This window comes from Rhodococcus sp. LW-XY12 (assembly GCF_019317345.1).
In the GTDB taxonomy this organism is placed as follows: Bacteria; Actinomycetota; Actinomycetes; order Mycobacteriales; family Mycobacteriaceae; genus Rhodococcus; species Rhodococcus pyridinivorans.
Genome location: NZ_CP079225.1, coordinates 1662100 through 1892785 on the forward strand (window position 1 = coordinate 1662100; position 230686 = coordinate 1892785).

General features: G+C 68.0%; 214 protein-coding genes, 8 tRNA genes, 3 rRNA genes and 6 pseudogenes (2 of these 231 running past the window's edge). 123 read left to right on the plus strand and 108 right to left on the minus strand.

What is annotated here, in order from left to right; genetic code table 11:
- The 3 genes in view from KXC42_RS07775 to KXC42_RS07785 are tightly spaced (at most 12 nt apart) and all read right to left on the minus strand, a layout consistent with a single transcriptional unit that may run on beyond the window.
- Nucleotides 1–732, minus strand: partial view of a sulfotransferase gene (locus tag KXC42_RS07775; protein ID WP_019288956.1) — the 5' portion only. 417 nt of this gene lie to the left of the window's left edge; the window shows 732 of its 1149 coding nt (coding positions 1–732); the start codon lies at nt 730–732; the stop codon falls past the left edge of the window.
- A gap of 12 nt (nt 733–744) precedes the next feature.
- The gene (locus KXC42_RS07780) at nt 745–1536 is read right to left on the minus strand and encodes an SDR family oxidoreductase (protein WP_219130133.1); all 792 of its coding nucleotides are present in this window, start codon (nt 1534–1536) and stop codon (nt 745–747) included.
- The gene (locus KXC42_RS07785) at nt 1533–2699 is read right to left on the minus strand and encodes a hypothetical protein (protein WP_219130134.1); all 1167 of its coding nucleotides are present in this window, start codon (nt 2697–2699) and stop codon (nt 1533–1535) included. The genes KXC42_RS07780 and KXC42_RS07785 overlap by 4 nt, the downstream gene beginning before the upstream one ends.
- 82 nt (nt 2700–2781) lie before the next feature.
- On the opposite strand from KXC42_RS07785, the gene KXC42_RS07790 reads away from it, so the two are divergent.
- The 6 genes from KXC42_RS07790 (at nt 2782) to KXC42_RS07815 (ending at nt 9140) form a co-directional block, all read left to right on the plus strand.
- Nucleotides 2782–3723 (plus strand): IclR family transcriptional regulator, encoded by a 942-nt coding sequence (locus tag KXC42_RS07790; protein ID WP_219130135.1) that lies wholly within the window; start codon nt 2782–2784, stop codon nt 3721–3723.
- Nucleotides 3724–3838: 115 nt separating this feature from the next.
- Nucleotides 3839–4771 carry a sulfate adenylyltransferase subunit CysD gene (gene cysD, locus KXC42_RS07795; RefSeq protein WP_219130136.1) on the plus strand — a complete coding sequence of 311 codons (933 nt, stop codon included), beginning with the start codon at nt 3839–3841 and terminating at the stop codon, nt 4769–4771.
- Nucleotides 4771–6606 (plus strand): adenylyl-sulfate kinase, encoded by a 1836-nt coding sequence (gene cysC / locus KXC42_RS07800; RefSeq protein ID WP_039587743.1) that lies wholly within the window; start codon nt 4771–4773, stop codon nt 6604–6606. The genes cysD and cysC overlap by 1 nt, the downstream gene beginning before the upstream one ends.
- Entirely contained in the window at nt 6603–7730 is a 1128-nt protein-coding gene (locus tag KXC42_RS07805; RefSeq protein ID WP_219130137.1) for a 3'(2'),5'-bisphosphate nucleotidase CysQ, read from the plus strand. The genes cysC and KXC42_RS07805 overlap by 4 nt, the downstream gene beginning before the upstream one ends.
- A gap of 52 nt (nt 7731–7782) precedes the next feature.
- The gene (locus KXC42_RS07810; protein ID WP_024103693.1) at nt 7783–8781 is read left to right on the plus strand and encodes an MBL fold metallo-hydrolase; all 999 of its coding nucleotides are present in this window, start codon (nt 7783–7785) and stop codon (nt 8779–8781) included.
- The gene (locus KXC42_RS07815; protein WP_006552574.1) at nt 8778–9140 is read left to right on the plus strand and encodes a nuclear transport factor 2 family protein; all 363 of its coding nucleotides are present in this window, start codon (nt 8778–8780) and stop codon (nt 9138–9140) included. Before KXC42_RS07810 ends, KXC42_RS07815 begins: the two co-directional genes overlap by 4 nt.
- 68 nt (nt 9141–9208) lie before the next feature.
- Here KXC42_RS07815 and KXC42_RS07820 read toward each other — a convergent pair.
- The 3 genes from KXC42_RS07820 to KXC42_RS07830 form a co-directional block, all read right to left on the minus strand.
- Nucleotides 9209–9284: transfer RNA gene (locus KXC42_RS07820), tRNA-Arg, on the minus strand.
- Between the two features lie 120 nt (nt 9285–9404).
- Nucleotides 9405–10118: a DUF305 domain-containing protein gene (locus KXC42_RS07825; RefSeq protein ID WP_006552575.1), complete on the minus strand. Its 714-nt coding sequence runs from the start codon at nt 10116–10118 to the stop codon at nt 9405–9407.
- A gap of 2 nt (nt 10119–10120) precedes the next feature.
- On the minus strand, nt 10121–10942 hold the full coding sequence (locus KXC42_RS07830; RefSeq protein WP_219130138.1) for a DUF3105 domain-containing protein: 822 nt from the start codon (nt 10940–10942) through the stop codon (nt 10121–10123).
- Between the two features lie 155 nt (nt 10943–11097).
- On the opposite strand from KXC42_RS07830, the gene argS reads away from it, so the two are divergent.
- The 8 genes from argS to prfA all read left to right on the plus strand — a co-directional run bounded on the left by argS (nt 11098) and on the right by prfA (nt 21528).
- On the plus strand, nt 11098–12750 hold the full coding sequence (argS, locus tag KXC42_RS07835; protein ID WP_006552577.1) for an arginine--tRNA ligase: 1653 nt from the start codon (nt 11098–11100) through the stop codon (nt 12748–12750).
- Nucleotides 12747–14168 carry a diaminopimelate decarboxylase gene (lysA, locus tag KXC42_RS07840; RefSeq protein ID WP_024103697.1) on the plus strand — a complete coding sequence of 474 codons (1422 nt, stop codon included), beginning with the start codon at nt 12747–12749 and terminating at the stop codon, nt 14166–14168. Before argS ends, lysA begins: the two co-directional genes overlap by 4 nt.
- Nucleotides 14169–14206: 38 nt before the next feature.
- Entirely contained in the window at nt 14207–15493 is a 1287-nt protein-coding gene (locus KXC42_RS07845) for a homoserine dehydrogenase (protein WP_006552579.1), read from the plus strand.
- A complete protein-coding gene (gene thrC / locus KXC42_RS07850; RefSeq protein ID WP_006552580.1) occupies nt 15490–16581 on the plus strand; it encodes a threonine synthase in 1092 nt (363 codons plus the stop codon). The genes KXC42_RS07845 and thrC overlap by 4 nt, the downstream gene beginning before the upstream one ends.
- Nucleotides 16582–16618: 37 nt before the next feature.
- Nucleotides 16619–17548 (plus strand): homoserine kinase, encoded by a 930-nt coding sequence (gene thrB, locus KXC42_RS07855; RefSeq protein WP_219130139.1) that lies wholly within the window; start codon nt 16619–16621, stop codon nt 17546–17548.
- Between the two features lie 392 nt (nt 17549–17940).
- Nucleotides 17941–20004, plus strand: coding sequence for a transcription termination factor Rho (gene rho, locus KXC42_RS07860; protein WP_071936353.1), 2064 nt, complete (start codon nt 17941–17943; stop codon nt 20002–20004).
- 122 nt (nt 20005–20126) lie between these two features.
- Complete coding sequence (gene rpmE / locus KXC42_RS07865; protein ID WP_006552583.1) at nt 20127–20360, plus strand: 50S ribosomal protein L31; 234 nt, start codon at nt 20127–20129, stop codon at nt 20358–20360.
- Between the two features lie 88 nt (nt 20361–20448).
- On the plus strand, nt 20449–21528 hold the full coding sequence (prfA, locus tag KXC42_RS07870; RefSeq protein WP_060654829.1) for a peptide chain release factor 1: 1080 nt from the start codon (nt 20449–20451) through the stop codon (nt 21526–21528).
- A gap of 33 nt (nt 21529–21561) precedes the next feature.
- Here the strand turns inward: prfA and KXC42_RS07875 are convergent, their stop codons facing one another.
- Complete coding sequence (locus tag KXC42_RS07875; protein ID WP_033097978.1) at nt 21562–22008, minus strand: hypothetical protein; 447 nt, start codon at nt 22006–22008, stop codon at nt 21562–21564.
- Between the two features lie 114 nt (nt 22009–22122).
- Here KXC42_RS07875 and prmC point away from each other — a divergent pair, with 114 nt between their 5' ends.
- From prmC to KXC42_RS07940, 13 genes are all read left to right on the plus strand, one after another.
- Complete coding sequence (gene prmC, locus KXC42_RS07880; protein WP_006552586.1) at nt 22123–23046, plus strand: peptide chain release factor N(5)-glutamine methyltransferase; 924 nt, start codon at nt 22123–22125, stop codon at nt 23044–23046.
- A gap of 51 nt (nt 23047–23097) precedes the next feature.
- Complete coding sequence (locus tag KXC42_RS07885; protein ID WP_071934696.1) at nt 23098–23760, plus strand: L-threonylcarbamoyladenylate synthase; 663 nt, start codon at nt 23098–23100, stop codon at nt 23758–23760.
- A gap of 19 nt (nt 23761–23779) precedes the next feature.
- Nucleotides 23780–24985, plus strand: coding sequence for an MraY family glycosyltransferase (locus KXC42_RS07890; protein WP_006552588.1), 1206 nt, complete (start codon nt 23780–23782; stop codon nt 24983–24985).
- A gap of 11 nt (nt 24986–24996) precedes the next feature.
- Nucleotides 24997–25476, plus strand: a complete 480-nt coding sequence (locus KXC42_RS07895) for a hypothetical protein (RefSeq protein WP_006552589.1) — start codon at nt 24997–24999, stop codon at nt 25474–25476.
- A gap of 409 nt (nt 25477–25885) precedes the next feature.
- Nucleotides 25886–26584 carry a F0F1 ATP synthase subunit A gene (atpB, locus tag KXC42_RS07900; RefSeq protein WP_006552590.1) on the plus strand — a complete coding sequence of 233 codons (699 nt, stop codon included), beginning with the start codon at nt 25886–25888 and terminating at the stop codon, nt 26582–26584.
- Nucleotides 26585–26674: 90 nt separating this feature from the next.
- Nucleotides 26675–26923 carry an ATP synthase F0 subunit C gene (locus KXC42_RS07905; RefSeq protein WP_006552591.1) on the plus strand — a complete coding sequence of 83 codons (249 nt, stop codon included), beginning with the start codon at nt 26675–26677 and terminating at the stop codon, nt 26921–26923.
- A gap of 13 nt (nt 26924–26936) precedes the next feature.
- A complete protein-coding gene (locus KXC42_RS07910) occupies nt 26937–27500 on the plus strand; it encodes a F0F1 ATP synthase subunit B (protein WP_006552592.1) in 564 nt (187 codons plus the stop codon).
- Nucleotides 27501–27505: 5 nt separating this feature from the next.
- The gene (locus KXC42_RS07915) at nt 27506–28321 is read left to right on the plus strand and encodes a F0F1 ATP synthase subunit delta (protein WP_024103705.1); all 816 of its coding nucleotides are present in this window, start codon (nt 27506–27508) and stop codon (nt 28319–28321) included.
- 60 nt (nt 28322–28381) lie between these two features.
- A complete protein-coding gene (atpA, locus tag KXC42_RS07920; protein ID WP_006552594.1) occupies nt 28382–30025 on the plus strand; it encodes a F0F1 ATP synthase subunit alpha in 1644 nt (547 codons plus the stop codon).
- Nucleotides 30026–30073: 48 nt separating this feature from the next.
- Complete coding sequence (locus tag KXC42_RS07925) at nt 30074–31057, plus strand: F0F1 ATP synthase subunit gamma (RefSeq protein WP_006552595.1); 984 nt, start codon at nt 30074–30076, stop codon at nt 31055–31057.
- Between the two features lie 6 nt (nt 31058–31063).
- Nucleotides 31064–32512: a F0F1 ATP synthase subunit beta gene (gene atpD, locus KXC42_RS07930; protein ID WP_016692470.1), complete on the plus strand. Its 1449-nt coding sequence runs from the start codon at nt 31064–31066 to the stop codon at nt 32510–32512.
- Between the two features lie 6 nt (nt 32513–32518).
- Entirely contained in the window at nt 32519–32887 is a 369-nt protein-coding gene (locus KXC42_RS07935; RefSeq protein ID WP_006552597.1) for a F0F1 ATP synthase subunit epsilon, read from the plus strand.
- A 75-nt stretch (nt 32888–32962) separates the two neighbouring features.
- Nucleotides 32963–33361 carry a DUF2550 domain-containing protein gene (locus KXC42_RS07940; RefSeq protein ID WP_371683106.1) on the plus strand — a complete coding sequence of 133 codons (399 nt, stop codon included), beginning with the start codon at nt 32963–32965 and terminating at the stop codon, nt 33359–33361.
- 10 nt (nt 33362–33371) lie between these two features.
- Here the strand turns inward: KXC42_RS07940 and KXC42_RS07945 are convergent, their stop codons facing one another.
- Complete coding sequence (locus KXC42_RS07945; RefSeq protein ID WP_019288973.1) at nt 33372–33944, minus strand: cob(I)yrinic acid a,c-diamide adenosyltransferase; 573 nt, start codon at nt 33942–33944, stop codon at nt 33372–33374.
- A 58-nt stretch (nt 33945–34002) separates the two neighbouring features.
- Here KXC42_RS07945 and murA point away from each other — a divergent pair, with 58 nt between their 5' ends.
- The 8 genes from murA to ehuA all read left to right on the plus strand — a co-directional run bounded on the left by murA (nt 34003) and on the right by ehuA (nt 44440).
- On the plus strand, nt 34003–35283 hold the full coding sequence (murA, locus tag KXC42_RS07950; RefSeq protein ID WP_019288974.1) for a UDP-N-acetylglucosamine 1-carboxyvinyltransferase: 1281 nt from the start codon (nt 34003–34005) through the stop codon (nt 35281–35283).
- Nucleotides 35284–35841: 558 nt separating this feature from the next.
- A 16S ribosomal RNA gene (locus KXC42_RS07955) occupies nt 35842–37363 on the plus strand.
- 297 nt (nt 37364–37660) lie between these two features.
- Nucleotides 37661–40796: ribosomal RNA gene (locus KXC42_RS07960) — 23S ribosomal RNA — on the plus strand.
- Nucleotides 40797–40905: 109 nt separating this feature from the next.
- Nucleotides 40906–41022, plus strand: a 5S ribosomal RNA gene (gene rrf, locus KXC42_RS07965).
- Together the 16S, 23S and 5S rRNA genes form the textbook arrangement of a ribosomal RNA operon.
- A gap of 306 nt (nt 41023–41328) precedes the next feature.
- Entirely contained in the window at nt 41329–42222 is an 894-nt protein-coding gene (gene ehuB / locus KXC42_RS07970) for an ectoine/hydroxyectoine ABC transporter substrate-binding protein EhuB (RefSeq protein WP_006554718.1), read from the plus strand.
- A gap of 16 nt (nt 42223–42238) precedes the next feature.
- A complete protein-coding gene (gene ehuC / locus KXC42_RS07975; protein WP_006554719.1) occupies nt 42239–42973 on the plus strand; it encodes an ectoine/hydroxyectoine ABC transporter permease subunit EhuC in 735 nt (244 codons plus the stop codon).
- Nucleotides 42970–43614 carry an ectoine/hydroxyectoine ABC transporter permease subunit EhuD gene (gene ehuD, locus KXC42_RS07980; protein WP_219130140.1) on the plus strand — a complete coding sequence of 215 codons (645 nt, stop codon included), beginning with the start codon at nt 42970–42972 and terminating at the stop codon, nt 43612–43614. The genes ehuC and ehuD overlap by 4 nt, the downstream gene beginning before the upstream one ends.
- A 61-nt stretch (nt 43615–43675) precedes the next feature.
- Complete coding sequence (gene ehuA / locus KXC42_RS07985; protein ID WP_024100498.1) at nt 43676–44440, plus strand: ectoine/hydroxyectoine ABC transporter ATP-binding protein EhuA; 765 nt, start codon at nt 43676–43678, stop codon at nt 44438–44440.
- A gap of 9 nt (nt 44441–44449) precedes the next feature.
- Here the strand turns inward: ehuA and KXC42_RS07990 are convergent, their stop codons facing one another.
- Entirely contained in the window at nt 44450–45997 is a 1548-nt protein-coding gene (locus KXC42_RS07990; RefSeq protein WP_039586830.1) for an adenylate/guanylate cyclase domain-containing protein, read from the minus strand.
- 42 nt (nt 45998–46039) lie between these two features.
- Between KXC42_RS07990 and nucS the strand changes: the two genes are divergently transcribed.
- Nucleotides 46040–46714, plus strand: a complete 675-nt coding sequence (gene nucS / locus KXC42_RS07995; protein WP_006554723.1) for an endonuclease NucS — start codon at nt 46040–46042, stop codon at nt 46712–46714.
- Nucleotides 46715–46716: 2 nt separating this feature from the next.
- Nucleotides 46717–47040, plus strand: a complete 324-nt coding sequence (locus KXC42_RS27125) for a hypothetical protein (protein WP_033096417.1) — start codon at nt 46717–46719, stop codon at nt 47038–47040.
- 402 nt (nt 47041–47442) lie between these two features.
- Here KXC42_RS27125 and KXC42_RS08005 read toward each other — a convergent pair.
- From KXC42_RS08005 to mce, 3 genes and pseudogenes are all read right to left on the minus strand, one after another.
- Nucleotides 47443–47937, minus strand: a pseudogene (locus tag KXC42_RS08005) (MerR family transcriptional regulator); the annotation flags it as partial.
- A 71-nt stretch (nt 47938–48008) separates the two neighbouring features.
- Nucleotides 48009–49253, minus strand: a complete 1245-nt coding sequence (locus KXC42_RS08010; RefSeq protein WP_219130141.1) for a hypothetical protein — start codon at nt 49251–49253, stop codon at nt 48009–48011.
- A gap of 83 nt (nt 49254–49336) precedes the next feature.
- Entirely contained in the window at nt 49337–49822 is a 486-nt protein-coding gene (mce, locus tag KXC42_RS08015) for a methylmalonyl-CoA epimerase (protein WP_033096419.1), read from the minus strand.
- A 104-nt stretch (nt 49823–49926) separates the two neighbouring features.
- On the opposite strand from mce, the gene KXC42_RS08020 reads away from it, so the two are divergent.
- From KXC42_RS08020 to KXC42_RS08030, 3 genes are all read left to right on the plus strand, one after another.
- Nucleotides 49927–51117 (plus strand): acetyl-CoA C-acetyltransferase, encoded by a 1191-nt coding sequence (locus KXC42_RS08020; RefSeq protein WP_219130142.1) that lies wholly within the window; start codon nt 49927–49929, stop codon nt 51115–51117.
- A gap of 105 nt (nt 51118–51222) precedes the next feature.
- Nucleotides 51223–51582, plus strand: a complete 360-nt coding sequence (locus KXC42_RS08025) for a DUF3817 domain-containing protein (RefSeq protein WP_006554730.1) — start codon at nt 51223–51225, stop codon at nt 51580–51582.
- Between the two features lie 115 nt (nt 51583–51697).
- Nucleotides 51698–52588: a tetratricopeptide repeat protein gene (locus KXC42_RS08030; RefSeq protein ID WP_019288978.1), complete on the plus strand. Its 891-nt coding sequence runs from the start codon at nt 51698–51700 to the stop codon at nt 52586–52588.
- A 58-nt stretch (nt 52589–52646) separates the two neighbouring features.
- Here the strand turns inward: KXC42_RS08030 and KXC42_RS08035 are convergent, their stop codons facing one another.
- From KXC42_RS08035 to KXC42_RS08045, 3 genes are read right to left on the minus strand one after another with little or no spacing between them, the layout of a single operon-like run.
- Nucleotides 52647–54095 (minus strand): neutral zinc metallopeptidase, encoded by a 1449-nt coding sequence (locus tag KXC42_RS08035; RefSeq protein ID WP_019288979.1) that lies wholly within the window; start codon nt 54093–54095, stop codon nt 52647–52649.
- A gap of 28 nt (nt 54096–54123) precedes the next feature.
- Complete coding sequence (gene glgB / locus KXC42_RS08040) at nt 54124–56334, minus strand: 1,4-alpha-glucan branching protein GlgB (protein WP_373922184.1); 2211 nt, start codon at nt 56332–56334, stop codon at nt 54124–54126.
- Nucleotides 56331–58349, minus strand: a complete 2019-nt coding sequence (locus KXC42_RS08045) for a maltotransferase domain-containing protein (RefSeq protein WP_024100506.1) — start codon at nt 58347–58349, stop codon at nt 56331–56333. Before KXC42_RS08045 ends, glgB begins: the two co-directional genes overlap by 4 nt.
- A 486-nt stretch (nt 58350–58835) precedes the next feature.
- Here KXC42_RS08045 and glgP point away from each other — a divergent pair, with 486 nt between their 5' ends.
- Nucleotides 58836–61412: an alpha-glucan family phosphorylase gene (glgP, locus tag KXC42_RS08050; protein WP_024100507.1), complete on the plus strand. Its 2577-nt coding sequence runs from the start codon at nt 58836–58838 to the stop codon at nt 61410–61412.
- Nucleotides 61413–61434: 22 nt separating this feature from the next.
- Here glgP and KXC42_RS08055 read toward each other — a convergent pair whose 3' ends face one another.
- The 3 genes from KXC42_RS08055 to KXC42_RS08065 are packed head-to-tail and all read right to left on the minus strand — an operon-like array spanning nt 61435 to nt 65442.
- Nucleotides 61435–63462: an ATP-dependent DNA helicase gene (locus KXC42_RS08055; protein ID WP_024100508.1), complete on the minus strand. Its 2028-nt coding sequence runs from the start codon at nt 63460–63462 to the stop codon at nt 61435–61437.
- A gap of 25 nt (nt 63463–63487) precedes the next feature.
- Nucleotides 63488–64105 carry a nicotinamidase gene (locus tag KXC42_RS08060; RefSeq protein WP_219130143.1) on the minus strand — a complete coding sequence of 206 codons (618 nt, stop codon included), beginning with the start codon at nt 64103–64105 and terminating at the stop codon, nt 63488–63490.
- Between the two features lie 5 nt (nt 64106–64110).
- Complete coding sequence (locus KXC42_RS08065) at nt 64111–65442, minus strand: nicotinate phosphoribosyltransferase (RefSeq protein ID WP_033096424.1); 1332 nt, start codon at nt 65440–65442, stop codon at nt 64111–64113.
- 69 nt (nt 65443–65511) lie between these two features.
- Between KXC42_RS08065 and clpS the strand changes: the two genes are divergently transcribed.
- The 7 genes from clpS to rdgB all read left to right on the plus strand — a co-directional run bounded on the left by clpS (nt 65512) and on the right by rdgB (nt 70562).
- Nucleotides 65512–65868: an ATP-dependent Clp protease adapter ClpS gene (gene clpS, locus KXC42_RS08070; protein WP_024100510.1), complete on the plus strand. Its 357-nt coding sequence runs from the start codon at nt 65512–65514 to the stop codon at nt 65866–65868.
- 24 nt (nt 65869–65892) lie between these two features.
- Nucleotides 65893–66471, plus strand: a complete 579-nt coding sequence (locus KXC42_RS08075) for a DUF2017 domain-containing protein (RefSeq protein WP_019288984.1) — start codon at nt 65893–65895, stop codon at nt 66469–66471.
- The gene (locus KXC42_RS08080) at nt 66432–67562 is read left to right on the plus strand and encodes a P1 family peptidase (RefSeq protein WP_219130144.1); all 1131 of its coding nucleotides are present in this window, start codon (nt 66432–66434) and stop codon (nt 67560–67562) included. Before KXC42_RS08075 ends, KXC42_RS08080 begins: the two co-directional genes overlap by 40 nt.
- A gap of 26 nt (nt 67563–67588) precedes the next feature.
- Nucleotides 67589–68215, plus strand: a complete 627-nt coding sequence (locus KXC42_RS08085) for a rhomboid family intramembrane serine protease (protein ID WP_006554742.1) — start codon at nt 67589–67591, stop codon at nt 68213–68215.
- A 143-nt stretch (nt 68216–68358) separates the two neighbouring features.
- Nucleotides 68359–69120 (plus strand): cyclic nucleotide-degrading phosphodiesterase, encoded by a 762-nt coding sequence (locus tag KXC42_RS08090; protein ID WP_033096427.1) that lies wholly within the window; start codon nt 68359–68361, stop codon nt 69118–69120.
- Between the two features lie 34 nt (nt 69121–69154).
- Entirely contained in the window at nt 69155–69943 is a 789-nt protein-coding gene (rph, locus tag KXC42_RS08095; RefSeq protein ID WP_006554744.1) for a ribonuclease PH, read from the plus strand.
- Nucleotides 69944–69950: 7 nt separating this feature from the next.
- Nucleotides 69951–70562 (plus strand): RdgB/HAM1 family non-canonical purine NTP pyrophosphatase, encoded by a 612-nt coding sequence (gene rdgB, locus KXC42_RS08100; protein WP_219130452.1) that lies wholly within the window; start codon nt 69951–69953, stop codon nt 70560–70562.
- A gap of 192 nt (nt 70563–70754) precedes the next feature.
- On the opposite strand, the pseudogene KXC42_RS27585 reads toward rdgB, so the two are convergent.
- Nucleotides 70755–71045: pseudogene (locus KXC42_RS27585) on the minus strand (DUF3349 domain-containing protein); the annotation flags it as partial.
- A 119-nt stretch (nt 71046–71164) separates the two neighbouring features.
- Nucleotides 71165–71356, minus strand: coding sequence for a hypothetical protein (locus KXC42_RS08110; protein ID WP_019288989.1), 192 nt, complete (start codon nt 71354–71356; stop codon nt 71165–71167).
- Here KXC42_RS08110 and KXC42_RS27130 point away from each other — a divergent pair.
- Entirely contained in the window at nt 71355–71480 is a 126-nt protein-coding gene (locus tag KXC42_RS27130) for a hypothetical protein (protein WP_255027026.1), read from the plus strand. The genes KXC42_RS08110 and KXC42_RS27130 overlap by 2 nt on opposite strands.
- Nucleotides 71481–71561: 81 nt before the next feature.
- Here KXC42_RS27130 and KXC42_RS08115 read toward each other — a convergent pair whose 3' ends face one another.
- Together KXC42_RS08115 and KXC42_RS08120 are read right to left on the minus strand one after the other, a co-directional pair.
- Nucleotides 71562–72071 (minus strand): ATP-binding protein, encoded by a 510-nt coding sequence (locus KXC42_RS08115; protein WP_247848821.1) that lies wholly within the window; start codon nt 72069–72071, stop codon nt 71562–71564.
- A 28-nt stretch (nt 72072–72099) separates the two neighbouring features.
- Nucleotides 72100–72456, minus strand: coding sequence for an STAS domain-containing protein (locus KXC42_RS08120; RefSeq protein ID WP_019288992.1), 357 nt, complete (start codon nt 72454–72456; stop codon nt 72100–72102).
- 176 nt (nt 72457–72632) lie between these two features.
- On the opposite strand from KXC42_RS08120, the gene KXC42_RS08125 reads away from it, so the two are divergent.
- The 3 genes from KXC42_RS08125 to KXC42_RS08135 all read left to right on the plus strand — a co-directional run bounded on the left by KXC42_RS08125 (nt 72633) and on the right by KXC42_RS08135 (nt 75890).
- Nucleotides 72633–73817 carry a PP2C family protein-serine/threonine phosphatase gene (locus tag KXC42_RS08125; protein ID WP_235367292.1) on the plus strand — a complete coding sequence of 395 codons (1185 nt, stop codon included), beginning with the start codon at nt 72633–72635 and terminating at the stop codon, nt 73815–73817.
- Between the two features lie 70 nt (nt 73818–73887).
- Nucleotides 73888–75453 (plus strand): CHASE3 domain-containing protein, encoded by a 1566-nt coding sequence (locus tag KXC42_RS08130; protein WP_039586842.1) that lies wholly within the window; start codon nt 73888–73890, stop codon nt 75451–75453.
- Entirely contained in the window at nt 75450–75890 is a 441-nt protein-coding gene (locus KXC42_RS08135) for a response regulator (protein ID WP_006554751.1), read from the plus strand. The genes KXC42_RS08130 and KXC42_RS08135 overlap by 4 nt, the downstream gene beginning before the upstream one ends.
- Nucleotides 75891–75966: 76 nt before the next feature.
- Here the strand turns inward: KXC42_RS08135 and KXC42_RS08140 are convergent, their stop codons facing one another.
- From KXC42_RS08140 to KXC42_RS08155, 4 genes are all read right to left on the minus strand, one after another.
- Complete coding sequence (locus KXC42_RS08140; RefSeq protein ID WP_006554752.1) at nt 75967–76344, minus strand: DUF3817 domain-containing protein; 378 nt, start codon at nt 76342–76344, stop codon at nt 75967–75969.
- Nucleotides 76341–76757, minus strand: a complete 417-nt coding sequence (locus tag KXC42_RS08145) for a hypothetical protein (RefSeq protein WP_024100522.1) — start codon at nt 76755–76757, stop codon at nt 76341–76343. The genes KXC42_RS08140 and KXC42_RS08145 overlap by 4 nt, the downstream gene beginning before the upstream one ends.
- Nucleotides 76758–76826: 69 nt before the next feature.
- Nucleotides 76827–76912: transfer RNA gene (locus KXC42_RS08150), tRNA-Leu, on the minus strand.
- 18 nt (nt 76913–76930) lie between these two features.
- Nucleotides 76931–77431 carry an HNH endonuclease gene (locus tag KXC42_RS08155; protein ID WP_306838306.1) on the minus strand — a complete coding sequence of 167 codons (501 nt, stop codon included), beginning with the start codon at nt 77429–77431 and terminating at the stop codon, nt 76931–76933.
- A gap of 389 nt (nt 77432–77820) precedes the next feature.
- On the opposite strand from KXC42_RS08155, the gene KXC42_RS08160 reads away from it, so the two are divergent.
- Nucleotides 77821–87132, plus strand: coding sequence for a type I polyketide synthase (locus KXC42_RS08160; RefSeq protein WP_219130146.1), 9312 nt, complete (start codon nt 77821–77823; stop codon nt 87130–87132).
- Between the two features lie 14 nt (nt 87133–87146).
- Nucleotides 87147–87554: a holo-ACP synthase gene (locus KXC42_RS08165; protein ID WP_006554757.1), complete on the plus strand. Its 408-nt coding sequence runs from the start codon at nt 87147–87149 to the stop codon at nt 87552–87554.
- 10 nt (nt 87555–87564) lie between these two features.
- On the opposite strand, the gene KXC42_RS08170 is transcribed toward KXC42_RS08165, so the two are convergent.
- The 3 genes from KXC42_RS08170 to KXC42_RS08180 all read right to left on the minus strand — a co-directional run bounded on the left by KXC42_RS08170 (nt 87565) and on the right by KXC42_RS08180 (nt 90174).
- Complete coding sequence (locus tag KXC42_RS08170; RefSeq protein WP_006554758.1) at nt 87565–88365, minus strand: TetR family transcriptional regulator; 801 nt, start codon at nt 88363–88365, stop codon at nt 87565–87567.
- A 79-nt stretch (nt 88366–88444) separates the two neighbouring features.
- A complete protein-coding gene (locus KXC42_RS08175; protein WP_019288998.1) occupies nt 88445–89230 on the minus strand; it encodes an ABC transporter permease in 786 nt (261 codons plus the stop codon).
- The gene (locus KXC42_RS08180) at nt 89227–90174 is read right to left on the minus strand and encodes an ATP-binding cassette domain-containing protein (RefSeq protein WP_219130147.1); all 948 of its coding nucleotides are present in this window, start codon (nt 90172–90174) and stop codon (nt 89227–89229) included. Before KXC42_RS08180 ends, KXC42_RS08175 begins: the two co-directional genes overlap by 4 nt.
- 88 nt (nt 90175–90262) lie before the next feature.
- Between KXC42_RS08180 and KXC42_RS08185 the strand changes: the two genes are divergently transcribed.
- Both KXC42_RS08185 and KXC42_RS08190 read left to right on the plus strand, forming a co-directional pair.
- Nucleotides 90263–91024: a TetR/AcrR family transcriptional regulator gene (locus tag KXC42_RS08185; RefSeq protein ID WP_019289000.1), complete on the plus strand. Its 762-nt coding sequence runs from the start codon at nt 90263–90265 to the stop codon at nt 91022–91024.
- Nucleotides 91021–92391 carry a dipeptidase gene (locus KXC42_RS08190; protein ID WP_219130148.1) on the plus strand — a complete coding sequence of 457 codons (1371 nt, stop codon included), beginning with the start codon at nt 91021–91023 and terminating at the stop codon, nt 92389–92391. Before KXC42_RS08185 ends, KXC42_RS08190 begins: the two co-directional genes overlap by 4 nt.
- Nucleotides 92392–92415: 24 nt before the next feature.
- Here the strand turns inward: KXC42_RS08190 and bcp are convergent, their stop codons facing one another.
- A complete protein-coding gene (gene bcp, locus KXC42_RS08195; RefSeq protein ID WP_219130149.1) occupies nt 92416–92889 on the minus strand; it encodes a thioredoxin-dependent thiol peroxidase in 474 nt (157 codons plus the stop codon).
- 89 nt (nt 92890–92978) lie between these two features.
- Between bcp and KXC42_RS08200 the strand changes: the two genes are divergently transcribed.
- The 3 genes from KXC42_RS08200 to KXC42_RS08210 all read left to right on the plus strand — a co-directional run bounded on the left by KXC42_RS08200 (nt 92979) and on the right by KXC42_RS08210 (nt 94529).
- Nucleotides 92979–93203: a DUF3618 domain-containing protein gene (locus tag KXC42_RS08200; protein WP_006554762.1), complete on the plus strand. Its 225-nt coding sequence runs from the start codon at nt 92979–92981 to the stop codon at nt 93201–93203.
- Between the two features lie 242 nt (nt 93204–93445).
- The gene (locus tag KXC42_RS08205; protein ID WP_219130150.1) at nt 93446–94255 is read left to right on the plus strand and encodes a tyrosine-type recombinase/integrase; all 810 of its coding nucleotides are present in this window, start codon (nt 93446–93448) and stop codon (nt 94253–94255) included.
- A 10-nt stretch (nt 94256–94265) separates the two neighbouring features.
- Complete coding sequence (locus tag KXC42_RS08210; protein WP_219130151.1) at nt 94266–94529, plus strand: hypothetical protein; 264 nt, start codon at nt 94266–94268, stop codon at nt 94527–94529.
- Between the two features lie 29 nt (nt 94530–94558).
- On the opposite strand, the gene KXC42_RS08215 is transcribed toward KXC42_RS08210, so the two are convergent.
- From KXC42_RS08215 to KXC42_RS08330, 24 genes are all read right to left on the minus strand, one after another.
- A complete protein-coding gene (locus KXC42_RS08215; protein WP_219130152.1) occupies nt 94559–95842 on the minus strand; it encodes an SGNH/GDSL hydrolase family protein in 1284 nt (427 codons plus the stop codon).
- A gap of 1 nt (nt 95843) precedes the next feature.
- The gene (locus KXC42_RS08220; protein ID WP_219130153.1) at nt 95844–96137 is read right to left on the minus strand and encodes a hypothetical protein; all 294 of its coding nucleotides are present in this window, start codon (nt 96135–96137) and stop codon (nt 95844–95846) included.
- Nucleotides 96138–96147: 10 nt separating this feature from the next.
- Nucleotides 96148–99063 carry a hypothetical protein gene (locus tag KXC42_RS08225; protein ID WP_219130154.1) on the minus strand — a complete coding sequence of 972 codons (2916 nt, stop codon included), beginning with the start codon at nt 99061–99063 and terminating at the stop codon, nt 96148–96150.
- The gene (locus KXC42_RS08230) at nt 99056–102412 is read right to left on the minus strand and encodes a hypothetical protein (protein ID WP_219130155.1); all 3357 of its coding nucleotides are present in this window, start codon (nt 102410–102412) and stop codon (nt 99056–99058) included. Before KXC42_RS08230 ends, KXC42_RS08225 begins: the two co-directional genes overlap by 8 nt.
- A 13-nt stretch (nt 102413–102425) precedes the next feature.
- Nucleotides 102426–102668, minus strand: a complete 243-nt coding sequence (locus KXC42_RS08235) for a hypothetical protein (RefSeq protein ID WP_219130156.1) — start codon at nt 102666–102668, stop codon at nt 102426–102428.
- Complete coding sequence (locus tag KXC42_RS08240) at nt 102665–102946, minus strand: hypothetical protein (RefSeq protein ID WP_219130157.1); 282 nt, start codon at nt 102944–102946, stop codon at nt 102665–102667. The genes KXC42_RS08235 and KXC42_RS08240 overlap by 4 nt, the downstream gene beginning before the upstream one ends.
- On the minus strand, nt 102943–103647 hold the full coding sequence (locus KXC42_RS08245; protein ID WP_219130158.1) for an N-acetylmuramoyl-L-alanine amidase: 705 nt from the start codon (nt 103645–103647) through the stop codon (nt 102943–102945). Before KXC42_RS08245 ends, KXC42_RS08240 begins: the two co-directional genes overlap by 4 nt.
- A 139-nt stretch (nt 103648–103786) precedes the next feature.
- The gene (locus KXC42_RS08250) at nt 103787–104032 is read right to left on the minus strand and encodes a hypothetical protein (RefSeq protein ID WP_219130159.1); all 246 of its coding nucleotides are present in this window, start codon (nt 104030–104032) and stop codon (nt 103787–103789) included.
- Entirely contained in the window at nt 104032–104424 is a 393-nt protein-coding gene (locus KXC42_RS08255; protein WP_219130160.1) for a hypothetical protein, read from the minus strand. Before KXC42_RS08255 ends, KXC42_RS08250 begins: the two co-directional genes overlap by 1 nt.
- Entirely contained in the window at nt 104424–104846 is a 423-nt protein-coding gene (locus KXC42_RS08260) for a hypothetical protein (protein WP_219130161.1), read from the minus strand. Before KXC42_RS08260 ends, KXC42_RS08255 begins: the two co-directional genes overlap by 1 nt.
- A 3-nt stretch (nt 104847–104849) precedes the next feature.
- A complete protein-coding gene (locus KXC42_RS08265) occupies nt 104850–105251 on the minus strand; it encodes a hypothetical protein (RefSeq protein WP_219130162.1) in 402 nt (133 codons plus the stop codon).
- Nucleotides 105252–105256: 5 nt separating this feature from the next.
- The gene (locus tag KXC42_RS08270; protein ID WP_219130163.1) at nt 105257–105643 is read right to left on the minus strand and encodes a hypothetical protein; all 387 of its coding nucleotides are present in this window, start codon (nt 105641–105643) and stop codon (nt 105257–105259) included.
- Nucleotides 105640–107229 carry a phage major capsid protein gene (locus tag KXC42_RS08275; protein WP_219130164.1) on the minus strand — a complete coding sequence of 530 codons (1590 nt, stop codon included), beginning with the start codon at nt 107227–107229 and terminating at the stop codon, nt 105640–105642. Before KXC42_RS08275 ends, KXC42_RS08270 begins: the two co-directional genes overlap by 4 nt.
- Nucleotides 107226–107633 (minus strand): hypothetical protein, encoded by a 408-nt coding sequence (locus KXC42_RS08280; RefSeq protein WP_219130165.1) that lies wholly within the window; start codon nt 107631–107633, stop codon nt 107226–107228. The genes KXC42_RS08275 and KXC42_RS08280 overlap by 4 nt, the downstream gene beginning before the upstream one ends.
- The gene (locus KXC42_RS08285) at nt 107630–108790 is read right to left on the minus strand and encodes a phage portal protein (protein ID WP_219130166.1); all 1161 of its coding nucleotides are present in this window, start codon (nt 108788–108790) and stop codon (nt 107630–107632) included. Before KXC42_RS08285 ends, KXC42_RS08280 begins: the two co-directional genes overlap by 4 nt.
- 59 nt (nt 108791–108849) lie before the next feature.
- Complete coding sequence (locus KXC42_RS08290; RefSeq protein ID WP_219130167.1) at nt 108850–110337, minus strand: terminase large subunit domain-containing protein; 1488 nt, start codon at nt 110335–110337, stop codon at nt 108850–108852.
- A complete protein-coding gene (locus KXC42_RS08295; protein ID WP_219130168.1) occupies nt 110334–110711 on the minus strand; it encodes a hypothetical protein in 378 nt (125 codons plus the stop codon). Before KXC42_RS08295 ends, KXC42_RS08290 begins: the two co-directional genes overlap by 4 nt.
- A 284-nt stretch (nt 110712–110995) precedes the next feature.
- Nucleotides 110996–111256 carry an HNH endonuclease gene (locus KXC42_RS08300; RefSeq protein ID WP_219130169.1) on the minus strand — a complete coding sequence of 87 codons (261 nt, stop codon included), beginning with the start codon at nt 111254–111256 and terminating at the stop codon, nt 110996–110998.
- Complete coding sequence (locus KXC42_RS08305; protein ID WP_219130170.1) at nt 111249–111560, minus strand: hypothetical protein; 312 nt, start codon at nt 111558–111560, stop codon at nt 111249–111251. The genes KXC42_RS08300 and KXC42_RS08305 overlap by 8 nt, the downstream gene beginning before the upstream one ends.
- Complete coding sequence (locus KXC42_RS08310; RefSeq protein WP_219130171.1) at nt 111557–111853, minus strand: hypothetical protein; 297 nt, start codon at nt 111851–111853, stop codon at nt 111557–111559. Before KXC42_RS08310 ends, KXC42_RS08305 begins: the two co-directional genes overlap by 4 nt.
- Nucleotides 111846–112136 (minus strand): hypothetical protein, encoded by a 291-nt coding sequence (locus tag KXC42_RS08315; RefSeq protein WP_219130172.1) that lies wholly within the window; start codon nt 112134–112136, stop codon nt 111846–111848. The genes KXC42_RS08310 and KXC42_RS08315 overlap by 8 nt, the downstream gene beginning before the upstream one ends.
- Nucleotides 112137–112624: 488 nt before the next feature.
- Nucleotides 112625–112783: a hypothetical protein gene (locus KXC42_RS08320; protein ID WP_219130173.1), complete on the minus strand. Its 159-nt coding sequence runs from the start codon at nt 112781–112783 to the stop codon at nt 112625–112627.
- Between the two features lie 85 nt (nt 112784–112868).
- Complete coding sequence (locus KXC42_RS08325; RefSeq protein ID WP_219130174.1) at nt 112869–113144, minus strand: hypothetical protein; 276 nt, start codon at nt 113142–113144, stop codon at nt 112869–112871.
- Entirely contained in the window at nt 113132–113332 is a 201-nt protein-coding gene (locus KXC42_RS08330; RefSeq protein WP_219130175.1) for a helix-turn-helix domain-containing protein, read from the minus strand. Before KXC42_RS08330 ends, KXC42_RS08325 begins: the two co-directional genes overlap by 13 nt.
- Before the next feature lie 94 nt (nt 113333–113426).
- On the opposite strand from KXC42_RS08330, the gene KXC42_RS08335 reads away from it, so the two are divergent.
- A complete protein-coding gene (locus KXC42_RS08335) occupies nt 113427–113729 on the plus strand; it encodes a helix-turn-helix transcriptional regulator (RefSeq protein WP_219130453.1) in 303 nt (100 codons plus the stop codon).
- Here the strand turns inward: KXC42_RS08335 and KXC42_RS08340 are convergent.
- A tRNA-Lys gene (locus KXC42_RS08340) sits at nt 113692–113767 on the minus strand. The genes KXC42_RS08335 and KXC42_RS08340 overlap by 38 nt on opposite strands.
- 257 nt (nt 113768–114024) lie before the next feature.
- On the opposite strand from KXC42_RS08340, the gene KXC42_RS08345 reads away from it, so the two are divergent.
- Both KXC42_RS08345 and KXC42_RS08350 read left to right on the plus strand, forming a co-directional pair.
- Nucleotides 114025–115245 (plus strand): Ig-like domain-containing protein, encoded by a 1221-nt coding sequence (locus KXC42_RS08345; protein ID WP_183079146.1) that lies wholly within the window; start codon nt 114025–114027, stop codon nt 115243–115245.
- A 17-nt stretch (nt 115246–115262) separates the two neighbouring features.
- Entirely contained in the window at nt 115263–116408 is a 1146-nt protein-coding gene (locus tag KXC42_RS08350) for a lipase family protein (protein ID WP_219130176.1), read from the plus strand.
- 480 nt (nt 116409–116888) lie between these two features.
- Here the strand turns inward: KXC42_RS08350 and KXC42_RS08355 are convergent, their stop codons facing one another.
- The 10 genes from KXC42_RS08355 to KXC42_RS27590 form a co-directional block, all read right to left on the minus strand.
- Nucleotides 116889–118373 carry a terminase large subunit domain-containing protein gene (locus KXC42_RS08355; protein WP_219130177.1) on the minus strand — a complete coding sequence of 495 codons (1485 nt, stop codon included), beginning with the start codon at nt 118371–118373 and terminating at the stop codon, nt 116889–116891.
- Nucleotides 118357–118791 (minus strand): P27 family phage terminase small subunit, encoded by a 435-nt coding sequence (locus KXC42_RS08360; RefSeq protein WP_219130178.1) that lies wholly within the window; start codon nt 118789–118791, stop codon nt 118357–118359. The genes KXC42_RS08355 and KXC42_RS08360 overlap by 17 nt, the downstream gene beginning before the upstream one ends.
- 56 nt (nt 118792–118847) lie before the next feature.
- A complete protein-coding gene (locus tag KXC42_RS08365; RefSeq protein WP_219130179.1) occupies nt 118848–119744 on the minus strand; it encodes a phage major capsid protein in 897 nt (298 codons plus the stop codon).
- 320 nt (nt 119745–120064) lie between these two features.
- A complete protein-coding gene (locus KXC42_RS08370) occupies nt 120065–120529 on the minus strand; it encodes a hypothetical protein (protein WP_219130180.1) in 465 nt (154 codons plus the stop codon).
- A 3-nt stretch (nt 120530–120532) separates the two neighbouring features.
- Complete coding sequence (locus tag KXC42_RS08375) at nt 120533–120901, minus strand: hypothetical protein (RefSeq protein ID WP_219130181.1); 369 nt, start codon at nt 120899–120901, stop codon at nt 120533–120535.
- A 93-nt stretch (nt 120902–120994) separates the two neighbouring features.
- The gene (locus KXC42_RS08380; RefSeq protein WP_219130182.1) at nt 120995–122113 is read right to left on the minus strand and encodes a DUF3631 domain-containing protein; all 1119 of its coding nucleotides are present in this window, start codon (nt 122111–122113) and stop codon (nt 120995–120997) included.
- Nucleotides 122114–122131: 18 nt separating this feature from the next.
- On the minus strand, nt 122132–122449 hold the full coding sequence (locus KXC42_RS08385; RefSeq protein WP_219130183.1) for a hypothetical protein: 318 nt from the start codon (nt 122447–122449) through the stop codon (nt 122132–122134).
- Nucleotides 122442–122681 (minus strand): hypothetical protein, encoded by a 240-nt coding sequence (locus KXC42_RS08390; protein ID WP_219130184.1) that lies wholly within the window; start codon nt 122679–122681, stop codon nt 122442–122444. Before KXC42_RS08390 ends, KXC42_RS08385 begins: the two co-directional genes overlap by 8 nt.
- Nucleotides 122678–122929 carry a hypothetical protein gene (locus tag KXC42_RS08395; RefSeq protein ID WP_219130185.1) on the minus strand — a complete coding sequence of 84 codons (252 nt, stop codon included), beginning with the start codon at nt 122927–122929 and terminating at the stop codon, nt 122678–122680. The genes KXC42_RS08390 and KXC42_RS08395 overlap by 4 nt, the downstream gene beginning before the upstream one ends.
- Before the next feature lie 55 nt (nt 122930–122984).
- On the minus strand, nt 122985–123293 hold the full coding sequence (locus tag KXC42_RS27590; protein WP_306838361.1) for a helix-turn-helix domain-containing protein: 309 nt from the start codon (nt 123291–123293) through the stop codon (nt 122985–122987).
- An 18-nt stretch (nt 123294–123311) separates the two neighbouring features.
- Here KXC42_RS27590 and KXC42_RS08405 point away from each other — a divergent pair, with 18 nt between their 5' ends.
- Nucleotides 123312–123800: a helix-turn-helix domain-containing protein gene (locus KXC42_RS08405; RefSeq protein WP_219130186.1), complete on the plus strand. Its 489-nt coding sequence runs from the start codon at nt 123312–123314 to the stop codon at nt 123798–123800.
- Nucleotides 123787–124770: a tyrosine recombinase XerC gene (gene xerC, locus KXC42_RS08410; RefSeq protein WP_219130187.1), complete on the plus strand. Its 984-nt coding sequence runs from the start codon at nt 123787–123789 to the stop codon at nt 124768–124770. Before KXC42_RS08405 ends, xerC begins: the two co-directional genes overlap by 14 nt.
- 62 nt (nt 124771–124832) lie before the next feature.
- Here xerC and KXC42_RS08415 read toward each other — a convergent pair whose 3' ends face one another.
- Both KXC42_RS08415 and istA read right to left on the minus strand, forming a co-directional pair.
- Entirely contained in the window at nt 124833–125591 is a 759-nt protein-coding gene (locus KXC42_RS08415; RefSeq protein WP_007633699.1) for an ATP-binding protein, read from the minus strand.
- Nucleotides 125588–127246, minus strand: a complete 1659-nt coding sequence (gene istA, locus KXC42_RS08420; RefSeq protein WP_257605819.1) for an IS21 family transposase — start codon at nt 127244–127246, stop codon at nt 125588–125590. Before istA ends, KXC42_RS08415 begins: the two co-directional genes overlap by 4 nt.
- Nucleotides 127247–127331: 85 nt before the next feature.
- Here istA and KXC42_RS08425 point away from each other — a divergent pair, with 85 nt between their 5' ends.
- Nucleotides 127332–127640, plus strand: a complete 309-nt coding sequence (locus tag KXC42_RS08425; RefSeq protein WP_219130188.1) for a tyrosine-type recombinase/integrase — start codon at nt 127332–127334, stop codon at nt 127638–127640.
- Between the two features lie 86 nt (nt 127641–127726).
- On the opposite strand, the gene KXC42_RS08430 is transcribed toward KXC42_RS08425, so the two are convergent.
- The 3 genes from KXC42_RS08430 to KXC42_RS08440 form a co-directional block, all read right to left on the minus strand.
- A tRNA-His gene (locus tag KXC42_RS08430) sits at nt 127727–127799 on the minus strand.
- Nucleotides 127800–127885: 86 nt separating this feature from the next.
- The gene (orn, locus tag KXC42_RS08435) at nt 127886–128485 is read right to left on the minus strand and encodes an oligoribonuclease (RefSeq protein WP_024100533.1); all 600 of its coding nucleotides are present in this window, start codon (nt 128483–128485) and stop codon (nt 127886–127888) included.
- A gap of 72 nt (nt 128486–128557) precedes the next feature.
- On the minus strand, nt 128558–130015 hold the full coding sequence (locus tag KXC42_RS08440; protein WP_219130189.1) for an NAD(P)/FAD-dependent oxidoreductase: 1458 nt from the start codon (nt 130013–130015) through the stop codon (nt 128558–128560).
- A gap of 273 nt (nt 130016–130288) precedes the next feature.
- Between KXC42_RS08440 and KXC42_RS08445 the strand changes: the two genes are divergently transcribed.
- Complete coding sequence (locus KXC42_RS08445) at nt 130289–131830, plus strand: helicase HerA-like domain-containing protein (protein WP_219130190.1); 1542 nt, start codon at nt 130289–130291, stop codon at nt 131828–131830.
- 27 nt (nt 131831–131857) lie between these two features.
- Here the strand turns inward: KXC42_RS08445 and cmrA are convergent, their stop codons facing one another.
- Nucleotides 131858–132664 carry a mycolate reductase gene (gene cmrA, locus KXC42_RS08450; protein WP_006554373.1) on the minus strand — a complete coding sequence of 269 codons (807 nt, stop codon included), beginning with the start codon at nt 132662–132664 and terminating at the stop codon, nt 131858–131860.
- 130 nt (nt 132665–132794) lie between these two features.
- On the opposite strand from cmrA, the gene KXC42_RS08455 reads away from it, so the two are divergent.
- A complete protein-coding gene (locus KXC42_RS08455; protein WP_019289006.1) occupies nt 132795–134126 on the plus strand; it encodes an MFS transporter in 1332 nt (443 codons plus the stop codon).
- Nucleotides 134127–134132: 6 nt separating this feature from the next.
- Here the strand turns inward: KXC42_RS08455 and KXC42_RS08460 are convergent, their stop codons facing one another.
- Nucleotides 134133–135023, minus strand: coding sequence for an SGNH/GDSL hydrolase family protein (locus tag KXC42_RS08460; RefSeq protein ID WP_006554375.1), 891 nt, complete (start codon nt 135021–135023; stop codon nt 134133–134135).
- A 112-nt stretch (nt 135024–135135) separates the two neighbouring features.
- Nucleotides 135136–135957, minus strand: coding sequence for an acyl-CoA thioesterase II (locus KXC42_RS08465; protein ID WP_019289008.1), 822 nt, complete (start codon nt 135955–135957; stop codon nt 135136–135138).
- A 159-nt stretch (nt 135958–136116) separates the two neighbouring features.
- Between KXC42_RS08465 and KXC42_RS27705 the strand changes: the two are divergent.
- Nucleotides 136117–136173 (plus strand): annotated as a pseudogene (locus KXC42_RS27705) (TetR/AcrR family transcriptional regulator); the annotation flags it as partial.
- 134 nt (nt 136174–136307) lie between these two features.
- The gene (locus KXC42_RS27710) at nt 136308–136433 is read left to right on the plus strand and encodes a hypothetical protein (RefSeq protein WP_019289009.1); all 126 of its coding nucleotides are present in this window, start codon (nt 136308–136310) and stop codon (nt 136431–136433) included.
- 39 nt (nt 136434–136472) lie between these two features.
- Here the strand turns inward: KXC42_RS27710 and KXC42_RS08475 are convergent, their stop codons facing one another.
- Both KXC42_RS08475 and KXC42_RS08480 read right to left on the minus strand, forming a co-directional pair.
- Nucleotides 136473–137306 carry an alpha/beta fold hydrolase gene (locus tag KXC42_RS08475; RefSeq protein ID WP_024100537.1) on the minus strand — a complete coding sequence of 278 codons (834 nt, stop codon included), beginning with the start codon at nt 137304–137306 and terminating at the stop codon, nt 136473–136475.
- 78 nt (nt 137307–137384) lie between these two features.
- The gene (locus tag KXC42_RS08480; protein ID WP_006554379.1) at nt 137385–138038 is read right to left on the minus strand and encodes a TetR family transcriptional regulator; all 654 of its coding nucleotides are present in this window, start codon (nt 138036–138038) and stop codon (nt 137385–137387) included.
- A 154-nt stretch (nt 138039–138192) separates the two neighbouring features.
- Between KXC42_RS08480 and KXC42_RS08485 the strand changes: the two genes are divergently transcribed.
- From KXC42_RS08485 to KXC42_RS08500, 4 genes are read left to right on the plus strand one after another with little or no spacing between them, the layout of a single operon-like run.
- The gene (locus KXC42_RS08485) at nt 138193–139311 is read left to right on the plus strand and encodes a ferredoxin reductase (RefSeq protein WP_219130191.1); all 1119 of its coding nucleotides are present in this window, start codon (nt 138193–138195) and stop codon (nt 139309–139311) included.
- A 42-nt stretch (nt 139312–139353) separates the two neighbouring features.
- Nucleotides 139354–140610: an acyl-CoA desaturase gene (locus tag KXC42_RS08490; RefSeq protein WP_006554381.1), complete on the plus strand. Its 1257-nt coding sequence runs from the start codon at nt 139354–139356 to the stop codon at nt 140608–140610.
- The gene (locus KXC42_RS08495) at nt 140588–140830 is read left to right on the plus strand and encodes a hypothetical protein (protein ID WP_006554382.1); all 243 of its coding nucleotides are present in this window, start codon (nt 140588–140590) and stop codon (nt 140828–140830) included. Before KXC42_RS08490 ends, KXC42_RS08495 begins: the two co-directional genes overlap by 23 nt.
- A 50-nt stretch (nt 140831–140880) precedes the next feature.
- Entirely contained in the window at nt 140881–141309 is a 429-nt protein-coding gene (locus tag KXC42_RS08500; RefSeq protein ID WP_197483281.1) for a hypothetical protein, read from the plus strand.
- Between the two features lie 22 nt (nt 141310–141331).
- Here KXC42_RS08500 and KXC42_RS08505 read toward each other — a convergent pair whose 3' ends face one another.
- From KXC42_RS08505 to selD, 5 genes are all read right to left on the minus strand, one after another.
- Nucleotides 141332–142636: an OFA family MFS transporter gene (locus tag KXC42_RS08505; RefSeq protein WP_019289015.1), complete on the minus strand. Its 1305-nt coding sequence runs from the start codon at nt 142634–142636 to the stop codon at nt 141332–141334.
- Nucleotides 142637–142669: 33 nt separating this feature from the next.
- Nucleotides 142670–143689, minus strand: coding sequence for an NrfD/PsrC family molybdoenzyme membrane anchor subunit (gene nrfD / locus KXC42_RS08510; protein ID WP_033096442.1), 1020 nt, complete (start codon nt 143687–143689; stop codon nt 142670–142672).
- Nucleotides 143686–144600, minus strand: coding sequence for a 4Fe-4S dicluster domain-containing protein (locus KXC42_RS08515; RefSeq protein ID WP_019289017.1), 915 nt, complete (start codon nt 144598–144600; stop codon nt 143686–143688). Before KXC42_RS08515 ends, nrfD begins: the two co-directional genes overlap by 4 nt.
- Nucleotides 144597–147914 (minus strand): formate dehydrogenase, encoded by a 3318-nt coding sequence (gene fdh, locus KXC42_RS08520; RefSeq protein WP_257606071.1) that lies wholly within the window; start codon nt 147912–147914, stop codon nt 144597–144599. Before fdh ends, KXC42_RS08515 begins: the two co-directional genes overlap by 4 nt.
- 103 nt (nt 147915–148017) lie before the next feature.
- Nucleotides 148018–149040, minus strand: coding sequence for a selenide, water dikinase SelD (gene selD / locus KXC42_RS08530; RefSeq protein WP_219130192.1), 1023 nt, complete (start codon nt 149038–149040; stop codon nt 148018–148020).
- Between the two features lie 58 nt (nt 149041–149098).
- Here selD and KXC42_RS08535 point away from each other — a divergent pair.
- From KXC42_RS08535 to selB, 3 genes are all read left to right on the plus strand, one after another.
- Nucleotides 149099–149193 (plus strand) — tRNA-Sec (locus KXC42_RS08535).
- 32 nt (nt 149194–149225) lie between these two features.
- Entirely contained in the window at nt 149226–150530 is a 1305-nt protein-coding gene (gene selA / locus KXC42_RS08540) for an L-seryl-tRNA(Sec) selenium transferase (protein ID WP_219130193.1), read from the plus strand.
- Entirely contained in the window at nt 150530–152272 is a 1743-nt protein-coding gene (selB, locus tag KXC42_RS08545) for a selenocysteine-specific translation elongation factor (RefSeq protein WP_217579919.1), read from the plus strand. The genes selA and selB overlap by 1 nt, the downstream gene beginning before the upstream one ends.
- Before the next feature lie 131 nt (nt 152273–152403).
- Here the strand turns inward: selB and gdhA are convergent, their stop codons facing one another.
- From gdhA to KXC42_RS08560, 3 genes are all read right to left on the minus strand, one after another.
- The gene (gene gdhA, locus KXC42_RS08550) at nt 152404–153747 is read right to left on the minus strand and encodes an NADP-specific glutamate dehydrogenase (protein WP_019289021.1); all 1344 of its coding nucleotides are present in this window, start codon (nt 153745–153747) and stop codon (nt 152404–152406) included.
- Between the two features lie 201 nt (nt 153748–153948).
- A tRNA-Arg gene (locus tag KXC42_RS08555) sits at nt 153949–154022 on the minus strand.
- Nucleotides 154023–154084: 62 nt separating this feature from the next.
- Nucleotides 154085–154741 carry a DedA family protein gene (locus tag KXC42_RS08560; RefSeq protein ID WP_024100551.1) on the minus strand — a complete coding sequence of 219 codons (657 nt, stop codon included), beginning with the start codon at nt 154739–154741 and terminating at the stop codon, nt 154085–154087.
- Nucleotides 154742–154990: 249 nt separating this feature from the next.
- Here KXC42_RS08560 and KXC42_RS08565 point away from each other — a divergent pair, with 249 nt between their 5' ends.
- The 13 genes from KXC42_RS08565 to KXC42_RS08625 all read left to right on the plus strand — a co-directional run bounded on the left by KXC42_RS08565 (nt 154991) and on the right by KXC42_RS08625 (nt 173388).
- Complete coding sequence (locus tag KXC42_RS08565) at nt 154991–155875, plus strand: xanthine dehydrogenase family protein subunit M (RefSeq protein ID WP_037216481.1); 885 nt, start codon at nt 154991–154993, stop codon at nt 155873–155875.
- 4 nt (nt 155876–155879) lie between these two features.
- Nucleotides 155880–156365, plus strand: a complete 486-nt coding sequence (locus KXC42_RS08570) for a (2Fe-2S)-binding protein (protein ID WP_019289024.1) — start codon at nt 155880–155882, stop codon at nt 156363–156365.
- Entirely contained in the window at nt 156365–158758 is a 2394-nt protein-coding gene (locus KXC42_RS08575; RefSeq protein ID WP_006551114.1) for an aerobic carbon-monoxide dehydrogenase large subunit, read from the plus strand. Before KXC42_RS08570 ends, KXC42_RS08575 begins: the two co-directional genes overlap by 1 nt.
- Before the next feature lie 46 nt (nt 158759–158804).
- Nucleotides 158805–159716 (plus strand): XdhC family protein, encoded by a 912-nt coding sequence (locus tag KXC42_RS08580; protein ID WP_033096691.1) that lies wholly within the window; start codon nt 158805–158807, stop codon nt 159714–159716.
- A gap of 44 nt (nt 159717–159760) precedes the next feature.
- Entirely contained in the window at nt 159761–160609 is an 849-nt protein-coding gene (locus tag KXC42_RS08585; RefSeq protein WP_138845521.1) for a MoxR family ATPase, read from the plus strand.
- Nucleotides 160609–161859, plus strand: a complete 1251-nt coding sequence (locus KXC42_RS08590) for a VWA domain-containing protein (protein WP_019289028.1) — start codon at nt 160609–160611, stop codon at nt 161857–161859. The genes KXC42_RS08585 and KXC42_RS08590 overlap by 1 nt, the downstream gene beginning before the upstream one ends.
- 2 nt (nt 161860–161861) lie before the next feature.
- On the plus strand, nt 161862–163895 hold the full coding sequence (locus KXC42_RS08595) for a cytochrome c oxidase assembly protein (protein ID WP_219130194.1): 2034 nt from the start codon (nt 161862–161864) through the stop codon (nt 163893–163895).
- 90 nt (nt 163896–163985) lie between these two features.
- The gene (locus KXC42_RS08600; RefSeq protein ID WP_373922185.1) at nt 163986–165116 is read left to right on the plus strand and encodes a lipase family protein; all 1131 of its coding nucleotides are present in this window, start codon (nt 163986–163988) and stop codon (nt 165114–165116) included.
- A 72-nt stretch (nt 165117–165188) separates the two neighbouring features.
- Nucleotides 165189–166862, plus strand: a complete 1674-nt coding sequence (ettA, locus tag KXC42_RS08605; protein WP_006551119.1) for an energy-dependent translational throttle protein EttA — start codon at nt 165189–165191, stop codon at nt 166860–166862.
- Nucleotides 166855–167277: a thioesterase family protein gene (locus KXC42_RS08610; RefSeq protein ID WP_019289031.1), complete on the plus strand. Its 423-nt coding sequence runs from the start codon at nt 166855–166857 to the stop codon at nt 167275–167277. The genes ettA and KXC42_RS08610 overlap by 8 nt, the downstream gene beginning before the upstream one ends.
- Before the next feature lie 140 nt (nt 167278–167417).
- Entirely contained in the window at nt 167418–172226 is a 4809-nt protein-coding gene (locus KXC42_RS08615) for an NAD-glutamate dehydrogenase (RefSeq protein WP_219130196.1), read from the plus strand.
- A 3-nt stretch (nt 172227–172229) separates the two neighbouring features.
- The gene (locus tag KXC42_RS08620) at nt 172230–172664 is read left to right on the plus strand and encodes a thioesterase family protein (protein ID WP_016691845.1); all 435 of its coding nucleotides are present in this window, start codon (nt 172230–172232) and stop codon (nt 172662–172664) included.
- Between the two features lie 28 nt (nt 172665–172692).
- The gene (locus KXC42_RS08625) at nt 172693–173388 is read left to right on the plus strand and encodes a hypothetical protein (protein ID WP_082921035.1); all 696 of its coding nucleotides are present in this window, start codon (nt 172693–172695) and stop codon (nt 173386–173388) included.
- 7 nt (nt 173389–173395) lie between these two features.
- On the opposite strand, the gene KXC42_RS08630 is transcribed toward KXC42_RS08625, so the two are convergent.
- The gene (locus KXC42_RS08630) at nt 173396–175033 is read right to left on the minus strand and encodes a glycoside hydrolase family 13 protein (RefSeq protein ID WP_219130197.1); all 1638 of its coding nucleotides are present in this window, start codon (nt 175031–175033) and stop codon (nt 173396–173398) included.
- A gap of 84 nt (nt 175034–175117) precedes the next feature.
- On the opposite strand from KXC42_RS08630, the gene KXC42_RS08635 reads away from it, so the two are divergent.
- Nucleotides 175118–175537, plus strand: coding sequence for a cupin domain-containing protein (locus KXC42_RS08635; RefSeq protein WP_006551124.1), 420 nt, complete (start codon nt 175118–175120; stop codon nt 175535–175537).
- A gap of 16 nt (nt 175538–175553) precedes the next feature.
- On the opposite strand, the gene KXC42_RS08640 is transcribed toward KXC42_RS08635, so the two are convergent.
- Entirely contained in the window at nt 175554–175946 is a 393-nt protein-coding gene (locus KXC42_RS08640; protein WP_006551125.1) for a globin, read from the minus strand.
- 186 nt (nt 175947–176132) lie between these two features.
- Between KXC42_RS08640 and KXC42_RS08645 the strand changes: the two genes are divergently transcribed.
- The 3 genes from KXC42_RS08645 to KXC42_RS08655 are packed head-to-tail and all read left to right on the plus strand — an operon-like array spanning nt 176133 to nt 177554.
- Entirely contained in the window at nt 176133–176762 is a 630-nt protein-coding gene (locus tag KXC42_RS08645; RefSeq protein WP_024100561.1) for an HNH endonuclease, read from the plus strand.
- Nucleotides 176763–176821: 59 nt separating this feature from the next.
- Complete coding sequence (locus tag KXC42_RS08650) at nt 176822–177094, plus strand: membrane protein (RefSeq protein WP_006551127.1); 273 nt, start codon at nt 176822–176824, stop codon at nt 177092–177094.
- Nucleotides 177081–177554, plus strand: coding sequence for a DUF5130 domain-containing protein (locus KXC42_RS08655; protein ID WP_006551128.1), 474 nt, complete (start codon nt 177081–177083; stop codon nt 177552–177554). Before KXC42_RS08650 ends, KXC42_RS08655 begins: the two co-directional genes overlap by 14 nt.
- A gap of 123 nt (nt 177555–177677) precedes the next feature.
- Here KXC42_RS08655 and pepN read toward each other — a convergent pair whose 3' ends face one another.
- Together pepN and KXC42_RS08665 are read right to left on the minus strand one after the other, a co-directional pair.
- On the minus strand, nt 177678–180260 hold the full coding sequence (gene pepN, locus KXC42_RS08660; protein WP_019289038.1) for an aminopeptidase N: 2583 nt from the start codon (nt 180258–180260) through the stop codon (nt 177678–177680).
- A 63-nt stretch (nt 180261–180323) separates the two neighbouring features.
- Nucleotides 180324–181565, minus strand: a complete 1242-nt coding sequence (locus tag KXC42_RS08665; protein ID WP_219130198.1) for an NAD(P)/FAD-dependent oxidoreductase — start codon at nt 181563–181565, stop codon at nt 180324–180326.
- 159 nt (nt 181566–181724) lie between these two features.
- Here KXC42_RS08665 and KXC42_RS08670 point away from each other — a divergent pair, with 159 nt between their 5' ends.
- From KXC42_RS08670 to KXC42_RS08685, 4 genes are all read left to right on the plus strand, one after another.
- Nucleotides 181725–182357: a DsbA family protein gene (locus KXC42_RS08670; protein WP_006551131.1), complete on the plus strand. Its 633-nt coding sequence runs from the start codon at nt 181725–181727 to the stop codon at nt 182355–182357.
- Between the two features lie 37 nt (nt 182358–182394).
- The gene (locus KXC42_RS08675; protein ID WP_039957962.1) at nt 182395–182982 is read left to right on the plus strand and encodes a GNAT family N-acetyltransferase; all 588 of its coding nucleotides are present in this window, start codon (nt 182395–182397) and stop codon (nt 182980–182982) included.
- Nucleotides 182983–183279: 297 nt separating this feature from the next.
- Nucleotides 183280–183759 carry a ribose-5-phosphate isomerase gene (locus tag KXC42_RS08680; RefSeq protein ID WP_006551133.1) on the plus strand — a complete coding sequence of 160 codons (480 nt, stop codon included), beginning with the start codon at nt 183280–183282 and terminating at the stop codon, nt 183757–183759.
- Between the two features lie 3 nt (nt 183760–183762).
- Nucleotides 183763–184560 carry an Fpg/Nei family DNA glycosylase gene (locus KXC42_RS08685; protein WP_219130199.1) on the plus strand — a complete coding sequence of 266 codons (798 nt, stop codon included), beginning with the start codon at nt 183763–183765 and terminating at the stop codon, nt 184558–184560.
- Nucleotides 184561–184594: 34 nt separating this feature from the next.
- Here the strand turns inward: KXC42_RS08685 and KXC42_RS08690 are convergent, their stop codons facing one another.
- From KXC42_RS08690 to KXC42_RS08715, 6 genes are all read right to left on the minus strand, one after another.
- Nucleotides 184595–185374 carry a hypothetical protein gene (locus KXC42_RS08690; protein WP_033096453.1) on the minus strand — a complete coding sequence of 260 codons (780 nt, stop codon included), beginning with the start codon at nt 185372–185374 and terminating at the stop codon, nt 184595–184597.
- A 56-nt stretch (nt 185375–185430) separates the two neighbouring features.
- A complete protein-coding gene (locus tag KXC42_RS08695) occupies nt 185431–186537 on the minus strand; it encodes a wax ester/triacylglycerol synthase domain-containing protein (RefSeq protein WP_219130200.1) in 1107 nt (368 codons plus the stop codon).
- A 119-nt stretch (nt 186538–186656) separates the two neighbouring features.
- On the minus strand, nt 186657–187232 hold the full coding sequence (locus KXC42_RS08700; protein ID WP_219130201.1) for a hypothetical protein: 576 nt from the start codon (nt 187230–187232) through the stop codon (nt 186657–186659).
- A gap of 12 nt (nt 187233–187244) precedes the next feature.
- Nucleotides 187245–188393, minus strand: coding sequence for a zinc-dependent alcohol dehydrogenase (locus KXC42_RS08705; RefSeq protein WP_217579914.1), 1149 nt, complete (start codon nt 188391–188393; stop codon nt 187245–187247).
- A gap of 73 nt (nt 188394–188466) precedes the next feature.
- On the minus strand, nt 188467–189624 hold the full coding sequence (locus tag KXC42_RS08710; protein WP_219130202.1) for a glutamate--cysteine ligase: 1158 nt from the start codon (nt 189622–189624) through the stop codon (nt 188467–188469).
- A gap of 396 nt (nt 189625–190020) precedes the next feature.
- A tRNA-Gly gene (locus KXC42_RS08715) sits at nt 190021–190094 on the minus strand.
- 139 nt (nt 190095–190233) lie between these two features.
- Between KXC42_RS08715 and KXC42_RS08720 the strand changes: the two genes are divergently transcribed.
- The 5 genes from KXC42_RS08720 (at nt 190234) to clpX (ending at nt 194756) form a co-directional block, all read left to right on the plus strand.
- A tRNA-Pro gene (locus KXC42_RS08720) sits at nt 190234–190310 on the plus strand.
- Nucleotides 190311–190383: 73 nt separating this feature from the next.
- A complete protein-coding gene (tig, locus tag KXC42_RS08725) occupies nt 190384–191769 on the plus strand; it encodes a trigger factor (RefSeq protein ID WP_373922195.1) in 1386 nt (461 codons plus the stop codon).
- Between the two features lie 143 nt (nt 191770–191912).
- Complete coding sequence (locus KXC42_RS08730; RefSeq protein ID WP_016691866.1) at nt 191913–192539, plus strand: ATP-dependent Clp protease proteolytic subunit; 627 nt, start codon at nt 191913–191915, stop codon at nt 192537–192539.
- Between the two features lie 46 nt (nt 192540–192585).
- Complete coding sequence (locus KXC42_RS08735) at nt 192586–193248, plus strand: ATP-dependent Clp protease proteolytic subunit (protein ID WP_016691867.1); 663 nt, start codon at nt 192586–192588, stop codon at nt 193246–193248.
- A 230-nt stretch (nt 193249–193478) separates the two neighbouring features.
- The gene (gene clpX / locus KXC42_RS08740) at nt 193479–194756 is read left to right on the plus strand and encodes an ATP-dependent Clp protease ATP-binding subunit ClpX (protein WP_006551142.1); all 1278 of its coding nucleotides are present in this window, start codon (nt 193479–193481) and stop codon (nt 194754–194756) included.
- Between the two features lie 93 nt (nt 194757–194849).
- Here clpX and KXC42_RS08745 read toward each other — a convergent pair whose 3' ends face one another.
- Together KXC42_RS08745 and KXC42_RS08750 are read right to left on the minus strand one after the other, a co-directional pair.
- On the minus strand, nt 194850–195593 hold the full coding sequence (locus KXC42_RS08745; RefSeq protein ID WP_219130204.1) for an SDR family NAD(P)-dependent oxidoreductase: 744 nt from the start codon (nt 195591–195593) through the stop codon (nt 194850–194852).
- A gap of 34 nt (nt 195594–195627) precedes the next feature.
- Nucleotides 195628–196551 carry a 3-oxoacyl-ACP reductase gene (locus KXC42_RS08750; RefSeq protein WP_219130205.1) on the minus strand — a complete coding sequence of 308 codons (924 nt, stop codon included), beginning with the start codon at nt 196549–196551 and terminating at the stop codon, nt 195628–195630.
- A 203-nt stretch (nt 196552–196754) separates the two neighbouring features.
- Here KXC42_RS08750 and KXC42_RS08755 point away from each other — a divergent pair, with 203 nt between their 5' ends.
- From KXC42_RS08755 to KXC42_RS08785, 7 genes and pseudogenes are all read left to right on the plus strand, one after another.
- A complete protein-coding gene (locus tag KXC42_RS08755; protein ID WP_219130206.1) occupies nt 196755–197372 on the plus strand; it encodes a TetR family transcriptional regulator in 618 nt (205 codons plus the stop codon).
- 118 nt (nt 197373–197490) lie between these two features.
- Nucleotides 197491–198654 (plus strand): steroid 3-ketoacyl-CoA thiolase, encoded by a 1164-nt coding sequence (locus tag KXC42_RS08760; protein ID WP_219130207.1) that lies wholly within the window; start codon nt 197491–197493, stop codon nt 198652–198654.
- A gap of 33 nt (nt 198655–198687) precedes the next feature.
- On the plus strand, nt 198688–200877 hold the full coding sequence (locus tag KXC42_RS08765) for an acyl-CoA dehydrogenase (RefSeq protein ID WP_219130208.1): 2190 nt from the start codon (nt 198688–198690) through the stop codon (nt 200875–200877).
- 6 nt (nt 200878–200883) lie between these two features.
- Nucleotides 200884–201753, plus strand: a complete 870-nt coding sequence (locus tag KXC42_RS08770) for a MaoC/PaaZ C-terminal domain-containing protein (RefSeq protein ID WP_219130209.1) — start codon at nt 200884–200886, stop codon at nt 201751–201753.
- Nucleotides 201750–202406: a PaaI family thioesterase gene (locus tag KXC42_RS08775; protein WP_016691875.1), complete on the plus strand. Its 657-nt coding sequence runs from the start codon at nt 201750–201752 to the stop codon at nt 202404–202406. Before KXC42_RS08770 ends, KXC42_RS08775 begins: the two co-directional genes overlap by 4 nt.
- 41 nt (nt 202407–202447) lie before the next feature.
- Nucleotides 202448–202865 (plus strand): annotated as a pseudogene (locus tag KXC42_RS27595) (SDR family oxidoreductase).
- A gap of 63 nt (nt 202866–202928) precedes the next feature.
- Nucleotides 202929–204083: an alpha/beta hydrolase family protein gene (locus tag KXC42_RS08785; RefSeq protein ID WP_372477510.1), complete on the plus strand. Its 1155-nt coding sequence runs from the start codon at nt 202929–202931 to the stop codon at nt 204081–204083.
- A gap of 9 nt (nt 204084–204092) precedes the next feature.
- Here the strand turns inward: KXC42_RS08785 and fdhD are convergent, their stop codons facing one another.
- A complete protein-coding gene (gene fdhD / locus KXC42_RS08790) occupies nt 204093–204923 on the minus strand; it encodes a formate dehydrogenase accessory sulfurtransferase FdhD (protein WP_019289053.1) in 831 nt (276 codons plus the stop codon).
- 300 nt (nt 204924–205223) lie between these two features.
- Between fdhD and KXC42_RS08795 the strand changes: the two genes are divergently transcribed.
- Nucleotides 205224–206561, plus strand: coding sequence for an ammonium transporter (locus KXC42_RS08795; RefSeq protein WP_006551153.1), 1338 nt, complete (start codon nt 205224–205226; stop codon nt 206559–206561).
- An 84-nt stretch (nt 206562–206645) separates the two neighbouring features.
- Here the strand turns inward: KXC42_RS08795 and KXC42_RS08800 are convergent, their stop codons facing one another.
- The 10 genes and pseudogenes from KXC42_RS08800 to KXC42_RS08845 all read right to left on the minus strand — a co-directional run.
- The gene (locus tag KXC42_RS08800; RefSeq protein ID WP_024100581.1) at nt 206646–207293 is read right to left on the minus strand and encodes an XRE family transcriptional regulator; all 648 of its coding nucleotides are present in this window, start codon (nt 207291–207293) and stop codon (nt 206646–206648) included.
- 128 nt (nt 207294–207421) lie between these two features.
- A complete protein-coding gene (locus KXC42_RS08805) occupies nt 207422–208612 on the minus strand; it encodes an FAD-binding oxidoreductase (protein WP_006551155.1) in 1191 nt (396 codons plus the stop codon).
- 57 nt (nt 208613–208669) lie between these two features.
- Nucleotides 208670–209230 carry a HutD family protein gene (locus KXC42_RS08810; RefSeq protein WP_064061843.1) on the minus strand — a complete coding sequence of 187 codons (561 nt, stop codon included), beginning with the start codon at nt 209228–209230 and terminating at the stop codon, nt 208670–208672.
- On the minus strand, nt 209231–210460 hold the full coding sequence (locus KXC42_RS08815; RefSeq protein ID WP_219130210.1) for an allantoate amidohydrolase: 1230 nt from the start codon (nt 210458–210460) through the stop codon (nt 209231–209233).
- A 46-nt stretch (nt 210461–210506) separates the two neighbouring features.
- Entirely contained in the window at nt 210507–211835 is a 1329-nt protein-coding gene (locus KXC42_RS08820) for an FMN-binding glutamate synthase family protein (RefSeq protein ID WP_006551158.1), read from the minus strand.
- 46 nt (nt 211836–211881) lie between these two features.
- On the minus strand, nt 211882–212580 hold the full coding sequence (locus KXC42_RS08825; protein WP_050993466.1) for a protein glxC: 699 nt from the start codon (nt 212578–212580) through the stop codon (nt 211882–211884).
- A 53-nt stretch (nt 212581–212633) separates the two neighbouring features.
- The gene (locus KXC42_RS08830) at nt 212634–213521 is read right to left on the minus strand and encodes a glutamine amidotransferase (RefSeq protein WP_064060924.1); all 888 of its coding nucleotides are present in this window, start codon (nt 213519–213521) and stop codon (nt 212634–212636) included.
- A gap of 42 nt (nt 213522–213563) precedes the next feature.
- A complete protein-coding gene (gene glnT / locus KXC42_RS08835; protein WP_219130211.1) occupies nt 213564–214940 on the minus strand; it encodes a type III glutamate--ammonia ligase in 1377 nt (458 codons plus the stop codon).
- Between the two features lie 202 nt (nt 214941–215142).
- Nucleotides 215143–215544: pseudogene (locus tag KXC42_RS27140) on the minus strand (acyl-CoA dehydrogenase family protein); the annotation flags it as partial.
- Nucleotides 215456–216010: pseudogene (locus tag KXC42_RS08845) on the minus strand (hypothetical protein); the annotation flags it as partial. The pseudogenes KXC42_RS27140 and KXC42_RS08845, both read right to left, overlap by 89 nt.
- On the opposite strand from KXC42_RS08845, the gene KXC42_RS08850 reads away from it, so the two are divergent.
- The 9 genes from KXC42_RS08850 (at nt 215931) to KXC42_RS08890 (ending at nt 222700) form a co-directional block, all read left to right on the plus strand.
- On the plus strand, nt 215931–216224 hold the full coding sequence (locus KXC42_RS08850) for a hypothetical protein (RefSeq protein ID WP_257606080.1): 294 nt from the start codon (nt 215931–215933) through the stop codon (nt 216222–216224). The pseudogene KXC42_RS08845 and the gene KXC42_RS08850 overlap by 80 nt on opposite strands.
- A 196-nt stretch (nt 216225–216420) precedes the next feature.
- Nucleotides 216421–216798, plus strand: coding sequence for an ethanolamine utilization protein (locus KXC42_RS08855; RefSeq protein WP_006551167.1), 378 nt, complete (start codon nt 216421–216423; stop codon nt 216796–216798).
- A 20-nt stretch (nt 216799–216818) separates the two neighbouring features.
- Nucleotides 216819–217319: a dimethylamine monooxygenase subunit DmmA family protein gene (locus KXC42_RS08860; RefSeq protein WP_006551168.1), complete on the plus strand. Its 501-nt coding sequence runs from the start codon at nt 216819–216821 to the stop codon at nt 217317–217319.
- Entirely contained in the window at nt 217319–218314 is a 996-nt protein-coding gene (locus KXC42_RS08865; protein WP_219130213.1) for a PDR/VanB family oxidoreductase, read from the plus strand. The genes KXC42_RS08860 and KXC42_RS08865 overlap by 1 nt, the downstream gene beginning before the upstream one ends.
- Nucleotides 218311–219336 (plus strand): DUF3445 domain-containing protein, encoded by a 1026-nt coding sequence (locus KXC42_RS08870; RefSeq protein WP_084295019.1) that lies wholly within the window; start codon nt 218311–218313, stop codon nt 219334–219336. The genes KXC42_RS08865 and KXC42_RS08870 overlap by 4 nt, the downstream gene beginning before the upstream one ends.
- The gene (locus KXC42_RS08875) at nt 219333–219809 is read left to right on the plus strand and encodes a dimethylamine monooxygenase subunit DmmA family protein (protein ID WP_006551171.1); all 477 of its coding nucleotides are present in this window, start codon (nt 219333–219335) and stop codon (nt 219807–219809) included. Before KXC42_RS08870 ends, KXC42_RS08875 begins: the two co-directional genes overlap by 4 nt.
- 24 nt (nt 219810–219833) lie before the next feature.
- Nucleotides 219834–220814 carry a DUF3445 domain-containing protein gene (locus tag KXC42_RS08880; protein WP_219130214.1) on the plus strand — a complete coding sequence of 327 codons (981 nt, stop codon included), beginning with the start codon at nt 219834–219836 and terminating at the stop codon, nt 220812–220814.
- Between the two features lie 59 nt (nt 220815–220873).
- The gene (locus KXC42_RS08885; protein WP_219130215.1) at nt 220874–222085 is read left to right on the plus strand and encodes a winged helix DNA-binding domain-containing protein; all 1212 of its coding nucleotides are present in this window, start codon (nt 220874–220876) and stop codon (nt 222083–222085) included.
- Between the two features lie 9 nt (nt 222086–222094).
- On the plus strand, nt 222095–222700 hold the full coding sequence (locus tag KXC42_RS08890) for a GNAT family N-acetyltransferase (RefSeq protein WP_006551174.1): 606 nt from the start codon (nt 222095–222097) through the stop codon (nt 222698–222700).
- A 22-nt stretch (nt 222701–222722) separates the two neighbouring features.
- Here the strand turns inward: KXC42_RS08890 and thiD are convergent, their stop codons facing one another.
- On the minus strand, nt 222723–223514 hold the full coding sequence (gene thiD / locus KXC42_RS08895) for a bifunctional hydroxymethylpyrimidine kinase/phosphomethylpyrimidine kinase (RefSeq protein WP_006551175.1): 792 nt from the start codon (nt 223512–223514) through the stop codon (nt 222723–222725).
- A 125-nt stretch (nt 223515–223639) separates the two neighbouring features.
- Between thiD and KXC42_RS08900 the strand changes: the two genes are divergently transcribed.
- A complete protein-coding gene (locus KXC42_RS08900; RefSeq protein ID WP_219130216.1) occupies nt 223640–225634 on the plus strand; it encodes an alpha/beta fold hydrolase in 1995 nt (664 codons plus the stop codon).
- Nucleotides 225635–225666: 32 nt separating this feature from the next.
- Here the strand turns inward: KXC42_RS08900 and KXC42_RS08905 are convergent, their stop codons facing one another.
- Nucleotides 225667–226032: a hypothetical protein gene (locus tag KXC42_RS08905; protein ID WP_033096699.1), complete on the minus strand. Its 366-nt coding sequence runs from the start codon at nt 226030–226032 to the stop codon at nt 225667–225669.
- Nucleotides 226033–226214: 182 nt separating this feature from the next.
- Here KXC42_RS08905 and KXC42_RS08910 point away from each other — a divergent pair, with 182 nt between their 5' ends.
- The 3 genes in view from KXC42_RS08910 to KXC42_RS08920 are tightly spaced (each overlapping or abutting the next) and all read left to right on the plus strand, a layout consistent with a single transcriptional unit that may run on beyond the window.
- A complete protein-coding gene (locus tag KXC42_RS08910; RefSeq protein ID WP_219130217.1) occupies nt 226215–228875 on the plus strand; it encodes a valine--tRNA ligase in 2661 nt (886 codons plus the stop codon).
- Nucleotides 228872–230293, plus strand: coding sequence for a folylpolyglutamate synthase/dihydrofolate synthase family protein (locus tag KXC42_RS08915; protein ID WP_219130218.1), 1422 nt, complete (start codon nt 228872–228874; stop codon nt 230291–230293). The genes KXC42_RS08910 and KXC42_RS08915 overlap by 4 nt, the downstream gene beginning before the upstream one ends.
- Nucleotides 230290–230686 carry the 5' portion of a DUF4233 domain-containing protein gene (locus tag KXC42_RS08920; protein WP_006551180.1) on the plus strand. 14 nt of this gene lie beyond the right edge of the window, so the window shows 397 of its 411 coding nt (coding positions 1–397); the start codon lies at nt 230290–230292; the stop codon falls past the right edge of the window. The genes KXC42_RS08915 and KXC42_RS08920 overlap by 4 nt, the downstream gene beginning before the upstream one ends.

Genomic DNA, 230686 nt, shown 5'->3' on the forward strand with positions numbered 1-230686 from the left:
CGCGTCCGGATACACCGTGAGCAGTTCGTCCAGTGCGAACAGATGACTGGGATTCTTGAGCACCCACCGCTTGTCGGCGTCCGGCAGTCCGATGAGCTGCAGATTCCTCCGGTGCCGGGCATAGGCCGCGGTCCAGTCCTGCTCCGCGAGCCACTGCGAATAGGTGGGCAGGTGGGCCAGGCACTCGTAGGAGATCGAGCGGAACGACTGGCGCAGCAACTGCCAGCATTCCTCGACCTCGGCGGCCGACATGTAGTGCACACCCATGAATTCGGGATGCTCGACGTGGTGCTGTGCGAATCCGGCCTCGATCCCGGCGAAGACGGGATTCTCCGCCCAGGTCTCGCGAGGAGGTCGCGGTTGCGGCATCTCGGTCAGCCACATCTCGAGCCCCTGATGGGCGGGATCCGCGGCGAGTAGGCGGTGCAGTGCCGTCGTGCCGGTACGGGGCAGGCCGGTGACGAAGATCGGCCGGGTGACCGGGACGTCCGCGTGCTCGGGATGGGCAGCCCAGGCAGATTCCGACAGCAACCGCGCCACGAGGGCGCCGCGCAGGAAGACCCGTGACATCTTGCTGCCGAGCGGGGTGAGCTTCTCGTCCCGCGCATACGACTCGAGCAGGACCTCGAGCCCGTCACGGTAGTCGTCGTCGCCGAGATCGGTCAGGCCCGTCAGGCGGGTCGCGGAAGCGTGCAGATCCTCGACGCTGCCGACGGTGGTGCGTTCGCTCATGTGCTTTCCCGTTCAGTGGTGGTATTCGCCGCAGTTGACGTCGAGGCACTGGCCGGTGATCGCCGAAGCCATCGGCGAGGCCAGGAAGATCACCGCATCCGCGATTTCCTCGGTGGTCGGGAGACGCTTCAGATCGGAGGCGGCGGCGGTGTGCTCGTAGATCTGTTCGACGGTGGTGCCGTACTTTCCCGCCTGGTGTTCGAAGTACCCCTGCAGGAGCGGCCCCCAGATGTACCCCGGTGCAACGGAGTTCACCCGGATTCCCTGCGGTCCGAGTTCCGTCGCCAGGGACTGCGACATCGCCAGCAACGCCGACTTCGCGAGTTTGTAACTGCCGTAACGTTCCTGGGAGTGCCGCAGCACCATCGAATTGATGTTGACCACCGCGCCGGCCGACTCGGCGAGGGCGGGGGTGAACAACTGCGTGAGCCGCAGCGCGCCGAGGACGGTGAGCTCCACGCTGTCCCGGATCTGCTGGAAGTCGGTGCGCGCCAACAGTTTCATCGACGGAACGGAGAACGCGTTGTTGACGAGCACGTCGACACCACCGATCTCCGAGACCGCAGACTCGACAAGGGCGGCGGCGGACTCGTCGTCGGTGATGTCGGTGGGCACGACCAGGGCCCGGCGGCCCGTGCTCTCGACTTCCGCTGCAACCTTCTCGAGCCGCTCCCGGGTCCGGGCGGCGAGCACCACGTCGGCGCCGTGTTCGGCGCACCGCAGCGCGAGGGTGCGCCCCAGTCCCGGGCCGACACCGGAGATCACGACGACGCGGTCGCGGAGCAGTCCCGCTGCCGCGCTCATGCGAGCATCCGATCGGCGACGCCCCGCTGACGGTCCGCGATGCGCTGCGCCCAGGCCTCGGGAGTGATGCGGTTCGAATCGTGGAAGGGCAGGACCTCGGAGAGCCGGTCGAACGGCACCACCTCGGCGGTCGGGCCGTCGGCTGCGGTGAGTTCGCGATCGAGGCGCTGCCAGCGGAACTGCAGGATCCCGCGGCTGCGGCCGAGGGTCTCGACCCAATTGGTCAGCCCCGGATCGCGGGCCGAGACCACGATCCGGACCATCCCGTCGGGATCGACCTGCGCCTGACTGTTGTTCAGGGAGGTCTGGTGGTGGATGTAGTCCAGGGAGATGTACCAGAGGCTGCCGATCTGGAAGCCCAGATAGGGCGCGTCGCTCGCCGGGAGGGGCAGGACCATCGCCTCGTCGTCGCCGAGTTCGTAGTGCCCGACGGACGAGTACTGGGTGTCGAGACCACCTGGGGTGCGGCGCGGCTCGGTGACCGTGTTCACCGGCAGCTTCAGGTAGAACCACTCGGGGAACTGCAGCCAGGTCTTCACCCGCGAGACCAGTGCGCGACCGGCGCGTTCGTAACGGGTGACCGCGTCCTGGTGGGTGGGTTCGGGTGCCGGGGTGCCGAGACTGTCGAGCCGGTGGATGCTCAGCATGCCGCGGCGCTGCGTCCAGTCGCTGTAGACCTCGCGGACCACGAGCTGCGACGAGCCGGGCGCGAGCGGGAAGTAGTTACGTTCCGGGTCTCGTGGGCCGGGTCCGAACCGCACCTGGAAGGTGCCGTCGTCGGCGATGGTCAACGCGCGGTCGTCGAAGGCCGTGACGTTGCCGGGCACCTCGGCGTCGGTGTAGTTGCCGGCCAGCACCTGGAAACTGAGATCGCAGGTCGTGCCGCGGCGCCCGGCGACGACGTACTCGGCGTCGTCGCGTATCGATGCGCCCCAGTACAGGGTGTCGGGATTGTCGAGGCCCATCTTCGCGTAGGGGCCGGTGCCGGTGACGAAGACCGGATGGGATCGGCTGTACGCGAAGGTGGCGTGGACGCACGCCGAGATCCCGCCCGCCAGATATCCGTATCCCTCGACGAGGTCCTGTTCGGTGCGGATGTGCGGGGCTGTGGCGACGAGCTTCTCGGCCTCGGCTATCGCCGCGGTGAGCGGATCGGTGAGCACTACGATCTCCTGTGGTCCAAATATGTACCGCTGCGGTAGTCTTCCGTTGCGCCGAGAGTAGAACGTGTTCCAGGGAGGGTCAATGGCTCGTCGCGAGACCGAGACACTCGGGAAGCCGACCGCCGGGGCGGGAGCCGCCCGCGGGTCGCCGCCCACGGAACGCGTCGTGCAGGTCCTCGACCACCTCGTCGCGCGACCCGGCGTCCGGTTCGGACTGTCGGAACTGGCGCGCGAACTCGATCTGAGCAAGCCCACCTGCTTGGGCATCCTCACCGTGCTCGCCGACGCGGGTTATCTGATCCGCGACCCCGTCGACAAGACCTACGGTCTCGGGCCGGCGCTGATCGTCGCGGGACGCGCAGCCCAGCGCGGCTTCGCGTCCGGGCCGGTCGCCCACCGGCATCTCGCCGCCCTCTCCGAGGAGTTCGCCGTGATGTGCTCTGCGTCGGCGGTCGTCGGCGACCGGATCGCGGTGCTCGACGTCATCGGTGGCCACGGCACGGCCGCGGCGGCACGCGTGGGGGAGGTGTACCCCTTCGCGCCCCCGGTGGGGCTGATGTACGTGCTGTGGGACACCGACGAGCGCATCGAACAGTGGCTGCGGCGAGAGCCGACCCTGCCCGTGACCGTCGACCGCGACGAGCTGTGGCGGATCGTCACCGAATGTCGCCGGACAGGTTATCTGACGGAGTCCCTCACTCCCGGCGGCCGTCGCCTGTACGCGCTCATGGCGGGAGTGGTCTCGCACGACCTCGCGCCCGAGATGAGGGAGATGCTGGCGGAACTCGTGGCCAGCCCCGGTGAGCGCGTGCTGCTGCCCGACGCCTTCGCCGCGGGGGAGAAGCGGGCGGTCAACCTCGTGGCCGCCCCGGCCTACGATCCCGACGGCCACCAGTCGCTCGTGCTCACGCTGCACCTCGAGCGGGAAGTGGACGCCGCCGGGATCGAACGGTACGGCGCGGCACTCGTGGCGGTCGCGGATGCGATCACCGCAGATCTCGGCGGACACCGGCCACCGCGCTGACGGAGGGCTGCGGAGACCACCCGTTGACCTGGAATTGAAACTCGTTCTACTGTTGCGCAGTAATCTTCGACCGCATCGGTACACATGTGTACCGAGCCGGGTGAGAGGGGCGCGAGTGACCACGGTGCCACCGCAACGACCACCGACCTACGAACTTTCGCTGCTCGGTGCGCTCGAAGCCGAGTCCGTGCACATCTTCCGCGAGGTCGCCGCGACCTTCTCCCGTCCCGTCCTGCTGTTCTCGGGTGGTAAGGACTCCGCGGTGATGCTCCACCTCGCGGCCAAGGCGTTCTGGCCGGCGCCGCTGCCGTTCCCCGTCCTGCACATCGACACCGGGCACAACTTCGACGAGGTGATCGACTTCCGCGACCGCACCGTCGAGCGCCTGGGGATCCGGTCGATCGTCGCCTCGGTGCAGGACGACATCGATGCCGGGCGTGCCGTCGAGGACGACAAACCGCACGCGACCCGCAACCGGCTGCAGACCGGAACCCTCCTGCGCGCGTTGCGGGAAGGGGGATTCGACGCCGTCTTCGGGGGTGCTCGTCGCGACGAGGAGAAGGCCCGCGCGAAGGAACGCGTCTTCAGCCTGCGCGACGAGTTCGGGCAGTGGGACCCGAAGGCGCAGCGACCCGAACTGTGGCAGCTGTACAACGGCCGGCACCGCCGCGGCGAACACATGCGGGTCTTCCCGCTGTCCAACTGGACCGAACTCGACATCTGGCGCTACATCCGCGACGAGGGCGTCGACCTGCCGTCCCTGTACTACGCCCACCGGCGACCGGTGATCGAGCGCGACGGAATGCTGCTCGCGCACAACCGTTTTCTTACCCTCCTCCCCGGGGAGACTCCGCGCGAGAGCCTCGTCCGGTTCCGCACCGTCGGTGACGCGACGTGCACCGGCTGCGTCGAATCCGCCGCCACCACCGCGGACGAGGTGGTCACCGAGGTCTCCGCCAGCAGGGTCACCGAACGCGGCGCCACGCGGGCGGACGACCGGATCTCCGACGCCGGAATGGAAGACCGCAAGAGGGAAGGCTATTTCTGATGTCCCCCCTGCTGCGCATCGCCACCGCCGGCAGCGTCGACGACGGCAAGTCCACGCTCATCGGCCGATTGCTGTTCGACTCGAAGGCCGTCTTCGAGGACCAACTCGAGGCGGTGACCCGCACGAGCCTCGACCGCGGCGCCGACCGCGCCGATCTCGCGCTGCTCACCGACGGCCTGCGCGCCGAACGCGAACAGGGCATCACGATCGACGTCGCCTATCGCTATTTCGCCACGGCGCACAGAACATTCGTCATCGCCGACACTCCCGGTCACGAGCAGTACACGCGCAACATGGTCACCGGGGCGTCCACCGCAGACCTGGCACTCGTCCTCGTCGACGCCCGCAACGGCATCGTCGAGCAGACCCGCCGGCACGCCTTTCTCGCGTCGCTGCTCGGGGTGCGGCACGTGGTGCTGTGCATCAACAAGATGGACCTGGTGGACTGGTCGCAGAGCCGGTTCGACGAGATCTGCGACGAGTTCCGGAATCTCGCGGCGAAGCTCGACATGCCCGACCTCGCCTTCGTTCCCGTCTCCGCCCTGCACGGCGACAACGTCGTCTCCCGCACCGCGAACATGCCGTGGTACGAGGGGACTTCGCTGCTGCACCATCTCGAACAGGTCCACATCGCGTCGGACACCAACCTCATCGATGCCCGACTGCCCGTGCAGTACGTCATCCGGCCGGGCGAGGGTGAGCACCGCGACTTCCGCGGCTACGCCGGGACGGTCGCCGCCGGCGGATTCGCGCCCGGCGATGAGGTGGTCGTTCTCCCTTCCGGTTTCGGAACGCGGGTGCGAACGTTGTGGGGGCCGGGCGGGACGGAACTCGAGCACGCCTTCGCCGGTGCGGCGGTGTGCGTCGAACTCGAGGACGACCTCGACGTCGGACGCGGCGACATGCTGTGCCGCCCCAACAATCGTCCGCTCGTCGGCCACGAGATCGACGCCATGGTGTGCTGGTTCGACGAACGCTCCGCCCTCGATCCGGACGCCCGCTACGCCCTGCTGCACACCACGCGCTCGACCACCGCGCGGGTCGCGCGGCTGGACTACCGCCTCGACGTCAACAGCCTGCACCGCGACGAGGCCGCGACGACGCTCGGTCTCAACGAGATCGGCCGCGTGCAATTGTGGACGCAACAGCCGCTGCTGTTCGACCCCTACCGGCGCAACCGCACCACCGGAAGCTTCGTGCTCGTCGACGAACGTACCGGCAACACCGTCGCGGCCGGAACGATCACCGGCCCGACACTCGCTGACACGGCGGTGGTCTGGCACTCGGCGGCGGTCTCACGGCCCGAACGGGGGACGGCCGGGGCGACGGTATGGCTCACCGGGCTGTCCGCCTCCGGCAAGTCCACCCTCGCCGTCGAACTCGAACGACGACTGCTCGCCGAGGGCATCCCCGCCTACCGCCTCGACGGCGACAACCTCCGGCACGGCCTCAACGCCGACCTCGGCTTCGGTCCGGAGGACCGCGCGGAGAACGTCCGCCGCGTCGGTGCGGTCGCACAGCTGATGGCCGACGCCGGACTCGTCGCGATCTGCGCGCTCATCAGTCCCTACCGTCAGGACCGCGACCGCATCCGCCGGCAGCACGAGGAGTCCGGGATCCGGTTCGTCGAGGTCTTCGTCGATACGCCGCTCGCCGACTGCGAGGCCCGCGACCCGAAGGGCATGTACGCGCGGGCACGTGCCGGTGAGATCACCGGTTTCACCGGCGTCGATGATCCCTACGAACCACCGTCCGATCCCGAGCTGGTCGTGCGCCCCCACGACGGCACGCCTGCCGTGCAGGCGGGCCTCGTCGTGGAATTGTTGAGGCCATGACGCACGACAACAGCGACGACGCTCGGCTCGCGGCCGAGACGGCTTCCGGCGCAGGTGAACTGCTGCTCACGGTCCGCGCCATCGAATCGGATGCCCTTACCGGGCGCGAGCTGGGCCGGCGCGGCGACCACGCCGCCAACACGTACATCCTCGAACGGCTGGCGACCGCGCGGCCCGGCGACGCGGTGCTCTCGGAGGAATCCGCGGACGATCCGGCCCGGGTCGGCGCCGACCGCGTCTGGATCATCGACCCGCTCGACGGGTCGAAGGAGTACGGGATGCCCGACCATGTCGACTGGGCGGTTCACATCGCGCTCTGGGAGGCAGGACGAGGGCTCACCGCCGCCGCGGTCGCGCAACCGGCGATCGGCGTCGTCCACAGCACCGCAGATCCGGTCCCGGCGCCGCGGCCGGCCCGCCGTCGCCCCCGCATCGTCATCAGCGGGAGCAGGCCGCCCGCCTTCGTCTTCGATCTGGCCCGCGATCTCGGTGCCGATCTGATCCGGATGGGGTCGGCCGGTGCCAAGGCCATGGCGGTGGTCCGCGGGGAGGCCGACGCCTACATCCACGCCGGAGGTCAGTGGGAGTGGGATTCGGCGGCGCCGGTCGCGGTCGCGCGCGCTGCGGGTCTGCACTGCGCGCGGATCGACGGCAGCGAACTCGAATACAACCGGCCGCACCCGTATCTGCCCGACCTCGTGATCTGCCGCGCAGACTGGGCACCGGAGGTGATGTCCGCGCTGGCCGCGCACGCCACCGGGCCGACCGACAGCCCCCGCGCCGCGATGGCACGCGCATACATCCGATCCCTGGTCAGCCACGACGCGTCCCACGTCCGGCTCGCCGAAAACGCCTGGCGGGTCGAGAACGGGGAACGCACCGGCGACAGCGGCATCGAGATCCGCGACCGCCTCGAGAACGGCCCGGAATACCGGCCCATCCGCCGCGTCCGCGACCTGCAGTTCCGCGAATGGCACCACAGTGTCGTCGCGCGGTTCGTCCTGGACATCGCAGCAGGTCCGGGCGCCGAGACGTCGGTCGCGGTGACCGAGCACTTCGACATCCCGGCGGGGGAGATCCGGTCGATCGTGGCGATCATCGAGCCCGCGCAGGGTAATAGTTGAATTCATTATTGTAGCTTTCGAACGAAAGTCACCATGATCGAGAGGCATCACCATGGCCGAAGCGCGTGATATCGGGGACGGCATCCACGTCGTTCCCGTCCCGGTGGCGGACCTGCCCGTCGGCGACACCCAGGTCTACGTGATGGAATCCCCGCGCGGCGTCGTCCTCGTCGACGTCGGCTGGAACGACGACCGGTCGTGGGCGGCGCTGCAGGACGGCCTGGCCACGGCGGGCCTGTCGGTCACCGACGTCGAGGGCGTGGTGGTCACCCACTTCCACCCCGACCACGTCGGGCTCACCGGACGCATCCGGGAGGCCTCCGGGTGCTGGGTCGCGATGAACGAGGCCGACTTCGCCCACCTCGAGGTCATGCTCTCCGACGACGACCGCCGTCCCCAGGAAGCCGAACTGCTGCGCCGCGCAGGGGCACCCGAGGACGCGATCGAGGAGTCGCTCGCCACCCTCGTACCGGCGGTCGGCCGTCCCGACGCGCTGCCCGACCGCAAACTCGGTGCCGACGAGACGATCCCGCTGACGGGACGATCCCTGCGCACCGTGCTGACCCCCGGCCACACCGCCGGCCACGCGTGTTTCCTGCTCGAGGAACACGGCGTGCTGTTCAGCGGCGACCACGTCCTCGCGACCACGACCCCGCACGTCGGCGAGTTCGATTTCCCTCTGCCGCAACGCGACGCGCTGGGGGAGTACCTCGACTCGCTGCGCGCGGTCGCCGGCCTGCCCGTGCGACGCGCACTGCCCGCGCACCGGCAGCAGATCGACGACCTGCCGCACCGCGTCGGCGAATTGATCGCCCATCACGACCAGCGCCTCGACGATCTCTACGACGCGTTCGGCGACGAGGAACTCACGCTGTGGGAGGCCACCGCCCGCATGCGCTGGTACCGGCCGTGGGACGAGACTCCCTTGCACGGCAAGCGGATGGCGCTCGCAGAGGGCTCGGCGCACGTCCGGCAGCTCATCGAGCGGGGACGGGTCCGTCGCGTGCCCGGTACGGAACCCGCCCGCTTCGCGCGCGTGCAGACCCGATGAGTCCCGACGAGCTGGTCACCGAGTTCTGCCGTCGCTGGGCCGATCCCGATCCTGCCGAGCTCGCGGCCTTCTTCGCCGAGGATGCGGTCTTCCACAACATCCCGATGGAACCGATCCGCGGCCGCGCGGCGATCGAGAAGTACATCGTGGGCTTCGTGACGTCCTTCGGGGCCATCGACTACCGCATCCACCACCAGGCGGTCTCCGGCAACGTCGTGCTCAACGAACGCACCGATGTGTTCACGATGAACGGCCGGACGATCGAGCTGCCCGTCACAGGCGTCTTCGAGATCGTCGACGGTAAGATCGCGGCCTGCCGCGACTACTTCGATCCCACACCCTTCACCACCGGAAACTGACCGGCCTCTGGGACACCGAAGGCCCTGGAACACCTGAAGGCCCCGCTTCATGAGAAGCGGAGCCTTCGTGGTGCCCTCGGCAGGATTCGAACCTGCGACTTCTTGCTCCGGAGGCAAGCGCTCTATCCCCTGAGCTACGAGGGCATCCGGACCACCGGATGACCGGAGGTGCGGGAGTTAGCCTAGCGCATCGAACGCTCAACTCCACATCGCCAGGTCAGAGCCGGTTTTCGGCCCGAAGTTGCGGTTCGCCCGCGCGAAGACTCAGTTGAGGGGCAGCGGTTCGGCGCCGCGCTCGGCGAGTAGCGACCTCATCAGGTCCGACTCACCCTGCTGCGTCGCGACCATCGTGCCCGCCAGATTGCGCACTGCCGAGGTGCTCGCGTACTGCTCGCCGTACTCCATCATCGGCAGACCACCCTCGTGGTGGCGCAGCATCAGCTGAAGGAAGAGCACGTCCAGTTCGGGACCGCGAGCGGCCCGGAGATTCGCGAGATCCTCGGAGGTCGCCATCCCCGGCATCAGGTGCGAGCCGTCCGAGTCCTCGGACTCGGCGGTCGCACCGTGATCACCGTGTCCGTGACCCGTCTCCGTCTCGGTCATCCACTCCATGTACTCGCCCGTCGGCAGCGCCGGCTGTCCCCACAGTGACAACCAGCCCTGCATCTGACCGATCTGGTTCTGCTGGGTGGTGAGGATGTCGTACGCGATGTTGCGGATCCGATCGTCCTCCGAGTTGGAGACCACCACGGCGGCCATCTCGACGCCCTGGTCGTGGTGCACGATCATGTCCTGCGCGAATCCGACGTCCACCGAGCCGGCCTCCGGCGCCGCCTGCGCGGAGTCCTCGAAGGGGATCCGGGACAGGAACCCCGCGAGGAAACCGACGGTGACCGCAGCGACGGTGAGCAGCACCAGCAGCAGCCGGTTGTGCCCACCACGCTCGGGGGTGGAGATGTCCGAGGAGGTCTCGCTCATCGTCAGCTCCCGGCCGGTGCTTGCTGCATGTCGCCCGCGGTCTCCGCGTTCATCGGCACCGCGTCGGGGCTGGGCTCGGAGGCGTCGAAGGCCGGCGGGTTCGCCGGATCGAACGAACCGGGGATCGTCGAGCAGCTCGCACCCACCTCGGGGTAGGTGTACTGGTTCAGGCGCAGCGCGCTGATGAACTGGTCGATGCGCTCGTCGTCGACGCTGTCGACCTCGAGCCGGTGACCCCACGACTGCAGTGAGACGGGAGCCTCGAGTCCCGGATACGGTGACATCATCATGTAGGTGCGGCCGTCGACCTTCGCGCGGAGCGTGTCGACCGCGGCGTCGTCGAGCAGATCGGGGTTGTATGCCACCCACACGGCGCCGTGCTCGAGCGAATGCACCATGTTCTCGTTCCGCACAGGCTGCTCGTAGACCGTTCCGGTGCAGGTCGCCCAGACGGAGTCGTGAGGGCCACCGAACGGCGGCGACTGGTCGTACGCGACGCGCTGGCCCGGCGCGACGTGCACACCGGCCGGGTACTCCATCTTCAGCACGCCCTCGATGTCGTCCGACGGGTCCTGGTTGGACTCCGACGGCGTCCATGCCGACATCTCCTGCTGGTTCTGATACTTCGGGATGAGGCTCACAGCGATCACGGCGACCAGCACGACGACCAGGGCCACGCCGCCGATCGTCAACCACGGGATCTGGCGCTGCGCGGAGACCCCGGGAGCGCCGCCGCTCTTCTTCTTGGCGGCCTGAATGGCCTTCGACGACTTGGCTCCGGTCTTCTTGTTACCGGAGCCGCCACTAACCGAACCGCTGGGCATCGCTGTGTGCTCTTTCGACGGGTGGACAGGCGGACGCGCGCCCATCGGGCGCACAAACACCCACAACTCTACGGGCGTGCTCTCGCGCGGTGCCCCGACCTGCCGGTAGGGGGAGCGTCGGCGCCGCGATCGACCAGCCAATAGGATGGACACCTGTGACTCCCTCCGACCTTGCTCAGCTGCTCCGCGGAACCGCCGCCGGTGTCCTCACCGACCGTGGTCTCGACGCGTCCGTTCTTCCCGAGACCCTCACCGTCGAGCGCCCGCGCAATCCGGAGCACGGCGACTACGCGACCAACGTCGCGATGCAGGTTGCGAAGAAGGTCGGCGTCAATCCCCGCGAACTCGCCACCTGGCTCGCCGAAGCCTTGACCGCCGCCGACGGCATCGACTCCGCCGAGGTCGCGGGCCCCGGCTTCCTCAACATCCGGCTCGCCGCCGACGCCCAGGGAGCGATCGTGGCGAAGGTGCTCGCCGAGGGCGCCGCCTACGGCACCGGCAGCGACCTCGCGAACACGAGGATCAATCTCGAGTTCGTCTCCGCCAACCCCACCGGCCCGATCCACCTCGGTGGCACCCGCTGGGCCGCGGTCGGCGACGCGCTCGGACGCATCCTCACCGCCCAGGGTGGCGAGGTCACCCGCGAGTACTACTTCAACGACCACGGCGCGCAGATCGACCGCTTCACCCGGTCGCTCATCGCCTCCGCACTCGGACAGCCCGCCCCCGAGGACGGCTACGCCGGCGCGTACATCGTCGACATCGCCTCCTCCGTGCTCGAGCAGCGCCCCGACGCCCTCGAGCTCCCCGAGGACGAGCGGCACGAGACGTTCCGCTCGATCGGCGTGGACCTGATGTTCGCGCACATCAAGCGCACCCTCCACGAGTTCGGCGTCGACTTCGACGTGTACTTCCACGAGAACTCCCTCTTCGAGAGCGGAGCCGTCGAGAAGGCCGTCGAGACCCTGAAGGCGTCGGGCAATCTGTACTTCGACGACGGCGCGTGGTGGCTCAAGAGCACCGATTACGGCGACGACAAGGACCGTGTCGTCATCAAGTCCGACGGCAACGCCGCCTACATCGCCGGCGACATCGCCTACTTCCAGGACAAGCGCTCGCGCGGCTTCGACCTGTGCATCTACATGCTCGGTGCCGACCACCACGGCTACATCGCGCGTCTGAAGGCCGCCGCGGCGGCGTTCGGCGACGACCCCGACACCGTCGAGGTGATGATCGGCCAGATGGTCAACCTCGTCCGTGGCGGCGAGGCCGTGAGGATGAGCAAGCGGGCCGGCACCGTGATCACCCTCGACGACCTCGTCGAGGCGATCGGCGTCGACGCCGCCCGCTACTCGCTCGTGCGTTCCTCGGTGGACCAGAGCATCGACATCGACCTCGAGCTGTGGGCGAGCACCACGAACGAGAACCCGGTCTACTACGTCCAGTACGCCCACGCACGACTGTCGTCGATCGCGCGCAACGCCGCCGATCTCGGCCTGACCGCCGAGGGCGCCGACTTCTCGCTACTCACCCACGAGCGCGAGGGCGACCTCATCCGCACCCTCGGCGAGTACCCCCGGGTGCTGGCAAAGGCGGCCGAACTGCGCGAACCGCACCGCGTCGCCCGCTATCTCGAGGAACTCGCGGGCACCTACCACCGCTTCTACGACGCCTGCCGGATCCTGCCGCAGGGCGACGAGGAGGCCGGACCGCTGCACACCGCGCGACTCGCGTTGTGCGCGGCCGCACGCCAGGTCCTCGCCAACGGCCTCGGCCTGCTCGGCGTCACCGCCCCGGAGCGGATGTGAACGCGCACCCCGCGGGACCGCGTCACGCCCAGATCCCGCACGCCCCCAACCTGCCCGAGCGCCCGGCCGACACCGCGGCGCTCAACGCGCTGGCCCCGCACGTGTGGCCCCGCAATGCCGCGCGCGGCGAGGACGGCGTCATGCGCATCGCCGGTATCCCGGTGACCGAGCTCGCCGAGAAGTACGGCACCCCGCTGTTCGTCGTCGACGAAGACGACTTCCGCTCCCGCTGCCGGGAGATCGCCGAGGCCTTCGGCCCGTCGGCGAAGGTGCACTACGCGTCGAAGGCGTTCCTGTGCAGCGAGATCGCACGGTGGGTTCATCAGGAAGGGCTCTCGCTCGACGTCGCGTCCGGCGGTGAGCTCGCCGTGGCCCTGCACGCCGGATTCCCCGCCGGGAAGATCGCGATGCACGGCAACAACAAGTCCGTCCGCGAACTGCAGGCCGCCGTGACCGCCGGGGTCGGGCACATCGTGCTCGACTCGCTCGCCGAAATCGACCGGCTCGACGCGGTCGCCGGTGAGGCCGGTGTCGTCCAGGACGTGCTCATCCGCGTGACCGTGGGCGTCGAGGCCCACACCCACGAGTTCATCTCCACCGCGCACGAGGACCAGAAGTTCGGGCTCTCGCTCGCCGGTGGCAACGCCATGCAGGCCGTGCGCCGCGTCTTCGCGGCCGACAATCTCCGCCTCGTCGGCCTGCACAGCCACATCGGCTCGCAGATCTTCGATGTCGACGGTTTCGAACTGGCCGCCCACCGCGTCATCGGCCTGCTGCGCGACATCGTCGCCGAGTTCGGTGTCGACAAGACCTCGCAGATGAACATCGTCGATCTCGGCGGTGGTCTGGGCATCTCGTACGTGCCGAGCGACGACCCGCCGCCGGTCGCCGACCTCGCGGCGAAGCTGGGCGACATCGTCCGCACCGAGTCCGCGCTCGCCGGGCTGCCGGCCCCGACCCTCGCGGTCGAACCGGGCCGCGCCATCGCCGGACCGGGCACAGTGACGCTCTACGAGGTGGGAACCCTCAAGGACGTCGAGGTCGGTTCCGGGCACGTCCGCCGCTACATCAGCGTCGACGGCGGCATGAGCGACAACATCCGCACATCGCTGTACCAGGCGGAGTACGAGTCGCGCCTCGTCTCCCGCGTGAGCGACGCCGAGCCGGTGGTCTCGCGCGTCGTCGGCAAGCACTGCGAGAGCGGCGACATCGTCATCCGCGACGCTTGGATGCCCGCAGACGTCGCAGCCGGTGATTTACTGGCGGTCGCGGCGACGGGTGCATACTGCTACTCGATGTCGAGCAGGTACAACCTGCTTCCTCGCCCCGCCGTCGTGGCGGTCAAGGACGGCGTCTCGCGCGTTCTGCTGCGCCGCGAGACCCTCGAAGATCTGCTCAACTTGGAGGTTTCGGAGTGACCAGTGTAACGGCGACCGATGCTTCGGGCCGGCGTCCGGTGGGTGTGGCGGTTCTCGGACATGGCACCGTCGGTGCCGAGGTCGCGCGGATCATCCGCGAGGACGCCGCGGATCTCGAGGCGCGCATCGGTGCCCCCCTCGAGCTGAGGGGCGTCGCCGTGCGCGACGCCGCCCGCGACCGGGGTCTTCCCGCGGAACTGGTCACGACGAACGCCGAGGCGCTGATCCGCCGCGACGACGTCGACATCGTCGTCGAGCTCATCGGTGGCATCGAACTGCCCCGCAAGCTCGTGCGCACGGCGCTCGACGCCGGCAAGTCCGTCGTCACCGCCAACAAGGCACTGCTCGCCGCCTACACCGGCGAACTGGCCGAGGTGGCCGAGGCCCGCAACGTCGACCTGTACTTCGAGGCGTCCGTGGCCGGCGCGATCCCGGTGATCCGCCCGCTTACCCAGTCGCTCGCGGGCGACAAGGTCAACCGGGTCGTCGGCATCGTCAACGGCACCACGAACTACATCCTCTCGGCCATGGACGAGACGGGCGCCGACTACGGCGAGACGCTCGCCGAGGCGGGCCGCCTCGGATACGCCGAGGCCGATCCCACCGCCGACGTCGAAGGCTTCGACGCCGCCTCGAAGGCGGCGATCCTCGCGTCGATCGCCTTCCACACCCGCGTGACGGCCGCCGACGTCTACCGCGAGGGCATCTCCTCGATCACCGCCGCCGACCTCACCTCGGCGCGCGCGCTCAACTGCACGATCAAGCTGCTCGCGCTGTGCGAGCGCGTCCCGTCCGTCGACGGCAAGGACCGCGTGTCCGCCCGGGTCTACCCGGCCCTCGTGCCCCGCGAGCACCCGCTGGCCTCGGTCAACGGTGCGTTCAACGCCGTCGTCGTCGAAGCGGAGTCCTCGGGTCGGCTCATGTTCTACGGCCAGGGTGCCGGTGGCGCCCCCACCGCCTCCGCCGTGATGGGCGATCTCGTGATGGCCGCCCGCAATCGGGTGCAGGGCGGTCGTGGTCCGCGTGAATCGAAGTACGCGCAGCTGGAAATCGCGCCCATGAGTGACATCCTCACCCGCTACTACGTCAATCTGAAGGTCGCCGACCGCGCCGGCGTGCTCTCCGCGGTCGCCGCCGAGTTCGCCACGCGGGGCGTGAGCATCGCAGCGGTCCGCCAGGAAGGCGCGGGCGACGCTGCCCGTCTGGTGGTACTCACCCATCAAGCCACCGACCGTGCGCTGGCGGATACCGTCGCAGCGCTCGACAAACTCGAATCCGTGATCGCTGTGACCAGCGTCCTGAGACTGGAGGGATCCGCCGAATGAGCGCGGCCGAGAAGAACACCACCCCCGTACACACGCCGTGGCCGGGCCTAATCGAGGCGTACCGTTCGCGCCTGCCGATCGGTGACGACTGGAAGACGGTCACGCTGCGCGAGGGTGGCACGCCGCTGCTCCCGGCTCCGCGCCTGTCGGAGATCACCGGCTGCGAGGTGCATGTCAAGGTCGAGGGTCTCAACCCCACCGGCTCGTTCAAGGACCGCGGTATGACCATGGCGGTCACCGAGGCCCTCGCGACCGGCAAGCAGGCGGTGCTGTGCGCGTCCACCGGCAACACCTCGGCCTCGGCCGCCGCCTACGCCGCGCGCGCCGGCATCGGCTGCGCGGTTCTCGTCCCGCAGGGCAAGATCGCGATGGGCAAGCTCGCCCAGGCCGTCATGCACGGCGCGAAGATCGTGCAGGTCGAGGGCAACTTCGACGACTGTCTGGAACTGGCACGCAAGACCACCGCGGAGTTCTCCACCATCGGTCTGGTCAACTCCGTGAACCCGGTGCGTATCGAGGGCCAGAAGACTGCCGCCTTCGAGATCGTCGACGCGCTCGGCGACGCCCCCGACGTGCATGTGCTGCCCGTCGGCAATGCCGGCAACATCACCGCCTACTGGAAGGGCTACAGCGAGTACGCCGCCGACGGCCTCAGCACGCGCCGCCCGCGCATGCTCGGCGTCCAGGCCGCTGGTGCCGCGCCGCTCGTCCTCGGCCATCCGGTGAAGGATCCCGAGACCATCGCGACCGCCATCCGCATCGGCGCTCCCGCATCGTGGAACGGCGCGGTGGCCGCCAAGGAGGAGTCGAACGGCGCATTCCGTGCGGCGACCGACGAGGAGATCCTCGAGGCGTACCGGCTGCTCGCGAAGTCCGAGTCGATCTTCGTCGAGCCGGCCTCGGCCGCCTCCATCGCAGGTCTGCTCGCCGCGAGCAAGGAAGGCTGGCTCGAGCGGGGCCTGAAGGTCGTGTGCACCGTGACCGGCAACGGTCTCAAGGACCCCGATACGGCCCTGCGCGACGTGCCCGTGGTCGAGCCCATCCCGGTCGACCCGGTCGCGGTCGCCTCCGCGCTCGAGTTGGCCTGAGTTGACCGCCACGCCTTCCTCCGTTGGGAATCAGGACATGACGCAGACGTTGCCCGTGGGGCTTTCGGTGACGGCACGGGTTCCCGCTTCGAGCGCGAATCTCGGTCCCGGCTTCGATTGTCTGGGTCTCGCCCTCGGTCTGTACGACGAGATCACCGTCACGACAACGGCTTCCGGGCTCGACGTGAAGGTGGAGGGGGAAGGCGCCCAGGAGGTTCCGTGGGGACCCTCCCATCTCGTGGTCCGTGCCGTCGAGCGGGGACTCGAGGCCGCCGGTGTGTGGGCGGACGGACTGGACGTCGTGTGCCACAACGTCATCCCGCACTCGCGTGGCCTGGGATCCTCCGCCTCGGCGGCGGTGGGAGGGCTGGCAGCGGCCAACGGGCTCGTCCGCAAGATCGCTCCCGAGCGCGTCCTCGACGACGAGCAGCTCGTGCAGCTCGCCTCCGAGTTCGAGGGCCATCCCGATAACGCCTCCGCGAGCGTCCTCGGTGGGGCAGTGGTGTCGTGGACCGAGGTCGAAGTCGACTCCGAACAGCGGACCTACCGCGCGGTGAACCTGCGTGTGCACCCGGACATCAAGGCATACGCCTTCGTCCCGTCGGTCCGTTCGTCCACGGCCCACACCCGGGGCCTGCTGCCCGAACTCGTCCCGCACCGGGACGCGGCGTTCAACGTCAGTCGGGCGGCTCTCGCGGTGGTCGCGCTCACCGAGCGACCCGAGCTGCTGATGCCGGCGACGCAGGATCTGCTCCACCAGGCCCAGCGGGCACCCGCACTGCCGCTCACCACCAAATGGGTGGCCGCACTGCGCGAGGCGGGCATCCCCGCCGTCGTCTCGGGTGCCGGGCCGACGGTGCTCGCGCTCACGACCTCCGCGTTGCCCGACGAGCTGCGGGCCGCCGCCGAGGCCGACGAACTGACGGTGCTCGACCTCGAGATCGCCGAGGGCGTCCAGGTCGACTGAGTCGACGCGCGGTGCTGGGGAACCGACGGATGGTGCCGGATGGGGGTCGACGGGTGGTGCAACACACACGTCCCATCCGGCACGGCGATTCTTGCTCTACGTACAGATCGTCGCTATTCTGTGGGGTGTCCGCACGTCGTGCGTATCAGTCGCCGGATTCTCCAGGGCAATCACTCCAGCTCCATCGGGGCGTCGAGCCTGGATCGATCCTCACCTGCTCCCGGATCCGGGAGGGGGACAGACCGCACCTACCGGATTTCGGTGTGGTGGCGGACGTGCCGACCGTTCGTTTTCCCTGAACTCGTACGGCAAATCCCAGCTCAGTGGACGAACTGATCTGCGGGACGAACCCTCTGCTGCGCATGGAGCGAGCGAGGGAAGGAAGGATCTCCGTGACAGATACGGACCTGATCACTACACCTGCTCTCGACATTCCCGAGGCCGGTAGCCGGACGACCACGCGCGGTCGCCGCGGAGCAGGCCTTTCGGGCATGGTGCTTGCCGAGTTGCGGACTCTTGCCGCCGAGCTCGGAATCAAGGGCACCTCCGGGATGCGCAAGGGTGATCTCATCGCTGCGATCAAGGAGAAGCAGGGAGGCGGCGGCGCCGCACCTGCCGAGCAGCCTGCAGCCGAGAAGACCGCTGCCCCCGAGAAGACCGAAGCAGCAGCGAAGACCGAGACGGCCGACAAGCCCGAGGGAGCGCCCTCGCGTGGCACCCGCGGTCGCCGTGGCCGTGCCGCCGCCGACGAGACCGCCGCACCCGAGCAGAAGGCCGACGCCGAGCCGGCCGAACAGAAGGCCGACGTGAAGTCCGGCGACGAGGGCTCGCAGGAGAAGCCGCAGGGCGGCCAGACCCCCAGCGGCGACAACGAATCCGACGGTAACCGTCGCGGCCGTGGCCGTCGCGGACGCCGCGGTGGCGACAACGCCGACCAGAACCAGCAGGCCGAGGGCGCCGACGCGTCCGAGGACGGCCGTCAGGATCGCGACTCGCAGCGCGAGAAGAGCCAGGATCGCGACTCGCAGCGCGAGCGTGGCCAGGACCGTAACTCCGGCGACGGCTCCTCGCGCCGCGACCGCAACCAGGGTGATCGCAACCAGGGCGACCGCAACCAGGGTGATCGCAACCAGGACGCCAGCGATCGCGACGGCGGTAACCAGGGTCCGCGCCAGGGCCAGGACAACCGTGGGGGAGACGACGAGGAAGGCGGCCGCGGTCGCCGGGGTCGTCGCTTCCGTGAGCGTCGTCGTGGACGCGACCGTGGCGAGAGCGGTTCGGACTCGCGCGAGCCCGAGATCCGCGAGGACGACGTCCTGCAGCCGGTCGCCGGCATCCTCGACGTCCTCGACAACTACGCGTTCGTCCGCACCTCCGGCTACCTCGCCGGCCCGAACGACGTGTATGTGTCGATGAACATGGTGCGCAAGAACGGCCTGCGCCGCGGCGACGCCATCACCGGCGCCGTGCGGGTTCCCCGCGAGGGTGAGCAGGGCAACCAGCGTCAGAAGTTCAACCCGCTGGTCCGCCTCGACACCGTCAACGGCCGCGAGGTCGACTCGGCCAAGCGCCGCCCCGAGTTCAACAAGCTCACGCCGCTGTACCCCAACCAGCGACTGCGCCTCGAGACCCAGCCGAACATCCTCACCACGCGCGTGATCGACCTGGTCATGCCGATCGGTAAGGGTCAGCGCGCACTCATCGTGTCGCCGCCGAAGGCCGGTAAGACCACCGTCCTCCAGGACATCGCCAACGCGATCGCCGTCAACAACCCCGAGTGCTACCTGATGGTCGTGCTCGTCGACGAGCGTCCCGAAGAGGTCACCGACATGCAGCGTTCGGTGAAGGGCGAGGTCATCGCCTCGACCTTCGACCGGCCGCCGTCGGATCACACCTCGGTCGCCGAGCTCGCCATCGAGCGTGCGAAGCGTCTCGTGGAGATGGGCCAGGACGTCGTGGTGCTTCTCGACTCCATCACCCGTCTCGGCCGCGCGTACAACAACTCGTCGCCGGCATCCGGACGCATCCTCTCCGGTGGTGTCGACTCGACCGCGCTGTACCCGCCGAAGCGTTTCCTCGGTGCTGCCCGCAACATCGAGAACGGCGGATCGCTCACGATCATCGCCACCGCGATGGTCGAGACCGGTTCCACCGGCGACACCGTGATCTTCGAGGAGTTCAAGGGCACGGGTAACGCCGAGCTCAAGCTCGACCGGAAGATCGCCGAGCGGCGCGTGTTCCCGGCGGTCGACGTCAACCCCTCCGGTACGCGCAAGGACGAACTGCTCATGAGCCCCGACGAGTTCGCCGTGGTGCACAAGCTCCGCCGCGTGCTTTCGGGCCTCGATTCGCACCAGGCGATCGATCTGCTCATCGACCGGCTCAAGAAGTCCAAGACGAACATCGAGTTCCTCATGAATGTGGCGAAGACCGCACCGGGGGCACTCGACGACTGACGTCGGCGCCCCGGGGAATTTCTTCCCGGGGCCCTACGTTTGGCATAATCGACAGGCTCAGTCCGGCTCCGGTTCACGTCTTCGACCCGCGAAGGCGACCCGGCGGCCATGAAAGGGACACCATGAAGGCAGGAATCCACCCCAACTACGTGACGACGACCGTCGTCTGCGGTTGCGGTAACACGTTCGAGACGCGCAGCACCAAGGAGTCGGGACGTATCAACGTCGAAGTCTGCTCCAACTGCCACCCGTTCTACACCGGCAAGCAGAAGATCCTCGACACCGGTGGACGCGTCGCGCGCTTCGAGGCTCGCTACGGCAAGCGTGCGCCGAAGAAGGCCGCTTCCGACAGCTAGCTGTCACGCCGACGCCCGGTACTGCCCTCGTGCAGGCCGGGCGTCGGCTTTTTCATTGCAAGGATCGAAATCAGAGCGGAGCACACTCATGGCGGGGCAGACCAAGCCGTCGGCCATCGACGACATCCTGGCCGAACACGCGGGTCTGGAGCAGCAGCTGTCCGACCCGTCGCTGCACGACGATCCTGCGGCAGCGCGTCGGGTGGGTAAGCGGTTCGCCGAACTCGCCCCCGTGATGTCGACCTACAACGCTCTGAAGCAGGCCCGCGAGGATCTCGAGGCGGCGCGCGAACTCGCCGCCGACGATTCGTCGTTCGCGTCCGAGGTCGACGACCTCGAGGCGCAGGTCGCCGAGCTCGACCGCTCGCTCACCGACCTGCTCGCCCCGCGCGACCCGCACGACGGCGACGACGTGGTCCTCGAGGTCAAGTCCGGTGAGGGCGGCGAGGAGTCCGCCCTGTTCGCCGGCGATCTCACCCGGATGTACACGCGCTACGCCGAACGTGCCGGTTGGCGCGTCGAGGTCCTCGGTGCCACCTACTCCGATCTCGGTGGCTACAAGGACGTCACGCTGTCGATCAAGTCGCGGACCGACGTGCGCGACGGCGTGTGGTCCCGTCTGAAGTTCGAGGGCGGCGTGCATCGCGTCCAGCGTGTGCCCGTCACCGAGTCGCAGGGACGCGTGCACACCTCCGCGGCCGGCGTCTTCGTCTACCCCGAGCCCGACGAGGTCGAGCAGGTGCAGATCGACGAGAGCGACCTGCGCATCGACGTCTACCGGTCGTCCGGCAAGGGCGGTCAGGGTGTCAACACCACCGACTCTGCCGTGCGCATCACGCACCTTCCCACCGGCATCGTGGTGACCTGCCAGAACGAACGCTCGCAGCTGCAGAACAAGGCCCGCGCGATGCAGGTCCTCGCGGCGCGCCTGCAGGCGGCGGCCGAAGAGGCGGCCGAGGCCGAGGCGTCGGCGGGTCGCGCCAGCCAGGTCCGGACCGTCGACCGCTCGGAGCGCATCCGCACCTACAACTTCCCCGAGAACCGGATCACCGATCACCGCATCGGTTTCAAGTCCCACAACCTCGACGCGGTGCTCGACGGCGAACTCGACGCGCTGCTCGACGCCCTGGGCGCTGCGGACAGAGAAGCCCGGCTCGCGGCGGAGTAACGCCACGAACCGGGCTACGTCCGGGGAATCAGCTCAGTCGTCGGTTTCGCCGGGCACCTGGGCGATGTCGATACCCGGGAGCAGGAAGCACTGCTCTCCCGCTTCGTTCTCGTGCATGCCCCAGATCGCAGACAGCACAGTTCCAGCTTCGGGTTCGGTCAGAGCGGTGGGCACGCCGAACACTGCCGGGTTCGATTCCAGCGTCGCATTTCCGGTCGCCCCGGTGTTGACGTTGATCCACGAGACCGTGGCACCGCCGACACTTTTCTGGTTGATCGCGTAGAAGAGTTCGTCCCCTTCGACTGCCTTGTTCTCGGTATATGTCAACGACTGTGTTTCCGCGATTCCGGCCGGGCACAGCAATGGAGTCGGCTGAATATCGATCGGCGCGGCAGTGGCGGTTCCGGCCCCGGCGAAGGCGGCCGCTCCACCCATCGCGACCACAGCAGCTGCGCGCAGGGCACGTGATGTCTTCGTCATAAGCACTCCTTTCGTTGGTCCCCGAACCCTTCGGACGCTATGGGCATGTGGCAGTTGTTGGGACGTTCTTGACCTATTCGTATCGGCTTCGTGACCACGTGGCACCCTGGACGCGTGAGTCGTCAACCTCTGCGCCTGGCCATCATCGAAGCGGCATCGGTCCTCGAGGAAGCCGGAGTCCCGAGTCCCCGGGTCGACGCCGAACTTCTCGCAGCGCACCTGCTCGGCATCGAGCGCGGGCGACTCGGTCTGGTCCCGCTCGTCGAGGCGACGACCATCGACGCCTACCGCTCGATGGTCGAACAACGGGCGAAGCGGATTCCTCTGCAGTACATCACCGGCACCTCGCCGATGGGGGAGATCGACCTGGCAGTGGGGCCGGGGGTGTTCGTCCCGCGACCCGAGACGGAACTGCTGCTCGGGTGGGCGCTGGCCTTCCTCGAACGCCACGGCAGCCGCAACCCGGTCGTCCTCGACCTGTGCACCGGATCCGGCGCGCTGGCGCTGGCGATCGCGCATGCGCGTCCCGACGCCGAGGTCCACGCCGTCGAACTCGAAGCGAAGGCCCTCGCCTGGGCGCGTCGGAACGCCGAGACCCGCGCGGAGGAAGGGGACACCCCGATCCGGCTGTACCAGGGCGATGTCACCGACCGCATGCTGCTCACCAACCTCGAAGGCAGTGTCGACCTGGTGGTCGCCAACCCGCCCTACATCCCGGAAGGAGCCGACCTCGAACCCGAGGTGGTCGAACACGATCCGCACTCGGCGCTCTTCGGGGGAGCGGACGGACTGTCCGTCATCCGGCCCATGGTTTCCAACATTGCGCGGTGGCTGCGGATCGGGGGAGCGGCAGCGGTCGAGCACGACGACACGCACAGCCTGCTGGTCGCCGAACTGTTCGAGCAGCGTCGGGTGTTCGGCGACGTCGTGCGGCACCCCGACCTCGCCGGGAAGGCCCGCTTCGTGACCGCGCACCGTGTTCCTACGGCGGTGGAGGCCGACCGCATGAAGTCGGTACGGTCTGCGGCGGACGGCTGACGGGCAGGACCCGTCCGGTGCCGATTGGGGCCGAAGTGGAAGGATGAGCGCGTGAGCACCGTGTACGACTGCAACAACGAAGCTTCGCGCGCCGCCGGACTCAACGCGGCGCGCGGCGCACTCAAGGCCGGACGACTCGTCGTCGTACCCACCGACACGGTGTACGGCATCGCTGCCGACGCCTTCGACTCCGACGCCGTAACGGCGCTCCTGCGCGCGAAGGGGCGCGGCCGCGACATGCCGGTGCCGGTCCTCGTCGGCTCCTGGACGACCATCGACGGTCTCGTCGCCTCGGTGCGTCCCGAGGCGCGGGAGTTGATCCGCGCGTTCTGGCCGGGCGGACTCAGCCTCGTGGTGCACCAGGCACCGTCCCTGGCCTGGGATCTCGGCGACACCCGCGGCACCGTCATGCTCCGCATGCCGCTGCACCCCGTCATCCTGGAACTGCTGCGCGAGGTCGGTCCGCTCGCGGTCTCCAGCGCCAACGTCTCCGGTCGGCCCCCCGCCACGAACGTCACCGAGGCGCGCGAGCAACTCGGAGCATCGGCGAGTGTCTATCTCGACGGTGGCCCGGCAGACCACGGGGTCGCATCGACGATCGTCGACCTCACGGGCGACCGCCCACGCATCCTGCGCGAGGGTGCGGTGACGGCCGAAGCACTCGCGGAGGTGCTCGGTGACGATCCCGAGCGCCTTCGGTCCGGCGGGGAGTAGCGGCGGAGGAACGGAGCACGTGACTGCAGCCGACACCACCGCCGTACTGCTCGCCCAGGCCGGGCGCGGCGCCGGCGTTCCCATCCGGGAGCTTCTCCTCGTCCTGCTCACCGCCGCGGTGGTGACCTTCCTCGCGACCGGTGTGGTGCGGATCCTCGCGCTGAAGTTCGGAGCGGTCGCCGTTCCTCGCGACCGCGACGTGCACGTGACCCCGACCCCGCGGATGGGTGGGGTCGGCATGTACATCGGCCTCGTCGCGGGAATCGTCTTCGCTCAGCAATTGCCTGCTCTGACAAGGGGTTTCGAATTCACCCCGGATATGGGGGCGGCGCTCGCCGCGGCCTCGATCATCGTCGTCGTCGGCATCGTCGACGACCGGTGGGGACTCGACGCGCTCACCAAGTTCGTCGGCCAGGTCACCGCGGCCGGCGTGCTCGTGATCATGGGCGTGAGCTGGATCGTCATCTACGACCCGTTCAGTGCCTCGACACTCGTACTCGACCAGCTCCAGGGCGGTCTCATCACCGTCGCCGTCGCCGCGGTGACGATCAACGCGATGAACTTCGTCGACGGGCTCGACGGACTCGCGGCCGGACTGGGGCTCATCGCCGCACTCGCGATCTGCGCGTTCTCCGTGGGTCTGCTGCTCGATCAGGGCGGCGACGTCTCCGCCTACCCGCCGGCCCTCATGGCCGCGGCCCTCGCCGGCGCCTGCCTCGGCTTCCTGCCGCACAACTTCCAGCCCGCCAAGATCTTCATGGGCGACTCCGGGTCCATGCTCATCGGTCTCATGCTCGCCGCAATCTCCACAAGCGCCTCGGGCCTCATCCCGCTCAGCGCCTACGGTTCGCGCGACCTGCTCGGTCTGCTCTCGCCGCTGATCCTGGTCGGTGCCGTGATGTTCATCCCGATCCTCGACCTGCTCCTCGCGATCGTGCGGCGCACCCGGGCCGGCGTCAGCCCCTTCAGCCCCGACAAGATGCACCTCCACCACCGCCTGCTGCAGATCGGGCACTCGCACCGTCGCGTGGTGCTGCTGCTCTACCTGTGGGTCGGAATCCTGGCCTTCGGGGCTGTCGGTTCCTCGCTGCTCGACCGGCGGGCCGTGGTGTTGATCCTCGCGGGCGGTCTCGTGTTCGCCCTCGTCGTGACCGCTGTGCCGTCGCTGCGGCGGCACGACGAGTCGGGGGAGACGCCGCCGGAGCACTCCCGAGAGGTCGGTTAGGCTCGGATATCGTGACGAACCCGGATCATCCCGAACCCGACCACGGCCTGCCCTCGCTGCCCGACCCGATCGCGCCGATGCGCGCGGCCGTGCGGTACGGCGCCCTCGGTCTTCTCGCGCTCGCCGTCGTGGCGTCGGTGATCTCGGTGCTCGTCGCCGGGATGCCCGGTCTGTGGGGTGCACTCATCGGAGCGGCCGTCGGCGGAGGGTTCATCCTCTTCACCGCACTCGGCGTTCTCCTGACGTCGAAGATGCCGGCGATGACCGCCGGAGCCGTACTTCTCGGCACCTGGCTGCTGAAGCTGATCCTCGCCATCGTCGTGATGGGCTCGCTCGACTCGCTCGACTTCTACAACCGCAACGCGCTCGTCCTCACCATCGTGTTCGCCCTGGTCATCGTTCTGGGAGCCGAGACCTACGGGGTGCTCTCGCAACGTGCCCTGTACGTCGATCCCCAGGCGTCGTCCGGATCCGACAACGACGATCGGTAGTAGCACCGCTTGTCCATAACCCCCCACGTAGGAACCCACCTACGCACTGTCGTAGAGCAGTTGGTAGGGTGAGTTCTACGAGAGTGACGCTGCCCGCATCGGGTTCGAAGAGGGTGCGCAGTTGTGACTTCGTAGGCGGTCGTGTTCAAATGGCCGCCGAGTCGACGAGAGTCGCCGACACCGGCAGGAAGCGGGACCGTTCACGCGGTTCGGACCACTGGCGAATACGCGAGCCGACCTGGTCGACTTCTGGATCGTCAATGTCCGATCGAACCGCAGACGGCATGCCTGCGGCCGACTACGGGAGAGAGCGCTGAGCGTCACCACCTTGGCAGCCGGAGAATTCCACGCGCCGTCACTAGCTGATTTTTTCCCACCGGCAGTCCTGTTCGAAGGAACCCCCTTCGAGATGGACCGGTTGATGCTCATCCGCGTCGCCGTCGCCCTGATCGTCGCGCTGTTCTTCTTCTTCGCGTTGCGGAGTCCGAAGATCGTGCCGCGGGGCGTGCAGAACGTCGCCGAGATCATGCTCGACTTCGTCCGGATCCACATCGCCGAGGACATCCTCGGTAAGGAACAGGGACGCCGGTTCCTCCCGGTGATCGTCACCATCTTCTTCCTGGTGGTCGGTCTGAACCTGACATCGGTCATCCCGTTCCTCAACATCTCGTCCAACGCACGAATCGGTATGCCGATCGTGCTCGCGGCACTCGCCTACATCGTCTTCAACTATGTGGGCATCAAGAAGTACGGATTCTTCCGCTACGTCAAGAGCAGCATCGTCATCCCGAACCTGCCGCCCGCTCTCCACGTGCTGGTGATCCCGATCGAGTTCGTCTCGACGTTCATTCTGCGGCCGTTCACGCTGACCATTCGTCTCATGGCCAACATGCTGGCCGGTCACATCATGCTCGTGCTGTTCTTCAGTGCCACGCAGTTCTTCTTCTTCGATTCCGACGGCTTCATGAAGGTGTTCGGCATCGGTTCTCTCATCGGCGGAATCGCGTTCACCTTCTTCGAGCTCCTGGTGATCGTCCTGCAGGCCTACATCTTCGCGCTGCTCACCGCGGTGTACATCGACTTGGCCCTGCACGCCGAAGAGCACTAGCTCGACGAACGGCACGACCCACATCTACACAAAGACTGACTCGGTTGCCGACTCCCGGGGCCGAGCCACAAGAAAGGGAATGGAACACCAATGAGCGTTGCGCTTCAGGCAGCAGACGTCCTCGCCCAGGAGACCACGATCTCGGGTGCAGGCGCCATCGGCTACGGCCTCGCCGCCATCGGCCCCGGCATCGGCATCGGCATCGTCGTCGGCAAGGCGATCGAGGGCATGGCTCGTCAGCCCGAGATGGCAGGCCAGCTGCGCACCACGATGTTCCTCGGTATCGCCTTCACCGAGGCCCTCGCGCTGATCGGCATCGTCGCCGGCTTCATCTTCTGATCCGACGATCACAATGGCTGACAGCATCCTGATCCTCGCGGCAGAGGAAGGGGAGACTCCCAATCCCCTTCTCCCCGCGACATACGACATCGTCTGGTCGCTGGTCGCCCTGATCCTCGTCGGATTCGTCTTCTGGAAGTTCGTGCTTCCGATGTTCCAGAAGGTGCTCGACGAGCGTTCGGAGCTGATCGAAGGCGGCATCAAGAAGGCAGAGGAAGCTCAGGCGGAGGCTGCGGCCGCGCTCGAGCAGTACCGTAGCCAGCTCGCCGAGGCTCGCACCGAGGCGGCGCAGATCCGTGAAGAGGCCCGTGCACAGGGCCAGCAGATCATCGCCGACATGAAGGCGCAGGCCCAAGAGGAGAGCGACCGTATCGTCGCCGCCGGTCACAACCAGCTGCAGGCCCAGCGCCAGCAGATCGTGGCCGAGCTGCGTAGCGATCTCGGACGCAGCTCCGTGGATCTCGCCGAGAAGATCCTCGGCGAAGCGCTCGCGGACGACGTGAAGCGTGCCGGCTCGATCGATCGGTTCCTCGACGAACTCGACTCCCTCAGCGCTGACTCTGCATCCGGAAAGTGAGCACCATGTACGCAGCAAGCCGTGAGGCACTCGCTCATACGCGTTCCGCGTTGCAGTCCGCCCTGGGCTCGGGTGCCGCGACTGCCGCTGCGGCTCAGGCCGGTTCCGAACTCTTCTCGGTGGTCGAGGCGCTCGACAGCCAGCGCGCCCTCCGGACCGCGCTGGCCGACGCCTCGGCCCCGGCTGCCGTTCGCGAGCGGCTGGCCGAGCAGGTCTTCGGCGGCAAGGTTTCGGCCCAGACCCTCGCGACCGTCAAGGCCGCAGCGGGGCAGGACTGGTCGGCACAGTCCGACCTGACCGACTCGCTCGTCCAGCTCGGCCGTGAGGCACTGCTGAAGGCCGCAGCGGACCAGGACCAGCTCGACACCGTCGAGGACGAACTGTTCCGACTCGGTCGCATCGTGGCAGGCGACCCGGAGCTCGAGCAGACGCTCTCGGATCGCAGCACCCCGGCTTCGGCCAAGCGTGATCTGCTGACGCGCCTGCTGTACGGCAAGGTCACCGCAGTCACCGAGGCGCTGGCGGTCCACGCGGTCGGTCGGCTGAGCAAGTCGCCGGCCGAGACGTTCGACGAGTTGTCGGCGCTCGCCGCGGCCCAGCGGGACCGTGCCGTCGCGCACGTCCGCAGCGCGGCACCGCTCGATGCGAAGCAGGAGGAGCGGCTCACCGCGACCCTGACCCGCATCTACGGGAAGCCTGTGACGGTTCACGTCGAGGTCGATCCCGAGCTTCTCAGTGGATTGGTCGTCCGGGTGGGCGACGAGGTCATCGACGGTAGTGCCGCGGGTCGACTCGCTGCAGTGCGCAAGAGCCTCACGTAGTCCACTACCGAACACACACATAGATCTTTTCGAAGACCAGATACCGAGAGCAGGAAGAACATGGCGGAGCTGACGATCTCCTCCGACGAGATCCGTAGCGCGATTGACAATTACACCGCGAGCTACTCCCCGGAGGCCTCCCGCGAGGAGGTCGGCGTGGTCGTCGACACCAGTGACGGCATCGCGCACATCAGCGGTCTGCCGTCGGCGATGGCCAACGAGCTGCTGGAGTTCCCCGGTGGCGTCCTCGGCGTGGCCCTCAACCTCGAGGCCACCGAGATCGGTGCCGTTATCCTGGGCGACTTCCAGACCATCGAGGAAGGCCAGGAAGTCAAGCGGACCGGCGACGTTCTGTCGGTGCCGGTGAGCGACAACTTCCTCGGTCGCGTCGTGAACCCGCTCGGTCAGCCGATCGACGGCCTCGGCGACATCGAAGCCGATGAGACCCGCGCCCTCGAGCTGCAGGCCGCGACCGTGCTGGAGCGCCAGCCGGTCGAGGAGCCGCTGCAGACCGGCATCAAGGCCATCGACGCGATGACCCCGATCGGCCGTGGCCAGCGTCAGCTCGTGATCGGCGACCGCAAGACGGGCAAGACCGCCGTCTGCATCGACGCGATCCTGAATCAGAAGGCGAACTGGGAGACCGGCGACCCGAAACAGCAGGTCCGCTGCATCTACGTCGCGATCGGCCAGAAGGGCTCGACCATCGCGGGTGTCAAGCAGGCACTCGAGGAGAACGGCGCGATGGAGTACACCACCATCGTCGCGGCTCCGGCCTCCGACTCCGCCGGCTTCAAGTGGCTCGCCCCCTACACCGGTTCGGCCCTCGGCCAGCACTGGATGTACCAGGGCAAGCACGTCCTCATCGTGTTCGACGACCTGACCAAGCAGGCCGAGGCCTACCGCGCCATCTCGCTGCTGCTGCGTCGTCCGCCGGGCCGCGAGGCATACCCCGGCGACGTCTTCTACCTGCACTCGCGTCTGCTGGAGCGCTCCGCCAAGCTCTCCGACGAGCTCGGTGGCGGCTCGCTGACGGCCCTGCCGATCATCGAGACCAAGGCGAACGACGTGTCGGCCTACATCCCGACCAACGTCATCTCCATCACCGACGGCCAGGTCTTCCTCGAGTCCGACCTGTTCAACAAGGGTGTCCGCCCCGCCATCAACGTCGGTATCTCGGTTTCCCGAGTCGGTGGCGCCGCCCAGACCAAGGGCATGAAGAAGGTCTCCGGTTCGCTGCGTCTCGAGCTCGCGCAGTTCCGTGAGCTCGAAGGCTTCGCCGCCTTCGCCTCCGACCTCGACGCCGCGTCGAAGGCTCAGCTCGAGCGCGGTCAGCGTCTCGTCGAGCTCCTCAAGCAGGACCAGTACGCGCCCATCGCAGTCGAGGACCAGATCGTGTCGATCTACCTCGCCGGCGAAGGTGTCTTCGACTCGGTTCCGGTCGAGGACGTGCGTCGCTTCGAGACCGAGCTCCTCGAGGATCTGCACCGCAACGCCGCAGGCGTCTACGAGCAGATCGCCGGTGGCAAGGCCCTGTCCGACGAGTCGATCGAGGCCCTCCGCGCCGCGACCGCCAAGTTCAAGGAGGGCTTCATCGCCTCCGACGGCAGCCGTGTCGTGAACGAGGCAGAGGCCGAGGCCCTCGGTGCCGACGAGATCCAGCAGGAGCAGGTCTCCGTCAAGCGCACCACCGTTCGCAAGTGAGCGGGGAGTCCATGACCCAGCGTCCAGTGAAGGGAGTGTGATCGACGAATGGCGAACTTGCGCGAACTGCGCTCGCGGATCAAGTCGGTCAACTCGACCAAGAAGATCACCAAGGCGCAGGAACTGATCGCGACGTCGCGTATCACGAAGGCCCAGGCCCGAGTGGCAGCGTCCAAGCCGTACGCCGAGGAGATCACCAAGGTGCTCTCCGAGCTGGCGAGTGCGTCGGCCTCGTTGGATCACCCCCTGCTCAACGAGCGCGAGAACCCCAAGCGTGCCGCAGTGCTGGTAGTGACCAGCGACCGCGGTATGGCCGGCGGTTACAACTCCAACGTCCTCAAGGAAGCCGAGGAGCTGCGTCAGCTGCTCCTCAGCGAGGGCAAGGAGCCTGTGCTGTACGTGATGGGCGGTAAGGGCCTCGGCTACTACACGTTCCGTGAGCGTGAAGTGGCCGCTGCCTGGACGGGCTTCTCGCAGGACCCCCGTTACACGGACGCCGCGAAGGCGAGCCGTCACCTGGTCGAGCTGTTCATGGCGGGTTCGGGCACCGAGGTGCCCGCACCGAACGGCGAGGGCACCATCGAGGGCGTCGACGAACTGCACATCGTCTACACCCGCTTCGTGTCGATGCTGACCCAGACCCCCCAGGTTCGCAGAATGGCTCCGCTCGAAGTGAGCATCACCGAGGACGAGATCGACCTCGGCGAGGACATGCTCACCGACGGACGCCGCGCCACGGACAACGAGGGACCGCAGGCCGTGTACAACTTCGAGCCGGAAGCCGGAGTTCTGCTCGAGGCTCTCCTGCCGAAGTACATCAGCACGCGCATCTACGCGTCGCTGCTGGACGCGGCGGCCTCCGAGTCGGCAGCCCGTCGTACCGCCATGAAGGCCGCGACGGACAATGCCACGGAATTGGTGAACACCCTCAGCCGTCAGGCGAACCAGGCCCGGCAGGCCCAGATCACCCAGGAAATCAGCGAGATCGTCGGCGGTGCCGGTGCGCTCGCCTCGAGTGCAGGAAGTGACTGAACCACAATGACCGCAGCAGTAACCGACAACAACGCCGGTGCGGCGTCGGCCCTTGCCGGGCGCGTCGTCCGCGTCATCGGCGCCGTCGTCGACGTGGAATTCCCGCGTGGCGCCGTGCCCGAGCTGTTCAACGCCCTGCACGCAGAGGTCACTCTGCCGTCCGTGGCGAAGACCCTGACCCTCGAAGTCGCGCAGCACCTGGGTGACAACCTGGTCCGCACGATCTCGATGCAGCCCACCGACGGCCTGGTGCGTGGCGCCCCCGTCAGCGACACCGGCAAGCCGATCTCGGTTCCCGTCGGCGACGTCGTCAAGGGCCACGTGTTCAACGCGCTGGGCGACTGCCTCGACGCGCCGGGCACCGGACGCGACGGCGAGCAGTGGGGCATCCACCGCAAGCCCCCGGCCTTCGACCAACTCGAGGGCAAGACCGAGATCCTCGAGACCGGCATCAAGGTCATCGACCTGCTGACCCCGTACGTGAAGGGCGGCAAGATCGGTCTGTTCGGTGGTGCCGGTGTCGGCAAGACCGTTCTGATCCAGGAGATGATCACCCGTATCGCGCGTGAGTTCTCCGGTACGTCGGTGTTCGCCGGCGTCGGTGAGCGCACCCGTGAGGGCACCGACCTCCACCTCGAGATGGAAGAGATGGGCGTCCTCCAGGACACCGCCCTCGTCTTCGGCCAGATGGACGAGCCGCCGGGCACGCGTATGCGCGTCGCCCTGTCGGCCCTGACGATGGCGGAGTACTTCCGCGACGTCCAGGGACAGGACGTGCTCCTGTTCATCGACAACATCTTCCGCTTCACGCAGGCCGGCTCGGAGGTTTCGACCCTCCTCGGCCGTATGCCGTCGGCCGTGGGTTACCAGCCCACGCTCGCGGACGAGATGGGTGAGCTCCAGGAGCGCATCACCTCGACGCGTGGCCGCTCGATCACCTCGCTGCAGGCGATCTACGTGCCCGCCGACGACTACACCGACCCCGCGCCGGCCACGACGTTCGCTCACCTCGATGCGACCACCGAGCTCTCGCGTCCGATCTCGCAGATGGGTATCTACCCCGCTGTGGACCCGCTGACGTCGACCTCGCGAATCCTCGAGCCGGGCATCGTCGGTGCCGACCACTTCCGGGTGGCCAACGAGGTCAAGCGCATCCTGCAGAAGTACAAGGAACTGCAGGACATCATCGCCATCCTCGGTATGGACGAGCTCTCCGAAGAAGACAAGGTCACGGTCGCCCGTGCCCGTCGTCTCCAGAAGTTCCTCGGCCAGAACTTCATCGTCGCCGAGAAGTTCACGGGTCAGCCGGGTTCGGTCGTGCCGCTCGCCGACACCATCGAGGCCTTCGACCGCGTGTGCAAGGGCGAGTTCGACCACCTGCCCGAGCAGGCGTTCAACAGCTGCGGTGGACTCGACGACGTCGAGGCTGCAGCCAAGAAGATCGCCGGAAAGTAGGCCACCGTGGCTGAGATGAGCGTGGACATCGTTGCCGTCGAGGAGCGTGTGTGGTCCGGATCGGCGACTCTCGTCACCGCCCAGACCACCGAGGGCGAGATCGGCATCATGCCCGGTCACGAGCCCGTGCTCGGCCAGCTCGTCGAGGGTGGCGTCGTGTCCGTCAGGACCGCGGACGGTGAGCGGATCGTCATGGCCGTCCATGGCGGATTCCTCTCGGTGACCGCGACGACGGTGACGGTGCTCGCCGAAGCCGCCGACCGCGTGGAGGACATCGACGTCGAGGCAGCCAAGTCGACTCTGAACGATGCAGATCGTGACGAGTCGGAGATCGCAGCGGCCCGCGGCCGCCTGCGGGCTGTCGAACGAGCCTGATCGTCGAACAACGAGAAGCCGCGACGGAGCCGACGAGCAGTGTCACCTGGATTTCTGATTCTCAGTATCCTTGTGGTGCTGCTCGCGGTCTCCGTCGCGGCTTTGTTGTACCGCCTCTTTGCCCTGCGCGGCGGGGGTACCGCCGCCATTCTGCGAGTGATGCCTCAGAACGAGGGTTCCGGCTGGAGGCACGGAATCGTTCGGTACGGCGACGAGACACTCGCGTTCTACAAGCTTTCGAGCCTTCGGCCCGGACCCGACGTACGACTGACCCGTCAGGGCATCGATGTGCGTTCGCGACGGAAGCCGGAAGGCAGTGAATTCGACATCATGACCGAGGACATCGTGATCCTCGATGTGATCGACCGCGACGACTCGTACGAGATCGCGCTCGACAGCGGCGCTTTGATGGCCTTCATGTCCTGGGTCGAATCCAGGCCCGACGGCCGGTCGCAGCGCCGCCGCCCCCTCTAGAGGGACTTCTTCACGCGCCCGCTCCCGGCTTCCACAGCACGTCGCCGTCCGGGTTCGCGATCCGGCCCAGGATGAACAGCAGATCCGAGAGCCGGTTCAGGTACTTCGCGGGCAGGACGTTCGTGTCGTCCGGAGCCGCGTCCACCGCCGCCCACGCCGACCGTTCCGCACGTCGTGCCACCGTCCTGGCGGTGTGCAACAGAGCCGCCCCCGGCGTGCCGCCGGGAAGAATGAACGAGTTGAGCGGTTCCAGCTCCTCGTTGAATTCGTCGCACCAGCCCTCGAGCCGGTCGATGTACTGCTGGGTGATCCGCAGCGGCGGGTACTTCGGGTTCTCGACCACGGGCGTCGACAGATCCGCGCCGGCATCGAAGAGATCGTTCTGAATCTGTCGGAGTACCGGGACGAGCCGTTCCGGGAGCGCTCCCAGTGCGAGGGCCACACCGATCGCCGCGTTGGTCTCGTCGCAATCGGCGTAGGCGACCAGACGAGGATCGTTCTTCGAGACGCGCGAGAAGTCGCTGAGCCCCGTTGTTCCGTCGTCTCCGGTGCGCGTATAGATCCGTGTCAGGTGGACTGCCATGCGCGTCACGGTACCGGCTCTGCTCTTCCCGCGGACACGCCCGTTACGCTGTGTCGTTGTGAGTGAACGCTTTCTTGTCACAGGTGGGAACCGCCTTTCCGGCGACGTCGTCGTCGGGGGTGCCAAGAACAGCGTCCTCAAGTTGATGGCTGCGGCGCTGCTCGCCGAGGGCACCACCACGATCACCAACTGCCCCGACATCCTCGACGTGCCCCTGATGGCCGACGTCCTGCGTGGACTCGGCTGCGAGGTCGAACTCGAAGGCGACGCCGTACGCATCACGACGCCTGCCGAACCCGAGTACCGCGCCGACTTCGCGGCAGTGCGGCAGTTCCGGGCGTCGGTCTGCGTACTCGGCCCGCTGGTTGCACGCTGCCGCAAGGCGATCGTGGCGCTGCCCGGCGGCGACGCCATCGGCTCCCGTCCGCTCGACATGCACCAGGCGGGTCTGCGACTGCTCGGCGCCCATTCGTCGATCGAGCACGGATGCGTCGTCGCGGAAGCGGACGATCTGCACGGTGCCACCATCCGTCTGGCGTTCCCTTCGGTGGGAGCGACGGAGAACATCCTCATGGCCGCGGTCCTCGCCAAGGGGGACACGACCATCGACAACGCGGCCCGCGAACCCGAGATCGTCGACCTGTGCAACATGCTCGTCCGCATGGGGGCACGGATCACCGGTGCGGGCAGTACGACGCTGCGGGTCTCGGGAGTCTCGTCCCTCCGTCCCACCGAGCACCGGTGCATCGGCGACCGGATCGTTGCGGCGACGTGGGGGATCGCAGCTGTGATGACGCGGGGCGATATCGCCGTCCGTGGCGTCAATCCGAAGCATCTCGCGTTGGTGCTGGACAAGTTGCGCAGTGCCGGCGCCGAAGTCATGCCGTTGGCAGACGGATTCCACGTCGTGCAGAAGGAGCGGCCCCGTGCCGTCAACTTCGCGACGCTGCCGTATCCGGGATTCCCCACCGACCTGCAGCCCATGGCCATCGGTCTCGCGGCCATCGCCGACGGGACGTCGATGATCACCGAGAACGTCTTCGAAGCACGGTTCCGGTTCGTCGAGGAGATGGTGCGTCTCGGAGCGGACGCCCGCACCGACGGCCACCACGCGGTCGTGCGGGGAGTGGAGCAGTTGTCGAGTGCTCCCGTGTGGGCATCGGACATTCGTGCGGGCGCAGGTCTGGTGCTCGCCGGCCTGTGTGCGGACGGGGTCACGGAAGTGCACGACGTCTACCACATCGACCGTGGTTATCCGCGGTTCGTCGAGATCCTCCAGGAGCTCGGCGGAACCATCGAGCGGGTGGGTGTCGAGGAAGGCCGACTCCTGTCTCACTAGGGAGGAAACCCTGTTCGGGCCCTGTGTCCGGCGTCACCGGAAGCGATTTCGGTCCGGTCGGCGCCTCTCGGAGACATTCACCTGGGCTTTTCTCGAGGACTACCACCTCTGACCAGGCGATTTGGCAGGGAGTTGATCCTCGCGTAACTTATTCCAGGTCAGAGCGACGCGGACACCGACCCGGGCCGAGAGGAACGGGAAAACGAGGTTGGACGAAGGCGCCTGAACTTGGTTACGAGTCCCCGATTCTTCTGGTAAGGTCGGTGGCCCCGGAGGTCGAAGAGACCTCCTGATGGACAATCACCCCGGAGTGAACGAACCGGAAGGTTCGGGAGCGATGGTGTGTGCGTGTTCTTTGAGAACTCAACAGTGTGCCGATGAATGTCAGTGCCAAATATTTTTGGTACTCCGCTCCATCGTTTCGATGGGGTGGGTATTTGCTGATCGTCTCATTCTTCCGTCTGGGATGATCAGTGTTTGAGCTAGTTTGAGTTTTTTTGCTAGTGATTTGACTCTTTTGTCTTTGACTGATTGCCCCTTCGGGGTGATTGTGAGTCTTCAACGGAGAGTTTGATCCTGGCTCAGGACGAACGCTGGCGGCGTGCTTAACACATGCAAGTCGAACGATGAAGCCCAGCTTGCTGGGTGGATTAGTGGCGAACGGGTGAGTAACACGTGGGTGATCTGCCCTGCACTCTGGGATAAGCCTGGGAAACTGGGTCTAATACCGGATATGACCTCGGGATGCATGTTCTGGGGTGGAAAGTTTTTCGGTGCAGGATGAGCCCGCGGCCTATCAGCTTGTTGGTGGGGTAATGGCCTACCAAGGCGACGACGGGTAGCCGGCCTGAGAGGGCGACCGGCCACACTGGGACTGAGACACGGCCCAGACTCCTACGGGAGGCAGCAGTGGGGAATATTGCACAATGGGCGCAAGCCTGATGCAGCGACGCCGCGTGAGGGATGACGGCCTTCGGGTTGTAAACCTCTTTCACCCATGACGAAGCGCAAGTGACGGTAGTGGGAGAAGAAGCACCGGCCAACTACGTGCCAGCAGCCGCGGTAATACGTAGGGTGCGAGCGTTGTCCGGAATTACTGGGCGTAAAGAGCTCGTAGGCGGTTTGTCGCGTCGTCTGTGAAATCCCGCAGCTCAACTGCGGGCTTGCAGGCGATACGGGCAGACTCGAGTACTGCAGGGGAGACTGGAATTCCTGGTGTAGCGGTGAAATGCGCAGATATCAGGAGGAACACCGGTGGCGAAGGCGGGTCTCTGGGCAGTAACTGACGCTGAGGAGCGAAAGCGTGGGTAGCGAACAGGATTAGATACCCTGGTAGTCCACGCCGTAAACGGTGGGCGCTAGGTGTGGGTTTCCTTCCACGGGATCCGTGCCGTAGCCAACGCATTAAGCGCCCCGCCTGGGGAGTACGGCCGCAAGGCTAAAACTCAAAGGAATTGACGGGGGCCCGCACAAGCGGCGGAGCATGTGGATTAATTCGATGCAACGCGAAGAACCTTACCTGGGTTTGACATGTACCGGACGACTGCAGAGATGTGGTTTCCCTTGTGGCCGGTAGACAGGTGGTGCATGGCTGTCGTCAGCTCGTGTCGTGAGATGTTGGGTTAAGTCCCGCAACGAGCGCAACCCTTGTCCTGTGTTGCCAGCACGTGATGGTGGGGACTCGCAGGAGACTGCCGGGGTCAACTCGGAGGAAGGTGGGGACGACGTCAAGTCATCATGCCCCTTATGTCCAGGGCTTCACACATGCTACAATGGTCGGTACAGAGGGCTGCGATACCGTGAGGTGGAGCGAATCCCTTAAAGCCGGTCTCAGTTCGGATCGGGGTCTGCAACTCGACCCCGTGAAGTCGGAGTCGCTAGTAATCGCAGATCAGCAACGCTGCGGTGAATACGTTCCCGGGCCTTGTACACACCGCCCGTCACGTCATGAAAGTCGGTAACACCCGAAGCCGGTGGCCTAACCCCTTGTGGGAGGGAGCCGTCGAAGGTGGGATCGGCGATTGGGACGAAGTCGTAACAAGGTAGCCGTACCGGAAGGTGCGGCTGGATCACCTCCTTTCTAAGGAGCATCTGCCCACACACCCCGAACAGTCGGGTGTGGTGTGCGGCCAGAGACCGATTGTCCCCGATCGTGGGACACGGTTGCTCATGGGTGGAACGCTGACAACCATCACCGCGTATGGCGGGGATACAGATCCTCGTCGCGGTGGTTATATCGGTGCACTGTTGGGTCCTGAGAGAACACGCAATGTGTTTGATCAGCGACGATGATCCGCGAAACAAGGAAATCAGTTTTCTTGCGGTAGGGGTTGTTGTGTGTTGTTTGAGAACTGCACAGTGGACGCGAGCATCTTTGTTGTAAGTGTTTATGAGCGTACGGTGGATGCCTTGGCACCAGGAGCCGATGAAGGACGTGGGAGGCTGCGATATGCCTCGGGGAGCTGTCAACCGAGCTGTGATCCGAGGATTTCCGAATGGGGAAACCCAGCACGAGTGATGTCGTGTTACCCGCATCTGAATATATAGGGTGTGTGGAGGGAACGTGGGGAAGTGAAACATCTCAGTACCCACAGGAAGAGAAAACAACATGTGATTCCGTGAGTAGTGGCGAGCGAAAGCGGATGAGGCTAAACCATGGGTGTGTGATAGCTGGCAGGCGTTGCATCCGTGGGGTTGTGGGGCTTTTCTTCCCGTCACTGTCATGACGGGCGAGAGTAAAAAACCGGTTGGTTAGTCGAAGTGGTCTGGAACGGCCTGTCGTAGAGGGTGAGAATCCCGTAGACGAAAACTTGCCGGCTCTCGTGAAAAGTACCCGAGTAGCACCGGGCCCGTGAAATCCGGTGTGAATCTGTCGGGACCACCCGATAAGCCTGAATACTCCCTGGTGACCGATAGCGGACTAGTACCGTGAGGGAAAGGTGAAAAGTACCCCGGGAGGGGAGTGAAATAGTACCTGAAACCGTGCGCTTACAATCCGTCAGAGCCGATGCACGATTCAGTTCGTGGTGGGTGATGGCGTGCCTTTTGAAGAATGAGCCTGCGAGTTAGTGGCATGTCGCGAGGTTAACCCGTGTGGGGTAGTCGTAGCGAAAGCGAGTCCGAATAGGGCGCATGTAGTGGCATGTTCTAGACCCGAAGCGGAGTGATCTACCCATGGCCAGGGTGAAGCGATGGTAAGACGTCGTGGAGGCCCGAACCCACTTAGGTTGAAAACTGAGGGGATGAGTTGTGGGTAGGGGTGAAAGGCCAATCAAACTCCGTGATAGCTGGTTCTCCCCGAAATGCATTTAGGTGCAGCGTCGCGTGTTTCTCACCGGAGGTAGAGCTACTGGATGGTCTAGGGGGCCCACAAGCTTACCGAAATCAGCCAAACTCCGAATGCCGGTGAGTGAGAGCGCGGCAGTGAGACTGCGGGGGATAAGCTTCGTAGTCGAGAGGGAAACAGCCCAGATCGCCGGCTAAGGCCCCTAAGCGTGTACTAAGTGGAAAAGGATGTGGGATCGCTGAGACAACCAGGAGGTTGGCTTAGAAGCAGCCACCCTTGAAAGAGTGCGTAATAGCTCACTGGTCAAGTGGTTCTGCGCCGACAATGTAGCGGGGCTCAAGTACACCGCCGAAGCCGCGGCACTCACACAACACCCATTCGTTCCTGCGGGAACGTGTGCAGTGGTGTGGGTGGGTAGGGGAGCGTCGTGCAGCCGTGGAAGCGCCGGAGTGATCCAGGTGTGGAGGCTGCGCGAGTGAGAATGCAGGCATGAGTAGCGAAAGACGAGTGAGAAACTCGTCCGCCGGATGACCAAGGGTTCCTGGGCCAGGTTAATCCGCCCAGGGTGAGTCGGGACCTAAGGCGAGGCCGACAGGCGTAGTCGATGGACAACGGGTTGATATTCCCGTACCCGTGTATCCGCGCCCAATGGCGAATCAGTTGTGCTAACCGTCCAAAAGTTTCCGCTGTTCCTTCGGGAACTGTGGGGATGGCTGCACGGGACCCTGATTGTAGTAGTCAAGCGATGGGGTGACGCAGGAAGGTAGCTGGGCCAGGTGATGGAGTACCTGGTGTAAGCCGGTAGGGCGAATGGTAGGCAAATCCGCCGTTCATGCAGCCTGAGAGGTGATGCGTACCCGTTGAGGGGAATTCAGTGATCCTATGCTGCCGAGAAAAGCCTCTAGTGAGTTGGTACACGGCCCGTACCCCAAACCGACACAGGTGGTCAGGTAGAGAATACCGAGGCGATCGAGAGAACTGTGGTTAAGGAACTCGGCAAAATGCCCCCGTAACTTCGGGAGAAGGGGGACCACGCTCGGTGACGGCCCTTGCGGTCCGAGCTGGGGGTGGTCGCAGAGACCAGAGAGAAGCGACTGTTTACTAAAAACACAGGTCCGTGCGAAGTCGTAAGACGATGTATACGGACTGACGCCTGCCCGGTGCTGGAAGGTTAAGAGGACCGGTTAGCGGAGCAATCCGCGAAGCTGAGAATTTAAGCCCCAGTAAACGGCGGTGGTAACTATAACCATCCTAAGGTAGCGAAATTCCTTGTCGGGTAAGTTCCGACCTGCACGAATGGCGTAACGACTTCTCTGCTGTCTCGACCACAGACTCGGCGAAATTGCATTACGAGTAAAGATGCTCGTTACGCGCGGCAGGACGAAAAGACCCCGGGACCTTCACTATAGCTTGGTATTGGTGTTCGGTTCGGTTTGTGTAGGATAGGTGGGAGACTGTGAAGCTCATACGCCAGTATGGGTGGAGTCGTTGTTGAAATACCACTCTGATCGTATTGGACCTCTAACCTCGGACCATGATCTGGTTCAGGGACAGTGCCTGGTGGGTAGTTTAACTGGGGCGGTTGCCTCCCAAAATGTAACGGAGGCGCCCAAAGGTTCCCTCAGCCTGGTTGGCAATCAGGTGTCGAGTGCAAGTGCACAAGGGAGCTTGACTGTGAGACTGACAGGTCGAGCAGGGACGAAAGTCGGGACTAGTGATCCGGCACCGGCATGTGGAAGCGGTGTCGCTCAACGGATAAAAGGTACCCCGGGGATAACAGGCTGATCTTCCCCAAGAGTCCATATCGACGGGATGGTTTGGCACCTCGATGTCGGCTCGTCGCATCCTGGGGCTGGAGTAGGTCCCAAGGGTTGGGCTGTTCGCCCATTAAAGCGGCACGCGAGCTGGGTTTAGAACGTCGTGAGACAGTTCGGTCTCTATCCGCCGCGCGCGTTAGAAACTTGAGGAAGGCTGTCCCTAGTACGAGAGGACCGGGACGGACGAACCTCTGGTGTGCCAGTTGTCCCGCCAGGGGCATGGCTGGTTGGCTACGTTCGGAAGGGATAACCGCTGAAAGCATCTAAGCGGGAAGCCTGTTCCAAGATGAGGTTTCTCACCCCCTCGAGGGGGGTAAGGCCCCCGGCAGACCACCGGGTTGATAGGCCGGAACTGGAAGCCCAGCAATGGGTGGAGGTGACCGGTACTAATAGGCCGAGGACTTACCACGAAGATGTTACGCGTCCACTGTGCGGTATCTGAAACAACACACACAGATCCGAAAATCCTGCAGCAGCAGGTGATTCGAGGAATCTGCGTGGACTATTGTTTCATAGAGTTACGGCGGTCATAGCGACAGGGAAACGCCCGGTCCCATTCCGAACCCGGAAGCTAAGCCTGTCTGCGCCGATGGTACTGCACTCGACAGGGTGTGGGAGAGTAGGACACCGCCGAACACCCGTTCCGAAAGGGGACCCACACTGTGGGTCCCCTTTCGTGTTCTCCGGGCTCTCTCCGGGCCGTCGGATGATCCCATCTCACGGGGAAAGTACTCACGCTCCGAACGGTTCTCGGGTACGGTGCGCCCCTTTTCCATCGCCGGCGCCCGGCCGATCACGACCTCGTAACAAACACGCCCTGTTCCAGGCTATGCCTACTTATGTCGGTAACGTCCGCTCATGCACGATCGCACGGTTCGTGTGGGTTCGGCGTGTGAGCGCCTGTCGGGGGCGTTCTCGTCGACGACGAGGAGGGGCGAGACGATGACGAATCGATCGACTACGGGTACCGCCGGCAAGTTCACGGCGGTGATCGCGGGACTGGGACTCATCGGCGCGGCCATCACAGGATGTACGAGCGTCGACACCGACACCGAGGGCTCGACCCTCGAACGGCTCCAGCAGGAAGGCACCGTCACCGTCGGGTTCGCCGGCGAGGCACCCTACAGCTTCATGCAGGACGGCGAACTCACCGGCGCCACCGTCGCTCTGCACCGCGAGATCTTCAAGAACCTCGGCATCGACAACGTCGAAGGTGTGGCCACCGACTTCGGTGCGCTCATTCCCGGCCTGCAGGCCGGACGATTCGACGTGGTCAGCGCCGGCATGTCGATCCTCCCGCAGCGTTGCGAACAGGCACTGTTCAGCGAGCCGGAGTTCAACTACACCACCGCACTCATGGTCCCGCAGGGCAACCCGGAACAACTCGCCGACATGCAGTCGATCGCCGAGAGCGGCGTCCGGATGGCCGTCATGACCGGCGCGATCGAAGCCGACTACGCGTCCGCCCTCGGCATCGACGCGATGCAGGTGGCGTCTCCCCAGGACGGGATGGATGCCGTCGTCAACGGACGCGCCGACGTCTTCGCCCTGACGGGTATCTCCTTGAACTGGATGAAGCAGAACAACGAGGGTGCGCCCGTCGACGTCACCGAGTCGTTCGTCGCGGAGATCGACGGGGTACCTCAGGTGGGCGCCGGCGGGACGGTCTTCCGCAAGGAGGACACCGAACTGCGCGACGCCTACAACGAGGAACTGGCGAAGATCACGTCCGACCCGCAGAAGTACCTTTCGATCGTCGGCGACTTCGGGTTCACGGAGGCCGAGATGCCCGATCCGGGGCTGACGACCGAGATGCTCTGCGAGGGCGTTTCCTGATCTCGGCTGCGTCGTAATGGATTTCGGTTCGAAGATCGAACTGCTGTGGAACTCCTTCCCCCAACTGTTCGACGGTCTGCTCGTCACCGTCGAATTGACCCTGGGGAGTGCGGTCTTCGCGTTCCTGCTCGCCGTGGCCCTCGGGCTGGCGGCAGGCGCGAAGAACCTCGTCCTGCGTGGCAGCGCGAGAGTGTTCATCGAGTTCTTCCGCGGCACTTCGCTTCTCGTGCAACTGTTCTGGTTCTTCTATGTTCTGCCGTTGTTCGGGTTCCGGCTCGAATCGATCGTGTGCGGGATCCTCGCGCTGTCGCTCAACTACGGCGCCTACGGAGCGGAGGTGGTGCGCGGTGCGATCGCCTCGGTGCCGAAGCCGCAAATCGAGGCGGCGACAGCGCTGAATTTCGGCTACTGGCAACGCATGCGACGGGTGGTCTTCCCGCAGGCCTGGGCCGAGATGATCCCGCCGTTGACCAATCTGCTCATCCAGCTGCTCAAGGGAACAGCACTGGCGAGTTACATCCTCCTGCAGGATCTCACGTTCCAGATCGAGCAGCTCCGTAGAGGCAGTGGCGATACCATCTTCGCGTTCGGTGTGGGGTTGGTGCTGTACTTCGTGCTCGGCTATCTGCTGACGCTGCTGATGAATGCGCTCGAGGTGCGTGCGAAGAGCCGACTCGGGACCGGTCCGACGCTCCGTGAGATCTTCGGGCTCGCCCCGGTCTTCGATCAGCCGGTGGGGGCACGCTCATGACCGTCGACTGGAGTTGGCAACGCGCGGCCGACGCGCTTCCGGTACTGCTCGAAGGATTCCGGATCACCCTGCTGGCCACGGTCCTCGGATTCGTGGTCGCCGCGGTGCTCGGGCTGGTCGTGGCCGTCGCCCGTCGCTCGTTGCCGAAGGTGCTCGCGACGGCGCTGTCCGCCGTCGTCGAGTTCATCCGGCTCACCCCGCTCGTGGTGCAGCTGCTCTTCGTCTACTACCTCCTCCCGCAGTTCAGTGCGCTGCAGATCGGCATCGCCGTACTGGGGATCCATTACTCGACCTACATGGCCGAGGTGTACCGGGCGGGCATCGACGCGGTGCCGAAGGGACAATGGGAGGCGTGCCGCGCCCTGTCGTTGTCGCCCATGCGCACGTGGCGTGCGGTGATCCTGCCGCAGGCCGTGCGCCGTGTCGTGCCTGCGCTGGGCAACTACGCGGTGTCGCTGTTCAAGGACACCCCGTTCCTCTTCACGATCTCCGTCGTGGAGATGGTGACCGCGGCCCAGCAGTTCGGTGCGCGCAACTTTCAGTACCTCGAGCCGCTCACGCTGGCCGGCCTGATCTTCCTCATCGCCAGCTACCCGACGTCGTTGCTCGTCCGCCGATTGGAGCGTCGCCTTGCCTATTGAGATGCACAAGGAAGCCGGTGCCGACGGCGACTCGCTTCCCGCCGCCAGCTCCGATGGATCCATGATCCGTTTCGACTCCGTGGTCAAGAGATTCGGCGACCACGTAGTACTCGACCACTTGGACTTCACCGTCGCCCCGGGGGAACGGGTCACGTTGATCGGTCCGAGCGGTTCGGGCAAGACGACCATCCTGCGCCTGCTCATGACCCTCGAGAAGATCGACGACGGTGTGGTGTGGGTCAAGGGCGAACCACTCAGCCACGAACGCAAGGGGACGCGTCTCGTCCCGGCCTCCGAGCGCTACCTGAGGACGATGCGCCGCAGCATCGGCATGGTCTTCCAGCAGTTCAACCTCTTCCCCAACATGAACGTGATGGAGAACCTCACCGAGGCTCCGGTCCACGTCCTCGGTCGCAGTAAGGCCGAGGCACGCGACCGTGCGCGGGAGCTGCTCGCGATGGTCGGTCTGTCCGACAAGGAGACCGCCCACCCCACGCAACTGTCGGGTGGTCAGCAGCAGCGGGTCGCGATCGCCCGTGCCCTCGCGATGGATCCGGAGATCCTGCTGCTCGACGAGGTGACCTCGGCCCTCGACCCCGAACTCGTCGCCGATGTGCTGGACGTGCTGCGGACGATCGCCGAGACGACCGACATCACGATGCTGATCGTGACGCACGAGATGCACTTCGCCCGCGACGTCTCCGATCGAGTGCTGATGTTCGATCGGGGTCGCATCGTGGAGGAGGGGCCGCCCGAGCGCATCTTCACCAGCCCCCGGGAGGAACGCACCCGCAAGTTCCTCGACGCGGTGCTGGCGGGGGAGTGAGGCCTGCCGTCAGTCCGCGCGCGGAATCGCCAGGCGCGTCGGCTCGGAACGACCGCGCAGGGTGATCTCCTCACCCAGTTCCCACCGTGCGCGTTCGTCCTCGGGGGCGAGCTGCACGGTGCGGGCCGACGCCGCGACGTAACCCGGAACGGTCTTCGCGAGATCCGACAGCCTCGCTGCTTCGTTGACCGGATCGCCGATCACGGTGTACTCGAAGCGTTCCTGCGCGCCGATGTTCCCGGCGACCGCACGACCTGCCGTGACCCCGATGCCCGCGCGACACTCCGGCACTTCGTCGGCGAGACGTCGCGCCATCCTCCTCGCGGCGCCGAGCGCGGAGCCGGCGGGGTTGTCGAGGGCGACCGGCGCGCCGAAGATCGCGAGCGCCGCGTCGCCCTCGAACTTGTTGACGAATCCTTCGGCCGCGTGGACCTCTTCGACGACGACCGCGAAGAAGCGGTTGAGCAGCGCCACCACCTCGGTCGGCGGGCGACTCGCGGCCAACGCGGTGGACCCGACGATGTCGACGAACAACACCGCGACATCCCGCTCCTCACCGCCGAGGACACCGGGATTGGCCAGCGCCGCAGCCGCGACCTCCCGTCCGACATGGCGGCCGAACACGTCGCGCAGTTTCTCGCGTTCGCGCAGGCCTTCGGCCATCCGGTTGAACCCCGTCTGCAGCTGCCCCAATTCGGTTCCGTCGTAGACGACGACCGCGGTATCGAAATCGCCCGACGCGATGCGCTGCATCCCGGCGCGCACCGATTCGATCGGCGCGATCGTCGACCGGATCGTGAGGAACATCAGCAGCGAGCCGGTGAGCAGACCGAGTCCGCCGATGGCGAGGATCGTGATCGCCAGGCGCGTCGATGTGACGGGACGGATGAAGCTGAACACCGCGATGAACAGCAGACCGACAACGGGCACCGCGCTGCCCAGGGCCCACGCGAGCATCACGCGTCCGGTGGTGCCGGCCAGGCGCGGGCGACGAGGCGTCCCGACCTCGAGCGCGCGCGCCGCGATGGGGCGCAGCGCGAAATCGGTGAACATGTACGCGAATCCGCACACCGTGACACCGGCCAGGGTGATGGTCAGCGCGACCTTCGGGATCGTCTGCGGGTCGATGACCCCGAACCCGACGGTGAACAGGATCAACCCGATGAACCACAGTGCTCCCTGCTGGAGGGTGGTACGCCAGGGCATCCGCAACGCGATCCGCTGTTCCTGCGGGGTGGGCGGCCGGTTCTCCAGCGCCCACCGCAGCCTGCGGAGGGTCGCCCGGGTACCGAGCACCGATCCGACCACGACGGCCGAGACCACGTAGACAGGAGCGAGGATCGCGGTGATGACGAGGAAGTCGGCGGTCAGTACGGACGGGCCCGGGATCACGACGTTGATGAGAGCGGCCACGATCAGGGCACCGACGAGATGCGTACCGATCAGGGAGAACGTCAACAGGGTCTGGATCCTGATGCGTTGCCGTCGGATCGGTTCGGCAGGCTCTCCCAGGATGGCCGATCCGAGCGGGGCCGTGCGGTGACTGCGTGCGGGCATGGTCGTTCGAGACTAGTCGAGTGGATCCTCTAGGGTGGCTGTGTGCGTCTTGTGATTGCCCGTTGCCGTGTGGACTACATCGGACGCCTGACGGCTCATCTGCCGACGGCCCGACGTCTCCTCCTCGTCAAATCCGACGGTTCGGTAAGTGTCCACGCCGACGACCGTGCCTACAAGCCCCTGAACTGGATGAGCCCACCCTGCTGGCTCGAGGAGGAGTCCGTCGAGGACGCCGAGGCCCTGTGGGTGGTCACCAACAAGGCAGGCGAGCAGCTGCGCATCACTCTCGAAGAGATCGACCACGATTCGAGCCACGAACTCGGTGTCGACCCCGGTCTGATCAAGGACGGTGTCGAGGCGCACCTGCAGGAACTTCTCGCCGAGCACGTCGAGACCCTCGGGACGGGCTTCACCCTGATCCGGCGCGAATACCCCACGGCGATCGGACCCGTGGACCTGTTGTGCCGTGATGCCGACGGAGCGACCGTCGCCGTGGAGGTGAAGCGCCGCGGCGAGATCGACGGCGTGGAGCAGCTCACCCGTTATCTCGAACTGCTCAACCGGGACCCGCTGCTCGCACCCGTCAGTGGCGTGTTCGCGGCCCAGCAGATCAAGCCGCAGGCGCGGACGCTGGCCACGGACCGCGGCATCCGCTGCCTCGTGCTCGACTACGAGGCGCTGCGGGGTACCGAGAGCACCGAGTTCAGATTGTTCTGATCGTGCCGCGCCGCAACAGATCCCGCACCGGCCGCAAGCGCGGCGGGGCGGCCGACGAATCCCCGACCTACTTCGGGGCGACGGTGCGCACCGAGAACGGTCCCGCGGGGGCCGACGGGGAACGCTTCACCGTGCGCACCGTGCCGGGTTCGCGTGCCACCAAGCCGTACCGGTGTCCGGGATGCGATCACGAGATCGCGCCGGGAACACCCCATGTCGTCGCGTGGCCGACCGATGCGCTCGGCGGTGCGGAGGACCGGCGGCACTGGCACAGCGGATGCTGGGCAGGACGCGGGACCCGTCGGCCCACGCGACGCTGGTCCTAGCCACCACGCACCGGTCGCTGCACGCCGGTCGGAGCGCACCCCCCAGCGGGCGGTGCCCGGCGCAGATGCTCGCTGTGCGGTGTCGCGGTCGGTGATCGCCCGACGCATCTCGTGGACGGCCGTACGGATGGTGTCGCCGTAGGGATCGTCGGGGAGCGCGGACAGGTGGTCCTGCGCGCGGTCGAGATGTTCCGTGGCTGCCCGGAACGACCCGAGACGACGGAAGTCGTCGGCCAGGTTCAGGTGCAGGCTCGGATAGAAGCCCGCGACGCGGAGAGATTCGTGGTGTTCCCGGGCGCGCTCGTCGGTGAGGGCATCGGCAGCGTCGAGGGCGCGGACATCCCAGACCAGGGACTCGGCGGGATCGTCGTACAGGTCGGCGAGGTAGTGCGCGAGCGTCCGGGTGGCGAGCCGGTACCGGTCTGTGGCGGTCAGCCTCACGCAGCCGGATCCGGTTTCCATGTGCACGCCGTTCAGTACCGGGATGTCGGGGTCGTGACCGGTGGAGGCCGAGACCTGATCGACGGCGCCGGCGAGGACGGGTCCCGGCACCGTGCAGACCACGCGACGTGATTCGGCCCGCAGGGACGCCGCGAGGGTCTCGGCGGCCCGTCGGAGCTTCTCGGCCTCCATGGTCATCCCGACGACGTGGTCGTCGAGCAACCGCGCGGCCTCGTCCGCGTCGGCGGCGAAGAACTCGCTGATGGCGGGCAGCGGCATCCCGATCTCCCGCAACTGCCGCAGCCGGCACGCACGCGGGACCTGGGATCGGCTGTAGAACCGGTATCCCGTCGACGGATCGACCTGCGCGGGGCGCAGCATGCCGGCGTCGTCGTAGAACCGCAATGCGCTCGCGGTCAGTCCGACGAGTTCGGCGAACACGCCGATCGACATCATCTCCGGGTCGGTCACCGGCCCATCATGGAGCTTCGACCGACTCGAAGGTCAAGCCCGACGGCCGGCGACCGTCAGTTGCGGACCTTGCTGGCCACGGCGGGGGAGCGGCCCTGCACACCGGAACCGACCGAGGGCGAGCGATGCGGTGCCGAGGCGTTCGGCGTACGCGGAGTGGACTGCGATCCCTGCCCGCCGGTGTTCGGCTCCCCGGCCGAGTTCGGGCCGGAAGCCGAGCCGGGGGCATCGCTCTTCGGGATCCGCACCGTCCGGTCGGCCTGCGGCATGGGCGTGGTCTTGTCGGTCTGCGGCAGCGGCGTGGTCTTGTCCGCCTTCGCGTCGGCCTCGGTGGATGCCGGCTCCGTCGGGCTCTCGTCGTCCGAACTCTGCTTGTCGCCCCCCTGCTTGTTGTCGCGCGCCGTACCGAGGACGGTCGTGCGGGGCTCGTCGAGGGAGATCTCCCGGTCGAGCAGTTCGCCCTCGCGGTTGATGCCCGCGAGCAGCGTGGGGACGTCGTCGAGCTGCTCGCGAACGGCGTCGAGCTGGCCGAGGATGCGTCCGCGCAGCACGCGGAGCTCCTCGGTGAGGTCGCGCGCGTTGGCAACCTTCCGCTCGGACTGTTCGGTGGCGCGGGCGAGCCGTCGTTCGGCTTCCTGCGTGGCTTCCTCGATGCGGCGCTCGGCTTCGGCCTTACTCGTCCGTTCGAGTTCGTCGAGGGCTCCGAGCAGCTTCGTGCGACGCTCGGACATCGTGATCTCGAAGTCCTGCTGCACCTGCTCGCGCTTGGCCTCGGCCTCGGCGTCGAGTCGCTCGGCCTCGGCGCGGGCAGCAGCCACGATCCGCTCGGCCTCGGCGCGGGCCGCAGTCATCGTCCGCTCGTGCTCGGCCGCGAAGGCGACGCGGGTGTCCTCGAGTTCGGCGAGCTTCTTCTCGTAGTCTCCCCGGAGGCGGATGCCCTCCTGCTCCGCCAGCGAGATCATCTCGGCGGCGTCGGCCTCGGCGCGGGCCCGCAGCTCGGAGGCCTCGTCGGAGGCGAGACGCAGCATCCGGGAGATGCGGTCGCTCATGCCCTCGGCGGTGGTGGGCGGCACCGACAGACGGTCGACGTCCTTGCGGAGTTCGTCGATCTCGTTGCGGGCGTTCTCGAGCTGACGGGCCAGATCGCGGGCCTGCGCGGCGGCGGCGTCGCGGTCGGTGGCAGTCACGCGCAGCTCGGCCTCGAACCGGGCGAAGTAGTTGGTCACCTCGTCGCGGTCGAATCCCTTCCGCACGATGGAGAACGGCAGGTGGCTGGGTGCGCGATCACGATCGAAGACCATGGAGACAATCTACCCGGTCCCTGCGGGTACGACCCGGATGCGCTCCCGCCCCATCCGTCTTCGGGAGCGCACCGGAACGGCCGTCAGTGAGCGGGATGTGCAGCCGGCTCGACGAGCTCGACGAGGACGCCGCCCGCGTCCTTCGGATGCAAAAAGTTGATGCGCGAATCGGCGGTGCCGCGACGGGGTGCGTCGTACAGCAAGCGGACGCCGCGCTCACGAAGCGCAGTGGAGACGGCATCGATGTCGGAGACGCGGTAGGCAAGCTGCTGCAGACCCGGGCCATTGCGGTCGATGAACTTCGCGATCGTGGATTTCTCGTTCAGCGGGGCGAGCAGCTGGATCATGGTGGACCCTTCGAAGGTCCCCGGAACGGCCAGCATCGCCTCGCGCACGCCCTGCTCCTCGTTGACTTCCTCGTGGGTGGACACGAGACCGAGGTTCTCGGCGTACCAGGTGAGAGCGGCATCGAGGTCGGGCACTGCGATGCCGACGTGATCGATGGCGGTGACGAGTCCGGAAGCGAGAACGGACGCCGCCGGAGCGGATGTGGGAGAGGTCTCGGTCATGCTCTAGACGGTAGCGGTACCGTTGAGTGCACTCCTATCGGGATTCAGGTGGATATCCGAGTGGAGTTTTCCGATCACATGCCGATCTTTCGGAGGAATGTCCCGTGAGCAGTTCTGTCATCGTCGCCGGAGCCCGTACGCCCATGGGGCGTCTTCAGGGCTCGCTCAAGGATTTCTCCGGATCGGATCTCGGTGGCGTGGCGATCTCCGGTGCGCTCGAGCGCGCCGGTGTGGCTCCTGAGCAGGTCGAATACGTCATCATGGGCCAGGTGCTCACCGCCGGCGCCGGCCAGATCCCGGCCCGTCAGGCGGCCGTCGCCGCCGGCATCCCGATGGACGTCCCGGCGCTGACCATCAACAAGGTGTGTCTGTCGGGCATCAACGCGATCGCGATGGCCGACCAGCTGATCCGCGCGGGCGAGTTCGACGTCGTCGTCGCCGGCGGCCAGGAGTCGATGAGCCAGGCCCCGCACATGCTCGAGAAGTCCCGCGCCGGCTTCAAGTACGGCGACGTGACCCTGCGCGACCACATGGCCTACGACGGCCTGCACGACATCTTCACCGACCAGGCGATGGGCAACCTCACCGAGTCGGCCAACTCCGGCGACCGCTTCGTCTCCCGCGAGGAGCAGGACGCCTTCGCCGCCGCCTCGCACCAGAACGCTGCCCGTGCCTGGAAGGACGGCCTGTTCGAGGACGAGGTCGTGCCGGTGTCGATCAAGCAGCGCAAGGGCGACCCGATCGTCTTCGCCGCCGACGAGGGCATCCGCCCGGAGACCACCACCGAGTCGCTCGGCTCGCTGCGTCCGGCCTTCTCGAAGGACGGCACCGTCACCGCCGGGTCGGCCTCGCAGATCTCCGACGGTGCCGCCGCGGTCGTCGTGATGAGCAAGGCCAAGGCCACCGAGCTCGGGCTGAGCTGGATCGCCGAGATCGGCCGTCACGGCGTCGTCGCCGGACCGGACTCGACCCTGCAGTCGCAGCCGGCCCGGGCGATCGCCAAGGCCTGCGAGCGCGAGGGCGTCGACCCGAAGGACCTCGACCTCGTCGAGATCAACGAGGCGTTCGCCGCCGTCGGCATCGTCTCGGCCCGTGAGCTGGGCATCGATCCGGCGAAGGTGAACGTCAACGGCGGTGCGATCGCGCTCGGCCACCCGCTCGGCATGTCGGGTGCGCGCATCGTGCTGCACCTGGCGCTCGAGCTGAAGCGCCGCGGCGGTGGCGTCGGCGCTGCCGCCCTGTGCGGTGGTGGCGGCCAGGGCGACGCGCTCATCGTGCGGGTGCCCAAGAACTGACCCTCTTCCCGAGAGCATGATCACGGCCCCGGCGCAAGCATGCCGGGGCCGTGATGTCTCTCACTGAACTACGGCTTGTCGTAGGCCTTTCGGCACAATGGCCGCATGACCAACATCCTCGACGTGTCCACGCCCGCGAAACGATTCCGGCTGATCGCGATCTGGGAAGCGGTGACCTGGCTCGCCCTCCTGATCGCCATGTTCTTCAAGTGGGTGCTCGGCTACGAAGAGGCCATCGCGATCCCGGGCATGGTGCACGGCGTGGCCGGCTTCATCCCGTTCGTGCTCATCGCGCTCCTCACGGCGTGGTCGCTGAAGTGGGATCTCAAGACGACCTTCCTCGCCCTCGTCTCGAGCGTGCCCCCGTTCGGCACGATCGTCTTCGAGCGCTGGGCCGTGCGCACCGGTCGCCTCGGAGAGCTGTCCGCTCCCGCCACCCGCGAGGACGCCACCGCGACCGTCTGACCTCACGGCGACGTCCCCCGGTCCGCGCAGCACGATTCGGACCACTCGTGACAAAATGGTGGACGTGACTCGACCCGGTTCCCGTCCAGCACGTTCTGCCGCCGTCGCCGCGGCGATGTCCGGCGCGGTGGATCTCTCACCGCTCAAGGAGAGGGCCTCCGCGCCGCCGCCTCCGCCTCCGTCCGGTGGCGACGGCGCCGCACCCGGTGCCATCGCCCCGATCGTGGACGTCACCGAAGCGACGTTCGAGACCGAGGTGCTGCAGCGGTCGATGCAGGTGCCCGTGATCGTCGACCTGTGGGCGACCTGGTGCGAACCGTGCAAGCAGCTCTCACCCGTTCTCGAGAAGCTCGCGAACGAGGCAAACGGTGCGTGGGTCCTTGCGAAGGTCGACGTCGACGCGAACCCGCGGATCGCCCAGGCCTTCGGCGTCCAGTCGGTGCCCACGGTCGTCGCGATCGCGGCCGGCCAGCCGCTCGCCGACTTCCAGGGCGTGCAGCCCGAGCCCGCGCTGCGTCAGTGGCTCGACGCCATCCGGAACGCCGTCGCAGGCAAGCTGTCGGGCCCGCCCGGCGCCGAGCCGGAGGAACAGCCCGCCGACCCGCGTTTCGAGGCTGCCGAGCAGGCACTCGAGAACGGCGACTTCGAGGGCGCCGAGGCGGCCTACCAGCTCGTCCTGAACTCCGAGCCGAACAACACCGAGGCGCAGGCCGCGCTGCGCCAGGTGCGTTTCCTGGCCCGCGCGAGCAAGATTCCCGAGGATGCGATCGAGCGCGCCGATGCCGCTCCGAACGACCTCGAAGCCCAGTTCACCGCGGCCGACGCCGAACTGTTCGCGCAGCAGCCGGAGGCGGCCTTCGGTCGTCTCATCGAGTTCGTGCGTCGCAGCGCCGGGGACGAACGCACCGCGGCACGCACCCGGCTCCTCGAACTGTTCGAACTGTTCGATGCCGCGGATCCGGTCGTGGTGTCGTCGCGCCGCAAGCTCGCGATGGCCCTCTACTGATCCCTACGCATCCGCCGGACCGGCCGCTCACCACTCGTGGTGGGCGGCCGGTGTCGTCTCAGCGGTAACGGCCGGTGCAGCCCGCCTCGCCGCCGAGGACGCCGGTGCGGAAGGCATCCACCCGCGCGAACCCGCTCGGCACCGTGTTGCCGTTGACGTCGCTCGCGGCCAGACCGTCGGTGAGCAGGCCCGAGACCGCCTCGTCGAGGTCGCCGGGGGACAGCCACACCAGCACCTGGCTCGGGTCGACGTTCGAGGCGAGGGTGCTGTCCGGGCTCAGCGCGGCACTGATGACCCCCGACAGGCACGCCGCCCGCAGCGCCGTGCGCGGCTCGGTGAGCGACTGACCGGCCTCCTTCTGCACCGCGAGAGCGTAGCGGGAGGCGACGAGCACGTAGGCGTTGTAGTCGCCGCGGACACCGGGATCGAAGCCGCTTCCCGGCGGGGCGGCCGTACCGCGCTCGCTCAGTGCCTCCATGTCGACGCCCACGGTGTTCGTCGCGGGGCAGTACGACACCGGTGAGGTGGCCCGGGCGTCCGAGCACCCGAGGTCGGCGCCCGACAGATCGAGTTGCGGCAGGGCGTCCAGGTCGAAGACCTGGTGGAACGACTCGAAGATCGCCTCGACCGACTCGTCGGTGACCGGCAGTTCGCCGTCGTCTGCGGAGTTGTAGTACTGCGGCAGGTCGGCGCGGCGCGACTCGATCTCGGCGGCGTCGATGCGTGCACATGAGCCGGCCCCGTCGGTGAATCCGATCTGCACGGCCGTCACGCGTTCGAAGGCCGAGCCGTGGATCGAGTCGGGGTCGTTCGGATCGGCGTCGCGGAAGAGCACCATCGACGCGAGCACGTTGTTCAGCCCGTCGGAGGTGTCGAGCTGGAAGTGCGTCGACCGGCCCTCCGCGACGTGCCGCATGAACGCACCGGCGAAACAGTCGGCCTGCTGCTCGAACACGATGCCGGGATCGTCCTCGGCGACCAGCCCCGCCGTGTGCTGGACGGCGTGCCCGTACTCGTGGGCGAGGACCGTCACCGCGGCCATCGGCCCGAAGCTGTCGATGAGCTGCGGCATCAGGTAGGTGCGGTCCCATCCGATCTCGTCACCCCCGCTGCAGTAGGCCGCGTTGATGAAGTCGTAGGTGGGTTTGCCGCAGAAACGCGGACCCCGGCGCTCGGACGGATCCCACGACACGATCGTCTCGACCGGGCGGAAGGTGCCCCGGGCGACCGACGCGAACTCCTGACGCCAATACTCCTCGATGTCGGCGATCGCGTTGCCGGCCAGGACGTCGACGGGACCGCCGTCGGTGTTCTCGATCTCGATGTCCGCATCGGGCACCCCGCTGCGTGGACCCGACGCCCCGGAGGTGACGGGCAGCCCCGCCACGGTGAAGGGGTTGTCGTAGATCGACACCGCCGTTCCTTCGATCCGCTGGGCGCATCCCGCCAGCAGGACGACGGTCAGTGCGGGCACCACCAGTCGCGCGAACCGGTGCGTCCGTCGCATGTCGTTGTGCTCCTGTCGTCGGGCAGCGTCACCTCCGCAACGACAACCAGATGGCGCCGTGCGCAGGCAAGGTCACCCGAGCCGAGGCGGGACGCCCGTGCCACGAATGTTCGTCCGCCTCCACGGCGCCGAAGTTGCCCGCTCCGTTGCCCTGGTAGGCGGTCGCGTCCGTGTTGAGGACTTCCTCCCACGTGCCCGGTTCGGGCAATCCGACACGATAGTCGGCGTAGGTGGTGCCCGAAAAGTTGTGCAGGCACGCGACCACCGAGCCGTCGCTGCCGTAGCGCAGGAACGACAGGACGTTGTTGTGCGCATCGTTGGCGTCGATCCACGAGTATCCGCCGGGCGTGGTGTCGAGCGTGTAGAGCGCCGGGTGCGAGCGGTAGATGCCGTTGAGATCGCACACCAGCCGGTGGATACCGGCGTGGAGCGGTTCGTCGAGCTGCCACCAGTCGAGGCCGCGTTCTTCGGACCACTCGGCGACCTGCCCGAACTCCTGGCCCATGAACAGCAACTGCTTGCCGGGATGGGCCCACATGTAGGCGAGCATCGAGCGCAGGCCGGCGGCGCGTGTGGCGTCGTCGCCCGGCAGTCGCGTCCACAGCGTGCCCTTGCCGTGGACGACCTCGTCGTGGCTGATGGGGAGTACGAAGTTCTCGCTCCACGCGTACACGAGCGAGAACGTGATCTCGTGGTGGTGGTAGGTGCGGTGCACGGGATCGCGGCCGAGATAGCCGAGGGTGTCGTGCATCCAGCCCATGTTCCACTTCATGCTGAAGCCGAGCCCACCGACGTTCGTCGAGCGGGTCACGCCCGGCCAGGAGGTCGACTCCTCCGCGACCGTCACGATCCCCGGATAGTGCTTGTGGACGGTGGCGTTGAGTTCCTGCAGGAACTCAACGGCCTCGAGGTTCTCGCGCCCGCCGTAGATATTCGGCGTCCAGCCGCCCTCGGGGCGCGAGTAGTCGAGGTACAACATCGAGGCCACGGCGTCGACGCGCAGACCGTCGATGTGGAACTCCTCGATCCAGTACAGGGCGTTGGCAACGAGGAAGTTCCGCACCTCGGGCCGGCCGTAGTCGAAGACGTAGGTGCCCCAGTCCAGCTGTTCGCCGCGGCGCGGATCGGGATGTTCGTACTGGGGGCTGCCGTCGAAGCGCGCGAGCGCCCACTCGTCCTTCGGGAAGTGGGCGGGCACCCAGTCCATGATCACGCCGATCCCGGCGGCGTGGAGACGGTCGACGAACGCGCGGAACTCGTCGGGAGTGCCGAACCGGGAGGTGGGAGCGTAGTAGGAGGTGACCTGGTAACCCCACGACCCGCCGAAGGGATGCTCGGCGACCGGCAGCAGCTCGACGTGCGTGAAACCGGTCTCGAGGATGTACTCGGCGAGCTGATCGGCGAGTTCGACGTAGTTCAGGCCCGGGCGCCACGAACCGAGGTGCACCTCGTAGACCGCCATCGGTTCCTGCCAGGGCTGCGCTTTCTCGCGGGTCGCGACCCAGTCGTCGTCGTTCCAGGTGTAGCGACTCTCCGTGACCCTCGACGCGGTCGCGGGGGGCACCTCGGTGGCGAACGCCATCGGGTCGGCCTTGTCGCGGACGGATCCGTCGCGGCCGTGCACCCGGTACTTGTACAGCGCGCCCGGTTCGACACCGGGAACGAAGACCTCCCAGACACCGCTCGAGCCGAGCACCCGCATCGGGGCGGTGCGTCCACCCCAGCCGTCGAAGTCGCCGACGACGGTGACCCCGCGTGCGCCCGGTGCCCACACAGCGAAGGACGTGCCCGTCACCGGGCCGTCCGGGGTCTCATAGGTCCGCGGATGGGCGCCGAGCACCTCCCACAGCCGTTCGTGCCGGCCCTCGCTCAGCAGGTGACGGTCGAGCTCGCCCAGCGTCGGCATGAAACGGTAACCGTCCGCGACGACCTCGACGTGATCGAACGGGTAGGTCACCACGAGCCGGTAGTCGGCGAGATCGAAGACCGGGATCAGGGCGCTGAAGACGTCCTCGCCCACGGGTTCGAGCGGATGGTCGCGACCACCGATCCGGGCGGCGACCTTCTCGGCCCCGGGGCGCAGTGCCCGGATGACCGTCCCCTCCGGATGCGAATGAGCCCCGAGCACCGCGTGCGGATCGTGGTGCTCACCGGCGGCGAGCAGGTCGAGGTCCTCCGGTCGCGGGCTGTGGCGCCGGCGCGGAACATCGGCGCCCGGCGTCTGGGGCGGCACGGTCACGACTGCCTCCTGTAGGCGAGCGTTGTGCGGGTGGGGATGCCGATCGGGGGCAGGACCAGGATGTGCGCCACCGCCCGCCACGGCTCGAGGCGCACGTAGTTGGCCTGTCCCCACGAGTACTGTTCCCCACTCACCTCGTCGTAAACAGGGAAGTGGTCGTGCCAATCGTGTCCGATCGCCGGCATGTCGAGCCAGACCGTGCCCTGTTCGGCCCCATAGGGGTTGAGGTTGATCACCGTGAGGACGCAGTCCCCGGTGGACGGATCGAACTTCGAGTAGGCGATGAGCGCGTCGTTGTCGACGTGGTGGAAGGCGATGTTGCGCAGTTGCTGCAACGCCGGATGCGCGCGCCGGATGCGGTTGAGGGTGGTCAGCCACGGTTCGAGCGACTCGCCGCGCCGGCGTGCCTCGTCGTATCGGCGCGGCCGCAACTGGTACTTCTCCGAGTCGAGGTACTCCTCGCTGCCCGGCCGCACCGCGAGGTGCTCGAACAGTTCGTACCCCGAGTACACGCCCCACGAGGGAGCCAGGGTGGCGGCGAGCGCCGCGCGCAGCGCGAACATGCCCGGTCCGCCGTGCTGCAGGGTCTCGTGCAGGATGTCGGGGGTGTTGACGAACAGGTTCGGCCTGGCCTCGTCGGCCTTCGCGGCGATCTCGGTACCGAACTCGGTGAGCTCCCATTTCGCGACCCGCCACGTGAAATACGTGTAGGACTGCGTGAATCCGCGTCGCGCGAGCCCATACATGCGGGCGGGCCGGGTGAACGCCTCCGACAGGAACAGCACGTCGGGATCGGTGCGCTTGATCTCGGCGATGAGCTGCTCCCAGAAGTTCGGGGGCTTGGTGTGCGGATTGTCGACGCGGAAGATGTCGACGCCCAACCGGATCCAGTGCCGGACCACGCGCAGGACCTCGGCGTAGATGCCCTCGGGGTCGTCGTCGAAGTTGATCGGATAGATGTCCTGGTACTTCTTGGGCGGGTTCTCCGCATACGCGATCGTGCCGTCGGGCAGCACGGTGAACCATTCCGGATGCTCACGCGCCCACGGGTGGTCGGGGGCGCACTGCAGGGCGAGATCGAGGGCGACCTCGAGCTCGAGTTCCTTCGCGCGGGCGACGAAATCGCGGAAGTCCTGCTCGGTGCCGAGTTCGGGGTGGATGGCGTCGTGGCCGCCCTCGTCGGAACCGATCGCCCAGGGCGACCCGACGTCGTCCGGGCCGGCGACGAGGGTGTTGTTCGGTCCCTTGCGGTTGACCTTGCCGATCGGATGGATCGGGGGGAGGTAGACGACGTCGAAGCCCATCGCCGCGATGCGCGGCAGATCTGCGGCGGCCGTGGCGAAGGTGCCGTGCCGCGGGGTTCCGTCCTCGTACCAGCCTCCGGTGGACCGGGGAAAGAACTCGTACCAGGAGCCGAACAGCGCGCGGCGACGATCGGCGAACGCCGTGAACGCCTTTCCACGCGTGATCAGCTCGCGGAGCGGATGGGCGCGGAGGATCTCGGTGACGTCGGGGGCGAAGGCCGGGGCGATGCGCTCGGCCAGCGGACGGTCGGAGCGCAGGGACGCAGCGACCGCGAGGAGAGCGGGACGGTTGCCGCGCGGTGCGCCTTTCGCGGCCTTCTCGAAGATCCGTGCGCCGACCTCGAGGTCGTTCGCGAGTTCGGCGGCGTCCTGCCCGGCGTCGGTCTTCGCGGTGACCGCGTGCCGCCAGGTCGCCACCGGGTCGCTCCACGCCTCGACCCGGTAGGTCCACGCACCGACGCTCGTGGGGGAGAAGGTGGCGTGGAAGGTGTCGGGTTCGGTGCCCGGAACCATCGGGATCCGCACCAGCCTGCCGGCGGATTCGGGATCGTCGGCCGGTCCTCGAACGGCGAGTGTCGCGGCGATCGCGTCGTGGCCCTCGCGCCACACCACGGCGGAGACCGGCACCACCTCCCCGACGACCGCCTTCGTCGGATAACGCCCTCCGTCGATGGAGGGTTGTACGTCGTCGATGGCGAGCCGACCTGTCACGCTAGCTCCGTTCCGTGCGGGTCCGGGTGGACGAGCAGGGCCGATGGGGGCAACGACCGTGTCTCGAACCACCGTAATGGAGGTCGCGCCGCGCGGCTGTGCATGCGGCGGGACCCGCGAAGGATCCCCTCTGCAGCGGCGAAATTATCTGTAACTCACCATTCACTTCAATTGACCGGACGGCAACACCCCGCTCCCTACTGTTTGTTCTGCAAGACGACAACAGCCTCCTCGGAGGCACGACGAAGGGAAGAACACATGGGTCTGGTTGCCGGGCTGATCGGAGTCGTCGGAGACCTGCTGCACCTGCTCCTCGGCGGACTCTGAGTCCACCGGCCGACGGGAGGTCGGCCGCAGGAGAGAAGGCCCCGCGGTGTGGCCCTCTCCGGGTGCCGGGCGATCCTGTCCGCGACCGGCATGGATCCGGGCACATGAGATCCGCCGCCCGGCCGTCACGAAGCTCGGTCGGTCGGTAGTGTGCACCCCGTGAAAGCACTGCGCCGGTTCACCGTACGAGCCCATCTTCCCGAGCGGCTGGCTGCGCTGGGAGCCCTGACGGCCAACCTCAGATGGTCGTGGCACCCGCAGACCCAGGACCTGTTCGAATCGGTCGACCCGGACCTGTGGCGCCGGTGCAGCAATGACCCTGTCCGACTGCTCGGCGAGGTGCCGCCGGCCCGACTCGATGCGCTCGCCGAGGACGGCGACTTCCTCGCCCGGCTCGACGCCGCTGCCGCCGACCTCGAGCACTATCTCACCCGCCCCCGCTGGTTCCAGGAACAGCAGGAGCGCGGCACGACACTGCCCGCCGGCATCGCCTACTTCTCCATGGAGTTCGGTGTCACCGAGGTGCTGCCGAACTACTCCGGCGGCCTCGGAATCCTTGCCGGCGACCACCTCAAGGCCGCCTCCGATCTCGGCCTGCCGCTCATCGGCGTCGGCCTGCTATACCGGTCCGGCTACTTCCGGCAGTCGCTCAGCGCCGACGGATGGCAGATGGAGCACTACCCCTCCTACGACCCGCAGGGCCTGCCGCTGCGACTGCTCACCGAGGCCGACGGCACCGCCGCGCTCGTGCAGGTCGCCGTGCCGGGCGGGCGCACACTCGACGCGCGAATCTGGATCGCCCAGGTCGGGCGCGTCCCGCTGCTGCTGCTCGACTCCGACATCCCGTCCAACGACGAGGAGCTGTGCGGGGTCACCGACCGCCTCTACGGCGGCGACCAGGACCACCGCATCAAGCAGGAGATCCTCGCCGGCGTCGGCGGTGTCCGCGCGGTGCGCGCCTACACGCGCATCCACGGCCTGCCCGACCCCGATGTCTTCCACATGAACGAGGGACACGCGGGCTTCCTCGGCGCCGAACGCATCCGCGAACTCGTCACCGGCGCCGGACTCGACTTCGACGAAGCGCTCGCCGCCGTGCGGGCCGGCACGGTCTTCACCACCCACACCCCCGTGCCCGCGGGTATCGACCGCTTCCCGATCGATCTCGTGCGCCACTACTTCTCGGGCACCAACGGCGAGAACGAGTCGGCACTGTTGCCCGGCCTCACCGTCGACCGCATCCTCGCGCTCGGACGCGAGAGCAACCCGAACGTGTTCAACATGGCACATCTCGGTCTGCGCCTCGGCCAGCGCTGCAACGGTGTGTCGAAGCTGCACGGCGAGGTCAGCCGCGGCATGTTCGAAGGACTATGGCCCGGATTCGACGCCGCCGAAGTGCCCATCGGCTCGGTCACCAACGGTGTGCACGCCCCCACCTGGGCCGCGCGCGAATGGATCGCGCTCGCCAACCGCCTCGCCGGACCCGACCGCGTCGAGGAGGCCCGCGGCTGGGAACTGCTCCAGACCATCGACCGCAAGGAACTGTGGTCCACCCGGAACGCGCTGCGCGCCCAGCTCGTCGCCGAGGTGCGTCGCCGGCTGCGCGAGTCGTGGCTCGAACGCGGCGCCACCGAGGCCGAACTGGGCTGGATCGAGTCGGTCTTCGATCCGAACGTCCTCACCGTCGGGTTCGCGCGGCGCGTGCCCACCTACAAGCGCCTCACCCTGATGCTGCGCGACCCCGAACGGCTGCGCGCCCTGCTGCTCGACGACGAACGGCCCGTGCAGCTCGTCGTCGCCGGCAAGAGCCACCCCGCCGACGACGCCGGCAAGGCGCTCATCCAGCAGGTCGTGCGGTTCGCCGACGAGTACGACGTGCGGCACCGAATCGTCTTCCTGCCCAACTACGACATGTCGATGGCCCGCTATCTGTACTGGGGTTGTGATGTGTGGCTGAACAACCCGCTGCGCCCGCTCGAGGCGTGCGGTACGTCGGGCATGAAGTCGGCTCTCAACGGCGGTCTCAACCTGTCCATCCGCGACGGATGGTGGGACGAGATGTTCGACGGCGAGAACGGCTGGGCCATCCCCACCGCCGACGGGGTCGACGACACCCGCCGCGACGATCTCGAGGCCGCCGCGCTGTACGAGTTGCTCGAACGCTCGGTGCTGCCGCGCTTCTACGACCGCGACTCCGACGGTGTGCCGGCCCGCTGGATCGAGATGGTGCGCCACACGCTCGAGGATCTCGGCCCGAAGGTGCTCGCCTCGCGCATGGTGCGCGATTACGCCGTCGACTACTACATCCCCGCGGCCGCGGCAGCCTCGAAGGTGACCGCCGACGACTACGCGGGTGCGCGGGCGCTGGCCGACTACCGGCACCGCATCGAGGCGGCGTGGCCGGGAGTGCGTGTCGCGCAGGTCGATTCGACGCCGATCCCGGACGTGCCGCAGATCGGCCTGCCGCTGGGGCTGACCGCGCACGTCCAACTCGGCGACCTGACACCGGAAGATGTCGAGGTGCAGGCCGTGGTCGGGCGCGTGGGCTCCGACGACACGATCGGCGACCCCGTCACCGTGCCGATGCAGCACATCGGTACCGACCCGCTGGGAGAGGAGTTCACCGCGACCGTGCCGCTGCCGCTCGCCGGCGCCGTCGGCTACACGGTGCGGGTGCTGCCCAGGCACGGGCTGCTCGCCTCACCCGCCGAACTCGGCATGGTCGCGCTCCCGTAGGAGATCAGGACCCGCCGGGTGCTCAGCCGCGCAAACGCGTGAGTGCCCGGCGGACCACCGCCGGATCGGCCGTCTCCCAGAACGGCGGCAGCGACGCACGCAGATAACCGCCGTACCGTGCGGTCGCCAGGCGCGAGTCGAGCACCGCCACCACACCCCGGTCGTCGGTGCTGCGCAACAGTCGCCCGACACCCTGCGCCAACAGCAGAGCGGCGTGATTGGCGGCGACCGCCATGAACCCGTTGCCGCCGCGAGCCTCCACGGCGCGCTGCCGGGCGACCAGCAGCGGATCGTCGGGGCGGGGGAACGGAATCCGGTCGATGATCACCAGCGACAGCGACGGGCCCGGAACGTCGACGCCCTGCCACAGCGACAGGGTGCCGAACAGGCTCGTTGCGTCGTCGGCTGCGAACTTCTCGACCAGCGCGCCGGTCGCGTCGTCGCCCTGGCACAGGATCGGCGTGTCGAGACGCTCGCGCAGCGCCTCGGTGGCGGCCTTCGCGGCGCGCATCGAGGAGAACAACCCGAGCGTGCGCCCCTCGGCGGCGGTGACCAGTTCGGCGATCTCGTCGAGATGCGAGGGCGGCAGACCGTCGCGGCCGGGTGGCGTCAAATGCTTGGCGATGTAGAGGATGCCCGCCTTCGCGTGATCGAAGGGCGACCCCACGTCGATCCCATTCCACGCGAGATCGCCCTTGTCGGAAGGAGGTTCGGCACCCGACGCGGAGGTGGTGTCGCTGCGGGCCGGCGACTGCGGCGGCAGACCCCAGTTGACCGCGAGGCCGTCGAACGACCCGCCGACCGTGAGGGTCGCGGACGTGAGGACGACGGTGGACTCACCGAACAACCGGCTGCGCAACAACCCACCGACCGACAGCGGCGCGACCCGCACGGTGCGGCGCACGTTGCCGCGGAACTCGTCGGCGGCAAGCCACACGACGTCGGGTCGCTGCGAAGGGTCTCGCTGCTCGAAGGTCGTCAGCACCCGGACCGCGCAGTCGTGTACCTCGTCGATCTCCGCGAGCGCCTGACTGCGGGCCGCGGCGACCTCGGGATCGGTGCCGGGCTTGGCCGGTCCGATCGCCGTGTGTACGGCCCAGGCGGCATCGCGGATCGAGGCCAGCGCGGCCGCCGCGCCCTCGGGCAGTTCGTCCCAGCGCCCAGCCGGCAGTTCTTCGAGGAACGACTCCCAGTTCTCGGCGGCACCGTCGAGCCGGTCGATCTCCTGGTCCTCGACGAGCTTGACGCAGCGCCGCGCAGCCGCCGACACCGTGCCCGGCGACAACTCGGCCGTGGCGACGTTCGTGATCCGATCGACGAGTTCATGGGCCTCGTCGACGACCACGACATCGTGCTCGGGCAGGATCGAGATGCCGGTGATCGCATCGATCGCGAGCAGCGCGTGGTTGGTGACGACCACGTCGACCTGCGCGGCCTCGGCGCGCGCGATCTCGGCGAAGCAGTCTTCTCCCACCGGGCACCGCGACTTGCCGAGGCACTCGCGGGCGGTGACGGACAGCTGACGCCACGCCTGATCGGAGACACCGGGGGACAGGTCGTCGCGGTCGCCGGTCTCGGTGGTGGACGACCACTCCGTCACCCGCCGCACTTCGCGGCCGATGCGCGAGAGGGCGAACGCGTCGAACAGTTCGGCGTCGGGCGTCTCCTCGGCGAGACCGGTATGGATCTTGTTCAGACACAGGTAGTTTCCGCGACCCTTGAGGATCGCGAAACGCGGGCGACGGCCGAGCGAACCGGCGAGGGCGTCGGCGAGTCGCGGCAGGTCGCGCTCGACGAGCTGCCGCTGCAGCGCGATGGTCGCGGTGGAGACCACCACGGTGCGACCCGTCTTCACCGCGTAGCGGATGCTCGGCACGAGATAGGCCAGCGACTTGCCGGTACCCGTGCCGGCCTGCACGGCGAGGTGTTCGCCGGTATCGATGCTGTGCGCGACGGCCGAGGCCATCGTCAGCTGGTTTCGCCGCTCCTTACCGCCCAGCGCGTGCACCGCGGTTCGCAGCAATTCTGGGACTTCGGGGAGATCCGGCACCGGCACAGGCTATCGGTCCCCACCGTCACCTTCGGTCTGCGGCCCAGCTACCTGTGACTTCGGTGATATCGGTGACGCCGGGAAGGTCGGTGACCAGCTCGACACCGGCCTTGCGCATCCGCTCGAGGGCTGGGCGGATCGTCGTCTCCGACACCCCAGCGGTGTACGGCAGTAGCACCCGGGCGCCGAAACCCTCCGCGATCGCGTCGAGCGCGGTGGCCCGCACACAGTGGTCGGTGGCGATCCCGACGATGTCGACGTCCGTCACGCCGCGGTCGCGCAACCACGACGCCAACGTCGTGCCCTCGTCGTCGATTCCTTCGAAGCCGGAATAGGTGGCGTCGTCGGCACCCTTCGAGAAGACGGCCTCGAACCGGTCCGTAGTCAGTTCCGGGTGGAAGTCCGCGCCCGGCGTCCCTGCCCGGCAGTGCGGCGGCCACGAGTCGACGAAATCGGGTTCGGGAGAGAAATGGTCTCCGGGATCGACGTGGTGGTCGCGGGTTGCGGCGATGTACGTGTAGTCGTCACCGTGCGCCTGCAGGAACCGGGTGATGTCGGACGCCACCCGCGAGCCGCCCTCCACGGCGAGCGAACCGCCCTCGCAGAAGTCGTTCTGGACGTCGACCACCAGCAATGCGCGCATGGCACTCACCCCTCACGGACGAAGCGGGTGGGGAGGGCGGGATCCCCGGCCGAGAGCGTCAGGCCCTCCCACGGCAGACGCACCATGCCCTGCCGGAGGTACTCACGGCTCTCCTCCAGGGTAGGCAGATCGCCGACCGCCTCGCCGCCGCGGACCAGCGGGATCATCAGTTCGTGGACCTGTGAACCCTCGCCCGGCGGGACCTGCTCGGCGCGGGCCGGGTACACGACCTCCTCGACGAGCGTGCCCGTCCTCCGCGCGTACCGGACGGCCCGCTTCGCGCCCCCTCGGGACTCCTTCGACGCACTGCGCTTCTCGACCGCGAGGCCATCGACCTCCACGAGCTTGAAGACCATGCCCGCCGTCGGAGCCCCCGAGCCGGTCACCAGCGAGGTGCCGACGCCGTAGCCGTCGACCGGTTCGGCGCGCAGACCCGCGATCCCGTATTCGTCGAGATCACCGGACATCACGATCTTCGTGCGGGTCGCGCCGAGTCCGTCGAGTTGTTCGCGCACCTGGCGGGCGAGCACACCGAGATCGCCCGAATCGATCCGCACGCCACCGAGTTCGGGGCCGGCCACCGCGATCGCCGTGTTCACGCCCTCGGTGATGTCGTAGGTGTCCACCAGCAGGGTCGTGCCCACACCGAGACTCTCGACCTGGCTGCGGAAGGCGGACGCCTCGTCGCGACCAGCCGTCGTGGTGTGCAGCAGGGTGAACGCGTGCGCGGCGGTACCCGCTGCGGGGATGCCGTACCGCTGTGCGGCCTGCAGATTGGACGTCGAGTCGAAGCCCGCGAGATAGGCCGCGCGCGCCGCGGCGACCGCCGCTTCCTCGTGGGTACGCCGCGACCCCATCTCGATGAGCGCGCGGCCGTCGGCCACACTCACCATGCGCGCCGCCGCGGAGGCGATCGCACTGTCGTGGTTGAAGATCGACAGCGTCAGCGTCTCGAGTAGCACACACTCGGCGAAGGTGCCGCTCACCGACAGGATCGGTGAACCCGGGAAGTAGAAGTCGCCCTCGCGGTAACCGTCGATGTCGCCGGAGAACCGGAAGTCGCGCAGCCACTCGACGGTGCGCGGAGCGAGAAAACCGGCGGCGAGTTCGAGTTCGGCCTCGTCGAACCGGAACGATCCGAGTGCCTCGATCAACCGCGCGGTGCCTGCGACGACGCCGTACCGCCGGCCCGGGGGAAGACGCCGGGCGAAGACCTCGAAGACGCACGGGCGGTCGCCCGTGCCGTCCGCCAGGGCAGCCTCGAGCATGGTCAACTCGTACTTGTCCGTGAACAGTGCGGTGCCGGGACGACCGGCACGGTGAATGGCTTCGGGCACCCGATCACTGTAGAGCCACGGCCTCCGAGGCGGGTTTTTCGCCGTGCTCCGAAGTCGTACCCTGGGAACATGGCGCCGTGTAGTACGACCACTCCGCTCGACGTCCGATTCATGGCCGGCCAGGCCGTTCCGGCCATGGCGGGACAGGCCGTTCCGGCCGAGGCCGAAATCGTCGAGGAGATCGAAGCGGTCGACAGGCCATGGGTGACCGTGGTCTGGGACGACCCCGTCAACCTCATGCACTACGTGACGTTCATCTTCCAGAAGCTGTTCGGGTACAGCAAGGCCAAGGCCACCGAGCTCATGCTCAAGGTCCACAACGAGGGCAAGGCCGTCGTGTCGAGTGGTTCGCGTGACAAGATGGAACACGACGTGCAGCGTCTGCACGCCGCCGGACTGTGGGCGACGATGCAACGCGACGAATGATCCCCACAGGAGGGCCCGACCGACGTGCGGCAGTGGACCAGGAAGAACTCGCTCAGCGGCCCCAAGCTCCGGTCGGAGATGGACGCCCACGAAGCGTCGGTGCTGCGGTCGCTCGTGTCCTCCGTGCTGGGCATGCTCGAGGAACGCGCCGGACAGACCCCGCAGGACGACCTCGCGGCGCTGACCGGCCTGCGCACCGGTAACGCCACCCCGCCCGAGATCCCGGCGCTGCGACGACTCCTTCCCGACTTCCACCGCCCCGACGCCGATGCCGTCGCCGATGTCGGCGACGACGCCGCCGACCTCAACGGTGCGATGCGGAGCCTGCACGAACCGAGCATCATCGATGCGAAGCTCGCCGCCGGCGCGGTCATCCTGCGCACCGTGCCCGAAGGCGGCGGCAAGGTGGTGCTCAATCCCGAACAGGCCGAAGCCTGGCTGTACGGGCTCAACGACGTGCGGCTCGCGCTCGGCACCACCCTCGGCATCGACGCCGACACCCCCGACGTCCTCGACGACGACGATCCGCGTGCCCCGCATCTCGACGTCTACCACTGGCTGACATGGATGCAGGACTCCCTCGTCCAGGCGCTTCAGCCGTGACCGTGCCGGGGCCGACCGATTCGCTGCTCGACGTGGCGGGTCTGAGTGTCGGTCACTGGCAGCGCCACGATCCCGAGGTCACCGTCGGCACCCCCGAGATTCCCGGTACGGGCGCCGCCACGGGATGCACCGTCGTGCTCGCCGACCCGTCCGCCGTCGCATCGGTGGACGTGCGCGGCGGGGGACCGGGAACCCGGGAGACCGACCTGCTCGATCCGAGTCATTCCGTGCAGCGTGTCGACGCGGTCCTCCTCACCGGTGGCAGCGCATACGGGCTGGCCGCCGCCGACGGCGTGATGCGCTATCTCGAGAAGAACGGCAAGGGCATCCCGATGGGCGCGCCCGGCGCGGTCGTCCCGATCGTCCCCGGCGCCGTCATCTTCGACCTGCCGGTGGGTCAGTGGTCCGCGCGCCCGACCGCCGATTCCGGATGCACCGCCGCGGCCACCGCCAGCTCCACGCACCTCGAGCGCGGCAGCGTCGGCGCCGGCACCGGTGCCCGCGCCGGGGCGCTCAAGGGCGGCATCGGCTCGGCGAGCGTGCGGATCACGGACGGTCCCGCGACCGGGGTGACCGTGGCGGCACTGATGGTCGCCAACCCCGTCGGCTCGGTGTTCGACCCCGTGACCGGACTGCCCTGGGGCGTCGACGCCGCGCGAGCCGAAGAACTCGGACTGTCGTCGCCCTCCGCGGCGGATCTGGCCGCGGCCCGCGCGCTCGGCGACAAGGGCACCGTCCTGAACACCACGATCGGTGTGGTCGCCACCGACGCACCGCTGTCGAAGGCGGCGTGCCGTCGCGTCGCGGTCACCGGGCACGACGGTCTCGGCCGCGCGATCCGTCCCGCGCACTCACCGCTCGACGGCGACACGATCTTCGCCCTCTCGACCGGCACCGCCGACGTCTCCGACGCACTGGGCGACGCCTCGTCGATCCTGGCCTTCGCCGCCGAACTGCCGATCCTCGCCGCGGTGTGCGAGGCCGCCGCGGTGGTGGTCGAACGCGCGATCGTCGATGCGATCCTGTCCGCGACCTCCGTGGCCGACATCCCCGCCTATCGCGACGTGCTGCCCTCGGTCTTCGGCCACTGACCGGTACGTGACGGCAGAATGGTGCCATGACCATTCCCAGCGGCACCGGCGCCGACACCCGCATCCGGCCGATCTGGCAACGTGCCGGACTGTGGATCGGCGGGTTCGTCGCGATGCTCTACGGCATCGAGACCGTCGATGCGGTGCTCCCCGCCGATCTCGACGCGGCCGGTGTCGAACCCCGCACCGCCGACGGGCTGTGGGGCGTGCTGTTCGCGCCGATCCTGCACGCCGACTGGGCCCACCTCACCGCCAACACCGTGCCCGCGCTCGTCCTCGGCTTCCTGGTGCTGCTCTCCGGCATCGGGCGCGGCCTGGCCGCGACCGCGATCATCTGGGTCGTCGCAGGAGTGGGGACGTGGCTGATCGCGGGCTCGGGCGAGACCCACATCGGAGCGTCGAGCCTGATCTTCGGGTGGCTCACCTATTTGATCGTGCGCGGAGTGTTCACCCGCAAGGCCGGGCAGATCCTGCTGGGAGTCGTGGTGCTGTTCCTCTACGGCGGCATGCTGTGGGGGGTGCTGCCGAGCGAACCGTGGATCTCCTGGGAGGGGCACTTCTTCGGTGCGGTCGGCGGCGTTCTCGCGGCGTGGGCGCTGTCCGCGGACGCGCGTCGCGCCCGTCGCACCACCCCCTCGGTCGTGCCGCGCTGACCACCCGCGCCGACAACCCGCCGATCGGCCGCGCGAAGTGGCCGAACGATCCGCGCGTCACACCTTCCCGGCCACTGTGAGTCTGCGCCGCAATACGCGCGTTGGCTTCATCGAGGGACCTTCGGCATGGCAGCATGGCTGATATGCGCATGACCGTTCTGGGGTGCTCGGGCAGTGTGGCCGGGCCGGATTCCGCAGCCTCCGGCTACCTGCTGACGGCACCGGACACCCCGCCCCTGGTCATCGACTTCGGTCCCGGCGTCCTCGGCGCGCTCCAGCGCCACGCCGACCCCGGCGAAGTGTCGATCCTCCTGTCCCATCTGCACGCCGATCACTGCCTCGACCTGCCCGGTCTGCTGGTCTGGCGCCGCTACTCGCCGTCCCCGCCGCAGGGCCGCGTCCTCACCTACGGTCCCGCCGGCACCGCCCACCGCATCGGTGTGGCGTCCGCGGAGATCCCCGGCGAGGTCGACGACGTCAGCGACACCCTGGACGTCCGGATGCTCGGCGACGGCGAGCAGATCCGGTTCGGGAGCCTGACCATCTGCCCCGGCCGCGTCCACCACCCGCCGGAGGCCTACGGCTTCCGCATCACCAGCGACTCCGGCCGCACCCTCGTCTACACCGGCGACACCGGCATGTGCGATTCGGTCGTCGAACTCGCCCGCGGCGCCCACGTGCTGCTCGCCGAGGCGTCGTGGACCCACGCGCCGGGGGAACGCCCCGAGGGCGTGCACCTCTCGGGCGCCGAGGCCGGTCGCGTCGCGGCCCTCGCCGGTGTCGGCGAACTCCTCCTGACCCACATCCCGCCGTGGACCTCCCGCGAGGACGTCATCGCCGAGGCCAAGGCCGAGTACTCCGGACCGGTCCACGCGGTCACCGCCGGAGACGTGTACCGCATCTGAAAGGCCCGCCCCCGGATCGCCTAGGCTCGGACGAGTGACGACACGAGAAGACGGCAGAGCGGACGACGAACTCCGGAGCATTCGCATCACCCGGGGTTTCACCAACCACCCGGCGGGCTCCGTGCTCGTCGAATTCGGACAGACCCGCGTGATGTGCACCGCCAGCGTCGAGGAAGGCGTGCCGCGGTGGCGTAGGGGCTCCGGTCTCGGCTGGCTCACCGCCGAGTACGCGATGCTTCCCGCCGCCACCCACACCCGCAGCGGACGCGAATCGGTCAAGGGCAAGCTCGGCGGCCGCACCCAGGAGATCAGCCGGCTCGTCGGCCGGTCGCTGCGCGCATGCATCGACCTCGCCGCCCTTGGCGAGAACACCATCGCGATCGACTGCGACGTGCTGCAGGCCGACGGAGGCACCCGCACCGCGGCGATCACCGGCGCTTATGTCGCACTGTGCGACGCGGTGACCTACCTGCGTGCCGCGGGCAGCCTCGCCGACCCGCAGCCCATCTCGTGCCAGATCGCCGCCGTCAGCGTCGGCGTGGTCGACGGACGTGTCCGTCTCGACCTGCCCTACGAGGAGGACGTGCGCGCCGAGGTCGACATGAACGTCGTCGCCACCGAGACAGGCACCCTCGTCGAGGTCCAGGGCACCGGCGAAGGCGCGACCTTCCCGCGTTCCACGCTCGACGCGATGCTCGACTCCTCGCTCGCCGGCATCGAGGAACTGTGCCGGATCCAGCGCGAGGTGCTCGCCGAGCCGTACCTGGGCACCCTGCCCGAGCCGGTCGAGGCGGAGGTCGTCAAGAAGAAGTTCGGAGTCTGACGTGCGGGTGCTGGTCGCAAGTCGCAACGCGAAGAAGCTGCGCGAACTGCAGCGCGTGCTCGACCGCGCCGGGATCGACGGCATCGAACTCGTAGGTCTCGACACCGTCCCGCCCTACCCGGAGGCACCCGAGACGGGGGAGACCTTCGAAGCGAACGCCGGAGCCAAGGCCCGCGACGGCGCAGCCGCCACAGGGATGCCCTGCGTCGCCGACGACTCCGGTCTCGAGGTCGACGCCCTGCGCGGCATGCCCGGCGTGCTCTCGGCGCGCTGGAGCGGACGCCACGGCGACGACGAGGCGAACACCGCACTGCTGCTCGGCCAGATGCAGGATGTGCCGGACGAGCGTCGCGGCGCGGCCTTCGTGTCGGCGTGCGCGCTCGTGGTGCCGTCGGACGGCGGATTCGTCACGACCGTCGTGCGCGGCGAATGGCGCGGCAGCATCGTGCGCGAGCCGCGCGGCGAGAACGGTTTCGGCTACGACCCGGTCTTCCGCCCCGAAGGCGAGGAACGCACCGCCGCGGAACTGTCCGCGGAGGAGAAGGACGCACAGTCGCATCGAGGACGGGCACTCGCCCAGCTCGTGCCCGCCCTCGCTGCGCTCGCCGCAAGCGCCTGATTCGCGGCTCGCCGCGAGTCGCTAACGCGCGCCGGCCTGCGTCCCACGTTCCTCGCGCACGGGTTCCGCGGCGCCGGTATCCGATGCAGCAACAGCGTCGGATGCCGGCGCCGCAGTCGTCCCGGTCGTCGGTTGCGTATCCGGTTCGACGGGTTCGGCCGCCTCGTCGCCGCGGGAAAGTTCACCGCCCACAACGGGCCAGCCCGCAGCGACCAGCTGCTCACGGACGCGCTCGACGTCCTGCGGGTCCGGTTCCTCGTGGATCACCCCTGCCACGATCTTCCGCAGGGTGTCGTGGTCGACCTGCCGCTCCGGGTGCTCGGACGCGGTCGCCGCCGCCGTCTCGATCGCCTCGAGAAGTTCCTCGTCGGTGAGCCGACGCTCGAGCACGGCAAGCAACGCGAAGTGATCCTTGGCCGGGATCCCCTCGGGATATCCCGCACGCAACCAGTCCAGTACCACCCGTGGATTCCAACGCGCCATCGCCGCCTCCTCACTCACCGTCCCGCATCGGACCCTTCGAACCGAAGGGTCCGGCGGAAACCCCCTGTCAGGGTCACAGGGTTCCCGCCACGATAGCGAGGAACACCTGGTTCGCCCCGTCAGGGGAGCGACATGTCCCGCAGATACGCCGTGACCATGGCGGTGAGCTCGTCGGCCACGACGTCCCGATCCACCGGGGGACGGTCGAGAACACAGGAGACGGCCACGTTCTCGACCGTGCGCACGAAGATCCACGCGATCGCCTCCACAGGGCGGCTACCGCGTCCGCGGAGATGGAAACGCAGCGACATGGTCCTGACGAGATCGGCTCCCGGGCGCCGGTTGCTCGAACACCTCGGCGACCGTGCGGCACGCCGCGAACTGGCACCGAAGTTCGGTCCCGCGAAGCCGGACGTGGGTGTCCTGCAGGTATGACGAAAGCGGCCGCGGGAGGAGCATGGTGCTCCTCCCGCGGCCGCTTCGATCGGGAACTCGCGACGCGCGCCTACCGCGCAGTCAGCTCGCGTCGTGGGACGAGAGTTCGTCCCCTGCCCTGTCGTCCCCTACCCTGTCGTTCTCTGCCCTGTCCGTCTCCTCGAGGACCCAGCGCATCTCGACGACCGTGCCCTTCGGGCCGGCCGAGACCTGGACGTCGCTGGCCAGATTGCGGATCAGCGTCAGCCCGTGACCGCGTGAACGTCGGGCGTCGCTGTCGACGGCGTCGTGCCAGGAGCCGTGGTCGACGACCCGCACGACCACCTCACCCTCGTTGGGCAGATACGTCGCCTCGTAGTCGAGCGTGCCGTGCGCGTCGTCCGGCGCATAGGCGTGCTCGACGGCATTCGCGAGCGCTTCGTAGCTCGCGAGCAGTATGTCCTGTCGTTGGTCCTCGCTGAGGGGGAGCTTCGCCAGCCACCGCCTCGTGACGACCCGCAGGCCTGCAATCTCGGTCGGGTCGGCTCGCACACCCGACGAACGGATCTCGTCGGGAAAAAGCAAAGCTGATTCCTCGGGCGCAGACGACATGGCTCCTCGGTTCGTCGGGTACGGCGGTCTACTCGGAGACGCCTTCCGGCGAGTTACCGAGGCCGACGAGCGCGTCGTCGAGCTTCGGATGGATCGCCAGGACCTCTCCGAGGCCGAGGAGTTCGAGCGGGCGTGCCGTGGCGCTGCCATGTGCCACGACGGCGAAACCGGTGTTGTCGCCGGCTCGCTTGGACAACTCGACCAACAGAGCGATACCCATCGAAGCGAGGAAATCAACCCCGCTGAGGTCGACGATAAGTCCGGAGATGTCGGTGTCGAGGAGTGCGAGGGCTTCCTGCTCGAGGAGCGGGGCACTCGTCATGTCGACTTCGCCGTTGACGGACAGTACGGCCACGGAGCCGATACGGGTCGTGGAAACAGTCATATGCGGATGCGCGGTCATGGGATCGTTCACCTTGCCATCATGCAAGATCGTGCCGATAGATGCACATATCGGTCCGTCGGCCGAGGCCGCGACCCGCCGTGACCACCCTGTGACCATGCTGTCGCCGAGTCTGTAATGTTCCCTTTCGAGCAGGGAGGGAGGGGCGCCGAGTGGACATGCACCGAGCGCAGAGCGAGTCGGTCGAACCACCGTCGTTGCTCCTCATCGAGGACGATCCGGGCGACGCGCTCATCGTGGAGGAACTCGTCGTCGACAGTGCCCCCGAGATGACCGTCGTGTGGGTGCAGACACTTGCGCAGGCCCGCGACGAACTCGCCACGTCGGCTCCCGACTGCGTACTTCTCGACCTCCACCTGCCCGATGCGAGCGGCCTCGAAGCCGTCGCCCGCATCCAGGAAATCACCGATTCCGTCCCCATCGTCGTCCTCACCGGCCTCGCGGAGGAACAGACCGGCCTCGCCGCGCTGTCCGTCGGCGCCCAGGACTATCTCGTCAAGGGACGCGTCGAACCCGATCTGTTCGGCCGCGCCGTCCGCTACGCCATCCAGCGAAAGCAGACCGAGATCGCTGCGGCGGAACTCCAGGCGAGCCAGCTTCACGCGCAGGAGAACGCCCGACTCGAACGCGGCCTGCTCCCGTCCCCACTCCTGCGCGACGGGCAGGACTTCGACGTCGTCGCCCGTTACCGACCCGGCCGGTCGTCTGCTCTTCTCGGCGGCGACTTCTACGACGTCGTGCAGACCGGCGACGGCACCGTCCACGTCCTCATCGGCGACGTCTCCGGTCACGGCCCCGACGAGGCCGCCCTCGGCGTGGGCCTGCGCATCGCGTGGCGCACGCTCGTGCTCAGCGGGGTAGACGGTCCCCGCCGCTTGCACCAACTCGAGGAACTGCTCGTCGCCGAGCGCACGGAGAGTCGCTTCTTCGCGTCGATGACGAACCTCACGATGTGTGCCGACCACGGCACCGTCGAGGTCATGCGGGCCGGTCATCCCGGGCTGCTGCTCCGCCACGGCGGAACCATCGACTGGATCGAAGCGCCCGGTGGTCCCGCTCTCGGCCTGCTGCCGGGAGTGGCCACCTGGCCCGTCCACGAGTTGGATCTGCCCGGGGACGGCGCGATCGTGTTGTTCACCGACGGATTGTTCGAGGGTCATCGAGGCGACGGCCCGGAACGACTCGGTGAGGAAGGACTCCTCGAGCTCGCGCGCGAACGCGCCCATCTGCCGGCTGCCGAGTTCACCGACTCGCTGATCGACGGTGCCGAGAAACTCGCGGACAGTAGGGGAGGGCTGTCCGACGACGTGGCAGTCGTCCACGTGCAATGGAACAGGAAGTGATCATCACCGCATGACGAACAGCGACGCAACGGCGGAGACGGGGGACGTGCGTCGCCCTCCCTCTCGCAGGATGACGGTCCAGGCATGGTTCCTGCTCGTACTCGGCGTGATGGGTGTGTTGGTGGTCGTCGGCACCGTGGTCGGCAGCCACTTCCTCCGTGAGACGACCGAATACTCCAACTACGTGCGCGACCGGATCCAGCCCGCCCGCGTCGAGGCGTACCGGTTGCAATCGGCGCTGATCAACCAGGAGACGGGCGCACGGGGCTACATTCTCGCCGCCGATCCCGATTTCCTCACGCCCTACGAGGAGGGACGGCGGGAGGAGGAGGCTGCCGCCGCCGAGTTGCGCGCTCTCGTCGGCGACGAGGAGAAGCTGATGGCGGACCTCGACGCGATCGAAACGCACGCGGCGCAGTGGCGACGTGTGTACGCCGAACCGCTCATCTCCACCGTCGTACCGGGGGAACCGCAGTTCGTGGATCCCGCCGTCGTCGATGCGGGCCGCGTCGCGTTCGACCGGCTCCGGGCGGCGTTCGAGGTCCAGAACGCCGATCTCGCGCAGGCCCGAGAGGACGGCATCGCGACGCTCGAGGACACCCGCACCACGCGCGACCGCATCCTTGCCGGCATGGTCGTGGTTTTCCTGCTCGCCGGCGTGGGCCTGGCAGTCCTGCTCCAGATGATCGTGGTCCGTCCGATCCAGTGTCTGCGACAGGCATCGCGCAGCGTCGTCGCGGGCCAGAACTTCGAGCGCGAGATCGAGCCGCAGGGCCCCGCCGACATCTATGCGCTGGGTCGCGACGTCGAGGACATGCGCGAGCGGATCGTGCGCGAACTGCAGGTCGCGCACGAGCGTGAGGAGCAACTCGAGAACCAGACGACGGAACTGCGGCGCTCGAACTCCGAACTCGAACAGTTCGCCTACGTCGCCTCCCACGACCTGCAGGAGCCGCTGCGCAAGGTCGCGTCCTTCTGTCAGCTACTCGAGAAGCGTTACGGCGACAAGCTCGACGAACGCGGCACCCAGTACATCGCCTTCGCGGTCGACGGCGCGAAGCGTATGCAGGTGCTCATCAACGACCTGCTGACCTTCTCCCGCGTCGGACGCGTCAGCGACGCGCACATCCGCACCGAACTGGATGTGACCCTCGACGCGGCTCTGACGAACATCTCCCAGGCGGTCGAGGAATCCGGGGCGGAGATCACCCGGCCCGAGTCCCTGCCGACGATCGTGGGCGATCCCACACTGATGATCATGTTGTGGCAGAACCTGATCGGCAACGCGATCAAATTCCGCCACGAGGACAGGCCCGTGGAGATCCGGGTCGACTGCGAGGAGATCGTCGACGGGGACGACGAGTTCTGGCGATTTTCCGTGCAGGACAACGGAATCGGTATCGCCGAAGAGTTCGCCGACAAGGTCTTCGTGATCTTCCAGAGGCTGCACGGCCGGGACGTCTACACCGGCACCGGCATCGGCCTGGCCATCTGCCGCAAGATCGTCGAATACCACGGTGGAGAGATCTGGCTCGACCCGCAGTATCGGGAAGGCAGTCGATTCTGCTTTACGATTCCCAAGGCAGGCGACGACATGTCTGCAACCGAAGTCGCTCTGAAAGGGGCATCTGCATGAGCGTTTCCGGGCGGCCGATCGACGTCCTCCTCGTCGAGGACGACCCCGGCGACGAATTGATGACGCGCGAAGCGTTCGAGGACAACAAGATCGGAAACACCCTTCACGTGGTCCGCGACGGCGAGGAGGCACTCGACTTCCTCTACCGGCGCGGAGAGTACGAGAGCGCCCCTCGGCCCGACCTGATCCTCCTCGACCTGAACCTGCCCAAGTACGACGGACGGCAGGTCCTCGAGCAGGTCAAGTCCGACACCGACCTCACCGACATCCCCGTCGTCGTCCTCACGACCTCGGCAGCGGAGGAGGACATCCTCCGCAGCTACAAGCTGCACGCCAACGCGTACGTGACGAAGCCGGTCGACCTCGATCAGTTCATCCACGCGGTGCGCCAGATCGACGAGTTCTTCGTGCAGGTGGTGCGCCTGCCGCGACGCTGAGCGCGCTCGTTCGCAACGAGATCGGGCGGATCCTTCGAAAGGATCCGCCCGATTCGTGTTCGTAGAGGTTACCGGCTCAGACGCCGAAGTCGGCCTTCACCTGCTGGGTGCGCTTGTGCTCGACGAAGAAGGACAGGAACGGGATGGTGCCCGCCAGGAGCGTCCACACCGTCCGGGCGATCGGCCAGCGCACCTTGATCGACAGGTCGAAGGTGAGGACCAGGTACACCGCGTACACCCAGCCGTGCACGATCGCGATCCAGGCCGGCACGTTCTCGACACCGATGATGTACTTGGCGACCATCTCACCGGTGAGGATCAGCAGCCAGATACCGGTCGCGTAGGCGAGCACGCGGTAACGCAGCAGAGCCGACCGGATCTTCTTGCGGTCGGCCTCACTGACGACGCGCGGCGTGGTGGCCTGGCCGGACGCCTGCTCGGGGGTCGTGCTCACTGAGCGCTCCTATCGGACCTGCGCGCAAGCTGCGCGAGGTACTCGTTGTACTCGTTGATCTGTTGTGCGTCGGGATCCGCGGCCTCCTGCTCGCGTGCCTCAGCGAGCGTGCGCGGACGGGTGGGAAGAAGATCCTCGGGAATCTCGGTGGGCTCGTCCGGCTCGGAGGGGCGTCGTCCGCCGGTGCTCTCGGCTTCCTGCTCCTCGGCCTCGAGGCGGACGAAGCGCCGGTAGGCGTAGACGCAGAAGAAGGCGAAGGCCGGCCACTGGAGGGCGTAGCCGAGATTCTGGTAGGTGCCGCCGACCGCTTCGAACCGGACCCACTGCCAGTAACCGAGGCCGAGGCATCCGGCCGCGGCCACCAGGACCAGGATGATCAGGGCCAACCGGCGGGGAGGGCGATGCTCGGACACGCCCTCGACGGTACCCGAACGGTGCACCGACCTGCCAAGACCGGTCGGTGCACCGTGGGTGAGGTCACGTGGTGCGCGAGGGGGGACTCGAACCCCCACGTCCTATGGACACTGCGATCTAAACGCAGCGCGGCTGCCTATTACGCCACTCGCGCGGACCTCCGCAGAATACGTCATCGCAGTCGCTCGTGGGCGATCCGGGCCTGCACGTTTCGTCCTGCCCAGGTGGGCGTCTGACTGTGGCAGTTCGGACACAGGAATCGGACGTTTTCCGGCCGGGAATCGTGCGAGTTTCCATCAATATGATCGACGTGGAAGGTTATCGGTTCCCCACGCCACATCGGCTCGATCCCGCATCCCTCGCACTTGTGGGGACGTCCCGACTCGACGAGTGCGCGACGCAACCGTTTCGGGGACTGTCGATTGGATCCGACCGGCTTGAGGGTGAGGACTTCGGTCCAGGCGAGCCGGTTGCGCGGAGGTCGGCCTTTCTGGTGTGCCTGCCCGGTGAAGTGGGACGCGTCGATGCCGAACTTTCGTATCCGGCGACTGATGTGCGCATGCGCGCCCCCGGTTGCTTGTATCCCGAGATATCGCAGCACCCCCGCCACGCTGACAGACTCCGCTACAGCCTCTTCGAGTATTTCCCGTGTGTACTTCATCCCTGCCCCCATCGAATGTCTGTTCGATCCGGCCGAAGGCTAACCGCGGGCGCCGACACGTTTTCGATCTTGCGATGCACGATCCGCGACGCCCGTCAATAGGTAACGATTTGATAACGAAAAACGTGAGGGATTCCTCGGGTTCGTGGACGTCCACGCATCGACGCAGCCAGGAGCGATTCGGGTTACCGACCAGTTACCTTCGAGGAAGCATGTGAGCGAAATCACTGGTGGGAGAGGTGCCGGGCAAACTGCGGGAAACAAAACATGAGGAACCCCTCATGATTTTGTGCGAACCTGGGCGTGCCCGAACAGCGGACCACTAGTCCAGCAGCACACCGGCGCGCAGCGCTGACACACGAAGCCTCGACGCCGGGGTGTTCAGGAGAGGAACCACACGCGTGACGATCGACGAGACCACACCAGGCGACAACGGACGGAACTCGAAGGCATCACGACGCACCACCGATCGGTCCACGGCAGCCGCTCCGGCCCGTGCCCTGGTCGACAAGCTCCTCGCGGGTGAGCCCTACGCGCTCGCCTTCGGCGGCCAGGGCGCTCCCTGGCTCACCTCGCTCGAGGAGCTCAGCCGCGACAACGGACTCGAACCGGCCCTCACCGACCTGGTCAACCGCGCCACCGCGCACCTCGCCCCGGTCGCGAGCGACCTCGTCGTGGTCCGCCCGACGGGCTTCGACCCCGTCGCGTGGATCCTCGAGGCCGAACTCGCCGACGAGGACGACGCGCCCGCCGGCCCCTCCGAAGCAGCTCTCACCTCTGCCGCCGTGTCGCTGCCCGGCGTCTTCCTCACCCAGGTCGCCGCGCTGCGCGCGCTCGCGAACCAGGGCCTCGACGTCGACTCCGTCGCACCGAGCGCGGTTATCGGCCACTCGCAGGGCGTCCTCGCCGTCGAGTCCGTCGCCGCCGCCGGCCGCAAGGACGCCGAAATCCTCGCGATCGCCCAGCTCATCGGTGCCGCCGCGACCCTCGTCGGTCGCCGCCGCGGCCTGATCTCCGGCGCCGGCAAGTACCCGATGCTCGCCGTCGCCAACGTCGACCCCGAGCGCCTGCGCGCGATCGTCGCCGAGGTCTTCGAGGGCCAGGACCCCGAGCACAGCGCCGTCGTCGCGATCCGCAACGCCCGTCGTCGCGTCGTGCTGTCGGGCCCGCCCGCCGCTCTCGAGCGCGTGCAGCAACGCTGCGAGCAGATCTCCGCCGCGGAGACCCGTGAGCGCGAGGCCAAGAAGCGCGGTGGCGCCGTGTTCTCCCCGACCTTCGAGCCCGTCGCGGCCGAGGTCGGCTTCCATCACCCCGCCTTCGCGGATGCCGTGGAGCAGGTCGCCGACTGGGCCGCCCGCTGCGAGCTCGACTCCGAGCTCGCGCGCAGCCTGGCGCAGGCCATCCTCGTCGCCCCGATCGACTGGGTCGAGCAGGTCGCCTCCGTCGTCGCGTCCGGTGCCTCGTGGATCCTCGACCTCGGTCCGGGCGAGCTCCTCACCCGCATGACCAGCTCGGGCCTGCGCGGTCAGGGCGTCGGCATCATCGCCGCCGCGACCCGCGGCGGTCAGCGCAATCTCCTCACCCCGGGCGCCGAGCCCGAGGTTCCGCGTGCCTGGTCGGAGTTCGCTCCGAAGCCGGTCGCGCTGCCCGACGGCCGCATCGCCGTCGAGACGGCCTTCACCCGCCTGACGGGCCGCTCGCCGATCCTGCTCGCAGGCATGACCCCCACGACCGTCGATCCGAAGATCGTCGCCGCGGCCGCGAACGCCGGTCACTGGGCCGAGCTCGCCGGTGGCGGTCAGGTCACCGAGCAGATCTTCGCCGACCACGTCGCCGAGCTCACCGAGCTGCTCGAGCCGGGCCGCGCCGTCCAGTTCAACTCGATGTTCCTGGACCCCTACCTGTGGAAGCTGCACGTGGGCGGCAAGCGCCTCGTACCCAAGGCCCGCGCGGCCGGTGCGCCCTTCGACGGTGTCGTCGTCACCGCCGGTATCCCGGAGCTCGACGAGGCCGTGCAGATCATCTCCGACCTGCGTGAGGCCGGCATCGAGCACGTCGCCTTCAAGCCGGGCACGGTGGCGCAGATCCGTTCGGTGATCCGTATCGCCAACGAGGTCCCGGACTATCCGGTCATCGCCCACATCGAGGGCGGCCGCGCCGGTGGTCACCATTCGTGGGAGGACCTCGACGATCTGCTCCTCGACACCTACGCCGAGCTGCGCACGCGCCCGAACTTGGTGCTGTGCGTCGGCGGTGGGATCGGCACGCCGGAGAAGGCTGCCGAGTACCTGACCGGTCGCTGGTCGACCGTCTACGGTTTCCCGGCGATGCCGCTCGACGGCATCCTCGTCGGTACCGCCGCGATGGCGACCCTCGAGGCCACCACGGCTCCCGAGGTCAAGCAGCTGCTCGTCGACACCCCCGGCACTCCCGACTGGGTTGCCGCCGGCACCGCGACCGGCGGTATGGCCTCCGGTCGCAGCCAGCTCGGCGCCGACATCCACGAGATCGACAACGCCGCTTCGCGCACGGGCCGCCTCCTCGACGAGGTCGCCGGTGATGCCGACGCCGTGGCCGCGCGCCGAGCCGAGATCGTCGATGCGCTGAACGGAACGGCGAAGCCGTACTTCGGCGACCTCGACACCATGACCTACCTGCAGTGGCTCGAGCGCTACCTCGAGCTGGCGGTCGGCGCGGACAACGGTGCCGAGTTCGACTGCGGCACCGATCTGGCGGACGTCCTCGCCGAGGCGCACACCAGCCCGTGGCTGGACGTGTCGTGGCGTGAGCGTTTCCGCGACATGCTGCAGCGCGCCGAGGCCCGCCTGCATCCCGTCTGCCGGGGCCCGATCCCGACGTTGTTCGACGACGACGCGGTGCTCGAGCGCCCGTACGCCGCGATCAAGTCGCTGCTCGCGCAGTATCCCGACGCGGGTGACGTCGTGCTGCATCCCGCCGACGTGCCGTTCTTCGTGTCGCTGTGCCGCACCCCCGGCAAGCCCGTCAACTTCGTTCCGGTCGTCGACCAGGACGTGCGTCGCTGGTGGCGTTCGGATTCGCTGTGGCAGGCCCACGATCCGCGTTACTCCGCCGACCAGGTGTGCGTGATCCCCGGCACCGTCGCCGTTGCCGGCATCACCCGTGTCGACGAGCCGGTCGGTGAACTCCTCGACCGTTTCGAGAAGGCCACGGCCGACGAGCTCGTCGCCGAGGGCACGGAGCCGGTGGAGCTCGCCGCGCGTCGTCACCGCGACATCGCGCCGGGTCTGCTCGACGCCGTGCTGTCCTCGCCGGACGTCTCGTGGGCGGGTCGCCAGACCCGCAACCCGATCCACCGTCTCGGTGATCTGGACGAGTGGACCGTCGAGTCGGAGACCGCTGCCTCGCACGCCCCGACGGGTGCGACCCTGACGATCCTCGACGACGAGCACGTCGGCCTGCGGGTTCCGCTGGTGCGCGACAAGGCCGTCGAGATCCGCCTGACCGTGCCCGCCTCGGTCGTCTCCGGTGGCGCGCCTGTCGTCACCGAGGCCGACGCCGATGCGTCGATGTCCGCTCTGCTCGGTGTCGCCGCCGGTCAGGAACTGCCCGAGGTCAGGAAGGGCGCTGCCCGTATCACTCTCGGCTGGCTGCCGGAGAAGATCGCCGACCACGCCGGTGTCACCGGTTCGGGTCTGCCCGCGAACCTGACGCCGAGCGGCAACGGTGTGCCCGACGTGCTCGTGGGTGCCTGCTGGCCGGCCGTCTTCGCCGCGCTGGGCGCCGCCCGCACCGAGACCGACCTGTCGGTCATCGAGGGCATGCTCGACCTGGTCCACCTGGACCACGCGATCGACGTCAAGAACGGTCTGCCGACCGATCCCGCCTTCCTGGGCGTCAAGGCCGAGGTCACCGGTGTCTCCGACACCGACCTGGGTCGCGTCGTCGAGGTCGACGTGGTCATCACCGCCGACAGCGGTGACGGCTCGGGCGACCGGGTGGTCGCCACCCTGGCCGAGCGGTTCGCGATCCGCGGCCGCACCGGCACCGCCGATCTCGCCGATCCGGTTCGCGCCGGTGGCGCTCTCACCGAGGCCGTCACCGACACGCCGCGTCGTCGCCGCCGCGATGCCGTGATCGTCGCGCCGACCGACATGAGCGCCTTCGCGAAGGTCTCCGGCGACCACAACCCGATCCACACCTCCGACAACGCCGCGCTGCTCGCCGGTCTCGGAAGCCCGATCGTCCACGGCATGTGGCTGTCGGCCGCGGCCCAGCAGGTCGTCACCGCGATCGAGCAGGACGCGAAGCTGCCGGTCCGTCGCCTGACGGCATGGACCACCCGCTTCCTGGGCATGGTCCGTCCGGGTGCGAAGATCGACGTGCGCGTCGACCGCATCGCCACCGACGGTGGTGCCGAGGTCGTCGAGGTCGGCTGCCGCGTCGACGGTGATCTGGTGATGGTCGCGACCGGCCGTATCGCCGCGCCGAAGACCGTCTACGCGTTCCCGGGCCAGGGCATCCAGCGTCCCGGCATGGGCCTCGACGCCCGTGCCCGCTCGAAGGCCGCCCGCGAGATCTGGGAGCGCGCCGACAAGCACACCCGCGAGGCCCTCGGCTTCTCGATCCTGGCCGTGGTCCGCGACAACCCGACGGTCCTCAAGGCCCGCGGTGTCACCCACAAGCATCCCGACGGCGTGCTGCACCTGACCCAGTTCACGCAGGTCGCGATGGCGACCCTCGGTGTCGCGCAGATCGCCGAGCTGAAGGAGGCCGGCGCGTTCGTCGACGACGCCTTCCTGGCTGGTCACTCGGTGGGCGAGTACAACGCGCTCGCCGCCGTCGCCGGTGTGCTGCCGCTCGAGGCCGTCCTCGAGGTCGTCTTCCAGCGTGGCTCCGCGATGCACGCTCTCGTGCCGCGCGACGAGCAGGGCCGCTCGAACTACCGCATGGCCGCGATCCGGCCGTCGCAGTTCGGTGTGGACGATGCCGACCTGCAGGCCTTCGTCGCCGGTGTCGCCGAGGAGACCGGGGAGTTCCTCGAGATCGTCAACCTCAACCTGCGCGGATCGCAGTACGCGATCGCCGGCACGGTCGCCGGCCTCGAAGCCCTCGAATCCGTGATCGAGCGCAAGGTCGCCGAGTTCGGTGGCAAGCGCGCGTTCATCCTCGTCCCGGGCATCGACGTGCCGTTCCACTCGACCGTGCTGCGCGGCGGTGTCGACGACTTCCGCGAGCGTCTGCTCGCCCTGCTGCCGCAGGAGATCGACCCGAACATCCTCATCGGCCGGTACATCCCGAACCTCGTGCCCAAGCCGTTCAACCTGGGTCGCGAGTTCATCCAGGAGATCGCCGACCTGGTGCCGTCGCAGCCGCTCGCCGACGTCCTCGCGGACTTCGACAGCTGGTCGGCCAAGCCGGTCGAGCTCACCCGCGTGGTGCTCGCCGAGTTGCTGGCCTGGCAGTTCGCGTCGCCGGTGCGCTGGATCGAGACCCAGGATCTGCTGTTCGCCGACGAGACCGACGGTGGTCTCGGTGTCGAGCGGTTCGTCGAGGTCGGCCTCGGTGGCGCGCCCACCGTCGCGAACCTCGCGTCGCAGACGCTGAAGCTGCCCGGTCGTTTCGGTCAGCCCGTCGAGGTGCTCAACATCGAGCGCGAGGCGTCGATCGTGTACTCGACCGACACCGATCCCGCTCCGGTCGAGGACGACGAGCCGGTCGCACCGGCTGCCGAGTCCGCTCCCGCCGCTGCTGCGGCCCCGACACCCGCCGCGGCTCCCGCTGCGCCGGCCGGTGGCCCGACCCCGGACGACATCGCGTTCAAGGCCGCCGACGCCACCAAGGTGCTCATCGCCCTGTGGACGAAGCTGCGCCCGGATCAGATCGGCCCCGCCGACACGATCGAGGCGCTGTGCGACGGCGTGTCCTCGCGTCGCAACCAGCTGCTCGTCGACCTCGGTTCCGAGCTCTCGCTCGGCGCGATCGACGGTGCCGCCGACGCCGACATGGGTGCCCTCGCCGGCACGGTCGACCGTCTCGCCCGCACCTACCGCCCCTTCGGCCCGGTGCTGTCGGACTCGATCAACGATCACCTGCGCAAGGTGTTCGGTCCGTCGGGCAAGCGTCCCGCCTACGTCGCCGACCGCGTCGCCAAGGTGTGGGGTCTGGGCGAGGGCTGGGCGTCGCACGTCACCGCCGAAGCTGCTCTCGGCAGCCGCGACGGTTCGTCCGTCCGCGGCGGCGACCTGGGGGGCCTGACCGATGGTGCCCTCGCGGATGCCGCTTCGGTCGACAAGCTGATCGACGCCGCCGTGCAGTCGGTGGCCTCGCGTCGCGGAATCGCCGTGTCGATGCCGTCCGCCGGTGGCGGCGGGGGAGCGACGGTCGACGCCGCTGCCCTCGGCGAGTTCGCCGAGCAGATCACCGGCCGCGACGGGGTTCTCGCCAGTGCCGCACGTCTCGTGCTCGAGCAGCTCGGCCACACCGAGCAGGTCTCGGGCCTGGCCGACAAGGCCGATGACCAACTCGTCGACCTGGTCTCCGCGGAGCTCGGCTCCGACTGGCCGCGTCTGGTCGCTCCGGCCTTCGACGAGCGCAAGGCCGTCCTGATCGACGACCGCTGGGCCACCGCCCGTGAGGACCTGGCCCGCGTCTGGCTCGGGGAAGGGGCGAGCGGAGCGACGGGGGATTCGAACAGCTTCGACGTCGAACGCTTCATCGGTGCGGGTCGGACCGTGGCTGCGCACGCCGAGTTCTGGGGCCGCAAGGCCACCGAGGCCGGCCGTACGGAGCTCGCGCAGACCTACGCGGCGATCGCCGAGACCGCCGTCGTCACCGAGGGTGCCGAGTACGCGGACGAGGTCGCCCTGGTCACCGGCGCCAGCAAGGGCGGTATCGGCGCAGCCGTCGCCGCGAAGCTGCTCGCTGGCGGTGCGACGGTCGTCGTCACCACGTCCTCGCTGAACGACAGCCGCCTGGGCTTCTACAAGGAGCTGTACGCACGCAACGCTCGTGCCGGCGCCGCGCTGTGGGTGGTTCCCGCGAACATGGCGTCCTACAGCGACGTCGACGCCCTGATCGAGTGGATCGGCACCGAGACCGTCGAGGTCGCCGGTGGTGCGAAGAAGCTCATCAAGGACGCGCTCACCCCGACGCTGCTCTTCCCGTTCGCCGCGCCGCGCGTGGCGGGCTCGCTCGCCGACGCCGGTGCGCGGGCCGAGATGGAGATGCGGGTGCTGCTGTGGTCGGTCGAGCGACTGATCGCCGGACTGTCGAAGATCGGGTACGACCGCGACGTCGACACCCACCTGCACGTCGTGCTGCCCGGTTCGCCGAACCGCGGCAAGTTCGGTGGCGACGGTGCCTACGGTGAGGCCAAAGCCGCACTCGACGCGGTCATCAACCGCTGGAGCGCCGAGCGCACCTGGGCCGAGCGCGTCACCCTCGCCCACGCCCTCATCGGCTGGGTGCGCGGCACGGGCCTGATGGGCGGCAACGACCCGCTGGTCGAAGCTGTCGAGGCTGCCGGTGTCCGCACCTGGTCGACGGACGAGATGGCCGACGAGCTGCTGAAGCTGGTCGGACCGGAGGCCACGCGTCTCGCTGCCGAGGCTCCGCTCGTCGCGGACCTGACCGGTGGACTGTCCGAGGTGGACGTCGACCTGCCGGCGCTCGCGAAGCAGGCGCAGGAGGCGGCCGACGCCGTCGAGGCCGACGAGGACGGCACCGCGACCATCGCGGCGCTGCCCGAGCCTCCGCGCGCCGAGGAGCTGCCGACCCCCGAGTGGGGCACGGTCACCGCCGACCTCGCCGACACGGTCGTCATCGTCGGTGCCGGCGAGCTCGGCCCCTACGGCTCCGCTCGCACCCGCTTCGAGATGGAGGTCGACGAGGAACTGTCGGCCGCCGGTGTGCTCGAGCTGGCGTGGGTCACGGGCCTGATCGGCTGGGAGAACGATCCCAAGCCGGGCTTCTACGACACCGAGACCGGTGAGCTGGTGCCCGAGGCGGAGATTGCCGACCGCTACCACGACGCGGTGGTCGAGCGTTGCGGCATCCGCCGCTACGGCGACGACGGTGCGATGATCGACAACACGGCTCCGCTGCTGACCTCGGTCTTCCTCGACAAGGACCTGTCCTTCGTCGTCGGTTCCGAGGCCGAGGCCCGCGCGTTTGTCGACTCCGATCCGGAGAACACGGTCGCGTCGGTCGACGCCGAGTCGGGCGACTGGACGGTCACCCGCAAGGCAGGCACCGAGATCCGCGTGCCGCGCAAGGCGAAGCTGACCCGCACGGTCGGTGGCCAGATCCCGACCGGCTTCGACGTCACCAAGTGGGGCATCCCCGCCGACATGGCGGACTCGGTGGACCGGGTGGGTCTGTGGAACATCGTCACCACGGTCGATGCCTTCCTCACCGGTGGCTTCACCCCGTCCGAGCTGCTGCGCTGGGTACACCCGTCGATGGTCGCCAACACGCAGGGCACCGGCATGGGTGGCATGTCCTCGATGCGGTCGCTGTACATCGACACGCTGCTCGGCGAGTCGCGGGCGAACGACATCCTGCAGGAGGCCCTGCCGAACGTCATCGCCGCGCACGTCGTCCAGTCGTACGTCGGCGGCTACGGCGCGATGGTGCACCCGGTCGCGGCGTGCGCCACGGCTGCGGTCTCCGTCGAGGAGGGCGTGGACAAGATCAAGCTCGGCAAGGCCGATCTGGTCGTCGCCGGTGGTTTCGACGATCTCGGTATCGAGGGCATCGTCGGCTTCGGTGGCATGTCCGCGACCGCCAAGTCGGAGGACATGCAGGCCAAGGGCATCAGCGATCGTCGCTTCTCCCGCGCCAACGACCGTCGTCGCGGTGGATTCGTCGAGTCGGCCGGTGGCGGCACGATCCTGCTCGCCCGCGGCGATGTCGCGCTCGAGATGGGCCTGCCGGTGCTCGGTGTGGTCGCCTGGGCCGGATCGTTCGCCGACGGTGTGCACACCTCGATCCCGGCGCCCGGCATCGGTGCGCTCGGTGCGGGTCGCGGTGGACGCGAGTCGGGTCTCGCGAAGGAACTGCGCAAGCTCGGTCTCACGGCCGACGACATCGCGGTGATCTCCAAGCACGACACCTCGACCGCCGCGAACGACCCGAACGAGGCCGAGCTGCACGAGCGTCTGGCCGGTGCGCTGGGCCGCAGCGAGGGCAACCCCATGTTCGTGGTCTCGCAGAAGTCGCTGACCGGTCACGCCAAGGGTGGCGCCGCCGCCTTCCAGCTGATCGGCCTGTGCCAGGTCCTCGCGCAGGGTGTGGTTCCGCCGAACCGCAGCCTCGACTGTGTCGACGAGAAGATGGCGGAGTTCGAGCACCTGGTGTGGCCGCGCACGCCGATCCGGTTCGGCGAGCAGCTCCCGCTCAAGGCGGGTCTGCTCACGAGCCTCGGCTTCGGGCACGTGTCGGGTCTGATCGCGGTGGTCCATCCGCAGGCGTTCGTCGAGGCGATCCCGGCGGAGCGCCGGGAGGTCTACCTGGCGAAGGCGGCCGAGCGCACCGTCGCCGGCAAGCGTCGCCTGGTGGACGCGATGACCGGTGGAGCGTCGCTCTACCAGCGGCCCGCGGATCGTCGTCTGGGTGACGATCACGTGCCGGCTTCGGCCACGCGTCAGCTCGAGGCGGACATGCTGCTCTCGCCGGAGGCTCGCCTCGGTGAGGACGACGTGTACCGCTCCGGTCTGCCCGGCTGCAAGTAGGCACGGGTCTCGGGATGGGAGTTGCGGGTGTCGGGTTCGACCTCGTGTCGGTGCCGGAGTTCGCGGAACAGCTGGGTCGGACGGGAACGACGATGCTGGCGAACTTCACACCGGGTGAGCGTCGCGACGCGAACACCCGCAGCTCCGATCCCGCCCGGCACTTCGCCGCCCGGTGGGCGGCGAAGGAGGCGGTGATCAAGGCGTGGTCGGCGTCGCTGTTCGGCAGCCCACCGGTGCTACCGGAGACGATCCATCAGCAGATCGAAGTGGTCTCGGACGCGTGGGGTCGCCCGAGCATCCGGCTGCACCGGCAGGTCGCCGAGAAGCTGACCGGCGTCCGGATCCATGTGTCGTTGACCCACGACGGTGACATGGCCGGCGCGTTCGTCGTCCTCGACGAGGTCGACGGCCGGCGTACGTAGATGTGGGGACTCAGGCCGAGGGAGCGCTGGCTTCCTCGGCCTGATCCGTTTCGGTGTCCTGCCGGCCGGCCTGTCCGCGTGCGGATTCCTCGCGTTCCTCGCGGCGTTGGCGTCGCTTGGCCTGAGCGCGTGAGTCCTGTTCGGCGATCTGCAGGTAGGCGACCATGATGCGCTTGAGTTCGACGACGGCGTCGGCGTGGGTCTGGTCGTCCTGCACCGAGAAGTTGAGCATCGAGTACACGATGTGGACGAGCACCTCGGCCATGAGCTTCCGGCGCGGTCGCGGGGTGTCCGGGGTGAGCGGTGCCAGCATCCGCGCGACCTGCTCGGCGAACTCGCGTTCGTGGATGGCGCCGGTGGCCCGGGTGGACGGGGTGGACTGCATCGCGAGCCACACCTCGCGGCGGGACGGATCGGTGGTCCACAGTCCGGCGAGGTGGTCGACGAAGCTGTTGAGGAAGCGCAACCAGTCGACGGACGGGATCTTGCCGTTGAACTGGGCGAGTTCGCTCTGGACGCCGACGAGGTCCTGCCGGTTGAGCTCGCACACGATCACGTACTTGTTGGCGAAGAACTGGTAGAGCGTGCCGATGGGGACGTCGGCGCGGGACGCGACCTCCTCACAGGTGAACGACTCGAAGCCGACCTCGGTGAGCAGTTCACGCGAGGCGGCCAACAGGGCGTCGAACTTGCGGCGGCTCCGTTCCTGGGTGGGCCGCCGACGCGGCACGAGCTCCTGGGGCTCGGCCTGAACCTCGAGCGCCGGATCGATCCGGCGCGGGGCGCGGCGGCCGTTCGTTGCTGACTCCACGCGCCCAGGCTAGCCGGACGTCCGTGCTTTCCCGAATACTTGTTGTGAGTCAGAGTGTCACAAACCGGGCAGCCACAGGTCAGCGTGCGGTCCGCTGTCGGAACAGTGCTGTGGCGGCGACCAGGCCGATTGCGGTGAACGCCGCGCACCACCCGATCGCGACGATCGCGGACGACCCGATCCCGGTGCCGGTGAGCAGTCCCCGGACGGTCTCGATCACCGGGGTGACCGGTTGGTGTTCGGCGAAACCACGCAGCCATCCGGGCATCGTCTCGGGCGGGACGAACGCGCTGCTCACGTAGGGGAGGAAGAGCAGGAGGAAGGTGAACCCGCTCGCGGCCTCGTCATTGCCCGCGAGCATCCCGAGCGCGGCCGAGACGGCGGAGATCGCCAGGACGAACAACGCGATGACACCGGTGGCGGCCACCCATTCGACGAGGTGGGCGTCGGGCCGGAATCCCATGAGTGCGGCCACCACGAACACCACGACGGTGCTGGCGAGATTGCGGACCAGACTCGCGACGACGTGCGCGGTGAGCACGGCGGAGCGGGCGATGGGCATGGACCTGAACCGGTCGACGATGCCGCGGTGCATGTCGGAGGCGACCGCGACGGCCGTCTGTGCCGCCCCGAAGGACGCCGACAACAGCACGATGCCGGGCACGACGTAGTTGAGATAGTCGGTGCCGGTGTCGATCGCGCCACCGAAGACGTAGACGAACAACACGAGCAGCAGGACCGGCAGTGCGAGACCCATCAGCAGCGCGTCGGGGCTGCGGAGCATCCGCCGCAGGTTCCTGCCGGTCACGGCGGCGTGGTCGCGCGCGGCGAAGCGGAGCGGGGTGGGGTGCGCGAGGAGTGTCATCGGACGACCTTTGTTTCGTCGGTGGAGCCGGTGAGGGTGAGGAAGACGTCGTCGAGGGTGGGGGAGTGCAGCCCGAACTTCTCGACGGGGACCGCCTCGGCGGCGAGGCGGTCGAGCAGGGCGGCGACGTGGGGCAGATCGCCCTTGGTGTGGACCTGCAGTGTCAGTGCTGCCCGGTCGATCTCGCCGTCGAGCACCGACGCGGCATGGGTGAGGTCGGCGTCGGTGGAGAAGCGCAGTTCGAGATAGCCGCCGCGCACAAGCGACTTGAGTTCGTCGGGTGTGCCCTCGGCGACGATCCGCCCGCCGTCGAGGACGGCGATGCGGTCGGCGAGTCGGTCGGCCTCCTCGAGGTATTGGGTGGTCAGGAAGATGGTGACGCCGTCGTCGGCGAGTTCGCGGATCGCCTCCCACATCACGAGGCGGCTGCGCGGGTCGAGCCCGGTCGTGGGTTCGTCGAGGAACAACACCTGCGGGGACGCGACGAGACTCATGGCGATGTCGAGGCGTCGCATCGTGCCGCCGGAGTACGTGCCGGCGCGCCGGTCGGCGACGTACGCGAAGTCGAAACGTTCGATCAGGTCACGGACGCGACCGGGAATCGCGGCCGACGGCAGGTGCGCGAGGCGCGCTGCGAGACGGAGGTTCTCCGTGCCGGTGAGGACGTCGTCGATCGCGGCGTACTGGCCGGTGAGTGCGATGTTCTCGCGCACGGCGTGGGCGCGGCCGGGGAGGGGCAGGCCGGCCACGGTGACGGTGCCCGCGTCGGGGCGCAACAGGGTGGTCAGGATGCGGACGGTGGTGGACTTGCCGGCGCCGTTCGCGCCGAGCAGTGCGAAGACGGATCCGGTGTCGACCCGGAGGTCGACGCCGTCGAGAACGGTGGTCGGGCCGAACGACTTGCGTAGGCCCCGGACGTCGATGGCGGGAACGGAACGAGTCATGGCATCTCACTAACTGTGTATGCAATATACCGATGTGTATAGCGTACGCAGTTTTAGGATGGCGGCAAGACCCGAAATCTGGAGGAGCATGAGCAGTCCCGAGCCCGACGATCCGCTGCCGCAGAGTGTGCAGCTGGCATGGGGATTGAGCGATACCGGCACCCGGGGCCCGCGACGGGGACTCACGCTCGAACAAGTCCTCGATGCGGCGATCGAGGTGGCGGGCGCCGAAGGGCTCGAAGCGCTCTCGATGAGCCGGGTGGCCAAGCAACTGGGTTTCACCACCATGTCGCTGTACCGCTACGTGAGCAACAAGGACCAGCTCGTCGAACTCGCGTGGGACCGCGCCATCGGGTCGCCCCCCGAGCTACCGGTCGGAGGCGACTGGCGGGAACGGCTCGAGGCATGGGCGATGGCCGAGTACCGGAGTCTGCGCGCGCACAAGTGGCTGACGCAGTACCCGATCCGCACGGCGCCGTACTATCCCAACAACCTGCTCTGGCTCGACGCGGGACTCGGCGCGCTGTCCGCCACCCCACTCGACGAACCTGCGAAGGTGCAGGTGGTGATGATGATCTCGCTCTACGCCATCGGTCGCGCACGCTTCTCGTGGGAACTCGGAACCGATGTCGCGGACGACCCGTCCGACACCCCGGCGATGCTGCGGCGCATCCTCGATCCCGAGAAGTACCCCTCGGTGCTGGCGGCGGTCGAGGGCGGCGCGTTCGACCCCGACGGGAGCGACGCCGACGACGAGGCAGTATGGCACGAGCAGGACTTCCGTTTCGGTCTCGAACGATTGCTGGACGGAATCGACGTACTCATCCGACGTGCGGAGGACGGATCATGACAGCGACAGACACCGACGCGACGCAGCGCATCCGCGAGCGGATCCGGGAGGCGATGCCGGCTGCGCGCGACGATCTCGCGCGGCTCGTCGCGTTCCGTTCCGTCGCGGATCCGCGCCAGTTCCCGGTGGAGGAATGCGTCGGTGCAGCGAACTGGGTGCGGGATGCCTTCACCGAGGCGGGAATCGAGAGCGTCGAGACGATCGAAACCGCCGACGGCTCGCTCGCCGTACTCGGACATACGCCCGCCCCCGACGGCGCCCCGACGGTTCTGCTCTACAGCCACTACGACGTTCAGCCGCCCGGCGACGAATCACTCTGGCGCAGCGAGCCCTTCACGCTCACCGAACGGGACGGCCGCTGGTACGGCCGCGGCGCCGCCGACTGCAAGGGCAACGTCGTTATGCACCTGCTCGCACTGCGGGCGCTGTGTGCGGACGGCCCACTGCCCGTCGGTGTCCGCATCGTCGTCGAGGGCTCGGAGGAGATGGGCGGCGCCGGCCTCGACCACCTCGTCGCCGAACGACCCGAGATGTTCGACGCCGATCTCATCGTCATCGGCGACAGCGGCAACGCCGAGGTGGGCCGGCCCACCCTCACCACGACGCTGCGGGGCATCGCGAACGTCGACGTCCACATCGAGACGCTGAAGGGCGAGATCCACTCCGGGATGTACGGGGGAGCGGCCCCCGACGCGCTGGCCGCGCTGATCCATCTGCTCGGCACCCTGCGCGACGAGCACGGCAACACCGTCGTCGACGGACTGGACTGCACCGCGACCTGGGACGGTGTGTCCTATCCCGAAGACCGTTTCCGCGCCGACGCGGGCGTGCTCGACGGTGTCTCGCTCCCCACCTCCGGAACCGTCGCCGACGCGGTGTGGGCGCGACCGGCACTGACCGTCCTCGGGATCGACGCTCCGCCGATGGTCGGATCGGCCGCCGCGGTCGTGCCACGCGCGTCCGCACGCCTGAACCTGCGCGTGCCGCCCGGCATCGACGCCCGCACCGCCCAGGACGCGCTCGTTGCCCATCTCGAGGCCCACGTGCCGTGGGGAGCGCATCTGCGCATCGACCGCGACGTCCTCGGCGAACCCTTCCGGGCGGCGACGGACGGTCCGGGTTACGCCGCACTGCGCGCGGCGCTCGAGGCCGCCTACGGCCGGGAGGTCGGGACCGCCGGGCAGGGCGGATCGATCCCGCTGTGCACCGCGCTGCACCGCGCCGTGCCGCGGGCCGAGATCGCCCTGATCGGCGTCGAGGAACCGCGCTGCGTCATCCACGCGCCGAACGAGAGCGTCGACCCCACCGAGATCGAGAATCTCGCCGTAGCCGAGGCGCTGCTGCTGTCCTCGCTGGCGCCGCGGTAACGCTGCCGGCCGGGCACCCGGGCGTCAGACGGACAGGTCGCGGCGCAGCTTCGCCACGTGCCCGGTCGCGCGGACGTTGTACTGCGCGACCTCGATCTTCCCGTCCTCGTCGACGAGGAAGGTCGAGCGGATGACGCCGGTGACGGTCTTGCCGTACATCTTCTTCTCGCCGAAGGCACCCCATGCCTGGAGGGTGATCTTCTCGGGATCCGACAGCAGCGGGAAGGTCAGCTGTTCGGCGTCGCGGAACTTCGCGAGCTTGGCAGGCTTGTCGGGCGAGATGCCGATCACCTGGAGGCCCGCCTCGTTCAGCTCGGCGAGACTGTCGCGGAAGTCGCACGCCTGCTTCGTGCATCCCGGGGTGCTCGCGGCTGGGTAGAAGTACACGATGACCTTGCGTCCGCGATAATCCGACAGCGACACCTCGTTGCCGTCGGCATCGGGAAGGGTGAAATCGGGTGCGGGATCACCGGGGGCGAGTCTGCTGTTCTCGGTCATGGAGGCGACAGTAGTGGACCGTGCAGCCATTCCCGGCGCGCGTCCATTACCGTGGTCGCAGCACACTGCAGCGACCTTCTGGAGGACACGTGGCTAGGGACACCGAGGACATCGAGCGGGAGATCGAGAAGGCCCGCAATCAGCTCGCGAGCACACTCGACGAACTGAGCGTCCGCGCCAACCCGAAGAATCTGGTGGCAAGCACGAAGCAGACCATCCTCGCGAAGGTGAACCAGCCGCAGGTGAAGAAGTACGCGGCGATCGCGGCCGGCACGGTCGTCGGATTGCTGGTACTGCGCAGAATCCTGCGCTGATCCCCGGCTGCACACAGGAACACCCACGCCGACCCGGCGTGGGTGTTCCTCGTTCCGGGGCCGAACCGCCGCGAACGACGAAGGCCGGACACCGTTTCCGGTGTCCGGCCTTCGTGTTGTGCGCCATCAGGGACTCGAACCCCGAACCCGCTGGTTAGTGGTTTCACACGAGGACACCGCCGATGTCCTGGACTTCTCCCGTTCCGCTGCCTGACGATCATTACTGCGGTAAATGATCATCCATGCGATGTGACAACTGGGAGATAGCCATCGCCGCCTGGCTGGGCTGGTTAGCCGCCGGCGGCAGACCGAAAACCACGCTCACCCTGCGCGGATACCACCTCCGACGTGCAGCCCGCGACGTCGGCGGTAACCCGTGGGACGTGACAGTGGACATGCTCACCGCCTTTCTCGGCGAGCCGGGCTGGTCACCCGAATACCGCCGGTCGATCCGGTCGAGCCTGGTCAGCTTCTACACCTGGGCTCACGCGAGCGGCCGCTGCCGCACGAACCCCGCCGCACTGCTCCCGACAGTGCCGGTGCCCGCCGGCGTCCCCCGCCCGGCACCCGAGGCAGCCCTACGCCACGCCCTCGAACGAGCCGACGAGCGCACCCTGCTCATGATCTCCCTCGCCGCCTACGGTGGGCTGCGCCGCGCCGAGATCGCGCTCGTCCACAGCCGCGACCTGGTCGAGTCGTTCGACGGATGGGTACTGCGCGTGCACGGCAAAGGCGGCAGGACCAGGATGCTGCCGCTCGTCGACGAGGTGTCCCGGCGCCTGCGCGCACTGCCCGAGGGCTACGCCTTCCCGGGCCGCATCGATGGGCACCTCTCACCCGCACACGTGGGCAAGCTGATCTCGAGGGCCTTGCCCGACCCGTGGACCGCGCACACCCTGCGTCACCGGTTCGCGACCGCGGCGTACCGCGCCGACCGAGACCTGGTCGCCGTGCAGCAGCTGCTCGGGCACTCCTCGGTGGCCACGACCCAGCGGTACACGGCACTACCGGACGACGCGCTGCGCCGCGCTGTCACGGGAGCGGTCGCGTAGCATCCCGCCCATGAGGCGCGCCGCACTGGTTCTCGGGATGGTCCTGCTGTTGTCCGCGTGTGGGGAAGACACGACGATCAACGGGCAGAGCACCGACGAGTTGTGCAGCAGCCTCGAATCCGAGTTCATGAAAGAGCCGGCACCCGATCGGCGGCGTCACGCCGATCGGGTGCTGCGTGCTTTCACGTCCACATCACAGTGGGGCGAGCTGTCGATCGACGGACGGCGTGAGGTCGAGGGCGCTGTCGATCGAGCAGTCGCCGGCCATTGCTGACCCGCCGATAGGGATGCGTTACGAGCGGGTCAGATCTTCGAGATCGTCGCGTTCGCGAACCGGTACGTACCGCCGCCGCGAATGTCGAAGATCGCCTGGATCGGGGTGTCGCCGGACTGGATCGTGCGCGGCGGCGTGAGCAACACACCCGACCGGGCGGCACTGCCGTGATTGTCGTCCGACCCCTGCGAGTGCCCCATCGCCTGCGTGTTGAAGTAGGACGGGCCGATGCTCAGGTCGAGGCTCGCGTACTGGTACACCGACGGCGCCGCTTCGAGGTTGGAGAACTCGAACTCGACCGCCGCCTGAATCGTGTCCCCGGCGGTGACCTGCGAGGTGATGGCGCGGGACATGACGAAGTTCGCGCCGGTCGGCACCACGATCTCGAGCCAGTTCCCCGGCACGCCGTCGGTGCGGGGCACCAGGCCGGTGATGTACGGGGCCATCGTGCCCGCGTTCGACAGCGTCCACCCGGTCGGAGCGACCCCCGCCGCTGCACCAACGAACTGCCCCTGATTGGTGATCAGGTTCGTCTCGTCGCCTCGCACCATCGACACCCGCGACAGCGGAGGGAACTCGCGCTTGATCAGCTCGGCGAGCACCTTCCCCGCAGCGAGGCCGCCGACCGGCTTGAAGTGCGTGCCGTCGCCGGTGTACCCGCTGAGCCAGTTGTCCGGCACCGCCGGGTCCTGTAGATAGAGGTACTGGTCGAACACGATCACCCCGTCACGAGTGCGAGGCAGTGACCGAATCCACGCATTGAGCGGAAGCGCGTGCGAGCGGGTAGCGGTCACGCGGGTGTTGCGGGGCGGGATGGTGCAGATGATCGTCTTCGCGCCGATCGCGGCGTTCCGGTCGAGCATCTCGAGGATGTTCGCCTTCGTCGTCGCGAGCGGGACCGGCACTGAGTCGATGCCCGCATCGTTGGTGCCGATGTTGATGAGCACGCATCCTGGGTTGTAGGCGATCACGTCGGCGTTGTAGCGAGCGAGCAACTGGGTCGAGGTCTCGCCACCGACACCAGCATTGCGCACCACCTCGAGGCGATGCCCGGACAGCAGTTGCGCCCACGTCCATGCCGCACCGGGGCGGAAGCTGTTCGTGCGGCCGGGGCCGCCGCCGTTCTCGATGTTCGAGTCGCCCGCCACTACGAGCGTGTTGCGCAGACGTGGCAGCCGGGAGGTGAGAGATACCGGGGCGTAGAGCGCATCGGCTGACGCCTGGTCGAGCTTCTCCTCGACGTCCGTCTTCAGCCCATAAGTGGCATTAGCCTTCTCTTCGGTGACCAGCCGGCGGTCTAATGGTTGGGTCATCTCAGACTCCTGTCACGTAGGGGACACCGTCGGTGTCGAGCGCGATTGATCCGCCGCCGGATGCGGACGTATCGAAGTAGGGTGTGCCGTCGGTATCGAGGAAGATCTGCCCACCACCGCCGCCACCGGGGCCGGGCGGTCCACTCGAGTAGGGCAGATCGACCCAGCGCTGTATGCCGTTTCCTACCTTGAACTTTCCGGTGTCGAGTTCGACACCCATCTCACCGGGTGCGAGCGTGGGATTCGCGGCGGTCCACTCGGTCGCGGTTCCGCGGCGTAGCTGTATGCGTGCCATTGCTCACCTTTCAAGGTCGGTCCAGCGCGACAGCGCGCCACGATTCGATGCGGGTGTTCGGGCCGCGGGCGAAGAGTCCGACGTGCTCGCCGAAGCTGATGGGGCCGAGGTCGAAGCGTTCGTGTACGACGGTGCCATTGATCGAGACGGTCAGGTGGTGCCACACGATGTCCGCGCGGATCACATCGCCGGCCGCACGGACATGCGGCCCGGACGCCCACAGCATCGCGTTCAATCCGTCCCCGAAGTAGCTCACATACCAGTTGGTATCGGTGACGTAGGCGATGATGCCCGGGGCGTCGAGGCCGGGGGCGGCGCGCAACAGTACACCGGCGGCGTTGCTGCCCTCGGGGTAACTACCGAGCTGGACCTCGACGCGGTGGAACGGGCCGAGTGGGGTCGAATGGTAGTAGCGGGTCCGGACATTGTCGGCAGCGGGGACGGCCGCGCCGGAGGTGATCCCGATGGTGGCGTTCGATGTCTCGGCGCCACGTACCCACGGGGCGGACAGCTCGGCCTGGTCGGCCCGGGTGAAGTCGTCGATGAGAGACCACTCGGGGTGCGGGTCGGGCTCGATGAACCCGATGTCGCCGCCGTCGATGATGCCGGTTCCGGTGTCGGTGGGGCGGCCGCCGTCGTAGATGCCCGGGCCGAAGTTGGCGTAGCCGTCGCCGTCGGCCGTCGGGGCGGGTAGCTCCGGGGCGGGCGGCAGCCAGAACGCTTGGTCTCGCCGCACGCTCATGTCGAGTTCGCATTCCCAGCCCGAGGGGGTGATCGTGTGTTTGACCACGCGGGGCCGGACGACTTCGGCAGTGCCGTCGTGGCGTACGGCGACCGCGTCGAAGGGTTGCAAGGCCGCGACGAGTGGGATCTGCGCGGCGGATTCGATCGGGATGGTGAAGCGGGTGAACTCCATCCGTTCGTGGGCGTAGACGTCGAGGATGTCCTGCGCCCACCACTGCAGGGGAGGACCGAAGTTGTTGGCCTCGATGTCCTCGAGGGTTCCTGATCCACGGATCACGGGGAACCGCACCTCGGTCGGCCCGTACCTGTCGACCGAGTCGGGGTCGCGGTAGCTGATCGACCGTGCGAGTCCGTTCGGGTATTCGCGCAGGCTCGTCTGTGGCGCTGATTTGCTGGACAGTTCCCGGTCGAGGTACTCGTCGCGGTCGATGAGGTGCTCGTCGACCGTGACGACGTTGACGATGGAAGCGGAGTCGGTGGAGACTTCGAGTTGGCGCGAGTACGACACGTCGCCATCGGCCGGCATGTCGGACGCGGTCAGCGCGACGGAGTCCGGCAGCGTCGAGGTCAGGTTCAACCGGCCGCGCCGGTCGGTGAACAGATAGGCGTTGTTCGTGTTGCGGGTGGCGATGAGCGAATCGAGCAGCGCCAGTTTGCTTTTGCGGTATGAGGGGTTGAGCGTGGCCCAGTCCGGCATCGGTCCGCGGGGGCCGGTGTAGTCGTAGCCGTCGATCAGCACGGGTTCGCCGAGGCGGTGCAGCGCGGGGCCGTACTCGTGCAGCTCGTCGAACATGAGCGGGTATTCGTCGGACAGTCGCGGCCAGGCGTCATAGATCCCGACCTCGAGCTGAGTCGGGCGGTTCGGCAGGTTCACTCGGCGCCGCGTGCGGATAGTGCCGGTGAAGATCGGCACTATTTGCTGCCCGAGGGAGAGGATCCGCATCCGCCTGCCGGCAGGCAGCGCCGTGTCGATGTGCCCGGCGACGAACCGGACCAGAGCGATCGACAGGTCGGCCTCACGCAACGTCGTGCTGATCGACGACACGGCGGGGGTGATGGTGTCGTATTCGTATCGGGTGGTGCGGGTCTGCTCGACGGTGGCGGTCTCGTAGGCCGGCGCCAGCACGGACTCGACGTAGAACGTGCCGGTTCCGGCGACGTCGATCGCGCCGGTGTGGTCGAGTGTGGCGGTGCGTTTCTGCCCGGCGGGGATCTCGAGGGTGGTCAGCAGCGCACCTCGGCTGGTGGTCCATTCGTACACCGACACGGTCACCGACGGCCCGTCGGGGGCGGCGAGTGCGGTGATCTCCACGCCGGGCGTGATGTTCTCGAATCGGGCGCGGTCGCGGAAGGCGTAGCCGGTTGACGAGAGCGGGTGCGGGTAGGTGGGGTGCGTGTTGGCGGGGTCGCGCAGGTGGAGGCGGATGGGGTTCTCGGTGGTCGAGTCGATCTGCGGTGACCGGAATACGTACCGGTTCGCGGTGTCGGTAAAGCGGTAGGGGATCGACGCGGGGAAGTGGGTCACGGCGTACCGGTAGAGGTCCATCAGCTCGACCGCGAACATCACTCGATCGACGTCTTCAGGGACAGTGGCCCAGCTCGGCGCCGCCGGATCCCCGAACGGGAACACAAGCTCGGTCATGCTGGTCGAGCCGACCGGCTGCAGCTCGGTCTGCACCTCGGCCAGTCTCACCGCGACCGCGTTGGTGTTGCCGTATCCATCAACCGTGGTCTTCAACCCGAACAGTGTGGCCCGAACCCCCACCGGGTCATTGAAGTCGGTCGTATTGCGCGAGCTCTTGAATACCAGGCCGCTGCGACGGACCTTGACCGTGCCGGTCATGGCCACCTCCATGCCCGGGACCACGGGCACGGGCACGGTCGTCTCGACGAGCGAGGGCCCGACATTCTGAGTCGGGGCATCGTCACCGGGATCGTAGGTGTTCGGCCGCACGGACACCCAGCCGTCGACGACGTCGGCGACGAACGGACCGAAGGGGAGTAGCGCGGAGTCGTTGCGCTTTTCCTGCAACGACAACCCGTTGAGCGCATCGAAGGCGAGGGTGATCCCCGCCGGGGTGTAGGGCAGCTTCTGCAGCGCCAACCCTTCCGGCACCCACACATCCGAGCGGGACCGCTCGACCTGCACGGCCACGTCGGCCGCGGTGATCGGTTTACGCACGGACAGCCTCCGCTCGATTCACTGCGAGCGAGTAGGCATCGAGGTAGTCCCGGATCTCTCGGCCGACCGTGACCGGGTCGGCGGCGGTGCCGGCGTCGACTTGGACGTACACCTGTTGGTTCATCTTCATTGCTCCCTCGACGCCGATGCGCGGAACGACATTCGCGCTGAACTCGCTGCGCACGTCGGTGGCGAGTTTCCTTGCGGTCGTGACCAACTCGGCGCGTTGACTGTTCATGCCGTTGATGAAGCCGCCGACCATTGCCTCGCCGTTCTCGACGAGCATGATCCGGTCGGCGGCCATACCGCGCAATCCGCGGTAGTGGCCCTTGTTCGCCTTCGCGGCGGCGCCGAGGGCACGGGCGGCGGAGGCGACCGCACCGGTCTGCGAGCGCAGCCCGGCGGCGAACGAGGCACCGGCGGCGCGGCCCTGGGCGGACAGGTCCACCGCGCCGACTCCGGCGGCCGCCGCGGCGGCCAGCGCGGCCGCGGCACCGGCGACTGCGCCGGCCGCTGAGCCGACCCCACCGGCGAAGGCGGCACCGGCCTGGGCGCCGGCCGATCCCATCTGCCCGATCGCGGCCTGCGCGGCGGAGATGTCCACGGTGATCGGCACCGGCGGAGGCGCCGGGATCGCGGGCAGCGCAGGCATCGGCCCGTAGGTGATCGGGATCTCGACCGGCGTCGCCTTGAACTCCTTGATCTTGTCGAAGCCGTCGCCCTTCATCGACACCGGGATCTCGATCTGAATGCCGGAGGCGATACCGTGGATCTTCTCCTCGAACCCGGCGGTGTCCGGCTCGACCGGAATCGGCGCCGGCGGCGCGTTGAGCAGCGGCGCGAGCAGTGCCTCGAGCGAGTTGCCCTGCAGGGTCGGTTCGACCGGCACCGGGATCGCCGCCGCACCCGCGCCGAGCAGCGACTCGAGCGATCCCGGCTCGATCTGCGGAGACACCGGCACCGGCACCGGGCCGAGCGCACCGAACAGGGACTCGGGGGTGACACCGGCTGCCGGGGTCGGGGCGACCGGCACCGGCACGGGGCCGCCGCCGAGAAGCCCGCCGAGCAGGGACTCGGGGGTGACATTGCCGGACAGCGTCGGGATGACCGGCACTTCCTGCGGTGACCCGGCGAGGCCGGCGAGCAGCGCGTCGAACGAGCCCGACTCGAACACCGGCTTGATCGGCACCGGCACGCCCTCGCCGCCGAGCAGCGGGCCGAGCAGGGACTCGATGGGGTTGCCCTCGGGTTCGGGCTTGACGGGGACCGGGACCGGGCCGAGGCCGGCGAAGATGCTCTCGAGGCCGCCCTCGGGTGGGGTGGGCTCGACCGGCACCTCGAACTTCGCGCCGTACAGGGCGCCGCTGGTCATCGAGTCGATCGCGGCCTGGATGCCCTGATCTCCCCAGTCGGGATTACGCAGGTGGAACTCGGCCTCGAGTTCGAGGTTGGTCTTCCAGCCCTTACCTTCGAGTCCGTTCTTCCAGATCTCGATCTCCTCGGCGATGTCGCCGAGGTCCTGGGCGAGCGCCGCGGTCGCATCGGTCGCGCCGATGGAATCGAAGAACGAGGCGATACCCGATGTGGCAGCGGCGAATCCGTCGTTGAGGCCGGACAGTGCGGTGGTGATGTTATTGATCGTGTCGGCCATCGCCTGACCGTCGACGCCGGCCATTACGTTGCCGAAACTGTTGGCCAGCTTCGCGATGCCGTCGACCGCGCCGGACCAGTCGGCGCCGGTGATCGAGTCGACCATCGTCGAGAATCCGTCGGTGAATCCGTCGATCGCGCCGGAGTCGAGCCAGCCCATCAGATCGTTGAATGCTCCGGCCGCTCCGGAGATCGCGGTGCCGGTTTTCTCGATCATGCCGGGCAGGGTTCCGAACGCCCGGTCTGCAGCTTGCACCACCCGAGGATCGGCGAGCGAGTCGAAGAAGCTGCCGATCGCGTCGTTCAGGGCGGGCAAGCGGGCGAGCATGTTATCCATGTGCGGGACGCCCGCGCCGAATGCCTTCTCGAGCATCGGGCCGAGGCTGTTCGCCAGTCCGGGCATGGCGTTGGTGAGCTTGTCGATCATCGCGGCCGAGCCGTCGGCGATGCGTTCGAGGGACGGGGCGAGTGCATCGAACGCCGGGTGCAGCGCATCGAACATCCGGCCCATCGCCGGGGCGAGCCGGTTGGTGATGTCGGTCATGTGGCCCTTGATGCCCTCGAAAGTCGAGTCCATCTTGGCCTTGAGATCGGGGTTGTTCATCACCGCGAGCGCACCCATCGCCGCGGTGATACCGGCGGTGACACCGACTGCCATCGCGCCGGCCGCCGCCGACACGGTACCGAGCGCAGCGGCGAGTACGAGAGGTCCGGCGCCGGCGGCCGCGCCGAGCCCGAGGGTCGCAGCGCCGAGCATGAGCACCGGCCCGACCGCCGACGATGCGGCGCCGCCGACCGCGCGGATCCCGGCGGCACCACCACCGCCCGCGCCGCCGAGCGTGTTGAGGGCTCCGAGCACCGCAGCGATACGGGCCAGGTCCGCGGCGTTGAGGTCGAGCGAGATGTTGATATGTCGGGGGCGGGTGAGCACCGAGAGAGCTGCCTCGAACGCGGCGACGTTCGAGATCCGCAGGTCGATGTCGATCGTGCGGGATTCGAGGCCGGCGAGCATCGCTTGCGCCGGGCCTGCGCCGCGCAGCTCGATGTCGATGCGGGCGGTGCGGTCACGGCCGATCGCGTCGAGCTCAGCGGCGAGACCTGCCGGCATGTCGACGTCGACCTTGATCGTCTTGTTGCGCAGCGCATTGAGCTGGGTTCCGAGGGCAGCGATCGAGGCGGCACCGCTGACCGCCGCGGTGACCTTCACGCTCTTGTTGCGCAGCGCAGCGAGATCGGTCTTGAGCTTGGTCAGCTGCGCCCGGTCGGTGGTGACGTCGACCTTCACGCTCGCGTTGGTCAGCGAGGCGAGATCGGCGCGCAAAACGTCGAGCCGGTCGCGCTCGACGTCGACGTCCACGTGCACGGTCTCGTTGCCCAGCGTGCCGAGTTCGGCGCGCAGGGCGTCGAGCCGGTCCCGCTCGACGTCGACGTCGACCTCGACGGTCTGATTGCGCAGCGCGTTGAGCTGGGCGCGCAGGGTCGACAGTGCTGCCTGGTCGACGGCGGTGGTGATCCGGACCCGCCGGTCGCGCAGCGCGGCGAGATCGGCGGTGAGCTTGTCGAGGCCGGCGTCGTCGACGTCGACGCGCACCTCGATCGACTGGTCGCGCAGGGACGCCAGCTGAGCCTTGACGTCCTTGATCGCCATTCCGAGGTCACGGTCGTGGCCCTTGAAATAGACGTCGACTGTGCGCGCCATGTATCCGCCTTCCTTAGAGCGCAGCTGCGGTGACGATGCCCGACAGCACCGCGATGATCACCGACGAGACGACCAGCCAAACGATCTTGTTGTGCCACATCTCCAGGGACGCAACGCGCATGTTCGTCGCGGTCATCTCAGACTTGAACAGGTCGACCGGCACGAACCGATCCTCGATCCGATCGAAGCCCTGGTTCATCTCCCCGCGCAGCAGCCGCAGTTCGGCCAGTATCTCGGGGTTCGACGACGGGCTCATGATCGGTGCTTTCCGACGTAGTCCTCGAGCTCGGCGACCTGCCGCTGCGTGACGCCGTTCGGGGTGAGCTTCACGCCGACCGTGGTGGCGATCTGGGTCAGTACCAGCCCACCCACGATGATCTCGGTGGGCAGCTCGACGCCGGCGGACACCGCGAGCCACAGCACACCGACGAGCGTGCCGGAGGCGGTGGTCACCGTGTTCGCGACCCGTCGGTACCACGGTTGCTCTTCGAGCTTGGAGCGCAGGACGTCGACGACGATCTCCTGCCCGTTCACTTGGTGCCGCCCTGGGTGTGCCGGGCGACCGCGTCGACTAGCGTGAGCGGTCGGCCGAGTGCGTCCTTGCCGAGCTGAGGCCACGGGCCGAGCTGCTCGAGGATCAGGTCGAGCTTGCGGTTGAGCTCCTTGTACTGCTCGGGGGTCACGTCGGTCTCCTTGTGGTCGAGCCGGGCCTGCACGTCGGCACGGAACTTGTTCATGTCGATGCCACCGGGGTCCCACTTGCCCTGCGCGCGGCCGGCCCATTCCTTGTGCCCGATGACGCGGTCGGCGCCGTAGCCGAGGCGGCGGACGATCGCCGCGCAGCAGCGCACGTAGGCGTCGTACTGGGCATCGGGCCAGCCTTCGCTGCCGGTGTTGACAGCCTCGATCCCGATGGTGTGGTAGTTCGCGTTGTTCGTCGGCAGGCCGGGATACTCACCGCGCCCGGCGTGCCAGGCGACGCCGACACCGCAGAGCGTTGCGGTGCCATCCTTGGCGAGGTGGATCTGCGAGAGCAGACCCTTGAGCGCCGCGGTGCCGTACTTGATCTCGGAGACCGGGGAGTTGGCGCCGCCGGTGTGGTGGCACATCACGCCCCAGATCCACGAGAAGTCCCCGTTGCCCCATTGCTTCCAGCCTTGCGACTCGACGACCTTCACACCCTCGGCGCGCAGCACGTCGGCGAGCCACACCGGGTCCCCGGTCCATCCACTCATGTCCGCCTCATTCGTCGTGCGGTCTCGTTGGCGACCGCGATGAACGCCTCACGCTCGAGCCAGGTCATCTGTCGGGCTTCGCTCGGTGGCACGCCGGTGACGAGCACGAAGTGCGCGAGCCGCACAGCCTGGTCGACTCTCAGCTTGTCGGTGCTTTTCCCGCCTCGTCGTCCTCGGCGACGAGACCGGAGTCGGCGATCTGCTGCGCCACGGTGCGCTCGTTGTACTCGGCGTGGGTCAGCCCCGGCTTGGCAGCCTTGGCGCGCACGTAGCCGACCGCGCGGGCGATCTTCGCGAACGGCACCTCGGGGCCGATGGGGGCGCCGATGATGAGTTCGACCTCGTCGTACTGCGCACCGGTGAGCATGTCAATCTTGAACGCCATTACAGTCCTGCCTCTCGGAACTTGCTGTCTATTTCCCGCTCGAGGCGGGCACGCCCGAAATCGGCCATCGAGTACAGGGCTCGATACAACCAACGGTTCGGGCGCTGCCCGTCCCAGCGAGTGCCGTAGTGGTTCATCGCGACGTACACGCCACCCGCGTGAGAGCGGTAGTTGTCGCCGCCGGCGTGCACCTCGGCCTTGAGGTTCGACGCCTTCCCTTCGAGCGAGGCCGCCGTGGCACCTTGGTACCGCGGCGCCTCGCTCGCGCCGACCCTGATGATGCGGTTGCGGATGTCGCCGAATGCGCGAGGCAGTCGCCGGATCTCTTTGCCGGCCTGGGTCAGCCGGGCATCGAGATCGGCGAGCCCATCGAACTCGACGTCGATGCGCATTACGGCGTGTCAGTCGTGATCTCGACCGGCGGGTCGACGCACTCCCACTCGACCTCGAAGTCCCATTCGGTGTTGGCTTCGCCGCCGACACTGGGCTTCTTGCCGATCGTTGCCGTGGCCCGGTAGTGGGGCTCGGCCACCGTGGGGGTCTCGTTGCCGTAGGGCGCGAGGGTGATCACGGCCGGGCTACCGGCGTTGTCCCACACGTACCGCCAGAACGAGGACGACTTGAACGACTGGAACGCGGCGGCGCGGAACAGCCACCGGCCGTCACCGGACGCGGCCGAGGCGAAGGTGACGAACCGGGCGTCACCGTCCTCGTTGTCGAACCGCGCGTTCTTGAGGTGTTCCTTGTACTCGGTCGAGCCGATCAGGATGGACACCTCGGCGCCATCGGTGAAGCCCAGAGTGGTGATAGCCATCGGTCAGCCTTTCATTGTGATGGGGTACGTGATGGACAGCTGCGCGCCGACGATGTTCTCGGCGTCGAGCATGGGGGCGCGCACCTCGACCGCCGTCGGCACACCGTCGCCGGGGATGGTGCCGGTGTGGTCGAGCGTGAGCAGCGCGGCGACGGCCCGCTCGATCATGCTGTCCAGCTCGGCCGCGACCGATCGGTCGGGGCCGCGGCCGGTGATCAGCGTCGCGACGATCGTGGCGGACCACCGGGCACCGAAGGTGCTAGTGGTTTCCGGGGTGTACTGCAGGTAGGGATCGCCCAGGTCGACGATCACTAGGGGCGCTGGCGGCAGCGCGTTGTCCGCCCAGGCGGCGACCGAGAAGCCCGCCTCAGCGAGCTCGTGCTCGACCTCGCTGCGCAGAGTCAACAGGTTCACCATGTCGGCACCCACATGCGCAGCTCACGCTCGATCACCTGCAGGGGGTTACGGGTCGAGCGTTGCTGTCGTACGACGGCATCCCCACCGAACCGGTCGGGCACGTTCGATGCGGGCGCCTGGTCGCGGTCGAACAGGTCCGCGGCGACGCGCAGGTACCAGTCCCGCACGACCGCCAGGTCGATCCCGAGGGTGGCGCCGATGCGCCGATCGACGGCGGCCTTCGCGTGCGTGAGGTACTCGGTCAGCTGCGCTGCGTCCGTGTCCTTGGCCCGCACCATCGTGCGGAACTTCGCGAGCAGGTCCTCGTCTACGGCGATGTCGCCGCCGTCGATCGTGCCGCTACCCGTGTCGTCTGCTGTACCGCCGTCGACCGAGGTCATGCCCAGGTCACCTTCGTGATGCCCTTGCGCTCCTCGCTGTAGATCGACTGGTAGCCGTACAGCGAGAAGTCCTTGGTCAGGTTGATGATGTTCTCGTCCTCGAGCCGGACCGGGGCGCCGGCCGATTCCATCGTGGTGATCGCATCGCGCGAGCACACGGTGAAGGTCGGGCCGGTCAGGCGGGGCACCATGACCAGGGGCAGGTTCGCGACCGAGCCGACGATGTTGGTGCCGGAGATCCCGAGGTCGCCCCAGGTGTTCTGCCCGTCACCGTTGACCGCGAAGATCGGTCGGCCGGTGCTGTCCTTGAGCGTGAGCATCTCCTTGGCGGTGCCGCGGTCGACGACGATGAAGTCGGCGAGCAGCCCCTTGGAGTTGTCCTCGATCTCGGTGGCGGCGTCGAACGCCGCGCCGATCCACCCATCGGCGGTGGTGGGCTTGGAGGTCAGGTCGATCTCGTTGACGTTCTTGCGGGCGGTGAGGTCGTCGGTGGGCAGTCCCTCGAAGAACGCCTGCACGTATGCCTCGAACGCTTCGTAGTACTGGATCGCCAGCCAGCGCAGCGCCGCGTCGAGCCAGGCCACCGACGAGCGCTCGATGACCTGCCGCGAGAGGCTGGTGTAACCACCGACCGTGCGGACCGTCGCCGAGTCCGTGCCGATCTGGATCTTCAGGAACGCCAGGTCATCGCCCTCGTTGACCTGCTCCTGCACGGTGCCGATCTCGTTGGAGACGTACGGGTACTCGTACGACATTCCGTCGGCCGGCAGCGGCTCGGAACGGAACAGGGTCGTGAGCGGGCGCTTGCGGTCGGTCAGCCGGAGGATCTTGTTGAGCCAGGCCGGGCGGGCGAGCGAGTCGGTCTCGAGGGTGGCGCCGGTGTACGCGCGGGTCTCGAAGTCCTCGACCGCGGTGCGGTACTCGGCCAGGATGTCCTTGTCGCCGCGGGCCAGTCCCTTGAGGAACTCACCGCCCGAGCGGGCCTTGAACGTGCGCGCCCCACCGCCGGCGGGCGTGTCGAGCTTGGTCGTGATGCGCCGCTCGAGCTCGGTGATCTGATTCTGGTACTCGGCGCGGATCTCTTCGCGCAGCTCGTCCAGCTCCTGCTGTGGCATGTCGGTATCTCCTTCGGTTGCTGCGCTTCTCACGCTTTCGATGACTGCGCCTTCGTACGCCGGACGCTCGACGATGGACGTCTCACGGAGGATCACCTTCGTGCGAGCGACCGTGTCCCCGCGCATCTCGTGCTCGACCGGGACGAACCCGACCGAGAAGTGCTTGAGCACCCCGTCTCGCACGAGCGCGAGCACCTCGTCTCCGCGGGGGGTGCGCGAGACCTGCGCGGTGATCCGGTAGCCCGCGGGGGTGGAGCGGCCGACGAACCGGCCGATCGGCAGTTCGGATCGCTGCCCGCCGTGGTTGACGTGCAAGGTGCCCTCGGTGCCGTCGGGGATCGATCCCTCGTCGAAGGTCTCGGGGTAGCCGATGCGGGTGGTGACCTCACCCCACGGGACGGCGATGCCGCTGATCTCGCGCTTCTCTTCGTCGAGCCCGGTGATCGGGGCCGACCGGATCTCTTCGGTCATGCGCTCTCCTGCGTGTGGGTGTCGTACCAGCGGTGGATCTCGGGGATGGTCCAGTCCGGCCGGTTGTCGGCCAGGGCGCGGCGGAGGCATTCGTCGCGCCCCGGGTCACATACCTCGAAGCGGGCACCGGCCGCGGCGTAGTAGGCGAGCGCCGAATGGCTGGGCGCGGTGTCGATGATCCATGCAACGGGGTAGAGGGCCCGCTGAGTGGCCGCCAGGTCGATGGCGTGCCGGCGCATCAACCGCGCGAACGCGACATGCTCAGGCCAGTGGGCATGGGTATTGCGCGAACCGAGAGCCTGGGCGAGCAGATCGAAGTCGACGATGATGTCGCGCGGGTGTGCCCGCTCGCGCACGTAGGTGGTCTTGCCCGAGCACGGCGCGCCGGAGACGATAGTGATCACTGCGCCAGCTCCTGCGCGGGGGCCGGCGGGCGCGTCGGGGCGGGCGTGTACTTCGGTGGGGGTAGCGCGCGCTTGCCGTCGCGTTCGCGGATCTCGTTCGCGGTAGCGGTGCCGGCGGTGATGCGCATCTGGTCGACCTCGGCCTGGGTCTTGGAGTCCAGCCGCAGCAAGCCGGACTCGTCGAACCGGGCGGAGTTGTTGCCGGGCAGCACCTCGGTGAACGCCCGCTCGATCGCGTTGATGGTCTTCTGCAGGGTCTTCACCAGGAAGTCCAGGTTGGAGACCTCGAGGTTGACGTACGTGCGGGACTCGCCCTGCAGCGGGATGAGCAGGTCGTGACCGGAGAGCCCGAACACGCGGGCGAGCTTGCGGTCGATCGCGTCGGCCACCTCGATCATCTGCGCCTCGGCGGGCTTGAGCATCAACGCCTCGTAGTCGATGCCGTTCGACAGGATCGCCACCCGGTTGGTCGGGTCCGCGAGGAAGGCCTTCCACGACTTGGCGATCTCGTCGCGGGTCTGCGCGTTGAGGTTCTGGTCGGTGGTGAGCTTGCCCTCGGGCGGCATCCCGCCGTCGAACCATGCGAGCTGGTACTTCTGCACCGACAGCGCGAGCCGCAGCTCGGCCTGCGCGGCGTCGACGGGGCCGCGGCCGCGGGGCTCGTCGGAGAGCGTGGTGTGCCGCTTGTGCACGATCCGCGAGCGCGGCACGGTGCCGTGGGACCAGCCGTACTCACGGATGCCGGTCTGAGGGTCCATCGTCACCGTGACGGAATCCGGTGGCAGCACACGGAGATTGACCGCCTCGCCGCGGAAGCCGAGCGTCTTGTACCAGAAGAACTCGCCGTGCAACAGGAAGTCGTTTACCGACTGCTGCAGGAACTCCTCGTAGTCGACCTCGATGCTCGGCTTGGTCAGCAGCAGGGAGGGGGTTTCCTTGCGGATGCCCTTGTGGTCGTACTCGTCGAGCGAGAGCCCGGAGATCATGGTGTTGGTTTGGTCGACCGCCCGCGACACGACGGAGATTCGGAGGGCATCGCGGGCGGCGACCGCAGGGAGCGACGAGCGGGAGGGTGGGATTACGCCGGGCAGGGGGGAGTCGCCACCGGCGCTCTCATCGCGCGTCTCGAAACCGAAGAACTTCCGAATTGCTCCCACAGCTCGGAAGGATGGCACACCAACTTCGCTTATGGGAAAAACGGCGACATATGCGCAGGTCAGAAGATCGTGATCGGCGAGACGATTTCCTTCTGCTGCTCGGCGATGAACGCGCCCATGACCATCGCGTAGACCGACTCGATGTCACCGAAGCTCTTGGTCATGTCCAGTACCACACCAGAGCCTGCGTTGACGGTGACGGCCTTCGGGATCTGCGCCGCGAGTTCGGGGTCCTGGTCGTGAATGAGCCTGCCGGTCTTGACCATTGAGTGAACCATCACCGTGGCGTTGGCGATGTTCCCGCGGGTGAGGTACTCGGCCGGCAGCCCGTACTGCTGCCCGAGCGCGATGATCGTCGGGCGCATGGCGTCCGAGTCGGTGACGAACTTCTCGACGTCGTGGTGCTTGCTGAGTTCGAGGCACACCCGCTCGAGCCACTCGGTGTCCGCGTACTGCAGCGTCGCGACCCGCTCGGTGTAGACCACGTCGTCGATGCGGGTCGAGGCGAAGATCGCCACCCGATCCCACGAGCCGCGGGTGCGGGCGAACGACACGATAATCGGGTGCCGACCAGGGGGAATGCCGGACCCGCCGGCCGCGGCCCACGCCGCCGGCGTCATCCACGTGTTCTCCACGCTCACGAACTCATTGCGCCGGTAGCGCCGGTACTCCGACTCCTGCATCCCCTTACCGGCGCGCAGCTCGTCTGCGAGCGACAGACGCCCCGACGAGATCGCCGGGTTCGCCTGGCGTAGAGCCTCGGGATCGTAGAGCTCGAGGTGCGGATCGGCTTCCCAGAGGAAGAACCCGAACCGCGGATCATGGTCGGGTGCCTTCTGCGCCGCGGCACGGCCGGTCTCGTAGAGCCGCTGGAGCAGCTCCGAACGGTCGTCACCGGCGGTGGTCAAGCCCATGACCAGGGACTTTGGCTGCGCCGAGGCGCCGAGGACCAGCGCGAACCAAGCCTCGGGTTTGAGGATGTGCAGCTCGTCGAGCAGCATCAGACAGCCCGAGAAGCCCTGCAGTCCCTTGCCGTCGCCCGCGGCCTTGACCACGTAGGTGGCCGGCTTCTTCGGGTGCGTCGAGCGCACGCCGTTGCGGTCGGTGGTCTTGAACCGTGAGGCCAGGAGAGGAACATTGTCGACGCAGTAGCGGACCTTGCGGTAGAGGTTCTTCGCCTGCTCGACGGTCGAGGCAAGGGAGATCACCTCGGGTGCCCGGGGCACCATCATGATCAGCCCGTACAGCGCGAATACCGCGCCGAGCACGGTCTTGCCGTTCTGGCGACCCATCGACACGACGACCTGCTTGTACACCAGCTCGCCGGCCTTCTCGTGACCGGCCGGGTACTTCTGCAAAACCTCTCTGACCAGCCACTTCTGCCAGTCGTCGAGGCGCATCTCGTCGGACTGCTCGAACCGGAACACCGCCTCGGCGAGCTTGATCAGCCGCTCGCCCTCGCTGTAGTCGGGGTTCTCGATCGGCCGTGTGTACGTCCCCGGCAGCCAGACCGGGGGCGCGTCGATGTCAAGGGTCGCTGCGCTCATGAGCCCAGGATCTTCGCGAGCTGCTCGTCGAACGGGTCGGCCTTGCCCTCGACGTCCTCGGGCGCGCACCGACGCAGGTCGTTGACGTTCATGCGGAACTCCATAATGGCCGCTGAACTGGGCTTTTGCTGCCCGTCGATCTGGCGGGCGAGCTTGAACAGCGCCGACACGTACGGCGTGTGCTCGTCCGAGACCCACGGACAGGCGTCGAGCAGCAGGTCGACGGCCTGCTCGAAGGTGGCGTTGCGCACCACCGCCGAGGCCATCTGCTCGGGCATCGGTGGTTGGCCGGCCTCGTGCAGCGCCGCCACGTCCCGCTCGAGCATCTCCAAGCGTCTGACCAGGGCTTTTACCTCGGGGTCGCTGAGGTCCATCGCCGGCCGCCTTCCGTGTGTAGGATCCTGCACTGCCTATCATGCAAAGTCTGCGATCGGCCATGCAAGGTCCATGCAAGATCTTGCATCGCAATCCGCGACCGCCGTCTCGAGGTGTGGCCACCTCGACCTGCTGGCCCCTGGGGGGTGCAAGCGGCGGGAGGGCGCTGGTGTCGAGGGGTGGCCATCACAAAGACAGGCCCGGTGGAGCAGGCCGAGTGGCCCATGTCAAGCCCTGCAAGCCATGTAATTTCTTGCATGATCATGCAGGGCTCGATGCATGGTCATGCAGGCACCGGGCCATCGGGGAACCATCGGCCGGCGAAGTGGGTGCCTCGCTCGCCCTCGAGGCGTGCGCCCTTGCGTCTGTTACAGGTGAAGCACAGCACCTGCAGGTTGTCCTCGCTGTCGTCCTGGCTGATGACCCAGGGCACGATGTGGTCTACCTCGGGCCGGTCGTCGCTGCCGCACTGGGCACAGCAGTGGTCGTAGCGGGCGAGCACCCGTTGCTTGACTGCCCGAGGTAGGTCCCTGCGCTCACTCATGGCCGGCCAGCTCCTGCAGGGCGCTGACTGCTCGGCGGTAGTCATCGTGGTGGGGAGGCGGCACGGGGATGCCGGACCACACCATCTCGCCGAGGTGGTCCTCGTCCAGGGCTCGCTGCGCACATGGCCGGCCGAGCAGTGGGCAGCCGTGGCAGAGCACCGCGGCCTGGGCTCGCTGCTCGATCCACCGCCGGCCGGTGAGGGCCGACCACTGCCACTCGTCGGCGCGGCCGCGGCATGGGGTGTCCAGGGCAGGGGCAGGGATGCGGGGCAGCTGGCGACGAGTGCCGGGGCGCGCGCTCACAGCGGCCACTCATCGGGCTTGGAGAAGCGGGGGCCGGCCGATTGGATGCTGACAATATCGGCGATCTGATCGAGCATCTGCTCGTCGTCGATCTGGCACAGTGCCTCGGCGCCGTCCTCGATCAGCTTCACCGCGGCGTCGATCGAGAAGCGGGCACGCGCCACCGCGGGCTGCAGCTGCTCGGGCACGCGGTCGCACAGGGACTCGCACGCGAGGACGATGGTCCGGACTCGCTGCACCAGGTCCGCCGCCTCGAATCCGACTGCACTGAGATCCTTCTGCCATTCACTCATTGGTCTGCGCCTTCCTGTCCGATCCGACGAGCACGAGCCCGCCGCGGTTGTGTGCCTGCCCGGTGAGGTAGAGCAGGGCTTCGGGGATGACTGCCACGGTCGCGCCGAGCTGGGCTGCGAACACCTCGACGGGTCGCTGCAGGCCACCGGTCGTGACGACGAAGTCCGCGTGCTCGGGCATCCCGTTGCGTGCGGTCACTGTGAAACTCGTGTCCTCGAAGTGCTTGGTCACCATGCGGATCGTCTTGACGTTGCCGCTGTAGAGCGTGATCTCTTGTCGCACTGTTCTTCTCCTCTCTGTGTTCGTGCCCCTGTGGGGCGCGTGGGGGTCTGTTTGAACCTTCTGAGGGTGGAAGCTGGGTGGTGGGTCACGTCCCCCGTCCTTGCTGTTGAAAGCAAGAACGGAGGACGTGTGCTGGCTGCTCTGAGGTATGGAGCCGCCGGTATGGAGCCGCACATGTCCGCTGTCGGGAATTAGTCGACAGCCGGGCCGGGATATGAACCGTGATCCCCTGCGTGGCAGGCAAAGTGGTGTCGGGCCGTCCTTTTAGGTAAGCACCACGGCCACGGTTCGCGAACGCCGTCACCAATAGGCGTGAGAAGAGATCCCCTGCAACGGGTGACACGCCCTTGGTGAGGAGCGCCGGCCTGTTACTTACGCAGTGGCCGTCATCGCGGTGAGTAGGGATGGAGCGGTGGGGATTTTCGCCAGATCAGCGGCCGGTGCCTCGGTTGCCGGAACGGTCCTCGCGCACACCCCGCCGGGCGGGATTAATCAGTGGTGACGTACGGAATCGGCTCGTTGGGGTGAGCCAAGTCGTGGCGGCAATCCCGGCAGATCGAATCCACCGGGATCAGCCGCTTCGGGTTGAACGGCCGCTCACAGACGTCGCAGACCTGACGCTTGTAGCGGTCGCCCTGGTCGATCATTGGAGTACGGGGGTCGCAGTCTCGACGATGCCGACGAGAATGAAGCACACGACCAGGGCCGCGGCGCTCATCATGTCTCGGGCGGTCACAGCGGGAACTCTGGTGCGCGGCGGCGAGGCCGTCGGTGAGCGGCGATGGTCTTGCGGATGTCGGCGGAGACCGCATCGCTAACAGCGGAGTAGAGCCCCATGCTCAGCGAGTTGAACGCGGTGGTATAGATCGCGAGCATTGCGCTGGCAGAGATGCTCTCACCTTCGCCTATGCGTTGGCTGATCTCGTCGACCTTTGCCTGCGCGTCGGCGAGCAGCTCCTCGATCACCGCGCTCGAAACGGGGTACTCGCGGCGCTTCACTTCTGGCATGTGCACACCTTCCGGGTTGCTGCCAACTGCTCGATCTCCGAGCGGTTGAAGAGGTAAGCACCCCGGCGGCCGGTGAGTCGGCCGGCGGGGACGATGCGGCCCGTTCTGATCCACCGATGGAAGGTCGAAGTGGGGACGCCGAGCATCTGTTCGGCTTCTTTTGCGCCTATGACGTCGGTAACGGACATGGGACGAGGATTACTCATTTGAGAACAAAATGCAACATGTGATCTTGAATATGTCTATTGCTCCTGCTCAGCGCATGTGAGTAACATTTCCCGCATGACTACATCACTACACAACGGGTGGGTTATCCCGGAATGGACGCTGTCCGACCGTCTGCGCAAGGCGCGTGAGGTGGCCGATATGACGCAGACCGAGATCGCCGAGGTGCTCGAGCTCACACGCCGCACCATCGGCTCGTACGAATCTGGAGAGAGGGCGCCCAAGCGGGCCGTCGTCGCGGCCTGGGCAATGGCCACCGCCGTGCCGGTCGAATGGCTGGAAACGGGGAAGACCCCCTCACCGGATGGTGAGGGGGTCTCCGTGGTGCGCCATCAGGGACTCGAACCCCGAACCCGCTGATTAAGAGTCAGCTGCTCTGCCAATTGAGCTAATGGCGCTTGACGATGTATTCCCGGGATGCCGTCCCAGCAACGAGAAGAACATTACACACCGTCGCGCGACGCGCCAAATCGGCTGGTCAGAATGTTTCTGTAAGGTTGTGGAGGTAACGGATCGGACGGTCGGAGCGATTGTCATTCGAACGTTACCGACGTACGGGGGAGTCGCGTCGGGTCGGCCGCAAGAGAAGCTGGCATCATCGTGTTCGGTGTTGTGACGTGCGTTTTCGGTGCCTTGGGGGAGGCGGGATCGGAGTATGGAAGTGACGGAGTCGAGTGCGGGGAACCCCCGGGGTCGTCGGGTACGGGGAATCCTCGGAGTGGTCGTCGTCGGCGTTGTTGCGTTCGTCACGGGATGCGCCGGCGGTTCGGGAACGGGCGCCGAAGAAGTGCCCATCGATTCCAATCCCGTGGCGGCGCTGATCAAGCCGACGGTGTCGTCGAGTGTCGCCGACGGATCGGTCGGCTTCTCGCCGATCGACCCGGTGACGGTCTCGGTGGTCAACGGCAAGCTCGACTCGGTGACCCTGCTCAACCCTGCAGGGGAGCCGGTGCAGGGCGAACTCGCCGACGACGGACTCACCTGGGTGAACACCGCACCGCTCGGCTACAACCGCTCCTACACGCTCGAGACCGTCGCGTACGGACTCGGCGGCGCGACCACGTCGACGGCGGCCTTCACCACCTCGTCGCCGGCCAATCTCACCCAGCCCTACGTGTTGCCCGGTGAGGGTTCGATCGTGGGTATCGGCCAGCCGATCGCCGTGCAGTTCGACGAGAACATCCCGGATCGGCTCGCGGCCGAGGCGGCCATCACCGTCACCACGAACCCGCCCGTCGAGGGCGCCTTCTACTGGGTCAACAACCGCGAGGTGCGGTGGCGGCCGGAGAACTACTGGGTGCCCGGCACCGCCATCACCGTCGATGTGAACGTCTACGGCAAGGATCTCGGCGACGGCCTCTTCGGTCAGTCCGACGTCCACTCGTCCTTCACCATCGGCGATGCGGTGGTCATCACGGCGGACGACGCGACCAAGCAGGTCACTGTCACGCGCAACGGCGTCGACGTCATCGCGATGCCGACCTCCTTCGGCAAGGACTCCACGCCCACGCCCAACGGCGTCTACATCATCGGCGACCGGTTCGAGTCCATGATCATGGACTCGTCCACCTACGGCGTCCCCTCCGACTCGGCGCAAGGTTACCGCACGCCGGTCGAGTGGGCGACGCGGATGTCCTACAGCGGCATCTTCTTCCACTCCGCCCCGTGGTCGCTCGGCGACCAGGGTGTGCGCAACGTCAGTCACGGCTGCCTGAACCTCAGCCCCGCCAACGCCAAGTGGATCTTCGACAACACCAAGCGCGGCGACATCGTCGTGGTCCGCAACACCGTGGGCGGCACTCTCCCCGGAACGGACGGACTCGGTGACTGGAACATCCCGTGGTCGACATGGAAAGCCGGCAACGCTGCGGCGTGACGGGTGAAGGGGGATCGATGGCCGTTCGGGGGAGATGGTGGAGCGCTGCCTTCTGCGGTGCCGTGCTGCTCGCGGCGCTGACACCGGCAGGGGCGGCGGCCTCGCCGGTCGCGTCGTCGTCCGCTCCGGCACCGGGTTCGGTGGTCTCGCAGCTGCCGCTGCCCGACGAACTGTCGGTGCCCGGTGCCGCGACGGCCATCAAGCTCGAGTACGCCACCGAGTGGCGGTCGGGGGAGCCGACCGTCGCCACGGGCGCGTTGTTCCTGCCCGGGGGGGATGCCCCCGAGGGTGGCTGGCCCGTCATCGCGTGGGCACACGGCACGACCGGTGTGGGCGACGACTGCGCGCTCACGACCCGCACGCCGCGTTCCGATCTCGAGCGGACCTATCTGCAGCACTGGCTCGATTCCGGGTACGCGGTCGTCTCGGCCGACTTCCCGGGTCTGGGCTCCGAGGGTCTCCACCGTTATCTCGACGGCCCCAGCGCCGCGAACAGCATCGTCGACATCGTCCGGGCCGCCCGCGACGGTGGGGCGCCGCTGTCGGAGCGCTGGATCGTGATGGGGCAGTCGCAGGGAGGACACGCGGCGCTGCACACCGCTGCGATCGCGACCTCCCGCGCTCCCGAACTCGACTTCCGCGGAACGGTCGCGACGGGTGCTCCGGCGAACCTCGAACGGGCCTTCACGATGGGCGTCCCGGGCTTCCCCGATCCTGGACTGTGGGGCCTCGTCAGCTTCAGCGGGTACATCTTCGCTGGGCTGCGCGACGCCTACCCCGAGGCCGACGTCGAGGGCTACCTGACCCCGATCGGCCGTGAGGTCGTCGATCGCGCCGAAGAGCTCTGCTACGACGATCTCGAGGAGTCGGTGCGCGACATCCCGGTCGGGGATCTGCTCGCGCGCCCGCTGGCCGAGGGTCCGATGCCGTCGCTGCTGGCCGATTATCTCGCCGCCCCGGTGGACGGCTACGACCGGCCGGTCTTCCTCGCGCACGGCATCCACGACGTGATGGTCCCGTTGCCGCTGTCCGCGGCGCTCGCCGCCGATATGAAGGTCGCAGGGGCGGACGTCGACTACCGCGTCTATATGGCCGGGCACTACACGACGGTGGAGCGCTCCCGGGCCGACGTCGACGCCTTCGTGACGCGCTCGTTCGAATAGACCGGCCTGCGCGTGAGGAACCGCTGTGCGTGAGGATTCTTCCGGGAACGAGAAAACCCCCGATCGGAAATCCGATCGGGGGTTCTCTTCGGGGTGAGTGACGGGACTCGAACTCCCGTTCCTGGGAAAACATCACGATGCATTGAGAGGAAAGAAACAACCTCTCACCTGCACGAACAGTCGCTCTGTCGCTCTCAAACGAACATCTAGATACATCCCGATGCAACAGCGGTATTGCATGACGTGTTGCATGGCTCTCGTGTGCGCACGCGGGGATCTTGCAGCCTCGCGAGGTCGAGCGGACGGACGGGCTGCGGCTCATCCTCTCTCCCTCCATATCCACATTCCCCAATCCCCGAATGTGGCGACGGTTCCCGGTTCCCGCATAGGGGGTCCGGAACCGGGAACCGCAGATCGCCCAGCTTGTCGGCGCCGGCAAATTCGCAGGTGGGGATCATGTTGTCGACGCCGGCAAGATGATCACCAGCCGTCTCCCTTGTCCATCCCTCGCACCCGCATGAGGGCATAGGGCAGATCCCAACACCGAGGCTCGGAGGGGATGTGCGTGCCGGCTGCGGTGGTCAGCACCTCACATCGACGGGGCCTCGGGTCGTCCGGCCGCCAGGACTGGAAGCCGGACTCGGTAGCGGCCATGACCTGCATGAGAGCGTCTGCGAGGTCGTCGTGTCCGGCGTGCTCGGGGACCTCGATGCGCACGGCACCGGTGGGTGTCATCTCGTAGGTCAGCGCGTGCAACTGCTTGAGCAGCTCGGGATGACGAGGGAGCACGATGCGGCCCTGTTGCAGCAGCACCTTGAGCGCGCCGTATCCGCTGGTCTTGCGGCGGTTGTCCGTGGTGACCGCAGTGACCTGGGTGCGTCGGCGGCTCGAGGTCCACTCCTGCCGGTCGATGGTGTTGCGCAGCACCTGGGTGGGCATCTGCCCCACGCCGTTGGTCTCGGAGATCACCCGCACGAGGTCGTAGCCTCGGGCCACGGTGGCAATGCGGTCGATGAAGGTCGAGTAGGGCATCTTGCTGTGGTGCTCGAGCCAGGGCAGGAAGTACACCAGATCGTTCTGGAACCGGCCCCGGTTCAGCTCCCCGTCGTCGAGGACGCCGAGCAGCACGAGAGCGTTGGAGTCGTTGAACCCCCAGTCGACGCCGGCCACTGCGGCCTGCCCGTGCGCCTTGTCTGGCGGGATGAGGGCGTAGTCGGCGGTGTTGTCGTCGAGTTCGGCCGCGGTGAAGTAGGACCCGGCGTCGTCGATCCACTCGGCGTCCACCTCGCGGGCGTACTCCCGGGCGGTCATGGTCTTGCGGAAGTCCTCGAGCAGCTCGGCGTCGACGAGCGGGGAGGCGGTCGAGGGCCAATGGAAGGACTCGGCGCGGTCGCTCGGGTCGAGGCGTCCGGTCTGCCACTGCCGGTGGAAGAAGTGGTCGGTGGTCCACGGAGACGAGGCCATGACGATGCGTGAGCCGGGACGGGCAATGACGGTGAACTTCGCCGCGGTCCACAGGGCCTCGTCCATGAAGTTCGCCTCGTCGAGGATCAGCAGGTCGATAGAGCGGCCACGGACCTGCCGGGTGGAGGCGGGCACGGAGACGATCTCCGAGCCGGTCGAGAGCAGGATGCGGGACTTGTTCTCTTCGACGGCGGCCCCGGCGAGCAACGGGGAGGAGAGCAGCTCGGCAATCGAGGCCAGCACGAGCTTGGCGGCCTCCTCACCTGCCGAGAGAACGAGCGTGCGGGATCCGGGCCGGGAGAACGCCTCGTGCAGCGCCAGCACGGCGAGGGTGCGGGACTTGCCGGCCTGCCGTCCCGAGCACACCGCCCGGATCTTCGCGGACGAGCGGGCCAGCTCGAGCTGGTGCGGCCACAAGGGTGCGCGGGCGATCTCGCGGGCGAACACATCGATATCGTCGCGGGCGGCCCGGATGAGGGATCGGTCAATCGTTGCGGTCATCGTGGGTCTCCTGGGCCATGAGGGCGGCGAGGTCGAGTTTCGTTGCGGCGGCATCCTTTTGGAGCTTGGCGCGCGATACCGGGTCCATGCCGAGGGTGGCGCGCAGTGAGGCGGCGCGGCCCTCGTAGCGGTCGAGGATCTTCGCTGCGGGGACTGGGTTGCCTTGGGCGTCGAACATGCCGTGCTCGTCGATCCATGCGTGCAGCAGGTCGCACTTGGCCTCGAACCGGGCCCATGCCAGTAGTGCCGGTTCGTACGAGGGATCGCGCAGATACGGGGCTTGCTCGCGAGCGATGTCGACCCACTGCTGGGCGATCGGCTCGACCGTGCGCGGGGAGTGCGCGCCGTGTTGCAGGGAGAGGGTGTTCCCCTTCTCGAACGGGGGACGCTGCCACGAATCCACGGAGGGGACCGACACGACGCCGGCCCCCTCCGCAGCTTTGCGGGCGCGCGTCTTCGGGCGGCCCGCCACGATCACGCTCCCGGTGCGGTCACACCGCGCAGGATCACCACGGCCTCGGGGTTGAGCGGGGCGGCGTCGTAGCGGCACACCACCCGGATAGCACCCTGGTCGTAGTCACCGAACAACTCGGGCAGGACCGTGAGCGACGGGGCCAGGTCGCGCGCGACGGCGATCTTCGACGGGTCCATGAGCACGATGTTCGACTCGTTCGTGCCGGTGCCCAGATCGGCCGGCAGACGGTTGGTGACGAACACCCGGTGTCCGAGCAGCTGGTACCGGCCGGACTCGGTCACATCCGGCTGAATGAGGTACCGGCCGCCGTTGTCCTTGAGCTTGCGCAGGTTCACGAAGTCGCGCGAGTTCATGACCCACACCAGCGCGGCCGGATCGACCTCGGCACCGAGCGCCAGGCCCTCGGCGTCGTGCAGGTCGTCGATGGTGGGCACGCCGACGGCGGTCATCTCCTGCACGCCGGTGTAGTTGAGCAGTCCGAGCGGCTCGGTGCGCTGCCCGGAGACCACGGCCCCGTCTCCGACGAAGAAGGTCGCGTCGATCTTGCCGGCGACATCGTTGACCATGCGCTGCTGCACGGCGGTGATCGCGTCGGTGACGGACTGGCGGGCCAGCTCGTTGCTGTAGCGGTTCAGGGACTTGATGCTCTTGATGTTCGGCGAGAGGAGAAGCACCTCGTCGAACTCGACTTCGACCTCATCGATCTTCTCGTTCTCCCCGTGCCACGAGGGCTCGTCCGAGCCGGTGAGCAGGGGGACACGGACCGGGCCGTGCGATTCGATAATGCGGACACCGAGCGAGAGGAAGATCGACGCCTTCTGCAGCGGCACCGTAAGGATGCCGGCGACCTGCTCGGGGGACAGGATCGGGCCGTTGCCCGCGGTGGAAAGTGCCATGAGGATTGCTCCTGAGAGACGGCCGGACACACTGAGAGCCCGGCGAGTGAACGGCATTGTACGCCAAGGGGATTCGACCTGCGAGCGTCTCGCTCGAGCGGGTCTCGTGAGGTGCCGGACCTCGAGAGTGTGCGACTGCCGGGCGCCTGGCCCTTCCGTCACGTGACACTTTACCTCAAACGACGAACACCCCCGGCATAGGTACCGGGGGTGTTCTCTGCGCAGGTCGGGCCTCTACTCAACGACGACCGCTGGACTCTTCCCGCCTTCGCTCCCCTGCCTGCCATGCGCGTGCCGGAGGGGTGACGTTGACGCAGTGACTAACTGCTACCACGGAGCACCGACACGAAGTCCTGTTGCCCCGCGGCGATCTGGGCGTCGGTGTCGGCGATCCTCGGCCGTCCGCCTCCGACCGCGTTGCCCGACCGGCCCGCACCACCGACCTGGGACCCGAAGTCCCGGCCGCGCTGGGCCGCCAGGTGGGGCTTGGACTCGATCAGTTCCTTGGCCTTCGCCTCGTACTTCGCCGGGTCCGGTGCCCCGTCGTCACCGACCAGCTCGGCGGCGTCGACGAACCGCGTGAGGTCCTCGGGATCGGCCATGAGCGAGCGCACCCCCTCGAGGGCGGCGGCCGCGGCCTTCTCGTGCAGCGTCGTACGGAGCTGGTCGCGCTCGGTCGTCGCATCCTTGAGGGCCTGGCGGTTCTCGGCGGCCTCGGCGCGCAGGTCGCGGATGTGCTTTTGCGCCCAGTCGGGCAGATCGGTGATGTTCTGGCTGTCGGACATGGTTCATACCTCCTGGAAAAAGTGGGGCCGGAACAGGGTGCACAGATAGTTGCTCGTATCGCTGGCGGCCCGCACTCCCATGTCGCTGAAGTCGGCCGGTTCGACGCGGGTGCTGTAGGGCGGGGCGAGATTCTCGTCAGAGGTTGTCGTCCAGTTCCTGCTTCCGTCCTCGGCGAGCCAGTCGGTGCAGTGCGTCACCGATCGCAGCTCCTGGAGCAGCAGCGCGGGGCACGGCACGTACATCGTGGTGCCCTCGTCCTCGCCGGTCATCTCGTAAGCGTTCGCCCAGCCGATCGGCAACGGGGTCACCGAGACGGTCTCCCAGTTCTCGATGGTGCGCTTGCGGGTCTTGTTCGCAACCGGTTCTGTCATGGTTTCCTCCTGTAAGTGGTGGGTCTCTCTTTTGATCCGGTGCAAGCGGTTAAATCGGCGAAAGTGGTGCAGTGGTGCACCGGTTCAACCGATCTAGCCGCTTGCACCGCTTTCGTTGCGACCTATGCCCAACTGGCGCCAGATCGGTGCAAGAACGGCGCGTGAGTAGCCTCGAGGGCCGCGGCCGCCAGGGCGCACGGACGTGACCTTGGACGCCTGGGAGACGAGCTTGCCCATGCGGTGAGCAGTCAATTCCTTGCCGTATGCACTCTTGATGCCCCAGTACTCCGGGTTGTGCATGATCAGCCTCGTCACCAACTCGTTGGTGGGAACGAAGTCCCTGCCCTCGGGCCAGACGTCGAACAGGTCTCTCAGCATCACCATTCCGGGTGGGAGCGACTGCAATCCCGCGTCCCGTTCGGCATCCGCTTCGGCAAGGTCCCTCAGGATCAGCTCGTCGGCGATCTCGGGCCAGTGTCCACCCGCTGCCACGGCCACCCGCTTGAGCGGCCGCCACTTCTCTTTTGCCCGCCCGATGCACCCCTTCGGCAGATCCACCTGCATGGTGGGCACGTGGTCGCGCACCTCGTCGGCGAAGTCGGCAATGCGCCTTCCGAGCTTGAGTGCGTCACCTTCGATGTACTCCCAATCGGAGTCTTCGACAGTGCCGTTCAAGTCCGGCATGAGCAGCACCCGAATGGCGCGCGAGCGGGTGTCGTCGGGCAGGTGGGGAGAGTTGCCGGCCATTGCGACGGGGGCGAAGGTGGGCATTTCCTTGACTTCCCAATTGCCCCCCTTGGCCGGCACGAGCACGGGCCTGGTCGCACCTCGCCGATAGCCGCTGTTGAGAATGCCGATCAGGTCACCGACGCCGGGCTTGTCCGGCGCGAGGGATCGATCGACCTCGTCGATACAGATGGTGCGGATGCCGTTCTGCAGCAACCTCACCAGCAGTGCAGGCGACGACAGTGACGCCGCCTGCACTGGGGCGAAGCACAACCGCTGGAAGTGATCGAGAACCGTGGTCTTTCCACTGCCGGGCATGATCGAGTCGATCAAAAGCCGTGGGCTCGTGTACGTCTCGAGGGCGAGGTGTGTTGCGGTGGTCCACAGGGTGAGCAACGACAGGTCTCTGTCGTCAGGCACGGAGATGAACCGTCCGAACCATGCCTCGAGGTCGTCCAAGACCTTCGATCGGTCAGCGGTCGTCATGCTGTAGTTCCTCGATTCCTAGTTCTGCGGGGGTGCGATCTGGACCGCAAGGTCTCGGTGCCGCCCGCCCTTGCGCCAGATATGGCGAGCGACGTCGACGGACACGATCGCGTTCATGCCCTGCTCGTCGAGCCATTCCGCGGCGGCCGTAGCGGCGTCGATGTCGTGCTCATTCGGGTGCTCGATGCAGTGATGCGACCACGGGTCGGTGCAGGTGCAGCCGAGAATGTCGGGTCGTCGAGCGAGCCGACGAGACACCGAGCTGCGATGGAATCGCCTGCGACCTGCCACATTGCCGGCGTCGGCACACTGGCTGCGGCGGGTGTACTCACGCATCGCGCACCGCCTTGATGACGAGTCCCTCTGCGTCGATCTGCTGCTGGTAGACCGTGAGCAGGGCCGTCGCGAGCATGGGGGCGTCGATCAGGGCGAAGTCCGTCTCCCCGACGCCGACCACGCGCTCCCGGTGTCCGCTCGACGACACTCGCGTGCCCGACCAGACCTTCACGTAGCCGACGCCGGTGTCGAACTCGAACTCGTGCTCGGCGAAGTTCTCGAGCGTGCTCATCGCTGCACCGCCTGTCGGTCGGTGCCCGGCTCGTCGGCGAGGGTGAACGGGTCCGGTTCGTCCGGGTCGACGATCTCGCCGGCGTCGACTGCCGTGAACCGGACCTCGGCGGCGTCCTTGCGGCGCGCACGAACTGCGGAGACGACCTCGAGTGCGACGTCGACGAGGGTGCCGAGGAGAAGGCCGATGATGAGCGCGGACGCGCACACCCCGGCGATCATGTAGATGGATTCGGTTACAGTGTTCACAGGAACTCCTTGGGTGGATTTCTTCTTGAGGGCCTGGCGGTGGTGCGCCGGGCCCTCAGTCATTTGCGGCGCCGAACAGCGCCAGGAACGGCAGTCGTGGGATGAGGACTCGCCGGCCAATGCGCACAGACGGAATCGAACCGTCGTCGATCGCTCGCGAGATGGTGCGAACGTCAACGTCGAGTGCCCGCGCTGCCTCGACCCTGCTGATCGCGACGGAGCTTGAGTTCTGTAGCTCGTCGAGAGTCATTCTCGTGGTGGGCATTTCCCCTCCGGTATCAAATCCGTTGTTGGCATTGACACCATTAGAGATACCACTGTCGTCATGGAGGTGCAAGTAGAATCGTTGAGGGCACGACAACATTTCTGATACCTTCAGCGCATGGCAACCTCAGACGAGTACGACCGCGCAGTCGGTGAGTCGATCCAGACCGCTCGGGCAATGCGCGGGTGGTCGCAGGCAACCCTGGCGGCGAAGCTCTCGGAATCCGACTCGACGAATTGGCACCAACAGACGATCCTCAGACTCGAGTCTGGACAGAGATCCCTCAAGGTCCGTGAGTTACTGCGTCTCGCTGAGGTCCTCGACGTGAGTCCTCTTGGGCTGTTGAGCAACTCGATTCGTAGCGCGAACCATCACCGGGACCTCGATCGCGACGACGTCGAGTGGATGGTGAGAGATCTCAACGCGGTCGTGTCTGAGGTGGAGGGAGCTTTGAATGCGCAGCTCGAGGCGTCACGAGCGCTCGAGCCGGCGTTGCAGCGGCTCAGGCATCAGCGGGACGTGCTTACCGTGGACCTCGAGCAGCGGGTTTCGGAAGAGTTGAGATTCTTCGGCCCGGGAGAGGGGCCGGACGATGCCCAGGCGTAGCCGACGGGCGGGGAAAGGCTCGATCACGAGCTACGCCACGAAGGCCGGCACGCGCTGGCGGTATCAGCTGTGGGTACCGATCGACCCCGAGCACCCGGACGACGGACTACGGCAGACGGGCAAGGGCGGATTCAAGACCGCGGCGGAAGCGGACGACGCGCTGACCAAGGCGAAGAACGAGGCGGCGGCGGGGCTGCGGTCGGACTCCTCGAAAATCGCCCTCGGCCCCTACGCCCGAACATGGCTCGACGGCCGGCGGATCGCGAACACCACCCGGGAGCAGTACGCCCGCCACCTCGACCTGCACATCGTTCCCCACCTCGGGGACCTGCCCATCCGATCGATCACGGCGGCACGTATCGCCAAGTTCTACCGGGACCTCGAGGCCGGGGGACTGTCGGCGTCCACCGTGCGGAAGGTGGGCGTGACGCTCGCTCAGATCCTCGACGCCGCGGTGTCGGATCGGCACGTGCTCACCAATCGGGCACGAGACAAGCGAGCCGAACCGCCCACCCGCAAGCACGTGGAGGCAGAGGCCGGCGACTTCGAGGCGTGGACAGCCGAGCAGCTCGGTGCATTCCTGGCCTGGGATCGGGACGTCTACGCCGACGAGCTGCACCCGCTGTGGCACCTGCTCGCGTCCACGGGGATGCGCAGGGGAGAGGCCCTGGCGCTGCGGTGGGTCGATGTCGACCTCACGGAAGGGTCGGTGAACATCCGTCGCGCCCTGGACTCATCGCAGACGGGCAAGGGGAGCGTGAAGGGGACCAAGACCGGACGCAACCGGGTCGTGGAGATCGACGCCGGAACGGTCGAGGTGCTGCGGTCACACCGGGCTACGCGGGGGAGTCTGTCTCTCGGGCTGGCGCGGGGAGAGGCCCTGGTGTTCGGCAACGGCGCCGGAGAGCCTCGCAACGTCCGCTCGGTGTCCAACAGTGTTTGGGACGCCTTTCGGAAAGCGCGGTTCTGATGATCGGGTAGCGGTCGGACGGGCATCGGATAGCGGCATCTGCCCGTCCGACCGCTGGGCCGCTATGGCGTTGCCGTGGCGAGGTGCCGTCTCATGTTCGGGCCGTCGAGGGCGATGATCTCGGCGCCGGCGACGATCCGGTTGAGGATCGATTCGGCGATGACCGCGTCTTGGAGCGACTTGTACCAATCTGGCGGATCGAACTGCGAGGTCACCAGCGTCGAGCCCCGCCCTTCCCGAGCGGCAAGGATGTTGAGCAGCTCCGCCGCGGTGTGCGGAGCCACCGGCGTGGTCAGGAAGTCATCGAGAACCAGCAGGTCGCAGTTGTGCAGATCAGTGAGGAAGTCCAGCCTGCGCTGCGAGGTCGGCTCCAGCACGGCGAGCCGGTTGGCCAGGTCGTCGAGCCGGAAGAACCTCGCGGTGTAGTACTTTCGGCACGCGGCATTGAGCAGCGCCTGGGCGAGGTAGGTCTTGCCCACGCTGGACTGGCCGAGCACGACGAGATTGCGGGTGGCGTCGATCCATTGACAGCTGGAAAGTCGTGCGATTAGCTCGCGGTTGACGTTGCGGTCAGGCAGGTAGCGGATCTCTTCTACGCAAGCATCAGGGTTTGGCGATCTGGAGGCCTTGAGTAGTTTCTGGGTCCGGCGTTCCTGCCTGGCCGTGATCTCTTTGTCCAGGGCGTGGAAGATCTTCTCCGAGAAGGTCCACTCGTCGCAGGCGGGATCGTTGGCCAAGTCGATGACGGTCTGGCCGAACGCGGTCATCCGCAACTGGGTGAACAGTGGCATGTCGGCGTCGGTGAGATGACGATCAGTCACTGCAGCTCCTCCCGCCCCGCGGTGCCGCTGCTCGGGCCTCCGGTGAGGACGGCGAGGCTGAACTGCTCCGGCCCGGCCAGATGCGCCCCGGTGGTATCTCGCCGATCCGGCGGTACCGCTACAGGCGTTGCGGTCGCCGGCGTCGTCGCTGCGGTCGTGGTGGTGGGTCGAGCGGCGGCCTGGGCCCTCAGGGCCGCCAGCTGCTGCTTGACGGCGGTGTAGCTGATCGCCCGGCGTGAGGTCTCGGAGACCAGCTGCCCGCAGGCCCGCTCGAGCAGCATCTTGTTGTCCCCGCGGGCCAGGGCGAGGATGTTCTGGCACGAGCGGTAGCCCTGAGCCTCGATCCGCTGGCGATCCAGGACCTCACTGATCGCGGCCACGGTGTGCGGTCCGATCTTGTGGGCCTGGCGCACGAAATACGCCCGCGACCACAGGTCCGATGACTGCAGATGCTGCGCGGGAACATGGTCAGGGTCGGTCACGAAGGCGTGCCGCCTACCGGAGACGGCGTGGGAGGCGATGACCTCCCCGCCAGCCATGACAGTGAGCGTGGGGCCGGTGATCTTCACATCGACGTGCTGGCCAGCGAAGGTGTAGGGCACCGAGTACTTCACCGTGGCGATCTCCACGTGGTAATCCCTGTTGACCTTGGACTTCTTCCAGATGACTGGCTGCCAGCGGGCCTCGGGAAGGTCGAACAGTTCCGACTGCTCGTGCTCGGTGAACAGCTCCCGGCGGCTGGTCTTCTGGCCGCGGAACGGGGTCCGGTCGTTGATCGCCTCGACCTCGGCGGCGATCGCCTCGTTCGCATCATCCAGGCTAGCGAACCGCCGATCGGCCAGCCGTCCGATCACCCAGTTCGTCACCACCTTCACCCCAGCCTCGACGTGCCCCTTGTCTGTCGGGCGCACCGGCCGAGTGGGCACGGCAGCGGTCTGGTGATACTCGAGGAAGTCACGGTACTCACGGTTGACCTCGCGGGCCCGGTCACCGCGGGCGATCTGGTTCGACGCCGTCGAGGCGTTGTCCGGGACGATCACCTGCGCCGCGCCGCCGAAGTACTCGAACGCCTGCAAGTGCGCGTCGAGCCAGTTCGGCATCTTCTCGTCCAGGCAGCCGCAGGCGAAGACCATCCCCGAGTACGGCAGCGATGCCACGAACACCGACACTGTGGTCTTGGTGCCGGTGACGGGATCGAAGATGGCCATCTTCGTGCCCGCCCAGTCGACCTGCATCGTGTGCCCGGGCACGTGCGTGATCCGCATCGTCAGCTCGTTGACCTCGACGTACTCGCCGATGATCTGGCAGAACCGCTGGTAGCTGTAGTGCCGCTGCCCCGGCGTGCCGTCAGTGTCGAGGTAGTTGGCCCACAGCACCCGCAGCGGCAGCTTCTTCTTGCCCGTGCGCTTCTTCACGGCAGCCGCCACGTCGAAGGCGACGAACTCCTTCGACGGCGTCTTGCGCCCATCGGCGAACAAGACGTCGATCTCCTCGACGCTGAGCGCCTCGACCTGGCTCGTGGCGGTCAACCCGTGCTCGTGGCAGACCTTCTTCGCCTTCGCGACCGTGCGATGCGAGCAACCCGCGATCGCCTCGATGTCCCGGTAGGACCTGTCCTGCAGCAGTAGCGACATCACCAATCGGTAATCAGTCACCCGTGCCTCCTGTTCGGATCCACGCGCAGCCTGGTTGCCACGCGTAGAACCGACACGAGCACACGAGGACCGGCACCGCTATCCGATGCTCATACTCGCGCTACCCGATCATCAGAACCCTGCTATCCGAAGCACGTCCCTAACATCCAACAGCTGGGGGCATCGTGTCGGCAAGGCTCAGGCGAAGCTAGGGGCGGATGCGCTGCCCTCCCTGCGGCTGCACGGGCTGCGGCACACTCACGCCTCACTGCTGCTGGCGGCCGGCGTCCCGGTGAAGGTGGTCTCGGAGCGCCTGGGGCACGCCTCGGTGTCGGTGACGATGGACGTCTACGCCCACGTGATGCCAGGGGCTCAGCGCAGTGCTGCGGAGAGGTTCGCGAGCCTGCTCGGATAGGTCGCTATTGCATGGGCTGTTGCATGGCCCGGATACGAGAACGCCCCCGACCGGTGTTTCCACTGGTCGGGGGCGTTTCCCTTCGGGGTGAGTGACGGGACTCGAACCCGCGACAGCCAGGATCACAACCTGGTGCTCTACCAACTGAACTACACTCACCATTGCATTCGCCGGCAACCTTTCGGTGGCTTGCGCCTGCGGTACAGATACTAGCCTGACGAAGACGAAAAAGACGAATCGGCTGGTCAGGCCGGTCCCAGGTCCTTTACGACGGCTGCAAGATCGGCCGGAGTGGGGCCGGGAGGCGCCACGAAGGCCGTGCGCCGGTAGTAGCGCAGTTCGCGGATCGACTCCTTGATGTCCGCTAGTGCCCGGTGCGACAGGCCCTTCTCCGGCTGGCCGAAGTAGATGCGCGGATACCAGCGCCGGCACAGCTCCTTGATCGAGCTGACGTCCACCATGCGGTAGTGCAGGTAGTTGTCGAGCTCGGGCATGTCGCGGGTGATGAACGCGCGGTCGGTCGCGATGGAGTTGCCGGCCAGCGGCGCCGTGCCCGCCTCGGTGACGTGCTCCCGGATGTACGCGAGGACCTGCTTCTCCGCTTCGGCGAGGCTGACCGTCGAGCGGCGCACCTCTTCGGTGAGGCCGGACCGCTCGTGCATCTGCTGCACGACTTCCGGCATGTCGGCGAGGGCGTCGTCATCGGCGTGGATCACGATGTCCACGCCCTCGCCGAGCACGTTGAGATCACTGTCGGTGACCAGAGCCGCGATCTCGATCAGTTTGTCGCTGCCGAGACGCAGCCCCGTCATCTCACAGTCGATCCATACCAGTTTGTCCTGCACGACAGACAGACTATCCACCGACGCCGCACCCATGAGGCGCGGCGTCGACGGTCCGGTAGGAAACGGGCACCCTCACGCCTTCACGGAGGCCGTGCGCGGCGCCGCCGGACGGGTGGAACGACGTGCCGCCGGGGTGTACTGCCGGTCGAGGGTCCGGCCCACTGTGCTCACTTCCGGGGCGGTGAAGTCGTGCCGAAGGAAGGACTCGGGGGAGTCGTCGAGGATCTCCATCCACGGTGCCGGCAGCGGCGGAGCGACGGTGCCGGTGAGCGTCGAGGGGTAGCTGTTGTTGCGGTAGCCCATGATGTCGCGCTTCTTGTCCTGTTTCCACTGCTTGAACACCTCCCCCTGGCGTTCGACGTGGAACTCGGGGTAGTCGGTGCGGTCGACGAGATCGCGGATGTACGCGGCCTGGAAGTCGATTTCCTCCACCGGCGACGACAGCTTCTCCTCGCGTGCCCGCCAGTGGTCGATGTCGTGCTCGCGGGTGTCGAGGTCGGGCAGGTCGACGCGGCCGAGCATGAAGTCGCGTGCGTACCAGGCTTGGGCGTCGAACATGTTGAACGTGAAGTACTGGTCCTGTGCGCCGAGGTACATCAGCTTCGGGTTGCGCTGGAAGAAGATGCCCTTGTAGATGTCGCGCGGGTAGAGCCGGTTGTCGGTGCGCAGTGCGAGTTCGTCGGGCAGGAACGGGTAGTGGTGTTTGTACCCCGTGCACAGCACGATGGCGTCGACCACGCGGGTGCTGCCGTCACGGAAGTGGGCGACCTTGCCGTCGACATGGGTGAGCAACGGCACCTCGGAGAACTGCTCGGGCCAGTGGTGACCCATCGGTGCGCTGCGGTAGCTGAAGGTGACCTGTTCGGCGCCGTACTTGATGCATTGCGTTCCGATGTCCTCGGCCGAGTAGCTGCTGCCGACGAGCAGCAGTCGTTTGCCGGTGAACTCGCGGGCGTCGCGGAAGTCGTGGGCGTGCAGCACACGTCCCGGGAACCGGTCGAGACCGTCGAAGTGGGGGACCTGCGGGGTGGAGAAGTGTCCGGTGGCGACGACGACGTGGTCGAACTCGTCGGACTCCAGCGCGCCCCGGTCGTGGTTCATCACCGTCACGGTGAATTTCTGCGTCTCGTCGGACCACTCGACCCACCGCACCGCAGTGTTGAACCGGATGTACTTGCGCACGTCGCTCTTCTCGACGCGACCCATGATGTAGTCGAGCAGGACGGCGCGCGGCGGGTACGACGGGATGGGGCGTCCGAAGTGCTCCTCGAAGGAGTAGTCGGCGAACTCGAGGCATTCCTTCGGGCCGTTGGACCACAGGTAGCGGTACATGCTCCCGTGGACGGGCTCACCGTGCTCGTCGAGTCCCGTGCGCCAGGTGTAGTTCCACATTCCTCCCCAGTCGGGCTGCTTCTCGTAGCAGACGATGTCGGGGATCTGCTCCAGACCGGCCTTTCGGGCTGCTTCGAAAGCGCGCAGCTGTGCGAGTCCACTGGGACCTGCTCCGAGAATGGCGATCTTGGGCGTCAATGTGTTTCTCCTGTGTTCGTGGAATATGTCGCGTAGTTCGTTGCTAGCACACGTCGTTGTTTTTGCGAACGATCCTCACGTCGTCGACGGAACGGATTCTCGTAGAGAAAGTGCAGGTCAACGCGGTGTACTAGCTGGGAAACCGTGCCGCTGCGGTTGTGATCGGAATCACTGTAATGCGACAATTCCGGCATCCGATAAGAATGGTTCTTCCGTGGGTTCGACGGCCCGGTACCGTCGCAGTGGGCGAGGTCGAGGCCGGAGGGGGCGAGCATGACCGACAAGCCGGAGATCACCGCCGCGACCATCGCGGCCGGGTACGAGGTGATCGGCGAGGCGCTGGAACTGGGCACCGTCGTGCTCGACGGCGTCGCCGATCCCGACGCGCCGGTGCGCATCCCGCTCGCCACTCTGAATCGTCACGCGCTGGTCGCCGGTGCGACCGGCACGGGCAAGACCAAGACGCTGCAGGTCATGGCCGAACAACTGTCGGCGGCGGGGGTGCCGGTGGTGATGGCCGACGTGAAGTCCGATCTGTCGGGCCTGTCGGCCGCCGGCGAGCCCGACGATGCGGTGCTCAACCGCGCGGGCGACACCGGCGACGAGGACTGGACGCCCACGGGGCACCCTGTGGCCTTCTACTCGCTCGGTACCGACGGGGTCGGTATCCCCGTCCGCGCCACCGTCACCTCGTTCGGGCCGATCCTGCTCTCGAAGGTGCTGGGGCTCAACGCCATTCAGGAGTCGACTCTCGGGTTGGTCTTCCACTGGGCCGACCGCAACGGCCTGCCGCTGCTCGATCTCGCCGACCTGCGGCAGGTGATCCGCCACCTGACGAGCGACGAAGGGCGCGGTGCACTCGACGATCTCGGTGCCGTGTCGCCCGCGACCGCCGGCGTCATCCTCCGCGCGGTCGTCAACCTCGAGAACGCGGGTGGGGACGGATTCTTCGGCGAACCCGAACTGGAGGTCGAGGACCTGCTGCGGGTGATCGACGGTCAGGGCACGATCAATCTGTTCGAGTTCGGCGACGAGGCCACTCGACCCGCGCTGTTCTCGACATTCCTGATGTGGTTGCTCGCCGACCTGTTCCAGTCGCTACCGGAAGTCGGCGACGTCGACACACCGCGGCTCGTGTTCTTCTTCGACGAGGCGCATCTGCTCTTCACCGATGCGTCGAAGGCGTTCCTGCAGCAGATCGAACAGACCGTGAAGCTCATCCGGTCCAAGGGCGTCGGTGTGGTCTTCTGTACGCAGTCGCCCACCGATATCTCCCGGAGCGTGCTCTCACAACTGGGAGCGCGGATCCAGCACGCGTTGCGCGCCTTCACCCCCGAGGACGAGGCCGCGCTCGCGAAGGTGGTGCGTACCTTCCCGAAGACCGACGCCTACGATCTCGCCGACGCTCTGACCGGTCTGGCGACCGGGGAGGCGATCGTGACGGTCCTGTCCGAACTGGGCACGCCCACGCCCGTCGCCTGGACGCGTCTGCGACCGCCGCGCTCGCTGATGGGCACAGTGGGGGAGAGCGCGATGCGTGCGTCGGCGCAAGCGAACCCGCTCTACGGGAAGTACGGCCGCACCATCGACCGGGAATCGGCCTACGAGAAGCTCACCGCATCGGTGGTCGGGGCCACCGACATCGAACCGATCCCGGACATGCCGTCGCAGGCGCCGGACGATGCCGGGGCGTCGGTCGTGGAGCAGGTGCTCGGCAGCGCAGCCGTGCGCAGCTTCATCCGCTCGGCGGCGTCCGCAGCCGGCCGCGAGATCGGCCGGAGCCTATTCGGCACAGGACGCCGCCGAAGGCGGTGAAGGAACGATTCGTTGGGCGGTGGCCCGTCAGCTGCCGCCGAGCTTCTTGTAGAACGCGCCGGCGATCGGGGCCGAGATGGACCGCGGCGAGAACTGACCGGCAGCCGACATGGCCTTGCTGATCACACCGGGCACGATGCGCATCCGGTTCGCGGCGAGCGCGTCGAGCGACACCTTCGCGGTGTGTTCGCTCGAGATCCACAGGAAGTCCGGGACCAGCTTGTCGACGATCGACGCCTCGGCCGGGTCGGGTTCCTCGGTGCGCACCGGGCCGGGGGCGAGCAGCGTGACATGCACGCCGGTGCCCTTGAGCTCACCGCGCAGGGACTCGGAGAAGGTGTTGACGAACGCCTTCGTCGCGGCGTAGGTGGCGTTGTTCGGGATCGGCATGTTGCCTGCGGCCGAACCCACCATGAGGATCGCGCCGGAGTTCCGCTCGACCATCTGCGGCAGCACCGCGAGGGTGAGGTCGTGGACGGCGACGGCGTTGAGCTCGACCTGTGCCCGCTCGTAGGCCGCGTCGAGCTCGGCGACCGCGCCGAAGGTGGCGATACCGGCGTTGTTGCACAGGATGCTGATGCGCCTACGTCCGAGTTCGTCGGCGAGTGGTGTCCGTGCGTCGCGGTCCGACAGATCGCAGGCGCGCACCTCGACGGTCACGCCGTGCTTCGCGCGCAGGGTCTCGGCGAGGACCTCCATCACCTCTCCGCGACGGGCGACCAGGATCAGCGAATGGCCGCGGGTGGCGAGTTCGGTTGCGAGGGCCTCGCCGATGCCGGAGGACGCTCCGGTGACGACGGCACGGGCATCGGGATGGGGATTCGGCAGAGTCACAGTGGGTCAGCGTAGCGGCAGGCTCGGGAGCGGCGACCGGGCCCGCCCCGGCCATGGGGCCGAGTCGTTCGGTGCCGCGCGACGGAGTCGTTCCATGCCACCGCAGCTCCGGAAGCCTAGGCTCCGGGGCATGAATGCGTTCACGGACACGGCGAGCGGGGCCGGGGAGGCCACGACACGTCGTCAGGTCGTCTCGTGGGGTCTGTGGGACTGGGGTTCCGCGGCGTTCAACGCCGTGATCCTGACGTTCGTATTCTCCGTCTATCTCACCGACGCGGTCGGCGACGACCTGCCGGGTGGGATCTCGGCGAGCACCTGGCTCGGATGGTCGCTCGGCATCGCCGGGTTCGTCATCGCCGTGACCGCGCCGGTGTCGGGCCAGCGGTACGACGCAGTCGGGCGACGGAAATGGTCGCTGGGCATCCTCACCGGGGTCACCGTCGCGGCGATGGCGGCGATGTACTTCGTGCGTGACGACTACCACTATCTGTGGCTCGGGCTGGTCCTGCTCGGCGTGGCATCCGTGATGGCCGAGCTCGCGCAGGTCCCGTACAACTCGATGCTGCGCCAGGTGTCGACGCCGGACGACATCGGACGGGTGTCGGGCTTCGGTTGGGCGATGGGCTATTTCGGTGGCATCGTGCTCCTGCTGTTGTGCTACACCGGGTTCATCGCCGGCGACGGCGACACCCGCGGTTTCCTCGGTGTGCCCACCGAGGGCGGCACCAACATCCGGCTCGTCGCGCTGTTCGCGGCCGTATGGTTCGCGGTGTTCGCTGTGCCCGTGCTGCTCGCCGTCCCGGAGAAGCCGGTCGCGCGTGGCGACGTCGCCCGCCGCGCCGGTTTCGTCGAGTCCTACCGCGTGCTGTGGCGCGACCTGACGGAGTTGTGGCGGGCGGATCGTCGCACCATCTGGTACCTCGGGGCGTCGGCGTTGTTCCGGGACGGTCTCGCCGGCGTCTTCACCTTCGGGGCGGTCCTCGCCGTCACGGTCTACGGGATCGGAGCGGGCGACGTGCTGATCTTCGGTGTCGCCGCGAACGTCGTCTCCGCGGTGGGCGCACTGGTGGCCGGACGCGTCGACGACCGGGTCGGGCCCAAGGCGGTCATCGTGGGCTCGCTGGTCGCGATGATCGCGACCAGCATCGTCCTGCTCGTGGTGTCGGGTCCGACGATGTTCTGGATCTTCGGTCTGGTGCTGTGTCTGTTCGTCGGTCCGGCCCAGTCGTCGGCGCGGACCTTCCTGGCGCGCCTGACCCCGCCGGGACGGGAGGGGCAGATGTTCGGTCTCTACGCGACGACGGGACGTGCGGTGTCGTTTCTGGCACCGACGCTGTTCGGGTTCTTCGTGTGGTGGTTCGGCACCGACCGAGCGGGGATCGTGGGGTTGCTGATCGTGCTCGGCGCGGGCCTGGTGTCGTTGCTCGCCGTGCGGGCTCCCGAGACGCCGGAGCAGGCGTGAACCGGCTCAGTCGGTGATCGTGGCGAGCACTTGGTCGGCGGCGTTGCGGTGCCCGGCCGCGTTCGGATGCAGCGGGATCGATCCGGCGGCCGGCTGCAGGCCGGCCATCCACCGGGTCTCCGGATCGGCGCACACGTCGTGGTCGCGGCTCGAATCGCGCAGATCGACGTAGTCCACGTCGGCGGCCTCGGCCTGCTCGCGCATGACGGTGTTCAACCGGTCGATCTTCTCCTGCAGGTAGGTCGCGTCGTCGGGCCAGATCCGCTGCTCGGGGAAGCACCCGCCGTCGCGGATTCCGGTGGGATAGCCGACGAGCACGATGCGTGCCTCCGGGGAACGCCGGCGGATCTCGTCGATCACCGTGGTGTAGACGGGCGCGAAGGCGTCGATGGCGGCGTCGACACGGTCGGTGCCGTCCGGGGTGTTCGTGATCGCGCACGACGCGCCATCGGGTGGCGCCGAGAGATTGACGCATCCCAGCGCCAGCTGGACGAGACCGATGTCGTTGCCGCCGATACCCACAGTGACGAGTTCGGTGTCGGGGCGCAGCGCGTCGTACTGCGGTGGCACCGTCGCGCCGCGGAAGGTGGTCTGCGGCATCGCGAAGTCGAGTGAGGTGGCGGCGCCGCACGACGCGTCGACGAAGTCCTCGATACCGAGATCGGTCGCGACGAGGGTGGGGTAGTTGCTCGCCGACCGCCCGCACGGATCGCCGTCGGTCTGCGGCGGGATGCCGGGCCCGGAGGTGAACGAGTCTCCCAGGGCGACGTACGACGCGTAGTCCGCAGCCGGGGGCATGTCCTGCGTGTCGGCGCAGGCGACCGTGCCCACGGTCGTGAACGCGATTGCGGCGCAGGCGATGACCCCCGACCGTCGGAGAAGTCTCGGCATCGTCACAGTGGACCTCGCAATCCGGTGGGTGGATGTTTCCGAGGCTACAGGTGTGCCGGTGACCGGAACGGGCGCCGAACGCCGACCGGTCGGGTCGATCGAATACCGAGCGTCCCGCTCATGCCTTGAAGTAGACGATCTGGTGCGAGGTCGCGAGCAGAACGCCGTCGCGACCCCACAGTTGTGCGCTCTGGTCGAAGAAGCCCTGTTCGAACCGATTCGCACGTGCGGTCGCGAGCACGGGGCTGTCGGATTGCGCGGCAACGGTCTCCGGGTCCGCGTGGAAGTAGACGGTCATCGAGACCGTGCCGGCCGGCAGCACCCGACCCAGACGCAGGAATGCCCGGGGGTAGAAGATGTCGCACATCGCGGTGAGCGAGGCGAAGTCGAGCGGGCGCGACGGGACGTCGCGGACCCACAGCGTCGACGTAGAGTCGGCGACCTCCGCGCTGCCCTCCTCGGGAACGACTCCTGCGGTGTACCGCATCTCGTAGTTGCGTGCCCACGCGATGAAGTCGGGCAGCGGTGTCGGCTCGAGCGAGTCGGGTGCCGGGGCGGCCGGCGCCTGCAGTTCGGTCGACGACCAGGTGGGGCGACGGAGACCGAAGACGGCCGTTGCGGTGGTGGCGACCTCGCCGCCCTGCGACAGTTCGATCGACCAGTGCTGGGTGGTCCGGTTCGTGCGCACCGGGCGCACCGCGATGTCGAACGGTCCGTCGGCGATGGGGCCGGCGTAGTTGATCGTCAGGGACAGCGGCATGCCGAGGACGTCCGGGTGTCGTTCGACCGCGCGGAGGAGAGTCGCGGCGGTGATACCGCCGAACGGGCCGACCATGTTCGCGTAGGCGGGGTGCGTGTGCCCTTCGGTGCGATCGTCCCGGACCTCGAACAGGTCGACGGCAGCGTCGAAGACGTGAGTGGTCACCGAGACGTCGGTCATGGCAGGGTCTCCTCGGAAGATGGTGTCGCGCAGGATCGGATCCGTACGACAACATACACAGAGTATGGGGGACCACCACCACTGCCGCAGGAACGGGTGATCGCTGCAGAGCGGCGGGACGGACCGCGCGCGGCGATGATCGCCGGCGCGATCGCGCTGATGAGCGAACGAGGTGTCGCGGCCACGTCGTTCCGGGACGTGCTCGAGAACAGCGGGGCGCCGCGCGGCTCGATCTACCACCACTTTCCCGGCGGTAAGGCGCAACTCGTCGAAGAGACGACGGACCGGGCAACCACCCGGATCGAGCGGTCGCTGACGGCCGACGGCGTCGGTGCAGAGCGTGCCGGTCGTTGGCGAGCCTGGTCATCGCCGCCCTGGAGGGCGCGCTGGTCGCGGCCCCGGCGCAACGCAGTCCGGCTCCGCTCGATGCGGTCGTCGCCGAACTCGAGGTGCTGCTCGCCCCGGTGGTGGGCTGACCGAAGCTGCAGCGGCCGGAAGCCACGGTCGGTGGACTCTCAGCCGTTCCGTCGCCGCGAGATTGCGTTCGCGATCTCGGCCGGCGCTTCCTCCGGAATCCAGTGCGAGACGTCGGGCAGGACCACGAAGTCGTACTCGGCGTCGACGAATTCGCCGCAGCGTTCGGCGCCGGCGCGGCCGATCGCGATGTCGGCGGTGCTCCAGATGTAGGTCGTCGGGACGCGGACCGGGGGAGTCGAATCGAGATCCCGCGTCATGGCGCGATACCAGTTCAGGGCGGCGGTGAGAGCGCCCGGCGCGGACAGGGCGGAGACGTAGTGGTCGACCGAGTCGTGGTCGACTGCGGAGGTGAACATCGCCCGCAGGCGCCGCGCGTCGTCGGCGAGGAGCAGGGTCTCCGCCTTGCCCTCCTCGCGGAAGAGACCGATGTAGGAGGAGCGTTCGCGCTGGTCGGCGTCCTCCCGCAACGCCCAGCCGTAGGCGGCGAGGTGGGGGACCGAGACCGCGGTCAACGCCGAGACGCGGTCGGGATTGTGGGCGGCGAAGTACCACGCCACAGCGGCACCCCAGTCGTGTCCGACGAGGTGGACGCGATCGAGCCCGAACTCGTCGAGCAGGCCGAGGACATCACCGGCGAGCGCCGGCACCGCGTAGTGCTCGACGCCGTTCGGCCGGGCACCGGGGGAGTACCCGCGCTGGTCGGGGGCGATCACGCGGAAACCGCGCTCGACGAGCAGGCGCGCCACCGGCGTCCAGCTGCGTGATGTCTCGGGGAAGCCGTGCAGGAGCACGACGGGTGGGCCGTCCCTCGGACCCGCCACGCGCACGTCGAAGGTCAGGTCGTCGTAGGTGGCGGGTTCGGTCGATGCCATGGGAACCACGTTACGGAAGAGGGGTGTCTGCGACAGGATTTCCTGGCCACCTCGACGAACCGGCGTCGCGCCGACCCGTCACCGGTCGTTCGACGTCCGTCGCGGCCGCCACGCCGCCGCGCCCAGCAGGATCAGACGCATCTGTTTCTCCGCGCGCGTGACCACCTCCGATTCCTGCGCACTGCCGGGACGTTCGACGGCGAGCAGGTCGAGGACGAAATCGAGCATCGCGGTGACCAGCAGATCGGCGGCCATCTCGAGATCGTCGAACTCCCAGTCCTCGAGGCCCGGGGAGCGGCCCAGGTCGGCGGCGAGCTCGCTGGTCAGCAGGCGCAGTTCGACGGAGATCGCGGCGGCGACCTCGGGAACGCCGCCGTGGCGTTCGCGTGCCAGGAACCGGAAAGCCGCCTTGTGTGCCCGTACCTGTTGGACCAGCACGTCGAGCGATTGCCGCGCACCTGCCGGACCGGGCGTGCGACGCGCGTCGCGCAGCAGGCGCCGAAGTACCCGCATCGTGTCCGCCGCAAGGGTGACGCCGAGTTCGTCCATGGACGAGAAGTGCCGGTAGAACGCGGTGGGCACGATACCCGCGTGACGGGCCACCTCCCTCAGACTCAGCCCGCCGAGTCCCCGGTCGGCGGACAGGTCGAGGGCGGCGTCGAGAAGCGCCTGACGTGTGCGTTCCTTGCGTTCGGCGCGTGTGGTCGGCGGAGGTGCGGAAGCGGTGGACACCCCCTGAGTCTAGGCATGACGTTCCCAGCGGTGTCCGTACATCTGTGTCAGCAGTCACATCGGGGTTGACAGGCGGGTGTGTCCGGCTGTCACACTGATTTCAGTGCACATTCGTTCACTGAGCACGCAGAGGTCTACCGAAAGGCCGACAGATATGATCGTGCGCGCCCGTCCGACGCCCGTCCGGCGCTCGGGTTCGTTGCGAAAATTGCTGGTAGAGGCACTCGGAGTGCTGTCCTACCCGCATCACCCGGACCGCTACCTGGAACTCGCCGACCCGCTTCTCGTCACGTCGGCGAACTATGCCCGGATTACAGATGTGGACCGAAGCGCCACCGACTCGCTCACGATCACGGTGCGCCCCGCGCAGCCGTGCCGACCCCTACCCGGGCAGTACGTGACCGTGTCGGTGCGTGTCGACGGTGTGCGGCATACGCGCTGCTACTCGCCGACGCTCGTCGAAGCGGAGTCGAAGCGCCGGCCCGACCTGCGGTTCACCATCGGCAGGCATCCCGAGGGTACCGTCTCACGCCACCTCCACGACCGAGCGCAGGTCGGAGACGTCATCGAACTCGGTTCTCCCACAGGCGAGTTCGTGCTGCCGAGCCCACGCCCCCGACGTCTGCTGTTCGTCGCCGCGGGCTCCGGGCTGACTCCCGTGCTGTCGATGCTGTCCGGTCTCGTCGCCGAGGGGTACGACGGGTGCGCGGTGCTGCTCTACTACACCCGCACCCCCGGGCATGTTCCGCGCCGCGCCGAACTCGACGCTCTTGCCGACCGACCCAACATCGAGATCGTCCACGCGCACACCCGCTCCGACGACGGGCTGCTGCAGGGTCGGTTCGACCGCAGCCACCTCGCGGCCGTCGCACCCTGGTACGCCGACACGCCCACCTTCGTGTGTGGTCCGGCAGAGATGGTCGCGGGCATCCGCGCGGTCTACGCCGAACAGGGAGCCGAGACGATGGTGAACACCGAGGAATTCGTCCTCGCACCACCGGTCGTGTCGACGGACGATGCCGGCGGCGAGATCTCCTTCGCCGAATCCGGCGTGGTTGCCCAGAACACCGGGTCGACGCTGCTCGAACAGGCCGAAGCGGCCGGTCTCACGCCCGAACACGGATGCCGCATGGGCATCTGCCACAGCTGCACCGCCGTCCGGCTGTCGGGGTGCACGCGCGACGTGCGTACCGGCGACGTCGATTCGGAACCGGGCCGCCGCATCCAGATCTGTGTCAGCGCCCCGGTCGGCGACGTCGCCGTCGAACTCTGAACCGGCCGTCCGGCGACACCACCGAAATCATTGGAGGACATCATGTTCGGATTGTCCCTACCCACCGTTCCCTTCCTGCCCTTCCTGTCCGACCGCAGCTCTTCGGTCGAGAACGAACCGCTCGTCCTCGACCACGACAGTGTCGAGGAGATCGGCCGCGAACTCGACGCACTGCGGGAGCAGACGCTCGCATCCCTCGGTGACGAGGACCGTGAGTATCTCTACCGGATCATCAGGGCGCAGCGCGGATTCGAGATCGCCGGTCGCGGTCTGCTCTTCGTCGGATTCCTCCCGCCCGCATGGGTCGCCGGTGTCGCGGCGCTGAGCGTGTCGAAGATCCTCGACAACATGGAGATCGGGCACAACGTCATGCACGGTCAATACGACTGGATGCGCGAGCCGTCGCTGAATTCCCGTGTCTTCGAATGGGACACGGTGTGCCCGTCGGACCAGTGGCGGCACTCGCACAACTACGTGCACCACACCTACACCAACATCCTCGGCCAGGACCGCGACATAGGATACGGGATCCTGCGCATGGACCCGGCCCAGAAGTGGCATCCCTACTATCTCGGCAACCCGGTCTACGCGACCGCCCTCATGCTGCTGTTCGAGTGGGGCGTGATGATGCACGACGCGGAGGTCGACCGGATCTTCGCCGGGAAACGCTCGTGGCGCGACGTGATCCCGATCGCGAAAGGCTGGTGGCGCAAGGCGCGCCGTCAGGTGATCAAGGACTACATCGCCTTCCCGCTGCTGAGCGGACCGATGTTCTTCCCGACGCTGCTCGGCAACGCGACCGCCAATCTGGTGCGCAACGTGTGGGCGTACTCGATCATCTTCTGCGGCCACTTCCCGTCCGGCGTGCAGTCCTTCACGGAGGAGGAGACCGCCGAGGAGACCCGTGGTGAGTGGTACGTCCGGCAGATGCTGGGCAGCGCGAACATCACCGGGTCGCCGTTGTTCCACATCATGTCGGGCAACCTGTCGCACCAGATCGAGCACCACCTGTTCCCCGACCTGCCGGCGCACCGCTATCCGGAGCTCGCGCCGAAGGTCAGGGAACTGTGCGAGAAGCACGGACTTCCGTACAACACCGGTGGCTTCACCGCCCAGGTGACGTCGGTGTGGAAGAAGATCTTCACGCTTGCTCTCCCTCCCGGCTGGTTCGCGCCCGAACCCGAGTCGCGGGTGATCATCGAACGTCACCGCTCCACCGATCGCCCGCTCGACGATGCGGGTACCCTCGCGGACGACACGATCGAGGGGGTCGAACATGGTGGGAAGATTCGAGCGTAACAAGGACACGATCCAGGAGGTCACCGAGTCGGCGGCCACCCACGTCGGCGCGATCGCGGGGATCATCACCGGAGCGGTCCGCGACGTCACCCGCGAGATCGGTGAGTTGATCACCGACGCGATCGAGATGCGCGAGGCCGCCCGCGCCGCGCGCGACGACGAGGAACGCGGAGAAGGGCCGGCGACGTCGGATCGTCGCTCGGCCCCTCCCGCGGAGTAGCGGATCGGAAGGGCGGATCGAGTTCCTACCGCGCGGGGACGCTCGAGGTGGTGCGGGGTGACGGACCCGGCCACCTCGTCGCGCACTGGAGCGCTCTGCACGCACTGTTCTGCGGGGCGACGGCCGAGGCGATCGGCCTCTACCTCCGTGCGGCCCGGGTGCATCGTGCGCACGGCCACCACGCCGCCCAGCTGACCTGCCTGTTCCAGCTGGCGATGGCGCAGACCTACGACGGACGACGCGACGACGCCCTGAAGGCGTGTGCTCGTGTCGTCGAGATGGCGGGCCAGCACGGCGAGCGGTGGAACAAGGCCTCTGCGCTGTGGCTCTCGGGGCTCGCCCATTTCCATCTCGGGCGCCTCGGCTCTGCAGTCGACGCGGCGAACGGTGCCCTGGAACGGATCCTCGACACGCTCGGCGTGCACTCCCGCACGCAGGTCGTCTCGTGGTTGCATGCCCACGGGGCGCCCGGAGCGTGACCGTGCGGGACGACGCTCCGGCTCAGGACCGGGCCGGGACCGATTCCCGGCGTGCCGCGGGCACCTTCGTGATCACCGTGAGCGCGACGGACACCAGCGCGATGATGCCGATGGTGGTGTAGGCGAGGGTGTACGCCTTGTCCTCGCCGAGCAGGGTCGACGCGATGATCGGCCCGATGATGCCGCCGATGCTCCATCCGATGAGCATCAGGCCGTAGATGGCTCCGGCGTTGCGCACGCCGAAGAAGTCGCCTGCGGTGGCGGGCATGGTGCCGAAAGCGCCGCCGTAGCAGAGGTAGATGATCGCGGCCAGGATCGAGAACAGCACCACGCCACTGGCGTGCGGCAGCACGATCAGGCACACGCCCTGCAGCACGAGCAGTGCGGTGAAGGTCTTCATCCGGCCGATACGGTCGGAGATCGCCGCCCAGACGATCCGGCCTGCGCCGTTGAAGATCGCGAGCGCACCCACGAGCGCCGCCGCGCCGGAGGCGCTGAAACCGGCGATGTCGGATGCGCTCGGCTTCGCCTGCGAGATCAGGGAGATGCCGGCGGTCACGCACAGGGTGAGGATGGCGGTCAGGAGGTACCACTGGGGCGTGCGCAAGGCCTCGCCCTGGGTGTACTCCTTGCCGCGGTCGCTCCCGCTGCCGTCGCTGCCGGTGGGTTCGAAGCCCGGCACGGTGTACCCCTCGGGCGGATTGCGGAAGAGGGCCGCACCGGCCAGCGACATCACGAGGTAGGCGATACCCAACGGCAGGAACGCACTCGTGGGATCGTCCGGATTCCGGTCGATGAGCCACTGCGCGACCGGCGAGGTGAGCACCGCGCCGAACCCGAAACCGCCCACAGCGAGTCCGGTGATGAGACCGGTCTTGTCGGGGAACCACTTCTGCAGCATGGCGATCGGGACGATGTACGCGAAGCCCAGCCCGAAACCGCTGATGATGCCGTACCCGAGGATGAGCAGCCAGTAGTCCTCGGCTCCGTCGGTGAACGAGGCGAGCAGGATGCCGAGCGCATAGATGATGCCGCCGATCAACGCGACGACTCGGGGACCTTTCAGATCCTGCAGTCGGCCACCGAGATAGGTGCCGATGAAGATCATGCCGATGGTCACGGTGAACGGCAGTGAGGCCCGGACCGTGCTCAGTTGCCAGGAGTCGGCGCTCTCGAGGGCTCCGCCGAAGACCGACCACGCGTAGACCGCGCCGATCGAGAACTGCAGCAACAGACCCCCGGCCACGAGGAGCCAGCGGAAGCTGCCCGGAGGCTGAGCCGTCGCGGCGTCGCCGTGTGGTTCGCGCGTAGGCTTGCCGGAGTCCATGCGTTCTCCTTCGTCCTGCCCGCGAGCCGGATCTCAGCTGCGGTAACGAACGGGTTCCCCGCGATCGACTCGTTCACGCTGGGGAACGACGGTGTACTTGGGATCCTTCGCCGACGCGATGCCGGCTTCGTAGACGCCGAGTCGCGTGCACAGCGAACCGACCATGAGTGCGGCGCCGGACACCGCCGACACCACCCGATTGCGGCGACCGACGAGTGCGCCGAGCGCACCGGCCACCGTCAACGCCTTGCTGGCCTTCATCAGTCGCCCGGGACGGCCGTGGTGGAGCGTCTCGGCCGACAGGCCCATCGACTTCTCCATCTGCTGCTCGGTCGCGAGTTCGACGAGCGCACCGCCGACCGCGAAGGCGCGCGCCGGCCCCGCCTCGGCGACCGGCGTACCCAGCAGTCCGAGACCGCCCGACGCGGCAGCGGCCGACCCGCAGAACACGAAGGGGATCTCCTTGTAGGCGGAGTGCCAGGCCGGAGTTGCGGTGTCGGACAACAGGACTCCGGTGTACGCGGCGACCGGTGGTGCTGTCAGCGCGCCGACGATCCCGGCGGGCCGGCCGAGGGCGAGCAGCAGGCGTACCGGCCCGCGCTTCCACCGGGCGGGGAGCATCTCGGCGATCTCGGCGACCGATGCGAGACCCGCGAACGGACCGTGCAAGGACAGGATCCACGTCCCGACCGACATCGGTGAGGTCGGTTTCGCGACCCGCAGCATGTTGAGGAAGCGACTGGGTTTGCCGAGATCGTGGACCAGAGCACCGACACTGACGAGCAGCGCTGTGAGCGAACCGAATCGGGCCACCCGGCGCAGGGCGGGCCGCCCCGTGAGATCGGCGCCCGCGGCGAGCAGCGAACTGCCCGCGGCCACGCCCCCGGTGAACAGGTAGATCGCGATGTCGTGTTCCCACGGAGCCGGTTTCACGATCTGGCGCCCGTAATAGGACTCGAAGTCGGCCTCCGGCACCATCACCGGGTCGCCGCCGCGACCGCCACCGGACCGGCGGGGGTTGCCCGGGCTGCCGCCGTGCTGCACCTGGGTCATCCGCGCCTCCTCAGGAACGACGCGGCGGCGCCCGCCAGCATCGCGACGGCCGCGACGGCGGCGCGCGTCCACATCTCCGGCAGGTCCTTGGTCGTCACCACCGGATCCGGCGGAAGGCCGTAGACCTCCGGTTCGTCGAGGAGCAGGAAGAAGGCGCCGGTCCCGCCGACCCCGTCCTCGGGATCGTTGCCGTAGAGCCGCGCCTCGCTCACACCGCGCTCGTGCAGGGTTGCCAGTCTTTCCTCGGCGCGGGCGCGCAACTCTTCTACGTCGCCGTACTGGATCGACTCCGTGGGGCACGCCTGCGCGCAGGACGGTGTCTGGCCGTCGGTGAGCCGGTCGTAGCAGAGGGTGCACTTCTGGGCGATACCGACCTTCGGGTCGCCCTCCGGGCCCTTGCGGCGGTCGATGACACCGTACGGGCAGGCGGCCACGCAGTATCCGCAACCGTTGCAGATGTCGTCCTGCACGACCACCGTGCCGAACTCGCTGCGGAACAGCGAGCCGGTCGGGCACACGTCGAGGCACGCCGCGTGGGTGCAGTGCTTGCACACGTCCGAGGACATCAACCAGCGGAAGTCCGGCTTCTCCTCCTCCGGGAGCTCCGTCGGGGTCGCCCCGACGGTCGGCATTCCCAGCGAGACCGCGGGCTTGGATTCCGCAGGGCGCTCGATGAAGGCGACGTGCCGCCACTGGTTGGCGTTGAGCGAATGACTGTTGTCGTACGACGTGCCGAGCATCGCAAAGGCGTTCTCGGGGACGTCGTTCCACTCCTTGCAGGCCACCTCGCAGGCCTTACACCCGATGCACACACTGGTGTCGGTGAAGAAGCCCTTGCGAGCAGGCGGATCCTCGTACCCGGCATCGGGTGCCGGATCGATCGGTCCGAAGAAGCTGTTGGGACCGGTCACTCGTCCTCCTCCGGGTCACGTGGATCGTCCGAGGCCGTATCGCCGTCCGGGACCGTCACGATGGGTGGGTACACGTGATCGGTTACCCCGGCCCGCCGCGCATATCCCTCGACGTACTCCCGCAGTGCCGCTCCGGACGGTCGGCGTCCTGCCCGGACGTCGCACGTACCGACCTTGGTCTCCTGGATGAGCACGTTGGGGTCCAACGTGATTCCGAACAGATCGTTGGTCGAGTCGCCGGTCACCATGCCGCCGCTGCCCCAGTGATAGGGCATCCACACCTGGTGGACGGTCCGTCCCTCCACCTTCAGCGGGCGCAACCGCTCGGTCACCAGCACCCGGCCCTCGATCGCGGAGCGGGCGGTGACGACGTGGCACCAGCCCATGTGCTCGAGTCCGCGTTCGGCCGCCAGGGCGGGGGAGACCTCCACGAACATCTCCGGTTGCAGTTCGGCGAGATGTTCGAGATAGCGGCTCATGCCGCCGGCGGTGTGGTGCTCGGTGAGACGACTCGTCGTGAACACGAAGGGGAACACGTCGCTGTGTTCTTCCTGCGGTGAGGGGTTCATCGGATTGTCGTCACGCCGGTACTCCATGCGCGTCGGGTTGGCCTGCTGCGCGTAGAGCGGATTGCGGAACGGCGACTCCACCGGTTCGTAGTGCGTCGGCATCGGACCGTCGACGAGCCCCTGGGGGGCGTAGAGGGCACCCTTGCCGTCGCCCTGCATGATGAACGGATCGATCCCTTCGAGCGCCTCGACACCGTCGGCGCCGTTGGGGGAGCGGTAGCTCGGCGGCTTCGTCTTCTCGAAGTCCGGCACGTCCGCACCCGTCCACTGCTGTGCGTCCTCGTCCCACCACACGTAGGCTTTGCGTTCGCTCCACGGCCTGCCCTCGGGGTCGGCGGATGCCCGGTTGTACAGGATGCGGCGGTTCATCGGCCACGCCCAGCCCCACTCGGGAGCCACGAACGACTGCTCGTGCCGGGACTTACGCCGGTTGGCCTGGTTGACGCCGTCGGCGTAGACCCCGGTGTAGATCCAGCAGCCACCGAGGGTGGAGCCGTCGTTCTTCATCTCGGTGAACGACGACAGTGGCCGACGGGTCGCGACGTCGTAGCCGTTGATCTCCAGGAGCACTGCGTCGGCACTCGGCTCGTCGTACTCGCCGTGCACGGGGTAGTCCCATGCCAGGTCGAGCAGCGGACGGTCGCGCTCGTCGGTCGACTCGGCCAGACGCTCCCGCATCATGCGGCCGAGGTGGTAGAAGAACCACAGTTCCGAGCGGCAGTCCTCGGGCGGCTCGACGGCCTTCTCCCGCCACTGCAGCATCCGCTGGGTCTGCGTGAAGGTGCCTTCCTTCTCGGCGTAGGAGGCCGCCGGGAAGAGGAACACTTCGGTGGCGCACTCCTCGGTCACGATCTCACCGGTCTCGATCTCCGGGGAGTCCTTCCAGAAGTTGGCGCTCTCGATCTCGAACAGGTCGCGCACCACGAGCCAGTCGAGGTTCGCCATCCCGAGCCTCTGCGCGCGCCCGTGGGCGGAGCCGACGGCCGGGTTCTGCCCGAGGAGGAAGTAGCCCTTGACCTTTCCATCGATCATGTCGAGCACCGAACGGTAGGTGCCGTGGTCGCCGGTGATCTTCGGCATGTAGTCGAAGCAGTAGTCGTTGTCGGCGGTCGCCGCGTCGCCCCAGTATGCCTTGAGCAGGTTCACCGCGTAGGCGTCGGCCTTCGACCAGAAACCCTTGCTGCCCGGGTTGCGCACGCTGTCGACCCAGTCCGTGAACGAGTGGTGCTTGTTCGCGTCGGGCATCGGCAGGTAGCCGGGCAACAAGTTGAACAACGTCGGGATGTCGGTCGAGCCCTGGATGCTGGCATGACCGCGCAGCGCCATGATGCCTCCGCCGGGGCGGCCCATGTTGCCGAGCAGCAGCTGCAGGATCGCGCCGGTGCGGATGTACTGCACACCGACACTGTGCTGGGTCCAGCCCACGCTGTAGACGAGCGCCGTCGTCCGCTCCCGGCCGGAGTTCTCGGTCCACGTGCGGCAGACGTCGAGGAAGTCCTCCTGCGAGACGCCGCACACCTGCTCGACCACCTCGGGGGTGTAGCGGGCGAAGTGCCGCTTGAGCACCTGGTAGACGCACCGCGGGTGCTGCAGCGTCTCATCGCGCCTCGGGTGGCTCGCCGTCTGCATGCCGTGCGCCTCGTTCTGCAGGCCCGCGGCCGTCTCCCGATGCTCGGCGTGCTCCTCGGAGCCGTTGGCCTGCGACTTGTGCAGGTCGCCGGATTCGTCCTCCACGTCGTACTGCCAGCTCGTCGGATCGTAGGTCCGCTTCTCGGGGTCGAAGCCCGAGAAGAGCCCGTCGAGATCGTCGGTGTCCTCGAACTTGTCGCCGACGAGCACCGCGGCGTTCGTGTAGTTGACGACGTACTCGCGGAAGTCCAGCTCGTTGCTCAGGATGTAGTTGACGATGCCGCCGAGGAAGGCGATGTCGCTGCCGACCCGGATCGGGACGTGCTTGTCCGCCACCGCGCTGGTACGGGTGAAGCGCGGGTCGATGTGGATGACGCGGGCACCGCGTTTCTGGGCCTCCACGACCCACTGGAAGCCCACCGGGTGGGCCTCGGCCATGTTGGAACCCTGGATGATGATGCAGTCAGCGTTCGCCAGGTCGGCCGTGTAGCCGGTGGCACCGCCGCGCCCGAAGCTGGTCCCCAGACCGGGGACGGTGGCGGAGTGTCATATGCGGGCCTGATTCTCGATCTGGACCGCCCCCATCGCTGTGAACAGCTTCTTGATGAGGTAGTTCTCCTCGTTGTCCAGCGTGGCACCGCCGAGACTGGCGATACCCATCGTGCGCCGGACACGGTGGCCCTTGTCGTCGAATTCCTGCCAGGTCTCGCGGCGGGTCTTCAGCACGCGGTCGACGACCATCTCCATGGCCGTGTCGAGATCGAGGTCTTCCCATTCGGTGCCGTAGGGCCGGCGGTAGCGGACCCGGGTCTCGCGCAGCTCGCTGGTGACGAGGTTTTTGCTCGCCGAACCCTTGGGACACAGGCGCCCGCGGTTCACCGGACTGTCGGGATCGCCCTCGATCTGGACGACCTTGTCGTCCTTGACGAAGATCTTCTGTCCGCATCCGACAGCGCAGTAGGGGCACACGCTGCGGGCGACACGATCGGCGGTGGAGGTGCGCGGTTCGATCTCCTCGGTACGACGGGACCGTGCGGCCTTGCCGCGTCCGAGCAGGTCCTTCCCGAGGAACTGGCGCAGGACGGGCCAGGGGAGGGACGTGTCCTTCTCCGCCATCTGTGCTCCTTTCCTGCGCTCTCGTTCCGAAGCTACCGTCTACCCCCGCTTCGTGCCGGTTAATCCGGTGCAGGTGTGTCGGCATGTCCGACGATGAACGGGGTCAGCGCACCCGGATCGCGTGTTCGCCCGCGGGAACCACCTCGCCGACGACCGGATGACCGGGCAACTCACCGACGACCAGCAGACCGCCGGACGTCTGGGCGTCGGCGAGCAGGAGCAGTTCGTCGTCGTCCACCTCGGAGTCGACCGCGTCGCGTACCCAGTCGAGATTGCGCCGGCTCCCGCCGGGGACGAATCCCTCCGCGAGCGACTCCCGCGCCCCGGCGACGTACGGCACGGCCGCGGAGTCGATCACGGCGGTCGTGCCGCTGGCCCGCATCATCTTCATCAGGTGCCCGAGCAGACCGAAACCGGTGACGTCGGTGGCGGCACGGACACCGGCCTCGTGCGCGAGTTGCGCCGCCTCGCGGTTGAGTGTCGTCATCACCGCGACCGCTTCCTCGAACTGCTCGCCGGTGGCCTTGTGCCGGTTGTTCAGGATGCCGAGACCGAGCGGCTTGGTGAGGGTGAGCGGCAGGCCGGGCGTGGCAGCGTCGTTGCGCAGCAGGCGATCCGGATCGCCCAGACCGGTCACGGCCAGCCCGTACTTCGGCTCCCGGTCGTCGATGCTGTGCCCGCCGGCGAGATGAGCACCTGCCTCGGCGCACGCGTCGGCGCCGCCGCGCATCACCTCGGCGGCGAGTTCGAACGGGATGAGCTCGCGCGGCCAGCCCAGGAGGTTGACCGCGATGATCGGCGTGCCACCCATGGCGTAGACGTCGGACATGGCGTTGGTGGCGGCGATCCGTCCCCAGTCGTAGGCGTCGTCGACGACCGGGGTGAAGAAGTCGGCCGTCACGATGACGGCCCGGCCGCTGCCGTCGGGCACCGGATCGATTCGGACCGCGGCTCCGTCGTCGCCGTTCTCCACACCCACCAACAGTTCGCCGGCGGCCCGTCCACCCTGCAGACCGCCGAGCACCCGTTCGAGTTCACCCGGCGGAACCTTGCATGCGCAACCGCCGCCGGCGGCGTACTGGGTGAGTCGGATGGCGCCCTCGGGAAGGTCGACGTGTGCGGTCATGGACCCAAACATACGGGCGAGTCGTAACCGAGGGCCCGACTTCGGTTAGGGTGAGCGCGGAGGTGGTTCTCGTCTGGTGACGGTCGCGGTCTTCAAAACCGTTGTGGCCCAGTATCTGGGCTGGGCGGGTTCGATTCCCGTCCGCCTCCGCCAAATGTTTTCGTCGACCGTGGGATGAGGAGCGCGTGCCGGATCCGAGACGGGACGTTCCCCGCACCGACCAGGTCCTGGCCGATCCGCGCCTGCGCGAGGCCGTCGACCGGCTGGGCGCCCGACTGGTCAAGCAGACCGTCGTCGCGGCCCAGCAACGGTGCCGCGACGGCGAGATCGGGCCCGACGCCGTCGCCGACGTCGCGGTCGAGTCGCTGCCGCAGCAGGCGACCACCCTGCGCCGCGTCGTCAACGCGACCGGCGTGGTGGTGCACACCAATCTCGGTCGCGCCCCGCTGTCCCGAGCGGCGGTCGAAGCCGTGTCCACCGCGGCGGGTGCCACCGACGTCGAACTCGACCTGGCCACCGGCCGGCGCGGACGGCGAGGACGCGGCGCCCTCGAGGCGCTCGCCGAACAGGTACCCGACGCCGGCGGCGTCCATGTCGTCAACAACGGTGCCGCGGCTCTCGCCCTGGTCACCCGGGTGCTCGCGCGCGGTGGCCGCTCGATCGTGATCGCACGGGGCGAATTGGTCGAGATCGGCGACGGCTTCCGGATCCCGGAACTGCTGGAATCCGTGGGCGCGGCGCTGCGGGAGGTGGGCACCACCAACCGCGTGCGCCTGAGCGACTACGCCGCGGCCGTCGACGACGACACCGCCTTCGTCCTCAAGGTGCACCCCTCGAACTTCACCGTCAGCGGCTTCACGTCGTCGGTGTCGGTCCGGGAACTCTCCGGACTCGGACCGCCCGTCGTGGTCGACATCGGATCGGGTCTGCTCGCGCCGCATCCGCGGCTGTCGAACGAACCCGACGCCACCACCGCGCTGCGTGCCGGCGCCGACCTGGTGACTGCCTCGGGCGACAAGCTCCTCGGCGGCCCGCAGGCCGGCCTGCTGCTCGGGCGGACCGAACTCGTGGAACGTCTGCGGCGCGACCCGTTCGCGCGGGCGCTGCGCGTCGACAAGCTCACCCTCGCCGCTCTCGAAGCGACCCTGACGGGACCGATGCCACCCGTGGCGTCGGCGCTGGCCTCCCGCCCGGAAGATCTCCGCGCCCGCGCACAGGCGATCTGCGTGGCGCTGCCCTCGGAGTGCCAACCCGAGGTGGTCGACTCCGACGGCGTCGTCGGGGGCGGTGGCGCCCCGGACGTCGTCCTGCCGAGCGTCGCGATCGCCCTGCCCGAACATCTCGCACTCCCGTTGCGGCTCGGTGAGCACCCCGTCGTCGGCCGCGTCGAACGCGGCCGGTTGCTGCTCGACCTGCTCGCGGTCGACCCCGCCGAGGACGGCGAGCTGATCGACGCCGTGACGCGCGTGGCCGCTCGCGAAGGATCCTGATGCAGGTCGTCGCGACCGCCGGTCACGTCGATCACGGCAAGTCGACGCTGGTCGAGGCGCTCACCGGTGCGAACCCGGATCGGCTCGCCGAGGAACGGCGACGAGGACTGACCATCGAGCTCGGCTACTGCTGGACGTCCTGGCCAGAGGTGGGAGAGGTCGCCTTCGTCGACGTCCCCGGGCACGAGCGATTCCTGACGACGATGCTCTCCGGAGTGGGATCGGTCCCGGCCGCGCTGTTCGTGGTGGCCGCCGACGATCCGTGGATGCCGCAGGCGGCCGAACACCTCGCAGCACTCGACGCGCTCCGCGTGCGCCACGCGGTCGTCGCCGTTACCCGGGCCGATCTCGCCGATCCGGGACCCGCGGCCGCGCGGGCCGCGGCGGAGGTCGCCCGCACGAGTCTGGCGGGGGCGCCTGTCGTCGCCGTGAGCGGGCGCACCGGGATGGGCCTCGACGACCTCCGGAGCGCACTGACGACGATGGTCGCCTCGCTTCCGGACCCCGATCCGCAGGCCGACGTCCGGCTCTGGGTGGACCGCCGGTTCACCGTGCGTGGATCCGGAACCGTCGTCACCGGAACCCTTCCCGCGGGCACGGTGCGCGTGGGGGACACCCTCGTGCTGGGGGACACGCCGCTGCGGGTCCGCAGCGTGCAGGCACTCGGTCGCGACCGGAGCGCGGTGAGCGGCGTGGCCAGGGTCGCCCTCAATCTCACCGGCCGGGTCGACGATCTGGGACGGGGCAGTGTGCTCGTCACGCCCGGCGCGTGGCACCACACCACCGTCGTCGACGTTCGGATCAGCGGCGACGACCGGCCGCCCGTCGCTCCGGTGCTGCACATCGGAGCCGCGGACGTCGGTGTCCGGTGCCGTCCGCTGGCAGACGATCTCGTCCGGCTCACCCTCGACCGCCCGCTGCCCCTGCGGATCGGCGACCGCGCGTTGCTGCGCGACCCGGGCCGCCGGATGATCTGGCGAGCCGACGTTCTCGACCCCGATCCACCCCGATTCCGGCGTCGCGGCGCGGCGGCACGCCGCGCGCTGCAACTGGCAGGGGCCGACGGGACGCCGCACCTGGCCGACGAACTCGCCCGCCGCGGACTCCTGCACCGGCAACGGTTGCGACAGTTGGGCATCCCACTCGCACGGGGAGAGCACCTGACGGTCGGGCCGTGGCTCGTCGCACCCGGTCTCGCGAAGACCGTCGCCGACCGGCTGCCCACACTCGTGCAGGCCCATGCCCGCACCCATCCACTGGATCCGGCGGCGCCGTTGACGGTGCTGGCGTCGCAGCTGCGTCTTCCCACACCGGACCTCGTCCGGGCGCTGGTGCGACCTCCGCTCGAAGTGGTCGGGGGGCGGGTGATCGCTCCCGGCGCCGACGGTCTACCGCCGAAGATCCGCAAAGCCGTCGAGCAGGTGCGCCGCGACCTGTCGGCCGCCCCGTTCGCGGCCCCGACCGCCGATCGCCTACGCGAGCTCGGCCTCGACGACCGGGCCCTCGGCGCGGCCGAACGCAGCGGACGGTTGTGGCGGGCGGGCCCGGGCATCGTCCTGCTCCCCGACGCCGCCGACACGGCCGTGGAGCTGCTGGGCGAATTGGACCAGCCCTTCACGACCAGTGCCGCGCGCGAACGCCTGGGAACGACACGGCGGGTGGTCCTGCCGTTGCTCGACCGGCTCGACAAGGCGGGTCGCACACGCCGGCTCCCCGACGACCGCCGCCAGATCGTCCGCTAGAGTCGCCGTCCCCGCACTCTCCGGCGGGACGACTCTTCACCCGAAACGCGAAGTGCGGGTACCGAACTCGTCGGTACCCGCACTTCGCATGAAGAATCGGTCGTCAGATGACGCCCGGTGCGAACACAGCGTCAGATGACGCCCAGTGCGAACATGGCGTCGGCGACCTTCACGAAGCCGGCGATGTTGGCGCCGTGGATGTAGTCGCCCGGCTTGCCGTACTCGGCGGCGGTCTCGACGCAGCGGCCGTGGATGTCGGCCATGATCCCGGCGAGACGCTCGTCGGTGTAGTCGAAGTGCCACGAGTCGCGCGAGGCGTTCTGCTGCATCTCCAGCGCCGAGGTCGCCACACCACCGGCGTTGGCGGCCTTGCCGGGCGCGAAGGCGACTCCGGCGTCACGGAAGACACTGATGCCGCCCGGGGTGGTGGGCATGTTGGCGCCCTCGGCGACGATCTTCACGCCGTTGTTGACGAGGGTCTTCGCCGAGTCCTCGTCGAGTTCGTTCTGCGTGGCGCACGGCAGTGCGACGTCGCACGGCACGTTCCAGATGTTGCCGCCGGGGAAGAACTCGGCGTCGCCGCGCTCGTCGACGTACTCGGAGATGCGTCCGCGGCGGACCTCCTTGATCTCCTTGAGGAGAGCGACGTCGAGGCCCTTGCGGTCGACGATGTAGCCGGAGGAGTCGGAGCACGCGATCGCGGTGCCGCCGAGCTGGTGGATCTTCTCGATGGCGTAGATCGCGACGTTGCCCGAACCCGAGACGACGGCGGTGCGGCCGTCGAGCGAGGTGCCGGCGGTCTTGGCCATCTCGTTGACGAAGTAGGCCGCGCCGTAACCGGTGGCCTCCTTGCGCACCTGCGAACCACCCCAGGTCAGGCCCTTGCCGGTAAGGACGCCGGACTCGTAGGAGTTGGTGAGGCGCTTGTACTGGCCGAACAGGTACCCGATCTCGCGGCCGCCGACGCCGATGTCACCGGCCGGGACGTCGGTGTACTCACCGATGTGGCGGTGCAGCTCGGTCATGAACGACTGGCAGAAGCGCATGATCTCCTGCTCGGAGCGACCCTTGGGGTCGAAGTCCGAGCCGCCCTTGCCGCCGCCGATGGGCAGGCCGGTGAGGGCGTTCTTGAAGATCTGCTCGAAGCCGAGGAACTTGACGATGCCGAGGTTGACGCTCGGGTGGAAGCGCAGCCCGCCCTTATAGGGGCCGAGAACGCTGTTGTACTGCACGCGGAAGCCACGGTTGACGTGGACGTTACCTTGATCATCGATCCACGGCACGCGGAAGATGATCTGCCGCTCCGGCTCGCACAGGCGCTCGATCAGACCGGATTCGAAGTATCCGGGGTGCCGCTCGAGCACGACATGCAGAGACTCGAACACTTCGGCCGCAGCCTGGTGGAATTCGGGTTCACCTGCGTTGCGGGCCTTGACCTGCTCGTAGATCTCTTCGATGCGGTCCGATGTCGACACGCCCACCTACCTGACTCTGTGAGGATTCTGTAACACGGGATTTACGACGAGAACTATAGGACGTGGCCCTTAGCATGTGTTAACCCTGCGGCAAGGTGGGATGAGAAACACACGATCCGAACGGCCTGTCTACCGGGCGAAATGCCCAGTTCACCGGTATGATGTGCGGCCCCGCGACGGGTGGTCCGCCGGCGGTCGAGGTGCCCCCGGCAGGACTCGAACCTGCGACCTAGAGATTAGAAGGCTCTTGCTCTATCCAGCTGAGCTACGGAGGCGCGGCCAGAATCTTAGCGGGTGCTCCCCGAGGTCGCCGCACACACCCTCGTACCCGCCGGGGTCAGCGCTCGAGCGTGCTGCCCCGTTCGTCGTCGGGGCTCGACTCGCCCCGCGGAACGTCCACTCGACCGGTCTTGAACCGTTGGATGAGATGGTCGATTCCGACACCCAGGACCACCGCGACGCAGATGGCGACCGCGGCGCCGAACAGCGGCTGCGATTCGAACCAACCGCCGACGAGGCGCCCCACGAACGCCGAGTACAGCGCCCAGGTCGTGCCACCGAGGATCGTGAGCGGCACGAACTTCTGCCGCGGGTAGCGGGTCGCTCCGGCCGTCATGTTCACAGCGATCCGGCCGATCGGGATGTATCGCGCCGTGAGGATCACTGCGGCGCCGCGCTTGTCGAGTCCGCGCCGCGCCCACGCGAAAGCGGCTCGTGCCTTCGGGCGGCGCATCCACCGGAACCGTTCGGTACCGACCTTCCGTCCGATCGCGTACGCGATGTTGTCACCGATGATCGCGCCGAGCGCCGCGAGCACGATGACGATCCACAGGTAAGGACGCCCGGTCGAGCCGGAGAGGGACGACAGGGTCACCAGGACGGTCTCGCTGGGCACCGGTGGGAAGAAGCCGTCGAGGATGCACACGGCGAAGAGCAACGGGTAGACCCACAGGGCTGCGGCCTGGCCGATGATGAATTCGTTGATCACATCCATGGATCTGTGTGGTGCTCCCGTCGGGTCCGCCGGTCGGCTCCTTCCACGCTATCCGCTCGCACCGCCGAGGACTCCGGACGACGGCGGCGTTACGGCACACACCGTCGACCGCAAGGGAACGATTCGATTCCGATTCGCCCGTTTCGTCGCATCGATCTCGAGTCGGGTCTACTATGAGCGCACCAAGGGGGAATCGTGGGCGGCTGGTGGGGGAAACCGGTCCGCGCCACCTGATGGCGGGAGTTCTTCATGCAGGTTCCTGGCCCATTCGAGTACGAGCGTGCCACCGGAGTGGATCACGCCGTCGAGTTGCTCGACCGGCACGGAGAGGGGGCCCGGGTCGTCGCCGGCGGGCACAGTCTGCTGCCGATGATGAAACTTCGGCTCGCGAATCCGGAGTACTTGATCGACATCAACGATCTCGCGGACGAACTCGATCACATCGTGTTCGAACCCGGGTCCGTGCGCCTCGGTGCCCTGGTCCGGCACCGCCGGCTTCTCGAATCCGACGAACTCGCCGAGATCTTCCCGATCCTCCGCGATGCCGAGCGCGTGATCGCCGATCCTGTCGTCCGCAATCGTGGAACGCTCGGTGGGTCGTTGTGTCAGGCAGATCCTGCCGAGGATCTGTCCACCGTGTGTGCAGTGCTCGGCGCGACCTGTGTCGTACGCGGACCGGGCGGGGTGCGCGAGCTCGATTTCCACGACTTCCATCTCGGCCCCTACGAGACGGCGGTCGCCCCGAACGAACTGCTCGTCGAGGTGCGGCTGCCGAGGAAGGGCACCGGGGCCAGTGCGTACGAGAAGGTCGAGCGTCGCACCGGCGACTGGGCGGTGGCCGCCGCGGGCGCCGCACTGTGGATGTCGGACGACGGACGCATCACCGACGCGCGTGTCGGGCTGACGGCGGTGCGCGCCGACGAGGCGGCGCTGTCGAGGGTGTCCGAGCTGTTGCGCGGCTCGCCGGCCTCGGAGGAACTCTTCCGCGAGGCGGGAGCGGCGGCCGCGTCGGCATGCGATCCCGAGACCGATCAGCGCGGCACCGCCGCCTACAAGCGTCACCTCGCATCGGAGTTGACGGTGCGGGCCCTGCGCCAATCCGCCGAACGTCTCGGCGTCACCGAAAGGGTGTGAACCGATGCAGATCTCGATGACGGTCAACGGCGAGAGTGTCACCGCCGACGTCGAACCCCGGACGCTGCTCGTGCACTTCCTGCGCGACCACCTCGGTCTGACCGGAACCCACTGGGGTTGCGACACGAGCAACTGCGGTACGTGTGTCGTCGCCGTGGACGGCGAGCCGGTGAAGTCGTGCACCACGCTGGCGGTCATGGCCGCCGGCCACGAGGTGCTCACCGTCGAGGGACTCGAACGCGACGGTGTCCTCGACCCCGTGCAGGAAGGCTTCGTGCGCTGCCACGGACTGCAGTGCGGCTTCTGCACCCCGGGAATGATGATCACCGCGCGGTCCCTGCTCGACCGCGATCCCGACCCCGACGAGGCGACGATCCGCGAGGCGATCTCCGGGCAGATCTGCCGCTGCACCGGCTACACCACCATCGTCCGGTCGGTCCGGTGGGCCGCCGAACACTCCTCGAAGGCGCAACCCACGGAGGTGTCGTGATGACCGCGGTCGAACCGGACACACGCCCGGAGGAACAGGACAACGATGGCAAGCCGTGCGGACACGGCCGGATGCTGCGCAAGGAGGACCCGCGGTTCGTGCGGGGCCGCGGCAACTACGTCGACGACGTCCGGCTGCCCGGCATGCTGCATCTCGCTGTGCTCCGATCGCCGGTTGCGCATGCGCGCATCAACGGCATCGATACGTCCGCCGCCCTCGCGCACCCGAAGGTGCGGGCGGTGATCACGGGCGCCGATCTGGCAGAGAAGGGGCTCGCCTGGATGCCGACGCTGTCGAACGACGTACAGGCCGTGCTGGCCACCGACAAGGTGCGCTTCCACGGTCAGGAGGTCGCCTTCGTCGTCGCCGACGACCACTACTCGGCGCGCGACGCCCTCGAACTGATCGACGTCGACTACGAGATGCTCGACCCGGTCGTCGACGTGCGCACGGCCCTGTCGCCCGAGGCACCGGTGATCCGGACCGATCTCGACGGCAAGACCGACAACCACTGCTTCGACTGGGAAACCGGCGATGCCGCGGCCACCGACGCGGTCTTCGCGAAGGCCGACGTCGTCACCCGGCAGGAGATCGTCTATCCACGCGTGCATCCCGCGCCGATGGAGACCTGCGGTGCGGTCGCCGATTACGACCGGATCTCCGGGAAGCTGACGCTCTGGTCCACCACACAGGCCCCGCACGCCCATCGCACGCTGTACGCGCTGGTGGCGGGTCTGCCCGAGCACAAGATCCGCGTCATCTCACCCGACATCGGCGGGGGATTCGGCAATAAGGTCCCCATCTACCCCGGCTACGTCGGAGCGATCGTGGCGTCGCTGGTCACCGGTCATCCGGTGAAGTGGATGGAGGACCGCAGCGAGAACCTCATGAGCACCGGCTTCGCACGCGACTACATCATGGTCGGGGAGATCGCGGCGACGAAGGAAGGTCGCATCCTCGCGATCAGGTCCCGTGTCCTCGCCGACCACGGCGCCTTCAACGCCACCGCGGCCCCGGTGAAATATCCGGCCGGCTTCTTCGGTGTGTTCACCGGCAGTTACGACATCGAGGCCGCCTACTCCCACATGACCGCGGTCTACACCAACAAGGCACCCGGCGGCGTCGCCTACGCCTGCTCGTTCCGCATCACCGAGGCCGTGTACTTCGTCGAACGGCTCGTCGACTGCCTCGCCTACGACCTCGACATGGACCCTGCGGAACTGCGCCTGAAAAACCTCCTGCGCCCTGATCAGTTCCCCTACACGAGCAAGACCGGCTGGAAGTACGACTCGGGCGACTACGAGACCACCATGCGCAAGGCCATGGACATCGTCGGCTACGACGAGCTGCGCCGCGAGCAGGCCGAACGCCGCGCACGGGGTGAGCTGATGGGTATCGGCATGTCGTTCTTCACCGAGGCCGTCGGCGCCGGTCCGCGCAAGGACATGGACATCCTCGGTCTCGGCATGGCCGACGGCTGCGAACTGCGTGTCCATCCCACCGGCAAGGCCGTGGTGAGATTGTCGGTGCAGTCCCAGGGGCAAGGACACGAGACGACTTTCGCGCAGATCGTCGCGGAGGAGATCGGCATCCCGCCCGACGACATCGACGTCGTCCACGGAGACACCGACAACACCCCCTTCGGGCTCGGCACCTACGGAAGCCGCTCGACACCGGTGTCCGGCGCGGCCGCCGCGCTGGTAGCCCGCAAGGTGCGCGACAAGGCGAAGATAATCGCATCGGGCATGCTCGAGGTCTCCGTCGCCGATCTCGAATGGGAGAAGGGCACCTTCCGAGTCAAGGGCGACCCGTCGGCGGCGGTCACGATCCAGGACATCGCGATGCGGGCCCACGGCGCCGGCGATCTGCCCGAAGGTCTCGAAGGCGGTCTCGAGGCGCAGATCTGCTACAACCCCGAGAACCTCACCTATCCCTATGGCGCCTACTTCTGTGTCGTCGACGTCGATCCCGGCACCGCGGAGGTGAAGATCCGCAGGTTCCTGGCCGTGGACGACTGCGGCACCCGCATCAACCCGATGATCATCGAAGGGCAGGTGCACGGTGGCATCGTCGACGGGATCGGCATGGCCCTGATGGAGATGATCTCGTTCGACGAGAACGGCACCTGCCTGGGCGGGTCGTTCATGGACTACCTGATCCCCACCGCCCTCGAGGTACCCACGCTCGAGACGGCGTTCACCGTCACTCCGTCACCGCATCACCCGATCGGCGCGAAGGGCATCGGCGAATCCGCCACGGTCGGTTCCCCACCCGCGATCGTCAACGCCGTGGTCGATGCGTTGAAACCCCTCGGCGTCCGGCACGCCGACATGCCGTTGACACCGTCGCGGGTGTGGGAAGCCATGCAGGGTCGCGCGACCCCGCCGATCTGAGCGACGCGACAGAAGGATTCGAGTGGAACGAGCGGAGTACGAGGACATGGACCTTGCGATGCGGGCAGCACAGTTGCGCAGCGAACGCCGCCCGTTCGTGGAAGCGACCGTCGTACGGGCACAGCCGCCGACGTCCGCGCACTCGGGCGACCGGGCGCTCGTCCACGCCGACGGCACGATCGAGGGGTTCGTCGGCGGACAGTGCACCGAGAACTCGGTGCGCGAAATGTCCCGCACGGTGCTCGAGCGAGGGGAGAGCATGCTCCTACGGGTGCTGCCGGCCGGAGCCGCCGAGTTCCCCGACACCCCGGGGGCGACGATCGCGGTCAACCCGTGCATGTCCGGTGGGGCCACCGAGATCTTTCTCGAGCCGCGGATGCCTGCGCTCGTGGTGGCCGTCTTCGGGGACTCGCCCGTGGCCGACGCCGTGAGCGACTTCGCGCGGCGCGTCGACTACTCGGTGGAACGGATCCGCGGGACGCGAGTGCCTGCCGAGGCGTCGGTGGTGATCGTCGCGAGTCACGGAGGCGACGAGGGGAGTGTGATCCGCGCGGCGCTCGACGCCGGAAGCCGCTATATCGGTCTGGTCGCCAGTCACACCCGCGGCGCCGCGGTGCTCGACGAGGTGGATCCGACCGACGACGAGCGTGCCCACGTGCACACCCCGGTCGGGCTCGATATCGGTGCCCGCACCCCCGCGGAGATCGGACTGTCGATCGTGGCCGACATCGTGCGAGTCGCGCGCAGCGGCAGCCTCATCCGCCCCTCCGAGGAGAGTTGTCGACGCGTCGAGGTGCCGAGGGAGACGGAGTCGAAGCCGCAGACGGCCGTCGACCCGGTGTGCGGGATGACCGTCACGATCACCGAGTCCACCCCGCACCTCGTCGTTGCGGGCCGGACGATGTGGTTCTGCTGCCCGGGTTGCCGCAGCCGGTTCGAGAAGGACGACGTCGCGTGACCGACCCGTCCTCTCCGGGCATCTTCACCGGCGTCGACGACGTGATGGCCAGATTCGACAGCCACGATCACCTACTCGATCAGGGCACCGCCGCCGCCATCCACCTCGCCGTCGCATTGGGGCGACCGCTGTTGCTCGAGGGCGAACCTGGGGTCGGCAAGACCACTGCCGCCAAGGTGCTCGCGCAGATTCTCGGCAGCCCGCTGATCCGGTTGCAGTGCTACGAGGGACTGTCGGTCGCCGAGGCCCTCTACGACTGGAACTACCAACGCCAGTTGCTCGCGATCCGGCTCGCCGAGGCGCGCGGCGACGTTCCCGCCGAAGCCGACCTGTACTCCGAGGAATACCTCCTCGAACGCCCCATCCTGCGCTGCGTCCGCCACCGCGGCGACACACCCGCCGTTCTGCTCGTCGACGAGATCGACCGTGCCGACGACGAATTCGAGGCGTTGCTGCTCGAGTTCCTGGGGGAGTTCGCCGTCACCATTCCCGAACTCGGCACCCTCACCGCGACCCGCCCGCCCGTTGTCGTGCTGACCTCGAATCGGAGCCGCGACCTGCACGACGCACTGCGGCGACGTTGCCTGTACCACTGGATCGACTACCCCGACCGCGCCCGGGCGGTGGCGATCCTGCGTCGCACGGTGCCATCGGCGAACCTCGCGCTCGTCGAACGTGCCACAGATTTCGTCGCGGTGGCCCGCGGACTCGATCTCGACAAGGCACCCGGAATCGCGGAGACCATCGACTGGGTATCGGCCCTCGCCGCGCTCGGTGTCACCGACCTCGTCCGGCCCGAAGCGGCGATGTCGCTCGCGGCACTGGCGAAGACTCCCGACGACGGCGACGCGCTGGGGGAGGCGCTGACCCGCTTCGTCTCCACCGAAGTGTAATGAGCGCCGGGCTGCTCCCCGGGGTCGATCACGCCGCCTTCACAGTCGCGTTGGTCGACCGGCTCAGGTCCGCCGGGATCGTGGTCCCGGCGGACGGAGCGGCGACCTTCACGCGCGGCTTGCGTGCGTGTCCGCCAACCACGCGGACTCGGTTGTACTGGACCGCGCGGCTCACCCTCGTCGACCGGTACGAGAGCCTGTCCACCTTCGATACGGTCTTCGACCGGGTGTTCGGCGAGGCACCAGTTCCGCTCGACCCGCACGCCCGTCGCACGGGACCCGAGGACGAAGGCGCGCCGGGGGCGTCGACACCGGACGGACCCAGCCGGCCCATCGGGGTTCCCACTTCCGGGCACGACGTTCCATGGGTCACCAGGACGATCGTCGAATCCGCAGAGGGGGAGCGGGCACCCGGCCGCCCGGGGCGCGAGGTGGCGAGCGCACTGGCCGAGATCGCCGATCAGCGGTTCGACGACCTCGACCCGGCGCAACTCGCACTCCTCGAGACATGGATCGAGGCGGCCGGAGCGCGCTGGGCGATCCGCCGCACCCGCCGCCGGGTGCAACGCCACACCGGACGCGTCGACATCCGCGCGAGCATCGCAGCCTCCCGCGGCACGGGGTTCGAGCCGCTCCGGCTGATCCGCACGCGACCGGGTCGACGCCGGCGGCAGGTCGTCGTGTTCTGCGATGTCAGCCGTTCCATGCGTCCCTACATCGGGGTGTATCTGCATCTCGTGCGTGCGCTCGCCCACACCGGAACGGCTGAGGTCTTCGTGTTCTCCACCACAGCTGCGCGTCTGACGCCGGTCCTCCGGCACCGGTCGGTCGATCAGGCGATCGGCGTCGCCAACGAGCGGGTACGGACGCGGTTCGGAGGCACCCGCATCGCCGGTTCGCTCGCCGAGGTGGTCGCCTCCCATCACGGACACCTGATGCGCGGAGCGATCGTCGTCGTCGCGTCCGACGGTTGGGACAGCGACGATCCCACCGAACTCGCCCACGTCCTGGCCAGGATCCGGCGTCGCGCGCACCGGCTGGTGTGGCTCAACCCCCGGGCCGGGCAGTCCGGTTTCACGCCCTCGACCGGGTCGATGTCCGCCGCGCTTCCACACTGCGACGCGATGGTGGCGGCCGACACACTCGTGGCCCTGCAGCACGCCGTCGACGTTGTTACGTCCACGGATACGGGGGACGGGGGACTCCGACGGCGTGTCGTAGGTCATGGCGTGAACGTCCTACCCTGGTAGGCATGGCAACATCCGAGCTCGCGTCTCCCGCGCAGCCTCCGGCGCCCGCCCCCATGAGGGGAAACCCGCCGGCACTGCTGATTCTCTTCGGCCTCCTCGCCGCCCTCGTCGCGGCGTTCGCGGTCGGACTGTCCGCTGCGCAGGCTCTGGTGTTGCTCGGCATCCCCGATCCCGGTCCGCTCACCACCTACGGTCTCCCGGCGGTCCGCGCGATCTCCGAGATCGCGACGGTCATCACGATCGGCTCGCTGTTCTTCGCCGCCTTCCTCGTGCCCCCGCAGCGGAGCGGGGTACTCGACGTCGGCGGTTATCGCGCCGTGCGGACGGCGGGCGTCGCGGCGACGGTGTGGGCCGTGACAGCGGCGCTGATGGTGCCGCTGACCTTGTCCGACACTTCCGGCAGTCCGCTGAGTGAGGCCATCCGTCCGGAGAACCTGTTCTCGGCGTTCGGTCAGGTGGAGGTCGCGCTGGCCTGGGCCTGGACGACCGTGCTCGCGCTGATCACCGCGCTGCTGACCCGACTCGCAGTGCGCTGGTCGTGGACGCCGTATCTGTTGCTGCTGTCGTTCGTCGCCCTCATGCCGATCGCCCTGACCGGGCACTCCTCGTCGGGTGGTTCGCACGATATGGCGACCAACAGCCTCGTGCTGCACCTCGGCGCGGCGTCCGTCTGGGCCGGCGGGTTGTTCGCGCTGCTCGCCCATTCGATGCGGGGAGGGGAGCACACCGATGTCGCCGCCCGGCGGTTCTCCTTCGTCGCCGGACTCGCGTTCGTCGTGATGGCTGTCAGCGGCGTGATCAACGCCGCGGTCCGCATGTCGTTCGACGACCTGACGACCACCACCTACGGCAGGTTGCTGCTCGCGAAGACCCTCGCGCTGGTCCTGCTCGGCATCTTCGGCTGGGCCCAGCGACGCCGGGCGCTTCCGGCCCTCGAAGCCGACCCCACGAGCCGGTCCGCGCTCGTGCGGTTCACCCTCGTCGAAGCGTTCGTCCTCGCCGCGACCATCGGCCTGGCCGTGGGACTCGGCCGCACGCCCCCGCCGCCGCCGGCCTCGGTACCGACGATCCAGGAGGTCGAGCTCGGCTACCAGCTCGACGTACCGCCGTCGTTCGTGAGCCTGTTCTTCGGCCAGTGGCGCTTCGACCTGATCTTCGGCACGGCTGCTCTCGTGTTCGCCGCCGCCTACGCCGTCGGTCTGTGGACGCTGCGCAAGCGCGGCGACTCGTGGCCGGTCGGTCGGTCGATCGCCTGGTTCTCGGGTTGCTTCGTGCTGTTCGTCGCCACCAGTTCGGGCGTCGGGATGTACTCGCCGGCGATGTTCAGCGTGCACATGGGCGCGCACATGGCTCTGTCGATGCTCGCCCCGGTGCTCCTTGCGCTCGGCGGGGCGATGACCCTCGCCCTGCGTGCGTTCAAGCCGGCCGGCCGCAACGCCCCTCCCGGACCGCGCGAATGGATCCTCGAGTTCCTGCACAGCCCGCTGTCGCGCTTCTTCACGCATCCGATCGTCGCATCGGTGATGTTCGTCGGCGGTTTCTACGCGTTGTATCTCGGAGGGATCTTCACCGCGTTCATCGACAGTCACACCGCCCACGTCCTGATGAACCTGCACTTCCTGCTCAGCGGCTACCTGTTCTACTGGGTGGTGATCGGCGTCGACCCGTCGCCACGCGACCTGCAGCCCGTGACGAAGCTGGCGATGGTCTTCGGCTCGCTCCCGTTCCACGCCTTCTTCGGCGTGACCCTCATGAGCATGGGCACGGTGATGGCCGAGAGCTACTACCGCGGCCTGGCACTACCGTGGAACTACGACCTGTTCTCCGATCAGAAGGTCGGCGGCAGCATCGCATGGTCGGCCGGCGAGATCCCGCTCGTGCTCGTGATGCTCGCCCTGCTCGTCCAGTGGTCGCGCAGCGACCGGCGCACGGCGCGACGTGTCGACCGGGCCGCCGAACGCGACGACGACGCCGATCTCGCGGCACACAACGCGATGTTCGCCGAGCTGGCGCGCCGCGACCGCGAAGGCCGCTAGCCGCGCCGATCCGACGTGCACATCCTGTCGCGCCGCGGCGAATCGGACGAATACGGACGCCGCGGCCGGACGGTCCGTATCGTCCTCGGCGTGACCCGTACCACGCACGTCCCCGCCCTGCTGCTCGCCGGTGCTCTGGCACTGCTGACGACCGTCGTGTCACCTCCCGCGGTGGGCGCGAACCCGGCGCCGGGAAAGGTTGTCGAGGTCGCCACGCTCGACCCGGAATCGTCCCTGCCCGGGGCGTCCTCGGCTCGCGTCCTCGCCTACACCACGCAGTGGCGCGACGGCACCCCGACCACGGCGACCGGGGCACTGTTCGTCCCTCCCGGCACGCCGCCCGAGGGCGGGTGGCCCGTCGTCGCATGGGCCCACGGGACCGTCGGTCTCGACGATTCGTGCGCGCCCTCGCGGTTGCCGCGCACACCGCGCGACACTGCCTATCTCGACCACTGGCTCGGGCAGGGCTATGCCGTCGTGGCAGCCGACTATCCGGGCCTCGGGTCGGGCGGGCTGCACCGCTATCTGGACGGGCAGAGCGCCGCGAACAGCGTCATCGACATCGTGCGGGCGGGACGCGCTGTCGAACCGTCGCTGTCCGACCGCTGGGTCGTGATCGGCCAGTCGCAGGGTGGGCACACCGGTCTACACACCGCGCACGCTGCGACCTCCCGCGCGCCCGAACTGGACTTTCGCGGGACACTCACGACCGGCGCCCCGTCCAACCTCGAGTACCTGTTCCCGCTCGGATTCCCGGGCTTCCCCGATCTCGGTCTCGACGGGCTCACGGCGTTCGCCGCCTACATCTTCGCGGGTCTGCGCGACGCCGATCCTTCCCTGGACGTCGACGGATACCTCACTCCCCTCGGTCGCGAGGTGGTCGACGCCGCCGAGCGACTCTGTTACGACGAGCTGATGGACCGCTACGGCGAGATCGGCATCGGCGAGGTCCTTGCCCGTCCGCTGAGCGACGACCGGTTCCGCGCCGCCTTCACCGACTATGTCGCGGTGCCGACCCGTGGTTACGACCGGCCACTGTTCCTCGCGCAGGGTCTGCGCGATACGACGGTGCCCGCGCCGCTCGCGTTCGAACTGATCGGGGGCCTGTGGGCCGGGGGCGCGAACGCGCAGTTCCGGACGTACCCGACGGGGCATTCGGAGACGATGTTCGCGTCGCTGCCCGACACGACAGGCTTCGTCGCGGAGCTGCTGCGGCGCTGACGCGGGCGCGGCCCGGGCATCCCGTGGTCGCACGATGTGGGTTATCGACCGTCGACCGATACGCTGGTGGTCATGGCGGAGTTCATTTACACGATGAAGAAGGTGCGCAAGGCGCACGGTGACAAGGTCATCCTCGATGACGTCACCATGAGCTTCTACCACGGCGCGAAGATCGGCGTCGTCGGACCCAACGGCGCGGGCAAGTCGTCGATTCTCAAGATCATGGCCGGGCTCGATCAGCCCAGCAACGGCGAGGCCTTCCTCGATCCGGAGGCCACCGTCGGCATCCTCCAGCAGGAGCCGCCCCTCAACGAGGAGAAGACGGTCCGGGAGAACGTCGAGGAGGGCCTCGGCGAGATCAAGGTCAAGCTCGACCGGTTCAACGAGATCGCCGAGCTCATGGCCACCGACTACTCCGACGAGCTGATGGAGGAGATGGGCAAGCTCCAGGAGGAGCTCGACCACGCCAACGCGTGGGATCTCGACTCGCAGCTCGAGCAGGCCATGGACGCACTGCGCTGCCCTCCGCCGGACGAACCCGTCACCCACCTCTCCGGTGGTGAGCGCCGCCGTGTCGCGCTGTGCAAGCTGCTGCTGAGCAAGCCCGACCTGCTGCTCCTCGACGAACCCACCAACCACCTCGACGCCGAGTCGGTGCTGTGGCTCGAGCAGTTCCTCGCGTCCTACCCGGGCGCCGTGCTGGCCGTCACCCACGACCGGTACTTCCTCGATCACGTCGCGCAGTGGATCTGCGAGGTCGACCGCGGCAAGCTGCATCCCTACGAGGGCAACTACTCCACCTACCTGGAGAAGAAGGCCGAGCGTCTCGAGGTCCAGGGCAAGAAGGACCAGAAGCTGCAGAAGCGGCTCCGCGAGGAACTCGAGTGGGTCCGCTCCGGTGCCAAGGCACGGCAGACGAAGAACAAGGCGCGTCTGGCCCGCTACGAGGAGATGGCAGCCGAGGCCGAGAAGTACCGCAAGCTCGACTTCGAGGAGATCCAGATCCCGACGCCGCCGCGTCTGGGCAACGTCGTTGTCGAGGTCGAGCACCTCGACAAGGGCTTCGACGGCCGTGTCCTGATCAAGGACCTGTCGTTCACGCTGCCGCGCAACGGCATCGTCGGTGTCATCGGTCCCAACGGCGTCGGCAAGACCACGCTGTTCAAGACCATCGTCGGTCTCGAGGAGCCCGACAGCGGCACCGTCAAGGTGGGCGACACGGTCAAGCTGAGTTACGTCGACCAGAACCGCGCGAACATCGACCCGAAGAAGACGGTCTTCGAGGTGGTCTCCGACGGTCTCGACTTCATCGAGGTCGGGCAGAACGAGATGCCGTCGCGCGCGTACGTGAGCGCGTTCGGGTTCAAGGGTCCCGACCAGCAGAAGCCGGCCGGTGTGCTCTCCGGTGGTGAGCGCAACCGCCTGAACCTGGCGCTCACGCTCAAGGAGGGCGGCAACCTGATCCTCCTCGACGAGCCGACCAACGACCTCGACGTCGAGACCCTGTCGTCGCTCGAGAACGCGCTGCAGCAGTTCCCGGGTTGCGCCGTCGTGATCTCCCACGACCGCTGGTTCCTCGACCGCACCTGTACCCACATCCTGGCGTGGGAGGGCAACGTCGAAGAGGGCAAGTGGTTCTGGTTCGAGGGCAACTTCGAGGCCTACGAGGCGAACAAGATCGAGCGTCTCGGAGCCGATGCGGCACGTCCGCACCGCGTCACGCACCGGAAGCTCACGCGTGACTGAGCGCAACGGCCACCGGCCCTACCGGTGCCCGGTCGAGGTGCGCTGGGGCGACTCCGACCGGCTCGGGCACGTCAACAACGCCAAGGTCGTGGAATACCTGCAGGAAGGGCGCATCAAGTTCTTCCGGAGCGAGCTGCCGGCCCGCGATGCCGTCGTGCTCCGGAAGATGGACGTCGAGTTCCTGCGTCCGATCAAGGATTCCTCGGCGCCGATCGAGGTCGAGACGACGGTGCTGCGTCTCGGCACGAGCTCGTTCACGGTGCGTCAGACGATCCTCGACCGGGACGGCGTGGTGTGCGCGGTCGCCGACACCGTGCTCGTCGGCTTCGATCCCGAGACCGACACGTCGCAGCCGTTGACAGACGAGGTACGGGCGGTGCTCGACCGGCACCGCGCCGTCACGCCCACCGGCTGAGCGGGTACATCCTGTCGACCGGCCCGGCTGTTACCCGACCCGCCGGTTCCGACCCCCCGATTGCGCGCCGCGGATAGGCTCGATCACGAGTCCGTCCGCGGCGCGCGGAGTATCCGCCCGACAGAGCAGGAAGGGTGTCGATGGCCGATCCGGCTGTGGTGCAGACAAATGCAACGGACAGCGATGCCTCTCCCGAGGCGGTCCTCGAGCGGATCTATCAGAGCTCCGGAGAGTTCACCACGGACCACGGCGCGGCCGCGTTCGAGCACGTCCGTCTCGGTCGTCGCCGCGCACCGGGCACCGCTGTCGTCGGTGTGCGCCGCACCGAGGGCATGGGTGTCGCCGTACAGATCGTCACCGACGACATGCCGCTGCTCGTCGAATCGGTGCTGGCACTGCTGTCCCGGCTGGGTGTCTCGGTGGCGACGGTCATCCACCCCGTCCTGTCTGCGCGCCGCACCGCCGAGGGCGACCTCGAGCGCCTGGCCGACGAAGGCGGACGGGCCTCGGGTGGAGTCGCCGAATCGTGGATGCACATCGAGTTGCGCGGGCCCGTCGACGACGAATCGCTCGAGGAGATCGATCACGGCCTGCGGCGCGTACTGTCCGATGTGCGGCAGGTGGCGTCGGACTCCGGGAAGATGCACGCCCTGCAGCGCGACCTCGCGGACGCGCTCGACGGCCTGGCCACCGATCCGCCGGCGCACTACACGGCCGACGAGCTCACCGAGACCGCCGAACTGCTGCGCTGGTTGAGCGGCGGGAACTTCACCCTTCTCGGCTACCGGCGCTACGACTTCGTTCCCGACGGCGGCGACGACAACGTGCGCGCGACGCCCGTGCCCGGCAGCGGCCGGGGAGTGCTGCGCACCGATGCCTCGGTCGCGGACCCGCTCGACCTGCCCGGTGAGGTCGGCACGTGCCGTCGCCCGCTGCTCGTGCTCACTCAGGGCGCGCTTCCCGCCACCGTGCACCGTTCCGTCTATCCGTACTTCGTCGGCGTCGCCCGGCTCGACGCCGACGGCGCGCTCGTCGGGGAGGATCGTTTCCTCGGTGTCCTCACCGTGACCGCTCTGCACGAGAACATCCTCGACATCCCCGTGGTCTCGCGCCGGGTGCGGGAGATCGTCGCGCGGGCGCGGGTCGAGCTGTCGTCCTACAGCGGCCAGGCGATGCTCGAGATCATGCAGACGGTGCCCCGCGCGGAACTGTTCTCCATGGACACCGACACCCTCTACGAGACCGTCACGGCGGTGGTCGACATCCGCAGGCAGGTGCGGTTGTTCGTCCGCGTCGACACCTACGGGCGGTACATCTCGTGCCTCGTCTACCTGCCGCGCGACCGCTACACGACGAAGGTGCGCGTGGCGATCCAGGACATCCTGTTGCGCGAGTTCGGTGGCGGCGTACTCGACTACACCGCGCGGGTATCCGAACGTGACCTCGCGTTGCTGCACGTGACGATCCGTTTCTCCGGGCGCGCACGTCGCGAGGTGGACACCTCCGAGGAGAACCGCCTGCGGATCCAGGCGATGCTCGCGGAAGTGACCCGCAACTGGGCCGATCGGCTCGGTGAGGCGGCGGCCGCGACCGGCGATCTCGATCCGTTGCTGGTGCAGCGGTACGCCGAGGTCGTGCCCGAGGCGTACAAGGAGGACTTCGGCTCCGAACGTGCCCTGGACGACCTGCGGCGTCTGGAAGCGCTCGACTCCGGCGATCTCGACACGCACCTGTACCGTCCGGGTTCCGACGATCCGTTGTCGTTGCGTTTCACCCTGTACATCGCCGACGAGACGGTCACCCTCGGCCGGATCCTCCCGGTGTTGCAGAGCCTCGGCGTCGAGGTCGTCGACGAGCGGCCCTACCGGCTGCCGCGATCGGACGGAATCGAGTGCGGGATATACGATTTCGGACTCTGCCTGCCCGAGGACATCGAGCACGGCATCGTGGAGGCCGATCCGACCCTGGCGGATCGTCTCACCGACACCTTCACCGTGGCCTGGCGGGGGGCGGTCGAGACCGACCGGTTCAACCAGCTCGTGCTGCGTGCCGGGCTCACCTGGAAGCAGATCGTGCTTCTCCGCGCCTACGCGAAGTACTTGCGCCAGACCGAATTTCCGTACAGCCAGTACAACATCGAAGGTGTGCTGCTCGGCGCCCCCCACACCGCGGCGCTGCTCGTCGGGCTGTTCGAGTCCCGATTCGATCCGGAGAACGCCTCCGCCGAACGCGAACAGCAGATCGCCGAGGAACTCACGACGACGATCGCAGAGGTGACCGCCCTGGCCACCGACCGCATCCTCCGGGGACTGTTCTCGTTGATCCGTGCGACCCTGCGCACCAACTTCTACGTGGCCGGCGGTATCGGGCACGAGCGCCCCGACGGCCGGGCGTTGTCGCTCAAGTTCGATCCGCGACGGATCGCCGAACTACCCCAGCCGCGACCGGCTTTCGAGGTGTTCGTCTACGCCCCGGGCGTCGAGGGCGTCCACATGCGGTTCGGTCCCGTCGCCCGCGGTGGTCTGCGCTGGTCCGACCGCCGGGAGGACTTCCGCACGGAGGTGCTCGGCCTGGCCAAGGCGCAGGCCGTGAAGAACGCGGTGATCGTGCCCGTGGGTGCGAAGGGCGGCTTCGTCGTCAAGCACGCCCCGCGTCCGACCGGTGACGCCGAGGCGGACCGGCGCGCCGTCCGCGAGCGTGGCGAGCGGTGCTACCGGTGCTTCATCGCCGGTCTGCTCGACATCACCGACAACCTCGACGCCGCCCGCAACGACACGGTCCCGCCGCAGCGGGTCGTGCGTCACGACAACGACGACCCGTATCTCGTGGTGGCCGCGGACAAGGGCACCGCGTCATTCTCCGACCTCGCGAATTCCGTTGCGGCGGAATACGGCTACTGGCTCGGCGACGCGTTCGCGTCAGGTGGCTCCGCCGGTTACGACCACAAGGAGATGGGCATCACCGCGCGCGGTGCATGGGAGAGCGTCCGGCGTCACTTCCGCGAACTCGGATCCGACCCGCAGACGGACGATTTCACCGTCGTCGGCATCGGTGACATGAGCGGTGACGTCTTCGGCAACGGCATGCTGCTCAGCCGGCACATCCGGCTCGTCGCGGCCTTCGACCATCGGCACATCTTCCTCGATCCCGATCCCGATCCGGAGCGGTCGTTCGAGGAGCGGCGCCGGTTGTTCGAACTGCCGCGGTCGTCGTGGAAGGACTACTCGACCGAACTCGTCTCGGCCGGGGGCGGGGTGTGGGACCGGACGGCCAAGTCGGTGCCCGTCGGTCCCGAGGTGCGTGCGGTGCTCGACCTGCCCGACGACGTCACCGCACTCCCACCGCCCGAACTGATCCGCGCGATCCTGCGCGCACCCGTCGACCTGTTGTGGAACGGCGGTGTCGGCACCTACGTGAAGGCGTCGACGGAAACCCATGCGGACGTGGGGGACAAGAGCAACGACGGCGTGCGCGTCGACGGGCGGGAACTGCGTGCCCGGGTCGTGGGCGAGGGCGGCAATCTCGGTGTCACGCAACGCGGCCGCATCGAGTTCGCGCGCGCCGGCGGAAAGATCAACACCGACGCGATCGACAACTCGGCCGGCGTCGACAGCTCCGACCACGAGGTCAATATCAAGATTCTCCTCGACGCTATGGTGACCGCCGGCGAACTCGCGGCGGAGGACCGCAATCCGCTGCTCGCGTCGATGACCGACGACGTCGCCGAACTCGTTCTCGCCGACAACATCTCGCAGAACGCCGTGCTCGGACTCGAGCGGGTCGTCGCGCCGTCCCTGCTGGGGGTGCACCGTCGGATGCTCGCAGCCCTGGAACTCGATCGTGGACTCGACCGCGGCCTCGAGGCCCTGCCCGACGAGGCCGAGTTCGATCGTCGTGAAGCGGCGGGGGAGGGATTGACGTCGCCGGAGCTGGCGCAGCTCCTCGCCCACGTCAAGCTCGCCCTCGTCGACGACCTGCTGGCCACGGACCTGCCCGACAACGAGACCTTCGCGTCGATCCTGCCCGCCTACTTCCCGCCCGCTCTGCGCGAGCGGTTCCGGGCCGGAATCCGGGCGCATCCGCTGCGTCGGCAGATCGTTGCGACCATGCTGGCCAACACCACGGTCGACAACGGCGGCCCCACCTACGTCTACCGGCTCGCCGAGGAGGCCGGGGCGACGGCGACCGACGCCATCCGCGCCTACACCGCCGTCACCACCATCTTCGGGCTACCGGCCCTGTGGGACGAGATCCGGGCCGCCGGGCTGCCTGTCGACATCGAGGACGACCTGCTGCTCGAATCCCGCCGCGTGCTCGACCGAGCGTCGCGCCGGCTCCTCGCCACGCGACCGCAGCCCCTCGCGGTCGGTGCCGAGATCAGCCGTTACCGCGATGCCTTCGCGCGTCTCGCACCGCGGGTCGCGGACTGGATGCGCGGGCACCACGCCGAGGACTTCCTTCGTCGTACCCGCCCGCTCCTCGAACGAGGAGCACCGGAGGAGCTCACGGGCGTCGTCTTCCGGCTCCTCGACCAGTTCCCGCTGCTCGACGTCATCGACATCGCCGACATAGAGCAGCGCGACGAGGCGGAGGTCGCCGATCTCTACTACGCCCTCGACGCGCGTCTCGGCGTCGACCGCCTGCTCACGGCGGTCTCCGGTCTCGAGCGGGGCGACCGCTGGCATTCGCTGGCACGCCTCGCGCTGCGCGAAGACCTGTACGGCTCGTTGCGGTCGCTCGTCCTCGACGTGCTCGCCGGCGCCGAACCCGGGGAGTCGACCGAGGAGATGATCGAGGACTGGGAGTCGTCCAACGGCTCCAAACTCGTCCGTGCGAGGGCGGCGCTCGACGAGATATTCGCGTCTGGAAGTCTGGACCTCGCCACCCTCTCGGTGGCGGCACGACAGATCAGGGGCATGGTGCGCACGCGCGCATCCGATCGGAGGTAACGAGTGAGCGGTGCGGGCGAACAGTTCGGTTTCCACACCGAGGTGATGGTGCGGTGGTCCGACATGGACGTCTTCCAGCACATCAACCACGCGCGGATGGTCACCCTCCTCGAAGAAGCGCGGATCCCGTGGCTGTTCGCCGACGGCCGCCCCACCCGCGATCTGCGTGAAGGCGCCGTCATCGCCGACCTCCACGTCCGCTACCGAGGGCAGTTGCGCCACGACGACGGTCCGCTCGACGTGCTGATGTGGACCGAGAAGGTGCGGGCCGTCGACTTCACGATCGGGTACGAGGTGCGGCCGGGCGGTGCCCCGGTCGACTCGGCGCCGGCGGTGGTCGCGTCCACCCAGATCGCGGCGTTCGACATCGAGACCCAGCGCCTGCGCCGGCTCAGCGACGACGAACGCGAGTTCCTGCGTCAGTGGCAACGAAACTGACGGTGGCACCGCAATTGACGAGGCCGACGTGACCGACGACCGGATCCGACGTGCAGAGCGCCTCCTGACGCTCGCCGACCCCGACGACAGCGTCGACCTCGCCGCATTCCTGGCCCGGGCCGCGCGTCTCGACGAGGCTGCCGTGGTGCGGTTGCGCCGCCGCGGCGACGGATTGCTCGGTGTGTGGACACGCACCGGTTTCGAGGTGCTCGCCGGACGCGTCGTCCGCGGAACCGTGGCTCCGGCCGACACCTGCGTGGCCGCCGAGTCGCTGCGGGCCGCGCTCCTCGCCGGGTCCGAACCGCGCACCGAGGTCGACCCGGGCTGGGCGATGGATTCCGCCTGGCGCGGCGCACTTCCACCCGACGACGGCTACGTCCACGTCGACGACGTGCCGGCACGGATCCTCGTCGCACTCGCGCAACGCGGCGTCGCGCTCACCCGCGAGCACGGCGCGCAGGGACCGCCGGCGTCGTTGCTCGCCCAAGAGGTTCTCGAGGTGAGCGGTGCCGGGACGACCGTGGGGGTGCCGATGCGCATGGTGTTCGCGCTCGGTGCGATGGGCTTCGTGCCGGGTGCCGGTCGTGACAGCGTCGACTCGACGGGTATCGATCCCGCCGAGGTGGTCCGGGTCCGGGCGTCCGCCACCTGGATGCGCCTCGACGCCCGCTTCGGGTCGGTCTATCTGCGCCGCGGCGGGGGGCTCGGTCTGAGCGTCCTCTGAGGGAGCCTCACGCCAACCAGGCGGCGGTGTCCGGTGGCAGTGCGTGTCCGGTGAGCGGCGCACTCGCGAGCAGCACCTCGCCGGGAGGCAGATCGACCGCGACGTCGCCGGCGTTGAGAACACAGGTCAGGCCGTCGGAACGGCGGAAGGCCAGGCACCCCGCCGGGCTTCCGTACCAGCCGATCCCACCGCCCTCGGATCGCCTTCGCTCCGTGCTGATAGATCGCCTTCGCTCCGTACGGATCTCGATCGCCTGGCGGTACAGCGAGAGCGTCGAGCCCGCATCCTCGAGTTGCTTCTCAACGGTGAGCGCCGACCACTCCGGCGGCTGGGGCAGCCACGCGGACCCGGCGGAGGTGAACCCGAAGGGCGGTGTTTCGCCCTCCCACGGCAGCGGCACGCGGCATCCGTCGCGTCCGCGCTCGGTGTGGCCGGATCGCTCCCAGACCGGATCCTGCAGCACCTCGTCGGGCAGGTCGACGTTCGGCAACCCCAGTTCGGCACCGTTGTAGACGAACACTGCTCCCGGGAGCGCGAGGGCGACGAGGATCATCGCGCGTGCCCGCGCGAGCCCGACCTCACCGCCTCCGTACCGAGTGACCTCGCGGTCGACGTCGTGGTTCGACAGCGTCCACGTCGGTGAGGCATGCACCGCCGTCACCGCCGCCAGGCCCTTCTCGATCGCGTCGCGGACGGCGTCGGCGTCCCAGTCCGACAGCGTCAGGTGGAAGTCGAAAGCGAGATGCAGTTCGTCCGGGCGCAGGTACTCGGCGAACCGTTCGTGGTCGTCGACCCAGATCTCACCGATCGCCACCGAGTCCGGATACTCGTCGAAGACCCGCCGGATGCGGCGGTGGATGTCGTGCACCTCGGGATTGTTGAACCGAGGGTCGGCGGGGGAGTGCCCGAGCAGTTCGTTGGTCTCCCACCCCTCGTGGTCGGGAAGATCTGCGGGCTTGGCCATCCCGTGGGCCACGTCGACCCGGAAACCGTCCACGCCCCGGTCCAGCCAGAACCGCAGGGTCTTGTCGAGGTCCTCGACGACCTCCTCGTCGTCCCAGTTCAGATCGGGCTGCCCGGGAGCGAAGACGTGCAGATACCACTGACCGGGCGTGCCGTCGGGTTCGGTGATGCGGGTCCAGGCCGGCCCGCCGAAGACGCTCGGCCAGTTGTTCGGTGGTGCGCTGCCGTCCGGTTCGCGCCCGTCGCGGAAGTGGAAGCGCCGGCGTTCACGGCTGCCCGGCCCGGCTTCGAGCGCGGCCCGGAACCAGCGGTGCTCGACGCTGACGTGGTTCGGCACGAGGTCCATCACCACCCGGATGCCGCGCGCGTGGGCGTCGGCGACCAGCGCTTCGAGATCGGCAATGTCCCCGAACAGCGGGTCGATGTCGCGAGGATCGGAGACGTCGTAGCCGTGATCGGCCATCGGTGAACGCATCACCGGGTTGAGCCAGATCGCGTCGACACCGAGCAGTTCGAGATAGCCGAGGCGGCTGCGCACCCCCGCGAGGTCGCCGATGCCGTCACCGTTCGCATCGACGAACGAGCGGGGATAGACCTGGTAGAAGACCGCGTTGCGCCACCACGGCGCCGTCGGGTCGCCTCGTCCGGGGGTCGGTGCTGCGGGGTGGGCCACGGGACTCATCGTGTCAGACGACAGGGCGAAAGGCAGGGCGAACGTGGCCGCGGCCGTTCCGTCCGGGCCTGCCCGCATGATAGGACGAACGGCATGAATACGACATCGATCGTCGCGGTCCGGTTGGACGACGTGGAGCTGCGCGACGACCCGATCGACCCTGCGTGGATCCGCGAGGGCGCGCCCGTGGCGCGCAGCGGCCAGTGGGCGACCAGCGCCGACCGCACCACCACCACACACGTGTGGGACTGCACGGCCGGTCGCTTCGACTGGCATTTCGGCGTCGACGAGATTGTTCACATCGTGGAGGGCTCGGTCATCGTCTCGTCCGCAGACTCCGAGCCGCGCACCTTGCGTGCCGGGGACGCGGCGCTCTTCCGAGCCGGGACCACCGCTCTGTGGGAGGTCCCCGAATACGTGCGCAAGCACGCCGTCCTGCGTCGTCACCTGTCGCCGGCGGCGCGGTTCACCCAGAAGGTGGAGGACCGCCTGCGCCGGATTCTGGGCCGCTGAGCTGCGCCGACCTCGGTCAGATGGGGGAATTCATCATCGAGTCGGCCGCCATGTTCATGTAGTCGACGAGCTGCCGGCGGTGCTCGTCGTCGAGCGTCTTCTCGTCGATCGACGCGATCGCGGTGTGCATGCAGCGCAACCAGGCGTCGCGCTCGAGCGGCCCGATCCGGAAGGGATGATGACGCATGCGCAGCCGCGGGTGGCCCCGCTCCTCGGAGTAGGTGCGCGGGCCGCCCCAGTACTGCTCGAGGAACATCCGCATGCGTCGTTCGGCCGGACCGAGATCCTCCTCGGGATACAGGGGCCGGACGATCTCGTCCCGTGCGATCTCCTCGTAGAACCGTGCAGTGAGCCGGCGGAACGTCTCGGCGCCACCGACCGCCTCGTAGAAGGTCTGCTCGTCACTCATCTGTATTCGTTCACCGTCCCTCTCGACCGTCCATTGTGCCCGCTCCCGACCGCACACCGCCCGACGAGCCGTGCCGGGCGGGACCGTCACCGGATGTTCACCGGCCCGACCTGGACCGGTCCGCTGATTCGGGGTGCGATTCGGGAGCATCCGTGGTCCACTGTTCCCAGTCTTTTCGGAGGTCGTATGAAGCACAGCAGCAGCTCGCATCGACAACTCCCGCCCGCGGACGCCCCTGCAGGGGTGCCGGGGGCTACCACACTGCGCGTGGTGCACGACAGCACCGCGACGGTACCCGACTGGTTGAAACGTCGAGTGTTGCTGCTCAACGCCACCTACGAGCCACTCACGGCCCTGCCCGCTCGCAGGGCCGTGGTCCTGATGGCCGGGGGCAAGGCCGATACCGTGCACGACGATCCGCTCGCCCCGCTGGTGCGGTCGGCAGAATGGTCCGTGCAGCTGCCATCGGTGATCCGTCTGCGCAACTATGTGCGCGTTCCGTATCACGCGCGGGTGCCGCTCACCCGGGCCGCGCTCATGCACCGCGACCTGAACCGGTGCGCCTACTGCGGTGGCAAGGCCGAGACGATCGACCACGTCGTGCCGCGCAGCCGAGGCGGCGAGCACACCTGGGAGAACTGCGTCGCATGCTGCGCGCCGTGCAACCACCGCAAGGCCGACAAGCTGCTCACCGAACTCGGATGGACCCTGCGTGTGGTGCCGAATCCGCCCAAGGGCCGGCACTGGCGCCTGCTCGCCACCCTGCCCGAGTTGCACCCCACCTGGCTGCCCTATCTGGGGGAGGGCGCGGCCTGATCGGGCCGTTCTCCGGGGCGTATGAGGCCTTTCGGGCCCGGCTGGGCTAACGTTTGGCTGTGAGCATTCTCGAGACAACCCTGATCTTCGTCGGCATCCCGCTGCTGATCGTCTTGGTCTTCGGTGGGCTGTCCTTCGTCCTGAGCAAGTACCCGGGCTCCACGCCGTCGGACGACCCGTACACGCTCGACCGGAAATGGGAGCACGGACCGCTCCTGTGGACCGCGACCGACGAATCGACCCATCCCTGGAAATACCCGCATCATGGTCACGGTCATGCCGCTCTGACCTCGGCGGAGCTGATCGGAGGTACCGCAAGTGGCAAGTGGTGACGTGATCCAGCGTCCGGTCGTCGCGCCGGAGAACCTGCCGCACGGTGCGGCACTCACCGCGAGCGGACGCATCTCTGCCGTGCGCGGTCTCGGTCAGGCCTTCACGGGTGCGCCCTTCAAGGACCGCGACCTCATCACCCTCGACGACACGCTCACGCACGCGACGCGGATCACCAATGTGCGGTTCACCGTCTACATCGGTGACGACGAGAATCCGGCCGCGGCGACCGACGCCCTGCTGCCGACGACGCCGGACGCCGACAACTCGGTCCTCGTCGCCGTCTTCCCGAACCAGCGGAGCATCGAGATCCGCTCGGGTCGCACCGCCGCCGACCGCGCCACCGACCGGGTGCTGCAGCTCGGCGTGACCGCGGCCGTGTCGTCCTTCGGCCAGGGGAATCTGCTCGACGGCATCACCAGTGCCGTCCGCGTCATCGCGAACGCCATGGTCGCTCCCTAGTCCGGAGCCCACGACCATCTGTGGCCCGCTGCCACTCCGCGAAGGAGAGGCGGCGGGCCACAGTCGTCTCATGTGGGCGTCCCATGTGGGCACCGCCCACGGTCGTTCGGTAAGGTCGGCGCGTCAGGACGCGTCGAACGCGCGTGCCTTCAACGAGCGCACGACCCCGGCACGACCCTCGACGACGAGCCGGCGCAGCGCCGGCGGATGGTCGCCGGCGAGGAACTCGTCTGCCGCAGCCACCGACTGCTCACTGATCGACCACGACGGGTAGAGCCCGATCACGACGGTCTGCGCGACCTCGCTCGAACGACGCTCCCACACTCCCGGCACCTCCGCGAAGTACCGCGCGACGTACGGCTCGAGCAATTCGCCCTGACCGGCCGGGGCGAAACCGCCGATCACGGCGCGCGCCGTGATGTTCGGGACGCTGTCGTCGTGCACGACGGTCTGCCACACCTGCTCCTTGACGGCCTCCTGCGGACGGGCCGCGCGGGCGGCCGCCGCCTGGCGGGCACCCGCGGCCGTCGGGTCGCGTTCGGCCTCCGCGTCGATGAACGGCGACTCCACGCCCTCGGCGTCGACCTCACCCGCCGCGGCGAGCGCCTGGACGATCCGCCAGCGCAGATCGGTGTCGACCGTCAGCCCGGGCAGGCCGACCGTCGCCGGATCGGCGCCCAGCAGCTCCTCGAGCACCTCGGTGTGCCAGGGCGACAGGTACGCGGTGGTCAGCGCGTTGACGAACGCGAGCTGATGGTCGGAGCCGGCGACGGACTCGCGGGCGAGCTCGAGCAGACGGTTGGCGAAGTCCGCCCGGCCCTGCTCCGCGGCCCAGGACGGGTCGGCGTAGCTCTCCAGCGCGGTGTGCGCCTGCATGAGCAGACGCTGGACGACACCGACCTCGGTCTCGGCGGCGATACCGCGCTGCACGAGGGCGACGAAATCGCGCGCCTTCATCTCGGCCTGACGGGTCATCTCCCACGCCGCCGACCACACCAGGGTGCGCGGCAGCGACTCGGCGATGTCGCCGACCCGGTCTATGACGGTCGCGAGCGACTCCTCGTCGAGCCGCACCGAGCAGTACGTCAGGTCGTCGTCGTTGACGAGGACGAACGCGCCGCGCGGCACGCCCACCAGATCGGGGACCTCGGTGCGCTCGGCGGCGTCGACGTCGATCTCCACGCGGTGCGTGCGGACGAGCTTGCCGGAGCCGTCGTCGTCGTACACACCGATCGCGAGGCGGTGCACGCGGAACTCACCGGCGCCGGGCTGGGCACCTTCCTGCACCACCGCGAAACGCGTGAAGTGTCCCTGGTCGTCGACCTCGAAGTCCGGTCGCAGGATGTTCAGGCCGGTGGTCTTGAGCCACTGGGCACCCCAGTCCGACAGGTCGCGGCCGGAGGCCTTCTCCAGCGCGGCGAGCAGGTCGTCGAAGGTGGCGTTGCCGTAGGCGTGGTCGCGGAAGTACTCGCGCAGACCGGCGAGGAAGGGCTCCTGCCCCACATAGGCGACGAGCTGCTTGAGCACCGACGCGCCCTTGGCGTAGGTGATGCCGTCGAAGTTGACCTCGACCGCGGCGAGGTCGGGGATGTCGGCGGCGATCGGGTGCGTCGACGGCAGCTGGTCCTGCCGGTAGGCCCACGACTTCTCGACGTTCGCGAAGGTCGTCCACGCGTTGGTGTACTCGGTGGCCGAGGCCTGGCACAGCACCGACGCGAACGTCGCGAACGACTCGTTGAGCCACAGGTCGTCCCACCAGCGCATGGTGACGAGGTCGCCGAACCACATGTGCGCCATCTCGTGCAGGACGGTCTCGGCGCGGCGCTCGTAGGAGTAGCGGGTGACCTTGGACCGGAAGACGTAGTCCTCCAGGAAGGTCACCGCTCCGGCGTTCTCCATCGCCCCGGCGTTGAACTCGGGCACGAACAGCTGGTCGTACTTGCCGAAGGCGTAGGGGATCCCGAAGTTGGCGTGGTAGAAGCCGAAGCCCTGTTTGGTCTCGGTGAACAGCCGGTCGGCGTCCATGTACTCCGCGAGCGACGCTCGGCAGAAGATGCGCAGCGGGATGGTGCCGTGCTCGTCGGTGTACTCGTCGGACCACACGGCATACGGACCGGCGATGAGCGCGACGAGATAGGTGCTCATCCGCGGGGTGGTGCGGAAGATGTGCAGACCCGGCTGCGCGGCCGCCGTCTGTACGGTGTCGGCGTTGGAGATCACGGCCCAGTCCTGCGGCGCGGTGACCTGCAGGTCGAAGGTGGCCTTGAGATCGGGCTGGTCGAAGCACGCGAACATCCGCTTGGCGTCGGCCGTTTCGAACTGCGAGTACAGGTACACCGCGTCGTCGGTGGGGTCGACGAACCGGTGCAGGCCCTCGCCGGTGTTCGTGTACAGGCAGTCGGCGTCGACGACGAGTTCGTTGTGAGCGGCGAGCCCGGTAAGGGCGATGCCGGTCTCCTCGGAGTATCCGGACACGTCGACGGGGTCGCCGTTGAGGGTCGCCGAATGCACGGTCTTCGCGATGAGGTCGATGAACGTCGAGGCTCCCTCGGTCGCGTCGAATCGCACGGTGGTCACCGATCGGAAGGTCGTGGTGCCCGGCGCGCCGGCACCGTCGGTGAGATCCAGTTCGATGCTGTAGTTGTCGACGGACAGGATCGCGGCCCGTTCGGCGGCCTGCTCGCGGGTCAGATTCGGTGGTGCCACGGGAGAACTCCTTCTCACGACGGAATGTCGGTCGGCGTCCATCCCATCATGATCGGCGAACCCTCACGGAGCGACGTCGGACAACGGCACCGTGGTGTCCGTCAGCCGGCCGACGTCGACGGGCCGCCCGGAGGCGATGAGTGCGCGGAGGTCGTCCCCGGCATCCCAGATGTTGACGTTCATCCCCGCCCGGACCCGCTGCTCGTCGTCGAGCCAGAACGCGAGGAACTGCCTTCCCGGCACGTCGCCGCGGGTGACCACCCGCGCGTCGCGGGGCGCGAGCCCGACATACTCCATGCCGAGGTCGTACTGGTCGGTGAAGAAATAGGGGAGCCGGTCGTAGGTCGCCTCACGTCCGAGCATCGTCGCGGCCGCGACGGCCGGCTGGTTCAGGGCGTTCGCCCAGTGTTCGACGCGCACACGGGTGCCGAGCAGCGGATGCTCCGCCGACGCGATGTCGCCGACAGCGACGATGTCCGGGTCGCTCGTCCGCAGCGATGCGTCGACGAGCACGCCGTCGTCCACCGCGAGTCCGGCGTCGCGGGCCAGCTCGATGTTCGGGCGCGCCCCGACCGCGACGAGCACGGCGTCGGCGGGCACCACACTGTCGTCGCCGAACCGGATGCCGCTCGCGCGACCGTCGTAGGCGACGATCTCGCGCACCGAGGTGTTCGTCCGCAGATCGACACCGTGCGCGCGGTGCAGGTCGGCGAACACCGCACCCATCTCCTCGCCGAGGGCACCGGACAGGGGTTGCTTCGCGGTCTCCGCGACCACCACGCCCGCGCCCCGGTCGCGGGCGTTCGCGGCGATCTCCATGCCGATCCATCCCGCGCCGATGACGGCCAGCCATCCCGCGTGGTCGGTCTCGCCCTGGATCGCGGTGAGCAGCGCATCGGAGTCCTCGATGGTGCGCATGACGTACACGCGTTCGGCGTCGGCTCCGGGAATCGGGACCGTGCGGGGCGTCGAGCCCGTGGCGAGCGCGAGCTTGTCGTAGTGGAGCGTCGACCCGTCGGGCAGCGTCACCGTGTGGGCGGCCGGATCGATCGCGGTGACCCTCGTGCCGAGCAGCAGTTCGACGCGGTGGTCGCGGTACCAGTCGCCGTCGTGCACCGTGAAGTCGGTGAGTTGCTTGCGTCCGGCGAAGTAGTCCTTCGACAACGGCGGTCGCTCATAGGGCAGGTGCTCCTCCGCGCCGATGAGCAGGATGCGCCCGGGAAAGTCGCGGGCGCGCAGTTCCTCTGCCAGTTTGGCGCCGGCCAGACCCGCGCCGACGATCAGAAACGTTTCCTCACCCGACATCGTGGTGCCTCCGCTGTGATGCGTGCCGGACCTGCTTCCCGGCTCCGACGTTACGGCTACCGCCCGCACTACGGCCCGGTTCAGGAAGAATCGTCGACGGGGCCGTGTTGAACATGCTTGTAGTTGTCCGGCCCGTACGAACTCTTGTGAGGAGATCTCTTGAGCGACCTGACCGCCGCGTCCTCGACCGGCAAGGACATCGCCGACTTCTGGTTCGATCCGTTGTGCCCGTGGTGCTGGATCACCTCGCGCTGGATCCTCGAGGTCACGAAGGTGCGCGACATCGAGGCGCGTTTCCACGTCATGAGCCTGGCCGTGCTGAACGAGGGGCGCGACCTGCCGGAGGAGTACGCCGAGCTGATGACGAAAGCCTGGGGCCCGGTGCGCGTCGCGATCGCTGCGGCGCAGAAGTACGGCGACGACATCCTCTCCCCGCTGTACACGGCGATGGGCACCCGCATCCACAACGAGGGCAACAAGGACTTCGCGGACGTGATCGCCGCGTCGCTCGCCGAACTCGACCTCGACGCCTCGCTGGCCGAGGCCGCCGACAGCGACGCCTACGACGAGGCTCTGCGCACGAGCCATCACGCCGGCATGGACAAGGTGGGCCAGGACGTCGGTACCCCGACGATCCATGTCAACGGCATCGCCTTCTTCGGGCCCGTCCTGTCGAAGATCCCGCGCGGGGAAGAGGCCGGCAAGGTATGGGACGGTGTGGTTGCCCTCGCGTCCTACCCGCACTTCTTCGAGCTCAAGCGCAGCCGCGACGAGGAGCCCGACTTCTCCTGACCGGGCACCGCCGTGGCGCTCGGTAGAGTGCAACGGCGTGTCGAACGATCATGTGGTCCGGCCGGCGACGGTGCACGATGTCGAGAAGGCGACGGCAACGCTCGGACGAGCGTTCCGCGACTATCCGTTCACCCGCTACACCGTCGACGGCCGGGACCACGAGACCCGGGTCCGCGACCTCCAAGGGCTCTTCCTCGCCGAGATCGGCATGCGCTGCGGCGAGGTATGGGTCTCCGACGACGTCGACGCCGTGGCCGTCTGGACGACGCCCGGCTCCACCGGACTCGACGAGGCGTTCACGTCCGTCTCCGATCGGGTGACGGAGCTGCGGGGTGATCGTGCCCGCGCCGCCGAACTGGCCGAGCAGGCCACCGCGGAACTGCAACCGAGCGAGCCAGGGTGGTTCCTGGCCACGGTGGGCGTCGATCCCGCCTCGCAGGGGCGCGGCCTGGGACGGGCCGTCCTCGAACCAGGACTTCGCGCGGCCGAGCGGCAGGGGGTCGCGGCCTGTCTGGAGACCTCCTCGGAGGCGAACGTCGCGCTCTACGAACGTCTCGGATTCGTCGTTACCGGTGTCGTGGAGCTGCCGGACGGCGGCCCGAAGGTCTGGGCGATGCGCCGCTGACCTGCCGGGGCGGGGTTCGCCACGCTCGGGACCGAAGGTCGCAACGCTCCGCCGTACAGACTTGTGCTCACTCCGAATTCGATTCTCGGCTTCGGGTCGGGCGCGGACTACCGTGATGCATCACGGCTCGCGGCCTCCCGGACTGCCAGCGGCACCCACCCGCCGCGCTACGGTGCCCTCTGACCCGCCCCCGGCGTGGTGCCCTCTGACCCGCCCCGGCGGGGTGTGCTCCGACCCGCCCCTCGCACGGCGAACGGCGCGTGCGGGCGAGCGGACGAGTCTCGTTAGACTCGGCCCATGCGCGTTTACCTGGGAGCCGACCACGCGGGCTTCGAACGGAAGAATGAGATCATCGAGCACCTGAAGAAGAACGGCCATGAGCCGATCGACTGCGGTGCGTTCGAGTACGACGCCCTCGACGACTACCCGGCCTTCTGCATCGAGGCTGCTCGGCGCACCGTCGCCGACGAGGGCAGCCTCGGTATCGTGCTCGGTGGCAGCGGTAACGGCGAGCAGATCGCCGCCAACAAGGTGCGAGGTGCGCGCTGCGCCCTCGCCTGGAGCGTCGACACCGCCAAGCTTGCGCGCGAGCACAACAACGCGCAGCTCATCGGCATCGGTGGCCGCATGCACAGCCTCGAGGAGACCCTCGCGATCGTCGACGCCTTCCTGTCGACCGAGTGGTCGAACGAGGAGCGTCACCAGCGCCGTATCGACATCCTCGCCGAGTACGAGAAGACCGGCGAGGCTCCGGCAGTTCCCGGCGCACCTGCCTGATCCGTGCCCGAAGGACACATCCTGCACCGGCTTGCCCGGCTGCACCACGAGTGGTACTCGGGTGCGCCGGTGCGGGTGTCCAGTCCGCAGGGGCGGTTCGCCGACGGTGCCGCCGCCGTGGACGGGCGCGTCCTGACCCACGCGGACGCGTGGGGCAAGCATCTCTTCCACCACTACGAGGGCGGTCTCGCCGTCCACGTGCACCTCGGTATCTACGGTGAGTTCACCGACCGCGAGTTGCCGCTCGGCGAACCGGTCGGACAGGTGCGGATGCGGATGATCGGCGCGCGCCACGGCAGCGACCTGCGTGGTCCGGCGGCGTGCGAGGTGCTCACCCCCGGCGAGGTCGAGGCGATCGAGGTCCGGCTCGGTCCAGACCCGCTGCGACCCGACGCCGATCCCGAGCGGGCATGGCGCCGTATCGGCAGATCACGCACCGCGATCGGCGCGTTGCTCATGAACCAGGCCGTCATCGCCGGCGTCGGCAACGTCTACCGCGCAGAAGTGCTCTTCCGTCACGGCATCCATCCGGAACGTCCGGGAAACAAGCTGTCCCGCAGAGAGTTCGACGCGATCTGGGCCGACCTCGTCGAACTGATGAACGTCGGTGTGGAGCACGGGCGCATGCACGTCGTGCGACCCGAACACGACCACGGCGCACCGGCCTACGCCAAGAACAGGCCCCGGACGTACGTCTACCGCCGTGCCGGCGAACCCTGCCGGATCTGCGGGACTCCCGTTCTGCACTCGGTCATGCAGGCGCGGAACCTGTTCTGGTGCCCGGTCTGTCAGCCGAGCTGACCCGACTCAGCTGACCCGACTCAGCAGATCCGACTCAGAAATCGAAGCCCCCGAAATCGAATCCGCCGCCGTCTCCGCCACCGAAGTCGTCACCGCCTCCGTACTCGTCGCCCCCGCCGTACTCGTCACCACCGCCGAAGTCGTCGCCGGCACCTGTCTCCGCCGACGGATCACCGACACCGGATTCGAATGCCTGCGCGTCGTAGGGGACACCGGCCATCCCGGCGAACATCGTCGAGAAGAGCAGCATCGAGCCGACGCCCCACGCGCCCGCGACCAGGGCGGGCTTCCACCACGGCTCCGAATACCAGCCCGCAGGGACAGGCCGGCCCGCGACGCGGCCGCCGGGGTAGTAGTTCGGCGTCGCGGAGGACGGTGACGGCGACGCGGCGATGGTGCGGCCCTCGAAGTCGACGGTGCGCTTCTCGGTGACCTCGCCGGCGGACTTCTGTCCGTCGAGCGTTGGGATCTCCGGCCCCGGGTCCATGCCCATCGCCAGGCGCGCAGCTCGGATGTAGTACAGACCTTCGAGCGCGGTCTGTTTCGCGAGACGCGCCTGCATCGGCGAGTTCGCCTGCTCGATCTGGGAGCCGGCGGCGGTGAAGCGCTCGGAGGCGTCCGCCAGCGCCTGACGCGAGGCGTCGTCGGTGCCGGTCAGGTTGTAGATCTGGCCGCCGAGACGCTCGATCGCCTGCCGTGCGTCGGCCTTGGCGTCGTCGAGGGTGACGGTGCGGTGACGGGTGGTGCTCTTCTGGGAGCGGGAGACGAAGTACACCACGGCACCGACGGCGGCGAGGATGAGCAGAAGTTCCACGGGCCGATCCTTCCGGTGGGGGAGGGTCCTGTCCTCCAGCGTACCGACGCGGGGAGTCACTCCCCGAGGACCGCGCGCATCCCTTCCTGCAGGCACGAATCGAACGAATCGCGGTTGGGGACGACCGTGGGGTCCACCGCCAGGCCCATGCAGCAGGTGTCGCGATAGGACATCGCCGACGCGGTCATCATCGCGCCGTCGGCCGCACCGAAGCCGTAGTACCGCTCGATCTTCGCGCCGCCGACGTAGAGCGGCGCGTGGGAACCGGGGAGCGTGGACACCACCACGTCCCGCGGACCGACGGCGATGTCGGAGTGTGCTCCGGCGGAGGACGGGAACGAGATGTCGATGCGTCGCATGAGATCGACCGTGTCCATCGCGTGGATGTCCGCCTCGTCCTCGGGTGCCATAGGCACCGCCCCGCCGTCCGGCCCGGGGACGACGACACGCAGATCGTCGATCGAGCGGCCGTGCCGCCGCCGGTACTCGCTGCACGCGAGGAGCATCGCAGTGGAGAACCCGCTCGACACGCGGCAGCCGGCGCGTTCGCAGGCGTGACGCAGGGCGGCGAGATCCGCGTCGAGTACGTGCAGTCGCGGCGCGCGGGGTGCGGGCTCCTCGTGGTCGCCGGTGCGTCCGAGCAGGGCGTTGATCAATCCGGTGCCCAGCGAGGTGAACATGTGCGCCGCGGTGCGGAACGACTCGACGCCCTGTTCGGACACCGATCTCGCCCACGACAACATGGACTCGGACTGACCGGGTGAGGGTGCCGAGCCGAGATGCCGGAGCCGGATCACCAGCGCCGACTGGCCACCGCCGAGGCCGTCGAGCAAGGTCAGTTCCCAGCGCGGGTGCCGGAGACCCGAGGGGTCGGGGGCCGTGCGGGCGTAGGCGAGTACCTCCTCGAAAGTCGTCGGGGCGGGCAGGGCGACCCGCTCGAGATGCCACGGCGGATCCGAGTCGGGATGCCCGGCGCGGCGCGGCGGATCGAGCCCGAACGGCAGTTCCACCACCCGGTGCCGGAAACTGGGCGACTCGTGGTTGCCGGGCGCGAGCACGGCGGCGACCCGATCCCAGTCGGGGGTGGCATCGAGAAGGACCGCGGCGACGACGGAGGAGCCGGGAGAGAGGGCCCGGGGGAGGTCGTCGGAGGTGTCCTTCACAAGAGGGACGGTCTCATATCGTGAACGACGCACACCCCTGCTTGACTCTCGCTTTGCACTATCGAGTCGAAAAGGTGACACGTCGTTGCTGGATTCGGGATCTCCCCACGTGCCGGTTCTCACCTCCGTGAGCGCCCTTTCCGGCGTACCACCACCGCTGCGCCCAGATCCGCTGCGGCGATCCACGGTGCGCCGGAGACGAACGGATCGAGCCACTGGTGGTTGACGTCGGCCCGCGAACTCCGCCGCCTCGACGCCCCGCCGTGCGCGGTGATCTCCGACCGGATCCCGCTCTCGGTCACGGGATTGTCGGGACGGCCCTGCATCAGGGCCCGGACCCGGCTCTCGGCAACGTCGATGCGGTCGGCGCCGATCAGGAGCAACCAGTGCGCGGCGCGGCCTTCGCTGTAGCGGCGGTAGGCGTGCCTGCGCACGACGCCGGACAGTCCCTTCAGCGGCGCCGTGGTGCCGAAGACCGGGGTGACGAAGGCATGCTCGATCGAGCGTTCGCGGGTCTCGTACCCGGGCTGGCGTTCGGCGAAGTCCCAGTGCGCGCCGGTCGTCTCAGGTGCGAAGCGTTCCTTCGGCACCGAGGGCCGATCGCGAGGATCCAGGTCGACTCCCCATCCGGGGATGCGGGCGCGCAGTTGGTCGGGGGTCTCCGGGGGTTCGGGCTTGTCTGCGGTGTAGGCCATGGCGGATCCTCCTCAACTTCCGTCGGCGACGATGATCGGCTTGATGCACCTGTCGAGCTTCGACGAGAACATGTGGTAGGCCTCGGGGATGTGTTCGAGCGGGACACGGTGCGTGACGATGTCGTTCGGCTTCAGATAGCCGTTGCGGACGTGCTCGAACAGACGGGGCCACTGACGTTTGACGGGGCACTGGTTCATCCGCAAGGTCAGCCCCTTGTTGAGTGCGTCGCCGAACTTCACGGCACTGAAGATCGGGCCGTAGGCGCCCACCACCGAGACGGTGCCGCCCTTGCGGACACCGTCGATGGCCCAGTTCAGCGCGACCGGCGAGCCACCTTGCATCTTCAATTTGGCGGCCGTGACGTGCTGCAGGAAGTTGCCGTCGGCCTCCGCCCCGACCGCATCGATGGCGACGTCCGCTCCGAGATGACCGGTGATCTTCTTCAGGTGGACGATGATGTCGTCGTACTCCGCGAAGTTGTAGGTCTCGGCGTGAGCGAAGGTCCGGGCCTTCTCCAGCCGGTACTCGAGGTGGTCGATCACGATGACCCGGCCGGCACCCATGAACCAGGCGGACTTCGCCGCGTACAGGCCCACCGGTCCGGCGCCGAAGACCACGACCGTGTCGCCCTCGACGATGTCACCCAGCTGTGCACCGAAGTAGCCGGTCGCGAGGGCGTCGGTGAGCATCAGGGCGTCCTCGCCGTCCATCCAGTCGGGCACGATCGTTGGGCCGACGTCGGCGAACGGCACCCGCACGAACTCGGCCTGGCCGCCGTCGTAGCCGCCGCAGGTGTGCGAGTAGCCGTAGATGCCGCCGACCGCGGTGGCGTTGGGGTTGACGTTGTGGCAGTTGGAGTACAGGCCGCGCGCGCAGAAGAAGCACGACCCGCAGAAGACGTTGAACGGGACCATGACCCGGTCGCCGGGTTTCAGGTTCTGCACCGACGGCCCGACCTCGTGGACCACCCCGACGAACTCGTGACCGAAGGTCGTACCGACGCGGGTGTCGGGCATCATCCCGTGGTAGAGGTGCAGGTCGGAACCGCAGATCGCCGCCAACTCGACGCGCACGATGGCGTCGTTGGGGTGCTCGATCCGGGGAATGTCCTTCTCTTCGACGCGGACCCGATAGGGGCCGCGATAGACCATCGCGCGCATGCGTGCTCTCTCGTCCTGGCTCGTGTGGTCGCGAATACCCGAGGGAAGGCGCTCCAAACGGCAGGTCGCGGGATCAGAGCGCGGGGACGTCCGGGGTGGGATGGGCTCCGCCGGACAGTGGAGGGGTCTGCGGTCCGGCGACGAACGCCCGGTGGAGCGCGTCGACGACGTCGGCGACGGCGTGACGGCGGGCGAACGCGCGTCGCTGCAGCATCGCCCCGGTGCCGCGGGCGAGGCTCGCCTCCCACATCGCCACCGCGCACCGGCGGTCGCCGGCCTCCTCGAGTCGGGGGCCGATGTACCGGAGGAAGGCGCGGAAGGACTGCTGCGCGGTGGTGGGCCGCCCGGTGAACACGTCGACGGCACGTCCGGTCGGCCCCTCGCGAGCAGCGCACAGGTACGCGGCGTGGACGACCTCGTCGGCGACCGGGGGAGCAGTGATGCCCGCCCGGACCTCTCGTTCGGCGGTGGCGACGAGCGCGCGGACGAGCATCGCCAGGAGAACAGTCTCGTCGACGGTCGCCGGCACGTCGCTCACCCGGATCTCGACGGTGGGCAGGTGCGCCGAGGGACGCACGTCCCAATAGATCATGCCCGGATCGAGGATGTTGCCGCTCTCGATCATCATGGCGACGATCGCGTCGTAGTGCTCCGCCGACGTGAACCGCGGGGGAGGACCCGCGCACGGCCACCGGGAGGCCATGATCGCCCGCCAACTGGCGTACCCGGTGTCGCGGCCCCGATGGATGGGCGAGTTGGCCGTCGCGGCCAGCAGGGTGGGCAACCACACCCGGACGTGATTGCACACCAGGACGGCGGTTTCGCGGTCGGCGACACCGACGTGGACGTGGCAGCCGCAGACCTCCTGCTCCTCGGCGAGACGTCCGTACCGCTCGGCCATCGTCCGGTAGCGCGGCACATCCGTCACGGACGCGAGCTTCTGGAGCGTGGGCGACACACCCGACGCGAGCAGACCCGCGTGCGCCTCCCGCGCGGCCGCGGCTGCGACGGTCCGGCCCTCGACGATACGCGCGCGCAACTCGGCCGAGCTGCGGCAGACCGGTGTGTTCACCTCGACCTGGATGCGTTTGAGCTCGTAGTCCATGTCGAGTCCGAGCCGGGCGGCTGCGGCCACGACGAGGTCGTTGCTCGCGGTCAGCCGTTCGGAGGTCGGGTCGACGAGGAAGAACTCCTCCTCGACGCCGACGGTCGGAGCGGGGGTCGGGGGCATGTCCGGAGTCGGTCTGTGGCGCCGAGGCATCGTTGCTTCCCTGCATAGCGAGGCGCCGTCGGTACAGCCGGCGCCGTCGTTGACGCCGGCGCCTTCTCTACCGACCGCTGACCTACGGGGGTGAGACGACGATACTCGGATTTCACACCGGAGAACGGCATTCGATGGTGGAGAGGGACCGACCGGAGGTGGGGCGGGGTCGGTCCCTCCACACCCCCTACGGTGTCATCCGACGACGCCCCACCCGTTCGCGGTCGCGTCCGCTGGAGGGACGCGACGAAGGATCACGACACGGTGGTTCGTGCGGTCGTCGGAATGCGGATGGGCTGGGCCGGACGGGACGGTCCGGAACGACGAAGCCCGCCGGTGCTGTGTGCACCCGGCGGGCTTCCTCCGTGGAGGGGATGACGGGAATCGAACCCGCGTAGCCAGTTTGGAAGACTGGGGCTCTACCATTGAGCTACATCCCCGTTGCGCCTGCAGTGCCGGTGTCGACCGGTGCTGCGGCTTGCGAGATGAGACTGTACCGGACCTCGCTTTGGATTTCATAATCGGGGGGCCGTAGGATTCTGCGATGGGTCCCGCGGTCGGATGCGGTGCCTTCACGACCGGGATGTGGCGCAGCTTGGTAGCGCATCCGCTTTGGGAGCGGAGGGTCGCAGGTTCGAATCCTGTCATCCCGACCAGATCGAACAGCGTCAGCGCGCTCAGTAGTGACACGAACGACCGACAAGAGAGCACGACAGAAGGAGCATGTCCGTGAAGAGCACCGTCGAGCAGCTGAGCCCGACGCGAGTCCGTATCAATGTTGAGGTGCCCTTCGAGGAGCTCCAGCCTGATTTCGACCGCGCTTTCAAGGCCCTCGCCGGCCAGGTCCGCATCCCGGGCTTCCGCCCCGGTAAGGCACCTCGCAAGATCCTCGAGGCCCGCGTCGGCCGCGGAGCCGTCCTGGACCAGGTCATCAACGAGGCCATCCAGAGCCGCTACAGCGAAGCCGTGACCGCGAACGACGTCAAGGTCATCAGCCAGCCCGAGATCGACGTCACCAAGCTCGAGGACAACGTCGAGCTGGCGTTCACCGCCGAGGTCGACGTGCGTCCCGAGATCACCCTCCCCGATTTCTCCGAGATCGCCGTCACCGTCGATCCCGTCGAGATCACCGACGAGGACATCGCCGAGCAGCTTCTGTCGCTGCGTCAGCGCTTCGGCACCCTGACGGGTGTCGAGCGTCCGGTGCAGGACGGCGACTTCGTCTCCATCGACCTGTCCGCGACGGTCGACGGCAACGAGGTTCCAGAGGCCGCCACCGAGGGCCTGTCGCACGAGGTCGGCTCCGGCCAGCTCATCGACGGACTCGACGAGGCGATCATCGGCCTGTCCGCCGGCGAGTCGAAGGAGTTCACCTCCACGCTGGTCGCCGGCGAGTACGCCGGTAAGGAAGCCGTCGTCACCGTCAAGGTCAACACCGTCAAGCAGCGCGAGCTGCCCGAGGCCGACGACGAGTTCGCGCAGCTCGCGAGCGAGTTCGACACCATCGGCGAGCTCGAGGCCGACCTCCGCGAGCGCGTCCAGCGCGTCAAGCAGGTCGAGCAGGCCGGCCAGATCCGCGACAAGGTCCTCGAGGTTCTCCTCGAGACCGTCGACATCCCGGTTCCCGAGGCTGCCGTCCAGGCCGAGGTCGACAGCGCGCTGCACGACGCGATCCACGAGCTCGATCACGACGAGACCAAGCTGAACGAGCTGCTCGAGGCCCAGGGTTCGAGCCGCGAGGAGTTCGACAAGGAAGCACGCGAGTCCGCCGAGCGTTCGGTGAAGACCCAGCTGCTCCTCGACGCGATCGCCGAGGCGGAGAACACCACGGTCGAGCAGCAGGAGCTGACCGAGCGCATCTTCTTCCAGGCGCAGCGCTACGGCATCCCGCCGGAGCAGTTCATCCAGCAGATCAGCCAGGCCAACCAGCTAGGTGCCGTCTTCGCCGACGTCCGCCGCGGCAAGGCACTCGGCACCGTCGTCGATCGCGCCAACGTGACCGACACCACGGGTGCGACCGTCGACACCGCCGAGCTGTTCGGCACCAAGAAGGACGATGACACCGAGGGCGAGAACGCCGAGGCGGAGACCACCGAGGACTCGGCCTCCGAGTAGTCGGACGACCCGCGGAGATTCGAAACCCCAGGGGCCACGAATTTCCGCTTTCAGCGAAGAGGGGCGGCACCGGGCATCCGGTGCCGCCCCGTTTCGTTAGTGTCAGTGTCAGCAACCCACGATCGACGAGAAGGCAGGTACCCGTGACTCCTCAGAATCCGGCGACATCCATCGGTCCCGCGATGACCTCGGCCACTGCTGGGCTGAACCTCAGCGACTCGGTGTACGAACGCCTGCTCCGCGAGCGCATCATCTTCCTGGGCACCCAGGTCGACGACGACATCGCGAACAAACTGTGCGCGCAGATCCTTCTGCTGTCGGCCGAGGACCCCACCCGCGACATCTCCCTGTACATCAACTCACCGGGCGGTTCGGTCACCGCCGGTATGGCGATCTACGACACGATGAAGTTCGTCGAGTGCGATGTCGCGACCTTCGCGATGGGTCTCGCCGCCTCGATGGGTCAGTTCCTGCTCTCCGCCGGTACCAAGGGCAAGCGTTACGCACTCCCGCATGCGCGGATCATGATGCACCAGCCGTCCGCAGGCATCGGTGGTACGGCGAGCGACATCGCGATCATGGCGGAGCAGTTCGCACACACCAAGCGAGAGATGGCCGAGCTCATCGCGGAGCACACGGGCCAGTCGGTGGAGCAGATCACCAAGGACTCCGACCGCGACCGCTGGTTCACGGCGCAGCAGGCGCTCGAATACGGCTTCGTCGACCACGTCGTCTCCCGGGCGCAGCAGGCCGGCGGCACCGCCAACTAGGTCCCGGCCCGATCTGCCCTCACACCACCGAATTCTTGGAGAAGCGATGACCAACATGTTCGATCCGCGCCAGCTCGGCGGCGCCGCTCCTGCCTCGCCCGCGAGCCGCTACATCCTCCCGTCGTTCATCGAGCACTCGAGCTACGGCGTCAAGGAATCCAACCCGTACAACAAGCTGTTCGAAGAGCGCATCATCTTCCTCGGCGTCCAGGTCGACGACGCGTCCGCCAACGACGTGATGGCCCAGCTGCTGGTGCTCGAGTCGCTCGATCCCGACCGCGACATCACCATGTACATCAACTCGCCGGGTGGTTCGTTCACCTCGCTCATGGCGATCTACGACACCATGCAGTACGTCCGCGCCGACATCACCACGGTGTGCCTCGGGCAGGCGGCATCCGCCGCGGCCGTCCTGCTCGCCGCCGGCACTCCCGGCAAGCGTCTGGCGCTGCCCAACGCTCGCGTGCTCATCCACCAGCCCGCGACGGGTGGCATCCAGGGACAGGTCTCCGACCTCGAGATCCAGGCCGCCGAGATCGAGCGCATGCGTACCCTCATGGAGAACACGCTCTCGAAGCACACCGGTAAGGATCCCGAGCAGATCCGCAAGGACACCGATCGGGACAAGATCCTCACGGCGGAGCAGGCCGTCGAATACGGTCTGATCGACCGGGTCCTCGAGTACCGCAAGCTCTCGGCCCAGAAGTAGAACGTCGCAGGCGGTTCCGGAAGGCACGGTGCCTTCCGGAACCACCGACGCCGGGACTGTGATCGCCGACACATGTTGTGGTGTACAAATATGACCGGAAACGCGCAGAACCGGTCGACCTGCGCGCCGACATCCGGGTACGGTCGATCAAAGGGCCCGCTCCCCGGGACCGCCCCGTGTGGTGGTTGCGGGACCGGTTGCACGCACACGAGGAAGTAGGGACCTGACTGATGGCACGTATCGGTGACGGCGGAGATCTGCTCAAGTGCTCCTTCTGCGGAAAGAGCCAGAAGCAGGTCAAGAAGCTCATTGCGGGCCCCGGTGTCTACATCTGCGACGAGTGCATCGATCTCTGCAACGAGATCATCGAGGAGGAGCTGGCCGAGACCAGCGAGGTCAAGCTCGACGAGCTGCCCAAGCCGGCCGAGATCCGCGACTTCCTCGACAACTACGTGATCGGCCAGGACGACGCCAAGCGCACGCTGGCCGTGGCGGTCTACAACCACTACAAGCGCATCCAGGCCGGCGACAAGGGCCGCGACTCCCGCGGTGAGACGGTCGAACTCGCGAAGTCCAACATCCTGCTTCTCGGCCCCACCGGTTGTGGCAAGACCTACCTCGCGCAGACGCTCGCGAAAATGCTCAACGTGCCCTTCGCCATCGCCGACGCCACCGCACTGACGGAGGCCGGCTACGTCGGTGAGGACGTCGAGAACATCCTCCTCAAGCTCATCCAGGCCGCCGACTACGACGTCAAGCGCGCCGAGACCGGCATCATCTACATCGACGAGGTCGACAAGATCGCCCGCAAGAGCGAGAACCCGTCGATCACTCGCGACGTGTCGGGCGAGGGCGTGCAGCAGGCGCTGCTGAAGATCCTCGAAGGCACCCAGGCATCCGTCCCGCCGCAGGGTGGTCGCAAGCATCCGCACCAGGAGTTCATCCAGATCGACACCACGAACGTGCTGTTCATCGTGGCGGGTGCATTCGCGGGTCTCGAGAAGATCGTCTCCGACCGCGTCGGCAAGCGCGGCATCGGCTTCGGCGCCGAGGTTCGGTCGAAGGCCGAAATCGACACCACCGACCACTTCGCCGACGTCATGCCCGAGGACCTCATCAAGTTCGGCCTGATCCCGGAGTTCATCGGTCGTCTGCCGATCCTCGCGTCGGTGACCAATCTCGACAAGGAATCACTCGTCCAGATCCTGTCGGAGCCGAAGAACGCTCTGGTCAAGCAGTACGTGCGCCTGTTCGAGATGGACGGCGTCGAACTCGAGTTCTCCCAGGACGGACTCGAAGCGATCGCCGACCAGGCGATCCTCCGTGGCACCGGCGCCCGCGGGCTCCGCGCCATCATGGAGGAGGTGCTCCTGCCCGTGATGTACGACATCCCCAGCCGCGACGACGTCGCCAAGGTCGTGGTCACCGCCGAGACCGTCAACGACAACGTCCTTCCGACGATCGTGCCGCGCAAGACCGATCGGGAACGGCGCGACAAGACCGCCTGATTCCGAAGACCCTTCGGAACTGCACGAGCGCCTCGGCACGAAAGTGCCGAGGCGCTCGTCGTCTTTGGCGGTCGAATCCGGTCCGTCGGTGGATCAGCGCAGTGTGATGGTCCCGCCGTCGACCATGAGTGTCTGGCCCGTCATGTAGGACGCATCCTCACTGGCCAGAAAGACCGCGACACGGCCGATATCGGCCTGCGGGTCACCGAAGCGGTGCATCGGGGTCTTCGCCAGTAGCGCCTCCTCGACGCCGGGGTTGGCCGCGATGTACGCCTCGACGCCCTCGGTCAGTGCCAGAGGCGAGATGACGTTGACATTGATGTCCTCCGCGGCCCATTCGTTCGCCGCGACCCGGCTGATCGCCCGGATCGCTTCCTTCGCAGCGGCGTACGAACTCTGCGTGGCGCTCCCTTCGATCCCGGCTCCCGACGCGAAGTTGATCACCGACCCCTTGTTCGCGGCGAGCTGGGCGTGCGCTGCCTTCATCAATCGGAAGGTCGGATAGAAGCCCGTGCCGAACGACAGGTCGAGCATCTCCTGTGTGGTCTCGAGCAGTGGCGCCTGCTGGGACGCGTGCGCGTTGTTGACGAGCACGTCGAGCTTTCCGAAATGCTCGACGGCGGCCGCGACGATCGTCTCGGCGCTCGACTCGTCGGAGATGTCCGCGTACAGGAATCTCCCGGCTTCGCCGACCTCGGCTTCGAGGGCTTCACCCGCGGGCCGGTCGATGTCGACGAACAGGACGCGGGCACCCTCGTCCACGAATGCTCTGACGATGCCGCGCCCGATCCCTCCGGCACCACCGGTGACGATCGCAACCTTGTCTGCAAGCCTCATGGCGTGCTCCCTTCGTGGGTCCGGTGTCAAGCGATCAGTCGACGGCCAGCGCGGCCTTCTCGAGTTCCGCGATGCTGTAGGCGGCGTAGGTCTCGTACGGGCCGCGGCCGGTGAAGTACGACGAGAGCTGCTCGTCGAGTTCCTCGACCGTGAATGCCGAACCGGCGGCGTCGAATCGGTTCTCGACGGTGGGTGCGGCCATGAGCGCGACCATCTTGCCGTACACCACGAACACCTGACCGGTGATCTCCGACGACGCCGGTGAGGCGAGGTAACGCACGAGGGTGGCCACGCGCTCGGGCGCCAGCGGATCGAGTCCGCTTGTCGTGGCGTCGGCATTACCGAAAGCCTCCGCGGTCATCGCGGTGCGTGCACGGGGGCAGATCGCGTTCGCAGTGACGCCGTAGCGGGCCAGGCCCTGGGCCGTGGACAGTGTCAGTGCCGTGATGCCTGCCTTTGCGGCGGAATAGTTCGGTTGTCCTGCGGAACCGAAGAGGAAAGCCTCCGACGACGTATTGACGACGCGGCCGTAGACCGGTCCGCCCGCGGCCTTGCTCGCCTGACGCCAGTGCACCGCCGCGGCGTGGGAGGTGGCGGCGTGGCCCTTGAGATGGACTCGGATCACGTCGTCCCAGTCGGACTCGGTCAGGTTGAAGATCATCTTGTCGCGGATGATGCCCGCGTTGTTGACCAGGATGTCGAAGGATCCGAACGCCTTGACGGATTCGTCGACCAGACGGCCGCCGAGGGACCAGTCGGACACGTCGCCGGCGACGGCGATGGCCTGACCTCCCGACGCGACGATTTCCTCTGCCACCTCGTGCGCCGCATCGCCCATGTCGTTGACGACGACTGCGGCGCCTGCGTCGGCGAGGGCGAGGGCTTCGGCGCGGCCCAGACCGGCCCCGGCGCCGGTCACAACCGCCGCGCGCCCGGCCAGACTTACGGATTCACCCATGGAACGTCTCCTGTTCGATTGCGGCGGTTCGTCAGTGCACCGCGCCGGAATTAGTATTCATTCTAGTCTCGGGTGGTGGGTGGTCCACCCACGGGACAGGTCCCACTGGCCGGGATCGGGCGGGATGCGGGACGTGCCCGCCTGGAACGTTCGTCGCCGGCGGTGGTCGATGCGCCACCGGCGGTGAAGGGGAGGAACCGAGCATGCCCAGACTTGCGGAGGTGCGGGACGCCGCCGAACCGAATTCGGCGGAACAGCACGCGCGATACGACAGGATCATCGATGCTGCTGCGCACCTGGGCGCGATGAAGGAACTCGAGCGCGTCCGGATGCAGGAGGTCGCCGAACTCGCCGGCGTCGCCATCGGCACCCTCTACCGGTACTTTCCGTCCAAGACCCACCTATTCGTCGCGGTCATGGTGGACCAGATCGATCGGATGGGAATCCACCTGTCCAGGCGCTCACAGTCGTCCACCTCGCCCGTCGACGTCGTGTACGACGCATTGCTGCAGGCCACCCGGGCGCTTGTGCGTACGCCGCTGTTGGCGAACGCGATGATCCAATCCGCTGCGTCGTCGAACGCTGCCACGATTCCCGACGTGGCGAAGATCGATCAGCACTTCGACCGATTGCTCCTTGCCGCCGCAGGCATCGCGGAACCTACGGTCCGGGACGCGACCGTCGTGCGGTTGGTCGTGGCGTTGTGGTTCGGTCTCGTCCAGTCCGCGCTCAACGGGCGAATCTCGATCCCCGAGGTCGAGTCCGATCTGCGTGTCGCGTGCGACCTTCTGTTGGTCGACCTGTCCGCCGGTGCGCGCTGACGGGCGATTCCCCGGGGCCGCGTTCCGCAAGGGAGGTCCCGTTCGGTGGGACGGCACAGGAATCTGCGGCCTCCGTTACTAGAATAAATTTCAATATCTTCGAGAACTGGGAGTAGGCATGAGCAAGGTCGTCATCGTCGAGGCCGCGCGAACACCGATCGGTCGTCGCCGCGGACAGCTGGCCGGGGTGCACCCCGCGGTATTGCTCGGCGCCGCCCAGAAAGCCGTTCTCGACCGCACCGGCCTGCCCGCCGACCGGATCGGTCAGCTCGTGGGAGGTGCCGTCACCCAGGCAGGGGAGCAATCCAACAACGTCACTCGTCAGGCCTGGCTCCACGCAGGTCTCCCGTACACGACCGCGGCGACGACCATCGACTGCGCGTGCAGTTCGTCGCAGCAGGCGGTCCACATGGTGGCGGGCCTGATCGCGTCCGGGCAGATCGACGCCGGAATCGGATGCGGCGTCGAGGTCATGAGCCGCGTGTTCCTCGGTCAGGCAAACGCCCCGGGCACCGGCAACCCCTATCCGGACGACTGGTCGATCGACATGGGCGACCAGTTCGCCTCTGCCGAACGTATCGCCCACAAGCGCGGCATCAAACGTGACGATGTCGATGCTCTCGGATTCGAGTCGCAGCGTCGCGCCGCAGCCGCGTGGGCCGAGGGGCGCTTCGACCGCGAGATCGTCCCGGTGCAGGCGCCGGTCGTGACCAAGGAGGGCGAGCCCACCGGTGAGATCGCGATCGTGACGCGTGACGGAGGTCTTCGCGACACCACCGCGGAAGGACTCGCCGGTCTCCGGCCGGTCATCGAGAACGGAATCCACACCGCCGGAAACTCCTCCCAGGTCAGCGACGGCGCGGCCGCCGTACTGCTGATGAGTGAGGACAAGGCGCGCGAGGCGGGTCTGCGGCCACGTGCCCGTATCCTCGCGTCGACGCTCGTCGGTTCGGACCCGTACTACCACCTCGACGGCCCCATCGACGCGACTCGCGCGGTACTCGAACGCACCGGAATGTCCTTGTCCGACATCGACATCGTCGAGATCAACGAAGCCTTCGCTTCGGTCGTGTTGTCCTGGGCTCAGGTCCACGGGGCCGACATGAGCAAGGTCAACGTCAACGGCGGCGCCATCGCGCTCGGCCACCCCGTCGGTTCCACCGGCTCGCGACTGATCACCAGTGCACTGCACGAACTCGAGCGTTCGAGCCGTTCGACGGCGCTGGTCACGATGTGTGCGGGTGGCGCGATGGCCTCCGCCACCATCATCGAGCGCATCTGACGCCGGACATTCTGCTATCCGAAGGGACCCGTAATGACTCTGGGATTGAGTGACGAGGACCGCGAGCTCCGCGATTCCGTGCGCGGCTGGGCGGCACGACACGCCACACCCGACGTGATCCGCACGGCCGTCGAAGCGAAGACGGAAGCCCGCCCGACGTACTGGAGCTCGTTCGCCGAACTCGGCATGCTGGGATTGCACCTGCCCGAAGAGGTCGGAGGCGCCGGTTTCGGTCTGCTCGAAACAGCAATCGTCGCAGAGGAACTCGGACGGGCCATGGTGCCGGGCCCGTTCCTTCCGACCGTGATCGTCTCCGCGGTGCTGAACGAGGCGGGGCGTCGCAGCGAACTCGACGGACTCGCGGACGGGTCGCTTTTCGGGGCGGTCGCCCTGCAGCCGGGAGGGCTGCGTATCGAGCGTGACGGCGATTTCGTCACGCTCTCGGGCACCTCCGGCGTCGCCTTGGGCGGCCAGATCGCGGATGTGTTCCTGCTCGCGGCCGACGACGGCGGCAAGCGGGTGTTCGTCGCCGTGGATCGTGACCGGGTCGAGGTCACGAACCTGCCCAGCTACGACGTGATCCGCCGCAACGCCGAGATCACCGCAAGTGCCGTGACATTGTCCGACGAGGACGTACTGGGATCGGACTCGCATCGGATCGTCGATATCGCCGCGACCTTGTTCGCCGCCGAGGCTGCCGGTCTCGCGGACTGGGCAACCACCACCGCTGCGGACTATGCGCGGGTCCGTAGGCAGTTCGGACGTGTCATCGGGCAGTTCCAGGGCGTCAAGCACACCGTTGCCCGGATGCTCTGCCATACCGAACAGGCCCGGGTCGTGGCCTGGGATGCTGCCCGTGCGCACGCCGAGGACGTGTCGGACGACGAGGCGTCGCTCGCCGTCGCAGTTGCCGCGTCCATCGCCCCGGAGGCCGCCTTCCAAGTCACCAAGAACTGCATCCAGGTGCTCGGCGGTATCGGCTACACCTGGGAGCACGACGCGCACCTGTACATGCGGCGCGCGCAGTCCCTCCGGATCCTGCTCGGCTCCACGGCGTCGTGGCGGCGCCGGGTCGCCCACCTCACGCTCGACGGTGCCCGCCGCGTGCTGAGCGTCGATCTTCCGCCCGAGGCGGAACGGATCCGCGCCGACGTCCGTGCCGAACTCGAGCCGGCGAAGTCGCTGGAGAACGCAGCGCGGAAGGCGTATCTGGCGGAGAAGGGCTACACCGCTCCCCACCTGCCCGAACCGTGGGGGAAGGCCGCCGACGCCGTCACGCAACTCGTCGTCGCCGAGGAACTGCGCGCCGCCGAATTCGAACCGCACGACATGATCATCGGCAACTGGGTGGTGCCGACCCTGATCGCGCACGGCAGTACCGAGCAGATCGAGCGATTCGTCCCGCAGTCGTTGCGCGGGGATCTCGTGTGGTGTCAGCTCTTCTCCGAGCCCGGCGCCGGGTCCGACCTTGCGGGCCTGTCCACCAAGGCCGTCAAGGTGGACGGCGGATGGAGGCTCGATGGCCAGAAGGTGTGGACGTCGATGGCGCGGGTCGCGGACTGGGGCATCTGCCTCGCCCGCACCGACGCGGAAGCGCCCAAGCACAAAGGCCTGTCCTACTTCCTGATCGACATCAGGAACACCGAGGGGCTCGACATCCGGCCGCTGCGGGAGATCACCGGCGAAGCCTTGTTCAACGAGGTGTTCCTCGACGGCGTGTTCGTGCCCGACGAGTGCCTCGTCGGCGAGCCCGGGGACGGATGGAAGCTCGCCCGTACCACCCTCGCGAACGAACGCGTCTCCCTCTCGCACGATTCGACTTTCGGTGCCGGCTGCGAGACCCTCATGGCGCTCGCGAACGGTATGCCCGGTGGGCCGGACGACGAACAACTCACCGTCCTCGGCAAGGTTCTCGGCGATGCCGCGTCCGGTGGCCTCATGGGTCTGCGCACCGCTCTCCGCTCCCTGGCCGGTGCACAGCCGGGTGCCGAATCCTCCGTCGCCAAGCTCCTCGGCGTCGAGCACCTCCAGCAGGTCTGGGAGACCGCGATGGACTGGGCCGGTACTGCGTCGTTGCTCGACGACCAGGACCGAACTTCGGCGACCCAAATGTTCCTCAACGTGCAGTGCATGTCCATCGCCGGTGGGACGACCAACGTCCAGCTGAACATCATCGGTGAGAGGCTTCTCGGCCTGCCCCGCGATCCCGAGCCCGGAAAGTGACGCCCCATGCCCATCGATACCGATGTCGCGCTCTCCGCTGCGCCCACCGTCCGCGATGCCTCGTGGACCGAACGCGATGTGATCCTCTACCACCTCGGTCTGGGTGCGGGTGTCGACTCGCTCGATCCCGCCGAACTGCGGTGGGTGTACGAGAAGGACCTGCGGGTCCTGCCGACCTTCGCGATGGTCGCCGGTCAGGGTGTCTCTGCCGGTGCGGTGACACAGGCCGGACTGAGCCTGCCGGGAATCGACATCGACCTGCGCAGGATCCTGCACGGTGGCCAGTCCGTCACCGTGCACGCCCCGATCCCGATCTCGGGTTCGGCGACCGTCTCGTCTCGCATCTCCGATGTGTGGGACAAGGGCAAGGCCGCCGTGATCGTGCTCGAACAGTCCGCAGTGGATGCCGACGGAAACCCGTTGTGGACCAGTGCGATGCAGATCTGGGCGCGCGGTGAGGGCGGCTTCGGCGGAGACGCCGGGCCCCATGTGTCGAACGCAGTGCCGGAACGGGACGCCGACAAGACCCTGGTGTCACCTACGAGCACGCAACAGGCACTGGTGTACCGGCTCAGTGCCGACATGAACCCGCTGCACGCGGATCCCGAATTCGCGAAGACAGCCGGTTTCGATCGGCCGATCCTGCACGGATTCGCCTCGTACGGTGTCGTGTGCAAGGCCGTCGTCGACGGTGTGCTCGGTGGAGACCCGACCCGGGTCCGGTCGTTCTCGGTCCGCTTCGCCGGCACGCTGTACCCCGGGGAGACGATCGAGACGGAGGTCTGGCGAGACGACGACACCCTCACCCTGCTCGCCACATGTCCCGAGCGCGACGGGCAACCGGTGCTCACCCACGCCACGATGGAGATTCGATGAGAGTCGACCCGGACACCCACCCCGTCGTCGGACACGCGCCCGACGGTACGGTTCTGACCTCGGCACCGCAGGACACCGCCGTCGACCGCGCCACCGCCGCCGCGCGGCGCGTGGTGGACGCGTTGCTGCGCACCGACCGTGGCAACGCGAATCTCGAGCGGGTCGCCGAAGAGCTCGACAATATCGCCGAGCACCTCGAGGAACACGCTCCCGAAGTGCGGGAGCGACTGATCGACATGTGGCACGGGGAGGGCGTCACCCGGCACGATCCGGTCACCGGTCCGGAGAACGCGCTCGCTCCGCCGCTGGTGTTGGCCGGTCGCGAAGACGGATCGGTGGAAGGCGTCGTCGAACTGACCTTCCCGTACCAGGGCCCGCCCGGGCACGTGCACGGCGGAGTCTCCGCCCTCCTGCTCGATCACACGCTGGGTGTGGCGAACGCCTGGGCCGGGCGCAGCGGCGCCACCGCACAGCTCAACGTGCGGTACCACCGGCCGACCCCACTGTTCGAGCCGCTGACGATCACCGGTCGTCTGGTCGAGCAGGACGGCCGCAAGATCAACACGGTCGGCGAGATCAGGACCGCGGACGGCACGGTGTGCGTGTCCGTGGAAGCGCTGTTCATCGACAGGACGGTTCCCCGTCCTCGCTGACGGCCTGCGCCGCACACGCCGTCGTATCGGAAAGGAACGGCATGGGGAAGTTGGACGGGCGGGTGGCGATCGTCACCGGCGCCGGGATGGGGATCGGCCGCGGATTTCGTCCCGACCGACGTCACCGACCGCGCACAGGTGCACGCCATGGTGGATGCCGCGGTGCGCGAATTCGGCACTGCGCAGCACGACCGTACTGCGGCTCGGGAATGGGCATCGAAACTGGTGTGCTGCAACGTGATCTGCCCCGGCGTGCCGAGCGCGGCATACAGACGGGTGGCGGCGGCCGACCCGCAGATGGCCGCCACGCAGGCCGCGGCGAACCCGATGGGCCGCATCGGCGACCCTCTCGACGACATCGGCACGGTCGCAGCCTTTCTCGCGAGCGACGACTCCCGCTATCCAACAGGCAACACGCTGTTCGTCGACGGCGGTAGCCACGTCAACGGCGTGCAGTGAGCGCCGAACGTGGACTGACATCCCAACGGAGGATTCATGCTCTCTCGTACTTCCCGGCGTGTGATGGCAGTACTCGCCGCAGCGTCGATGCTCGGCATCACGTCCTGCTCCGACTTCGGCGACGACGCCGAGGAGACTGCCGGGGGACCCGGCTCCCTCGTCACCGAACGCACCCTCACCGGTACGGCGGCGCTTCCCAGCGCGTCGCGAACGCATCTGATCACCTACCTGTCCGATGGTGCCGATCGGCGCCCCACCCTCGTTTCGGGCACGGTCGCGATCCCCGAGGGAGAAGCGCCCGCCGGAGGCTGGCCCGTGATCAGCTGGGCGCACGGCACCACCGGGGTCGGTGACGCCTGTGCGCCGTCCGCCGACACCCCCGGTGGTCCCGCCCACTCCTACATCAGCAGGACGACTGCCATGCTCGACCGGTGGGTCGCAGACGGCTACGCCGTGGTCCAGACCGACTACGAAGGCCTCGGCACACCGGGCGGACATCCCTACATGAACGGAGACAGCGCAGCCGACAGTGTCGTCGACATCGTGCGTGCCGCTCGTCAACTCGATCCGGCTATCGGCACCCGATGGATCGCGATGGGACACAGTCAGGGCGGGCACGCCGCGCTGTATGCGGCGGCTCGTGGCACGGAACGCGCCCCTGAACTCGAACTGCAGGGCGCGGTCGCCTTCGCCCCGGGCAGTCGCACGAGTGAGACGGCCGAGTACTACGCGACCGCCGGACCCGCGATCGGTCCGGCGCTCGGGTTCCTGCCGGTGCTGCTGCTCGGAGCGCAGGCGGCGGACCCGAGCATCGACGCCGACGCGATGCTCACCGACGCCTCCCGCCCCTTGCTCGACGCCGCGCGCACCGGGTGCATGGACGACATCCGCGAGGTGGCGAGCACGGTACCGGTGGATCAGGTGTTCGCTCCGGATGCGGACCTCGAACCGCTCCGTGAGTACTACGCCGGTCAGGAGGTCGAACCGCTCACCCTGAGGGTGCCGACGCTCGTCGTGCAGGGAAGCGACGACGCGCTGGTACTGCGTCCGGTCACCGATCAGGTGACCGCGGCGCTGTGCGGCAACGGAGCCGACCTGAGCTATCGGGTATACGACGGAGCCGATCACCGAGCGGTACTCGAGGAGTCCGTCGACGACGTGCGGGCGTTCGTCGACGGAGTACGCGCGGGCGAGGCGCAGGACGGCACGTGCGGTTGATGCCGCCGATCAGTCGGTCTTGATGCGTTCGGGGACGGTGTAGACGTTCATCGTGTCGCCGCGGAGGAAGCCCACGAGGGTGAGGTCGGACTCCGCGGCGAGATCGACGGCCAGCGACGACGGCGCCGAGACCGCCGCGAGCACGGGGATCCCGGCCATGACCGCCTTCTGCACGAGTTCGAACGAGGCGCGTCCGCTCACCATGAGCACGCTGTGCGAGAGCGGCACCCGGTTGTCGGTCAGGGCCCAGCCGATCACCTTGTCGACGGCGTTGTGCCGGCCGACGTCCTCGCGCAGGGCCAGCAGCGCCCCGTCGGGGGTGAACAGTGCGGCCGCGTGCAGACCGCCGGTCGACTCGAAGACCTGCTGGTGCCGACGCAGCGTGTCGGGCAGTTCGGTGAGGGTGTGCGTTCCGATAGAGGTGGTGCCGGCATCCTTCAGTGGATATCGCGTGCGCGTGCGCACCTCGTCGAGCGAGTTCTTCCCGCACACCCCGCACGCGGAGGTCGTCGTGAATGCGCGTCGCCCCGTCCCTTCGGGGACGGTGACGCCGGGCGCGAGGGCGACGTCGAGAACGTTGTAGGTGTTGGCGCCGCTCTCGTCCACCCCGTCGCAGTAGCGAACGGCGGCGATGTCCTCGCGACTGCCGATCATCCCTTCGGCCAGCAGGAATCCGTGGACGAGATCGACGTCGTGACCGGGGGTGCGCATCGTGATGGTGAGCGACTCACCGCCGACCCTGATCTCGAGCGGTTCCTCGACGGCGAGGGTGTCGGGACGTCGCGTCGCCCTGTCCGCAGTGATGCGCAGTACCGGTCGACGTGTCGTGACCCGTCCCATCGTCTACCTCCCAGATGCGTGCAGCGGTTCGAGCCGTCGTTCCCGCGGAACCCGGGCAGGGCAGGGATACCCGGGTGGCACAGGTTGTGCACACCGCGGGATGTGGCGTCTCGTCCTCCATACTGCCTGCCCGGACGCAACGGCATCCCCGTCCGGTGAACTGCGGTGGCGTTACACGAAGTTCACCCGCGCCTCGCAGGAACATTACAGAGTGGGTCCACTCTCAGGGGACGGTGATGAATGTGGGTCACCGACTGACGTAGGGGTCGTGAACCCCGGGATCGAACAGGGTGGACTTATATGGAACAGGCACTCGCGGCCGCCGATACCGCCTGGGTTTTGGCGGCGTTCACAGCAGTCGTACTGATGGTTCCGGGCCTGGCGCTGTTCTACAGCGGCATGCTCGGAGTCAAGAGCGCGCTCAACATGATCATGATGGTGTTCGGTGGATTCGCCGTCACAGCCGTCCTGTGGGTGCTGTTCGGTCCGGCCGCCGTGCTCGGTGACAGCGTCGGGGGCCTCGGCCTCATCGGCGATCCCTTCACCGACATCGGTCTGGGCTCGCTGCTCGAGGAGGACCCGGACGGAGGGATGCCCGCCGCACTGACCGCGGCCTTCCACCTCCTCTTCGCAGGCATCACGGTGGCGATCATCGCCGGTGGTGTCGCGGACCGGATGAAGTTCTCGGCGTGGCTGGTGTTCTCGGGCATCTGGGTCGTCCTCGTCTACTTCCCGGTCGCGCACTGGGTCTTCGCCTTCGACGACGAGGAAGCGGGCACGAAGGGCGGATGGATCGCCAACACGCTCGCCGCCCACGACTTCGCCGGCGGCACCGCCGTGCACATGAACTCGGGTGTCGCGGCGCTGGCACTCGCCATCGCACTCGGTCGCCGCCGTGGATTCCCGCACGTGGCACGTCCCCACAACCTGCCCCTCGTCGTGCTCGGTGGCGGAATCCTGCTGTTCGGCTGGTTCGGCTTCAACGGCGGTTCGGCGGGCGGCGCCAACCACACGGCCGGTGTCGTCGTCCTCAACACGCTCGTCGCCGCGATGGCCGGCCTGCTCGGCTGGCTGATCGTCGAACGCATCAAGGAGAAGCACGCGACGACGCTCGGTGCCATCTCGGGCGTGATCGCCGCACTCGTGGGCATCACGCCCGCAGCGAGCCTCGTGTCCCCGCTCGGTGCCCTGCTGATCGGCGTGGTCTCCGGTGCCGTCGGCTGCTTCGCCGTGAGCTGGAAGTTCCGCATGGGCTACGACGACTCACTCGACGTCGTTGCCATCCACCTCATGGGCGGCGTCGTAGGCACCACCCTCATCGCCTTCGTCGCGACGGCCGCCGCGCCGGCCGGTGTCGACGGTCTGTTCTTCGGCGGCGGGATCGACTTCCTCGGACGCCAGATCGTCGCGATGGCCGCGGTGTTCGCCTACTCGTTCGCGGTGACCTTCCTGATCGCGAAGGCGCTCGACAAGATCATGGGCATCCGGGTCGACACCGAGACGGAGATGCGGGGCATCGACGTCCCGGTCCATGGGGAGACGGCCTACGTGATGGACTCGTTCTCACCCACCGGTCCGTCGACGCTGCGTCCCGAGGCGTTCGCCGAGGATCGCGACGTGATCGTGCCCAAGTCCTGACCGGCGAGCTTCACCGATCGAACGGCAGGAGCCCTCACCGCACCGGGCGGTGAGGGCTCCGTCGTGTTCACGGTTGCCGGTCGTTCACGGCTGGTGATTGTCGGGATACGCCGTGACGGCGAGGAACCGGATGGGCAGCTTCAGCAGCTCGTTCGGTCCGTGCAACCCTTCGCCGTCGAGGAGCAGGGCGTCGCCCGGTTGCAGGTGGTACTCGGAATCGCCGTGGCCGTAGAGCATCTCGCCCTCGAGCATGTACAGCAATTCCGTGCCGGGATGCTGGAAGAGCGGGAAGACGTCGCTCGCATCGGTGAGGGTCACCAGCACCGGTTCGAGTCTCTTGTGCTGTCCCCGCAGCGCGCCGAGCAGTTCGTAGTGATGGCCCACCCGCGTACCGCGACCGACGATCTCGGCGCCGTGCCCGTTCTTGGTGAACACCGCGTCGCGGTGCGCGTCCGCGCCCCGGAAGAGCGAGGTGACGGGGACGTCGAGGCCGACGGCGAGCCGGGCGAGCGTCGACAGACTGCACGAGGTCTGGGCGTTCTCGATCTTCGAGAGCATCGCCTTGGAGATCCCCACCTTCGCGGCCATGTCGCCGACGGACAGGCCGCTGGCCAGCCGCAACGACCGCACCTGGTGGGCGATCGCGCGCTCGAGATCCACACCCGTCGGGGTGCCGCGCGGAACTTCGCGTCCGGAATCGTCGTACAAGACGGGACGATCTGGGCTGGCCATCTCGTCAGCGTAGCGTGTGTCCACCGGTGGTGAACGCCGCAATGCAGACATGGCGGTGCCCTCCACAGATCCGGACGACAGGGATCCGGCCGGGTCCGTGGAGGGCACGAGTGCTGAGTAGGTGGGGATCAGCGCATCTCGCCGGCGCCTTCGTAGGGGTTGAGACTCAGGAGCAGATCACCCTCCTCGAAGCGGGAGAAACGGAAGTCGTCCGGGTTCACGTTCGGAAGGTCGGTCTTCCCGTCGATCAGCAGGTCGGCGACCAGCTTGCCCACCGCGGGGGAGATCTTGAATCCGTGCCCGGAGAATCCCGTCGCCAGGAACAGACCCTCGACCGGTGCCGGACCGATGACGGGGTTGTAGTCCTCGGTGACGTCGTAAGCACCGACGTACGAACTGGTGATCCGCGGGTCCGGCATGTCGGGAAGGCGGTTGCCGAGCTTCATGATGTTCTTCTCGATCGTCGAGTCGTCGGCGCGGTTCACGTACTTGTCGGGATCGATGTACTGCGGCGTTTGATGATCGGAATTGCCTACCAGGAGTTCACCGTTCGGCTCACGGCAGATGTACTGCAGACCCGCCAGATCGGACAGCACGGGCACCTCCGGGGTCGGGACACCCTGGTCGACGAGAACCAACTGCGCGCGCTGCGCCCGGACGTCGATGTCGACGCCGACACCGGCGACGAGTGCCGGCGTCCACGGTCCCGCCGCGACGACGACCTGCTCGGCGTGCACCTCGGACCCGTCGGCGAGAGTGACGCCGTAGACCCGGCCCGCGGCGTTCTGCAGCAACGACACCACCGGGGTGCTCTGTCGGATCTTCACGCCCATCCGACGTGCCGTTGCACCGAACGCCATTCCCGCCATGTAGGCCTCGCCGCGACCGCCGAGCGGTTCGTAGGCGAACAGGGCGAAATCGTCGAGGTTCAGGCCCGGCCACAGTTCGGCCATCTTGTCGTGGGAGATGAGTTCGGTGGCGATGCCCAGGCCCTGCATCATCTCGATGTTCGCCTCGAGCGGCTTGACGTTGTTCTCCGCGACACCGACGACGTAACCGCACCGGCGGAATGCCATGTCGTCGCCGAAGATTTCGGTCGCCCTGGTGAAAATATCGACGCCGTACCAGGACATCGCGGCCAGCGAAGGGGTGCCGTAGTGGCACCGCACGACGCCGCTCGATTTCCCGGTCATGCCCGAGCAGAGGGTGTCGCGCTCGAGGACGAGGACGTCGGTTTCGCCGCGGTCGGCGAGGGAGTAGGCGATGGCCAGGCCTTCGAGGCCGCCGCCGACGATCAGAAACTTGGTCGTGTCCGTCACCTGAGGATCCTTTGTTCGGTCGGCCTCCGAATCAGGAGGTCGGTGGGGGAGTCGATGTCAGAGGGAGGAAGTGGGTTCGATGCGGACCAGGAGTCCGGTGGCCGACGAGCCTCGTAGGGTGACGGCCTCGCCGCGGATCAGGACGCAGTCCCCGGGCGCAGCTCGTTCGGTACCGGCCTGCACCGAGCCCGATCGCACGTAGAGGGCCGTGACACCATCTGCGGCGGTGTCGCAGACCGTGTCGAGCGCGAAGTACCCGACGGCCGCAGTGGCGCCCCCGCGCTCGGTCATGACATTGAATGCACGGGTGGCGCCTCGGGGGACGCAGTGGGGCGCGTCCTCACCGGCGAACGAGTGTGGACGCCACGGATCCAGCGAACGGGGTCTGTGGCCCGAGTCGAGGTCGGCGCCGTGCTCACCGATGACGGTGAAGATCCGTTCCGTGCCGGGAAAGGCCGAGAACTCGCTGGGCTCGGAGCCCAGCTCGGCCACGCTGATCCGCCACAGCGGACGGCCGGAGGGGCCGTCGGGTCCGGTCGCGATCTCCTCCGTGATCCCGGCGCCGTTGCGCCAGGGCACCCGCCGCCGCTCGCCGGGCCGGATCACCTGCGCGGCCACCTAACTGCCCGTCGTCCAGTCCGCCATGATGTCGGCCAGCGCCTGCGCTCCGATGTTGCAATCGTCGGCCTCGGCGAACTCGTGCGGTGAATGCGAGACACCGGTGGGGTTGCGCACGAACAACATTGCGGTGGGAACCTTCTCCGAGAGGATGCCCGCGTCGTGTCCCGCCTGGGTGGGCAGTACCGGGATGTCCCCGAGATGCGACAGCGCGCGGCGCAACCGTTCGCGCGGTCCGGCCGGGAACTCGACGATCGGGGTGATCGATTCGGCGAAGACATCGAGTCCGATCTCGTCCGGCAGGCAGTGTTTGCGGGCCTCGGCCTCGATCTCGGCGACCAGCGTCGTCAGGGTCTCCTCGTCCGCGGCGCGAGCGTCGAGCCAGGCCTTGATCTCGGAGGGGATCGCGTTGGCCCCGTTGGGCAGCACCTCGAGTTTGCCGAAGGTGGCGACCGCACCGGCCGCCGCGGCACACGAGCGGGCGCTGTGCACCGACGAGGCGTAGGCGAGCATCGGGTCGCGGCGGTCCACCAGGCGCGTGGCTCCGGCGTGGTTGGCCTCACCGGTGAAGGTGAACTGCCATCGGCCGTGCGGCCAGATCGACGACGCGACCGCGACCGGTGCATCGACGAGGTCGAGGGCCCGGCCCTGTTCGACGTGAAGTTCGACGTACACCCCGACCCGGTCGACGAGGGTGGGGTCGGTGCCGATGTGTTCGGGCACGCGACCGGCGCGGGTCATGGCCTCGGCCAACGTTATTCCGTCACGATCACGCAGGCCGAGCGCACGCTGCGGAGCGAGCGCCCCGGTGGTGAGCTGACTGCCCACGCAAGCCACACCGAAGCGGGCACCCTCCTCGTCGGAGAACGCGGTGATCGCGATCGGCACGGTCGGGACGATGCCGCGCTCCCGGACCAGATCGACCGCGGCGAACGCCGAGACCACGCCGAGTGGTCCGTCGAACGCGCCGCCGTCGGGCACCGAGTCCAGGTGCGAACCGGTGACGAAGGCGTCGGTGGGATCGCCTTCCCAGCCGACGGGGAGCCACCACGCCCACAGGTTCCCGTTCCGGTCCTCTTCGACGTCCATGCCGCGCTCGGCGGCGCAGCCGCGGAACCACTCGCGGAGAGTGAGATCGGCGTCGCTCCAAGCGAATCGGCGATAGCCCCCGGTCGTCGGATGCTTACCGACCTCCAGGATCGATGCCCAGAGCGTGTCGAAGGCGGTCATATCTTGTGTCCTCTCGGGAAGTGCGGTGGCAGGCCTGTCGCCACGGTCAGAAGGCGCTGCGGCCGGGGATCCAGTCGGTGCCGGCCAGGGGCACCCGAGCCATCGCGGCGGCCTCCATCGTGACCGCGACGAGGTCCTGCGGTTCGAGATTGCGCAGGTGCGACTTGCCGCACGCCCGGGCGATGGTCTGGGCCTCCATGGTGAGCACCCGCAGGTAGTTCGCGAGGCGGCGGCCACCCTCTACCGGATCGAAGCGGGCCTGCAGGTCGGGATCCTGCGTGGTGATGCCGGCGGGGTCCTTGCCGTCCTGGAAGTCGTCGTAGAAACCGGCTGCGGAGCCCAGCTTCTCGTATTCGGCCTGGTACTTCGGATCGTTGTCGCCGAGGGCGATCAGCGCGGCCGTGCCGATGGCGACGGCGTCCGCGCCGAGGGCCATCGCCTTGGCGACGTCGGCGCCCGAGCGGATACCGCCCGAGACGATCAGCTGCACGCCGCCCGGGGTGCGGTGCACACCCATCTCCTGCAAGGCCTGCACCGCCTGGGGGAGCGCGGCCAGGGTCGGGATGCCGACGTGCTCGATGAAGACGTCCTGGGTGGCAGCGGTGCCACCCTGCATCCCGTCGACCACCACGACGTCGGCGCCGGACTTCACGGCGAGCTTGACGTCGTAGTAGGTGCGGGTCGCGCCGACCTTGACGTAGATCGGCTTCTCCCAGCCGGTGATCTCGCGCAGTTCGAGGATTTTGATGGCGAGGTCGTCGGGGCCGGTCCAGTCGGGGTGCCGGCACGCGCTGCGCTGGTCGATGCCCACCGGCAGGGTACGCATCCCCGCGACCCGCTCGGTGATCTTCTGCCCGAGGAGCATGCCGCCGCCACCGGGCTTGGCTCCCTGGCCGAGCACGACCTCGATGGCGTCGGCCTTGCGGAGGTCGTCGGGGTTCATGCCGTATCGCGACGGAAGGTACTGGTAGACGAGGTGCTTGGACTGCCCACGTTCTTCCGGGGTCATGCCGCCGTCGCCGGTGGTGGTGGACGTGCCGACCTCGCTGGCGCCACGCCCGAGGGCCTCCTTCGCGCGACCGGACAGCGCACCGAAGCTCATTCCGGCGATCGTGACCGGGATGTCGAGGTGCAACGGGTACTTCGCGTTGCGGTCGCCGAGGACGACGTCGGTCTCACACTTCTCGCGGTAGCCCTCGAGTGGGTAACGCGACATGGACGCGCCGAGGAAGAGCAGGTCGTCGAAGTGGGGAACCTTGCGCTTGGCACCCCAGCCGCGGATGTCGTAGATGCCGGTCGCGGCGGCGCGCTGGATCTCGTGGATGACGTTGCGGTCGAAGGTGGCCGACTCACGCAGTCCGGGCTGGAAGGTCATGGAAGTCTCCTCGGGGGTCGAGCGGGCGGAAGAACGTCGGGGGCTCTCAGTAGGCCGAAGCGTTGTCGACGTGGAAGTGGTAGAGCTGCCGGGCCGAGCCGTAGCGGGTGAACTCGGCCGGGTCGGCGTCGAAACCGGCCGTGTCGAGCAGTTCCTGCAGCTCGGCGATGTGCTCGGGGAGCATCTCCTTCTTGACGCAGTCCGCACCGAGCGAGGCGACGCTGCCCCGCACGTAGATCCGCACCTCGTACAGTGAATCGCCCAGGGCCTCACCGGCATCGCCGAGGACGACGAGTCGGCCGGCCTGTCCCATGAAGGCGCTCATGTGACCGATATCACCGCCGACGACAATGTCGACGCCCTTCATCGAGATGCCGCAGCGTGCGGCGGCGTTGCCTTCGATGACCAGCAGCCCGCCGTGGGCGGTCGCACCGGCGGACTGCGAGGCGTCGCCGGTGACGCGCACACTGCCCGACATCATGTTCTCCGCGACCCCGACGCCGGCGTTGCCATCGATGGTCACGTGGGCGTGCTGGTTCATCCCGGCTGCGTAGTAGCCGACGTGGCCGTCGATGCGGACGTCGATCGGCCGGTTCAGGCCGCAGGCGAGTGCGTGGGCGCCTTGCGGGTTCACCACCTCGATCGAGGCCGGGGCCTCCATCGCGTGCAGTGCCGCATTGAGTTCGCGGGTAGTGGTCGTCGCCAGGTCGTAGGTGGCGGTCGGGAGCAGGGTATCGGTGGTCATGATTGCCTCCGGGGATGAGATCGGGACGGCGGAGTCGGGATTCGCGCGGCCGGTCAGCGTCGCCACACGTAGACCCGGTCCGGCTCGGGTTCGAAGATGCGGGCGTCGGCGATGCCGGGAAGTCCTGCCAGGGCGCGGAATTCCGAGGCCATCGCGACGTAGGCGTCGCACTCGGCGACGATCGCGGGCTTGCAAGCGATCGGATCGCGGACCACGGCGAACGAATCGGAGGTGGACACCAGCAGGGTGTAGAACCCGTCGAAGCGTTCACCGAGCAGACGCAGTGCCTTCTCCAGGTCGGCGCCCTCGGCGAGATGTTTGGCGACGAAGCGTGCGCCGACCTCGGTGTCGTTCTCGCTGTCGAACACCACGCCCTCGTCCTCGAGTTCGCGCTTGATCGACAGGTGGTTGGAGAACGAGCCGTTGTGCACGAGGCACTGGTCGGGGCCGACGGCGAAGGGGTGCGATCCTGCTGCGGTGACGGCGGATTCGGTGGCCATGCGGGTGTGGCCGACACCCCGCCGGCCGGAGGCGGCGGGCAGGCCGAAGGTCTCGGCGAGATCGCGGGGATCGCCGGTGCCCTTGAGGACGGTCACGTCGTCGCCGAAACCGATGACGGTCGCGGTGGGGGCCAGCGTGCGGACGGTGTCGGCGAGCAGGGTCGCGGGGACGGGGGCGTGCAGCACGGTGGTGGGGGCGAGATCGAGCGCCCCGACGGTCACACCCAGTGCATCGCCGACGGCGGTGACGAGGTCCGAGGGTGCGTCGAGCACCGAGACCGACGACTCCCCGGCGGGGGAGAAGACCGGGTTGCCGTAGACGGCGACGCCCGCCGAATCCGGTCCGCGGTCCACCATCTGCCCGAGCATCCCGGTCAGCAGGCTGCCCAACCGGGGCTCGAGCGAGGCGTCTCGCAGATGAAGTCCGACGATTCCGCACATGGTCGTCTCTCCTGTTCGATGGGTCTGGAAGAAGTCGGGTGATCAGAAAGCGGTCAGATAGCTGTCGATCTCCCACGGGGTCACGGTGTTGTGCCAGTGGAAGAACTCCTCGCGCTTGAGGGAGGCGAAGTAGTCGGCAACGCCCGCACCGGCTGCGTCGAGTGCGCCGGAGACCACCGGATCGGCCTCGAGGGCGTCCATGGCGTGCAGCAGCGTCATCGGCAGCGTCGCGGTGCCGCCGGTGCCCGGCTCGCCGGGATCGAGGTCGCGTTCGATGCCGTCGAGGCCGGCGGCGACGGTCGCGGCGGTGGCGAGATAGGGGTTGGCCGAGCCGTCCCCGCCGCGCAGTTCGACGCGGTTGGCGTCGGGGACGCGCAGGTAGTGGGTGCGGTCGTTGCCGCCGTAGGTCGCGTAGCGCGGCGACCAGGTGGCGCCGGAGGCGGTGCTGGTGGCGCCGGTGCGCTTGTAGGAGTTGACCGTCGGTGCGATGACACCCTGCAGGGCGCATGCGTGCTCGAGGATGCCGGCGACGAACGAGTAGGCGGTCCTGGACAGTCCGAGTCCGCAGGAATCGTTCGCGTCGGGGAAGACGGGGGTGTCGCCCTGCCACAGCGACAGGTGCATGTGCATCCCGGAGCCGGTGCGATCGGCGAACGGCTTGGGCATGAAGGTCGCGGTCATGCCGCGCTGCTCGGCGAGCACGAAGATGAGGTAACGCAGGGTGATGACGCGGTCGGCGGTGGTCAGGGCGTCGGCGTACTGGAAGTTCTGCTCGAACTGCCCGTTGCCGTCCTCGTGGTCGTTGGCGTAGTTGCCCCATCCGAGGGTGTTCATCGCCGAGGAGATCGACGTCAGGTGCTCGTACATGCGGGTGACGTCGCGGGCGTCGTAGCAGGGCTGGCGGGAGGTGTCGAGGGCGTCGGCGGTGCGCAGGGTTCCGTTCTCGTCGCGCTGGACGAGGAAGTACTCGATCTCGGTGCCCACCTTGACGCTCAGGCCCTTGGCGGCGGCCTGCGCGAGCGCGGTCTTGAGGATCACCCGCGGGGCGTACGGCCAGGGCTTGCCCTCGACGTAGGGGTCGCAGTGGACCAGCGCCAGGCCCTCGCGGACGAAGGGGATGGGGGTGAAGGACGAGACGTCGGGGATGGCGACCAGGTCGGGGTCCTTGGGGACCTGGCCCATCGAGCCCGCGGCGTAGCCGGCGAAACCGACACCGTCGGTGGCGAGCTCGTCGACGGATTCGACGGGAACCAGTTTGGCGCAGGGCTTTCCGGACAGGGTGGTGAAGACGGCGAGGATGAAGCGGGTGCCGGTCGCGTGTGCGAGCTCGGCCAGACCGGCGGTGCCGGAGGTCTCGGGGGACCGGCCGTTCGTGGACGGGAGGCGCAGCACGGATGTGTCGGTGGCTTCCAGCGTCATGGGGGCTCCTCGGTTCGACGAAGTTTCACTGTAGGAATCGCTGTCGAATATAAGGAAACACGGTATCCATGACGGGCGTGTTACGCATCCGTGAGATTGCGGTGACGCTTGGCGTGGAAACCGCCCTGTATGCGAACGACAAACAGCGGCGGGACGGTCGAAGGACCGTCCCGCCGCTGCGATGTTCGTGTGAGCGAGGGTTCTATCGGAGACCGAACGAGTTCCCGATGATGTCGCGCTGGATCTCGTTGGTTCCGCCGTAGATCGTCGCGCCGAGGGCCGCGCGCACGTGCTGCACCATGTCGAACTCAGTGGAGTAGCCGCCCATCATCTGCATGCACTCGAGGGCTGTGTTCTTGGCGACCTCCGTCGCCTCGAGTTTGGCCATCGACGACGCCCGCGCCAGACCCTAGAGGTCGTCGAAGGCACGTTCGGCGACGCCGAGCATCTGGGCGGCGAGGATCAGCAGCTCGGTCGCCGGCCCGGGCATGAGCTGGGACCAGTCCTGGCCGACCTCACCGACCACCGAGTCGGCGGGCAACTCGCAGTCGGAGAAGTAGGGGTCGTCGACCTCCGTACCGTTCAGGGTGTCGATGCCCTTGACGGCAACGGTGCTGGAAATCGTCCATGCGGAGGCGGAATCCGTCCAGTGCCCGCGGGCACCGGCGACCTCGGCGCTGGTCAGCTGCATCGCGGCTCGCGGACTCGCCCGCTCGTAGCGGGGTCAGCAGCTCCGGATCGTCGAGCAGATGGGCGCGTTCGCGCAGCCCGTCGTCGAGCACGAGCGGCCCGAAGATCTCGTTCCACCCCTGGATCGGGATGTCGGTCTCGACGACCTCGTGCCCGAGATCCGACAGGATTCCGGCGACGGTCTCGACGGTGCGGGCGACCGCGGGATCGACCGGACGTCCGTCCGGGCGCCGGAAGAAGGCGATCCGCCGGTGCCGCACCGCGGTGCGTTCGAAGGTCGTCTCGGCGAGGATCTCCGTCATGATGCGGGTTTCGTCCACCGTCCAGGCCAGCGGGCCGGCGGTGACGAAATCAGTCATCGCGCGGAAACCCCGTTCGTCCGCGCACGATCCGGTGGTCGGCTTGAACCCGACGAGCCCGCGGCGCGCAGCCGGGCGACGGCACCGGAGTCGGGCCGGGCGATCCGCCCGCGCTGGGTCGGACTACGTCTGGTACGCGCAGGACGCCCTGCAGGAGACGCCCATACCGCTCGAACGGGCCGCCGAGATCGTCACGCGTATCTGGCATCGCGCCCTCTTCGATCCCGGCCGCTGACGGATGTTCCGTCCAGGTTCCGGGGAACCTCCTCGAGGGTCCGGATTCCCTTGCCCTCGAGAGGAATCGGTTACGCGCGTTAACAGAACTGCAACCATCGCTGCGTTTCTTCCCATTATCGTCTGTTTCACGTCAGCGATCGACGTTCTCGTTGCACACCGCGCGTTCGCGCATTCCTTCCCTTTGAGGAGTTGCCATGTCCGAGACCACCACCGTGCCCGCATTCCGAGTGACCTCCGGTTTCTGGAAGAACCTCCCGCAGATGTCGGTCGACGAGTTCCCGGGAACGAAGGGCTACATCGACGACGTCCACCCGAATCCCGAAGGCTGCCCCATGGCCTCCGGTTACTTCCGTCTCGAACCCACCGAGGCGCCCCTCGACTACACCTACGAATACGACGAGATGAAGGTCGTCCTCGACGGCGAGTTCCGCCTCGAGAACCTCGACACCGGCCAGGTCGAGATCGCCCGTGCGTACGACGCGATCTTCTTCCCCAAGGGATCCCGCATCCGCTTCACCACCCCCGAAGGCGCGCTCGCCTTCTACGTCGGCCTCCGCTCCTTCGCGCCCTAGGAGATGCCGTGAACGTCTGTATGGACACCACCAGTGTGCCGAGGTGGGACGAGGAACGGAGCATCGCCGGCGGGGGACGGACCTTCACGATCCTGTCCTTCGGCGACGAGGCCGCCGAGCAGGCGCGGAATCTCTTACTGTCCTTCGACGGTCGGCGGGTGGACTGGATGCGTCTGCCCGCCGAGTGGGGCGACACAGCTGCCCGCGTCCTCCGACGGCAGCTCGACGCCTCCCGGGTCGGCTGCCGACTCGTCCTCGTCGGATCCGAGGCCGCCGTCCTCGCCGCAAGGGCCGTGGCGGTGGCCGGCGGGCTCGTCGACGAGGAGATCATGCCCGTCCCGATCGACACCGCCGACCGCGCGGTCTACTGCGCACACTGTCACACCACCCATCTCGCCGACGTCGAGGTCGGCCGGTGCACCACCTGCCCGAACTGCCGCGCGGAACTCGTGGTCTACCACCATGTCTCGCGTCACCACGCGGCCTACCTCGGCTACATGATCGACGCGGAGGAACGCTGATGACCCTGATGTCCGACAGCCCCGCAACGAACGTGCCGTCCGACGCCGGCCTGGTGCTGGCGGTCGACGAGGTCACCGCACTGACCCCGACCGTGCGGCACATGCGGCTGGTCGCGTCCGACGGCGCACTCCTGCCCTCCTTCACCCCGGGCAGTCACATCGTCGTGACCTGCGGAACCGGGCCGGAGGGGCAATCCCGCCGGAACTCCTACTCCCTCACCGGACCCGGTTTCGAGCCCGACCACTACGGCATCTCCGTACGGCTCGAGGAGGACGGCCGCGGTGGCTCCCGCTGGATCCACTCCCTGCGAGCGGGGGACAGGGTGCAGGTGAGCACCCCGCGCAGCGCCTTCGCCCCGGTCCTCACCGCGCGGCACCACCTGCTCGTCGCCGGCGGAATCGGCGTCACCCCGATCCTGTCCCACGTCCGCGCCGCCGTGCAGTGGGGCCGCTCGTTCGAGGTGCACTACGTCCACCGGGAGGGCGACGCCGCCCACCTCGACGACCTGGAGCAGCTGTGCGGCGACCGCTTCCACCTCCACACCGGCCGCGACGGCTTCTGGGAGCATATGGGACCCGCGCTGCTGGACCAGCCGATCGGCACCCACCTCTACGCGTGCGGCCCGGCTGCGCTCATCGACGAACTCACCGACCGTGCCGGTCGCGCCGGCTGGCCCGGCGCCCGCGTGCACTACGAGCACTTCGGGGTCGGCGACCTCGACCCCGGCGAACCGTTCACCGCACACCTCACCCGCAGCGGCGTCGACGTGGACGTCGCCTCGGGTGTCAGCCTCCTCGAAGCGCTCGGATCCCGCGGCATCGCGGTCCCCAGCCTCTGCCGTCAGGGCGTGTGCGGGGAGTGCCGGCTGCCCGTGGTGAGCGGCGACATCGAACACCGCGACCTGTATCTCGGCGCCGCCGAGAAGGAGGCCGGAGACTGCCTCATGCCGTGCGTCTCCCGCGCGAACGGACCCCGATTGGAGCTGGATCTGTGAGTACCACGATCGACCTCGAGGCCCTCGGCGACAGCGCGGCGATCCCCGACCGCATCGCCCGCTTCCCGTTCCCCTTCCCCCGCGACACCTACCGCTACAGCACCAACGTCGAACCCGCCGGCAGTGTCGTGGAGACACCCGTCGGGGGATGGGGGACCCACCCCGTCGACGTCGACGGGCGGTACCGGGAGGATCTCGCCGAACGCACCCGCATCCTCGCCGAGGACCCCACCCGGTTCCAGGCTCTGCCGCACATGGAGATCGCCCAGTGGGACGCGATGCTCACCCTCATGCGGATGCTCACCGACGCCCACCCCGAGAAGTTCTCGCTCGACGGGGACGGTGCGGCCCGGCGATTCACCAACCAGGCACTCGGCGTCGAACAGTCCTTCGTGTTCGGTGATCCGTCCACCCTGCCCGAACCACCCCTGCTGTTCGTCGGCAGGCACCTCCAGGAGGACGTCGTGCTGCTCGACCAGCGTGAGGGTGCCCTCTGGGGCGACGCCGGACTGGTGACCTTCGCCGCCGACTGGTCGCTGCGCTTCGACGTCGGCATGAGCTTCCTGCAGATCCACGGGCCCGTCCCGCGCGTGCACACCGAAGGGGTCATCCCGCGCGCCCAGCAGTTCCTCATGGGCCTGCAGCCCGGCCGGCAGTACCGCCGCACCAACTGGTCGCTCAGCGTCGACCGCCTCCTCGACCAGTCCACCGAGACCTATCCCGTGTGGGGACGCGACCGGCGGCTGCTCGCCGAGGGGCCGCTCGAGGACGTGGGGCGCCGGCTGAACCTGCGCGTCGAGGTCCAGCACCTCGTGCGCCTCGGTGTCTCCGGCGCGATCATGTTCCTCATCCGCACCTACCTGCTGCCCTTCGAGGACATCGCCCGCGTACCGGAATGGGCCGAGCGGTTGTGCCGTGTCCTCGAGGAGCTGCCCGAGGATATGGCCGACTACAAGGGCATCACCCGCACCCGCGAACCGGGGGTGCGCTGGCTCCGCACCTACGGGGGTGTGCGGACGTGAAGGCCTCCGGATTCGTCCACGGCGACCCACCCGCACTCGACCGTGCCGGTCGCGCCTTCCTCGTCCTCGCCGCGAGCGACTGCGAACTCGCGCGAAAGGCGGTGCGGCACTGGATGGCCGACGCCTCCGAACTTGGACGCGACGCCGCCGCCCTCTACGACCCGACACCCGGTCGCGCCGCCGAAGCGGTCGCCGCGCTGAGGGCGGGATCACGCATCCTCGTCGCCGGTCCGGCCGCCGAGGCCATGGCCTACACCGCCGCCGCCCGGCAGGCCGGCGCCCTGCCCTGCGAACTCATCACCTACGTCACGTCGACGGTGACGCTGACGGTTTTCTGCCCCCACTGCGAGACGACACAGCGGGCCGACGCGCGACCCGGCGACAGGATCTCGTGCGCCGGGTGCGGGATCTCCCTCGAGATCCGCCCGCACCTGTCGAGTCACCACGGCACCTATCTCGGAGCCGTCGCCTGACAGAACCGACCGGAAGGACCGAATGTGACCGTTACCAGCGACCTGTCCTATCTCCCGTGGCCTTTTCTCGAAGGTGAGAACAGATTCCGCTACGGGGTCAACGTCGAACCCGCCCGCCGCCGCGTCGACACGTTCGCCGGCGGCTGGGGCGAACACATCGTCGACCTCGGACCTGACTACGTCGAGATGATGGCCCTGCGACAGGGGATCCTCGAGCGGGACCCGCACCGGGTCCGCTACCTCCCGCACATGACCCCGGCCTCGTGGGACCTGCTGATGTTCTACTTCCGCGAGATGGCCGCGTCGTATCCCGACCTCATGACCCTCGACCGACTCGGATCCGGATACCGTTGGCGCAACCAACCTCTCGGAATCGACTGCACCTTCGTTCCGGGTGATCCGGAGACGCTGCCCGAACACCCGCTGGTGTTCGTCGCCTGCCAGATCCCCGACGACGTCCTGCTCGTCACCGAACGCGACGGCCACCTCTACTTCGACGCCGCCGTGGTGACCTCCTCCGCCGACTGGTCGGTGAAGTTCGACATCGGCATGAGCATGCACGAGATCCACCGTCCCGTACCCGGTCTCACGCGCGACGGGGTCACCGACCGGGCCGAGCAGTTCCTGCGCCGGCTCACCGCCGACCAGCCCTACCGACGGGTGAACTGGACCTTCTCGGCCGTCGGCTCGCGGCGCCGCGACACGAGCCTCGAGACGATGCCCGAGTGGATGGACGACATCCCCCGCCTGATGGCCGAGAAGGACTGGGGGAGGATCCAGCTGCGCATCGAACTCGAGCACCTCATCCGGCTGCCGACGACCGGTGCGATCGTGTTCAACATCCGCACCTACATGGCACCCCTCGCCGAGATCGTCGCCTACCCGCAGTGGGCGTACCAGCTCGCCGACATCGTCGAGGAGCTGCCGCGCGAGATCGCGCAGTACAAGGGCATCGACGAGTACCGGATGGAGGCGATGGCCTGGCTGCGCGAACGAGCAGCCTGAGGCCGCGGGGCCCCTTCACCGCGCGCCCGAGGTCGGTGGCCGGTCCTACGATGACGGCCATGGCCGCACCCAGGATCGACGTGGACGAACGCCGGGCACGACTGGCCGTCCGGCACCGGTTGCATCCCGCCCACCGCGCCCCCGACGCCGTCGACGCGGCGACGTCCCTGGTGTGCCTGCACGGCACCGACCCGGCGACCGTCTACCTGTCGGCGTGGGCACGTGTGGACGGGTTCACCGTGGCCGACCTCGACAGGGCGCTCTACGACGACCGCACCATGGTCAAACACATGGCCATGCGGCGCACCGTCTTCGTCGTCCCGCGCGACACCCTCCCGGTGGTGCAGGCCGGGGCGAGCGCCCGGGTTGCCGCCGCACAACGGCGCACGGTCGTCAAGGACGTCGTGAAGGCCGGATTGCACGACGACGGCGAGAGCTGGCTCGACGAGGTGAGCCGCCACATCCTCGCCGCCCTGGCCGACGGGCGGGAGGCGACATCGAGCGAGCTCAAAGCCGAGATCCCGCTCCTCGACGGCGCGCTGGAGTTCGGTGCCGGCAAATCCTGGGGTGGGCCGGTCACCTTCGCGCCTCGCGTGCTCACGGTGCTCTCCGCCGAGGGGAAAGTGGTCCGGGCGTCGAACAAGGGGTCGTGGCGGGTTTCGCGCCCCACCTGGACGACCACCGAGTCGTGGCTGGGCTCGGCCGTCGACCCCGTCGACGAGGCGACGGGTGTGCGCGAACTCGTGCGGATGTGGCTGCGCGCATTCGGTCCCGGCACCGAGGGGGATCTGAAATGGTGGCTCGGCTCCACCCTCACTGCCGTCCGCGCGGCCCTCGCCGAACTCGACGTGGTGGAGGTCGATCTCGACGGCCGTCCCGGCTGCCTCCTGGCCGACGACGTGGACGAGCCCGCTCCCGTCGAACCGTGGGGTGCACTGCTGCCCGGTCTGGACCCCACGGTCATGGGGTGGACCGAACGCGAGTGGTATCTCGGGCCGTACAAGGAGGCGCTGTTCGACTCCAACGGCAACGCCGGTCCCACCGCCTGGTGGGACGGACGGATCGTCGGCACGTGGTGGCAGACCGACACGGGAGCGGTGAGCCTGCATCTGCTCGAGGACATCGGCGCCGAGGGCACCGCGGTGCTACGCGAGGAAGCCGCCCGCCTCGACGACTGGCTGGGTGGGGTGCGGGTGATGCCGCGGTTCCCCACGCCCCTCGCGAAGGAACTGGCGACGGAAGGCAGGTCGTCGGGCACGTCTTCGTCGTAGGCTGCCGACATGGCCGTCGAACCGAGAACCGCCACGCGCCGCGACATTCCGGTCTTCGCTCGGGTGATCGCCGAGGCGTTCTTCGACGATCCGGTCTTCGCGTGGATGTTCCCGGACGAGGAGCACCGAATCCGCCGCATGACCCGTTTCTTCGCCGCCGACGCCCGCCACCACATGGTGCCGTTGGGAGCCACCGACATCGCCGAGTCCGATGGGACCGTCGGAGGCGCGGCGATGTGGGCGCCGCCCGGACGATGGCGCACCGATGCGTGGACCTCCCTCCGCCTCCTGCCCGGCTTCTACGCCGCGCTCGGCCGCTACATGAAGCGGGGAGGGCAGGTCAACGTCACCCTCGACGCGGCGCATCCGGACGAACCGCACTGGTACCTGTCGACGATCGGCACCTCACCTGATGCGCGGGGGACCGGCCTCGGCAAAGCCCTGATGAAGGCCGGCCTCGACCGCGCCGACGCCGAACACGCCCCCGCCTACCTCGAGTCGAGCAAGGAATCGAACGTTCCCTACTACGAGCGGTTCGGGTTCGAGGTCACCCGCGCCATCGTCATCCCCGGTGGTGGGCCGACCCTGTGGGGGATGTGGCGGCAGCCGCGCTGACGGGATGCTTCCCGCCTTCGGATCAGGCGCCCTGCCAGACGGTGTCGAACGGGGTGTTGGCGGACACGCGGCCCTTGATCCCGGTCGTGACGAAATCCTTCGCGCGGGCCGCGGCGTCGGCGACCGACGCGCCCTTCGCGAGTTCGGCGGTGATCGCGGCGGCGAGGGTGCAGCCGGCGCCGGAGACACGCTCGTTGCCGACCTTCGGTGCCGTCAGGAGGGTGACCTCGGAGCCGTCGAACAGCACGTCCACGGCGTCCTCGCCGTCGAGTTCGACGCCGCCCTTCGCGACGACGTACTTCGGGCCGAGGTCGTGGATGCGACGCGCCGCCTCGATGAGCTGGTCGACCGAGGTGATCTCGTCCATCCCGGACAGCGTCCGTGCCTCGAACAGGTTCGGGGTGACGACCGTGGCGTGGGGGAGCACCTGCGCGCGCAGGGCGTTGTCGGTGTCGAGGGCCGCGCCGGCCTCCTGGCCCTTGCAGATCAGAACCGGGTCGAGCACGACGTGCCGCCAGTCCTGCTTCTCGAGTCCCTCGGCGACGACGTCGATCGTCGCGGGCGTGCCCAGCATGCCGATCTTCACCACGTCGAGATTGTGGGCGGCGGTGGCGGCCTCGATCTGCTCGGCGATCACGTCGGCCGGGACGGGGAAGAAGCGGTGGCCCCAGTTGTTCTTCGGGTCGAACGAGACGATGCACGTCGTGGTGCCCACCCCGTACACACCGAGCTGCTGGAACGTCTTGAGGTCGACCTGCAGACCGGCGCCACCGGTCGCTTCCGAGCCGGCGATGACGTATGCGAGGTCGACCATGTGAGTGCTCCGTTCGGACTGGGTGACGGCGTTGCCACGGGATGTACCCGCCGAACGACCAGGTTACAGACGAACTCGGTGCCACCTTGCGGACCGCCCACCGCCGCTCCCGATATCGTCCAGGCATGACGGCCTTCCACGAGCTCGACGACTACCTGGCGCTTCCTCGCGTCACCTCCCTCACGATGTCCCCGGACGGGAATCGCCTGGTGATCACGCAGTCGACGCTCGACGACAAGGCCACCTCGTACACCGAGGCTTTGTGGGAGGTGGATCCCGAAGGCAACGCCCCGGCGCGACGCCTCACTCACGGCACCACGGGTGAATCGAACCCGACCTTCACCGCGTCCGGCGACCTGCTGTTCACCGCCGCCCGGGGCAAGGACGATCCGCCGGTGTCGCTGTGGCGACTGCCCGCAGCGGGCGGCGAGGCCGAGCAGGTCGGATCCCGCAAGGGTGGATTCGCATCGGTGCACGCGGCATCCGAGGCCGACCGGATCGTCCTCGTCGCGTCCGTCCTCGGCCACAGCGAGTCCGACGACGAACGGATCCGGGACGCCCGTAAGGACAAGGTCGTCACCGCGGTGCTGCACACGGGCTATCCGGTGCGCTACTGGGACCACGATCTCGGACCCGACCAGCCGCACCTGCTCGTCCCGGACACGTGCGGCCACGGGTTCACCGACCTCACGCCCGGGATCCGAGGGTCGCTGCGTGATGGCTCCGTCGACATCGCTGCCGACGGTTCGTTCGCCGCCGCGACCTGGGTGGTCCCCGGTCCGCTCGCCTCGCGCCGGGTCACGCTCGTGCGGGTCGATCTCGGCACCGGCCTGCGCACCCCGCTCGTCGACGACGAGACCGGCGACGCGACGCACCCGTCGATCTCGCGCGACGGGACGAAGCTCGCCTACCTGCACGAATCGATGGGCGACGCGGAGAACCCGCCGCAGATCACCGTCCGCGTCCTGGACATCGCGAGCGGAACCACGACCATCGAGGCCCCTGAATGGGACAGACGTCCCACTTCCGTCACCTGGCTGCCCGACGGTTCCGGTCTCGTGCTCACCGCCGACGATCACGGCCGTGCGCCGGTCTTCGTGCAGAGACTCGGATCCGCGCAGCCCGACCGCCTGACCGCGGACGACGCCGCCTACACGGACGTCCGTATCGCGCCCGACGGCAGCACGGCATACGCGCTGCGGGCCTCCTACGAAGCGCCGCCGCACCCCGTGCGCATCGACCTCACCGGACCGGACGCCGGCACCGTCACGCCGCTACGTGCTCCCGCTGCGCTTCCGGAACTGCCGGGACGTCTCGAGGAACTGACCACCGAGGCCGCCGACGGCACGCCGGTGCGGGCGTGGTTCGCGCTTCCGCACACGGCGTCCGCCGACGACCCCGCGCCGATGCTTCTGTGGGTGCACGGCGGTCCGCTGAGCAGCTGGAACACCTGGTCGTGGCGCTGGAACCCGTGGCTCCTCGTCGCCCGCGGCTATGCGGTGCTGCTGCCCGATCCCGCACTGTCCACCGGCTACGGCGACGACTTCGTGCGGCGTGGCTGGGGTCGGTGGGGGAACGAACCGTACACCGATCTGATGGCCGTCACGGATGCCGCGGTCGCGCGTGAGGATATCGACGAGGAGCGGACCGCGGTGATGGGCGGATCGTTCGGTGGATATCTCGCCAATTGGATCGCCGGGCACACCGACCGGTTCCGCGCGGTCGTCACCCACGCGGGTCTGTGGGCGCTGGACCAGTTCACCCCGACCACCGACGTTGCCTGGTACTGGCAGCGGGAGATGACCCCGGAGATGGCGGTCGAGAACTCACCGCACCTGTTCGTCGCCGACATCGTCACGCCCATGCTCGTGATCCACGGCGACAAGGACTATCGCGTCCCGATCGGCGAAGCCCTGCGCCTGTGGTACGAGCTGCTCAACGAATCGGGTCGACCCGCCGAGGACGACGGCACCACCGTCCACCGCTTCCTGTACTTCCCGTCCGAGAACCACTGGGTGCTGAAGCCTCAGCACTCGAAGATCTGGTACCGGACCGTCGAGGCGTTCCTGTCCGAGCACGTGCTCGGCCGCCCGCTCGACCTGCCGGACGAGCTGGGCTGACCGAGGACGTCCGCTCGGGGTCTACTGCCTCGCTATTCGGGCGGGCGCGGCCGGTCGCCCGGCGAGACCGGCGGACGCGGGGGCTCGTCGGTGGCCGGTGTCGACTCGCTCGTCGCGGAACCGGAACCGGCCGAGTGCTGACCCGATCCGCCGCGATGGGTGACCTTCTCGGCGAGACCACCGACCGTCTCCTGGAGGTGCGGTGCCTTCTCCTTCACGACGCCGGCCGCTTCCGTCACCTTGTCCTGTACCGCAGGAATGACCTTTTCCTGCACTGCCGGGTTGTGCCACAGCTCGTTCGAACGCCCCCGCATCTTGTCGTAGGTCTCGCGTCCCGCCCGGGTCCCCGCGACGAATCCCGCGGCCGCACCTGCAGCGAAGATCAATGCCCGCATCATGACGGTGTCCTCCGTCCTGTCCGTTCGGCGTCCGCGCATTCGGCCGCCCGGCACTGCGATACCCGGTCGGGGAGCGGGCCACACTCTTCTGTCGCGACCCCTGTCCGGCTCTGTCGCGACCCTTGTCCATCTCTGTCGTGGCCCGTGTCCAGGAGGTTCGCCGCGACGCTTACGATTGACGGGTGACCAGTGCGCCAGAGAACTCGCAGAACCCCGCCGACGCCCTTCCCAAGAGCTGGGACCCCAGCGCCGTCGAAGCGGAGCTCTACCAGCAGTGGGTCGACGCCGGCTACTTCGAGGCCGACCCCACGAGCGACAAGCCCGGGTACTCGATCGTCCTGCCGCCGCCGAACGTCACCGGCAGCCTGCACATGGGTCACGCCCTCGACCACACCCTCATGGACGTGCTCTCCCGCCGTAAGCGCATGCAGGGCTACGAGGTGCTGTGGCTGCCCGGCATGGACCACGCCGGCATCGCCACCCAGACCGTCGTCGAGAAGCAGCTCGCCGCCGACGGCAAGAAGAAGGAGGACCTCGGTCGCGAGGCCTTCATCGAGAAGGTCTGGCAGTGGAAAGCCGAGTCCGGCGGCATGATCCAGGGCCAGATGCGTCGCATCGGCGACGGTGTGGACTGGTCGCGCGATCGCTTCACCATGGACGAGGGGCTGTCCCGCGCGGTACAGACGATGTTCAAGCGCCTCTACGACGAGGGGCTGATCTACCGGGCCGAGCGCCTGGTCAACTGGTCGCCCGTGCTGCAGACCGCGATCTCCGACATCGAGGTGAAGTTCGAGGAGGTCGAGGGCGAACTCGTCTCCCTGCGCTACGGCTCCCTGAACGACGACGAGCCGCACGTCGTCGTCGCTACCACTCGTGTGGAGACGATGCTCGGCGACACCGCCGTCGCGGTGCACCCCGAAGACGAGCGCTACAAGGACATCATCGGCACGACGCTCGAGCACCCGATCACCGGCCGGCAGATCCCGATCATCGCCGACGAATACGTCGACCCCGAATTCGGTACGGGCGCAGTGAAGATCACGCCTGCGCACGACCCCAACGACTTCGAGATGGGCCTGCGGCACGACCTGCCGATGCCCACGATCATGGACAAGGCCGGTCGTATCGCCGACTCCGGCACCCGCTTCGACGGCATGGACCGTTTCGAGGCGCGCATCGCGATCCGCGAGGAACTCGCCGCGCAGGGCCGCGTCGTCGCCGAGAAGCGCCCCTACCTGCACAGCGTCGGCCACTCCGAGCGGTCCGGCGAGACCATCGAGCCGCGGCTGTCGATGCAGTGGTGGGTCAAGGTAGACAAGCTCGCCAAGGCTGCCGGCGACGCGGTGCGCAACGGTCACACCGTCATCCACCCGGCGAGCCAGGAACCGCGCTGGTTCGACTGGGTCGACAACATGCACGACTGGTGCATCTCGCGTCAGCTGTGGTGGGGTCACCGCATCCCGATCTGGTACGGCCCGAACGGCGAGGTCGAGTGCTTCGGCCCCGACGAGATCGCCCCCGAGGGCTGGGAGCACGACCCGGACGTGCTCGACACGTGGTTCTCGTCCGGCCTGTGGCCGTTCTCCACGATGGGCTGGCCGGAGAAGACCCCCGAGCTCGACAAGTTCTATCCCACCAGCGTTCTCGTCACCGGTTACGACATCCTGTTCTTCTGGGTCGCCCGCATGATGATGTTCGGCACCTACGTGTCGGGTGACGACGCGGTGCACCAGGCGCAGGTGCCCTTCCGGGATCTGTTCCTGCACGGCCTCGTCCGCGACCAGTTCGGCAAGAAGATGTCGAAGTCGCGCGGCAACGGCATCGACCCGCTCGACTGGGTCGAGCGTTTCGGCGCCGACGCCCTGCGCTTCACGCTGGCGCGCGGCGCGAACCCGGGTGGCGATCTCGCCGTCGGTGAGGACCACGCCCAGTCGTCGCGCAACTTCGCGAACAAGCTGTTCAACGCGACCAAGTTCGCATTGATGAACGGCGCGGTGATCGGCGAGCTCCCGGCCCGCCAGCAGCTCACCGACGCCGACCGGTGGATCCTCGACCGCCTCGAGCAGGTGCGGACCGAGGTCGACGCGGCCTTCGATCATTACGAGTTCTCGAAGGCGTGCGAGGCGCTCTACCACTTCGCGTGGGACGAGGTCTGCGACTGGTATCTCGAGCTCGCCAAGGTCCAGCTCGCCGAGGGCAGCGCCCACGCCGACGGCACCAAGGTTGTGCTCGGCACCGTCCTCGACCAGGTGCTGCGCCTGCTGCACCCGGTCATCCCGTTCGTCACCGAGACCCTGTGGAAGGTGCTCACCGGCGGCGAGTCCGTCGTCGTCGCGTCCTGGCCCGAGACGTCCGGCATCGCCACCGACGAGACCGCGGCGCAGCGGGTCGCCGACCTGCAGAGGCTCGTCACCGAGATCCGCCGGTTTCGCAGCGACCAGGGTCTCAAGCCGTCGCAGAAGGTCGCGGCCCGGCTCGTCGGTGTCGAGGACGCCGATCTCGTCGCGCAGGTGCCGGCCGTGCAGTCGCTCGCGCGCCTGACCGCGCCGGAGGACTCGTTCTCGGCCACCGCGTCGATCGAGGTCCGGCTGAGCCGCGCGACGGTCACCGTCGAGCTCGACACCTCCGGCAGCATCGACGTCGGCGCCGAGATCGCGCGCCTGCGCAAGGATCTCGCCGCCGCGGAGAAGGAACTGACGGGCACCTCCGCGAAGCTGTCGAACGAGGCCTTCCTCGCGAAGGCACCCGATCAGGTGGTCGAGAAGATCCGCGGTCGCAAGCAGATCGCGGAAGAGGAGATCGCACGGATCACCGCACGACTGAAGGAGCTGGGCGCGGCGTGAGCACCGACACCCCGGGGGCGCCGTCCCCGGTGGACCTGGCCGAACTGACGCTCGTCGAAGCCGAGCTCGACAAGCGCTGGCCGGAAACGAAGATCGAGCCGTCCCTGGCGCGGATCGCCGCGCTCATGGACATCCTCGGCTCGCCGCAGAACAGCTACCCGTCGATCCACGTGGCCGGCACGAACGGCAAGACGTCGACAACCCGGATGATCGACGCGCTGCTCACCCGCATGCACCACCGGGTCGGCCGGACGACGAGCCCGCACCTGCAGCTCGCCACCGAGCGGATCAGCATCGACGGCGCGCCGGTCTCGCCGCGGACCTACGTCGACACCTACGGCGACATCGAACCGTACGTCCGGATGATCGACGAGCAGTCCGAGGCGGCCGGTGGCCCGAAGATGAGCAAATTCGAGGTCACCACGGCCATGGCGTTCGCGGCGTTCGCCGATGCACCCGTCGACGTGGCGGTCGTCGAGGTCGGTCTCGGCGGACGGTGGGACGCCACGAACGTCGTCACCGGGCAGGTCGCGGTGATCACGCCCGTCGGCATCGACCACACCGGCTATCTCGGCGACACCCTCACGGAGATCGCGGGGGAGAAGGCCGGGATCATCAAGAAGGCACCCGACGACGGTCTCGTGCCCCGCGACACCGTGGCGATCATCGCGCAGCAGGAACCGGAGGCGATGGACGTGCTGCTGCGGCAGGCCGTCGAGGCCGACGCGGCCGTGGCCCGTCAGGGATCGGAGTTCGCGGTGGTGCGGCGTGCGGTCGCCGTCGGCGGACAGCAGATCGACCTGCAGGGTCTCGGGGGTCTCTACACCGACATCTTCCTGCCGCTCCACGGCGAGCACCAGGCGCACAACGCGTCGGTCGCGCTGGCCGCGGTCGAGGCGTTCTTCGGGGCGGGCCCCGGCAAGCAGCTCGATGTCGAGGCGGTGCGCGACGCGTTCGCGTCGGTGACCACGCCGGGCCGGCTCGAGCGGGTGCGCAATGCGCCCACCGTCTTCCTCGACGCCGCGCACAATCCGCACGGCGCGAAGGCCCTCGCGGCCGCGCTCGCCCAGGAATTCGACTTCCGCAAGCTCGTGGGCGTCGTGAGCGTGATGGCCGACAAGGACGTCGCAGGTCTGATCGAGGCGCTCGAACCGGTCTTCGACGAGATCGTCGTCACCCACAACGGGTCGCCGCGAGCGATGGACGTCGACGATCTCGCGAACATCGCCGTCGCCCGATTCGGCGACGAACGGGTCGTCACCGCGGCGACGCTCCCGGATGCGATCGAAACCGCGATCGCGATCGCGGAGGAGGTCGGCGAGCCCGGCGAAGCGGTGTCGGGCGCCGGGGTCGTGGTCACCGGTTCGGTGGTGACCGCAGGTGCGGCCCGCAGTCTGTTCGGAAAGGATCCCGCGTGAGCAACGACAAGCCGGAGGAACAGAAGTTCCGGCCGCCGACGACGGACCCCTGGAAGGGCTTCCGCGGCGTGATGGCGGGAACCCTCGTGCTCGAGGCGATCGTGGTGCTGCTGGTGCTGCCGGTGATCGCGACCGTCGGCGGGGGACTGAGCGCGTGGTCGACGACCTACGTCGTGGGCCTCGCCGTTCTCATGTTCCTCGGAGCCGGGGTGCAGAAGAAGTCGTGGGCGATCCCGTTCAACATCACGCTACAGGTGCTCGCCGTGCTCGGCTTCTTCGTCGACCTCGCGTTCGGTGCGGTGGGTGTGCTCTTCGCCGCGGTGTGGGCGTACATCTTCTACCTGCGCAAGGACATCAGGGATCGCGAATCCAGGGGTCTGCTGCCGGGCCAGC

Coding starts and splice junctions, on each gene's coding strand:
- KXC42_RS07780 (WP_219130133.1), bottom strand. CDS start 1,536: ATGAGCGCGGCAGCGGGACTGCTCCGCGACCGCGTCGTCGTGATCTCC.
- KXC42_RS07790 (WP_219130135.1), top strand. CDS start 2,782: ATGGCTCGTCGCGAGACCGAGACACTCGGGAAGCCGACCGCCGGGGCG.
- cysC (WP_039587743.1), top strand. CDS start 4,771: ATGTCCCCCCTGCTGCGCATCGCCACCGCCGGCAGCGTCGACGACGGC.
- KXC42_RS07805 (WP_219130137.1), top strand. CDS start 6,603: ATGACGCACGACAACAGCGACGACGCTCGGCTCGCGGCCGAGACGGCT.
- KXC42_RS07810 (WP_024103693.1), top strand. CDS start 7,783: ATGGCCGAAGCGCGTGATATCGGGGACGGCATCCACGTCGTTCCCGTC.
- KXC42_RS07815 (WP_006552574.1), top strand. CDS start 8,778: ATGAGTCCCGACGAGCTGGTCACCGAGTTCTGCCGTCGCTGGGCCGAT.
- KXC42_RS07825 (WP_006552575.1), bottom strand. CDS start 10,118: ATGAGCGAGACCTCCTCGGACATCTCCACCCCCGAGCGTGGTGGGCAC.
- KXC42_RS07830 (WP_219130138.1), bottom strand. CDS start 10,942: ATGCCCAGCGGTTCGGTTAGTGGCGGCTCCGGTAACAAGAAGACCGGA.
- thrC (WP_006552580.1), top strand. CDS start 15,490: ATGAGCGCGGCCGAGAAGAACACCACCCCCGTACACACGCCGTGGCCG.
- thrB (WP_219130139.1), top strand. CDS start 16,619: ATGACGCAGACGTTGCCCGTGGGGCTTTCGGTGACGGCACGGGTTCCC.
- rpmE (WP_006552583.1), top strand. CDS start 20,127: ATGAAGGCAGGAATCCACCCCAACTACGTGACGACGACCGTCGTCTGC.
- prfA (WP_060654829.1), top strand. CDS start 20,449: ATGGCGGGGCAGACCAAGCCGTCGGCCATCGACGACATCCTGGCCGAA.
- KXC42_RS07875 (WP_033097978.1), bottom strand. CDS start 22,008: ATGACGAAGACATCACGTGCCCTGCGCGCAGCTGCTGTGGTCGCGATG.
- atpB (WP_006552590.1), top strand. CDS start 25,886: ATGGACCGGTTGATGCTCATCCGCGTCGCCGTCGCCCTGATCGTCGCG.
- KXC42_RS07905 (WP_006552591.1), top strand. CDS start 26,675: ATGAGCGTTGCGCTTCAGGCAGCAGACGTCCTCGCCCAGGAGACCACG.
- KXC42_RS07910 (WP_006552592.1), top strand. CDS start 26,937: ATGGCTGACAGCATCCTGATCCTCGCGGCAGAGGAAGGGGAGACTCCC.
- KXC42_RS07915 (WP_024103705.1), top strand. CDS start 27,506: ATGTACGCAGCAAGCCGTGAGGCACTCGCTCATACGCGTTCCGCGTTG.
- atpA (WP_006552594.1), top strand. CDS start 28,382: ATGGCGGAGCTGACGATCTCCTCCGACGAGATCCGTAGCGCGATTGAC.
- KXC42_RS07925 (WP_006552595.1), top strand. CDS start 30,074: ATGGCGAACTTGCGCGAACTGCGCTCGCGGATCAAGTCGGTCAACTCG.
- atpD (WP_016692470.1), top strand. CDS start 31,064: ATGACCGCAGCAGTAACCGACAACAACGCCGGTGCGGCGTCGGCCCTT.
- KXC42_RS07945 (WP_019288973.1), bottom strand. CDS start 33,944: ATGGCAGTCCACCTGACACGGATCTATACGCGCACCGGAGACGACGGA.
- ehuB (WP_006554718.1), top strand. CDS start 41,329: ATGACGAATCGATCGACTACGGGTACCGCCGGCAAGTTCACGGCGGTG.
- ehuC (WP_006554719.1), top strand. CDS start 42,239: ATGGATTTCGGTTCGAAGATCGAACTGCTGTGGAACTCCTTCCCCCAA.
- ehuD (WP_219130140.1), top strand. CDS start 42,970: ATGACCGTCGACTGGAGTTGGCAACGCGCGGCCGACGCGCTTCCGGTA.
- ehuA (WP_024100498.1), top strand. CDS start 43,676: ATGATCCGTTTCGACTCCGTGGTCAAGAGATTCGGCGACCACGTAGTA.
- KXC42_RS07990 (WP_039586830.1), bottom strand. CDS start 45,997: ATGCCCGCACGCAGTCACCGCACGGCCCCGCTCGGATCGGCCATCCTG.
- KXC42_RS08010 (WP_219130141.1), bottom strand. CDS start 49,253: ATGGTCTTCGATCGTGATCGCGCACCCAGCCACCTGCCGTTCTCCATC.
- mce (WP_033096419.1), bottom strand. CDS start 49,822: ATGACCGAGACCTCTCCCACATCCGCTCCGGCGGCGTCCGTTCTCGCT.
- KXC42_RS08025 (WP_006554730.1), top strand. CDS start 51,223: ATGACCAACATCCTCGACGTGTCCACGCCCGCGAAACGATTCCGGCTG.
- KXC42_RS08030 (WP_019288978.1), top strand. CDS start 51,698: ATGTCCGGCGCGGTGGATCTCTCACCGCTCAAGGAGAGGGCCTCCGCG.
- KXC42_RS08035 (WP_019288979.1), bottom strand. CDS start 54,095: ATGCGACGGACGCACCGGTTCGCGCGACTGGTGGTGCCCGCACTGACC.
- KXC42_RS08060 (WP_219130143.1), bottom strand. CDS start 64,105: ATGCGCGCATTGCTGGTGGTCGACGTCCAGAACGACTTCTGCGAGGGC.
- clpS (WP_024100510.1), top strand. CDS start 65,512: ATGGCGCCGTGTAGTACGACCACTCCGCTCGACGTCCGATTCATGGCC.
- KXC42_RS08080 (WP_219130144.1), top strand. CDS start 66,432: ATGGATGCAGGACTCCCTCGTCCAGGCGCTTCAGCCGTGACCGTGCCG.
- KXC42_RS08085 (WP_006554742.1), top strand. CDS start 67,589: ATGACCATTCCCAGCGGCACCGGCGCCGACACCCGCATCCGGCCGATC.
- KXC42_RS08090 (WP_033096427.1), top strand. CDS start 68,359: ATGCGCATGACCGTTCTGGGGTGCTCGGGCAGTGTGGCCGGGCCGGAT.
- KXC42_RS27130 (WP_255027026.1), top strand. CDS start 71,355: ATGGTCCTGACGAGATCGGCTCCCGGGCGCCGGTTGCTCGAACACCTC.
- KXC42_RS08110 (WP_019288989.1), bottom strand. CDS start 71,356: ATGTCGCTGCGTTTCCATCTCCGCGGACGCGGTAGCCGCCCTGTGGAG.
- KXC42_RS08115 (WP_247848821.1), bottom strand. CDS start 72,071: ATGTCGTCTGCGCCCGAGGAATCAGCTTTGCTTTTTCCCGACGAGATC.
- KXC42_RS08120 (WP_019288992.1), bottom strand. CDS start 72,456: ATGACTGTTTCCACGACCCGTATCGGCTCCGTGGCCGTACTGTCCGTC.
- KXC42_RS08125 (WP_235367292.1), top strand. CDS start 72,633: ATGCACCGAGCGCAGAGCGAGTCGGTCGAACCACCGTCGTTGCTCCTC.
- KXC42_RS08130 (WP_039586842.1), top strand. CDS start 73,888: ATGACGGTCCAGGCATGGTTCCTGCTCGTACTCGGCGTGATGGGTGTG.
- KXC42_RS08135 (WP_006554751.1), top strand. CDS start 75,450: ATGAGCGTTTCCGGGCGGCCGATCGACGTCCTCCTCGTCGAGGACGAC.
- KXC42_RS08155 (WP_306838306.1), bottom strand. CDS start 77,431: ATGGGGGCAGGGATGAAGTACACACGGGAAATACTCGAAGAGGCTGTA.
- KXC42_RS08165 (WP_006554757.1), top strand. CDS start 87,147: ATGGGAGTTGCGGGTGTCGGGTTCGACCTCGTGTCGGTGCCGGAGTTC.
- KXC42_RS08175 (WP_019288998.1), bottom strand. CDS start 89,230: ATGACACTCCTCGCGCACCCCACCCCGCTCCGCTTCGCCGCGCGCGAC.
- KXC42_RS08180 (WP_219130147.1), bottom strand. CDS start 90,174: ATGACTCGTTCCGTTCCCGCCATCGACGTCCGGGGCCTACGCAAGTCG.
- KXC42_RS08185 (WP_019289000.1), top strand. CDS start 90,263: ATGAGCAGTCCCGAGCCCGACGATCCGCTGCCGCAGAGTGTGCAGCTG.
- KXC42_RS08190 (WP_219130148.1), top strand. CDS start 91,021: ATGACAGCGACAGACACCGACGCGACGCAGCGCATCCGCGAGCGGATC.
- bcp (WP_219130149.1), bottom strand. CDS start 92,889: ATGACCGAGAACAGCAGACTCGCCCCCGGTGATCCCGCACCCGATTTC.
- KXC42_RS08205 (WP_219130150.1), top strand. CDS start 93,446: ATGCGATGTGACAACTGGGAGATAGCCATCGCCGCCTGGCTGGGCTGG.
- KXC42_RS08210 (WP_219130151.1), top strand. CDS start 94,266: ATGAGGCGCGCCGCACTGGTTCTCGGGATGGTCCTGCTGTTGTCCGCG.
- KXC42_RS08215 (WP_219130152.1), bottom strand. CDS start 95,842: ATGACCCAACCATTAGACCGCCGGCTGGTCACCGAAGAGAAGGCTAAT.
- KXC42_RS08220 (WP_219130153.1), bottom strand. CDS start 96,137: ATGGCACGCATACAGCTACGCCGCGGAACCGCGACCGAGTGGACCGCC.
- KXC42_RS08230 (WP_219130155.1), bottom strand. CDS start 102,412: ATGGCGCGCACAGTCGACGTCTATTTCAAGGGCCACGACCGTGACCTC.
- KXC42_RS08235 (WP_219130156.1), bottom strand. CDS start 102,668: ATGAGCCCGTCGTCGAACCCCGAGATACTGGCCGAACTGCGGCTGCTG.
- KXC42_RS08245 (WP_219130158.1), bottom strand. CDS start 103,647: ATGAGTGGATGGACCGGGGACCCGGTGTGGCTCGCCGACGTGCTGCGC.
- KXC42_RS08250 (WP_219130159.1), bottom strand. CDS start 104,032: ATGGCGTTCAAGATTGACATGCTCACCGGTGCGCAGTACGACGAGGTC.
- KXC42_RS08255 (WP_219130160.1), bottom strand. CDS start 104,424: ATGCGCATCGACGTCGAGTTCGATGGGCTCGCCGATCTCGATGCCCGG.
- KXC42_RS08260 (WP_219130161.1), bottom strand. CDS start 104,846: ATGGCTATCACCACTCTGGGCTTCACCGATGGCGCCGAGGTGTCCATC.
- KXC42_RS08270 (WP_219130163.1), bottom strand. CDS start 105,643: ATGACCTCGGTCGACGGCGGTACAGCAGACGACACGGGTAGCGGCACG.
- KXC42_RS08275 (WP_219130164.1), bottom strand. CDS start 107,229: ATGACCGAAGAGATCCGGTCGGCCCCGATCACCGGGCTCGACGAAGAG.
- KXC42_RS08290 (WP_219130167.1), bottom strand. CDS start 110,337: ATGAGCGCAGCGACCCTTGACATCGACGCGCCCCCGGTCTGGCTGCCG.
- KXC42_RS08295 (WP_219130168.1), bottom strand. CDS start 110,711: ATGGACCTCAGCGACCCCGAGGTAAAAGCCCTGGTCAGACGCTTGGAG.
- KXC42_RS08300 (WP_219130169.1), bottom strand. CDS start 111,256: ATGAGTGAGCGCAGGGACCTACCTCGGGCAGTCAAGCAACGGGTGCTC.
- KXC42_RS08310 (WP_219130171.1), bottom strand. CDS start 111,853: ATGAGTGAATGGCAGAAGGATCTCAGTGCAGTCGGATTCGAGGCGGCG.
- KXC42_RS08320 (WP_219130173.1), bottom strand. CDS start 112,783: ATGATCGACCAGGGCGACCGCTACAAGCGTCAGGTCTGCGACGTCTGT.
- KXC42_RS08325 (WP_219130174.1), bottom strand. CDS start 113,144: ATGCCAGAAGTGAAGCGCCGCGAGTACCCCGTTTCGAGCGCGGTGATC.
- KXC42_RS08330 (WP_219130175.1), bottom strand. CDS start 113,332: ATGTCCGTTACCGACGTCATAGGCGCAAAAGAAGCCGAACAGATGCTC.
- KXC42_RS08335 (WP_219130453.1), top strand. CDS start 113,427: ATGACTACATCACTACACAACGGGTGGGTTATCCCGGAATGGACGCTG.
- KXC42_RS08345 (WP_183079146.1), top strand. CDS start 114,025: ATGGAAGTGACGGAGTCGAGTGCGGGGAACCCCCGGGGTCGTCGGGTA.
- KXC42_RS08350 (WP_219130176.1), top strand. CDS start 115,263: ATGGCCGTTCGGGGGAGATGGTGGAGCGCTGCCTTCTGCGGTGCCGTG.
- KXC42_RS08355 (WP_219130177.1), bottom strand. CDS start 118,373: ATGACCGCAACGATTGACCGATCCCTCATCCGGGCCGCCCGCGACGAT.
- KXC42_RS08365 (WP_219130179.1), bottom strand. CDS start 119,744: ATGGCACTTTCCACCGCGGGCAACGGCCCGATCCTGTCCCCCGAGCAG.
- KXC42_RS08370 (WP_219130180.1), bottom strand. CDS start 120,529: ATGTCCGACAGCCAGAACATCACCGATCTGCCCGACTGGGCGCAAAAG.
- KXC42_RS08375 (WP_219130181.1), bottom strand. CDS start 120,901: ATGACAGAACCGGTTGCGAACAAGACCCGCAAGCGCACCATCGAGAAC.
- KXC42_RS08380 (WP_219130182.1), bottom strand. CDS start 122,113: ATGACGACCGCTGACCGATCGAAGGTCTTGGACGACCTCGAGGCATGG.
- KXC42_RS08385 (WP_219130183.1), bottom strand. CDS start 122,449: ATGCGTGAGTACACCCGCCGCAGCCAGTGTGCCGACGCCGGCAATGTG.
- KXC42_RS08390 (WP_219130184.1), bottom strand. CDS start 122,681: ATGAGCACGCTCGAGAACTTCGCCGAGCACGAGTTCGAGTTCGACACC.
- KXC42_RS27590 (WP_306838361.1), bottom strand. CDS start 123,293: ATGTTGTCGTGCCCTCAACGATTCTACTTGCACCTCCATGACGACAGT.
- KXC42_RS08405 (WP_219130186.1), top strand. CDS start 123,312: ATGGCAACCTCAGACGAGTACGACCGCGCAGTCGGTGAGTCGATCCAG.
- xerC (WP_219130187.1), top strand. CDS start 123,787: ATGCCCAGGCGTAGCCGACGGGCGGGGAAAGGCTCGATCACGAGCTAC.
- KXC42_RS08425 (WP_219130188.1), top strand. CDS start 127,332: ATGCTCATACTCGCGCTACCCGATCATCAGAACCCTGCTATCCGAAGC.
- KXC42_RS08445 (WP_219130190.1), top strand. CDS start 130,289: ATGACCGACAAGCCGGAGATCACCGCCGCGACCATCGCGGCCGGGTAC.
- KXC42_RS08455 (WP_019289006.1), top strand. CDS start 132,795: ATGAATGCGTTCACGGACACGGCGAGCGGGGCCGGGGAGGCCACGACA.
- KXC42_RS08465 (WP_019289008.1), bottom strand. CDS start 135,957: ATGACCGACGTCTCGGTGACCACTCACGTCTTCGACGCTGCCGTCGAC.
- KXC42_RS08475 (WP_024100537.1), bottom strand. CDS start 137,306: ATGGCATCGACCGAACCCGCCACCTACGACGACCTGACCTTCGACGTG.
- KXC42_RS08485 (WP_219130191.1), top strand. CDS start 138,193: ATGATCGTGCGCGCCCGTCCGACGCCCGTCCGGCGCTCGGGTTCGTTG.
- KXC42_RS08490 (WP_006554381.1), top strand. CDS start 139,354: ATGTTCGGATTGTCCCTACCCACCGTTCCCTTCCTGCCCTTCCTGTCC.
- KXC42_RS08495 (WP_006554382.1), top strand. CDS start 140,588: ATGGTGGGAAGATTCGAGCGTAACAAGGACACGATCCAGGAGGTCACC.
- KXC42_RS08505 (WP_019289015.1), bottom strand. CDS start 142,636: ATGGACTCCGGCAAGCCTACGCGCGAACCACACGGCGACGCCGCGACG.
- nrfD (WP_033096442.1), bottom strand. CDS start 143,689: ATGACCCAGGTGCAGCACGGCGGCAGCCCGGGCAACCCCCGCCGGTCC.
- selD (WP_219130192.1), bottom strand. CDS start 149,040: ATGACCGCACACGTCGACCTTCCCGAGGGCGCCATCCGACTCACCCAG.
- selB (WP_217579919.1), top strand. CDS start 150,530: ATGCAGGTCGTCGCGACCGCCGGTCACGTCGATCACGGCAAGTCGACG.
- KXC42_RS08560 (WP_024100551.1), bottom strand. CDS start 154,741: ATGGATGTGATCAACGAATTCATCATCGGCCAGGCCGCAGCCCTGTGG.
- KXC42_RS08565 (WP_037216481.1), top strand. CDS start 154,991: ATGCAGGTTCCTGGCCCATTCGAGTACGAGCGTGCCACCGGAGTGGAT.
- KXC42_RS08570 (WP_019289024.1), top strand. CDS start 155,880: ATGCAGATCTCGATGACGGTCAACGGCGAGAGTGTCACCGCCGACGTC.
- KXC42_RS08575 (WP_006551114.1), top strand. CDS start 156,365: ATGACCGCGGTCGAACCGGACACACGCCCGGAGGAACAGGACAACGAT.
- KXC42_RS08580 (WP_033096691.1), top strand. CDS start 158,805: ATGGACCTTGCGATGCGGGCAGCACAGTTGCGCAGCGAACGCCGCCCG.
- KXC42_RS08585 (WP_138845521.1), top strand. CDS start 159,761: ATGGCCAGATTCGACAGCCACGATCACCTACTCGATCAGGGCACCGCC.
- KXC42_RS08590 (WP_019289028.1), top strand. CDS start 160,609: ATGAGCGCCGGGCTGCTCCCCGGGGTCGATCACGCCGCCTTCACAGTC.
- KXC42_RS08595 (WP_219130194.1), top strand. CDS start 161,862: ATGGCAACATCCGAGCTCGCGTCTCCCGCGCAGCCTCCGGCGCCCGCC.
- ettA (WP_006551119.1), top strand. CDS start 165,189: ATGGCGGAGTTCATTTACACGATGAAGAAGGTGCGCAAGGCGCACGGT.
- KXC42_RS08615 (WP_219130196.1), top strand. CDS start 167,418: ATGGCCGATCCGGCTGTGGTGCAGACAAATGCAACGGACAGCGATGCC.
- KXC42_RS08630 (WP_219130197.1), bottom strand. CDS start 175,033: ATGAGTCCCGTGGCCCACCCCGCAGCACCGACCCCCGGACGAGGCGAC.
- KXC42_RS08635 (WP_006551124.1), top strand. CDS start 175,118: ATGAATACGACATCGATCGTCGCGGTCCGGTTGGACGACGTGGAGCTG.
- KXC42_RS08640 (WP_006551125.1), bottom strand. CDS start 175,946: ATGAGTGACGAGCAGACCTTCTACGAGGCGGTCGGTGGCGCCGAGACG.
- KXC42_RS08645 (WP_024100561.1), top strand. CDS start 176,133: ATGAAGCACAGCAGCAGCTCGCATCGACAACTCCCGCCCGCGGACGCC.
- KXC42_RS08665 (WP_219130198.1), bottom strand. CDS start 181,565: ATGTCGGGTGAGGAAACGTTTCTGATCGTCGGCGCGGGTCTGGCCGGC.
- KXC42_RS08680 (WP_006551133.1), top strand. CDS start 183,280: ATGCGCGTTTACCTGGGAGCCGACCACGCGGGCTTCGAACGGAAGAAT.
- KXC42_RS08700 (WP_219130201.1), bottom strand. CDS start 187,232: ATGGCCTACACCGCAGACAAGCCCGAACCCCCGGAGACCCCCGACCAA.
- KXC42_RS08705 (WP_217579914.1), bottom strand. CDS start 188,393: ATGCGCGCGATGGTCTATCGCGGCCCCTATCGGGTCCGCGTCGAAGAG.
- KXC42_RS08710 (WP_219130202.1), bottom strand. CDS start 189,624: ATGCCCCCGACCCCCGCTCCGACCGTCGGCGTCGAGGAGGAGTTCTTC.
- KXC42_RS08735 (WP_016691867.1), top strand. CDS start 192,586: ATGACCAACATGTTCGATCCGCGCCAGCTCGGCGGCGCCGCTCCTGCC.
- clpX (WP_006551142.1), top strand. CDS start 193,479: ATGGCACGTATCGGTGACGGCGGAGATCTGCTCAAGTGCTCCTTCTGC.
- KXC42_RS08745 (WP_219130204.1), bottom strand. CDS start 195,593: ATGAGGCTTGCAGACAAGGTTGCGATCGTCACCGGTGGTGCCGGAGGG.
- KXC42_RS08750 (WP_219130205.1), bottom strand. CDS start 196,551: ATGGGTGAATCCGTAAGTCTGGCCGGGCGCGCGGCGGTTGTGACCGGC.
- KXC42_RS08755 (WP_219130206.1), top strand. CDS start 196,755: ATGCCCAGACTTGCGGAGGTGCGGGACGCCGCCGAACCGAATTCGGCG.
- KXC42_RS08760 (WP_219130207.1), top strand. CDS start 197,491: ATGAGCAAGGTCGTCATCGTCGAGGCCGCGCGAACACCGATCGGTCGT.
- KXC42_RS08765 (WP_219130208.1), top strand. CDS start 198,688: ATGACTCTGGGATTGAGTGACGAGGACCGCGAGCTCCGCGATTCCGTG.
- KXC42_RS08770 (WP_219130209.1), top strand. CDS start 200,884: ATGCCCATCGATACCGATGTCGCGCTCTCCGCTGCGCCCACCGTCCGC.
- KXC42_RS08775 (WP_016691875.1), top strand. CDS start 201,750: ATGAGAGTCGACCCGGACACCCACCCCGTCGTCGGACACGCGCCCGAC.
- KXC42_RS08785 (WP_372477510.1), top strand. CDS start 202,929: ATGGCAGTACTCGCCGCAGCGTCGATGCTCGGCATCACGTCCTGCTCC.
- fdhD (WP_019289053.1), bottom strand. CDS start 204,923: ATGGGACGGGTCACGACACGTCGACCGGTACTGCGCATCACTGCGGAC.
- KXC42_RS08795 (WP_006551153.1), top strand. CDS start 205,224: ATGGAACAGGCACTCGCGGCCGCCGATACCGCCTGGGTTTTGGCGGCG.
- KXC42_RS08800 (WP_024100581.1), bottom strand. CDS start 207,293: ATGGCCAGCCCAGATCGTCCCGTCTTGTACGACGATTCCGGACGCGAA.
- KXC42_RS08815 (WP_219130210.1), bottom strand. CDS start 210,460: ATGACCGCCTTCGACACGCTCTGGGCATCGATCCTGGAGGTCGGTAAG.
- KXC42_RS08820 (WP_006551158.1), bottom strand. CDS start 211,835: ATGACCTTCCAGCCCGGACTGCGTGAGTCGGCCACCTTCGACCGCAAC.
- KXC42_RS08825 (WP_050993466.1), bottom strand. CDS start 212,580: ATGACCACCGATACCCTGCTCCCGACCGCCACCTACGACCTGGCGACG.
- KXC42_RS08830 (WP_064060924.1), bottom strand. CDS start 213,521: ATGTGCGGAATCGTCGGACTTCATCTGCGAGACGCCTCGCTCGAGCCC.
- glnT (WP_219130211.1), bottom strand. CDS start 214,940: ATGACGCTGGAAGCCACCGACACATCCGTGCTGCGCCTCCCGTCCACG.
- KXC42_RS08850 (WP_257606080.1), top strand. CDS start 215,931: ATGATGCGGGTTTCGTCCACCGTCCAGGCCAGCGGGCCGGCGGTGACG.
- KXC42_RS08855 (WP_006551167.1), top strand. CDS start 216,421: ATGTCCGAGACCACCACCGTGCCCGCATTCCGAGTGACCTCCGGTTTC.
- KXC42_RS08860 (WP_006551168.1), top strand. CDS start 216,819: ATGGACACCACCAGTGTGCCGAGGTGGGACGAGGAACGGAGCATCGCC.
- KXC42_RS08865 (WP_219130213.1), top strand. CDS start 217,319: ATGACCCTGATGTCCGACAGCCCCGCAACGAACGTGCCGTCCGACGCC.
- KXC42_RS08885 (WP_219130215.1), top strand. CDS start 220,874: ATGGCCGCACCCAGGATCGACGTGGACGAACGCCGGGCACGACTGGCC.
- KXC42_RS08890 (WP_006551174.1), top strand. CDS start 222,095: ATGGCCGTCGAACCGAGAACCGCCACGCGCCGCGACATTCCGGTCTTC.
- thiD (WP_006551175.1), bottom strand. CDS start 223,514: ATGGTCGACCTCGCATACGTCATCGCCGGCTCGGAAGCGACCGGTGGC.
- KXC42_RS08900 (WP_219130216.1), top strand. CDS start 223,640: ATGACGGCCTTCCACGAGCTCGACGACTACCTGGCGCTTCCTCGCGTC.
- KXC42_RS08905 (WP_033096699.1), bottom strand. CDS start 226,032: ATGATGCGGGCATTGATCTTCGCTGCAGGTGCGGCCGCGGGATTCGTC.